Genomic DNA, 227,093 nt, shown 5'->3' with positions numbered 1-227,093 from the left:
CTTGTCATCCACGGTCATGCTTTTCTCCATTGTTCGTTGCGTTATCTGCCCGCTCCGGAGGACTTACATACCGGAGCGGGCCACAGGCACAAAATGTTGCGTTCGATCCATCTTTTGACAAATATGCCACGAAACCCGGCGCAAAACCAAAACATCGCATGAATCTCGACCCTGAAACCCGCGACCGCATTTGCCGACGCACGCGTTCCTTTTATATCGAGGCCACCGGCCACCCGGCGTCTTCCACCCCGGCGGTTCTTTTTGATCTGCGCGGCCGCGCCGCAGGTCAGTTCCGGGTCCACCGCGGCCATCCAGCCATCCGTTTCAATCCCGAGGCTTTTGTCCGTGACTGGAATACACATTTCCCGGAAACCATTGCACACGAAGTCGCCCACGCCGCGGTGCATGTCCTTTATCGCGGACGCCGGGTCCGTCCGCACGGCGCGGAATGGCAGGCCATCATGCATCACCTGGGGGTGGCACCGCGGGTGCGGCATGCCACCCCGCTCACACCCGCACGCCGGCAACGAACCTATGCTTATATCTGCGACTGCACCCACCACGCGCTCAGTCCGCAACGACATGCCCTGATCCAGAAAAAGGGGTATCGCTACCAGTGCCGGCATTGCGGGGGCTGGCTGCGCCCGGCCGAATAACGAGCCCACGGACTCCGCAGCCGTGCCGCGGCAGTCTGTTATCATGCCTGCCCGGTTTCGCAGCCAATCCCGCAGCCGGCGTTCCGACCAGGACCCCGCAATCGCATGAAGAGAAAAGCCCTCGACGCCACCCACCCCAGCGCCGGCGAATCCTGGCGCCTGTTCCTCCGCATCTTCGAGTTCATCAAGCCCTACTGGCGCATGGGGATCGTGGCGATCATCTCGATGATCCTGGCCGCCGCCGGACAGGCCGCCTTCGCCTGGATCATCCAGCCGCTGGTGGATGGCACGTTCATCGAACAGGACCCCGATGCCCGCATCTGGGTCCCGCTGGGGCTGGTCGGGATCTTTTTCTTCTATGCGTTCACCACCTTTGCCGCGCAGTACACCGTGGCCTGGGTCGGGCGCAAAGTGGTCAAGGACATCCGGCAGGCGGTATTCGATCAATATCTGCGACTGCCCGCAGGGTTCTTTGACCGCCATTCCTCCGGCACCCTGCTCGCCAAGCTGACCTATAACGTCAATCAGATCAGTGCCGCGGCCTCCAAGGCGATCCTGATCCTGGTCAAGGACAGTTTCACCATCCTGTTCCTGCTGATGTACATGACCTGGCTCAGTGGCTGGCTGATGCTGATCGTGTTCGGACTGGCACCCGCGGTAGCCCTGGTCATTACCGCAGCCAACAAGCGTTTTCGCAAGTTCAGCCGGCGTATGCAGCGCTCGGTGGGGGATTATGCCCAGGTCGCGGAAGACAGCATTCGCGGGCATTCGGAGGTCAAGATCTTCGGCGCCGAAGACTATGAATCCAGCCGCTTCCGCAAGATCAACGAGCGCCACCACCGACAGTTCATGCGCTACAAGACGGTGGAGGCCGCCAGTCAGCCCCTGTCACAGTTCGGTGCGGTCATCGCGCTCGCGATCATCGTTTATCTCGCCACCATGGACATGGTGATGGAAACCATCACCCCCGGGGGCATGATTTCGTTCATCGCGGCCATGCTCCTGCTGCTTCCGCCGCTCAAGCGGGTGGTCAAGGTCAACTCGGAGATCCAGAAGGCGCTGGCCGCGGGCGAGAGCGTGTTCGAGGTACTGGATACCGCCCCGGAGCCGGATCACGGCGAACGCCGGCTGGAACGGGCCGAGGGACATATCGAGGTCGACCATGTCTGGTTCCGCTATCCCCAGACCGAGGAGTGGGTGCTGCGCGACATCTCGCTGGAGATCCGGCCCGGGCAGACCGTGGCCCTGGTCGGACGGTCCGGCAGCGGCAAGAGCACCCTGGCAAGCCTGGTCCCGCGCTTCTACGAACCCGAGCATGGGGAGGTGCGCCTGGACGGCCATCCGGTGCGGGAATATCCACTGCGCGACCTGCGCGGGCAGATGGCGCTGGTCAGCCAGCAGGTGGTGCTGTTCAACGACACCGTAGCCAACAACATCGGCTACGGCCTGGCGCGCGAACCATCCGCCGAGGAGCTGCACGAGGCTGCGCGCGCGGCCAACGCCCTGGAGTTCATCGACGACCTGCCCGACGGCTTCGACACCGTGGTGGGCGAGAACGGCGTGATGCTCTCCGGCGGGCAGCGGCAACGACTGGCGATCGCCCGCGCCCTGCTCAAGGACGCACCCATCCTGATCCTCGATGAGGCCACCTCGGCGCTGGACTCGGAGTCCGAGCAGAAGATCCAGGACGCCCTGGAGCAGCTGATGCGCGGGCGCACGACCCTGGTGATCGCGCATCGCCTGTCCACGGTGGAGGACGCCGACCGCATCCTGGTGCTGGACGACGGTCGGGTGGTGGAATCCGGCACGCACAACGAGCTGATGGAGGCCGGCGGGCATTACGCCGCGCTGCAGAAGGGCCAGTTCGGCGAGGAGGAACAGGCCGGCCCCGAAGAGTGATCTTCCGGCGGTGACCGGAGATGCTGCGATTCAAACGGATGCGCCCGGAGAGTGAGTCATCCGGCGGTTCCGGGGAGTGACCCGGGCCCTGTCGGTTCGCGTGCGAGCACGCTTCCACGGGCGGGGTGATGCGAACAGAAAGGTGGGAGCGTGCTCGCACGCGAACATGGCCGGTGGACGCCCTCGATCCGGCCATAACCGATCGGCAGGTTCTGTGCCAGAAAGCCAGGCGGCGCCGGCACGGAATCAGCCTGCCGCCACCGTCTCCTCCAGCACACCCAGGACCCGCGCCACGGCACCGCGCCCGGAGGCCACCACATCCTGGCCGGCCGCGGCCATGCGCCGCCCTCGTTCCGGGTCGTCGAACAGTTCGGCCAGTGCCGCGCCCAGCGCGTCGCCATCGGCGACCTCGATGCGGGCATCCACGGCATCCAGGGCGCGAGCGACGGAGGCGAAATTCGACACATCCGCACCGGTGAGCACCGGTCGCCCCAGGGCCGCCGGCTCCAGCAGGTTCTGTCCGCCCAGTGGCACCAGACTGCCACCGACGAAGGCCACGTCGGCCGCCGCGAGATAGAGCCCCATCTCGCCGAGGGTATCCCCCAGCAGCACGTCGGCCTCGCGGTCCGCGCGGCCGGGCGCGTCCGCCAACAGCGAGCGTCGCGCCACTGACAGGCCCGCGTCCGCGGCCGCCCGCGCCACGGCATCGAAACGCTTCGGGTGACGCGGCACCCAGATCAGCCGCGCGTCCGGATGGCGCCGGCGCAAGGTGGCATGGGCCGCCAGCACGGCCTCGTCCTCGCCCTCGCGGGTACTGACCGCCGCCCACACCGGCACCTCCGCGGACCACAGGGCGGCGCGCAGTGCCGCGCCCCCCTCGGCGCCCGCGGGCGGATCGCGATCGAATTTCAGGTTGCCGCCCACCTCGACCCGCGACGGCGGCGCGCCGAGGATGCGAAAGCGCTCCGCCGCGGCGGCATCCTGCGCGAGGATCCGCCGCGGCACGCCCAGCACCTCGCCGATCAGCGGCTGCCGGCCCTGATAACGCCGAAACGCACGATCCGAGAGCCGACCGCTGGCCAGCACCAGGGGCACCCGGGCGCGCTCGCAGGCCGCGAACAGATGCGGCCACAGCTCGGTCTCCACGATCACCCCGGCACGCGGTCGGGCCGCGGCCACGAAGCGCCGCACGGCACGGGGGAGGTCCAGCGGCAGAAAACGGTGGTGGACGTCGTCGATGCCCGCCGCCGTGATCCGCGCCGCACCCTCGGGCGTGGTGGTGGTCACCAGCACGGGCACTTCGGGGAACCGCTCGCGCAGGCCCCGTATCAGCGGCAGGGCGGCCTCCACCTCGCCCACCGAGGCGGCATGCACCCACCATGCCCCCGACGGCGGCGCGGCACCCCGGCCCAACCATTCCAGGCGGCGCGCCGCCGGGACGTGGTTGCGCGCGGCACGCCGCCACAGGACCGCGCCCATGACCGGCGCCAGCAGGCGCGACAGGACCGCGTAGCCGGCGCGCCGCATCAGGAGCGTTCCGTCTCCAGCAGCGCCGCCGCCTCCTGCAGGGAACGGATCCGGCGTGCCTGCGGATCCGCCTGCAGCGCGGCGGCCTGTTCCGCGTCCGGGATCTCCGGGGCGAACAGCAACCGCGTGCCCACCCCGGCACGGCGCGCGGCCTCCAGGTCGGAAGGACGATCCCCCACCAGCACCGAATGCGCCAGATCCACGTCCAGCGCGTCCCGCGCCCGCAACAGCATGCCCGGGGCCGGCTTGCGGTCCGGGCAGTCGCGCCGCCAGGGCTCCAGCGCATCGCGCGGATGGTGCGGGCAGTGATAGACCGCATCCAGACGTCCGCCGCGCTCGGCAAAACGGGCCCGCATCCACTGCGTCAGCCGCTCGAAGTCGTCCTCGCCGTAGTACCCGCGACCGATGCCGGACTGGTTGGTGACCACCACCACGGGGTAGCCGGCGGCACCGGCCCGGGCCACCAGCTCGAAGATCCCGGGCATGAAATCGAAGTCCTCGGGCCGGTACACATAGGCGTGATCCACGTTGATCACGCCATCACGGTCGACGAACAGCGCCGGCCGGCTCACGGCGCCGCGTCGCCCTGCGCGCGGGCGACCAGGGCATCTTCCACCACGGCGCACAACAGATGCCCGATCAGCCCGTGCACCTCCTGCACCCGTGCGGTCGCGGCGTCCGGCACCGCCAGCAGGTGGTCCACCGCGGGACCGACGGGCAGCCCCCGCGCACCGGTCAGCGCGACCGTGGTCAGGCCCTGGCGCCCGGCGGTTTCCAGCGCGCGCAGCACATTGGGAGACTCGCCCGAGGTGGTGAAGCCGACCAGCACGTCGCCGGGGCGCCCCAGCGCCTCGACCTGCCGCGCGAATACTTGCTCGTAACCGAAGTCGTTGGCGATGGCCGTCAGCACCGAGGTGTCGGTGGTCAGCGCAACCGCCGCCGCGCCCGGCCGCACCACGCGGTAACGGCACACGATCTCGGCCGCGATGTGCTGGGCATCCGCCGCACTGCCGCCGTTACCCGCGAGCAGGATCTGGCCGCCGGCATCCAGGCTGGCCAGCCAGCGCCGCGCGACGGCCTCCACCTCGCCGAGGAATTCCGCATCCTCGGCCAGTTGTCCGAACAGCCGGCTGGCGGCCTGCAACTCTGCTGCGATCCCTTCCTGCACGCGTTCCTCACTTTCGGGGGGCGACCCCGGAGACGGCCACCGGCGACGCCCCGTCCCGGCGGTCCCGAATGTACAATGCGCAACATTATCTACCCGACAGCCGACTTCGACCAACGATGAGATCGCAACGCCGCGAACAAGCCTGGCATCCGGCCAACTGGGGACAGGCCCTGGCCACCGCCCTGCTGTGGCTGCTCGCCCGCCTGCCCTGGCGCTGGGCGATCCGCCTGGGCACCGGGCTGGGCCACCTGCTCTACTACCTGGCGCGGGACCGGCGCTACGTGGTGCGCCGCAACCTCGAGCTGTGTTTCCCGGACCTCGACCCGGAAGAACGCGAACGCTGGGTGCGCGCGAACTTCGGCTACACCGGTCGCGGGGTGGCCGAGGTGGCACTGGGCTGGTTCGGCGGACCGGCGGTGGATCGCGTGCCGTGCCGCTTCCACGGGATGGAGCACCTGAAGGCGGCGCACGAGGCCGGTGACCCGGTGATCCTGCTGTCCGGGCATTTCTCCTGCATCGAGATGGCCGGTCGGCTGTTCGGCGCACAGGTACCGATGGCCGCGATCTACAAGCCCATGGACAAGAAACCGGTGCTGGAACGTGCCCTGCGTTACGGCCGCGAACGCAAGCTGGAGCGCGTGATCTCCAAGGACGACATCCGCGGGATCCTGCGCAAGCTGAAAAAGGGCGGGACCATCTGGTACGCTGGCGACCAGAACATGCGGCGCACCGAGCAGGTGTTCGCGCCGTTTTTCGGCATGCAGGCCTCCACGACCACCGGCCTGTCGCGGCTGGCACACATGGGCCGGGCGCGGGTGCTGCCGATGTTCTATTACGTAAACGACGCCGGCGACGGCTACGAGTTCGTGGTGGGGCCGCCGCTGGAGGACTACCCGAGCGAGGATCGCGCCCGCGACGCCGCCCGCATGAACGCGGTGCTGGAAGACGCGGTCCGGCACGCGCCGCAGCAGTATTTCTGGGCCCATCGGCGGTTCAAGACCCAGCCCGAGGACGCACCCGACCCGTATCCCGGCCTGCGCACCAAGCATATCGGGCGCATGCCCTGGCAGAATAACAAGAAAAAGAAGGCCCTGAAGAAAAAGCGCAAGAAGGCCGCCCGCGAACAGGGCCCGGACGATGCCTCCTGAGTATTCGGCCGACCGCCCGCTGATCAATGCCCCGCCGGACGAGCTGTGCCTGCTGCGGCTGTCGGCCCTGGGTGACTGCACCCACGTCGTCCCGGTGGTGCGCAGCCTGCAGGCCGCCTGGCCGCAGACCCGCATCACCTGGATCATCGGGCGGCTGGAACACCGGCTGCTGGAAGGACTGCCCGGGGTCGAGTTCGTGGTCGTGGACAAGAACCGCGGCCGCCGCGCCTACGGCGACCTGCGCCGCGCCCTGCGCGGACGCCGCTTTGACGTCCTGCTGCAGATGCAGGTCTCGCTGCGCGCCAGCCTGCTGGGCCTGCAGGTCCCCGCGCGCCTGCGCCTGGGCTTCGACCGCCAGCGCGCGCGCGACTTCCAGTGGCTGTTCACCCGCCACCGCATCGCCCATCGCCCGCGCGAACACGTACTCGACGGCTTCTTCGGCTTCGCCGAGGCGCTCGGGGTGCGCGAACGCCTTCCGCGCTGGGACATTCCGGTGCCGGATGCAGCCCGGACCTGGGCCGCCGGCTACCTGCCCGCGGACCGACCCTGGCTCGCCATCAACCCGTGCTCCAGCGCGCGCTTTCGCAACTTCCGCAACTGGGCCCCGGAACGCTACGCGGCGGTCGCCGACCACGCCGCCGAGGGCCATGGCATGGACATCGTGCTGACCGGCGGCCCCACCGACCTGGAACGCGAATACGGCGAGGCCATCGCCGCGCAATGCCGGCACCCCGTCACCAACCTGGTCGGCCGGACCGACCTCAAGCAGCTGCTGGCCGTGCTCGAACGCGCTCAGGTGCTGGTCTCGCCCGACTCCGGCCCCGCCCACATGGCCAACGCCACGGGCACCCCGGTGATCGGCCTGTACGCCGGCTCGAACCCCGACCGCACCGGCCCCTATTGCAGCCGGCAATGGGTGGTCAACCAGTACCCCGAGGCCTGCCGGGCCGCGTTCGGCAAGCCGCCCGAAGACCTGCGCTGGGGCCGGCGCGTGCGCGAACCGAACGTGATGGAGCGCATCACGGTGGCCGAGGTCACCGAGCGCCTGGATGCCCTGCAGGCAGCCCCGTCCGATGCGTGATCGCGCCAGAGCCCCCGTCGCCCTGTTCTTCGCGACCTCCGGACACAGCGGGGTGGATCGCGTGGTGGCCAACCTGGTCCGGGAATTCGCAGACGTGGACCGGCCATTCGACCTGGTGACGATCCGCGGGCACGGACCGTATATCGACGAGCTGCCGGACAACGTCCGCCATGTCCCGCTGCGGGCCGCCCACCGCAACACCGTCCTGCCCGCGCTGATTGCTTATCTCCTGCGCCACCGCCCCCGCGCCCTGTACACCGCCAGCCACCGGCTAAATCGCGCGGCGCTGCTCGCGCGCGCACTGGCCCGACCGCGCATGCCGGTCGCGATCCGCATGGGCATGTCGCTCGCCGCCACTCTGGAGTCCCTGCCCGGGCGCAGAGCCCGGCGCCTGCAGCGCTCCATGCAACGCTGGTATCCCCGCGCGGATGCCGTGATCGCCCCGTCGGCCGGTGTCGGTGAGGACCTGCGGCGACTCGCCGGCGTGGCTCAACCGCATCTGCACGTCATCCCCAACCCGATCGTGACCCCGGCCCTGCTGCAGCAGGCCACCGAGGATCCCGATCACCCGTGGCTGGCGGACCACCGCGACCCGGCCATCCCTGTCATCCTGGGCGTCGGCTCCCTGGAGCCGCGCAAGGATTTCGCCACCCTGCTGCGCGCCTTCGCGCGCCTCCGCCAACAACGCCCGGCCCGTCTGATCATTCTCGGCGAAGGCCGCGAACGCCCGGCCCTGGAAGGACTGACACGCGAACTCGACATCATGGACGACCTGTGCCTGCCCGGCTTTCAGGGCAACCCCTACGCCTGGATGGCCCGCGCCGATGCCTTTGCCCTGACCTCGCGACGCGAGGGCTCCGGCGCAGTACTGGTGGAGGCCCTCGCCTGCGGCACCCCGGCCGTTACCACGGACTGCCCCACCGGCCCCGCCGATATACTCGGCCACGGCAACTACGGCCCGGTCGTGCCCATGGGCGACGACGCGGCCCTCGCCGATGCACTGAAACAGCTCCTGGACAGCCCACCCTCGGCGGACACCCTGAGACAGGCCATCACCCCGTTCGATGCGGCCCGCTCCGCCCGCGCGTATCTGGCCGCACTCGAGCTCGCTCACCCGCCGGCATCCACCGACCACTGATTGGTCGCGTTCCCGCGCCTGTGATCTAATCCACCCAGCCAGTCGCCCGACAAGGCCCTTCATGGTGATCATCTCGCACCGCAATCGCTTCATCTTCATCAAGACACGCAAGACCGCCGGCTCCAGCCTGGAAGTCGGGCTTTCGCGCGCCTGCGGGCCCGAGGACATCATCACCCCTTTGAGCGCCAATCGCGGCGAGGAAGAGCTCCGCCGGGCCGAGGGCGGCCGGGGGCCCTCCAACCACCATAAACGGCTGCTGGAACACCGTGGCTGGAAGGAATGGCGACGGTTGCTGCTGCGCAGACAGCGTGCCGAATACGGCGAGCACTCAACCGCCCGGGAGATCCGCGCACTCGTCGGGCCCGAGACCTGGCGGACCTGTTTCCGCTTCACCATCGAGCGCAACCCCTGGGACCGGGCCCTGTCGCGCTACTGGTGGCAGAAACACCGCTGGGAAGAGAAGGGGCGCGACAATTTCCCGAACCTGAGCGAATACCTCGCCTGGCTGGAGGAACACAAGCCGCACTGGCTCAGCAACTGGGATCACTACACCATCGATGACGAGATCGCCGTGGACCGGGTCCTTCGCTACGAAAACCTGAATGCCGAACTGTTGGAACTGCAGCAGGATCTGGGCCTGGATGCCGACATCCGGCTGCCCGAGCAGCGGGCCAAGGGCGGCTTTCGCCAGGGGCGACAGGACTACCGCGAGATCCTGACCGATACCGACCGGGCGATCATCGACCGCGTCTGCCAGCGCGAGATCGACGCCTTCGGCTACCGCTTCGAGGACGGCTGAACATGGCTGCCATTTCCCGCAATCGCGGCCCGCTACGCCGCGGTGTCCAGCGCATCCGGCGCCGCTGGCGGCGCCGGCGTGCGGATGTCCACCTGATCTCCTACCCCAAATGCGGGAGGACCTGGCTGGTCGTGCTCCTCAGCAAGTCCCTCGAACTGCATTACGGCATCCGTCTGCGCAAGCCGCTGCGCCTGCGGGGCTATGCCCGTCCCTGGCGCGACATCCCCTACATCCTGCAGCACCACGACGGCGGTCCGGAGTTCCTGCTCCCGGAGGAGCTGGAGCAGGACAAGTGCGACTATGCGGGGCGCAAGGTCGTCTTCATGGTCCGCGACCCCCGGGATGTCCTCGTTTCGTCCTATTTCCAGAAGACCCGCCGCAACGCGAACTATCAGGGCCGCATGGAAGACTATGTCAGGGAGCGGCGCGGCGGGATCGAGACATTGGTCGATTTCTACAATATCTGGGCGCGCAACCGTGACGTGCCGGGCGATTTTCTGTTGCTGCGCTATGAAGACCTGCACGCCGACACCGCCGACCAGCTTCGGCGGGTGCTCGAATTCATCGGCATGCAGGACGTATCCACGGAAACCCTTCGGGCCGCGGTAGACTTCGGCCGCTTCGACAACATGCGCCAGCTGGAATCCCGCAACGCGATGGGGAGCAGTTCGCTGGCCGCCCGCGACGCCGACGACACCGAAAGCTACAAGACCCGCAAGGGCGAGGTCGGCGGCTACCGCGAATACCTCGACGGCGAGAGTCTCGAATACGTCGAGACCATCATCAACGAACGCCTGGACCCCTGGTACGCGGGCTACCGCTATTTCAGCACGGCATCATGACCACTCACGCGACGCCCCCGGTCATCATCATCGGCATGCACCGCTCGGGCACCAGCCTGCTGACACGGGTACTGCAGCAGGCCGGATTCTTCATGGGGGTCGGCGCCAGCCGCAACGAAGAGGCGGCCTTCACCAACGCGATCAACGCCTGGCTCTTCCGCGAAGCCTCCGCGACCTGGGACCGCCCGGAGTCATTCGACTGGCTGCTGGAAGACGACACACTCAGGCCGTGGCTGCTGGACTATATGGAAGGGGTCGTGCGCGGCCCCGCCAGTCTGCGCTTCCTCGGGTTCCGCCGCGGGCTGCGCGGCGGCGGCATGCCCGGACAGAACCGGCCCTGGGGCTGGAAGGACCCGCGCAACACCTACACCCTGCCGCTGTGGCTGGAGCTCTTTCCACAAGCCCGCGTGCTGCACATCACGCGGCACGGCGTGGATGTGGCGGCAAGCCTGCGCGCCCGCCGCCGCGGGGTCTTCAACCGGCGCGTGCGCCGCTATCGATCCCTGCGGGGGTGGTATCGCAACCACCCCGGCGCCCCGGCGCGGCGCGGCTTCGCTCCCCAGGTACGGTGCCGTACGCTGGAAGGCGGCTTCTCCCTGTGGGAAAGCTACCTGCAGCGGGCCCGGGAGCATGTCCGGGCCCTGGGCCCCAATGCCATGGAGATCGCCTACGAGGACCTGCTGACGGATCCGGCGCGACTGCTGCCGCAGGCCCTGGAGTTCTGCGGCTGCCCCCCCGATGCCGAGCGGGTGGCCGCAGCGGCCGCGGCTTTTCGTCCCGACCGGGCCCACGCCTGGCAGCATGATGAAGAGCTGCGCGCCTTTGCTGCCAGCGTATCCGACCGCCTGGCTCGGCTCGGTTATGCCCCGCCTGCCGAGAACACCCCGGGCAGAACCGGATAATGGCAGGCCCGCAAGGCGTCACGAACGGGCCGCAGTCGACTCTGCCTTCACCAGCCCCATGACCTGCGCATACCGAAGGGCGACGCGGTCGCTGCGGAAGCGGTCCAGGCCTTCCCGGATCCGCTCCTCGCCGGGCGGGTTTTCCAGAGTCGCCTCCAGGGACCCGGCCAGGGCATCCGCGTCTCCCACCGGCACGAGTGGCCCGATCCGACCGTGCTGGAGGATCTCGGCCGGCCCGGACGGACAGTCGGTGGCCACCGCCGGCGCTCCGGCTGCCAGCGCCTCGATCAGGACGTTACCCAGCCCCTCATAACGCGAAGAAAGGCAGAACACCCCGGCCCGCGCGAAATAGGGCAACGGGTCCGGGACATAGCCGGGAAGGTCAACGGCCTCCGCCACCCCCAACCGCCGCGCCTGGTCCAGCAGGGTTTCACGCAGGGGTCCCTCGCCCAGGATCACCAGTCGCACCGCACGCCGTTCGTGCAGCCGGGCGAAGGCCTTCAGCAGGGTGGCAAAGTCCTTCTGCGGTGTCAGGCGACCGGCCCCGACAATGACCGGCGGTCCGTCACCGGCGAACCAGGGATGCTCCACGGGCGCCTTAACACGCTCGGGGATATCCGGGGTTACGGTCGGGTTGTAGATCACCTCGATCCGTTCGGGATCCACGTCAAAATGCTCGATCAGGTCATCGCGGACGCCTTCGGAGATCGCGATGACCCGGTCGGCATGCCGGTACAGCCAGCGCGCCGAACGGCGCTTGAATCGACGGCGCAACGTCTGGCTCGGCGTGTTGGTCACCTTCACGAACACCGGCGACGGAACCCATCCCAGCATGCGCCCCAGTACGGCCACCTTGGCCGAATGGTCCTTGGCGGTCAGCACCGCCGCGGGCGGATCCTGCCGCAGCAGACGCCGCAGCTTGAACAGACTGTCGAACTTGCCCCTGCTCTGAAGATCCACCACCTCGACGGCCGCCGGCAGTTCCTCGGGGTAGGGCACCTGTCCGCCACGGGTCAGCACAAGCCGGGGCCGGATGCCCAGTTGCAGGAACTCCCGACTCAGAATCAGCATCTTGCGCTCGATCCCGCCCCAGGCCTTGAAGGGTGCAAAAATCACCAATTGCGAGTTCAATGCCACCGCTCCCGTTCCTCGGCCGGAATGAAGGCGCGCACGCACCATACTCGATCTCGTGTACACATATGATGCATCCCGCGAAATCCCACAGCCGGCTTAAGCGTGTCAGGCTCAAGTGAGCCGCTAATCTGGTCCGCCCTGCTCGGTTTGTGGTGTAATAAGGCCGATATTCTCGCCAAACACCGGGGCCCCGCCGGATGATCGTTTGCCACCGGCACCGCTTCATCTTCATCAAGACCCGCAAAACCGCCGGCAGCAGCATCGAGATCGCGCTCTCCCGCCTTTGCGGCCCCGGAGACATCGTCACGCGCCTGAGCTCGGAGCGGGGTGAAGAAAGACTCCGACAGGAAGAGGGCGGCTATGGCCCCACCGGTGACCGGAAGCCCGTTCGTGCACACCGTGGGTTCCGGGAGTGGCGCCGGCTGCTGACGCAGGGACAACGCGCACGCTGGAGGCAGCACACTACCGCGCGAACTCTTCGCGCGCTGCTTCCTCGCCATGTATGGGACAGCTATCTCAAGGTCACGGTCGAGCGTAACCCATGGGACCGTGCCCTGTCGCGGTACTGGTGGATGAAGGGCCGACGCGAAGAACAGGGGCAGACAGATTTCCCCAGCGTGTCCGAGTACCTGGTCTGGATGGAGAAAAACAAGCCTCAGTGGATCTCTAACTGGGCACACTACGCCATCGACGATGACCTCCTCGTGGACCGGGTTCTTCTTTACGAACGGCTCGAGTCGGATCTGGCGGAACTCGCGCAGACGCTCCGAGTCGACGCGACGCAATTGCAACTGCCAGAACAAAAAGCCAAAGGCGGGTTCCGGAAGGACACCCGCTCATACCGGGATGTACTCGGCCAATCAGACAGGACCCTGATCGAACGGGTCTGCCAACCCGAGATCCGAGCCTTCGGATATCAATTTTAAGCGACGCGATGGTCATGATGGAATCAACCGCTGAGCCCGGCACCGAGGGCAAACAAGGTCTCGGGCCACTCAGGCACTGGGCCATTGGCTCGGCATACGGCTTCGCCTTCTTCGGGTCCATCAGCATATCCCTGGGCCAACTGTTCCAGGCAATCATGCTGGTGCTGGCCATCACTATCGTCATCCGGCACTGGTCTTCACTGCGCAGTTCCCCGATGCTCTGGGTAACGGCGGGGTTCATCCTCTACGTCATAGGGCGGGGGGCAGCAGCGGCGCTTTTAGAACGCCCCGACATGACCGCCGAACAATGGGAGGGAACCGGTGACTGGGTCCGAACCGGGCCACTCCCCATCCTGCTGGTGGGCCTGATGCTGGCAGCGAGCGGCAACTGGATCCGTCATTCGCTCGGCGTCGTGGTCACCTGGGCACTGGGCTTCCTCCTGATGCTGGCCAGCGGCTTTTCCTTATCGGAGCTGCATGCCGCCATTTTCGAAGGACACCGCTACAAGGAGGGTGTCAACCCCTGGATCGATGGCCTCAAACTCGCGACCCTGGTTCTAGCAGCTCTCGCCCTGGCCCCCGCCCTGCTGGGGCAGACACGGGGGTGGGGACTGGTATGGCGCATCACCCTCTGGGTCTGCGCAACGACCGTGGCGTTGGTCGGCATCGTCGTCTTTCAGGCCCGGACCATCTGGCTTGCCGGTCTGATCGGTCTCGTATTCCTGGTGCCGGCTATGCTCTGGTTCGGCCGCCTGGAACTCTCCGCGAAACATTCTCGCACGGTCGGCGTCACCATTCTCCTCGGCGTAATCACCACGGCAGGGGTACTCCCCGCATCATGGGACAACATTCAGGACCGGTGGGCCGCTGGAGACCAGGGGGAATTTCTCCGGGAGATGGTCACCACGCCACCGAGCAATTGGATCGAGGAGCTGCCCTCGGACGGGCAGGCCATCCGGGCCGCTTATCTGGTGACGGGGTTCGACTATCTCATTGAACGCCCCATAATGGGATACGGGCCAGCTGATCCGCGATATCTCCGATTCGAGGACCCTGATCTTCCCGAGGTCCTTGAAGGCCGACAGGGGCATTTCCATAACGGCCACCTTGAGATAATGCTCCGGTTTGGGAGCATCGGATACGCATTCATCATCATGACAATCCTGCTCTCCACCAATGAAATACGCATTCAGCTGAGACGAAACAATGCAGCGCGCTTCCTGGCACTTGCGGTCGCTGCATTCCTGGTGACGTTCCTGGTCGCATCACTGGCCAGTGCAAATCTCAATCGTTTCCGGGTTGAACACCTGTATGGAATCATGTTCGGGGTGATGTGGGCCGCCGCTTTCGCCCGAAAACTCGGATGGGACGGCATCCGACCAACTAATCCCCCCATTCAATCCAACGAACCGAGCTAACCGTGCGGATTGTCGTCTTTTCCTACAACCGCGGCCGTTACCTGCACAATTGCCTCGACTCGCTGTTTCGGCATGCACCCCAGTATCCCGTTACGGTGATGGATGATGGCAGCACCGACCCCGCAGTGGACACCGCGCTGGAAGCGTTTGGCGAGAGCATCCGTGTCATACGCAACGATCGCGCAAGCACTGCATATCTGGGCGGTCTCTACGCCAACATGCAGCAGGCCCTGGATGATCGTGACGGTGACGACCTGGCCCTGTTCATCCAGGACGACCAGCAGATCGTGCGGGATCTGGACGAACGGGACGAGCAACATTGGAAGCGCTTTTTCGCAGCCCATCCGGAAGCCGTGGAACTTGCCACCACGTTCCTCAAGGCCAACCGGCGCCCCGGTTCGCTCAACTTCCACATCGACCCGGAAGTGCCAGTTTATTTCCGCGATGACTCAGTCAGCCGCCGCGCCCATTTTGCTGCCACCGGCCTGTTTCACACCGCTCGCCTGCGTAAAGCTAACTGGGGCTTCATGCCCACCGAAGGCGAAAACAACCAACAGGCTCGCGAACTCGGCGTCAGAATGGGGTTTACACCGTATCCATTCATGATGTGGCTCCCCAATGCCGAGAGCTCAAAATTCCGGCGCAAGAGTCTCCTTCACCGCTTCGCCGAATGGTATCGGGAAGTCGGATTCTATCCGTACGAACCCATGACCCCGTCCGAAGTGAAGTGGCTCTACGAACGTGACCTGAGCAGATTGCCGCTTGCCCAGGAGGTCCTTCGGCCGACGGGCATGAAGGAAGACCAACAATGGCTCTTCGAAGACGCGACGAAATCCATTCGCTTCATCCATCGACGTCTGAAACGCAAGAAAAAGAAGGAGGCCGCTCGCGCAAGGAACAAGGGCCGCAGCCATGAAGGAGGCTCCGGTGAATGAGCTCCTCATCCACGTCGGGATACCAGGGACTGAATCACATCCAATCGCGGACAACACGCGTGGACTGCCGATGGAGCTGCATGGGAAACATGCAATACCGGGAGCGGCTAACGGAATTCCCGATTCTGGATTTGTGGGCACGAGTAAAGGAAACGGTTCATGGCGGCAATACAAGGTTGCCCCAATCGCTTGCGACCGATCTTTCCGAGACAGGCTATTGACATGCTGATCTCACATAAATACAAGTTTATCTTCATCAAGACCGGAAAAGTCGGCGGGACATCACTGGAGATGGCCCTTTCAAGGTTCATGGGCCCCGAAGACGTCATAACTCCACTTACCTGGGATGATGAGAAGGAACGCTACCAACGCGGCTACCCTACAGCACAGAACTTCGAACAGGCATTGCGCGGCCTGACGCCCCGACAATGGCCACGCTGGCTTCGTTCATCTGTCGGCACTCGATCAGGCAATCCGGAAAAGGCCCTGCGAGCGAAAACCCGCGCCCCCAAGCGCTACTGGGACCACATGCCCGCCCGGGCGATACGTGAGCGCGTGGGCGAAGAAATCTGGAACTCGTACTACAAATTTTCCATTGAAAGAAACCCTTGGGATAAAATGGTGTCTCGGTACTTCTGGGACCCCAAGAAGCGGAAGGCGGGGCTTTCATTCCGGGATTTTATCCTTTCCGGGAACGGACTGAAGAGCAATTTCGACTACTACACCGTCAACGGCATCCTTGGCGTAGATCGATTGATCCGCTATGACCGGCTGAACGAAGAGCTGGGCGACGTGTCCCGTGAGCTTGGACTACCGGAGGATGTAGGTGAAACTCTGCGGGGCCTTTCTGCCAAGGGGGGGTATCGCAAAGGCCGAGATGTGGTAAGCCTTTATGATGACGAGACGCGAAGGATTGTCGAGGTCTTCTTCGCAAGGGAGATCCAGTTGCTGGATTTCGAGTTCGAGGAGTGCCCGTGACGAAAAGCAAGATTTTTGTGGTCTCCCTTCACCGCACGATGACTCGCAGCACGGACATCCTTCTGTCCAGCCTGGGGTACACCACACTCCATTTCCCCAAATTCTTCAATGGCGAGAATCTGATGGAGGCAGTACGTGGGCTGGAGGATAAGCCTGAACAGGTACTGCAACGGCTGACCCCACTCATTGAGTCGCGTGACGCCTTCAGCGACGTCCCGTTTCCGGGCCTTTACCCGCAGCTCGCCAAGCGCTGGCCAGATAGTCGCTTCATACTTGTCCATCGCGATCCTGACCAATGGGAACGTAGCGCCCGCGGACATATGAAGGATCGGAAACTGTCACCCTACAACCGGATTCAGTACCGTCTCTACGTGGATGCAAACATCCAGCGATTGCCTGAGCTTCCTAAGGGAAGGCTTGCAGAAATCCACGAACAACACACGCATCAGGTACGGGAGTATTTTGAGAAACATCTGGGCGAGGCAGATCGGCTCTGTACTGTGGACATCGCAGACGGCAACGCCGGGGAACAAATCTGCACATTTCTGGGGCACGATCCGATACCCCTCCCCCGGCTTTCGGGACGCCCATCCCCCGAGGATATGAAGACAAGCCGCGAGTGGGTGGAGGCTTGTCCAAACAAATCTGATGCTCGGTATTTCCTGGCTACCAACCTCCTGAATGCCGGGAGGGTTAGGGAAGCCCGGGAGCATCTGCGCTGCGCGATCCAGCACGAGCCGGACCAGCCGAAACCCTATGCCATGTTGTCCGAGATTCTCGAACGGGATAACGACCGCGAAGCCGAGATGATGGCTCATCACGCAGTCCGGTGCGGGCTGATACGCCCGAGGCTCTGCTCCCGCGCCGCCCGTGGACGAGCGCGAGCGGGCCACTGGAAAGAGGCTTTTGCGCTCTGGATGACCGGTCTCACCCATCGCGTGCGACGCCACTGAAACGTCGTGTGTCTCTCAAGAGACCCTGGGTGACGAGTGCCAGCGGAACATGGACCCTCATCCTGCCATTCCCCGACTGGAATACCAGTGATCCTCATGGAAAATCCACGACAGGTCGACGAGCCCGCGCTTGAACACTGGCACTCCCATCCGCGGAGGCGACAGTGCCGTATCCTGTCCGACCCCGGAATGCTCCGGGAGTGCAATAACGACCTGTTCGACCCCGAGGCATTGCGGGCACGAGGCCAGTGGACCGGCAGTAGCAGCGGTCGGCGTGCGACCCACTTCCTGCATCACGAGGGGCGCGACTGGGTCCTGCGCCATTACTGGCGGGGCGGACTGATGGCCCGGGTTGCCACGGATACCTACCTGTGGGCCGGGCTGGAACGCAGCCGGCCGGTGCGCGAGTGGCGCCTGCTGGCGCAACTGCACGAACTGGGTCTGCCGGTCCCGCGTCCGGGGGCCGCACGGGTCTGCCGCCACGGGCCGGTGTATCGTGGCGATCTGCTGAGCGAACGCATCCCGGACAGCCACCCGCTGGACGAATGGATCGGGGATGGAAAGGACGCGCCCGAATTGTGGGACGCAATCGGCCGGGTGATCGCCCGGTTCCACGCCCATGGCGCCTGGCATGCGGATCTCAACGCCCGCAACATCCTGATCCAGGGCAACGGGCAGGTCTGGCTGATCGACTGGGACCGGGGCCGGATCGGCTACCATCGTGCGCTTCAGGACAACCTGTCGCGTCTGCGGCGTTCGCTGGACAAATGGGCGGCGACCCGCGAACGCGGCGCCCTCGGCTGGCCGCACCTGCTTCAGGCCTACAACGAGGAACGGAAACCGGCATGACAACCCCGCGGCTGGCCGTACTCGTTTCCTACACCGGGGATGGCGGCGTCGAAAAGATGATGAACCATCTGCTGCGCGGGTTCGTGGATGCCGGCGTGCAGGTGGACCTGCTGCTGCTGAAGGCCCGCGGCGGCCATGTGGAAGGCATTCCGGCAGAGGTCAATGTGATCCGGCTGGATGCGCGCACCTCCCTGCTGGCACTGCCCGCGGTCACCCGCTACCTGCGTCGCCAGCGCCCCGACGCGTTGCTGGCAGCCAAGGATCGCGCCGGCCGCGTGGCCCTGCGCGCGCGCCGGCTGGCTCGGGTCCCGACGCGGATCGTTCTGCGGATGGGGATGCACCTCAGCGGCTCGCTGGCCGACAAGACCGCCCTGCAGCGATGGCTGCGTTACCGCCCCGTCCGGCGACTGTACCCGCTGGCGGATGCCATCGTTGCCGTGGCGCAGCCGGTAGCCGACGACCTCGCCCGCATCGGGGGCATCCCGTCGGAGCGTTTCCGCGTGATCGCCAACCCGGTGATCTCGCCATCCCTGAGTGCCAGGGCCGAAGAAGCCGCGGAGCATCCATGGCTGGAAGCGGCCACACGGAGCGAAACACCGGTCATCCTGGCGGTGGGCCGACTGCGGCCGCAAAAGGATTTCGCTACCCTCCTGCGAGCCTTCGCGCTGCTGCATGCCCGGCGACCGTTCCGGCTCATCATCCTGGGGGAAGGACCGGAGCGGGACCGCCTGCAGGGCCTGGCGCGGGAACTGGGTATCGCCGACCATGTCGATCTTGCGGGTTTCCGCTCCAATCCGTATCCGCTGATGCGCGCTGCCAGCCTGTTCGTGCTGTCATCCCGCTTCGAGGGGTCGCCCAATGTCCTGGTCGAGGCCATGGCGCTCGGGACACCGGTAGTGTCGACGGACTGCCCCAGCGGTCCGCGCGACATCCTCGCCGGGGGCCGCCTCGGCCCGCTCGTCCCCGTGGGCGATGCCTCCGCGCTGGCCGAAGGGATGGCCCGCGGGCTGGAGGCACCCATCGAACCGGGGCTGCTGCAACAGGCCGTCGCCAACTACACCGTCGAAACGAGTGCCCGCGCCTATCTGGAGGCGCTGGGCATCGCGCCAACGACCAATCCGGAAACACACACCCCATGAAACCGCCCGTCCTCGTCGACCTGCCCACCCGGGAACTCCGGCGCTACCTCGCCAAGCGCGATCCGGCATCCAAGGCCCGGTTTTTCATGGACGGGCTGTTCCTGCCCCGCCGCGTGCGTCGCGGGCAGTGGCACCGGCGGACCGAACCCTTCGACCTGCACCCGATCTACGCCCTGCTGGAACATCTACTGGACGAAGAACGCAGCCGCTCCGAACACATCGAGGCGCTGCATCGCTACTATCGGGCCCGTGGAAAAACCGAGGACCAGGCCGAAGAGAAGATCGCGCGCTCACTGGACAAGTACCTCGAGCGGTACCGCGGCCTCGCCCGCAACATGGCGGAGAACGGATACGTCGCCGGTCTGGGCAAGGACGAGATCGGCGTGGCCATCGGCCCGGAGGGCGAATTCATCAAGGTGGCGAACGGCAACCATCGGCTGGCGGTGGCCCGTCTGGCCGGGGTATCGCAGGTCGTCGGAGAGATCCAGTTCGTGCACCGCGACTGGCTGCGCCGCCAGTCCTCGCGGCGGGACGCCGACGAGGCCGTACTCCATGCCCTGCGCTCACTGAACGCGCGGCGCAACCCCGCGGATTCCTGATGCGGCCGCGGTTACAATACCGCGACCGTTCGCAGCCGAACCCCGATCCATGCTGATCTCCTATCGCAAGAATTTCCTGTTCGTGCACATCGCCAAGACCGGCGGGACCAGCATCCGGGCGGCACTGCGGCCGTATCGCTGGGGCGGCTGGTACAGCATCCCGCTGTGGGCGGCCAGCCAGGTCAGCCAGCTGACCCGCCCCCGGCACAAGCTGGGGCTGAAGTTCCCGCGGCACGCCAAGGCGATCGCGGCCAAGGAAATGCTGCCGGAGCCGGTCTACCGCGAGCTGTTCAAGTGCGCGATCGTGCGCAATCCCTGGGATCTGCAGGTCAGCTCCTGGCACCACATCCGGCGGGAGAAGCCGGAGGTCCTGGAAGGGGTCAAAACCTTCGGCGATTTCCTGCGGCTGAAGTTCGACCCCGAACGGCCGTATGACTACATGCTGGACACCTCGGCGGAGCTGCAGCACGAGTACATCGTCGATCTGCAGGGTCGGGTGATCGTGGATTTCATCGGCCGCTACGAGAACCTGCACGAAGATTTCGCCACGGTCTGTCAGCGCATCGGGATCCCGACGCCCGAGCTCCCGCATCTGCGCCGCGCCAGCGAACGCGACGACTACCGCAGCTACTACGACGACACCCTGGCGGAGATGGTGGCGCAGCATTACCGCCGCGACCTGGACCTGCTGGGCTACGAATTCGATGCCCCGACTTCCGCAAACCGGTGACCGCCCGGAGATCCCGGGCCTCGGGACCCTCGCGCTGGAGGACTGCCTCCACGAGTACCCGGGCAAGCGGCGGATCTTTCGCGCCCGGTTGCCCGACGATCGGCCGGTAGTCGCCAAGTTCTATCTCGGGCGGATCGCCCAGTGGGCCGAATGGCGCCGTGGCACCCGCGGGGCGCGCCGGCTGGAGGCGGCCGACGTGCCGGCGCCGGCGGTGCATCATGCCGGCTACTGCCCGCAATACCGCGCGTGGCTGCTGGTGCTGGACCTGGTCGAGGCGGATGCCCCCTGGCCACCGCCCGGCGGCGACCCCGGCCACGAGGCCCATGCCCGGCTGCTGGCCACCCTGGCCGAACACCACCGCGCCGGCGTCGTGCAGAACGATCTCAACTGGCTGAACTTCATCCCCCGCGACGGCAAGCTGTACGCGATCGACGGGGACCGGGTACGCCGGCGTGGAGCCGCCCTCGGACGGCGAGCCGCCCTGCGCCACCTCCAGCGGCTGTACGCGTCCAAGACCCGCGTGCCCGAGGCGCGCATCCGCGAGGGCTTCCGGCGCTACCACGAGCTGCGCGGCTGGGGCCCGAGCGAGGCCGAACTGGAACGTTTCCTGCGGGTACTGCGCCAGGCCCGCGTCCGCCATGCCCGCCGGGTGGCGCACCGCGCGGCACGCGGCTGGAAACACTACCCGCGCTTTCGCAGCGAGGACCTCGGGATCATCCACGACCGGCGCAGCCTCTCGCGCGAGCAGGCCGGCGAGATCGCCCGCCAGCTGTACGCGACCGGCGAACTGCCCGAGACAGCCGCCTCATCGGACACGCCCGAACTCTGCGCCCGGCGGATTGATGCACCCTGGCAGACCCTGCCGGCCCTGCTGCGCCCGGCCCTCACCCGCCGGATCGCGCGTCGGGTCTGGAGCCATGCGCTCATTTTCCGACGGCTGGGGCTGGCGGTGCCGCGGCCGGTGGCAGTGGTCGCCGCGGATTGCGGCATGATCTGGCTGGTCCAGGAGGCGATCGAGGACATGCACCCGCTGACGGACGGCGGCCAACCGCCCGGACCGGAAGCGGCCGAGACCCTGTGGGCGGGCCTGCGAGACTACGGGATCCGGTTCCGCGGGCGGGATCCGCGCATGCTGGGCAGCGACGGCCATGCGTTGTGGATCCTCGATCCGCTGCCGCTGGCCTTTGCCCGGCCGGGGGCGCGCGGTCTTCTGCGCGCCGCGCAGCGCGACCGGGAGTGGCTGCTGCAGGTCAGCGAGCGGCGCTGATCCGCCACTCGCCCGGCGTCAGTCCAGCCCCCAGCGACGCTCCTTGGCGTCGTTGGCGACCCGACCGGGCCAGGCGATCACGTTCTGGATGCGCTGCATGTACGGCGGGATCACCTGCTTCCAGGCATCGTCCGGCCAGATCACACTGCCCTCGGTCTTGCGAAAGACATCCGCCGAACCGATGTTGTGATGCGCCATCTCCGCCCAGGAGTCGAGCTGCGGGCGCTCGAACTCCAGCCCCAGGCGCTCCATCAGCTTCGGCAGCTGGTCCTCGGGGTCGTAGGCCAGCTTCTCGTAGTTCACCACGATGTGCGGCTCGTTGCGCAGCAGGTGGTACAGCCGCAGCGAACGGTGGGAATAGGAGAAGGTAGGGAGGTAGTTCTGCTGCTTGCGCTTGCGCAGCGACTGCGCCCGCCCGCGCGGGTCGCGCAGCACGTGGATTGGCACCACGTCGATGTCGGGCGCGGCCATCAGCCGGCGCAAGCGCTGCACCGACTTGGAATTGTCGGTCACGAACGGGACCCCGCTGACCTCGGAGACCACCTCGAACAGCGTGCGGTTGTGCTCGTTGAAACGGGCCGGGTCACGCGCATGCACGTCCAGGGTCTCCAGGTTGCAGCCCAGGCGCTCCTCCAGCCGGGCGTTGACCGCCGACCAGAACTCGCATGCCCGGAAGCTGGGCGCGCCGCAGGGGCAGGGATGCTTGCGCGCGTAATGCGCCAGGCGCCGGACCCCGCCCAGCGCGCGCACCTGGCTGTGCGCGTCCAGCAGGATGTCCAGCAGGGTCGAACCGCTGCGGCCCATGCCCACGAGATAGAGTACTTTCATGTGTGTTTTTGCCCCGGAATTCGTCTCAGTAATGGCCCTGTCGGATACGCTCCATCACCGCGCTGGTCGAACAGCCGTCGACGAAATCCAGCACCTCGACCCGGCCGCCGGCCGCAGTGACGGCATCATAACCCGCGATGTCTTCCGGCCTGTAGTCGCCGCCCTTGACCAGCACGTCGGGCAGGATCTCGCCGATCAACTCCGCCGGGGTGTCCTCGGCGAACGGCACTACCCAGTCGACCGCGGCCAGCCCGGCGAGCACGGCCATGCGGCCCTCCAGCGGGGTCACCGGTCGCCCGGGGCCCTTCAGGCGCTGTACCGATGCGTCGTCGTTGACCGCCACCACCAGCCGGTCGCCGCGAGCCCGGGCCTGCTCCAGATAGGCCACGTGCCCGGCATGCAGCAGGTCGAAGCAGCCGTTGGTCATCACGATGCGCTCGCCGGCGGCCCGCGCGCGCTCCAGCGCGGCCATCAGCCCGGCGCGGGACAGCACGCCGCGATCGGCGCCCCCCGGCTCGTGCCGCGCCGCGCGCAGTTCGTACGGCGAGACCGTCGCGGTGCCCAGCTTGCCGACCACGATCCCGGCGGCGAGGTTGGCCAGATGCATCGCATCCTCCAGCGTCTCGCCGGCCGCCACCGCGGCCGCGAGGGTCGCGATCACCGTGTCGCCGGCACCGGTCACGTCGAACACCTCGCGTGCCCTGGCCGGCTGATGCACCGGCGGCCGGTCGGGACGGAACAGGGTCATGCCCTCCGCGCCGCGCGTGACCAGCAACGCCTCGATACCATGCTCGCGGAGCAGACCCGTGGCCGCGCGCTCCAGCGCCGCCGTGTCCGGACAGGGACCGGCCACGGCCTCCAGTTCCGCGAGATTGGGCGTGACCAGACTGGCGCCGCGGTAGGCGGAGAAATCGGTGCCCTTGGGGTCCACCAGCACCGGGCGGCCGGCGGCCCGCGCCGCGCGGATCAGCGGCTGCGGGTCGCGCAGCGCCCCCTTGGCGTAGTCGGACAGCACCACCACCTGGCAGTCGCTCAGCAACGGTTCGAAATCCGCCATCAGGTCACCGGCCGTGGCGCCGGGGAAACCGTCCTCGAAATCCAGCCGGATCAGCTGCTGATGACGACTGATGACCCGCAGCTTGGTGATGGTTGCGGCCCCCGACCGGCGCCGGAAGTGGCAGCGAACGCCCGCCTCCTCCAGCAATGCGGACAGATCGGACGCGGCCGTGTCGTCCCCGGTCACCCCCACCAGGTCGGGACGACCGCCCAGCGCGGCCAGGTTCAGGGCGACGTTACCGGCCCCGCCCGGACGCTGCTCGATGTCGCGCACGTGCACCACGGGCACCGGCGCCTCCGGCGAGATGCGGTCGGTCGCGCCGTGCCAGTAGCGATCCAGCATCAGATCGCCGGCGACCAGCACGCGGGCCTGATCCAGGGGGGGCAGGGTCATGGTCGTACCTGCGCCCGGGTCCGGGATCGTGCCGGGCCCGGGCGGGGGGATCAGTCGGCGGCGTCTTCGAGGATGTAGATCGTGCCGCAATAGGGACACTGGTAGCGCCCGTCCTCGGTCTCGTCGATCGGGATGAACACCCGCGGATGGGAAGCCCACAGGGCCGTGCCGGGCGTCGGGCAGTGCAGCGGGAGATCCCGCTGGGTCACGCGTACCGTCGTCTCGGCATTGGCGGTCGTGTACTGGTCCTGATGGCTGGCGGTATCGGGATTCACCATGGTTCGGGTCTCGCTCCGGGTCGGGGTCGCGCCGTTCAGACGTAGGTCAGCCAGTCCTGATGCCGCGAGTCACGGCCGTGGACCACGTCGAAATAGCGCGACTGCAGCAGTTCGGTGATGGGGCCGCGGCTGCCGGTACCGATCGGCCGGTCGTCCACCTCGCGGATCGGGGTGACCTCGGCGGCGGTCCCGGTGAAGAAGGCCTCGTCGGCGATGTAAACCTCGTCGCGGGTGATGCGTTTCTCCACCACGCGGAAGCCCTCCTCGGCCGCCAGTTCGATCACGGTGCGGCGGGTAATGCCGTCCAGCGCCGAAGTCAGGTCCGGCGTGTAGATCACGCCGCCGCTGATGATGAAGATGTTCTCGCCGCTGCCCTCGGCCACGTAGCCCTCGGTGTCCAGCAGCATGGCCTCGTCATATCCGCAGCGGGTGGCCTCCTGCAGGGCCATCATCGAGTTCATGTAATTGCCGTTGGCCTTGGCCTTGCACATGGTCACGTTCACGTGGTGCCGACTGAACGACGAGGTACGGATGCGGATGCCGTTCTCGATGCCGTCGTCGCCGAGGTAGCTGCCCCAGCTCCAGGCCGCCACCATCACGTGCACCTCGAGATTGTCGGCGCGCAGGCCCATGCCTTCGGAACCGAAGAAGGCCATCGGCCGAAGATAGGCGCTCTCGAGATTGTTCTCGGTGATCGCCGCCTGTTGTGCACGGTTCAGACGCTCGGCGGTGAACGGCAGGGTCATGCCGAGGATCTTGGCGGAGTTGAACAGGCGCCGCGTGTGATCCTCGAGACGAAAGATGGCCGGCCCGTGATCGGTGGGATAGGCCCGGACACCCTCGAACACCCCCATCCCGTAGTGCAGGGTGTGGGTCAGAACATGGGTCTTCGCATCCCGCCAGGGCACCATCTCGCCATCCAGCCAGATCACCCCGTCCCGGTCGGCCATCGACATCGCTTGCGTCCTCGGTTTCGTGTTGTTCCGTCGGGTCAGCCTCGGGAAGCAGCATCAACATCGGCATCGCCGAATACGCTCTCCCAGGCACGCATCACCCGCGCGCGCACCGCCTCCAGCTCCGCATCCGGCTGTTCCACGCGGGCGTCGCGCCCGGCAAGGGTCAAACGGTGGATGCGGTTGCGCAGATCGCGGTAGGCATCGGCCAGTTCGCTGCTGAACCCGGCGTCGATCACGCCACTGGCGCCCAGGGCCTCCAGGGTGCGGATCTTGTCCGGGTATTCGCACACTGCCGGATACTCGTGCGCGGCAACCAGAACCCAGTATTGAACCATGAATTCGATATCGGTGATACCGCCACGGTCGCGCTTGAGGTGGAAGCCATCGCCCGGTTTCGACGCGTGCTCGGTCAACATGCGCTGGCGCATCTCCACCACCTCGCGGCGCAGGGCATCGGCATCGCGCGGACGGGTCAGAACCTCCCGGCGCAGGGCGGCGAAGTCCTCGCCCAGCAGACGATCCCCGGCGACGAAACGCGCGCGCACCAGTGCCTGGTGTTCCCAGGTCCAGGCCGACTCGTCCTGGTAGCGACGGAACGCCTCCAGCCCGGAAACCAGCAAACCGGCCGTACCCGAGGGGCGCAGCCGCGTGTCTACTTCGTACAGCCGCCCGGAGGCGGTGAACGCCCCCAGCAGATGCACCACCCGCTGGGCGACCCGGGCAAAGAACTCGCTGTTGTCGATCACCTTCGGCCCGGCGGTGCGGGCACTGGCGCTGTCATCGCTGTCGTGCAGGAACACCACATCGAGATCCGAACCGTAGCCCAGCTCGAAGCCACCCAGCTTGCCGTAGCCGATGACCGCGAAACGCGCCGGACGGCAGGCGCTGGCATCCTCGCCGCACTGCGGCGCGCCGAAACGCTGCACCATGTGCTCCCAGGCCAGGTGCAGCACCTGTTCCAGCAGCACCTCCGCCAGCCAGGTCAGATGATCCGAGACCTTCATCAGCGGCAGGAACCCGGTAATGTCGGCCGCCGCCACGCGCAGGGTCTGCACCTGCTTGAACTGGCGCAGGCGGTCCAGCATCTGCTCGTGGTCCTGCCCCGGGAAGCGTGCCAGCTCGTCTTCCAGTTCCGCCTGCAGGCCCTCGCGGTCCGGCGGAGCGTACAGCGCGCGCGGATCCAGCAGTTCGTCCAGCAGCAGGGGATGATGGGTCAGCTGGTCGCTGATCCACGGACTCGCGCCCACCAGGCGCACCAGCTGGGACAGCGCCAGCGGGTTTTCCACCAGCAGCGACAGATACACCGAGCGCCGCGCGATGGTGCGAATCAGCTGCAGCGCCCGCGGCAGGACATCGTCGGGCGCGTCCTGCTCGGCGATGGCCCCCAGCAGCAACGGCATCAGCCGGTCGAGACGCTGACGCCCGGTGGTGCTCATCGCCCGCACCCCGGGGCTTTCGCGCAGATCATTGATGCCGGCGAAGGCCGACCCGGGATCGTTGAAGCCGAGTCCGGCCAGCGCCTCACGGGCCTCGTCCTCGTTCAGCGTGCCCATCCACAGCCGCTGGATCTGCTGTTCGCGATCGGCCTCCGGCGAGTCCTCCATGCTTTCTTCGCCGGCCCGCTGCGGGGCAACGAAGACCTGATCGAAATGGGCATGGACCCGGTGCTGTTCGCGTACCAGCGCGGCCTCGAAACTGCCCTCGTCCTCGAACCCCATGGCCAGCGCCAGGCGCGCGCGGTCATCGCCCTCGCGCGGCAGACGGTGGGTCTGCTGGTCGTTGAGCATCTGCAGGCGGTTTTCCACCCGCCGCAGGAAACGATAACCGCGCTCCAGCTGTTCCACCACGTAATCGGGCAGCAGCTCGCGCTCCCCGAGCACCGCCAGCACGCCCAGCAGGTCGCGCCGCTGCAGGGCCTGATCGCGTCCCCCACGGATCAACTGGAAGGCCTGGCCGATGAACTCGATCTCGCGGATCCCGCCCTCGCCGTGCTTCACGTCCTCGAACCGGCCCTTGCGTGCGGATTCGTCGTTGATCATCTGCTTGAGCTGGCGCAGGTTGGCCAGCGATCCGTAATCCAGGTAACGGCGATAGATGAACGGGCGCAGCCGGCGCATCAGGCGCCCGCCGGCCTCGACGTCCCCGGCGATCACCCGCGCCTTGATCAGCGCGTAGCGTTCCCACTCCCGACCATGGGCCTGGTAGTAATCCTCCATCGCGTCGAAGTGCATCGCCAGGGGGCCGGTATCCCCGAACGGCCGCAGGCGCATGTCGACCCGGTAGCAGAAGCCGTCCGCGGTCACCTCGGACAGCGCGGCGATCAGCGCCCGGCCGAGGCGCTGGAAATAGGTCGGGTTGTCCAGCGGCTTCGCGCCGTCGGTCTCGCCATTCTCCTCGAAGGCAAAGATCAGATCGATGTCGGAGGAGAAATTCAGCTCGCCGCCACCCAGCTTGCCCAGCCCCAGCACCACCAGCGACTGCGGCGATCCGTCCTCGGCGCTGCGCGGCTGGCCGTGGCGCTCGCGGTAACGCGTATCCAGCCATCCCAGCGCCGCACCGATCAGGCCATCCGCCAGGCGGCTGAGATCGTGCATGACTTCTTCCAGGTCCGCCGCGCCGGCCAGGTCGCGCCAGCCAATCCGCAGCAGCTCGCGATGGCGCGTCTCGCGCAGCGCCCGACGCAGGCCGTCCTCGTCCTCCGCGGCGTCCACCCGGGCCTGCAGGGCCGTATGAAAGTCCGCGTCGGTGCAGGCCGGTATGCGGCCCTCGGCATCCAGCGCCTCCACCAGGTAGGCCGGATGGCGCCGCACCGTCTGCGCCAGGTAATGGCTGAAGGCCAGCGGCCGGTGCTCGGCGGGGGGCGAGTCCGGCGCTACGCCTTCTGCCGGTTCCATTTCCTCCCACAGGCGCCGGATCTCGTCCTCCAGAGCGGCGGGCAGCGGGGCGGGGGTCTGCGGCAGTGGCTTGTCCATGGGTCTCAGATTAGGGAAACACCGATCGATGTGCACGTCCGGGTCGGGCCGCCGCGACAAACAATCCGGCTAATAGGACTTGACCACGGAAGATAATACAAATAACAATCGTTCTCGCTTTTATGGCGAATCAATCACAGGAACCACCCGTTTCGAGGAACAACAGCCATGCATACCCGCCCCCTGAACTGGATCATCGGTGCCGCCGCCATGGTGGCCATCACCCTGCCGCTTGCCGGCTGTGGCCCCGACGCCGATAACGGTGCCGACGACGCAGCCACCGCGGACGCCGGTGAGGTCAACCTCTATTCCGCACGCCAAGAACAGCTCATCCAGCCGTTGCTGAAAGACTTCACCGACGAGACCGGGATCGAGGTCAACCTGGTGACCGGGGGTGCCGACGCCCTGCTTCAGCGGCTGCGCCAGGAAGGCCGCAATTCGCCCGCCGACGTGTTCATCACCACGGACGCCGGACGTCTGCACCAGGCTCACGCGGCCGGGGTTCTCCAGGGCATCGAGAGCACGACCCTCGAGAACAACGTTCCCGAGCGCTACCGCGACCCGGATGGCGAGTGGTTCGGCCTGTCCATGCGCGCCCGCCCGATCATGTACCACACCGACCGGGTCGACCCGTCCGAGCTGTCGACCTACGAGGCCCTGACCGACGAGCAGTGGGAAGGCCGGATCTGCATCCGCTCCTCCGACAACATCTACAACCAGTCGCTGGTCGCCTCCATGATCGCCACCGAGGGCGAGGACGCAGCCCAGCAGTGGGTCAACGGCATCGTGGCCAACATGGCCCGGCGCCCGCAGGGGGGTGACCGCGACCAGATCCGCGCGGTGGCCGACGGGGTGTGCGACATCGCCATCGCCAACACCTATTACCTGGGCATCATGCTGGAAGGTGAAGGCCGTGACCGGGAGGTGGCCGAGCAGATCGGGGTCTTCTGGCCCAATCAGGACGACCGCGGCACGCACGTGAACATCTCCGGCGCCGGGGTCACCGCCCACGCGCCCAACCAGGAGAACGCCGTGCGGCTGATCGAGTACCTGACCTCCGAATCCGCCCAGGAGTGGTACGCCGAGGCCAACCAGGAATACCCGATCCGCGACGACGTTCCCGCCAGCGACATCCTCGCCGGCTTCGGTGATTTCGTCTCCGACGACATCGACCTGCACCTGCTGGGCGAGAACAACGCCGAGGCGGTGCGCATCCTCGACCGGGGTGGCTGGCGCTGATCCCGCCTGACCCGGAGACCCCCGCAGCGCCCCGGCCACCCCGTGGTCGGGGCGCTTGCGTGTGGACCCCCGGAGCGCAGCAGTGGCCGTACTCCCCGCAGACTGCGGGGTCACCCATGGAATTCGAAACAAGAACCTTTACTATTTGCACTCCATGACCCAAGCCACCACCAGCACCGGGGCCCGCATGCCCGCCTTTCGCCGCCCGCGGCTGCCGCTCAGCCCGTGGTCGCTGGTGGCGGTAATCACCGCGCTGGTCCTCGCCCTGCCGGTGCTGGTGATTTTCGGACACGTGTTCATCCCCGCCGGGGAAGTCTGGGAACACCTGCGCCAGACGGTGCTGGCCGACTACGTCACCAACTCCCTGGTGCTGCTGGTCGGGGTCGGGATCGGCGTACTGCTGATCGGCGTGCCGGTAGCCTGGCTGATCAGCATGTGCGAGTTTCCGGGCCGCTCGGTCTTCCAGTGGGCGCTGATGCTGCCGCTGGCGATGCCCGCCTACATCATCGCCTACACCTACACCGGCATGCTCGACTTTTCCGGGCCGGTGCAGGGGCTGATCCGCGAGCTCACGGGGCTGGGCTACGGTGAGTACTGGTTCCCCGAGATCCGCTCGCTGGGCGGCGCCATGGTCATGCTGCTGCTGGTGCTCTACCCCTACGTCTACCTGCTCAGCCGGGCGGCCTTCCTGGAACAGTCGGTCTGCGTGCTGGAGGTCTCGCGCACGCTGGGCGCCGGCCCCTGGGAGGGCTTTCGCCGGGTCGCACTGCCCCTGGCCCGTCCGGCGATCATCGCCGGGCTGACCCTGGCACTGATGGAGGTACTGGCCGACTACGGCACCGTGGCCTATTTCGGTGTCAGCACCTTTACCACCGGCATCTTCCGCACCTGGTACGGCCTCGGCGACCCGGCGGCGGCCGCCCAGCTGGCGGCCGTGCTGCTGAGCTTTGTCTTCATACTGATCCTGCTGGAGCGCTGGTCGCGCGCGAAGGCCCGCTTCCATCACACCAGCCGGCGTTATTCCACGCTGCCGCGCTATCGCCTGCGCGGCTGGAAGGCGACCGGGGCGTTTCTGGCCTGCCTGCTGCCCATCCTGTTCGGCTTCCTGATCCCGACGGCGCAGCTGGCCCTGTGGGCGGTACAGACCACCGATCAGTGGATGAATCCGCGGTTCTACGGTCTGGTGTTCAATACCTTCTGGCTGGCGACTGCCGCCGCGATCATCGCCGTCGCCCTGGCTCTGGTGCTGGCCTACGCCCAGCGCATGGAGGGAGGACGGATCACCCGCGTGGCGGTGCGCATCGCCGGCATGGGCTACGCGGTACCGGGCACGGTGATCGCCATCGGCATCATGATCCCGTTCGCGGCCTTCGACAACGCGCTGGACAGCTTCATGCGCGAGACCTTCGGCGTCAGCACCGGACTGCTGCTGTCGGGCACGGTGTTCGCGCTGCTGTTTGCCTACGCCGTGCGCTTCCTCGCGGTGTCGCTGCAGACCGTCGAGGCCGGACTGGGCAAGATCCAGCCGAGCATGGACGACGCCGCGCGCTCGCTCGGCCTGCATCCGCTCAAGACCCTGTGGCGGGTGCACATGCCGATCATGCGCGGCACCCTGCTGACGGCACTCCTACTGGTGTTCGTCGACGTCCTCAAGGAACTGCCGGCCACGCTGATCCTGCGGCCGTTCGATTTCAACACCCTGGCGGTGCGCGCCTTCGAGCTGGCCGGGGACGAACGCCTGCGGGAGTCGTCCAGCGCCGCCCTCGCCATCGTGCTGGTGGGGCTGGTTCCGGTTATCCTCCTGTCGATGACCATCGGGCGCTCGCGCCCCGGCCAGGGCGCCGAAACCGCGCAGGCCACCACCGACGACCCCGACCGCCGCCCGCGTTCGCGGCCGCTGGCGATGCCCGCGGGCACGGCCGCGAACCCGCGCGCCGACGACCCACAGGAACGCTGATGCAGGTACCCCATACGCCGCTTCTGGATCTCGACCACGTCGACATCGGCTACGACGGGCAGCCGGTCGTCCACGACGCCTCGCTGCAGCTCCCGGAGGGCCAGATCGGCTGCCTGCTGGGCCCCTCCGGCTGCGGCAAGACCACCCTGCTGCGTGCGATCGCCGGCTTCGAGCCGGTGATGCGCGGCGAGGTCCGCCTGAACGGTCAGGCCATGAGTCACCCGGGGTTCACCCTGCCCCCGGAAAAACGCGGTGTGGGCATGGTGTTCCAGGATTTTGCCCTGTTCCCGCACCTGTCGGTGGGCGACAACCTGCGCTTCGGCATCCGCCACTGGAGCCGGGAAGCCCAGGACGAGCGGGTCCGGCAGCTGCTGCGGCTGGTCGGCCTGATCGGCTATGAACCGGGTTACCCGCACGCCCTGTCGGGCGGGCAGCAACAGCGCGTCGCCCTGGCCCGTGCCCTGGCACCACGCCCGGGCCTGCTGCTTCTGGACGAACCCTTTTCCAGCATGGATGTCGAGCTGCGCGGCGAACTGGCGCGCGAGGTGCGCGAAATCCTGCGCGCGGAGAACACCACCGCGGTCCTCGTGACCCACGATCAGAACGAAGCATTCGCCTTCGCCGACCGTATTGCGGTGATCCACGAAGGCCGCATCGCCCAGCTCGACAGCGCCTACAACCTCTACCACCGCCCGGCCAACCGCTTCGTCGCGGATTTCATCGGCGAGGGCACCCTGATCCCCGGCATGGTGGAGCCCGGCAACCAGGTCGACACCGCCCTGGGCCACCTGCAGGGCCCGCTGTCCGAGGCACTGGCCCCGGGGACCGCGGTGGACGTGCTGGTGCGTCCGGACGACATCGCCATCGACAACGAGCACGGGGAGGTCCGCACCGAGGTGCTGGACAAGGCCTTCCGCGGCGCGGATTTCCTCTACACCCTGCGCCTGCCCGATGGCCTCAGCGTGCAGTGCATGGCACCGTCGCACGACAACTTCGTGATCGGGGAGCATGTCCGCCTGCGCCTGGATTTCTCCCATCTGGTGGTATTCTCGCGGGAAAGTGGCGTCGACTGCCCGAGCGGCTGACCCTCGCAGGAAACGAGCGAGCGCGGAACCCGCAGCCCGCGTCGGGACTCGGAAGAGAGACCCGTCAGGCCTGTCGACACCCATTCGGCCCTTCCCCCGTGATCGCGTGACCCGCCATCGATGACTTCCATCCCCGTTCCCGCCCGGTTGTGCCGTCCCTGCCTCGCGGCCCTGCTCGCGCTGCAGCTCCTGCTGGCCGCGCCGGCAGCGGGGGACGAACGTCCACGCCTGGCACTGGAGGGCGGCACCGCCGAACAGCGCGACAACATCGAGGCGACCCTCAACCTTGCGCGCCAGCGCTGCGACCTGCCCGAATTCCGCGAGAGCCGGGTATTGCGCGACGCCGAAAGCCGCTCCCGCGACGCCCTGCGCGCCATCGGCCACTACCATCCGGAGCTGGAACTGTCGCTGGACCGCGATGCCGGGCCCTGCTGGACCCTGAACCTGACGTTCGACCCCGGCCCGCCCACCACCGTGAAATCGCTGGACCTGCGGGTAGAGGGAGAGGGCCGCACGGACCCTGCGTTCGAGGCCATCCTGATGCAGACACGGATCGCCATCGGTGACGTACTGCGCCATGACCGCTACGAGGCCCTGCGTTCGCGCTTCACCCGGGTGGCCGCCGAACGCGGTTATTTCGATGCCGAGCTCACCATGCGCCGCCTGGAGGTGGACACCGAAGAGCGCACCGCTTCCATCCGCCTGCACATGGATACCGGCCCGCGCTACCAGCTGGGCGAGATCCGCATCGAGCAGGACATCCTGCGCGGGCGTTTCATGCAGCGTCTGCTGCCATTCGAGCCCGGCGAACCCTATGCCTCCGCGCGGATCATCGAACTGCAGCGCAATCTCAACAACAGCGGCTATTTCGAATCGGTGCGCGTGCGCCCGCTGCGTGACGAGGCCGAGGAGCGCCGGGTACCGGTGATGGTTGAACTGGAGCCGCGCAACCGCCTGGCCTTCGAGGCCGGCATCGGCTACTCCACCGACATCGGCCCGCGCACGCGCTTCGGCATGGAAAACCGCTACGCCAACCGCCGCGGTCACCGCTATACCGGCGAGGTGGAGGCCTCGCCCGTGCGTTCCGGCGTGGCCTTCAACTACGAGATCCCGCTGCGCGACCCGCTGCGCGAACGCCTGAACCTGTTCACCTCCTGGCGCACCGAGGACACCAGCACCCAGCAGTTCGACCGCTTCCAGCTGGGCACCAGCCGTGTACTGCAGCGCGAGTCCGGCTGGCAGACCACCGAGATGGTGCGCTACGAATACGAGGATTACACCGTCAGCGATCAGACCGACACCTCCCGACTGCTGATCCCCTCCTACCGCGTCAGCCGGACCGAGGCCGACGACCCGATGACCCCGCGCCGGGGCTACCGCCTGGAGGGCACGGTCCAGGGGGCCGCGGAGGAACTCCTGTCCACCACCAGCTTCGCCCAGGTGCGCGGCAACGCCCGCTACATCCGCGGTCTGGGACCGGGACGCGCGCTGCTGCGCGCCGATGTCGGCTTCACCGAGGTCGATTCGGTGCGGGAACTGCCCAGTTCCCTGCGCTTCTACGCCGGCGGCGACGGTTCCATCCGCGGTTATGGCTACCAGAAACTGGGGCCGAAGAACGAGGACGGCGACATCATCGGCGGACGACACCGCCTGGTGGGCAGTGCCGAATACGAGATCCCGGTGGTGGGTGACTGGAGCGCGGCGATCTTCGTGGACGCCGGCAACGCCTTCGACGACTTCTCCGACTTCGACACGGTCTACGGCGCGGGTGTCGGCGTACGCTGGCGCTCACCGGTCGGTCCGATCCGTCTGGATATCGCCCACGGACCGGACTCCGACGATGATTTCCGCATCCACTTCTCCATGGGGCCGGATCTGTGAAGCGCTGGCTGCGCATCGGGGGCCGCGGGCTGGGGGTGCTGCTGGTCCTGCTTGCGGGGCTGGTGGCCGCCCTGGTCACCCTGCTGGCCACCGAATCCGGCACCCGCTGGCTGGCCGAACAGGGCGAACGCCACGCCCCGGTGGATCTCGCCATCGCGGAGGTGGAAGGCAAGCTGTTCCGCGGCCTGTCCGTGCGCGGACTGACCCTGGAGCTGCCCGAGGGCCCGAACATCGCGGTGGACGAGGCCCGCGTGGCCCTGGACATCGCCGGGCTGCTGGCCCTGGATGTGCGCGTGGCCGAGCTGGGCGCGCGCGGCCTGCGGGTGGATCTGCCGAAGGCCCCGGAAGAGGTGCCCGAGCCCGAGGAGGTGGAAGATCCGCCGGCCTTCGAACTGCCCGAGCGGATCGCCATCCCGCTGCTGGGCCTCCATCTCGACCGCCTGTGGCTGGCCGATCTGCGCGTGACCCGGACCGGCGACGATCTGTTCGCCCTCACGCACCTGGAGGCCCGTGCCAGCGCCCGCGATACGCAACTGCACCTGCACCATCTGGACGTGGCCCTGCCGGACCCGGCGCTGCGGCTGAACCTGCACGCCCGGCTGCAGGCCGACGGCGACTTCCCGCTGGAGGCCGGCGGACGCTGGCGGCTGGGGCTGCCCGAGGCGGCCGGCGAATGGCTGGAACGCGAGGACGTCGCCGGGGTGCTCGAGCTGGAAGGTGATCTGCTGCGCAGCCTGCGCCTGAACCACCGGGTGGAGGCCGGCCCGGCGATGGAGACCCGCGCCACCCTGCACGACCCGTTCGACGCGCCCGCGCTGGAGCTGGAACACGCCTGGGAGGCGTTCGCGCTGGCGCTGCAACCCGACACCCGGCTGACGCTGGACGCCGGACGACTGCAGGCGGACGCGACCCCGGACGACTGGGATCTGGCGCTGGCCACCGGTGCACGGCTGGACCCGTGGCCCGCGCTGGCCCTCCAGCTCGCGGCCCACGGCGACCTGGCCTCCGCGCGCGTGGAGACCCTGAATCTGCGCTCCGCGGCGGGGAATCTCGCCATCAGCGGCGAGGCGGGCTTCGCCGACGAGCTTACCTGGGACCTCGGACTGGATCTGGACGATCTCGATCTCGCGGCGCTGGAAACGGCACTGGACGACATGCCGGAGCTGGATGCCGGAATCCGGCGCCTGAGCGCGACCAGCCGGGGACGCCTGCCACCGGGGGCGGAGAACCCGCTGGCCGCGCTGGAGGCCGCGGTGACCCTCACCGAACTGGAGGGCCATTTCGAAGACCAGCCGCTGACCGGCGAACTCGACCTGCAGCTGGCCGAAGGCCGGGCCCGTTTCGAACAGGGCCAGTTCCGCCTGGGCGATGCCCGCCTGAGCCTGCAGGGGCACCTGGACGGGCTGCAGGCGGCGGCCGATGATCCCGAGACCCGCTGGCCGTTCGCCCTGGACCTCGACCTCGAGGGAGTGGATGCGGCGCAGTTCCGGCCCGATGCCGATGCCCGGCTGGACCGCCTGCGGCTTGCCCTGACCGGCGCCCTGGCACCGGCCGAAGCCGATTTCGAAGCCGGCCTGGCGCTGACCGCGCTGGAGGCGAGCGCCCAGGGGGTCGGGGTGCGTGGCGACGGCCGCGTGGAGCTGGACGCCCGGCGCGCCCTCATCCGCGAACTCAACCTGCGCAGCGACCCCGGAGCGCACCTGGGCCTGAGCGGCGAGGTCGGCTACGGCGCCGGCCTGGACTGGGACCTCGACCTGCGCGCGCGCGAGCTCGATCCCGGCCTGGCCGCCCCCGATTTCCCCGGGCGCCTCGCACTGGACCTGCACACCGCGGGCCGGCTGGACCCGGAAGACGGACCGACCGTGGAGGCCCGCATCCGCCGGCTCGACGGCCATCTGCGCGATCAGCCGGTCTCCGGAAGCGGCGAACTGCGCCTGGAAGACGAGATCCTCGACATCCGCGAGCTCGTACTCGGGCTGGGGGACAACCGGGCCCGGATCGCGGGGCGCGTGGCCGACACCCTGGACCTGGACCTCGCGCTGCAGGCACCCGGGCTGGACGCCCTGATGCCGGGACTGGGAGGCGAACTGGAGCTGGATGCCCGCATGCATGGCGAACGCGAGGCCCCGCGGATCACCGCCCGCGGCCACGGCGCGCAACTGCGTTACGAGGACTTCGCCCTGGAACGGCTGGAACTGGAGGCGGACACCGGGCTCGCGGAGACCGCCCCGGCCGAGATCGACCTGAGCCTGCACGGGGGCGCGAGCGCGGGGCAGACTCTGATCGAACGCCTGGAGCTGAGCGCCGATGGCACCGCCGACGAACATCGGGCGCGGCTGGATCTGGAGTCCGCCGAATTCGGCCAGCTGGAGCTGGCCGTGGATGGCGGCCTGGACACCGAAGCGCTGCACTGGAGGGGTCGCATCCAGCAGCTCGCACTCGACCAGCCGCTCGCCGGCCGCTGGTCCCTGGCGGAGCCGGTGGCGGTGGAAGGCGGTCCCGAGTCGGCGCGCCTGGAACGGCTGTGCCTGCAACGCGACGGCGGCGAGATCTGCGCCGAAGGCCGCCTGGACCCCTCCGGGGAGGCGAGCTTCGCCGCCCGCCTGGGAGCCATCGACCTGGCCTGGCTGGAACCGCTGCTGCCCCCGGAACTGGCGCTGCAGGGCACCGTGGATGCGCAGGCCGACGGGCGTCTGGATGCCGACGGCCGGATGGATGCGGATCTCGCGGTCACCCCGAGCGATGGCGTGCTGCAGGTGCGCGACGGCGACGACCTGCTGCAGGAGGTCCCGTGGCGGGACACCCGGCTGACGGCCCGCGTGCGCGACCGCGACGTGGATGCCGAGCTGCGCATGGACTTCCTCGACAACGGCATGGCCCGGGCCGATATCGCCCTGCGCGAGGAAGACGGGGTGACGGGCATTCAGGGCGACCTGGAAGCGCGGCTGGAGGATCTTGCCTGGCTCGCGGCCACCAGCCCGGAGATCGAGAACCTGCGCGGCGCGTTCGAGCTGGCGCTGGGACTGGACGGGCCGCTGCAGGACCCGCTGGTGGAGGGCGGGCTGCGCTTCCACGACGGCGGGGTCACGATCCCCGAGGCGGGCATCGACGTGGCGATCCCGGAGCTGCGCGCCGATGTGCTGTCCGCGCGCGAGATGACGATCAGCGGGGCCCTGGAGTCCGGCGAGGGCCGGATCGACCTGGACGGCCGTGCCGATCTCGGCGAGGACGGCCCGCAGGTCCTGCTGCGGGTCGACGGGGAAGACTTCCTCGCGGTCAACCGTGCCGATGCGGAGGCCCTGATCGAACCGGCCCTGCGCATCCGCTTTCGCCCGGACGAGGGCCTGGCGATCCGTGGCGGTATCAGCGTGCCGTGGGCGCGCCTGCGCCCGCCCGACCTGCCGCCGGGCGCGGTGCGGGTATCGGGCGATCAGGTCATTGTCGGTGAGGAAGAGGAGCGTCCGGCGGCGCTCCCCATGGATATCCGCGTGCGCCTGCATCTGGGCGATGACGTACGTTTCGACGGCTTTGGCCTGACGGCCCGCTTTGCCGGCGAAGTGGACGTGGAACAGGTCACCGGGCGCCCGACGCAGATGTTCGGCGAGATCCGCATCCCCGAGGGCGAATACACCTCCTACGGCCAGGACCTGCAGATCGACCGCGGCATCCTGCTGTTCCAGGGACCGCCGGAGGCGCCCGATCTCGACCTGCGCGCGGTACGCCGGGTGCCCGAATACAACGTGACCGTGGGCCTGGAGATCGGCGGCACCCCGGATGCCCTGCGCAGCCGGATCTTCTCCGAACCGCCGATGGACGAGACCGAGGCCCTGTCCTACCTGCTGACCGGGCGGCCGCTGTCCGGGGCATCGGAATCCGACGGCAACATGCTGGCCGCCGCAGCCGCCGGCTGGGGCCTGGAACAGGGGGCGATGATCACCCAGCGCATCGGCACCGAGCTGGGCCTGGACGAGGTGGAGCTGGACACCGATGCCGGCCTCGACCAGAGCGCGCTGACCCTGGGGCTCTACCTGTCGCCGCGACTGCTGCTGCGCTATACGGTCGGGCTGTTCGACAACACCTCGCGGGTGCTGCTGCGCTACGAACTCACCCGCTCGCTGAGCGTGGAGACCTCCTCGGGCAGCGCGGGCCAGACGATCGACCTGATCTACCGCCACGAGCGCTGATCCCGCCCCGGACCGGGGCTGCGGACCACGCACCTGTTGCCCCGGGATATCCCGTGCGATACTTGCGGGAGTTGCCCCGACATGCCGGAGGGCCCCTTGCCGGATTCCACCGAACCACCGCTGTTCCGCGACGAGGACCCACCCGCCGCCGCCACCGAAGAACGCGCCTGGCGGGTACTGATCATCGACGACGAGCCCGAGGTACACCGCGCGACCCGGTTCGCCCTGGGCGATGTCCGTTTTCAGGGACGCCCGCTCGAATTCCTCAACGCCTACTCCGCCGCCGAAGGGCGGCGCGTGCTCCAGCAGCAGGACGACATCGCGCTGGTCTTCCTCGACGTGGTGATGGAAGACGACCACGCCGGGCTGGAACTGGTGCGCAGCATCCGCGAGGAGATCGGCAACCGCGACGTGCGCATCGTGCTGCGCACCGGCTACCCGGGGCTGGCACCCGGGTACCAGGTGATCGCGGATTACGACATCAACGACTACCGGGTAAAGACCGAGCTCAGCGCGGAGCGGCTGTACGCCACCACGCTGGCGGCCCTGCGCGCCTATCGTGACCTGATGATCGTGCATCGGAGCGAAGAAGGCCTGCGCTTCATCGTCGACACCGTGCCACTGCTGCTGCGCGACCGCGAACGGCGCCGCTTTGCCGAAAACATGCTGCAGCAGCTGGCCCGGGCGCTGGATGTCGCGCCGCACGGCGCGGTGATCGAGGGAACCGATCCCCCACGACTGCTGGCGGTCGCCGGCATCGACGCCGCTCCGGGCGAGGCGCTGGACAGCCAGGGGTCGGGCATGCCCGTGTCGGCAATTCGCCGCAGCCTCGAACGCGGCCTGGGCGATGACGGCAACGGGGATCTGTTCGTGCATATCGGCTCGGGCGAACACGAGGCACCGGCGGTGATCTGGCTGCATGTGGGGCGGCCACTGGAATCGGTCGAGCGCCAGCTGCTGCAGGTCTTCGGCATGAATCTGGGGGTGGCGCTGGACAACCTGTCACTGTACGAGCGCACCCGCCAGCTGGCCTATTTCGATACCCTGACCGGACTGGGCAACCGCGCACTGTTCGCCCAGCAGCTGGAGGCCATGATCCAGCGCAGCACGACACCGGCGGAATCGCTGAACCTGCAGATCGCGATGGTCAACATCGTGCGCTTTCGCGAGTTCAACTCGGTCCTGGGGCGCGCCGCGGGGGATCGTCTGCTGGTGGCCCTGGGGCAGCGGCTGGTCGAGCATTTCCCCGAGGCCCATGCCGCCGGTCGCATCAGCGGCGACACCTTCGTCCTGCTGCTGCCGGCGGACACCCCGCCGGAACGCCTGTTCCAGGCCACCGCCGACCCCTTCGATATCGTCGATACCCCGCTGCGCCTGGAGATCAGTGCCGGACTCACGCGCTACCCCGAGGACGGCACTGACGCCGAGACCCTGCTGCGCAACGCCGACGTGGCCCTGGGCCTGGCGCGGCGCGATCACCCGGGCGAGATCGCGACCTATTCACGCTCCATCGACGAGGGGCTGGCACGTCGCCTGAACCTGCTCCAGGACCTGCGGGGCGCGGTGGAACGCGACGAACTCATGCCGTGGTTCCAGCCCCAGATCGACCTGGCCACCGGCGAGACCGTGGGTGCGGAGGTCCTGCTGCGCTGGCGTCGCCAGGGCGAACTGGTGTCACCTGCGGAGTTCATCCCGATCGCGGAATCCTCCGGTCTGATCCGCCCGATCGGGGAACGGGTGCTGGAACTCGCGCTGGAATACCAGCGTGCGCTGGCCCGCCGCTACGACCGCCCTTGCCGGCTGAGCGTCAACCTGTCCGCGATGCAGCTGGCGGACGAGGAGTTTCCGGCTCGCCTGCGCCGGCTGCTGGGGCGCCACGAGCCGCTGGAGGCGCCGCTGGAGATGGAGATCACCGAGACCGTATTGATGGAAGACGTGGAATCCAGCATGACCAGTCTGGACGCCCTGCGCGAGCTGGGCCTCGAGCTGGCGATCGACGACTTCGGCACCGGCTACTCGTCCCTGGCCTATCTGCGGCGCGTGCGCCCCGACCGCCTGAAGATCGACCGCGCCTTCATCACCCCGCTGGAGACCAGCGAGGACGCGCGCAGCATCACCCGCGCGATCATCGAGCTGGGGCATCATCTGGGCATGCGGGTGATCGCCGAAGGGGTGGAGACCCCCGCGCAGCGCGACCTGCTGCTGAGCATGGGTTGCGACGAGGGGCAGGGCTTTCTGTGGGCCCCGGCCCTGCCGGCCGACGAATTCAGTTCGTGGCAGGCCCGCCCCGCCGGGGGAGACGCAGGATGAAGCGGGCGCCCTGACCCGGCTCGCTCTCCACTCGCACGCTGCCGCCCAGGCGCCCGGTCACCTGGTTCCAGACGATGTGCAGCCCGAGCCCGCTGCCGCCCTGTGAGCGGCGGGTCGTGAAGAAGGGTTCGAACACCCGGGAACGCGTCGCGGCGTCCATGCCCTGTCCCTCGTCGGCGCACTCGATCTCCACCCAATCGTTGTCCAGCACCCGGCCACGCAGCCATACCCGGCAGCCCTCGGGACAGGCATGCTCCTCGACGTTGATCAGCAGGTTGGTCAGGATCTGCGACAGGGACCCCGGCCAGGAATCAAGGATCACGCCTTCCGGAATCGCGTTCGCCACCTCGATCCCGGCGCGTGACAGGCGCGGCGACAGCCCGTGCAGCACCTCGTCGACAAAACCGCGCAGCTCGAATTCGCGCCGTTCGTCGCGCTGGCGGTCCACCGCCACCTGCTTGAAGTCGCGCACCAGACCGGCGGCGCGTTCGAGGTTCCAGGCCACGATGTCGTGGCCTTCACGCGCGCGTTCCAGCAGCCGGTCCAGATCGGAACGGGTCATCTCGCCCGCGGTGTAGCGCCGCTGCAACGTGTCCAGATCCGACTTGAGCTGCGAATCCGTGGTCATCGCCACGCCCAGCGGGGTGTTGATCTCGTGTGCCACGCCGGCCACCAGGGAACCCAGTGCCGCCATCTTCTCCGATTCGACCAGCTGCGCCTGGGCGGCCTCCAGATCGGCATAGGCCCGGCGCAGGCGGCGATTGAAATACAGCACGATGGCAAGGATCACCAGGGCGACCCCGGCGACCAGGGCGGCCAGCCGCAGGGCCCGCCCCCAGTCGATGTCCTCCTCGATGGTGATCGTGGTCCAGCGCTGCTGGATCGCCGCCGCCTCGGCCGGGGTCACGCTGTCCAGGCCCCGGTCGAGGATCTCGCGCAGGCGGCCCTCGCCGGGCTGCACCGCGAGGCGCAGGCGCTCGTCCGCGCCATCGACGGTGGAAGCGACCTCCAGCAATCCGGCGTAGCGCGCCCTGACCGGCCCCGCCACCACCAGCAGGTTGTCCAGCGCGACCTCGGCGTCGCCATCGGCCACCGCCCGCAGCACCGCATCGGTGGAGGGGCGCTCGACAATCTCCGCGTCCGGCTGCGCACGCTGCAGATCGGCCAGCATCCCCGAATCGGCCAGGACCGCGACCCGCCGACCCGCCAGATCCGACAGCGACCCGACCGACGGGCCGTCCACCGTGGTCACCAGCGCCAGCGGGATCTCCAGATAGGGACGGGTGAAGTCCATGAATTCATCGCGTTCCGGGGTCCGCTGCACGCTGGTCAGAAGATCGACCTCGCCGTCCCGGAACAGGCGCACGGCCTCGCTCCAGGAGTCCACCGGTACATGCTCGAAGACCAGCCCGGTGCGTTCCGCCACGTGCCGGAGGAACTCCGCGCTGATCCCCCGATGCTGGCCCTCGGGGCCGAGGTCGTCGAACGGCGGCCAGTCCGGGGTGGCGGCGTAGCGGATTGCGCCGTGCTCGCCCAGCCAGGCGCGCTCCTCGTCGGTCAGCTCGACCAGCCGTCCGGTGCCCCAGGCCGTCACTGCGTCCGCCATCCACGGACGCCGAAGCTCGGCGTGGGTGGGATCATCCATCGCCTCCAGTTCCCGCTCGAGCGTATCCCGCAGCGCCGCATCCTCCGGCCCGGTCACGAAACGCAGCGAACCGGTGGCGAAGGGCAGTGGCCCGCGCACCTGCAGGTTGGCGAGGCCATGGCGTTCCGCGACCCAGGCCATCACCAGCAGGCTGCCGGCCCATGCCTCCACCTCGCCGGTCGCCACGGCCCGCAGCGCGGTCTCGGCGTCCGCAAAACGCTGCAGATCGATCTGCGGATGGGCGTCGGGGATCAGCTGATCCAGGGCGTGACCGCGTTCGACCGCGAGGCTGCGGCCCGCGAGGTCCTCCAGACGGCGCAGGTCCTCCGTGTCCCGCCGGGTGACCAGAACGACGGGATTGTCGACATAGCTTTCGGTGTAGTTCAGCGCTTCGGCGCGGCCCTCGACCCGCGCGAAGGAGCCCGCGACGTCCGCGTCTCCGGTCTCCACCGCCTCCAGGACCGCGTCCCAGTCCGGGACCACCACGGTCTCCAGCTCACGACCCTGGCGCTGGGCGATCAGGCGCAGGTAATCCGAGGTCAGCCCGGACCACTCGCCCCGATGGTCGAGATACTCGAACGGGGGCCAGCCCGTCTCGGCCACGGCCACCCGCCACGGCTCGTCCGCAGCGTGCGCGGGGACGGCCGACAGCAGCAGCCCGGCCAGCAGCCAGGCGAGCGCAAAGAAAGCCGCGACCGACCGGAAGCAGATGGTACGGCGCGAATTCGGACCCCGGCGGAATGCGCTTGGCATGACCCTCCCTGTCGCGGCAGCGGACGACGCGCGCTCGGCGGTCATCGCGATTTTCCGGGAGCGTACACAAAAAAACCCCCGACCGCGAAAGCGGCCGGGGGTCCGGCACTCCGATCCGGAGCGGGGTCGATCAGTCGACCCGGCGCTCCACGTCGGAGGTCACTTCCACGCGACGGTTGGCCTCGCGGCCTTCACGGGTGGAGTTGTCCGCGGTGGGACGGTCTTCGCCATGCCCCATGGACTCGATGTCGCTCTCGCGGATGCCCTCGGAAGCGAGGAAGTCCGCCACGCTCTGCGCGCGACGCTCGGACAGGCCCTGGTTGTAGTCCGCCGGACCGATCGTGCAGGTGTGACCTTCAACCAGCACGGAGGTGTAGGAGGCACCGTCGGCGGTCAGGTCGGCCACCAGGTCACGCAGCTCGGCACGGCCTTCGGAACGCAGCTCGGCGCTGTCGAATTCGAACAGCACTTCGGCGCTCAGGGTCGTGGTTTCGAATTCCGGCTCGGGGCTCGGGGCCGGAGCGGGTTCCGGATCCGGCTCGGGCGCTTCGGCGGTTTCTTCGATGTAGCCGGCGCACTGCGAATGGCGCACGTACTCGGGCGCCCAGCTCGAGGTGCGCACGCACTCGCCGGAACCGTCGATGACCACGGCACCGGAGGAGTCGGTGACGTTGGCGGCGGGGGTGGAGTGGCTGCCCGCCACGGCCTGGCCGGCCGCGCCGAACATGAGCGAGGCCACCGAGGCGGCCAGCAGGTTCTTGACAAGCTTCTGATTCATTCTTTGCCTCCTTGGAGAAACGATGACGACGGATTGCGGGAATTCAGGAAGCGACGCCTGCACACCGATCCCGGCCCTATCCGGACGGAAGGACGGCTCACGGCCCGGACCCTCCACATCGCCTTGATAGTGGCACACCATTCACGGTTTTGCACGCAATCAAACGTGGATTCTGTCTCGGTGTCACAACGCTGTGCCATACATGAGACATTTTGACGTCGACTCCATCAAAAAGACCCCGCCGAAGCGGGGTCCCGGGGGGCTGGCCGGTGAAGCCGGGCCGGCATTACATCATGCCACCCATGCCTCCCATGCCGCCCATGCCGCCCATGCCGCCCATGTCGTCACCGCCGCCACCGCCGGCGTTGTCGTCGCTCTTCGGCAGATCGGCCACCATCGCCTCGGTGGTGATGATCAGGGCCGCGACCGATGCCGCGTTCTGCAGCGCCGAACGGGTCACCTTGGTCGGATCCAGGATGCCCATGTCGATCATGTCGCCGAACTCGCCGGTTGCGGCGTTGTAGCCGTAGTTGCCCTCGCCTTCCAGCACCTGGTTGAGGACTACGGACGGCTCGTCACCGGTGTTGTAGACGATCTGGCGCAGCGGCTCTTCCATCGCGCGGCGGGCGATGTTGATACCGGCGTTCTGCTCCTCGTTGTCGGTCTTGAGGTCGCGGATGGCATTGCAGGCCCGCAGCAGGGCGGTACCACCGCCGGGCACCACGCCTTCCTCGACCGCCGCACGCGTGGCGTGCAGGGCGTCCTCGACGCGCGCCTTCTTCTCCTTCATCTCGACCTCGGTGGCCGCGCCGACCTTGATCACCGCAACACCGCCGGCCAGCTTGGCCACGCGTTCCTGCAGCTTTTCCTTGTCGTAGTCGGAGGTGGCTTCCTCGATCTGCTTGCGGATCTGGGCGACACGACCCTGAATGTCGTCGTTGTTGCCCATGCCGTCGATGATGGTGGTGTTTTCCTTGGACACCTGCACCTTCTTGGCGCGGCCCAGATCTTCCACCGTGGCCTTCTCCAGCGACAGGCCGACCTCTTCGGAGATCACCTGGCCGCCGGTCAGCACGGCGATGTCCTGCAGCATGGCCTTGCGGCGATCACCGAAGCCCGGGGCCTTCACGGCGGCGACCTTGACGATGCCGCGCATGGCGTTGACCACCAGCGTGGCCAGGGCCTCGCCTTCGATGTCCTCGGCGATGATCAGCAGCGGCTTGCTGTTCTGGGCGACGCCTTCCAGCACCGGCAGCAGCTCGCGAATGTTGGAGATCTTCTTGTCGACCAGCAGGATGTAGGCATCATCCAGCTCGGCGCTCATGCTCTGCTGGTTGTTGACGAAGTACGGGGACAGGTAGCCGCGGTCGAACTGCATGCCTTCGACCACGTCCAGCTCGTTCTCCAGCGAGGAGCCTTCCTCGACCGTGATCACGCCTTCCTTGCCAACCTTGTCCATCGCGTCGGCGATGATCTCGCCCACGGCGGTATCCGAGTTGGCGGAGATGGAGCCGACCTGGGCCACGGCCTTGTGCTCGGTGCACGGCTTGGACAGGTTCTTCAGCTCTTCGGTGGCGGAGGTCACGGCCTTCTCGATGCCGCGCTTGAGGTCCATCGGGTTCATGCCGGCGGTCACGGCCTTCATGCCTTCGTGCACGATGGACTGGGCCAGCACGGTCGCGGTGGTGGTGCCGTCACCGGCGCTGTCGGAGGTCTGCGAGGAGACTTCCTTGACCAGCTGGGCGCCCATGTTCTCGAACTTGTCTTCCAGCTCGATTTCCTTGGCCACGGACACGCCGTCCTTGGTCACGGTCGGGGCGCCAAAGGCCTTGTCGAGCACCACGTTGCGGCCCTTCGGACCGAGGGTGACCTTCACGGCGTTGGCGAGGGTGTTCACACCCTTGGCCATGCGGGTACGGGCATCGTTGCCAAAGCGGACTTCTTTTGCACTCATGTCGGATTCTGCTCCTGAAATTGAATAAAACTACGTGACGCGAATGCGGGCTCAGCCCTCGATGACGGCCATGATGTCGTCTTCGCGCATCACCAGGACTTCTTCGCCGTCGACCTTGACCTCGGTGCCGGAGTACTTGCCGAACAGCACCTTGTCGCCGGCCTTGATGTCCAGCGCACGCTTCTCGCCGTTGTCCAGGATCTTGCCGTTGCCCACGGCCACGACTTCACCGCGGATCGGCTTTTCGGCCGCCGAATCCGGGATCACGATGCCGCCGGGCGTGGTGCGTTCTTCTTCCATGCGCTTCACAATCACGCGATCGTGCAAAGGCCGCAGATTCATGGTGGAAACTCCTTTCTGTCTGTTCATAACAGGGGTCTGAGGGAACCGGATGGATGCCCTGTTAGCAGCCACCCGCAACGAGTGCTAATCATAGGGGCGAACGAACACGAGTCAAGAGCACGGAAACGCGTCCGACAAGGGGTCAGCGACGCCGATCGTCGTCGCCGGAATCGTGGTCGAGCACGTCGCGACCGCCAGCCTTGTCATCGTGCCGGCGGAACTCGCCCTCGATCGGGCCGCCGGCATCATGGCCGGGCCCCTGGAACGGGCCGGTCCGCGCCCGCACCAGACCGCGGCGCAGGATGCCCGCGGCAATCAGCCGGCGCAGTGGTGGCACCAGCAACACGGCCCCGGCCGCATCGGAGAAGAATCCCGGGACCAGCAGGAGCACTGCGGCCGCCATCAGCAGCCAGCCCTCCAGCAGACCGCGCGCGGGGACCTCGCCGCGCGCCAGGCTCTGCTGCAGCCGCCGCCAGTGGTAGAAGCCCTGCACCCGGAACAGCACGATCCCGCCGGCCGCGGTCGCCACGACCAGCGCCACTGTGGCGAGCGCACCGACGGCATCCCCGACCCAGGCGAACCCGAAGATCTCGAGCAGGATGAAACCGAGAAAGACCAGAAGCGGTAACAGGGGATTGCGCATCGCGAGGAGGATTCGACAAAGAGGGGATCATTGGAGCACGTCACGGGTACGGGTGTCGATTCGGCCGGGTTCCCTTGCCGTGACCCCGGAATTTCGCGACCCTCCCCTGCGTCTCAATGACAGAAGACGCCCACCGGAGAAAGGAGGCCACATGAAACGCAGCCCGCTGTCCCAACGAGTGATTCCGGTCCTGCTGCTGACCCTCGCGTTCATGCTGGCCGGAACGGCCGTCGCCCAGGACGACCCGCGTGATCCGGAAGAACACTTCTTCCAGCCGACCTTCGGCGATTTCCAGGAGGAGCTCGAGCTCGCCCGCGAGGAAGGCAAGAAGGGCATCCTGATCTTCTTCGAGATGGATGCCTGTCCGTTCTGTCATCGGATGAAGAACCAGGTACTCAATCAGCCGCAGGTGCAGGACTACTACCGCGAACACTTCGCCATCTTCAGCGTGGACATCGAAGGCGACGTCGAGATCACCAACTTCGACGGCGAGACCCGGCGGATGGCCGATTTCGCCACGCGCGACTTCCGTGTGCGCGCCACGCCGGTCTTTCAGTTCTTCGACCTGGACGGCGAACCGGTCCACCGCTTTACCGGGGCCACCCGCGATGCGGACGAATTCCTGACCCTGGGGCGTTTTGTCGCCGAGGGGCACCACGAAGAAACCAACTTCAATCGCTTCCGCCGCGAGCAGCGCGGCCGCTGAACGCAAAGGAGCGGACATGACTCCTCGTCTCCCTGTCCGGGGGCGCCGTGCCGGCGCCCTCCTGACGGCGTGCCTCGTGCTGGCCGTCGGCACGGGCGGTCCCGCGTCGGCCGAGGTGGTGCCGGACATCGAGCCGCTGCCCCAGCCCCTGCGGCTGCAGCATGCCATCGAGGCGGTGAATGCGATGCACCCCCGCGTGCAGCAGGCCCGCGCCCGACGCGAAGCGGCCGAAGCGGAGCTGGAAGCCACGCGCGCCGACCGTGACCTGCGCGTGGACGCGCGGCTGGAAGCCCGCTGGATCGAGCCCAACGACAACATCGCCGACGACCGCAACAACGACTCGCGTGCGACCCTGGTCGCGCGCAAGCTGCTGAGCGACTTCGGCCACTCCCGGGCGCGCGAGGAGGCCGGGGCCAGCGCGCTGGAGGCCGCGCGCCAGGAGGAGTGGCTGGCGTTCGCCCGGCACCGCCTTGAGGTCCTGGAGCGCTACTTCGACGTGGTCCTCGCCGATCTGGCCTTCGCCCGCGACACCGAAGCGATGGCCGCCGCATTCGTGACCCTCGAACGCATGCAGGAGCGCAACGAGCTGGGCCAGGTCTCCGACATCGACCTGTTCGAGGCGGAAGCGGAATACCAGGAGCATTTCACCCAGCGGCAACGCTCGCTGTACCGCCAGCAGCGCAGCCGCGCCGAGCTGGCCGAGGCCCTGCATCACCGCGGACGCCCGCCGGCCGACGTCCTCGGCCCGCCGCTGCCGCTGGACCTGCCCGAGCTTCCGGAGCTGCGCAGCCTGCTGGCGGACCTGGAGTCCGGCAGCCCGGCCCTGGCCGCCGAACGCCAGCGGGTCGAGGCCGCCACCGGCCGCGTGCAGGCGGCCCGCAGTGAAAGCCGCCCCCGGCTGTATGCCGAGGCCGAGACCGGCTACTGGAACCGGGAGTTCGGCGGAGACCGCAACCCCTTCGCCGCCGCACTGGTACTGGAGGTGCCGCTGTTCGAGGGGCGCCGCGGCGATGCCCGAGTCGGCCGCGCGGTGGCCCAGCGCCGGGAAGCCGAAGCCGAACGCGACCAGGCCATGCTCCGGGCCCGCAACCGGGTACGCGAACTGGTTCACGAAATCCGGACCCTGGAGGTGCAGCGCGACGAGGCACTGGCACGCATGGACTACCGCGACCTCTACATCAGCCGGGCTCGCTATCTCTACCAGATGGAAGACGAGGCCGACCTCGGCGACTCCATGGTCCAGCAGAGCGCGGCCGCGCATTTCAATGCCCGTACCGAATTCGAGCTGGCCCTGGCCTACGAACGCCTTGCCCTGCTGACCGGCCGCGAAGACCTGAGTCCGTTCGCCGCCGACGCCACCGCCTTTGGAGGGACCCCATGAACACCCGCATTCACCCCATCCCGCACACCACCCGGCGAGCGATCGGCGCGAGCCTCGCGCTGTTGTTGCTGAGCCCGGCCGCGGGCGCCCAGACTGTGGACGCGGAGCTCGCCTGGAGCGAGCAGTACCGGATCACCGCGCCCGTCGCGGGCCAGGTCCGGGAGATCGGGGTCCGGCCCGGCGACCGGGTGATGGAAGATGACACCCTGTTCCGCATCGACGATCGCCGGGCCCGTGCGGAACTGTCCGCAGCGCAGGCCGAGGTCGAACGCCTGGAGCTGGAAGCCTCGGAAACCGAACGCGAACTGCGCAAGGCCCGCGACCTGTACGACCAGACCCTGATCGCCGAGCGCGAACTGGAACTGGCCCGAATCGACCACACCGCGGCCGAATCGCGCCTGACCGAGGCCCGCGCCCGGGTCCGCCAGGCCCGCGCGGACGTGCACGACACCGAGATCGCCGCGCCCGGAGAGGGCCGCGTGCTGCGTCTGGACGTCACCCGCAACGAATACGTGAACCCCGCGCTGGTTCCGCCGGTTCTCGCGGTGATCGGACGCGACGCTCCGATGCATGCACGCGGCCGCGTGGACGCGGATACCGCCGCACGCCTGGAACCCGGGCACCCGGTCACCGTCATCCTGAACGACACCCGCGTCGACGGCCGGGTGGAGCACGTGGACTGGGAGCGCAGCGGCGAAGAGGACGCCCCCGCCTATCGTCTGCGGGTCGAGTTCACGCCCCCTGAGGGCCTCGCCCCGCGGGCGGGCCAGGCGGCACGGATCGAACTCGGCCTGGAATGAGCATCCGGACTGAACCAGGAGGACGCACTTCACCATGAGCGAATCCGACCCCGCACCGGCCTGGCTGGTCATCACCACGCTGGACGATGCCGACGCCGCCGAACGCCTGGCCGGCCACCTGGTCGAGGCCGGCCGCGCCGCCTGCGTGCACATGCTCCCGCCCGGCCGCTCGATCTATCAGTGGCAGGGCCGCATCGAGGTCGACAGCGAAGTCACCCTGCTGATCAAGACCTCGCGCGAGGCCTGGCCCGAACTTCGGGCCACCCTGCACGATCAACATCCGTACGACACGCCCGAAATCATCGCCCTGCCGATCGAGGACGGACTGCCCGACTACCTGAACTGGATCCGCGAATGCACCCGATGAACCTCCGTTACTGGCTTGCCGCCCTGTTCACCGCGCTGTTGCTGCTGCCCGGAGTGGCCGCGGCACAGTTCGGCATGGACGACGACCTGCTCGACCCGGACGACGCCTTCGCGATCAGTGCCGAGGCGGTGGATGAATCCACCATCCGTCTGACCTGGGACATCGCGGACGAGTACTACATGTACCGCGAGCAGTTCGAGTTCGAACCGGAAAGCCCCGGCCTGGAACTGGGCGATCCGGCGATCCCGGACGGCGAGATCAAGGAAGACGAGTTCTTCGGGCGGGTCGAGACCTATCGCGGCGAGGTCAGCATCGAGCTGCCGGTACTGGCCGCCGAAAGCGAGACCATCGAGCTGACCGCACGCTCGCAGGGCTGCGCGGATGCCGGCATCTGTTACCCGCCGCATTTCCAGACCGTGTCGATCACCCTGCCGGGCCTGCCGGGTGACGCCGAGGCCGAGGCCGACACCGCGGCGGCCGGGGAAGGCGCACTGGACGAGCTCGGCCAGATGTCCGGCGAGCTTGCCGGGGACGAGGATCTGCTCGACCCCGAGGATGCGTTCGCCGCCTCCGCCGAGGCGATCAGCCAGAACGCCGTGGTGCTGCGCTTCGACATCGCCGACGGCTACTATCTCTACCGCGACCAGCTGGACGTGCGCGTCGCCGAAGGGGAAGGCATCGAGCTGGGCAACATCAGCCCGCCGGACGGCGAACTGCACGAAGACGAGTTCTTCGGCGAGACCCGGATCTTCCGCGACGAGGTGGAGATCCTGGTGCCGGTGCAGCGCGATGCCGACGACGTCGCCGACATCGTGCTGGCGGTGGACTACCAGGGCTGCGCGGACGCGGGTATCTGCTACCCGCCGCTGACCCAGGAGGTCGCGGTCAGCTTTGCCGCCGATCTGGCCGAGGAGGCCGACCCGGCGGCCATGCCCGATGAAGGCGAAGCCGCACCCGAGGACGACGACGCCGTCGCCCCGCCGGCCTCGGAACAGGACCGCATCGCGGCGCAGCTGGCGGACGGGCGCGTGTGGCTGGTGGCCCTGGCGTTCTTCGGCTTCGGCCTGCTGCTGACCTTCACGCCCTGCGTGTTCCCGATGATCCCGATCCTGTCCAACATCATCCTCGGCCAGAAGGAGATGAACACCCGCAAGGCGTTCTTCATCTCGCTGGTGTTCGTGCTCGCGATGGCACTCACCTATACCGTGGCCGGGGTGCTGGCGGGCATGGCCGGGGCCAACCTGCAGGCCGCCTTCCAGAATCCCTGGATTATCGGCACCTTCGTCGCCATCTTCGTCGCGCTGGCGATGTCGATGTTCGGCTTCTACGACCTGCAAATGCCCGCGGGCGTGCAGAGCAAGCTGTCGAACATCAGCAATCGCCAGGAGGGCGGCACCCTGTTCGGCGCCGGTGTCATGGGCTTCCTCTCGGCCCTGATCGTCGGGCCGTGCGTCACCGCGCCGCTGCTGGGAGCCCTGCTCTACATCAGCCAGACCGGCGACGCCGTGCTGGGCGGGATCGCGCTGTTCTCCCTGAGCATGGGCATGGGCGCCCCCCTGCTGGCGATCGGCACCTCGGCCGGACGCCTGCTGCCGAAGGCCGGCCCGTGGATGGATACCATCAAGGCGGTGTTCGGCGTGGGCCTGCTGGCCATGGGCATCTGGCTGCTGGAACGGGTCATCCCGGGCGAAGTGGCGATGTTCCTGTGGGCTACCCTGTTCATCGTGGTCGCGGTGTACATGGGGGCGCTGCAGAGTCTGCCCGAAGGCAAATCCGGCTGGCACACCCTGTGGAAGGGGCTCGGCCTGGTGATCCTGATCTACGGCATCCTGCTGATGCTGGGGGCGGCCACCGGCGGCAAGGACATGACCCGCCCGCTGGCCACCCTCAGTCAGCCCGCCGTCACCACCGCGGACGGCGGACCGACGGAGATGGAGTTCACCTACATCGACAGCCTGGAAGATCTCGAACGGGAGGTGGCGGAGGCCGCCTCACGCGGCGAACCGGTGTTCGTGGACTTCTATGCCGACTGGTGCGTGGACTGCGTACGCCTGGAACGCACCACCTTCCAGGACCCGCAGGTCATCCGCGCCACCGCGGATGTCCATCTGCTGAAGGCCGACGTCACCGACAACACCTCGGAGCACCGCGAACTGATGCAGCACTTCGAGCTGTTCGGCCCGCCGGCGATGGTGTTCTACGACCGCGACGGCGAACCACTGCCGCAGTTTCGCCGCGTCGGTTACCTCAACGCCGAGGCCTTCCTCGAGCACCTGGACAATGCCCTGGGGGTGCGCCCGTGAACGGGAACCGCTGGTGGCTGGCACTGGCCATCGGGCTGTGCGCCCCGGCCCTGACCGCCTGCCTGGATAACGACCGGTCCGGCGACACCGCGACCGGCGGCGACCCGGATGTCGATGCCGCCGACGTCGCGGGGCCGGAGGACACCCCGACCGGCGAGTCGCGCGTCGACTTCACCCTGCCGGACCTGGACGGCGAGGAGCAGGCCTTCAACCAGTGGGACGACGACCTGGTGGTACTCAACTTCTGGGCCACCTGGTGCCCGCCCTGCAAGAAGGAAATGCCGCTCTTTCAGGAAACCTGGGAAGAATACCGGGACGAGGACTTCAACATCGTCGCGGTCGCGGTGGACGAACAGTCGGCCACCGAGCAGTTCGTCGCCACCTACGGCATCGAATTCCCGATCCTGATCGGGCAGGACGAGGCCATGCAGATCCAGACCGAATACGGCAACCGGATCGGGGCCCTGCCCTACACCGTGGTCATCGATCGTGACGGGACCGTGCGCGAGACCCACCGCGGCGAGGTTACCGAAAACGACCTGCACGGCTGGCTGGAGCAATACCTCTGACCCGCGCGGGCACGCTCCGGCGCACGGCGAAGGTGCTGGACACCCCGCGCGCCCTGCGGCAGAATCGCGGCCATGGATTCGCCGGCATGTTCCGGCGCGTTCGCCCCCATTCACGTCCGGATCGCCGCCGATTCCCGTCATGGCCACCATCCTGCTGCTCAACGGCCCCAACCTGAACCTGCTCGGACAGCGGGAGCCGGAGCGCTATGGCCATGCCACGCTGGCGGACATCGAGGCGGATCTGGAGAACCGGGCGCACGAGGCGGGGATCCGCCTGAACTGCTTTCAGAGCAATCACGAGGGCGCCCTGATCGACCGCATCCACGCGGCGCCGGGCGAGGACGTGCGCCGTATCCTGATCAACCCGGGCGGACTGACCCACACCAGCGTCAGCCTGCGTGACGCCCTGCTGGGGGTCGCGATCCCGTTCTACGAGATCCATATCAGCAACGTCCATGCCCGCGAGGCGTTCCGGCAGACATCGCTGCTGGCCGACGTCGCCGCCGCTACCCTGGCCGGTTTCGGCCCCCGGGGGTACCGGCTGGCGCTGGACGCGGCGATTGCAGCCATCAAGGAGTCATAGGCACCCATGGATATCCGCAAGGTCAAGAAACTGATCGACCTGCTCGAGGAGAGCGGGATCCACGAAATCGAGATCAACGAGGGCGAGGAGTCGGTGCGCATCACCCGCTCGCCCGGGGGCGTCCCCCAGGCACAGCCCGCACCGATGCCGGCCGCCGCACCGCCGCCCGCACCGCCCGCTCCCGCCGCCGCGGCCGAGGAAGCGGGCGCGGATGAACCGGAGGAACTCGAGGGCCACCGCGTGACCGCGCCCATGGTCGGCACCTTCTACCGCGCCCCCAGCCCCGGCGCCACGCCGTTCGTCGAAGTCGGACAGCAGGTGGAGGTGGGCGACACCCTGTGCATCATCGAGGCGATGAAGATGCTCAACCCGCTGGAAGCGGACCAGGCCGGCACCGTCCGCCAGATCCTGGTGGAGAACGGCAACCCGGTGGAATACGGCCAGCCGCTGTTCATCATCGCGTGAGCCTTCACCGTCTTCGCCGAACACAGGTCCGAGCATGTTTGAAAAAATCCTGATCGCCAATCGCGGCGAAATCGCCCTGCGGGTACTGCGCACCTGCCGCGAGATGGGCATCGCCACCGTGGCCGTGCACTCCGACGCCGACCGCGACCTCAAGCACGTGCGCCTGGCCGACGAATCGGTCTGCATCGGTCCCGCCCCCTCGAACGAGAGCTATCTCAACATCCCGGCGCTGATCGCCGCGGCCGAGGTCACCGATGCCGGCGCCATCCACCCCGGCTATGGCTTCCTGTCGGAGAACGCCGACTTCGCCGAACGCGTGGAATCCAGCGGCTTCGCCTTCATCGGCCCGCGCGCCGAGACCATCCGCCTGATGGGCGACAAGGTCTCGGCCAAGCAGGCCATGCTCTCCGCCGGGGTCCCCTGCGTGCCGGGCTCCGGCGGCGCGCTGGGCGAGGACCCCGACGCCAACCTGCAGCTGGCCCGCGAGATCGGCTACCCGGTCATCGTGAAGGCGGCTGCCGGCGGCGGTGGCCGCGGGATGCGCGTGGTGCATACCGAGGGTGCGCTGCTCAACGCGATCTCCCTGACCCGCAACGAGGCCCGTCAGGGCTTCGGTGACGACACCCTGTACATGGAGAAATTCCTCGAGCGCCCGCGCCACGTGGAGTTCCAGATCCTCGCGGACACCCACGGGAACGCGGTATGCCTGGGCGAGCGCGACTGCTCCATGCAGCGGCGCCACCAGAAGGTGATCGAGGAGGCCCCGGCCCCGGAGATCACCGCCACCCAGCGCCGCGACATGAGCGAACGCCTGATCCGCGCCTGCCAGGAGATCGGCTATCGCGGGGCCGGGACCTTCGAGTTCCTGTACGAGGACGGGCAGTTCTTCTTCATCGAGATGAACACCCGGCTGCAGGTCGAGCACACGGTGACCGAGCAGGTCACCGGCATCGACCTGGTGCGTGAGCAGATCCGCATCGCCGCCGGCGAACCGCTGGGCATCACCCAGGACGACGTCACCATCCACGGCCATGCGATCGAATGCCGCATCAACGCCGAGGACCCCGCGACCTTCGTCCCCAGCCCCGGCACCATCCAGCAGTACCACGCCCCCGGCGGCCCCGGGATCCGCATGGACACGCATATCTACAACGGCTATGCGGTACCGCCGCATTACGATTCCATGGTCGGCAAACTGATTGCCCACGGCACCACGCGCGACATCGCCATCGCGCGCATGCGCGGCGCCCTCGGCGAAATCATCGTCGACGGCATCCGCACCAACATCAGCCTGCATTCCGACCTGATGAACGACGCCAATTTCCAGCGGGGTGCCACCGACATCCACTACCTGGAAAAGAAGCTGAAGGCACACTGAGGGCCGCATGAGTCTTGCCGAACTGGAATGCCGGGTCGAACCCGGCGATGCCGAGGCCCTGGAAGAGCTGCTGTTCGAACTGGGCGCGGTCAGCGTGGAACTGTTCGATGCCGCCGACGAACCCCTGTTCGAGCCGCCCCCGGGCACCCACCCGCTGTGGTCGGACATCCGCCTGAAGGCCGTGTTCTCCGACCGCACCGCGGCGGAGCTGGCCTCGGCCTCGATGCTCCAGCGCGACCCCGCCCCCTCCGAGCTGCAGGTCACCGACATCACCGACCAGGACTGGGTGCGCGCGGGCCTGGACGGGCTGGAGGCCATCCACTGCGGCGGGCCGCTGTGGATCGTGCCGTCCTGGGAGGAACAACCGGACGTCGAGGACGGGGTCTTCGTGCACCTCGACCCCGGCCTGGCCTTCGGCACCGGCAACCACCCCACCACCGCGATGTGCCTGACCGCCCTGGCCGAGGACCCGCCGCGTGACCTCGAGGTGCTGGACTACGGCTGCGGCTCCGGGATCCTCGCGATCGCCGCGCTCAAGCTGGGGGCGCGCCACGCCCTCGGGATCGACAACGATCCCCAGGCGGTCCAGGCCACGGAATCCAACGCGGCCGCCAACGGCATCGGCAGCGACCGTCTGCAGGCCGGACTCACCGATCACCCGCTGCCCGAAGGCGGCTCCGATCTGGTGCTGGCCAACATCCTCACGCGCCCGCTGATCGAACTGGCCCCGGTGCTCACCGCGGCCACCCGTCCGGGCGGGCGCATCCTGATGGCCGGACTGCTGGATCGTCAGGCGGAAGAGGTCATGGAGGCCTATGCCCATGCATTCGATATCGGTGTCCGCGATTCCCGCGATGGCTGGGCCCTGCTGGACGGCCGCCGCCGCTGACCCACCGGCCGGACGGCCTGCCGCGTAATGCTGGTCCGCTGCCCGCATTGCAGCGTTGCCCATGTGGTGGCCCGCCCGCCCGGCAACGCGCACCACGCACGGGTCCGCTGCGAGGCCTGTGGCCGTGCGTTCGCCTGGTTCCCCGCTCTGGAGATTGCCCCGGCGGGCGAACCCGCAAACGGGGCCGGCCTGCAGCCGGTCCCCGCCGCCCCCGGCAGGCCGGACGAAGGAGCGCCCACCCTTTCGCACCCGACCGTCGGATCTCCCGACACCCAGTCCGCGCGCTCCGTGCCGTACCCGGAACCGTCCACGCGCCCCCCCGCAGCCCCCGATCCCGAGCCGGAGCGCGAGCGTCCCGCCCGGGGGGCTCCGGGGCGCCCGGACGGCCCGCAGATACGACCCGCCCGAAGCGCACACCGGACCCGTTTCGGCGGTGCCGCGCTGGCGGGCCTCCTCCTGCTGGGGCTGATCTTCCAGTTGCTGGCCTTCCCGCCACGCGCCATCACGCAAGAACCCGCGCTGGAGACCCTGCGGACCTCGCTGTGCGAGCGCCTGCACTGCCCCGAACGCGCCCATCGCGCGCCCGAGTCCGTTCGTGTCTCCACTCCTTCGCTGCACCCGGCCGGCGCCGGCAGCGGCCGCTGGCTCATCTTCGAGCTCTACAACCGAGAATCACGCGCTCAGGCCTGGCCGCTGCTGGATATTGCCCTGTCGGACACCCTGGGCCGCACCCATGCCCGCGAGCGCATCCATCCGCGGGTCTATGCCCCGGACGGTGATCCCCCTCCGCAAATGGCCGCCCACCGACCCTGGCCCGTCGCCCTGCGCATACGCACCGAGCACCCGCGCCTGAGCGGGGTCCACGTCCGCCCCCGCTGACGCGGATTCCTGCGCCGGGCGTGCGGGCTGCTAAACTGACGGCATGCAGCTCGGCCGCCACCATTTCTCCGACCCGCCGGTCTTCCTCGCGCCCATGGCCGGGGTCAGCGACCGGCCTTTCCGCCTGCTCGCACGACGCCTGGGGGCCAGCGCGGCGGTCTCGGAGATGGTCACCTCGCAGCAAAACCTGTGGGACAGCGCCAAGAGCCGGCACCGCCTGGATCACGCGGCCGAACCGTCACCGCGCATCGTCCAGCTGCTGGGAAACGAGCCCGGAGCCCTGGCCGACGCAGCGCGTGAAAACGTCGCCCGCGGTGCCGATATCATCGACCTCAACCTGGGCTGCCCGGCCAAGAAGGTCTGCAGCCGCGCCGCCGGTTCGGCGCTGATGGGCGACACCGGGCTGGTCCGCGAGCTGCTGCAGGCCCTCACCGACAACGCCGGCGTACCGGTCACCCTGAAGATGCGCCTGGGCCTGGACCCCGAACGCATGAACGCGGGAACCATTGCCGGGATCGCCGCAGATGCCGGGATTGCGATGCTCACGGTGCATGGCCGTACCCGGGCGGCGGGGTATCGCGGCGCGGCCGATCACGAGGCGATCGCCCGGGTGGTGGCCGCCACGGACCTGCCGGTGCTGGCCAACGGGGACATCCGCGACGTCGAGGATGCCCGGCGGGCCCTTGCCCGCACCGGCGCCACCGGGATCATGATCGGGCGCGGCGCGCAGGGACGCCCGTGGCTGCCGGGACGGATCCGCGCCGCGCTGGCCGGCGAGGTCCTGCCGGACGAACCCGGCCCCGCGTCCATCGCGGCGCTGATGCGCGAGCACGTCGCCGCCCTGCACCGGCAATATGGTCCGCATCAGGGCGTGCGTATCGCCCGCAAGCACATCGGCTGGTATCTTGAGCAGCTGGGGAGAGGCGAGGCAGAGACCCGCGCACTGCGGGCCGAACTGTTCGCCCTGGAGGACGCCGGCGAACAGCTCCGGCGCCTCGAGGCAATGTTTCCATCAGGCGATTCGCCTGCGGACGATTCGGACAGGGCCGCATGAGCAGCAACGGGAATCCCGCGCGTCGCAAGGACGGCAACGGACAGACGACATGGCCGGGACAGGGTCCGGCCGCGCCGCCGGAATCGGACAGCGTCCTCGCGCAGTCCGTCCATCAGGCCATGGAAGACTATTTCGACACCCTGGACGGGCAGTCCAGCCACGGCCTCTACGCCCTGGTGATGGAGGAGGTCGAACGCCCGCTGCTGGCCTGCGTGCTGGAACGCTGTGGCCACAACCAGAGCCGCGCGGCGGCCGTGCTCGGCCTCAACCGCGCGACCCTGCGCAAGAAGCTGCGCAGCCACGGGCTGCTCGACTAGCCAGCTCGGCGGGTCACCCCCAGGCGAGACGCTCGCGCAGGGTGGCGTGCAGCTCGGGGGTGCCCGCCGCCAGCACCGTGCTGGTGTCGAGGTCCAGCTCGCCGCCGGCGAGGTCGGTGAACGTCCCGCCCGCTTCGCGCACGATCACGGCCAGGGCCGCAATGTCGAGGATGTTCACGTCCGACTCGACGATGCAGTCGATGCTGCCGCGGGCCAGCAGGTGGTAATGGTAGAAGTCGCCGTAACCGCGGACGCGGTTGACCTCGGCGACGATCCCGCCCAGCGCGCTCCAGCAGTCGCCGCGCGCCGCCAGCGAGCGGAGGTTGCCGGTGGACAGGGTCGCGCGATCGACCGCGGTGATGCCCTTCTCCACGCCGATGCGCTCGCCGTTGAGCCAGGCGCCCTGTCCCTTCTCGGCCCAGGCGCGCTCGCCGAACTGCGGCCCGCTCGACAGGCCCAGAATCAGCTCGCCCTTGTACATCAGCGCGATCTGGGTGGAGAAGAACGGGTAGCGGCGCACGAAGCTCTTGGTGCCGTCGATCGGGTCGATCAGCCAGACATAGTCGGAGTCCATGTCCGACTGGCCCGTCTCTTCGCCGTAGAAACCGTGATCCGGAAAGCGCTCGCGGATGATCGAGCGGATCGCCTCTTCGCTCTCCACGTCGGCACGCGTGACCGGCGTGTCGTCGGCCTTGGTTTCAACGTCCACGCCGTGTTCGTAGTAGTGACGGATCACCTTCTCGGCGGCGTCGGCCGCAGCCTGCGCGGCTTCCAGGAACGGGCTTGCCTGCATGTTCTCGGTCCTCGGGGAAAAGCCGCTATCGTAGCAGGAGCGGCACGACGCGACGAACCCGCCATGATTGCGGACGGTTGTGGCCGGGCCGGGCAGCCCCGATAATGCCGCCGATTCATCCGAGGAGCCCGGCATGTCCAAAAAACTGCCCGACGTGAGCAATATCGAACGCCTCGAACTGTTCGGCGAGGACTACAACCCCACCGCCACCATCGAGAACCAGGAGGGGCAGAAGCTCTCCCTGCAGGTGTACTACCAGCTGGCGCTGGATTTCGGCGGGATCGGCCCCAAGGCGGCCAATTCCGGTCTGCTGATGTACGGCAGCCATGCCGACGAGGCCCGCGCCAACCCGGGCAGGCACCCCAACATCGACCGTCTGATCGACATCCTCGAGAACGACTACTACCTGTCGGTGAAGGCGGTCCCGAAGCGCAAGAGCAACGCCGGCTGAGTCAGTCCGCCACGACCCGGTTGGTGAACGCCAGCCGCCAGCCGCGGTCGGTCTGGCGATGGATCCGGGTGAGGCTGGCGTAGTCGCAGTCGAGCTGGAACAGGTGGCCGTCCGGTACGGCCATTACGCCGCCGACCAGCGCACGGATCACGCCGGCGTGGACCACCAGCAACACGTGTTCGTCGGACCGGCCGGGCGCTTCCACGCTCTCGGCAAAGGCCGCCGCCACCCGCTGACGAAACGCATCCAGCATCTCCGCCCCCTCCGGCCGGTTGTGCTCGGGGTCGGCGTAGAAGGCGCGGTATTCCTCCGGACGTTCCTCCTGCAGCTGGGCGCGGGTGCGGCCCTCCCAGGCGCCGAAGCCGATCTCGCGCAGGTCATGCGCCGTCGCCAGCGCCACACCACGCTCGTCCGCCAGGTGTTCGGCAAACGCGCGGCAGCGCGCCAGCGGCGAAGTCACGATCCGCTGCCATCCGGTCTCGGCGGCCGCGGCGCGCTCCATCTGGCGCCAGCCGGTCTCGCTCAGGGGGTCGTCGCAGCCGTGGCCGCGAAAGCGCTGGCCGCCGGCGGGCTCTCCGTGTCGCATCAGGTCGACGATCATCTACTTGCTCCAGGGGTGGATTCACCAGGGGGCGATGGCTCGAGGCTCCCCCAGCAGGGCGTGCAACCGATCCCAGTCGAAGCACGGACCGGGGTCGGTCTTGCGCCCCGGGGCGATGTCGCTGTGCCCCGCCAGGGCGTCCGCGGCGATCGCCGGGAAATGCTCCCGCAGCCAGCGGATCAGCGCCGCCAGCTCGGCATACTGCACCGCGGTGAAGGGGGTATGGTCGTCCCCCTCCAGTTCGATCCCGATGGAGAAATCGTTGCAGCGCTCGCGCCCGCGCCACGCGGAAACGCCGGCATGCCAGGCGCGCCGGCTGAACGGGACGAACTGGGTCGCCCGGCCCGCGCGATCGATGAACACATGCGCCGACACCCGCAGGTCACGGATCCCGGCGAAGAACGGATGCGCGGCCGGGTCCAGCCGGTTGTGGAACAGGGCCTCGACGTGCGGTCCACCGAACTCGCCCGGCGGCAGACTGATCGCGTGCACCACGATCAGCTCCGGCTGCATCCCGGCCGGGCGCGCATCCTGATTCGGGCTCTCGCTGCGCCCGGCGGTCGGCCACCAGTCGCACGCCCCGACGTCCTCGCCGGCCGCGCTCACGGGGCCTCCTCCGGCGGCTGGCGCAGGCGTGCCTCCAGGGCCTCGCGCAGCAGCGGCACGCGCGGCGGGGCCTGCAGCGGGCCGTGGTACTCGCCGTCCAGAAACACGAACAGTGCCGGCAGGTGAAAGACCTCGAACTCGCGCACCAGTGCGGTGTCGATCTCGGCATCCACGCGAAACAGCTCGGGCGCATCGCCCTCGGCGCGCCAGCGCCGCAGGGCGTCGCCCATCGCGTGGCAGGCGCTGCAGCCGGGCCGCGTGAACATCACCACGGCCGCCCCGTCCACCTCCTGCAGGCGGTGGTGGAAGCCCCCGGCATCGAGGGCCGGAAGGCCCCCGCTGGCGGGTGATTCGTCGACACGGGACGGTTGCGGCACACTGCCTCCATGACGTGCCCGCCGGGAGCGACGACAGCCGACCGGCGGGGCTTTATGATCAATGACGCGTGGGGTAGTTTACGCGCCCGCGTCCCGAGGAAGCGACCCGCCGGTGTCCGAACAGCTCAACCCCCAGCAACACGCCGCCGTCTCCACCACCGACCGTCCGCTGCTGGTCCTTGCCGGCGCGGGCTCGGGCAAGACCCGCGTGATCACCGAGAAGATCGCGCACCTGGTGGAAAAGCGCGGCCTGGACGCGCGCCAGATCGTCGCGATCACCTTCACCAACAAGGCCGCGCGCGAGATGCGCGAGCGGGTGCAGGGGCGGCTGTCGCGGGAACAGAGCCGCGGGCTGGGCGTGTCCACCTTCCACACCTTCGGCCTGCAGTTCCTGCGCCGCGAACTGGCGGCCACCGGCCTGCGCCCGGGCTTCTCCATCCTCGATCCCGGCGACTGTCGCCAGCTGCTGCGCGAGATCACCCACCGCGACGACACCGCGGCCGAGGTGGATGACCTGATCGGCCACATCAGCCGCTGGAAGAACGACCTGTTGACCCCCGACGAGGCGCTGGCCGAGGCCAGCCAGGCGGGCGACGAAGCCCCCGGGGCCCTGCTCGCGGCCAATCTCTACCCGCGCTATGAACAGGCCCTGCGCGCCTACAACGCGGTGGATTTCGACGACCTGATCAAGCGCCCGGTGGACTGCCTGCGCGCGGACGCCGAGCTGCGCAACCGCTGGCAGGACCGCATCCGCCACCTGCTGGTGGACGAATACCAGGACACCAACTCGGCGCAGTACCAGCTGGTACGTCTGCTGGTCGGGGTCAGCGACGGCCTGACCGTGGTCGGCGACGACGACCAGTCGATCTACGCCTGGCGCGGCGCGCGCCCGGAAAACCTCGCGCGCCTGCAGCAGGACTTTCCGCGTCTGGAAGTGGTCAAGCTGGAGCAGAACTACCGCTCCACCAACCGCATCCTGGCCACCGCCAACGCGCTGATCGCCAACAACCCGCACGTATTCGAGAAGCGCCTGTGGAGCGCGCTGGGCGAGGGCGAGAAGGTCGAGGTGATCGACTGCGCGGACTCCGACGCCGAGGCCGCGCGGGTAGTCTCCGAGCTGATGCGCCGGCGCTTCCGCCTGAACGCCGGCTGGGGCGATTTCGCCATCCTCTACCGCAGCAACCACCAGTCGCGGCTGTTCGAGAAGCTGCTGCGCGAGCAGGGCATCCCCTACCGCCTGAGCGGCGGGCAATCGTTCTTCGAGAAGGCCGAGATCAAGGATCTGGTGGCCTACCTGCGCCTGCTGGCCAACCCGGACGACAACACCGCCTTTCTGCGCGTGGTCAACGTACCGCGCCGCGAGATCGGCCCGGCCACTCTGGAAAAACTCGGCCAGTACGCCAACCAGCGCGGGGTCTCGCTGCTGCAGGCCGCGCGCGGGGCCGGCCTGGCCGAATACATGGACGAGCGTGCCCGGGCGCGTCTGGAACGCTTCGTCGACTGGGTCGACGGCTTCCGCGCACGCGCGGCCGAGGAGGCCCCGGATGCCCTGCTGCGCGCACTGGTCGAGGACATCGACTACGAATCCTGGCTGCTGGACAACAGCGCCAACCCGCGCGCCGCCACCCGGCGCATGGAACAGGTGCGTGAATTCATCGACTGGGTCGCACGCCTGGCCGGCTCGCGCGCGCCGGAGGCCGAATACGGCGACGACACGGCGGACGACGAGGACGGCATGGAACTGGCCGACATCGTCAACCGCATCAGCCTGATGGACATCCTCGACCGCAACCGCGATGCCCAGGACGATACCGAGGCGGTGCAGCTGCTGACCCTGCACACCGCCAAGGGCCTGGAGTTCCCGCACGTGTGCCTGGTCGGCTTCGAGGAGGAGCTGCTGCCGCACCGCGTGAGCCTGGAGGACGACGCCATCGAGGAGGAGCGCCGCCTGGCCTACGTCGGGCTGACCCGCGCGCAGCAGACCCTGCTGATCACCTACGCGCGCAGCCGCAAGCGCTACGGCGAGACCCTCGACTGCGAACCGTCGCGCTTTCTCGACGAGCTGCCCGAGGAACACCTCGACTGGCCCGACGCAAAGCCGCCGGACCCGGAGACCCAGCAGCTCACGGCGCGCGCCCATCTCGCCGGGCTCAAGGCCATGCTGGAGAAATAATCACTCCTTCTTCAGCAGCTTGAGGCCGACCCGGGTGATGCGCGCGCCCTCCATCTCGCGCACCACCAGGCGCGTGGGCCCGAGATCCACAAAGTCCCCCACCACCGGCTCGGTCTGCAGTTCGGCGCGCAGGAAGGCCTCCAGAGTCTCGCCCTGACGTTCCGGCGGCACCGGCGCGCCGTAGGTCATGCCCACCGCCCCCAGCAGGGCATCGCCGTTGAGGGCAAACTCCCCGAACACGCTGCGCTCGGTCAGGCGTTCCGGCACCTCTTCCTGCGGCACGAACAGACGGTCCAGGTCCGGCAGATCGGCCGGCGCGACCATGATGTAGAGATGGTCGCCGGCCTGCAGGTCCAGCAGTTCCAGGGTCTCCAGCAGCTGGCCTTCGCGCAGATGCGCGACCACCCGGGCCGATCCGGGCAGACGGAAACCGGACCAGGCCTCGCGCACCACCGGCGTGGTCTCCGCCAGCCGGTAGCCCACCAGCTCCATCTCCTGCTGCCCCGGGATGTCCAGCTCGGTGCGCTGGACCCGGGTGGTGGTCGGCGGCAGTTCCAGCCCCAGCCAGCGCGCCGAGGAGGCCACGGTCCAGCCCTGCACCATCAGCGAGATCAGCACCACGAAGAACACCACGTGGAAGAAGTATTCCGCCAGCTCCAGCCCCGCCAGCAACGGAAACAGCGCGAGGATGATGGGCACCGCCCCGCGCAGCCCGACCCAGGCGATGAACAGCTGCTCGCGCCACGGGAAGCGGAACGGATACAGGCACAGCGCCACCGCCAGCGGGCGTGCCAGCAGGATCAGCACCAGCGCCACCAGGCCCGCGTCCAGCGCCACCGGCGGCAGCTCCGAGGGCGTGACGATCATCCCCAGCATCAGGAACATGCCGATCTGCGCCAGCGCCGCGATGCCGTCGTGGAAACGCTTGATGTTCTGCGAGGCCTCCAGCGGGCGGTTGCCCAGCAGCAGCCCGGCGAGATACACCGCGAGGAAGCCCGATCCGCCCACCATGCCGGTCAGGCCGAAGATCGCCAGCGCCCCGGCCAGCGCGAACAGCGGGTAGAACCCGGCCGACATCGGCACACGGTTGATCAGCGCCAGCAGCGCGAGCCCGCCCCCGACCCCCAGCAGGGCCCCCAGCCCCATCTGCTGCACGAACTCGACCAGCACCACCACCCCGAAATCGGGCTGATCCATCAGGATCAGCTCGATCAGCACGATGGTGAGGAAGATTGCCATCGGGTCGTTGGATCCCGACTCGATCTCCAGGGTCGCCCCCACGCGGCTCTTCAACTCCAGCCCGCGCGAGCGCAGCAGGGAAAACACCGCGGCCGCGTCGGTGGAGCCGACGATCGCCCCCAGCAGCAGTCCCTCCAGCCACGACAGCCCCAGCCACCACACCGCGAACAGCCCGGTCAGGCCGGAGGTGATCAGCACCCCCACGGTGGCCAGCCCCACCGCCGGCTTCAGTCCGATACGGAAATTGCGCGCCGGCGTGCGCATCCCGCCATCGAACAGGATGATGGCCAGGGCCGCGGAGCCGATCAGATGGGCCAGGGTGATATTCTCGAACGACACGCCGCCGGGGCCCTCCGGGCCCAGCAGCATGCCGATGCCGAGGAACACCAGCAGCAGTGGTACACCCAGCCGCGAGGTGACCACGCTGGACAGGATGCTGCCGAGCAGGACCACGGCGACGAGAAAGATGATCTGACTGGAGAAATCCATGGCGCCATCATACCGGAGCATTCCCTGCCTCCGGCCCGCGGTCTCCGTAATCGCCGTCACCGCCCTGCTGTCGGGGTCGCTGGCGGGCTCGCCCGCGGCGGCCGAACGCGGCGGCGTGGATGCCCTGCATTTCGAGTTCGAGAACGACCTGTTCGCCGGCGAGGACCGCTACTACACCAATGGCGTGCGCGCCGGCTGGACGCGGCGCGGCGAACGGGTCCCGCCCTGGCTCCAGGACGTGGCGGACTTCTTCCCGCTGTTCGTCGATCGCGAGGAACGCGGCCGCCTGAAGACCTCGGTGCACCTGGCGCAGAACATGTACACCCCGGAGGACATCGAACGCGAGCAGCCGGACCCGGACGACCGCCCCTACGCCGGCTGGCTGTACCTGAACTTCAGCCTGGCCGAGGACCACGGCGACCGGCTCGACCGGCTGCAGGTCACGCTGGGGACAGTGGGCCCGGCGTCCCTGGCCGACCGCACCCAGGAGACGGTCCATGACCTGACGGGCGCCCCCGATCCGCGCGGATGGGACGCGCAGATCGGCAACGAGCCCACGCTGATGCTGGGCTACGAACGCCAGCTGCGCGGCCGATCCGGCCATCTGGGGAGCGGCTGGGACTGGGATCTGACCCCGCACTGGGGCGCCTCCATCGGCAGCCCCTTCACCTTCGCCAATGCCGGCGCGATCCTGCGCACGGGCCGCAACCTGCCACGCGATTTCGGCCCACCGCGGATCAACCCGGCACTGTCCGGGTCGCACACCTTCGAGGCGGTCGACACCGCCGGCGGCTACCTGTTCGCCGGGGTGGACACCCGCCTGATGGCCTTTGATCTGTTCCTCGACGGGCCGCTGTTCCGCGACGGCCCGTCGGTGGACAAGCACCCGGTAGTGGGCGAATTCACCGCGGGCGTGGTGTTCCACTGGCACGGGGTACGCCTGGGCTATACCCATGTCTGGCGCTCGCGCGAATTCAGCGGCCAGGCAACCGGCGCCGCGGAATTCGGCTCGCTGCACGCCACCTGGCAGTTCTGAACCCCGCCCGCCCCGGCGTTGTTACGATCGAGGCGTCGCCCCTTCCGGAGAACCCGCGTGCGCAAGATTTCCCGAACCTTCCTCACCGGCCTGGCCGCGATCCTGCCGGCGATGGTCACGCTGGCCCTGCTGTGGTGGCTGGGCAGCACCGCGGAACAGGTCCTGGGCGGCCTGCTGCAGGCCGTCCTGCCGGACCTGCTGTACGTACCGGGCATGGGGATCGCCGCCGGTGTCGGGCTGGTGTTCGCGGTGGGGGTACTGCTGCAGGCCTACGTGGTGCGCTGGCTGTTCAACTGGCTGGAAGGCCTGATGCAGCGGATCCCGGTGGTCAAGACCATCCACGGCACGGTGCGCGATGTTACCCGCCTGGTCTCCGGCGACATCCACCAGCAGTTCGGCCAGGCGGTGCTGGTCACGCTGCCGGGGCTGGAAGCGCGCGTCATCGGCTTCGTCACGCGCGAGGACTTCGAAGGCCTGCCGGACGCACTGGGCGGGGCGGAGACCCTCGCGGTCTACATGCCGATGAGCTACCAGATCGGCGGCTACACCCTGATGCTGCCGCGCGACCGGGTGGAACCGCTGGAGCTGTCGCTGGAGGACGCGATGCGCTACGCCCTGACCGCCGGGGTCTCCGCGCGCAGGGAGGATCCCGGGGCGTGAATCGGGTGGTGCAGCGCGGCGGCCGGCGTCAGCCGTCCTCCAGCGGGGAGATGTCGCGCACCGCGCCGAACGCGGCCGAAGTGGTCATCAGGGCATAGGCGCGCAGGGCCTGGGTCACCGGCCGATTGCGCGACTCGGGCTTCCAGGCCTTCGCCCCGCGGGCCTCCATCGCCTCGCGCCGCGCCGCCAGCGTGGCGTCGTCGACGTCGATGCGGATCTCGCGCGCGGGGATGTCGATCACGATGGTGTCACCCTCTTCAATCAGGCCGATCGCCCCGCCCTGCGCGGCCTCCGGCGAGACGTGGCCGATGGACAGGCCGGAGGTGCCGCCGGAGAAACGCCCGTCGGTGATCAGCGCGCAGTCCTTGCCCAGGCCCTTCGACTTCAGATACGAGGTGGGATAGAGCATCTCCTGCATGCCGGGACCGCCCTTCGGACCCTCATAGCGGATGATCACCACGTCGCCCGCCCGGATGCGGTCAGCGAGGATGGCCTCCACCGCGGCGTCCTGGCTCTCGAACACCCGCGCCGGGCCGGAGAAGGTCAGGATGCTCTCGTCGACGCCGGCGGTCTTCACGATGCAGCCATCCGGGGCCATGTTGCCGTAGAGCACGGCCAGGCCCCCGTCCTGCGAGTAGGCGTGCTCGATGTCGCGGATGCAACCGTTGGCGCGGTCGAGGTCGAGGCTGTCCCAGGCACGGTCCTGGCTGAACGCGGTCTGGGTGGGCACCCCGCCCGGCGCGGCACTGTACAGACGCTCGGATTCGGCCGCATGCCGCATCACGTCCCACTGTTCCAGGGCGGCGCCCAGGGTCGGGGCATGCACGGTCGGGATGTCGCGGTGGATCAGCCCGCCGCGGTCCAGTTCGGCGAGGATGCCGACCACGCCACCGGCGCGGTGTACGTCCTCCATGTGGTACTGCTGCGTCGCCGGGGCCACCTTGCACAGGTTGGGCACGTGGCGCGACAGGCGGTCGATGTCGGCCATGGTGAAGTTGACCTCGCCCTCGCGCGCGGCCGCCAGCAGGTGCAGCACGGTGTTGGTGGAACCGCCCATCGCGATGTCCAGGCTCATCGCGTTCTCGAACGCCTCGAAGGTGGCGATGGAACGCGGCAGGGCCGAGGCGTCGTCCTGCTCGTAATAGCGTTTCGCCAGGTCGACCACGCGCCGCCCGGCCTCCTCGAACAGCGCCTGGCGCGCGGCATGCGTGGCCAGCAGCGAACCGTTGCCCGGCAGCGACAGCCCCAGGGCCTCAGTCAGGCAGTTCATCGAGTTGGCGGTAAACATGCCGGAGCAGGAGCCGCAGGTCGGGCAGGCGGAACGCTCGACGGCCTCCACCTCTTCGTCGCTGGCGCTGGAGTCGGCCGCCTTGACCATCGCATCCACCAGATCAAGGTGGATCACGTTGTCCTGCCCGGGCGCCTGCACCTTGCCGGCCTCCATCGGCCCGCCGGAGACGAACACCACCGGGATGTTCAGGCGCATCGCGGCGAGCAGCATCCCGGGGGTGATCTTGTCGCAGTTGGAGATGCACACCAGCGCGTCGGCGCAGTGGGCGTTGACCATGTACTCCACCGAGTCGGCGATGATCTCGCGCGACGGCAGCGAATAGAGCATGCCGCCGTGGCCCATCGCGATACCGTCGTCCACCGCGATGGTGTTGAATTCCCTGGCCACGCCACCGGCCTGTTCGATCTCGCGCGCGACCAGCTGGCCCATGTCCTTCAGATGCACGTGTCCCGGCACGAACTGGGTGAAGGAGTTGGCGACGGCGACGATCGGCTTGTCGAAGTCACCGTCCTTCATGCCGGTGGCGCGCCACAGGGCGCGGGCCCCGGCCATGTTGCGGCCGTGGGTGGTTGTGCGGGAACGATAGGCAGGCATGATGGGCAGGTCTCGCGAACGTTCGTGGAAATGCGAAATCGTACATAATGCGAGCATCAATACCCAGTAGGGGAGGAAGCGTTCATGAAATTCGAGGTCGAGAACATCAAGTGCGGCGGCTGCGCCAGCTCCATCCGCAAGGGCCTGATGCAGGTCGAGGGCGTGGAGTCCGCCGAGGTGGACGTCGAGAACGGGGCCGTGGAGGTCACCGCGCCGGAGTCCGCCACCGACGCGATCCGCGAGAAACTGGCCCACATGGGCTATCCGGAGGTCGGCTCGGTCTCCGGACTGCGCTCCGCCGGGGCCCGGGCGAAGTCGTTCGCCAGCTGCGCGGTCGGACGCATGAGCGGTGACAGCTGAGCGCAGGCATCCGGCATGAACCATGACGCGGGGCATGCCCGGGGCCGGCCGGCCCCGGCCGTCCGCCACCGACATCCGGCACGGTGGCGGGCCGGCCTGGTCGTTCTGGTGGCTGCGGTGGCGCTGGCCGCGCCGGCCGCGGCCACCCCGCCCGAACACGACGGTCTGCCGGAGACCACCCTGGAGGTCGGCGAGCGGGAGCTCACGGTGGAACTGGCCGCGGATGACGCCAGCCGCAGCCAGGGCCTCATGTTCCGCGAGGCGCTCGCGGACGACCGCGGCATGCTGTTCATCTGGGATACGCCGGATCGCCGGGCGATGTGGATGCGCAATACGCTCATCCCGCTGGACGTCGCGTTTATCGACGGCGACGGCGAGATCACCAACATCGAGACCATGGCGCCCGAGACCACCCGCCTGCACTGGTCCGTGGCACCGATCGAGTATGCACTGGAGGTCAACGCGCAATGGTTCGCGCAGCACGGGATCGAGGCGGGGGAGCGCATCCCCGGCCTGGATGCCGCGCGCGAGGCCGCCCGGGACCGCTGAGAACCAGGCCGGGCGCCTGCTGACCATGTGCGCGCCGCCTCCGGAATCGATGCAGGCAACGGGACCGAGCCCGTGCCCGTCCGCCGCATCGCCCACATGTATTGGCCAACCGGATTGCGAGGGAGCCGCGTGAACCCGCCAGACCATCCAACCCGCCCGCAAGCCGCACGTCGCGCCCCGGCGCCCGGAGAGCTCGCGTGGTTCCGCGACGCGGTGCCATACATCGCCGCGCACCGCGGACGCACGATGGTCATCGCGCTGGCCGGCGAGGCCGCGCAGGCGGCGGAGTTCCCGGCCCTGATGCGGGACATCGCCAAGCTGCATGCACTGGGCGTGCGCGTGGTGCTGGTGTACGGGGCACGCCCGCAGATCGAGGCGCGCCTGGCCGAACGCGGCCTGCAGCCGCAGTACGCCGAGGGTCTGCGGATCACCGATGCTCCGGCGCTGGATGCCGTGCTGGACGCGGTCGGCCGCCTGCGGCTGCAGATCGAGGGTCTGCTGTCCCGCAGCCTGGGCCAGCCGGGCACCGGCAACGCACGCCTGCGGGTGGCCGGCGGCAACTTCGTCACTGCGCGCCCGCTGGGCGTCCGCGACGGGGTCGATTTCCATTACACCGGCGAGGTGCGCGGGGTAGACACCGCCGCGCTCACCGCACTGCTGGATCAGGAGCAGGTCGCGCTGGTCTCGCCGCTGGGGTATTCGCCCACCGGCGAGGTCTTCAACCTGTCGGGCGAGGAGGTCGCGACCCGCGTGGCGATCGCCCTGGACGCGGACAAGCTGATCTTCCTGACCGAGGCCGGCGTGCTGCGCGGGCCGCAGGACGACGTACTCGACCAGCTGACCGTGCCCGCCGCGGAGCGCATCCTGGAACAGCGCGACGATCTGCCGCAGGAACTCGCCAGCCACCTGCGCAGCGCGGTGGATGCCTGCCATGCACGCGACCTGCGCGTGCATCTGGTCGACCGCCGCGATGACGGCGGGCTGCTGACGGAACTGTTCACCCGCCAGGGCATCGGCACCCTGGTCTCGCGCGAGCCGCTGGAGCGCCTGCGCCCCGCGACCCTGGACGATGTCGGCGGCATCCATGCGCTGCTGGAGCCACTGGAGGCCGAGGGTGTGCTGGTGCACCGCGCCCGCGAGCACCTGGAGCTGGAGATCGACCGTTTCCGGGTACTGGAGGTCGACGGGCTGATCATCGGCACCGCGGCGCTGTACCCGTTCGGCGACCACGCCGCGGAGATCGCCTGCCTGGCGCTGCACGCCGAATACCGCGGCCACGGCCGGGGCGACCGGCTGCTGACCGCGATGGAAGATCTGGCACGCGAACAGGGGGTTCGCCGGGTATTCGTGCTCACCACCCGCACGGCGCAGTGGTTCCAGGAACGCGGTTACGCCCCCGGCAGCGTCGACGACCTCCCGCCGGAGCGCCGCCAGCGCTACAATCAGGCGCGCAACTCGCGGGTCTTCACGCGCGAGCTGGAGGGCTGACCCGGGGCAGCGCCGGGCTCAGCGGCCGCGGGCCTCGTCGCGTTCATGGGCCTCCTGCGCGGCCACGCTGAGGGTGGCGATGGGACGGATCTCGAGGCGCTCGAGGCCGATCGGCTCGCCGGTCTCCTCGCAGTAGCCGTACTCGCCGCGCTCGATGCGAGCCAGCGCCTCGTCGATCTTGGTCAGAAGCTTGCGCTCGCGGTCGCGGGTGCGCAGCTCCACGCCGGCATCGGCCTCGTGGGTGGCGCGATCGGAGGGATCCGGCTCCTGCCAGTTCTCGGTGCGCAGATGCTCCAGGGTCTCTTCCGACTCGGCGATCAGCTCGGCCCGCCACGCCTCGAGTTTGCGCCGGAAATAGTCCAGCTGGCGCGGATTCATGTAGGGTTCGTCCTCGGAGGGACGATAGCCGGGATCCACCATGTTGCACCTCCGGATCGTGACCCGAGCCACGGGCCCGCCACAACGGGTAAACCTGCACTAGAACACATGTGCCGGACTCAGTACAGACCGACAGACCACAGGGATCGAACATGCACGAACCGCTGCGCCTGATCCAGGTAACCGACAGTCACCTGGGGACCGAACCGGGCCCGGTGCGCGCGGGCTACCCGGACAGCGACCTCGCATTGCGCCACGTCCTGGAAACCGCGCGAGCGCGGGAAGGCCTGCCCGACCGCCTGCTGCTGACCGGCGACCTCGCCGAGAACCCGTCGCCGGAGACCTATGGGCGCCTGAAGGCACTGCTGGACGAAACGGGACCCTGGCCCACCAGCGCGCTGGCCGGCAATCACGACGACGCACGCGAACTGGCGGTGACCCTGGAGTCGGCCGGCCATGCGGTCCATCGCAGCGAACGCCTGGGCAGCTGGCAGCTGATCGCCCTGGACTCCTCGCAGCCCGGAGGGCCGGCCGGCCATCTGTCCGACGCCGAACTGCAACGCCTCGAGGGGGCCCTCACCGCGCACCCGGAACGCCCGGCCCTGATCGCCGTACATCATCCGGTGGTACCGGTGGGCAGCCCGTGGATGGACGGCATGGGCCTGACCAATGCCGACGCGCTGTTCGCCGTGCTCGACCACCATCCGCAGGTGCGGGCCTGCGTGTTCGGCCACGCGCACCAGGTGGTCGACACCTTTCATGGCGACGTACGCGTGCTCGGCTGCCCCGCCACCTGCGTGCAGTTCCGCCCCGGGGCCACGGAATATCAGCTCGACGATGACCCGGACACCGGGCGCCCGGGTTACCGCGTGCTCGAACTCTATCCCGACGGCCGCCTGGACACGCGGGTCGAGCGGCTGCCTGCGCCGCCCGCGTGAGGGCCGCATGAGCGCATCTTCGGTGCCGGAGGATACCCGCGCCACCGCCCTGCAGGCCTGGCTGGCGCAGCGACCCGGGTACTTCGAGGGGCTGCAACTGCTGCGCGCGGATGCCAGCTTCCGCCGCTATTTCCGCGCGCGACGCGACGGTGAGCCGGTGGTCATCATGGATGCCCCGCCGGAACGCGAACCGGTGGCCCCGTTCCTGCGCATCGCCCGTCTGCTGGAGGCCCTCGGCCAGCGTCCGCCACGCATTCATGACGAGGACCCGGACGCGGGTTTCCTGGTGCTGGAGGACCTCGGCGACCGCACGTTCACCCGGGCACTGGCCGAGGGCGAGGACGAGAAGGCCCTGTATCAGCGGGCCATCGACCGGCTGGCCGACCTGCACCGGGCCTGGCCACAGCGGCCTGCGGAGGCCACACCCGCGCTGGCCGCCTACGACACCCCGCGCCTGCTGGACGAGGCGCGCCTGTTCATCGACTGGTATGTCCCGGAACAACAGGGCCATCCACCGGCGGAGGCCGCCCGCGGCGCCTGGGAAACGGCCTGGACGCAGACCCTGGACGCCCTGCCGTACCTGGAGCCCACGCTGGTGCTGCGCGACTTTCACGTGGACAACCTGATGATCCCGCCGGAAGGTACGGGCTGCGCGCTGCTGGACTTCCAGGACGCGGTGCTCGGGAGCCCGGCCTACGACGTGGTATCGCTGCTGGAGGATGCGCGACGCGACGTTTCACCCGCAGTCGCGCGGGAGGCCCTCGCGCGCTACCTGCAGGCCACCGGGTGGCCCGATGAGGCCTTTCGCGTGCATTACCGGGTGCTCGGGGTCCAGCGCGCGATCAAGATCCTCGGCATCTTCACCCGGCTGCACCGGCGTGACGGCAAGCCCGACTACCGCCGCCACGAACCGCGCCTGCAGACGCTGGTGCGGCGCGGACTGGCGCACCCGGACCTGCAGCCCGTGGCGCAGTGGTTTCGGCGGCATCTCCCCGGCGATCCCGCGACTCCCGGACCCGCGCCGGAGGCACGCGCGTGAAACGGGCCATGATCCTCGCCGCCGGGCGCGGCGAACGCATGCGCCCGCTGACCGACGAACGCCCCAAGCCCCTGCTGGAGGCCGGCGGCAAACCCCTGATCGTCTGGGCCCTGGAACGCCTGGCCCGCGCGGGGTTTGGCGAGGTCATCATCAACACCGCCCACCTGGGTGAGCAGATCCCCCGGCGGCTGGGCGACGGCTCGGCCTTCGGGCTGAAGATCCGCTATTCGCCGGAACCCGCCGGCGCCCTGGAAACCGCCGGCGGCATCCGCCAGGCCCTGCCCCTGCTGGGCCCCGAAGCCTTCCTGGTGATCAACGGCGACATATGGTGCGACCACCCGCTCGTACCCCCCTCGCGGCTGCCGGGGGCCATCGAAGAACACGATGCCCCACTGGCCCATCTGGTGCTGGTGGACAACCCGCCGCAGCATCCGGACGGGGACTTCGCCCTGGGCGCCGACGGCCGCGTCACCACCGACACCGGCCCGGAACGCCTGACCTTCAGTGGCATCGGCTGGTATCACCCGGCCCTGTTCGCGTCGCTGGAGCCGGGCCGCCGCCCGCTGGGGCCGGTGCTACGCGAGGCGATCGCGCAGGGCCGGGTGAGCGGCGAACACTACCGCGGCCACTGGCGGGACATCGGCACGCCGCAGCGGCTGGCGGCGCTGGATCGCGATCTCGCGACCACGGATCAGGGCTTGATGTAGGTAAACCCCTTGCGCTGCAGGCGATACAGCTCGGTGATCCCGCTGGTCACCATCTCGTCGCGGATCACGTCGTGGAGATCGGCGCGCTCCAGGCCACGGGCCTCCATGGATCGCCGGCTGACCAGAAACTCGAAGCCCTGCAGCCGCAGGGTGTCGATGCGAATGGCGGTGGCGGTGTCCATGGAGGCCGATTCCAGCAGGCGCACCCCCTCGCCATGCAGCACGATGCGGACGTCGGCCGGCCCGTGGCCCGGGTCGCCCAGGTGCTCCTTGAGATAGCGCAGGACGTTGGAGAAATGCTCGCGGTCGCCGGAATCCAGGTGGTAGACGATCCGGGTGACGGAGGGGCCGGCGTCGGGTGCCGCGCCACCCTCCCCCGCGACCGCGACCGGCTGCAGGGCCGCCAGCAGCAGGCACAGGCCGGCCCAGCGGAGCAGCGGAAGCGTCCGAGAGGAGGGCACTCGACGCTCCCGCCCCGGATCAGACCTTGATGTAGATCCAGCCTTCCGCCTGACGACGGGCAGCTTCGGCCACACCCGAATCAATGCGCTCGGCCTGTGGCAGGATATCGATATCCTGCAGCCCCTCTTCCCGCGCCAGGCGGCCGAGGGTCTCGTTGCAGGCCGTAAACCGCAGTCCGGGGTGTTCCCGGCTCAGACTGTCGACCCGCTCCGGGAACGGGGCCCGGTCCGCGCGCAGCATGTTGATGGCCTTGTTGTGGACCACGACCTGGACGTTCAGCTGCCGGCCATCGCGCGCGGCCTCGTTGAACATCGCCTCGATGTCGTCCAGCAGCTCCTCCATCGCGACCCGGTCGGCGTCATTGACATGCAGAAGGATCTGATCGGTCTCGCTGGCTGCATGGACCGGCTGCGGTGCGGCGGCTCCGCCCGCGGATTCGGCTTCCGCCATCTCCGTGAACAGGGCACTGACGGTGTCGTCGAGCTCGGGCACCCCCTGGCCTTCGGACGCCGTCGCATGGGCTGCCGAGCCGGTCCCCGCCCCGTCCACGAACCAGCCGGCGTCCCGGGTCACCTCGTAACCGGCCACCGAGCCCAGCACCAGCGCCACGACACCGGCGGCCACCGATGAGAACCAGCCGGTACGCCGGGGACCACCCCTCGGCGAGCGGAGCAATCCCGCCCCACCGGAGCGGCCGCCGGCACCGCCGTGGTCATCCGCCCCGCCACGGTGACCCCGGGCCGGCGGTTCCACGTCCTTGTACGCCATCGCCACCAGCTCCTTGAGCTGGTGCATGTCACAGACCTCACGGCTCAGGTGCTCGCTGGAGGCGATCGCCTGCAGGGTCTGCAGCCGGTCCTCCGGAGAGAATTCGCCATCGACGAAGGCGTTGAGAATCTCTTCGCTCGGACGGTCCTGCGCCTTGAGTCGGTCTTCAGCCATTCTGGCTCCTTACTACCCTGAGTTGCGGCTCCTCTTCAGCGGGTTCCGCGGCGGATTCCGTCGCCGCTGTGTCCTGCGGGGCCTGCTGCTGTTCCAGCAGCTGCTTTTTCAGTTGTGCCCGGGCGCGGCTGAGGCGGCTCATCACGGTGCCGATCGGGACGTCCAGCACTTCGGAGACCTCGGCATAGGCAAAGCCCTCCAGGTCGACCAGCGACACCACCTGCCGGTGATCGCTGCTGAGCCGGGCCATCGCCTGGTGCACGTCCGCCACCCGGCGGTTGCGCTCGGTCTGCTGCTCCGGGCAGTCCTCGCAGGCCAGCTCCATGTTGTCGACGTCCACCGTGTCCTTCTGCCGCCGTCCCCAGTCGCGGTAGCAGTTGGTCATGATGCGGAACACCCAGGACTTCAGGGCATTCTCGTCCTGCAACGACTTCAGCCGGGTGAGGGCCTTCATCATGGCCTCCTGCACCAGATCGTCGGCCAGCGCGGCGTCGTGACACCAGGCATAGGCCATGCGGTACATCTGCGGCCGCAGGTCGCAAACCTGCTGGCGCAGCCGCCTTTGCGCGAACCAGGTCGCCATTGTTCTGTCTCCTCACATCCTGCAGGCCGTCTGTGCGGCCCTGCTTGTTCTTGTACCCTGTAGGACGCGGTCCCCGGGGACGCTATTCCCGGTTCCGGACCGGGTTGCCGCGCGCACGCGACACACTTCTCTGGCCAAGGATACGCAATGCCCTTCGATCCGCAACAGCTCGAGGCCTCGTTCGCCTTTGACCCGGACACCACAACGGACCTGCGCGAGCGCTGGGCGCAACTGATGACCGACGCAGTGTGGGCCGACCTCAAGACCGGCACCATCGGCGCGGTGCCACGCCTGCGCAAGCGCCTGCTGGAGCTGGGCGAAAACCTGCGCTCCCTGCTGTCCGATCGCGCCTGGATCCCGCACGAACGCGAACGGGTAAAAGGGGCAATGGCCGCCAGCCTCAACCTGCGCGACAGCCTCAACCAGACCGACCGCGCCGCCAAACTGCTCAACGGCGGCGAGGACTTCGAGCGCTTCGAGGCCGACTACCTGGCTTTCCGCAAGGCGCTGCTGGCGTTCATCGAACACCACGAGCAGCTCTGGGGGGACCTCCTCGAGTCGCTTTACGAAGACGCCCCCGACGACGCGGACACGGACGAGGACTGATCCATGGGCGAGGAGATCGGCTCGGAGTACTTCACCCCGGAGGACCGTGAACGGTTCCGCCGGGCCCTGGCCCACGAGACCGATCTGCTGCTGACCTGGCTGGACAGCCACCGGGATACTCCGCGGGGTCCGACCACCCTGGGCTTCGAAATCGAGGCCTGGCTGTGCGACGCCGAGGGCCGGGCGCTGGCGGAGAACGATGCCTTCCTGGAGGCGATGGACAGCCCGCTGGTGTCGCGCGAGCTGGCCCGCTTCAACGTGGAACTGAACACCAGCGTGTTCACCGCGGGCCCGGGCTGCTTCACCGCGATCCTGCAGGAGCTGCGGGACACCGTGAAACGGGCGGATCGCGCGGCCGCGCGCTTCAATGGCGGGATCCTGATGGCCGGCAGCCTCGCCACCCTGCCCCCGGAGGAGCTGGGCCAGCACCGCATGTCACCCCAGGCGCGCTTTCGCGCGCTGAACGAGGCGGTACTGGAGAACCGGGCGCGGCGGCCGCTGCACGTCGACATCCGCGGCCGCGAACACCTGCTGCATGACCACGACGACGTGATGCTGGAGGCCCTGGCCACGTCGTTCCAGGTGCATATCGGCTGCGCACCGGGTGAGGCGCATCGCAGCCTGAACGCGGCCATGGTCGCCAGCGCCCCGGTACTCGCGGCGGCCGGCAACTCGCCCTATCTGTTCGGGCACGAGCTGTGGGAAGAGAGCCGCATCCCGCTGTTCGAGCAGGCGGTGGAAAGCGGCGGCTTCGCCGACTCGGCCCGGGGGCCGATCCGCCGGGTCACCTTCGGCAGCGGTTATCTGCACCAGTCGGTGGGTGAGCTCTTCCGCGAGAACCGGGACCATTTCCCGGTGATGTTGCCGGTCGACCTGCAGCATCCGCCGGAGGATCTGGCCCATCTCGCGCTGCACAACGGCACCATCTGGCGCTGGAACCGGCCGATCGTCGGCACCGACGCCGGGGGCCGGCATCACCTGCGCATGGAGTTTCGCTGCCTGCCCGCCGGCCCGTCGCTGATCGACATGCTGGCCAACGCCGCCTTCGCGCTGGGGTTGATCGAATGGCTGCGCGATGCCCCCGGGGACGGCACCGCCCACACCCCGTTCGCCGAAGCCCGCGACAACTTCTATCATGCCGCCCGCGAAGGCCTGCACGCGCGACTGCGCTGGGGCCACGCGGACCCGCTCCCGGCCCCGCGCCTGATCCGGCACCAGCTGCTGCCGCGGGCCGCCGAAGGCCTGGAGAACCTGGAGATCGACCCCGGCGAGCGCGACGCGCTGCTGGGCATCATCGCCGCGCGCGTGGACAGCGGCCAGACCGGAAGCGTCTGGCAGCGCCGCTGGGTCGCGCGACACGGACGCGACTGGGCGGGACTCGTGCGCGCCTATCGCGGCTGGCAGAACACCGGCGCCCCGGTACATACCTGGGGCCTGTAACCCGAGATACCGAATCATGCCGCAAGACCGACCCGCGATCCGCGAATATTTCGAGCTGCCCGACGGTTTTCTCGACGCCACGCCACGCACCCTGAGCGAGGTCGTGCCGGAACCGGCCCTGATCCACCTCGGCGGGCGCCGCGAGCCCGCGGTGGCCGTGGTGCTCCTGCTGCACGGCAACGAACCGGTCGGCCTGCATGCCATCCAGCAGCTGCTGCGCCACTACACCCATCGCGAGCTGCCGCGCGCGCTGACCCTGGTAATCGGCAACCCGCAGGCCGCCGCGCTGGACCAGCGCCACCTCGACCAGCAGCCCGACTTCAACCGGATCTGGCCGGGCACCGAACAGCCGGGATCACCCGAGGCGGAGAGCTTCGCCGCACTGGTGGCCCGGCTGCGCGAGCGGGGGCTGTTCGCGGCCATCGACCTGCACAACAACACCGGACGCAACCCGCATTACGCCTGCATCAACCGCCTCGACCCGGCGTTCATGCAGCTGGCCGCCCTGTTCGGACGTACGGTGGTCTATTTCACCCGCCCGCGCGGCGTCGCCTCCATGGCCCTGGCCGAGCTGGCGCCCTCGGTCACCCTGGAATGCGGGCACCCGGACGATGCCGCCGGGGTACAGCACGCCTTCGAGATGGTGGATGCGGTGCTGCACCTCAGCGCCTTCCCCGACCATCCGCCGGAGCGCGACGCGATCGACATCTACCACACCGTGGCGCGGGTGCGGTTGCGTCCGGGGATGCGGGCGAGCACCGGAACGGATGCGGACGTCCGCCTGGAACCCGACCTGGACCGGCTCAACTTCCAGATGCTGCCGGCCGGGTCCTGCCTGGTGCGGCGCCAGCCGGAGGTGGACGACCCGCTGGTGGTCACCGCGGAGGACGGCGCGGAGGTCACCGGGACCTATCTGGAGACCCGCGGGGAGGAGATCCGCCTGCGGCGCGACGCGATGCCGTCCATGCTGACCCTCGACAGCCGGGTCATCACCCAGGACTGCCTGTGCTACCTGATGGAACCCATGGACATGGGGACACTCACCGGAAACGTCGGCTGAGGCGGGAAACGGGGATCAGGCGTCGCGCTCGATGCGCTCGACGATCTGAGCGGGGCGGTCACCCTTGCGGTAGTTCGACAGATCGGCGGTGGTCTCGGCAAAGGCCTTTTCGCGGGCCTCTTCGGTCTCGTACCAGCGACAGGCCTCCCAGTCGGGACCCAGCAGATGCGGCATGCGGAAGGTCGCGTCCTCGGGCATGCGAATGCGAATACCGTAACGTTTCATGGTTCGGGCCTGCGCGGGTAGTGGAAACAGCGCGCCAAGTGTAGCCATCCCCCGGAATCGCGGCAATACGCGTCACCGGAGCCCGACACCCAAACGAAAAAGGGCTGCCGAGGCAGCCCCTTGAATCTGGTTGGTGGCTACGCCCTGATTCGAACAGGGGACCCCATCATTATGAGTGATGTGCTCTAACCAGCTGAGCTACGTAGCCACGCGGGTTGCGAATTCTCCCGGGCCGGGATGGTGAAGTCAAGGCCCCGCCGGGTATCCGCCGTGTCAGATCTGCAGGCGTTCGACGATCCGTCCGTTCGCCAGGTGTTCTTCCAGGATCTCGTCGATGTCGCGCTCGTCCTGGTAGGTGTACCAGACGCCTTCGGGATACACCACCGCCACCGGGCCTTCGTTGCAGCGGTCCAGGCAGCCGGCGGTGTTCACCCGCACCTGCCCCTTGCCGTGGATGCCCATCTCCTTGGCCCGGTTCTTGGCATACGAGCGCATCTCGGTCGCCCCGTGATCCTCGCAGCAGTTGCCGTCTTCCCGGCAATTGGTACAGAAGAAGATATGCCGCTGGTAATAGCCCATGCGATGCTCCCGGATCAAATCCGCTTCATCATACTGTGTCCGGCCGGTTCAGCGAAAACGCCAGACCAGGCTGACCTCACTGATGGTATCGGTGTTTTTCTTGCCAGGCTCGACATCGGTGTTGTGCTTGACGGTGAAGCTGGTCCGCAAAGCCATGCGGTCGGTCATGTCGGCGGTCAGGGCGAGGATGTTCTCGACCTCGGTGTTGTCCCGACCGCTGATGATCAGCAGCTCGTCGGTCAGACGTGCGCTCTCGCTGATGTCCCAGCGCAGATTGCCCCCGATCCGGCCGACCGCGTCGGTGTCGGACTCGCCGGATTCGGCCAGGCGTGCCTGACGGGCGCCGGCGCCGATCTCGCCATCCAGTCGCAGGCGCTCGCGATCCACCAGACGCCGGCCGTAACCCACGGTCTGCGAGGCCTGATAGTCGTAGCTGCTGAAACGGTCGCGTTCGTAACGCAGCGCGCCGAACACGTAATCGTGTTCCGCCAGACGCCGGTCAAGCTGGTACCCCGCGATATAACGCTGCCCCGTGGTCTCGCGGTCTTCCTCGGTGAAAAGCGCGTCGCCACGCAGCCGGTTGCGCCACAACTCGGCGGTATGCTCGGCGCGGATCCGACCGCTGGCGGTGGCCGACTCGGTATTCCCGGTCGTCAGCGAGGCTCCGGCCTCCAGAGTGGTTTCCCATCCCTCCGCATCCCAGGCCTGAGCCTGCGAGACTGGTATGCTGACAAACATGACGGAAGACAACAGTACGGCGGCAGAACGCGGTACACGCGACAACATGGGACCCTCCGGGTCGGCAAACGGGCCCGGGACCCTAGCAAAGCCGCTGGGGAGCTCCGACCTACCCCCGAAGTACACGGGGCTTTCGGCGGTGGATCAGTGCGTGCACTGCGGTCTGTGCCTGCCCCACTGCCCCACCTACGGACTGCACCGGCAGGAAGGCGACTCCCCGCGAGGTCGCCTGACCCTGATGCAGGGCCTGGCCCGCGGCGAGCTCGATCCGCAGTCCCCCCGCCTGCGCAGCCATCTGGAAGGCTGTCTCGGCTGCCGCTCCTGCGAAGCCGTGTGCCCGGCCGGAGTCCCCTTCGGTGCCCTGATGGACCGCACCCGCGAAATCCTCCTTCAGGAATCGGACGCGCCGGAGAGCGCCCCGCTGCCCATGCCTCGCATGCTGCACGACCGCCTGCTGGGATCGCCCCGGCTGCGGCGACTCGCCGGCCTCGGGGCCCGGGCCGCCGCACGCCTGCCGCGCGCCGGGCTCCCGGGACTGGACGCCACCGTGCGCCGGGCCCTGGAACATGCGCGCCCCAGCCTCGCCCCGCCTCCCCGGCTGCGCGCCGACGGCCCGCCCGACGCGGTCGACGTGCTGCTGTTCACCGGCTGCATGGACGCCTTCTTCACCGGGCCCGACCTGGAAGCGGCCCTGACCGTCCTGCATGCGCTGGGTCTGAAGGTGGGCATCCCCTCCTCCCCGACCTGCTGCGGCGCCCTGGACCGACACGCCGGACGCCCCGCGGCAGCCACGGAACTGGAGCGGCACAATCGCGAAGCCTTCGGTGCGGCCGAGGATGGCCCGCCGGTGATCGTCCTCGACAGCGGCTGCGAGGCGACCCTGCGCGAGGCCGCCGACAGCTTCCCCGGCGCCCGCGCGACCAGCCTCACGCGCTTCGTCGCCCGACACCTGGAGGAACACGGGCCGCCCCGTGACGGCTGGCGCGAAGACCCGGTGCGCGTCGCCCTGCATCGCCCCTGCACCCAGCGGAACGTCACCCGCGAGGGCGAGATCCTGCCGACGCTGCTGCGCGGCCTGCCCGGCGTGACCCTCGCCGGGACCCCGTCCCTCCCCAACTGCTGCGGCGCCGGTGGCACCGCGATGCTCGCCTGGCCGGAGCAGGCCGATGCCCTGGGACAGCAGACCCTGCAGGCCCTGGGTACGGAGGCTCCTGACTGCATCGTCTCCGGCAACGTGGGTTGCCGGGTGCATCTGCGCGCCCTGCAGCCGCAATCGCCTGAAGACCCGCCGCTTGTCTCCCCGGCCCGTTTCCTTGCGGGGCGCCTCGCGGTAACCTGAGACAAGGCCCATACCCGAGCGCCCGCCATGCGCCGACTCTCCCCGCTGGATCATCTGATCACCCAGGCCGACGCCCTCGTCAAGGTCGTCTCCGGGCATGCCCGCTCCACCGGCCGCCCGTCGCCCGGTGGCGACGAACCCGGTCCGATGCTGGACGACCACGACCGTCAGGAAACCGGGCGGCTGATGCGGGTCAACCATGCCGGCGAGGTGGCCGCCCAGGGCCTGTATCAGGGACAGATGCTCACCGCCCGCACCCCGGCGATTCGCGCGCAGCTGGACCAGGCGGCACGCGAGGAAGGCGACCACCTGCACTGGTGCGCCCGGCGGGTCCACGAGATGGGCATGCACACCAGCCTGCTGACGCCCTTGTGGTACGTCAGCTCGCTGGGCGTGGGTGCGCTGGCCGGGCTGGCCGGGGACCGTTACAGCCTGGGCTTTGTCGACGAGACCGAGCGCCAGGTGGAGCAGCACCTGGACCGCCACCTGGACCGCCTGCCGCCCTCCGACACCGTGTCGGCGCGCATCCTCGAGCAAATGAAGCAGGAAGAGGTGGAACACGGGGCAAAGGCCATGGCGATGGGGGGTCGGACCCTGCCGTGGCCGGTGCGCAGCGTGCTGATGCCGCTGACCTCGAAGATCATGACGCACACCGCCTACCGGCTCTGAGCCCGGTTTCCCCGGGCCGGGCATCCCGCGCGGCGCGTCAGCTCCCGCGGCTCATGTTCTTGCCGTAGAAGATCTCCATCATCTCGTGCTTGAGCAGCTTGGCGATGCGCTTGGCTTCCTTCGCCGAGTAGTCGTCCTTGCCCAGCCCGAACAGGTAGTTGTCGAGGTCGAAATCCTTCAGCACCATCTTGGTGTGGAACAGGTACTCCTGGTACACGTTCACGTCCACCATCTGGTACTTGTCCTTGGTGTCGCGCGACAGGAAGTCCTGGATGGAGTTGATCTTGTGATCGATGAAGTGCTTCTTGCCGCGCACGTCCCGGGTAAAGCCGCGCACCCGGTAGTCCATGATCACGATGTCCGACTCGAAGCTGTGGATCAGGTAGTTCAGCGCGCGCAGCGGTGAAATGCGCCCGCAAGTGGACACGTCGATATCCGCGCGAAAGGTTGCGATCCCGCCCTCCGGATGCGCCTCCGGATAGGTGTGCACGGTGATGTGGCTCTTGTCGAGATGCCCGACCACGGTCTCCGGCAGCGGTCCCGGGCCCTCGGTGTAGCCGATCTGCTCGGTGGCCACCGGCTCCTCGGAGATCAGCATGGTCACCGACGCGCCCTGCGGATCGTAGTCCTGGCGCGAGATGTCGAGGATGTTGGCACCGATCAGGTGCGCCACGTCCGTCAGGATCTGCGTCAGACGCTGGGCGTTGTAGGCCTCGTCGATGTAGGCGATGTACTCGTCGCGATGACGATCGCCCGACGCATAGCAGATGTCATAGATATTGAAGCTCAGGCTCTTGGTCAGGTTGTTGAAGCCGTGGAGCTTGATCTGCTTCTTGTGACGCGACATGGCGTACCCTCTTGCCCGGGCCGTAAGGAGCGGCGAATTGTAGAGACATCACGCGGCGAGTCAACGGCTTGCACCCGCCAGCGGCTCAGCGCGGAGCCGGCCCTTCCACGATCTCGAAATCATGGGTCACGCGGGCCGACGCCCCCAGCATCATCGACGCCGAACAGTATTTCTCGGCGGAGAGCTGTACCGCCCGTGCGACGTGCTTTTGCGACAGATCGTTCCCGTACACCCGGAAATGCACATGGATGTCGGTGAAGACCTTCGGCACCTCGTCGGCGCGGGTGCCGTCGATGTCCACCTGACAGTCCAGCACATCCTGCCGCGACTTCTTCAGCATCGCCACCACGTCGAAACTGGTGCAGCCGCCCAGTCCCAGCAGCAGCATCTCCATCGGCCGCGCCCCCAGGTTGCGCCCGCCGGCGTCCGGCGCCCCGTCCATCACCACCGCGTGGCCGCTGTCCGTCTCGCCGACGAAAGCCACACCGTCCAGCCATTTCACGCGTACCCGCATTTATCCACCCTGCCCGATATTTTTGTGAACCCGTCGAAGCAGAATCGTCACCGAAGCCCCCGCCGGGTGCATTACACTCTCGTGCACTACACTTTAACGTGTTCTCCCGATCGAACCGGTAATCATGAGCAAGCCTTCCCCGGCCCAAGCGGCCATGCCCAACCATTCTCCGGCGATGGAGCGTCTGCTGGAACACTGCCAGCGCCGCCACTATCCGCGCCGCACCACCGTGATCCAGGCGGGCACGGTACCGGACACGCTGTACTACGTACTCGGCGGCTCGGTCTCCGTGCTGGGCGAGAACAACGGCCACGAACTGGTGCTGGCCTATCTCAACCGCGGCGAATTCTTCGGCGAGCTCGGGCTGTTCGAGGACGACCCGCGCAGCGCCACGGTCGTCACCCGCGAGGACACCGACACCGCGGAGATCCCCTACACGCGCTTCCGCGAGCTGGCGATGCGCGACCCCGAGATCCTGATGCTGCTGACCCGGCAGATCGCCGCCCGCCTGCGGCAGACCTCGCGCAAGGTCATGGACCTCGCCTTTGTCGACGTCACCGGCCGCATCGCGCACACCCTGCTCGACCTCGCTCAGCAGCCCGACGCAATGACCCACCCCGACGGCATGCAACTGCGCATCACCCGCCAGGAACTGGCGCGCATCGTCGGCTGCTCGCGCGAGATGGCCGGCCGCGTGCTCAAGGAACTGGAAGAACGCGGCCTGATCAGCGCGCACGGCAAGACCATCGTGGTCTACGGCACGCGCTGATCCCCCGGCCCCGGCTCAGCCCTCGCCGCGGAACAGCCGCCCGAGGGCTGCGCCCGGATCCTCCTCGCGCATGAAGGCCTCGCCCACGAGGAACGCATTCACCCCCGCGTCGCGCATCCGCTGCACGTCCTCGACGGTGTGGATGCCGCTCTCGGTCACCAGCAGCACGTCTTCCGGCACCCGGTCGAGCAGCTCCAGGGTGGTCTCCAGACGCGTCTCGAAACTGCGCAGGTCGCGGTTGTTGATGCCGATCAGGTCCGCACCCAGGCGTACCGCGCGCTCCAGTTCCTCGGCGTCGTGCACCTCCACCAGCGGATCCATGCCCAGCTCGCGGGTGAGGAAGATCAGTTCGCCCAGGTTGGTGTCATCCAGCACCGCCGCAATCAGCAGCACCGCATCGGCCCCCAGCACCCGCGCCTCGTAGACCTGATACAGGTCGATCACGAAGTCCTTGCGCAGGATCGGCAGGTCGCAGGCCACGTGCGCCGCACGCAGGTCACCGTCGCGGCCCTTGAAGAAGCTCACGTCCGTCAGCACCGACAGGCAGGTGGCCCCGTGCTCGGCATACGAACGCGCGAACGCGTCCGGGTTGAAGTTCGGACTGATCTGCCCCTTGCTGGGGCTGGCCTTCTTGATCTCGGCGATCACCGCGGCGCGCCCGGCGTCGATGTCCGCCTGCAGCGCGGCGCGGAAACCGCGCGGCTCCTCCGCCGACGTCAGCCAGCCACGCAGTTCGCGCAGGGGCTGCACGTCGGAGCGCTCGATCAGCTCCTCGCGCTTGCGTTCGAGGATCCGCTCGAGGATATCGGGGGTGTCGTCACTCATGTTTCAACTCTCCTTTTGTGCCAGCCGCGTGGAGACGGCCTGCAGCTGTTCCAGTCGTTCGCGGGCGGCGCCACTGTCGATCACCTCGGCGGCCCGGCGTACGCCCGCCTCCAGGCTTGGCGCGCCGCCGCCCACGAAGATCGCCGCGCCGGCGTTGAGCAGGACGATGTCGCGCGCGGGTCCCGGCGTACCCGCCAGCACGTCGCGCAGCATCGCCGCCGAGGCCGCCACGTCGGCGACCCGCACGGTGTCCAGGGCGGCGGTGGTGAGGCCGACATCCTCCGGCCGCAGGGTATATTCCGTAATCTCGCCGTCGCGCAGTTCCGCCACCCGGGTCGGCGCGCCGATGCTGATCTCGTCCAGCCCGTCCTCGGCGTTCACCACCATCACGTGTTCGGAACCCAGACCCTTCAGGGCCTCCGCCAGCGGTCGCAGCCAGTCCGCGGAGAACACCCCCAGCACCTGGTTGGGCGCACCGGCCGGATTGGTCAGCGGCCCCAGCACGTTGAACAGCGTGCGCACGCCGAGCTCCCGGCGTGGCCCGATCGCATGGCGCATCGCCCCGTGATGGGCCGGGGCGAACAGGAAGCCGACTCCGACCTCCCGGATGCAGGTGGCCACCGCGTCGGGGCCCAGCTCCAGGTTTACGCCCAGGGTTTCCAGCACATCGGCGGAGCCCGAACGCGAGGACACCGACCGGTTGCCGTGCTTGGCCACCCGCACCCCGGCGGCCGCGGCCACCAGTGCCGAGGCGGTGGAGATGTTGAAGGTCCCGGAGGCATCGCCCCCGGTCCCGCAGGTATCCACCAGGCCGGCGCGCGGGACGTCCACCCGCGTGGCCAGTTCCCGCATCACCCCGGCGGCGGCGCGGATCTCGTCGATGGTCTCGCCCTTCATCCGCAGGGCGACCAGCAGGCCGCCGATCTGGGCATCGGTCGCCTCGCCGCCCATCACCGCGCGCATCACGGCGGTCATCTCGTCGGCGTCCAGGTCCTGGCGTTCAACCAGCTTCGCAATGGCTTGGGGCAGGGTCACGTTCGTTCTCCGGCTGCTGGGCGGTCAGGGATCAACGGGGCACAGTTTAGGGAAACGCGCGGCTTTACGCAGGTCGACCGGCCGCCGGGGCGCGCGGCACGTCGCGCGGACCGCCGCCCAGCCACCAGATCAGCGCCCCGACCAACCACACCACCAGGGCCCCCGCCACCAGGTGGCGCGGATCATCATCCAGATGGTCGACCAGGAACAGCGTCAGCAATGCACTGATGCCCAGCTGCACGAAGGCCTGCATTGCCGAGGCCATGCCGCGTGCCCCGGGGTAGCAGTCCAGCGCCAGCAGGGTCAGCGACGGCATGGCCGTGGCCAGGGCGAAACTGTACAGCGCGAACGGCCCGGTGATCGACACCACCGGTCCGTCCAGCCAGGCACCGACCCCGATCAGCACCAGGGCCGTTCCGCTCAGGCCCAGGCCGATGCTCACGGCGGCCTGCGGCGTCAGGCGCGCGGCCGAGCGCCCGGCCACGAACGCCCCCAGCAGGAGCCCCGCCACCAGCGGCAGGAACAGCCACCAGAAATCGCGTTCGTCCCCGCCCAGATGCTCGTAGATCAGCGTCGGCGAGGCCGCGATGAAGATGAACATCGCCCCGAACATCGCCGCGTGCACCCCCACCGGCCGCAGGAATCGCGGGTTGCGCAGGGTGCGCAGATAGCCCTGCACGATCGCCGGTGGCCGGCTGCGCACCCGCCCGACCGGCGGCAGCGTCTCCGGCAGGAACGCCCGCGCCGCCAGCAGCAGCACGCCGCCGTACAGCGCGAGGAAGGCGAACACCGAGCGCCAGCCAAAGCCGGCCTGCAGCCAGCCCCCGATGATGGGTGCGGCAGCCGGCCCGATGGAGAACACCATGGTGACCAGAGCAAAGACCCGGCGCGCATCGGTCGGGTCGAAACGGTCGCGCACCAGCGCCCTACCGACCACCACCCCGGTGGCCGCCGCCAACCCCTGCAGGATGCGCAGGGTGACGACCTGCCAGTAGGCGGTGGACACCACCAGCAGAGCGGAGATCAGCAGATAGGCGAACAGCGCCCACAACACCACCGGGCGCCGCCCGAAGGCGTCCGACAGCGGACCGGTGACCAGCGTGGACAGGGCAAACGCCACCAGGTAGGCGGACAGCGTGGCCTGCATCGCCGCCGAGTCCACCGCGAGGGCCTCGGCCATCGCCGGGAACGACGGCAGATAGGTATCCAGCGAGAACGGCGCCAGCATCACCAGCGGCGCCACCAGCAGCGCATAGCGCAGCCGGGTACGGCGGTCGCTCAATGACGGCACGGCAGTCGTCGCGCCGGGTGGTCACGCAAAGGCGTCTGGAGCGCGAACGCGCACATGGGCTCGCGTTTCCCCGGCGTCACGCCGGCTGCGGCAGGCGGCGCAGGAAGTTGTCCAGCAGCTCGTGGCCCTGACGGGTAAGGATGGATTCCGGGTGGAACTGCACGCCTTCCACGTCCAGTTCACGGTGACGCAGTCCCATGATCTCGTCACGCCTGCCGTCGGCGTGTTCCGTCCACGCGGTGACTTCCAGGCAGTCGGGCACCGAGCCGGCATCCACCACCAGCGAGTGATAGCGGGTGGCCTCCAGCGGATTCTCCAGCCCGGTGAACACGCCCTGACCGGTGTGATGCACCGGCGAGGTCTTCCCGTGCATGATCTCGCGGGCGCGCACCACGGATCCGCCGAAGGCCTGCCCGATGGCCTGGTGCCCGAGGCAGACCCCGAGGATCGGGATCTCGCCGGCGAAGCGCTCGATCACCGCCAGCGATACCCCGGCCTCGTTGGGGGTGCAGGGACCCGGGGAGATGACGATCCCGGCGGGGTCCAGCGTGGCGATGTCCTCCGGGGTGATGCGGTCATTGCGATGCACGGCCACCTCCGCCCCCAGCTCGCCCAGATACTGCACGAGGTTGTAGGTGAAGGAGTCATAGTTGTCGAGCATCAGGATCATGTCGGGCTCCCGGATGGCCTGGACGGCGAGTTGCGGACAAGCGTAGCGCGGCGCGAGGAACGAAGCCCGGAAACCCGGGCAAAAGGGGGTCCACCCGCGCCGGCGGCGAAATCAGCGGCGGTGGCGGCGCGGCCCCAGCCCGCCGAGCGCAGTCTCCGCCGCGCGCACCACGGCGCGGCCCTTGTTCAGGGTCTCCTGCCACTCGTTCTCGGGCACCGAGTCGTGCACCACGCCGGCCCCGGCCTGGATGTGCAGCTCGCCTTCGTGCAGCACCGCCGTGCGGATGGCGATCGCGGTGTCCATGTTGCCGGACCAGGAGAGATACCCCACCGCCCCGGAGTACGGCCCGCGCTTGACCGGCTCCAGCTCGTCGATGATCTCCAGCGCTCGGATCTTGGGCGCGCCGCTGACCGTGCCGGCCGGGAAGGTCGCGCGCAGCACGTCCATCGCCGACAGCCCCGGCGCCAGCTCGCCTTCCACGTTGGAGACGATGTGCATCACGTGCGAATAGCGTTCCACCACCATGGTGTCGGTGACCCGCACCGAGCCGGTGCGGCTGACCCGGCCGGCATCATTGCGCCCCAGGTCGATCAGCATCAGATGTTCGGCACGCTCCTTGGGATCGGCCAGCAGTTCGGCCTCCAGCGCGCGGTCCTCGTCCGGATCGCGCCCGCGCGGCCGGGTCCCGGCGATCGGGCGCACGGTCACGCGTTCGTCCTCCAGGCGCACCAGGATCTCCGGCGACGCGCCGACCACGTGGTGATCGCCCAGGTCCAGGTAATACATGTAGGGCGAAGGATTCAGTTCGCGCAGGGCGCGGTAGAGATCCAGCGGCGGCGCGGAAAACGGCACGCTCATGCGCTGTGCCAGCACCACCTGCATCACGTCGCCGTCCAGGATGTACTGCTGCGCCTTCTCCACCGCCGCCTGGAAGCCCTCGGCCGACCAGCCGGGAACGTATTCCGGCACCGCGTGCGGATGCGGCGGATCGTCCGGCGGAACCAGCGGCTCGCCCAGACGGGTCTCGAGTTCGTCCAGGCGCTCGGACGCCACCGCCTGCCCGTCCGGCCGGGACGCATCGGCATGCACCACCAGGTACGCGCGACTGGACAGGTTGTCGTAGACCACGACTTCCTCGGAGACCAGCAGCAGGATGTCCGGCAGGCCCAGTTCGTCAGGCTTGTCCGGGCCGTCCAGGCGCGGCTCGATGAGACGCACGGTCTCGAACCCGAAGTAGCCGACCAGTCCGCCGGTGAAGCGCGGCAGGCCCGGCAGATCGGCCACCCGGAAACGCGCCTGATAGGCCTCGATCCAGGCCAGCGGGTCGGCCACGGTCTCGCGTTCGACCACCTCGCCGTCGGTCTCCACCGTGATCTCGTGGCCGTGCACCCTCACCAGGGTGCGGGCCGGCAGCCCCACGAACGAATAGCGCCCCCAGCGCTCGCCGCCCTGCACCGATTCGAACAGATACGAATACGGCCGGTTGGCCAGCTTGAGGAAGATCGACAGCGGGGTCTCGAGGTCGGCGAGCACCTCGCGCACCAGCGGGATGCGGTTATGCCCCTCGCGGGCGAGTTCGTCGAACTGTTCGGGGGTCATGGCGGACATTTCCTGGCAACGGGTCGGATGAAGGACGGCGGTTCAGAGGCCGTCGCGCCATCGTCCGGTCGCGGGGAAGCAGGCGTCCATGACCGGCCTCATGCCGCCCGTGCCGGCAGTCGCGCAGGGAGCTCGTCCAGACGGTCCAGCACCGCGTCCGGATTCTGGTCGCGGATGTCGTCCCCGTGATTGTAGCCGTAGGTCATGCAGACGATCTGGAATCCCGCCGCGCGCGCCGCCTTCACGTCGCTCTTCGAATCCCCGACCATCAGCGAATCCTCCGGCTTCACGCCCAGCTCGCGTGCGGCATGCCACAGGGGCTCGGGGTCCGGTTTTTTCTTGTCCAGGTCGTCGCCGGCGACCACGATCTCGAAGTCGTCGAGGATGCCCTTCTCCGCCAGCAACGGGCGGGTGAAGCAGCCCGCCTTGTTGGTCACGCAGCCCAGGCGGTAACCCTCGGCCTTCAACCGGTCCAGGCCCTCGCGCACGCCGGGATACAGCGGGCTGCGCCCGGCGGTGTTCTCCTGGTAGATCCGCATGAACACCGGCAGGGCCCGCTGGTACAGCTCCGGGTCGGGCTCGCCGTCGAGATCGTTGACCAGCGCACGCTGCACCAGCCGCTCGACGCCGTTGCCCACCCAGTTGCGCACCGCGGCCTCGCCGCGCTCGGGCAGACCGAGCTCGCGCATCATCGCGTCCACACTCCAGGCCAGATCGGGCACGCTGTCGATCAGCGTGCCGTCCAGGTCGATCAGGATCATGGCGGGACGTTTCAGACTCACGGGCACCTCGCGGCGACGGGCGGAAGGGACGAGCGGGACGCGGACGCCTCAGGCGCCGGCCAGCTCCTCGCGCATCTTCTTGAGGATGCTGTCGTAGCGGTTGGGATCGGAATCCTCACCCGCACCAAAGATCGCGGATCCGGCCACAAAGGTGTCTGCGCCGGCCGCCTTGACCTCGCGGATGTTGTCGGCCTTCACGCCGCCGTCAATCTCCAGGCGGATATCACGCCCGGAGGCGTCGATGCGCTGGCGCGCCTCGCGCAGCTTGTCCAGCGTGCCGGGGATGAACTTCTGCCCGCCGAAACCGGGGTTCACCGACATCAGCAGGATCATGTCGACCTTGTCCATCACGTAATCCAGATGCGACAGCGGGGTCGCCGGATTGAACACCAGCCCGGCCTTGCAGCCCTCGCTCTTGATCAGCTGCAGAGTGCGGTCGATGTGGTCGGAGGCCTCCGGATGGAAGGTGATGTAGCTGGCACCGGCCTGGGCGAAATCCGGGATGATGCGGTCCACCGGCTTCACCATCAGGTGCACGTCGATCGGCGCCTGGATGCCGTGCTTGCGCAGGGCTTCGCAGACCAGCGGACCGATGGTCAGGTTGGGGACATAGTGGTTGTCCATCACGTCGAAGTGGACGATGTCGGCGCCCGAGTTGAGGACGTTCTCGACTTCCTCGCCCAGCCGGGCGAAATCGGCGGACAGGATGGACGGAGCAATCAGGTCGGGTTGTGCCATGCGGTGCCTCGCGAAGGTTAAATCGGGAAGGAGACCGGCGCGTGCCGGTTCTTCTGAACCGCAAAACTTTACCCGAAGGCGCGGCCCCGGGCAAAAATCCGGGACCGCGCAGCGGGGCCGACGAGCGTCGCCCCCGGGGCAAACCGCGCCTTATTCGGCGAACTCGGTCTCGATGAAGGCCGCCACGTTGGCGATGTCCTCGTCGCTCAGCGACTGCGCGTGGGGGCGCATCAGCGCGGTGTTGTCGCCCACCTGCTCGCCGGCGCGGTAGCGTTCGAGCTTGTCGGTGACGTAGGCGGCGTCCTGACCCTTCAGGGCCGGGAAGATCGCCTGACCACGCCCGTCCGCCTGGTGGCAGCTGGCACACACGGCCTGGTACATGGACTGCCCGGCCTTGATGTCGGCCGCCTGCGCCGGGAGGGTAAAGGCGAGGGCCAGACCGGCCCCGGTCATCAGCGCGAATGCGTTCTTCATTGTTGTTGTCTCCTGCTGGATCCTTCGGGTTTTGTGCACAGGGTCTCGGCCGCTGCGTGGAAGGAACATTAGCAGGCACTTCCTGAACGGTTCATTAAACAAATGCTGATTTGATCGGGGCAGGTCAGCGTCCGTGGAGATAGCGCTCGTCCGACCAGGTGGCCAGCCAGCCCGGGCGCAGGACCACCAGGGCCGTGACCACGATGCCGTTGACCACCGACTCGGGCAGGATCAGCAGGGGGAGATAGCGCACGTAGTCGCGATAGACCTCGTGCCAGGCCAGTTCGGTGAACAGGCCGTACACCGCCGCGGTACCCAGCACCGCGACCACCGCCGACAGCGCCCCTCCGAGGAAGGCCACCCCGTAAAGATAGATGAACATGTGCGGCGGCAGGCGGGTTTCGGTCAGGCGCAGCAGCCCCCAGGTCACCGCCACCGGCAGGATGCCGGCCAGCAACACGGTCAGGGGCACGGTCGACATCGGCAGCACGCCGAACAGTCCGAGCACGCCCACCACCAGAAACGCCAGCAGGATCGCCAGCTGCCAGCCGAACACCAGGGTCACTGCGGTCATGCCCATCAGGTGGAGGGCCAGGCCGTCCACGGTCTGCGCGCGCAGGGTCCAGATGACCAGCAGCGCGATGAATGCGCCGACGAACAGCTGCGCGCGACCGGGGATGAAAAAGGCCTCCCAGGGCATGCGACGCAGCATCACGACCAGCCCCGCCCCGGTCAGCAGGGCCACCAGCACCTGGAGCGCGACGGGCAGATCGGCCGCACCCTCGGCCACGGGTCAGTCCTCCTCGCGGCGCGCCAGGGCGACGGTGTAGTCGCGCCCCTGCTTGAGCTTGTCGTAGTTGCCGAACACCTCGCGAAACCCCTTCTCGATGAAGCGTCGCAGCCCGGTAATGGTCACGACATACAACCGCCCTCCGGGGTTCATCTGCTCGTGCGCATCCAGCAGCCAGGTATAGAGCAGCTCGCGCCCGACCTTGGCCGGGAGATTGGAGGCGACGACATCGAAGCGACGGTCGCGGATATGCGAGAAGCCGTTGCTCAGCAGGCATTCGACGTTGCTCAGCCCGTTACGCTCGGCATTCGCGCGGGCGTATTCCACCGCCATGAAGTTGGTGTCCACCAGGGTGCAGGCCCCGGGGGCGGCCTTGTGCGCCATCACCAGGCCGATCGGGCCGTAGCCGCAGCCGAGATCGAGGCAGCGATCACCGGATCCGATCTCGGCGTGCCGCAGCAACAGCCGGGTCCCGTCGTCGATCCGCCGCGGCGAGAACAGGCCCCACGTGGTGCGCAGGCGCAGCGGCACGCCTTCCAGGGTCTCCTCGATCTCGAGGTCCTGTTTCAGTTCGGCCTGACGCGCGCGACGAGCGGCGGCATGGGGAAAATCGTTCCGACTCATTGCGATGGTTCTCCGGCGAGGCCCCGCCACAGGGATTCGGCGACGTCGGCTACCGCGTCGGCGTCGGCGTCGTCCTCGCCCGGCAGGCCGACCACGTTCACATGCCCCATCTTGCGCCCCGGACAGGCCTCGGCCTTGCCGTACAGATGCAGCCGGGCCCGCGACTCGCCGAGCACGCCGGTCCAGTCCGGCGCCGTCGCCGCCGGCCACAGGTCGCCCAGCAGGTTGACCATGGCCACCGGAGCGGTCGCCCGGGCCGGGGCCAGCGCCAGGCCACAGACCGCTCGCAGCTGCTGTTCGAACTGCGACACGCTGCAGGCATCCAGGGTGTAATGGCCGGAATTGTGGGGCCGCGGGGCGATCTCGTTGACCAGCAGCTCGCCGCCGGCGGTCACGAAGAATTCCACCGCCAGCACCCCGCAGTAATCCAGATGATCGGCAACCCGCAGCGCGACGTCACGGGCCTGCTGCTCCAGTGGGGCGGACAGACGCGCCGGGACCCGGGTCAAATGCAGGATGCCGTGGCGATGATGGTTCTCGGCCACCGGGCACACCTCGCTGCGCCCGTCGGGCGCGCGCGCCACGATCACCGAAACCTCACGCGCCAGCTCGACCTGCTCTTCCAGCACGCAGTCCACCCCGCCCAGCCCGGCATGGGCCGCGGCCAGGTGGTCCGGATCCTCGAGACGGGCCTGCCCCTTGCCGTCATAGCCCAGGCGAGCGGTCTTGAGCACCGCCGGGAAGCGCGGCTCGCCGGCCCCGGTGGCCGGGGGCTGCGGATCACGACCGGCCAGCACCGGTCGCCACGGCGCCACCGCGATGCCCGCCTCGCCCAGAAAGCGCTTCTCCTCCAGGCGATCCTGGGCAATCGTCAGCGCCCGCACCCCCGGCCGCAGGCAACCACGCGCCGCGACCCGTTCCAGCGATTCGGCGGGGATGTTCTCGAACTCGGCGGTGACCACCGCGCAGGCATCGGCCAGCTGATCCAGCGCCGCGTGATCGTCGAATGCGGCGACGCGGTGCCAGTCCGCGACCGCTCCGGCCGGGCTGCGCGGGTCCGGGTCCATCACCATCACGGCATAGCCCGAACGGCGCGCGGCCAGCACGAAATAGCGGCCCAGCTGGCCGCCGCCCAGCAAGCCGAGGGTGGCGGGCGGAACAATCATGACCGGTTCACGCCGGGTCCGGCGGCAGGGACTGACCGAGAACGGCGTCGCGCTGTTCGGCGCGGAAGGCATCCAGCCGGGCCGCGAGATCGGGGTCGCCGGTGGCCAGCATCGCGGCCGCGAACAGCGCGGCATTGGCGGCACCCGATTCGCCGATGGCGAAGGTGGCCACCGGGATCCCGCGCGGCATCTGCACGATGGACAGCAGCGAGTCCTCGCCCTGCAGGTGACGCGAGGCCACGGGCACGCCCAGCACCGGCACCGGCGTCTTGGCGGCCAGCATGCCCGGCAGGTGCGCGGCGCCACCGGCGCCCGCGATGATCGCGGACAGGCCCCGCTCGCGTGCCTGTTCGGCATACTCGAACAGCAGGTCCGGCGTGCGATGCGCGGACACCACGCGGGTCTCGTGGGGGATCTCCAGGCGCGCCAGCAGTTCGGCCGCGCGCTCCATGGTTCCCCAGTCCGAGGTGCTGCCCATGACCACGCCCACGCGCGGCGGTGTTGCGGTGTCGGTGATATTCATCCGCGCAACCATAGCGGGAGCGCCGTGCGGCGACAAGCCGGCCGGCGGTCTTCGGCGGCGCGTTCCCTGTGTCGCCACAGCCGCTACAATACGCGGATGAACGATACCCTTCTTGAAAGTGACATCCCCGACCTGGAATGCGTCCACCGCGGCAAGGTGCGCGACCTGTACCGGGTGGACGACGACCACTGGCTGATGGTGACCACCGACCGGCTGTCGGCATTCGACGTGATCCTGCCTACCCCGGTGCCGGACAAGGGACGAGTGTTGACCGCGATCACCGTGTACTGGATGCGGCGCATCGAGCGCGAGCTGGGCATCCCCAATCAGCTGACCGATATACCGCTGGCCGAGGTGGTGCCGGACCCCGGGGTGCGCGCGCCGCTCGAGGGGCGCAGCCTGGTGGTCCGGCGACTGGAGGCCCTGCCGGTGGAAGCGGTGGTACGCGGCTACCTGATCGGCTCCGGCTGGAAGGACTATCAGGCGACGGGTGCGGTCTGCGGTCTCCCGCTGCCACCGGGCCTGGAACTGGCCGGGGCACTGCCGGAGCCATTGTTCACGCCCAGCACCAAGGCGGCGGTCGGGGATCACGACGAGAACGTCGACTTCGACCATGTCGCCGCGGCCATCGGCGAGGAGCGCGCGCGCGAGGTGCGCGACGCCAGCATCGCGATCTACAACCTGGCTCGCGAGCATGCCGCCGCCCGCGGGATCATCATCGCCGACACCAAATTCGAATTCGGACTCGACCGCGAAGGCCGCCTGCATCTGATCGACGAGGTCCTGACACCCGACTCCTCGCGCTTCTGGCCGGCGGACGAATACACCCCGGGCCGCAGCCCCGCGTCGTTCGACAAGCAGTACGTGCGTGACTACCTCGAGACCCTGGACTGGGACAAGACGGCCCCGGGCCCGGTGCTGCCCGCGGAGATCGCCGATCAGACGGCGGCGCGCTATCGCGAGGCGCTGGAACGCCTGACCGGGTCGCCGCTCGACCGGCCATGAATCCCGCGGGCCTGTTCGTCAGCGCAACCGACACCGGCGTGGGCAAGACCTTCGTCGGCTGCGCGCTGCTGCAGGCCTGGTGCGCGGCGGGGCTGAACCCCGTCCCGTGCAAGCCGGCGGAATCCGGCTGCGAGACAGGGCCGGACGGCCTGTATCCCGCCGACGGCGTGGCCCTGACCGCAGCCGCGGGGCTGCCCCCGGCGGCAGTGGCACGGGTGACCCCCTGGCGGTTCCCCGATGCCCTCGCCCCGGACCAGGCGGCGCGCAACACCGGTCGCCCGCTGTACCTCGCGGACCTGGTCGACGCCTGCGAGGCACAACGGGAAGAAGCGGAGGGGCCGCTGCTGGTGGAAGGCGCCGGCGGCTTTTATTCGCCGCTGGCCGAGGATGCGCTGAACGCCGACCTGGCCGTGGCGCTCGGCCTGCCGGTGCTGCTGGTGGCGGAAGACCGCCTCGGGACGCTGAACACCTGCCTGCTGACACTGGAGGCCCTGGAGCGGCGCGGACTCGCACTGGCGGGGATCGTGCTCAACCGGCGCCAGCCCGACACCGATCCACGCCTGGACAACGCATCCGCCCTGCAACGGCGCACACCAGTGCCGGTGATCGAACTGGCCGAGGGGACAGCCCCGGAGGCGGCCGGTCAGAGGGTCTCGACCTCCATCGCATCGGGCCTGATTCCGCCTTCGGCCGGATCGGCCTCCGGCCGCTGATCCTCACCGCCCCGCGCCGGGACCTCGTCGGCCTCGTCTCCGCGGAGCTCGAGCAGGGCATCACGCAGGGCATGAGTCCCGGGGTGATCCACCCTGCGGCCCTCCAGGATGTGCACCGGCCGCAGGTCCTCGCCGTAGTAGGCCTCGTTGAAGTCTTCGCGAACCGTCAGGCGCGAGCCTTCGAAGCTCATCCCCAGATACGCCCCGCGCGCCCGCGCGTAAGAAATGAAATCCGCATTGACGGAGGCACTGCGCCCGGCGCCCACCGGCCCCGCGGCGACTTCGGCATCACCTCCCAGGCGCATGGACGAGGCAAACAGCGAATCGCGGGCATCGGGCCGCCGTGCCACCATCACCACCTCGGCGGCATCCCCGCCGATCTGTACGCCGAAGCTGACCGATCCCAGGGAATAGAACCCCACGGGACTGTAATCGCCCTCGTCTTCGTCCCAGGCCAGGGCCACGCCCAGCCCGCCGGAACCGCCAATGAAGAACCCGCCACGGATCACGCGCGGGAAGATCACCACCGCATGCGCTTCCCGCAGGTCGGCGCGCAGCGCAGGATAGTCGGGGTGCCCGGCCATGCGGGTGAGGGTGTCCTTCGCGCGGTCGACGATGTCCTGCGGATCGACGTCGCGCGCGAAGGGATTGGCACTGGCCGGCGCCGCCAGGGAAAGGATCAGGGCAAGGGCGAGGAGCAGGACTGCGAAATGACGCATCGGGACCTCCGGGGAGGGGCCGTTGTTCGGGACAGGCCGCCATGATGGCACAAAAAAAGGGGGCCGAAGCCCCCTTTTTCGTGCATCCGTGCGCGGATCGCGAGATCAGTTGACCTTCGGATCCAGCTCGCCGTTGTTGTAGCGGGCAACCATGTCGTCCAGCGACATCGGCTTGATCTTGGACGCCATCCCGGCGCAGCCGAAGGCTTCGAAGCGCTGCTTGCAGACGTCCTTCATGCCGGCGGTCGAGGCCTTCAGGAACTTGCGCGGGTCGAATTCCTTCGGGTTCTCGGCCAGGAACTTGCGCACCGCGCCGGTGGAGGCCATGCGCAGGTCGGTGTCGATGTTGACCTTGCGCACACCGTGCTTGATGCCTTCCTGGATCTCCTTGACCGGCACGCCATAGGTCTCGCCCATGTCACCGCCGTACTGGTTGATGATCTTCAGCCATTCTTCCGGCACCGAGGAGGAGCCGTGCATCACCAGGTGGGTGTCCGGGATCCGGGCATGGATCTCCTTGATGCGCTCGATCGCCAGGATGTCACCGGTCGGCGGACGGGTGAACTTGTAGGCGCCGTGCGAGGTGCCGATGGCGATGGCCAGGGCGTCGCACTTGGTCTTCTTGACGAAGTCGGCGGCCTCGTCCGGGTCGGTCAGCAGCTGGTCGTGGGACAGCGTGCCTTCCGCACCGGAGCCGTCTTCCTCACCGGCCTGACCGGTTTCCAGGGAGCCCAGGCAGCCCAGTTCGCCTTCCACGGACACACCGCAGGAGTGAGCCATCTCGGAGACCTTGGCGGTCACGTCGACGTTGTAGTCGTAGGTCGACGGGGTCTTCATGTCGGGCATCAGGGAGCCGTCCATCATCACCGAGGTGAAGCCCGACTGGATGGAACGCAGGCACACCGCCGGCTCGGCGCCGTGGTCCTGGTGCAGCGCGATCGGGATGTCCGGATACTGCTCGGCAGCCGCCTCGATCATGCGGCGCAGGAAGGGCTCACCGGCGTACTTCCGCGCACCGGCGGACGCCTGGATGATCACGGGGGAGTCCACTTCCTTCGCGGCCTCCATGATCGAATGGATCTGTTCCATGTTGTTGGCGTTGTAGGCCGGCATGCCGTAGCCATGCTCGGCGGCATGGTCCAGCAGCTGGCGAAGCGAGATCAGTGCCATGGTTCCTCCTTACGGGATTCGCACTTCAGGTTGGGAACTGGACGTCCGGGTGACGGTCGCCGTCAGGCGACTTCGCCGGCCCGGACGATTTTCATTGCGTTGGTGCCGCCATGGGCACCCTGCAGGTCGCCCTTGGTGATTATGACCAGCTGGCCATCCTGCACGACCCCCTCGGCCTGGAGCAAGTTGACCGCTTCGCGGTTCAGGCTCTCGTGGCTCTCCGGCAGGGAGTCAACATACACCGGGTAGACACCGCGGTACAGGCTCATGCGCCGACTGGTGTCCATGCGCCGGGTCAGCGCGTAAATCGGGATCCCGGAACTGATCCGCGACATCCACAGGGCGGTGGCGCCGGACTCCGTGAGCGCCGCGATCGCCTGCACGTCCAGATGGTTGGCCGTGTACATGGTGGCCATCGCGATCGCCTCGTCCACCCGACCAAAGGTCGAGTCCATGCGGTGGTCCGACTGCCGCGCGGCACGCTGGCGCTCCGCGGCTTCGCAGATCCGGTCCATGCTGGAGACCACCCGTCCGGGATAGCGTCCGGTTGCGGTCTCGCCGGACAGCATCACCGCGTCGGTGCCATCCAGCACCGCGTTGGCCACGTCGAAGACCTCCGCCCGCGTGGGGATCGGATTCTGAATCATGGTCTCCATCATCTGGGTCGCGGTGATGACCAGCCGGTTGAGGGCGCGCGCCCGCGAGATCAGGGTCTTCTGCACCCCGGGCAGTTCGGCGTCGCCGATCTCCACCCCGAGATCCCCGCGCGCGATCATGATCACCTCGGTCGCCGAGATGATCTCGTCGATCACGTCCAGGGCCTCGGAACGCTCGATCTTGGCGCAGATCCCGGCCTCCCAGCCGGCCTCCTTCAGGAGGCCGCGGGCCAGGTGGATGTCCTGCGCCGAGCGCGGAAACGACACCGCCAGGTAGTCCACCTCCAGTTCAGCCGCCAGGCGGATGTCCTCGCGATCCTTGTCGGTGATCGCCGGGGCGGACAGGCCACCCCCCTGGCGATTGATGCCCTTGTTGTTGGACAGCTCGCCGCCGACCACGACCTCGGTTTCGACCCGGCTCGCCGCGACCGCGGTCACCTTGAGCACGATGCGGCCGTCATCCAGCAGCAGGATGTCATCCGGGCGTACGTCCTTCGGCAGGTCGGTGTAGGTCAGGCCGACCTGGGTGGCGTCACCGTCGTCACGGCCCAGGTCCGCGTCCAGCGCGAACGGTGCGCCTTCTTCCAGGTGCACCTTGCCATTGGCGAAGCGTTCGATGCGGATCTTGGGCCCCTGAAGATCGCCCAGGACGCCGACCACGCGATGGGCACGCTCGGCGGCCGCGCGCAGTCGCTGCACGCGGGCACGGTGGTCATCCGGATCCCCGTGCGAGAAGTTGACGCGCACGACATCGACGCCGGCCTGGATGATGGCATCCATGGCTTCGTCACTGTCGGTCGCGGGGCCAAGGGTGGCTACGATCTTGGTGCGTCTCACGCGAGGCTCTCCGATGTTGGATGACGTGGCGTTCAAGGCCGTTCAGCCCTTCGCCCGCTCCTCGAGCATCGCCACGGCCGGCAGCGTCTTGCCTTCCAGGAACTCGAGGAAGGCGCCGCCGCCGGTGGAGATGTAGCTGATGCGCTCGGAGAGATCGTATTTGTCGATCGCCGCCAGGGTGTCGCCACCGCCGGCAATGGAGAAGGCATCGCTTTCCGCGATCGCCTCGCCCAGGGCCTTCGTGCCGGCCGCAAACTGGTCGAACTCGAACACGCCCACCGGGCCGTTCCAGACGATGGTGCCGGCATTGCGCAGGGCTTCCGCGTAGGTGGAGGCGGTCTCCGGACCCACGTCGAAGATCATGTCGTCGGCGCCGATCGCGTCCACCGACTTGGTCTCCGCCGCCGTGCTGTCGGAAAACTCCTTGCCCACGGTGACGTCGGTCGGCACCGGGATCTCGCCGCCCTTGGCGCGCGCGGCTTCCATCAGTCGCTTCGATTCGTCGACCAGGTCGGCCTCGTACAGCGAGTTGCCGACATCATGACCCTGGGCCGCGATGAAGGTGTTGGCGATGCCGCCCCCCACGATCAGCTGGTCCACGACCTTGGACAGGGACTCCAGCACGGTCAGCTTGGTCGAGACCTTGGAGCCGCCGACGATCGCGACCAGCGGGCGCTTCGGGTTGTCCAGCGCCTTGCTCAGGGCTTCCAGTTCGCGGGCCAGCAGCGGACCGGCGCAGGCCTGCGGCGCGAACTTGCCGGCCCCGTGGGTGGAGGCCTGGGCGCGGTGAGCAGTACCGAAGGCGTCCATCACGTAGACGTCGCACAGCGCGGCGTACTTCTTCGCCAGCGCCTCGTCATCCTTCTTCTCGCCCTTGTTGAAACGGACGTTTTCGAGCATCACCACCTCGCCGGGCTGGATCTCCACCCCGTCGAGATAATCCCGCACCAGACGCACTTCGCGGCCGAGCAGCTGCCCCATGTGCTCGGCGACCGGGGCCAGGGAATCCTCCTCGGAGAATTCGCCCTCGGTGGGCCGACCCAGATGCGACATCAGCATCACGCCGGCGCCGCCTTCCAGGGCCTTCTGCACGGTCTCGAGACTCGCGCGGATACGCGCATCGGACGTGACCTTGCCGTCCTTGACGGGGACGTTCAGGTCCTGGCGCACGAGCACGCGGCGACCCTGCAGATCGAGATCGGTCATCTTGGTGACGGACATGGAATACCTCGCGAAAAAGGTTGGAACGAAAAAAGCCTTCGGTGCAGCCTCCCCTACGGGGAAGCTGCGCCCAAGACTCTGGCGGGACGCCGCCGGGAGCGGCACGCGCCCCGGCGGACTCCCCGCAGGTCTTATTGGGCGACGTGCTCCACCATGCGGAGCATGTTGCAGGTGTAGCCGTACTCGTTGTCGTACCAGGCCACGACCTTCACGAACGTCGAGTCCAGCTGGATGCCGGCGCCGGCATCGAACACCGACGGGGCGGTGTAGCCGCGGAAGTCGGTGGAGACCACCAGGTCCTCGGTGTAGCCCAGAACGCCCTTCAGCTCGCCCTCGGAGGCCTTCTTCATGGCCTCGCACACGGCCTTGTAGTCGGCCTCGCCATTGAGTTCGGCGGTCAGGTCGACCACCGACACGTCGGAGGTGGGCACACGGAAGGCCATGCCGGTCAGCTTGCCGTTCAGCTCGGTCAGCACCTTGCCCACGGCCTTGGCGGCACCGGTGGAGGACGGGATGATGTTCTCCAGGATGCCGCGGCCGCCGCGCCAGTCCTTCATGGACGGGCCGTCCACGGTCTTCTGCGTGGCGGTGGCGGCGTGCACGGTGGTCATCAGGCCGCGCTTGATGCCCCAGTTGTCGTGCAGGACCTTGGCCACCGGCGCCAGGGCGTTGGTGGTGCAGGAAGCGGCGGAAACCATGTTCTGGCCGCTGTAGTCGCCGTGGTTCACGCCGTAGACGAACATCGGGGTGTCGTCCTTGGACGGGGCGGACATCACGACCTTCTTGGCGCCGGCGTCCAGATGCTTCTGCGCGGTCTCGCCGGTCAGGAACAGGCCGGTGGACTCGATCACCACGTCGGCGCCGATGTCGCCCCACTTCAGGGCGGCGGGATCCTTCTCCGCGGTCAGGCGGATGCGGTTGCCGTTCACGACCAGGTCATTGCCCTCGACGCTGATGTCGCCTTCGAAGCGGCCGTGGACCGAATCGTAGCGCAGCATGTAGGCCAGGTATTCCGGATCCAGCAGGTCATTGATGCCGACCACCTGCAGGTTGGGGAAGTCCTGGGCGATGGCGCGGAAGGCCATGCGGCCGATGCGGCCGAAACCGTTGATACCAACCTTGATAGCCATGGGAGTCTCCTCTTTCAGCTCTTATTGAAAATCGTCGGGGCTCAGCCGTTCAGCACGTCGCGGGCGATCTGCGCGACATTCTCCGGCTTGAAGCCGAAGTAATCGAACAGCGCACCGCCCGGGGCGGATTCGCCGAAGCAGTCCATGCCGAACACCGCGCCGTCCATGCCGGTGAACTTGTACCAGCCCGCGGTGGCGCCGGCTTCCACGGCCACGCGCTTGCGCACGGCGGACGGCAGCACGGATTCGCGGTAGGCCGGATCCTGCTGTTCGAACAGTTCCACGCAGGGCATGGACACGACGCGCGCCTTCTTGCCCTCGCCGGCCAGCGTCTCGGCCGCCTGCACCGCCAGCTCGACCTCGGAACCGGTCGCAATGAAGATCAGATCCGGGGTGCCGTCGCAGTCCTTCAGCACGTAGCCACCGCGCGCGATGTTGGCGAGCTGCTCGCCGTCGCGCTCCATGTGCGGCATGCCCTGGCGCGACAGGATGAACGCGGACGGCCCGTCGGTGCGCTCGACACCGGCCTTCCAGGCCACCGCGGTCTCGACCGCGTCACAGGGGCGCCACACGTTCAGGTTGGGGATCAGGCGCAGGCTCGGGGTCTGTTCGATCGGCTGGTGGGTCGGGCCGTCCTCGCCAAGGCCGATGGAATCGTGCGTCAGCACGTACATCACGCGCTGCTTCATCAGCGCGGACATGCGGATGCCGTTACGCGCATAGTCCGAGAAGATCAGGAAGGTGCCGCCGTACGGGATGAACCCGCCGTGCAGCGCAATGCCGTTCATGATCGCGGCCATGCCGAACTCGCGCACGCCGTAGTACACGTAGTTGCCGGCGGCGTCTTCCTTCGAAACGGGCTTCGAGCCGCTGTACATGGTCAGGTTGGAGCCCGCGAGGTCGGCGGAGCCGCCCAGCAGTTCCGGCAGCGCCGGGGCATAGCCACCGATGGTCGCCTGCGACGCCTTGCGCGTGGCGGTCTTCTCGGCCTTCTCGACGGTTTCCTTGATGAAAGCCGTGGCCTTCTCGGTCCAGTCGGAGGGCAGGTCGCCGGCCATGCGGCGTTCGAATTCGGCGGCCAGTTCGGGGTGCGCCTTGCGATACGCCTCGAAGCGTTCCTTCCATTCGGCCTCGGCCTTCGCGCCCTTGTCCTTCGCATCCCAGCCGGCGTAGATGTCGTTCGGGATCTCGAACGGGGCGTGGTTCCAGCCCAGCTCCTTGCGGGTCAGCGCGACTTCGTCATCGCCCAGGGCAGCGCCGTGGCACTCTTCCTTGCCGGACTTGTTCGGGGAACCAAAGCCGATCACGGTGCGGCAGCAGACCAGGGTCGGCTTGCCGGTTTCCTTGCGGGCCTGCTCGATCGCGGCCTTGACCGCATCGGCGTCATGGCCGTCCACGTCGCGCACCACGTGCCAGCCATAGGCCTCGAAGCGGGACGGGGTGTCGTCGGTGAACCAGCCTTCGACCTCGCCGTCGATGGAGATGCCGTTGTCATCCCAGAACGCGACCAGCTTGCCCAGGCCCAGGGTTCCGGCCAGCGCGCAGGCCTCGTGCGAGACGCCTTCCATCAGGCAGCCGTCACCGAGGAACACATAGGTGTTGTGATCGACGATCTCGTGGCCCGGACGGTTGAAGTGGGAGGCCATGACCTTCTCGGCCAGCGCCATGCCCACGGCGTTGGACACGCCCTGACCCAGCGGGCCGGTGGTGGTCTCGACGCCTGCGGTATAGCCGTATTCGGGATGCCCCGGGGTCTGCGAGTGGAGCTGGCGGAACTGCTTGATCTCGTCCATCGGCAGGTCGTAGCCGGTGAGGTGCAGCAGCGAGTACACCAGCATCGAACCGTGGCCGTTGGACATCACGAAACGGTCGCGGTCGGCCCAGTCCGGGTTCGCCGGGTTGTGCTGCATGTAGTCGTTCCACAGCACCTCGGCGATGTCCGCCATCCCCATCGGGGCCCCCGGGTGACCGGAATTGGCCTTCTGGACCGCGTCCATCGAAAGGGCGCGGATGGCATTGGCAAGCTCTCTACGGGTGGGCATGCGGGTCTCCTGCTCAAGTGATGAAAGATTCTGGCCGGGGCGGGAACCGGTCTCGCGGCTCCGGCGCTGCAGCATCAAGGCGCGCCGGGCGGACCGGACAACGGGCGGGCAAGGCCGCACAACCCCAGTGACGGCGGAGCATTTTGGCCACTTTCAACCAGCGGGGCAAGTCGCGTCCCGACGCGCCGCAGCGGGCGCGCCGGCGCGGATCGCCGACACCCCCGCAGCCGGGGCTCGTGGGTTCCGCCGACAGGGGGGCTTAGAAATTCCCGGCGAGTCGCGTTACACTAGCGGTCGTTTTGCGCAAAACTAAATCGAAACGACAGAAAAGGAACGCTTAATGTCCAACTATATCTTCACCTCGGAATCGGTCTCTGCGGGTCACCCCGACAAGATGGCCGACCTGGTCTCCGACACCATCGTCGACGCCATCATCGAGCAGGACCCGCACGCCCGCATCGCGTGTGAAACCGCCACCAAGACCGGCATGGTCATGCTGCTGGGCGAGATCACCACCGGCGCGCAGATCGATTACGAGCGCCTGGTGCGCGAGACCGTCTGCGAGATCGGCTACGACGATTCCCACAAGGGCTTCGACGGCAACACCTGCGCCGTGCTGAACGTGCTGGGCGAGCAGTCCCAGGACATCGCCATGGGCGTGGACCGCGACGTCTCCGACCGCGCCACCCAGGGCGCCGGTGACCAGGGCCTGATGTTCGGCTACGCCGCGCGCGAAACCGATACCCTGATGCCCGCCCCGATCTTCTACGCCCACAAGATGGTGCGCATCCAGTCCGAGCTGATGAAGAGCGGCAAGCTGCCGTGGCTGCGCCCGGACGCCAAGAGCCAGGTCTCCCTGCGCTATGAAGACGGCAAGCCGGCCGGTCTGGACGCGGTCGTGCTGTCCACCCAGCACAGCCCGGAGATTTCCCAGAAGGACCTGCAGGAAGCCATCTATGAAGAGGTCTTCAAGAAGGTCCTGCCGGCCGAATGGCTGAACCAGGTCTCCAATGACCAGATCCACATCAACCCGACCGGCAAGTTCGAGATCGGCGGCCCGGTGGGCGACGCCGGCCTGACCGGTCGCAAGATCATCGTCGACACCTACGGCGGCATGGCGCGCCACGGTGGCGGTGCGTTCTCCGGCAAGGACCCGTCCAAGGTGGACCGTTCCGCCGCCTACGCCGGCCGCTATGTGGCCAAGAACGTCGTCGCCGCCGGCCTGGCCGACAAGTGCGAGATCCAGGTCTCCTACGCCATCGGCGTGGCCGACCCGACCTCGATCACCATCGACACCTTTGGCACCGGCAAGATCGACGACCGTCGCATCGAGACGCTGGTCCGTGACATCTTCGATCTGCGCCCGTGGGGCCTGATCCAGATGATGGATCTGCTGCGTCCGATGTACAAGGCGACCGCCGCCTACGGCCACTTCGGCCGCGAAGACGTCGACCTCCCCTGGGAGCGCACCGACAAGGCCGAGGAACTCAAGAAGGCCGCCGGACTCTAAGAGTCCATATTTCGTAAGCGAAACACCCATCCGGCTGAGGAGCGCTGCAGCGGTTCCACCGTCAGGCTCAGCCGGATGTTCCCCTGAAGTAACACGGCGCTCATCCAGACCAACGGAGAAGTAACACCATGAATGCTGTGATGGATGCCAAGAAAACCGGCGACTACGTCGTCAAGGACATCAACCAGGCCGAGTTCGGCCGCAAGGAAATCGCGATCGCCGAGACCGAAATGCCCGGTCTGATCCAGACTCGCGAAGAGTACGCGGCCTCCCAGCCGCTGAAGGGCGCCAAGATCGCCGGCTCCCTGCACATGACCATCCAGACCGCCGTGCTGATCCAGACCCTGGAAGCGCTGGGTGCCGAGGTCCGCTGGGCCTCCTGCAACATCTACTCCACGCAGGACCACGCTGCCGCGGCCATCGCCGACAACGGCACGCCGGTCTTCGCCGTGAAGGGTGAGACCCTGGAAGAGTACTGGGACTACTGCCACCGCATCTTCGAATTCGACGGCGGTGCCAACATGATCCTGGACGACGGTGGCGACGCGACCCTGCTGCTGCACCTGGGCGCCCGTGCCGAGAAGGATCCGTCCGTGCTGGAGAACCCCGAGCACGAAGAAGAAGTGGCCCTGTTCGCCAAGATCAAGGAACGCCTGGCCGAACAGCCGACCTGGTACTCGGACATGCTGTCCAAGATCCACGGCGTGACCGAAGAGACCACCACCGGCGTGCATCGTCTGTACCAGATGGCGAAGAACGGCGAGCTGGCCTTCCCCGCCATCAACGTCAACGACTCGGTCACCAAGTCCAAGTTCGACAACCTGTACGGCTGCCGCGAGTCCACCGTGGACTCCATCAAGCGCGCCACCGACGTGATGATCGCGGGCAAGATCTCCGTGGTCGCCGGCTACGGTGACGTCGGCAAGGGTGCCGCCCAGTCGCTGCGTGGCCTCGGCTCCACCGTGTGGATCACCGAGATCGACCCGATCTGCGCCCTGCAGGCCGCGATGGAAGGCTTCCGCGTCGTGACCATGGACGAAGCCGCCGACAAGGCCGACATCTTCATCACCGCCACGGGCAACAAGGACGTGATCACCGAAGATCACATGACCCGGATGAAGGACCAGGCCATCGTCTGCAACATCGGCCACTTCGACTCCGAGATCGACGTTGCCTCGATGCGCAAGTACGAGTGGGACAACATTAAGCCGCAGGTTGACCACATCATCCTGCCGAACGGCAACCGCATCCTGATGCTGGCCGAAGGCCGTCTGGTGAACCTGGGCTGCGGCACGGGCCACCCGTCCTTCGTGATGTCCAACTCGTTCACCAACCAGACGCTGGCGCAGATCGAGCTCTGGAACAAGGGCTCGGAGTACGACAAGAACGTCTACATCCTGCCGAAGCACCTGGACGAAAAGGTCGCGAACCTGCACCTGAAGAAGCTGGGCGCGAACCTGACGCGCCTGACCGACGACCAGGCGCAGTACCTGGGTCTGTCGGTGGATGGCCCGTTCAAGCCGGAACACTACCGCTACTGATCGGCCAGCCTCACATTAGTCAACTGACTGTGTGACAGCCCGGGCGGGCCGCATACTCGTGCGGTCCGCCTTCTTTTTGTCTGGAGGACAAGCAATGAGCAATCAGGAACGCGTCTTCAGCGTTGAATTCTTCCCGCCCAAGGACGAAGCCGGCGCCGAACGCCTGGCCAAGGCCCGCAAGCGTCTGGGCGCCCTGAAGCCGGAGTTCTACTCCGTGACCTTCGGTGCCGGCGGTTCGACCCGTGACCGTACCCTCGAGACGGTCAAGGACATCATCCGGAACGACGGTATCCCGGCGGCCCCGCACGTCTCCTGCATTTCGTCCACGAAGGACGAACTGCGCGACCTGCTGAGCACCTACCGGGACATTGGCGTGGACCGCATCGTGGCGCTGCGTGGCGACCTGCCGTCCGGCACCAAGCATTCCGGCGGTGATTTCCGCTATGCGTCGGAACTGGTCGAATTCGTACGCGCCGAGTTCGGCGACCAGTTCAAGCTGGAAGTGGCAGCCTATCCGGAATTCCATCCGCAGGCCCCCAGCGCCGAGAAGGATCTGGAAAACTTCAAGACCAAGGTGGACGCCGGCGCCAATACCGCGATCACCCAGTACTTCTACAACGTCGACGCCTATGTCGCGTTCATGGAGCGGGTCGAGGCGATGGGCATCACGATCCCGATCATCCCGGGAATCATGCCGATCACCAACTACACCCAGATCATGCGCTTCTCCGAGATGTGCGGTGCGGAAATCCCGCGCTACATCCGCAAGCGCATGGAGGCCTACGGGGACGACAAGGACTCCATCCGCAAATTCGGTATCGAGGTGGCCACCCGTCTGACCGACGAGCTGCTGGAGAAAGGCGCCCCGGGCATCCATTTCTACTCCATGAACCAGGCCGGTCCCACGGAGCAGATCTGGAAGGACCTGGACCTCGACAACCGTCGCTGACCATGCGCTGCCCCCGTCTGCTGATCGAGAATGCCGATCTCGCGGCGGGGCTGCGTCTGCCGGCACCGGAGGATCGGCTGCATTACGCCACCCGGGTTCTCCGGCTGAAAGACGGCGCCGCGTGCCGGGTATTCGACGGTCGCGGCAATGAATTCGACGCCCGCCTGGAGACCACCGGTCGCCGGGCGGGCGTTTTTCATCTGGCAGAGCGCGCCGCCGAACCTACCACCCCGCGCTTTCCGATCACCCTTTGGCAGGGCATCGCCCGCGGCGATCACATGGACCTCGCCCTGCAGAAGGCAGTGGAACTGGGCGTGTCACGGATCCGGCCCGTCTTGTGCGAACGCAGTCGTTCGGCCGGCGGGCACAAGGGCCTGGACCGGCGCCAGAGTCACTGGCGGGGGGTCATTGCGGCGGCCGCGGAGCAGTGCGGCCGCAACGAGTTGCCGGTGCTGGAAGCGGTCGGCGAGCCCGACGAGATACGGCCCGGCGCCCCCCCCGAACCCGAGGGTGGCGACCTGGCCCTGCTGGCCGACGAGGCCGGTGTGCCGCTCTCCCGGGCCGTTGCGTCAAACGAGGCCTCCGGGCCCGACAGCGCCAGCCTCCTGGTGGGCCCGGAAGGGGGGCTGACGGATGCGGAGCGCACCCTCGCGCGGGACAGTGGTTTCCTTCCGGTCCGCACCGGGCCACGCACCCTGCGCACCGAAACCGCGGCCATGGCGATGCTGACTCTGGTTCAGTGGCGCTTCGGCGATCTCGAGCCGCCGGACGCGGGCGGCTGACGCGGCCGTTCAGCCCGCAGGCGTATCCGCTGGGGTCGCTGAACCGGCCGCCCGCTCTCGCGCGCCACCCTGTGGCAACTCCCGCAGACGGGCTTCGATCGTATCCAGCCGCAACAGGTGCGTGGTCACACCCGATGCCTTTACCCGCCATGACCACGGCGTGGTCTCCACCCCTTCCAGGGCGAAGATGTTCTGCGGCGTGATGCGCACCGGGTGCGGTGTCCCCCGCACCTCCAGGGCATAATACGGCAGGGTGTCCGGTTCATCGGCACCCTGCAGGACCAGCAGTCGCGTGAATCTGCGATGGTCCTCCCCGGTGTCACGCGCCGGGTCCAGCAGGTGATTGACGTTGATCACCGGGATCTGCAGCTCGTTCCAGGTCAGGGGGGCCGCCAGCCACGGCAGTTCGGCCGACAGTTCGTCCTCCTGAAGGCTGGAACCGGGTCGCGTGGTGACCTCCAGGAGCGCACTGCGCGGCAGCAGGATCGAGCCTGCTTCCAGCTGGACGATCACCGCCTCGACGCGATCTTCGCTTTCGCTCATCGTACTCCTCCGCGACCGGTGACCCGGGTCATGCCGGGGCCCCTTCCAGCTGATGCTCGATCTCGTTGAGCAGGTCGTTTTCGAGGTAAGGCTTCCCGAGATAGCCGTTCACGCCCAGACGCATGGCCCGCTCGCGGTGCTTCGAGCCACTGCGCGAGGTGATCATGATGATCGGTACGTCGCGGAACTCGGGATGTTCGCGCACATGAGCGGCGAACTCGAAACCGTCCATCCGCGGCATCTCCACGTCCAGCAGGATCAGGTGCGGCCGGCGCTCGTCCAGCAGGGTCACCGCGTCCAGACCATCGCGCGCGGTCACCACCTCGAAGCCGCGGCGGGTCAGCAGACGGGCCGTCACCTTGCGGATGGTGATCGAGTCATCGACCACCATGATGCGCGTCGTGCTGCTTTCGGGCTCGACGGCCTCGGCCTCGGCACCGGGTGCCACGGTTGCGAAGCGCATCAGCATGCTCAAATCCAGGATCAACATCACCGACCCGTCGCCCTGCAGCGTGGCCCCGGCCACGCCCGGAATCCGGCTGAGGACCGGCCCGACCGACTTGACCACCACCTCCTGACTGCCCGCCAGACCATCCACACGCAGCGCGACCTTCTGCTCGTCCGCACGGACCAGCAGCAACGGGAACGGCTCGTCCGGGAGCGGGTGGACCCCGGCCTGGGTCTCGATACCGAGGATCTCGCCCAGGGAATGCAGGGCGTATTCCTGTCCCACATAGCTGTAGGTCGGCGCCCGCCCCGCTTCGTCGATCTCCTCGCGCCGCGCCCGTACGACGCCCTCGACCGAGGCCATCGGTACGGCAAAGGTTTCCTCTCCGACCTGCACCAGCAACGAATGGCTGATTGCCAGCGTAAACGGGAGCCGCAGGGTGAAGCGCGACCCGGAACCCGGGATGGAATCGATGTCCAGCGTTCCACCGAGCTGTTTGACCTCGGCATTGACCACATCCATGCCCACACCACGCCCGGCCACATGGTTCACCGATGCGGCGGTCGAGAACCCGGACTGCAGGATCAGCTGCAGTGCCTGATTGTCGCTCAGTTCGGCGTCCGGCGTGATGACTCCGCGGTCGATGGCCTTCGCCCGTACCACTTCCGCATCGATTCCGCCGCCATCGTCGGCGACTTCCATGCGAATCTCGCTGCCGGCCTGCTCCAGGGTCACCGTGATGTGACCTTCCCGCGGCTTGCCCCGCTCTTCCCGCTCGTCGGGCGTCTCGATGCCGTGCGCGACGGCATTGCGCAACAGGTGTTCCAGCGGCGCCACCAGCCGTTCCAGCAGGGCACGGTCGAGCTCGGAATCCTGGCCCACGAAATCCACCCGGACCTCGCGCTGCATGTCGTCGGCTGCCGCGCGCACCACACGCCGCAGGCGTGGCGCCATGCGAGCGAACCGGACCATGCGCTGTCGCATCAGCTGGTCCTGCAGCTCGGTACCCACGCGTTTTTCCTGCAACAGCACGCCGCCGGCGGTCCGGAGCTCGTCATCCACCTCCTGCTTGAGGCTGTCGAGGTCACTCACACTCTCCGCCAGCGCGCGCGAGAGCTGCTGGATCCCGGAGTAGCGGTCCATCTCCAGCGGATCGAAATCCACCTGCTCCTCGCCGGTTTCCTGCTCCACCCGGAACAGCACCTGCGCTTCGGTTTCGATCTCGAGCTTGCGCAGCTGTTCGCGCACCCGCGTGATGGTCCGGTCCAGTTCCTCGATCTGATTCTCGACCCGTCCGACCGTTTGCTCGAAACGCCGATGGAACGTCGCCAGTTCGCCGGCATTGTTCACCAGGCTGTCGAGGACCTCCGCGTCCATCCGCACCTGGTCCTGCAGCTTGCGGCTGGCGGGCTCCGCCTCATTCGCCGGGGCGGCGGTGTCATCCGCCGTCACCTCGTCGGCGTCGCGTTCGCCGGTGGCTTCGTCAGCCTCCTCCGGCTCCTCCGCTCCCTCCTCGACGCTCCAGTGCCTCAGCCCCGACAGCTCCCGGCTTTGGCTCTCGTCCGTCTGCCATGGCCCGACGCCGCGTTCGACCAGACCCTGAACTTCCACCAGGGCCTTCTCCGCCGCGTCGAAAAACGACGGACGGGGGTCCTGGCCCGCTTCGGTCTCGATCCCCAGGGTGGTTTCCAGAGCGTGGGCAATCGCGCCCACCACCGTGAAGCCCGCCATCCGGGCGCTTCCCTTCAGGGTGTGCACCTCGCGCTGGAAGGCTTCCTGGTCAGGACCGGGGCGGCCGCCGGCCTCGCGCCAGGCCGCCAGGGTATGGAACGCCTGCTCGAGAATGTCATGGGCCTCCTCGATGAAGACCTCGCCGAACTCCGGATCAATCTCGTCTTCCGCCGGGTGGGAGGCCGCATCGACGGGCTCCGGCTCCGGCTCTGGCTCCGGCTCTGGCTCCGGCTCCGGCTCCGGCTCTGGCTCCGGCTCTGGCTCCGGCTCTGGCTCCGGCTCTGGCTCCGGCTCCGGTTCGAGCTCGGTCTCCGGTTTGAGGTCGCCCGTAACCTCGGCGAGCGCCTCGGCTTCCAGCCCCCCGGAGGTTCGGTTCCAGCGATCCTGGGCGTCTGCGAACAGGTCCTCGACCTCGTTAACCCATTCCGGTGGCGTCTCCAGCCGGGCCACCGGAGGTGGCACCGGCGATTCGACCACCGCACCGAGGTGGTCGGCCACTCGACGCAGCAACTCGATGGCCTGCGGGCCCAGCGGCTCCTCCATCTCGCGGTGAAGATGTACCAGGTTTTCGAACGGACGACAGACCGAATGCGCGGTCGAGACGCCCGCGGTTCGCGCGCTGCCGTGCAGGGTATGCAGGGCACGCTCCAGCCCGTAACTCGGCGGACGCGGCGGGCCGGCTTCGGCTTCCTCGAGCCACGACCGAACCGTGTCCAGATGGCTGCGGGCCTCGGCCGAGAAGACCTCCCACAACTGCGGGTCGATCACCGGCTCCTCCGCCGGTGTTTCGTCCTCGACCGGCAGGGCGTCGAGCACATGACCTTCTTCCCGGTCCGTCGCCGGCCAGTCCTCGGCAAAGCTTGGCGCCGGCGCGGCTTCGCCCTCCGGGACGGGAGACTCGAGCTCGATCACCGAGTCAAGCTCGGGCTCGGGCTCGGGCTCGGGCTCGGGCTCGGGCTCGGGCTCGGGCTCGGGCTCGGGCTCGGGCTCGGGCTCGGGCTCGGGCTCGGCGGGAGCATCCAGGGCATCCATGCTGCGCGCCAGGGCCGCGAGATCGTCCTCGGCGCCGGCCGCAGGAGCCGCCGGGGCCGGCTCTGCGTCCGTGATTGCCTCGGCGGACTCGCCGGCGGCCAGGGCATCCAGACGCAGGACGATGTCGAGAATCGGCGTTTCCGGTCCCTTCTGGTCACGTACCTCCGCCACCAGCCCCGGAAGCACCGACACCGCATCGCCCACGGCGGAGAGCGTGTCTCCATCCGCCTGATCGGTGCCTTCGAGCAGCCGGTTGAGGAAGGATTCCACCACCCAGGCGAACTCGCCGAGCCGCAACGCTCCCGCGAGGCGGCCGGAGCCCTTCAGCGTGTGGAAGGAACGACGCACGATGGAAAGCGTATCCATGTCGCCCGGTGCCGAACGCCAGATCGGGTACTGCTCGTCCAGGCTCTGGATTTCTTCCTCGGCCTCCTCCAGGAAGATATCGAGGATCTCCGCATCTGCGTCCGGCCCGAGGACCTGCTCCTGGAGGACCGCCTCGTCGAACGTCAGACCACCGGGACGTTCCGCGAGCGAGGCACCGACCGGCGCTTCGTCCTGCGCGGCAGGGATCTCGAGAGCGGGCTCGGGCTCAGGTTCAGGCTCAGGTTCAGGCTCAGGCTCAGGCTCAGGCTCAGGCTCACCGGCAGGTTCCTCGCGCGCCCCCTCTTCAGCCAGCTCGGGACCGGACGAGGCTTCGGCATCCGCTGCCGACGACGAAGCCGGCGTGATGTCCTCTTCCGAAAGTTCGAGATCCGGTACGGCATCCCGTTCGGCCGGCTCCGCCGCGCTGTCCGACGCCTCCGGAACATCGAGATCCGGGATCGGAACCGGCTCTCCGTCAGCCGACTCCGGCCGTTCGAGCTCGGCCGGTTCCTCCATTGGGGATTCCGGAGCCGGCGCAGCGTCCTCGGATGCCCCCAGGCGCAGCAGGGCACTGCGACCGCGTTCATGCACACTGTCGAGTTCGCGCCAGGGCTGCCCGGAGGATTCCAGCGCAACCTCGATCGAGCTGAGCACCTCCGCCAGTGCATCCACTGCATCGGGTGCCAGATCCGCCGCGGTCATCCCCTCGCGGTCATCGAGGAAACGCAGCAGGGGATCGATCAGGGAATGCAGGCTGCGGAAGCCCCCCATGGAAAGCGCGCCCCGCGTGCGATGCAGGGCGTCACGCGCCTCGTCGAGGCTGCTGGCATGGGCATCGCCCGACAGAAAGCCCATGAGGTTTTCCCGGACCCGACGAACCTCCACCAGCGATTCGCGGTACAGCGCCTCCGCCAGCTTCCGGTCGTAGGCCGCCTCACCACTCGCGGTCTCGCGTTCGCCTTCCAGGCCGGATTCAACGATGGACTCCAGCGCGAGCAGATGCTGGGCCAGCTCCATCTCCAGACGTTCGTCGTGGTGCGCCAGACGCGTGGGTTCCAGACATTCGTCCAGGGCCCGGGTGTGGTGTTCCCCCTGTTCCAGCCCGAGCATGCGCATGGTGGCGCCGATCCGGCGAACCTGTTCGCGCAACGGTTCGAGATCGCCCGCCTCGCGGGTCGCGGAACGAATCAGCACGTCCAGGCGTTCGCGGACCTCTCCAAGATCATCCTCCAGAGCCGCCCGCAGCTTGTCGAAGACTTCGCGCCCCAGACCGCTGGATGCGCTCTCGTCCCGGGCATTCAGGTCATCGAGGTGAAAGACCTCGCGCACCGCGCGCGTCTGTTCGGTATTCGCCTCGGCCCTTGCCACGTGGAACAGGAGGGTCTTGATGATGTCGACGGGGGCTTCGTAATCGAGGTCGTCGGCCTGGCCGCCCTCGCGCAGCTGATTGGACAGTGCATTGAGGTAGCGGCCCAGTTCGCGATCGACACGCCCCACGAGACGCCGGATGTCGTTGTTGAGCTCGACCCCGCCGCGCGCCAGACCCTCGAGCAGGGCGCCGGCCACCCAGAAAAGACGCCGGAAATCACCGGCCGGGACCGCCCGCACCACCTCGCGCGAGACCTCGTGCAGCCGCTCCGCGGCCGCCGCGGCGTCCACGCCCTTCACCAGCCCCAGCAGATCCCGCTGAAAACTGCGCCGGGCCTGCTGCAGGGTCCGCAGGCGCTCGGCCGGCGACAGTCCCTCTTCCGGCTCGCCCATGCGCGAATCATCGACGTCGTCGAAGTCGGGCATCAGTTCGGCGACGTCCATGAGCATGCTCGCTCCGCGGACGCTGCGGAGTTCGTTGAGCAGCGGGAGCAGCACCATCGGAGACGGCAGATCGGCGGCATCGCCGTGTTCGAGATAGTCGGGGAGCTGCAGCGCGGCGCGCAACAGTGCCTCGGTGGTCGCGGCCGATGCGGACTCGCCGCTGCGCAGATGCTCCAGCACCGCGAGCATCTCGTCGCACACCTTCACGACGCTTTCGACCTGCACCATCACGAGCGTGCCGCGAATCTGGCGCACTCGTTCGTAGGCCCGGTCCAGCGAATCCACGCTGGTCGGGTCGTCGGAGTATTGGCGCAGGGCTTCCTGGACCTCGCCGAACAGCGCGTCCAGCTCGTCCCGAACCCAGTTCAGTGCACTGGCAACCATTGCGTGGCCCGGCCGTTATCCCTGCGTTCCTGAACGACCCGTGTCGTCCTGGTCCGAAGCCGGCAGCTTGAAGTCCGCGACCGAAGACTGCAGTTGCTGCGACAGCTGGGCCAGGTCGTCGATGGAGGCCGCCGTGGTATGCGTGCTTTCGGTGGTTTCGGTGGTGATCTCGCGGATCTGCGCCATGATGGACGTCACGTTCTTCGCCATTTCGGCCTGCTGATGGGCCGAAGAAGAAATGCCGTCGATCAGGCCGGCGAGGTCGTTGGAAACCTGCTCGATCTCGGACAGCGCCTCGCCCGCCGCCTGGGCCATCTCGGCCCCGGAGACCACGTTGGCGGTACTCTGTTCCATCGAACTGACGGCCTCGCTGGTATCCGCCTGGATCGCCTTGACCAGCCCTTCGATCTGGCGTGTCGCGCTACTCGAGCGTTCCGCCAGGCGCTGGACTTCGTCGGCCACAACGGCGAACCCGCGCCCGGCCTCGCCGGCCGCCGAGGCCTGGATCGCCGCGTTCAGCGCCAGGACGTTGGTCTGTTCGGCGATGTCGTTGATCAGGCCGATGATATCGCCGATCTCCTGCGAAGATTCGCCGAGACGCTTGATCCGTTTTGCCGTCTCCTGAATCTGTTCGCGGATCGAATCCATGCCCTCGATGGAGCGGCGCACGGTGGCGGCCCCGCGCGAGGCGATCTCCACGGAGTTTCGCGCCACCCCCGCGGACTGCCCCGCGTCCGAGGCCACCTTGTCGACCGACTGCGCCATCTCGTCGATCGCGTCGTTCGCCTGCTGGATCTCCCGGGTCTGCTGCTCGGCCTTCTCGGCCAGCCCCAGCACCTGGGCGCGGCTGTTCGCGGCCGAGTCATTGATATCGTCCGCCACACTATTGATGGTGGCGACCAGCGTACGCAGGTTCTCGATCGCGAAGTTCATCGAGTCCGCGATCGCGCCGGTGAAGTCCTCGGTCACCGTCGCATTCACGGTGAGGTCCCCGTCGGCCAGGTTCATCATTTCGTCGAGCAGACGCAGGATGGCCTGCTGGTTACGCTCGTTCTGCGCCTCGGTTTCCGCCAGTTCGCGACGGGTGTCGCGATACAGGAACAGGCCCAGCGCAAGCAGGAACACCAGTGACAGGAGACCGAAGGCGAAACCGGCCAGGGCAATGAAGCCGGCCTGGTCCGCCCTTTCCGTCAGGGCGGTCTCCAGATCACCCGTTACCTCCAGCATGTCACTGGAGCCGGCTTCCACGTCCGCCGCCGCGGCATTCACCTCGAACACGCGGGAAGACGTTTCGAGCACGCCTTCGACCGCCTCGCTGAAGGCGATGAACAGGGTTCCGGTCTCGTTGAGCATGGCCTGGGTTTCGGCATCATCCACGGCCTCGATGCCCAGCGGCGCGAAGCCTTCGATCAGCCCGTCCAGCACCCGCCCGAACAGGGTGGCGTCCCGTTCAAAACGTTCGATCGCGGTCGCGGCACGGGCACCGCCCTGCAGCACCTCGTTCAGACTGTTGCCGATCCGCTGGATCAGCATGGTCTGGCGCGCGGCCACGTAGATCTGGTCGGGATCCTCACCAATCTCCGACATGCGCCGCACCACGCTGTCGGACAGCCGGGCCAGCTCGGGGGAGAACTCGTTCACGGCTTCGGAGAATTCGGTGACTTCCTCGATGGCATCACGCCCATGGAGGATCGTGTTCACGTTGTCGCGATAACCGCTCCACTCGCCCTGAACCTGTTCCAGGTCGGCTTGCAGGTCGTCCGGCAGCGGCCCCAGGCCTTCGCGACCGTCGCGCAGTTCCTCGAGGTTGCGGTCGAACGCATCGCGGAGTTCGCCGATCTGTTCGAAGGCACGCTCGGAACCGGCTGCGGCCTCCAGCGAGCCGGTGGCCAGCCGCTGGGACAGCAGACGCATGTCGTTCGCCAGCGCGATCCGGTCGCGGTACTGGCTCTGCTCGTATTCATGCAGGGTGAACGCGACGCCCGTCCCGATCAGAGAGACTACCAGCAGCCCCCCGAGCAGCAGGTTGCGCATACGACGACTCAATCCCATAAAGCGTTGACTCCCTGTGACAGTGATGCCGCCCCGTCAGGAGGCGACCGCCTGCTGTTGGCCTTCGGCCGGTTCCGCCGTCTCGAGCCCCGCGAACCGCCCGGTATCGTTCAGTAGCCGATTGAGATCCAGCACGGGGTGGAGCCGGTGGCCCAGATCGAATCCCCCCGTAACAAACGGACGTGCCGCCTCGGGCACGTCCACTTCCAGGCGCCGCTGATGCGGGGCACAGTTACGCATGCCCTCTACCCGACTCACCAGCAGCCCGGCCATGCCCTGCCCCTGCGGGGCCACCACGATGCGCTGGCGCGAGCTGTCACCGGCGAGGGGTTCGCCCAGCAGCAGCCGCCCCAGGTCGAACACCGGCAGCACCAGGCCGCGCAGATTGCCGACCCCCAGCACCATGGGATCGGCCAGCGGGACATGGGTCAGGGACATGGGATCGGTCACTTCCGAGATCGCCTCCATGTCCACCAGGAAGCGAAACTCGCCCACGGCCAGGAGCACGCCGCGCCAGCCGGATGAAGAATCGCGCTGGTACTCCCGGTTTACTCGCCGGCTCTCGCGATCCAGGCTCGCGAGCAGCGCAAACGGCGTGGAAGTATCGACCTTCATGCCGACAGATATTTCTCGATCGTCTGCAGCAGGGTGTCCTCGGTGACCGGCTTGGTGATGTAGTCCCGCGCCCCCTGGCGCATGGCCCAGACGCGGTCGGTCGCCTGGTCCTTGGTGCTGACCACTACCACGGGGACATTGGCGGTCTCTTCCTGCCTGGAGAGCTCGCGCGTGGCCTGAAATCCGTTCAGACCGGGCATCACGACGTCCATCAGGACCAGGTCGGGCACCTGGGCCCGCGCGGTCTCGACACCTTCCTCCCCGCTGGCCGCCGTGGATACCGAATACCCGTTCTTCTCGAGCATCGTGCGCAGGACGTGGATCTCGGTGGGGGAGTCGTCAATGATCAGGATACGGGCCATGGCGTTCTTCTTTCCTGGGTTGGTGCACGCGATTCACTCGCGATGGATTCATTCCGGGGTGCCCTGGTGCGCATACTTGCGCATGGCATCCAGGAGGTCGTCCCGCGTGAAGGGCTTGGTGAGATAGTCCTCCGACCCCACGACACGCCCCTTGGCCTTGTCGAACACGCTGTCCTTGCTGGACAGCATGATGACGGGGGTCTCCCTGAACTGCTTGTTGTTCTTGATCAGGGCGCAGGTCTGATACCCGTCCAGACGGGGCATCATGACGTCGATGAAGATGATGTCGGGGCGGGAATCGGCCACCCTCGAGAGGGCCTCGAAGCCGTCCACCGCGGTTTCCACCGCGGCACCGTGCTTCTGCAGCAAGGATTCGGCGGTGCGCCGGATCGTCTTGCTGTCGTCGATCACCATGACCTTCACTCCCTGAAACTCGGTGGCCGAGTCGGCTTCCGCTGGCGCGTCAGACACCTTACCCCCCCTAAGGCTATATGCAGGCTCGAATCTAACGAAGTCCCGCGGGATACACAAACATCGAGCGGTAATATTGCTCCGCGTGGCATACTCGACTGACACGGATCACGAAAAAGGCCCGTTATCGTGCCCCACAACATCGCCATCATCATGGACCCCGTCACGGGGATCAAGCCGGCCAAGGACACGACCTTCGCCATGATGCTCGCCGCCCGGGCCCGGGGTCACGCCGTGCACTATCTCGAAATGAACGATCTGTGGGTGGAAGACGGCCGCGCCATGGGACGCAGCCGTCCGATCGAGGTTCGGGACCGGGCCGAAGCGTTCCACGAACTGGGGACGGAAACCACCGGCCCGCTGGATCGCTTCGAGGTCATCCTGATGCGCAAGGATCCACCGGCGGATGCCGAATACCTGTACGCCACCTACACGCTCGAGCTCGCGGAACATGCGGGAGTATGTGTATCGAACCGGCCACAGGGGCTGCGCGACATCAATGAGAAGGCGTTCACGGCGCTGTTTCCGGACTGCACCCCGCCGACGCTGATCACCCGTGACCGCGCCCGCATCCGCGCATTCCTCGAGCAGCACGGCGATATCGTGGTCAAGCCGATGGACGGCATGGGCGGGAGTTCGATCTTTCGCATCCGCGAGGGCGACCCGAACACTTCGGTGATCCTCGAGACCATGACGGCCTTCGACCGGCGCACGATCATCGCACAGCGCTTTCTGCCGGAGTTCACGGCCGGTGACAAGCGCATCATCATGATCCATGGCGAACCCTTCGGACACGCCCTGGCCCGCATCCCGGCACCCGGTGAATCGCGCGCCAACCTGGCGGCCGGAGGCCGGGGCGAAGCCGTGCCACTGACCGCGCGCGACCGCGAGATCTGCGAGCGCGTCGGGCCGGAGCTGCGGCGGCGCGGCATCCACTTCGCCGGACTGGACGTCATCGGGGAATCCCTGACCGAAATCAACGTCACCTCCCCGACCGGCTTGCGCGAGCTGGACGCGGCCTGCGATGCGGACCTCGCCGGCCGCTACATCGATTTCGTGACGGGGGAAACTGCATGAATCCGCGCCGTACCTTGCTTCTCCCTGTCCTCGCAGCACTGACCGCGATGCTGCTGGTGGCCTGCGAACGCACGCCGGAAACCGAGCAACTGCAGTTCCGGGCCTTCGGCACCCTGGTCGAGGTCGCGGTCGCCCCGGCCGGGGAATATGACCTCGCCGGGATCGAACGCGAGCTGCAGGCGGAGCTCGACATCCTGCATGCCTCCTGGCACGCCTGGGAAGAAGGTTCGCTCGGACGCACCAACCAGCTGCTGCCGCTGCAACGCGAATTCAGCGCCCCGCCCTCGGTGCTGCCCCTGATCGAGCAGGGCCGCGCGGTGGAAGAAGCCACCGACGGCCTGTTCAACCCGGCGCTGGGACAGCTGATCGCGGCCTGGGGCTTCCATCAGGACGAGCCCGCCGGCCCGCCCCCGGATGCCGACACGCTCGCCGAGCTGCTGGAGGACCCGCCGTCGATGGGGGACATCGAACGCAACGGGGTCCGCCTGACCGGGCACCACCCGGACCTGCAGCTGGACTTCGGCGGACTGGCCAAGGGCGCGGCCGTGGAGCGCGCGCGTGATCTGCTGGCCGACCTGGGCGTGGAGGCGGCCATCGTCAACGCCGGCGGCGACCTGATGACGCTGGGCCGGCCCGCCGGCCGCGACTGGCGCATCGGTATCCGCCACCCGGACGGGGGCACCCTCGGCGGCATCGAACTGGGCGGAGGCGAGGGCCTGTTCACCTCCGGGGACTATGAGCGCGGTTACGAACACGAGGGCGAACGCATCCACCACGTGATCGACCCGCGCACCGGCCGACCGACCGAGGGCGTGCGCTCCGCGACCGTGCTGCATGGGGACGGCGGCCTGGCCGATGCGGCGGCCACCACCCTCATGATCGCCGGCCCCGAACACTGGCCGGAATACGCCGCCCGGCTCGGGATTGACCACGCCCTGGTGGTGCTCGCGGACGGTCGCATCGAGGCCACGCCGGCGATGGCCGCGCGCGTCGAGATCGGGGAGCCCCACCCCGAGCCGGAGGTCCGCGAACAGCCGGAGGCCGGCTCCACACCGTGAGGATTCCGGACCTGCGCTGGGGGGACGCGGTCATCGCCGCAACCGGGGCCGGACTGGTCGTGACCGCCTTCATCCTCGCCTGGAACCCCGACGCGGGGACCGAGGCCCGGAGCCTGGTCATCACCCAGGCCGGCGAGCCCGCGCGCCGGGAGCCCCTGGAAGGCCCGCGCGAACTGCGCCTGCAAGGCCCCGCCGGGACTACCCGCGTGGAGATCGAAACCGGGCGCGCGCGCTGTGCGGAATCCCCCGGCACGCAGAACATCTGCGAGGGGGCCGGCTGGCTCTCCACCCACGGTGACATGGCCATCAGCCTGCCCAACCGCCTGACCCTCCGAGTGGAGGGCGCCGACCCCGCCTGGGACAGCATCCACTACTGACCGTGGACGTCGACCGCCCCGCCTCCCGCCGCGATCGCCAGATCGCTGCCCTCGCCGCCATCGCCATCGGAATCCAGATCCTGGAAGCCGCGATCCCCGGTCCCGTCCCGGGCATCAAGCCGGGGCTGGCCAATATCGTGACCCTCGTCACACTGCTCACCCTCGGCTGGCGCGCCGCGGTCGCCGTCACCCTGCTGCGGGTGGTCGGCAGCAGCCTGCTGCTGGGCACCCTCCTGAGCCCCGCCTTCTGGCTCTCGCTGACCGGCGCCCTGGCCGCTCTCGCTGCGCTGGCCCTGCTGGCGCCGTTCGCCCCGCGACATGTCGGCGCCACGGGGCTGGCCATCGCGGCCGCCATGGCGCATGTCACCGGGCAGTTCCTGCTCGCCTGGCTGGTGATCATCCCGCACCCGGGCCTGCCCCTGCTTCTGCCACCCCTGTGGCTGGCCGCGCTGATCGCCGGCGCCGCCACCGGTATACTGACCGCCCACGTACTTTCCGATCCCCGGATCCAGCGCCATATCCGCCATGCCCGCCCCCCAGGACCAGCCTGAGCGCCCGGTGCCGACGTCCCCGTCGGAACACGCCGCCGCACGTCCCAACCATCTCGCCACGATGGTCTTCCTGGCGGTGCTGGCCCACGGGCTCGTGATCCTGGGCATCGGCTTCACCGTGGACCTGCCCGACCCCAGCCCGCGCGAGCCGCTGGACGTTACCCGGGTTGCGGACCCCGAGGCCGCCGCGCCACCCCCCGAGGAAGTCGAGCGCATCGCCGAAATCGATCAGGAGGCGAGCGCCGAAGACCCCGAGGACCAGGAAGCCACCGCCCCCGAGGCCGCAGACGAAGGCACCGGCGAACCCGGCCCCGAAGGCGTGGAGGCGCCGCTGCCGGAACCCGGTCCGCTGGTGGCGCAACCGTCGCCCCCCGAACCCGAACCGCAGCCGGAGAGGCCCGAAGCCGAGGAATCGCCGGAACCGGCCCCGCCCGAGGTCGCCGAACCGGAACCGATCGAGACCCCCGAGGCCGAGCCGCGCCCGGATGCCGCCACCCTGATGAACCGCGGACTGGAGAGCGCCCGCGCGGCCCCGGCGGAGGAACGCCAGAGCTTCGCCGCACGCGGCCAGCGCACCCGCTATCTCGACAGCCTGTCGGCGCGCAGCGCACCGGAGGCGGCCTATCTCCAGGCCTGGATCGACAAGGTCGAACGCGTCGGCAACCTCAACTACCCGGACGAGGCCCGGCGTCAGGGGCTTTCCGGCAGCCTGGTCCTGTCGGTCCGCCTGAACCCGGAAGGCGAGCTCATGGACGTCCAGGTCGCGCGCAGCTCCGGCGAACCCGTGCTCGACGAGGCCGCCATCCGCATCGTGGAACTGGGCGCCCCCTACGCCCCGTTCACCGAGGCCATGCGCGAGGAATACGACGAACTGGTCATCACCCGTACCTGGGCCTTCCGCCGCGACGAAGTCCGGCAGGTGCGCTGATCACCGACGCACCCCAAAGTCCGACACGGCGATTGATCGCAGCCCGGCACAAGCCGATACTGGATCCCATGGATACCGCAAGCTCAGGCACTCTGGAATCGAGCCTGCGCGATCAGTTCCTGATCGCCATGCCGTCCCTCAACGACGGGCTGTTCAGCCACGCCGTGGCCTACGTGTGCGAACACGACGCGGAGGGCGCGCTGGGGCTGGTGATCAACCAGCCAACGGAACTCACGCTGCGCGACCTGCTGCAGCACGTGGAGCTGGAGCCGAGGGACGACCTGCCGGAGCTGCCGGTGTTCCGCGGCGGGCCGGTACAGCCGGAGCACGGGTTCGTGCTGCATTCCTCGGAGCAGCAGTGGCGCGCGACCCAGCCGCTGACCGATCAGGTCAGCCTGACCACCTCGCGTGACATCCTCGAGGCCATCAATGCCGGCGAGGGTCCGCAGCGGGTACTGATCACCCTGGGGCATGCCGGCTGGGGCCCCGGGCAACTGGAAAGCGAGCTGGGCGAGAACGCCTGGCTGACCGCCCCTTCGGATACGGGGATCCTGTTCGAGACGCCGCCGGCGGAGCGCTGGTCGCGCGCGGCCGAACTCATCGGCATCGACGTCAACCTGATCAGCTCGGCCTCCGGGCACGCCTGAACCCGTGGCCTTCCTGGCGTTCGACTACGGGCGCCGCCGCATCGGCGTGGCGGTGGGCGAACCGCTGACCGGTTCGGCGCGGGGCCTGGTCACGCTGGCCGGCGGGTCGCCGCCGCCGTGGCCACGCATCGACGCGCTGGTCACGGAATGGCGCCCGGAGGGGTTCGTGGTCGGCTGGCCCACCCAGGCGGATGGCCAGGCGACTCCGCTGGGCCCGGCCATCCGCGAATTCGGCGCGGCGCTCGAAGCGCGCTTCGGCAAGCCGGTATACTGGTCGGACGAGCGGCTGAGCTCGCACCTGGCCCGCGACCGCAGCCGGTCGGGCCGCAACGACCCGGGGCTGGATGCCCATGCCGCGGCCGTCATCCTCGAAGGCTGGTTTCTGGAGAATGCCCATGACGCCTGAAGTCCCCACCCTGCTCGACGACATGGCCGCGCGGACCCGCGAGCTCCTCGAAGCCCGCGGGATCGAGTCCCCGATCGTGGTCGGCATCCATTCCGGCGGCGTATGGATCGCCGAACATCTGCGCGAGCGCCTGGGCATCCAGCGTCCGCTGGGCAAGCTGGACATCAGTTTTTACCGCGATGATTTCTCGCGCATCGGCATGCATCCGCAGGTGCGCCCCTCGGAACTCCCGGAGGACCTGGACGGCGAACACGTGCTGCTGGTGGACGATGTCCTGTACACCGGCCGCACCATCCGCGCCGCCCTGAACGAGTTGTTCGACTGGGGCCGCCCGGCCTCGGTCTCGCTGGTCGTCCTGGTCGAGCGTGACGGCCGGGAACTGCCGGTCTGCGCCGCGGTGGCCGGGGCCCACATGGAGCTGGGCCTGGCCGAGCAGATCAAGCTGCGCGGTCCCGAGCCGCTGAGCCTCGAACGCGTGGCGGTGGAGCCCCCGGAGGGCGCTGACGGATGACGGAGCTGCCCGCCGCGCACACCAGTCGCCTGCCCCAGCCCGGCCCGCTCCCCAACCGCCTGCAGCTGACCGACGAGGGGCAGTTGCGGCACATGCTCACGATCGAGGGGCTGAATCGCACGCTGCTGACCGAGATCCTGGATACCGCCGAATCGTTCGCCAACATGAACGAGAAGGCGGTAAAGAAGGTCCCGCTGCTGCGCGGCAAGACCATCGTGAACCTGTTCTTCGAGGCCAGCACCCGCACGCGGACCACTTTCGAACTGGCCGCCAAGCGGCTGTCGGCCGACGTGCTCAACATCAATGTCAGCACCTCGTCTGCAGTGAAGGGCGAGAGCCTGCTGGACACCCTGCGCAATCTCGAGGCGATGAACGTGGACATGTTCGTGGTGCGCCACGAGGAGAGCGGGACCGCGCATTTCATCGCCCGGCATGCGGCACCGGGGATCAGCGTGCTCAACGCCGGCGACGGGCGCCACGCCCATCCCACCCAGGCCCTGCTGGACATGTTCACCATCCGGCGGCACAAGGGCGATTTCACCAAACTGAAGGTTGCGATCGTCGGCGACATCCTGCACTCGCGGGTGGCGCGCTCGCAGATCCACGCCCTCAACATCCTGCAGACCGGCGAGGTGCGGGTGGTCGCGCCGCGCTCCCTGCTGCCGGCGGATGTCGAGCAGCTGGGCGTGCATGTCCACCATGATCTGGACAGCGGGCTGCAGGACGTCGACGTGGTCATCATGCTGCGCCTGCAGCGCGAACGCATGGAGCACGCCCATCTGCCTTCCGAGCACGAGTATTTCCAGCGCTTCGGCCTCACCGCCCGGCGCCTGCAGCTGGCCTCGCCCACCTGCCTGGTGATGCACCCCGGCCCCGCCAACCGCGGCGTGGAGATCGAATCCGCGGTCGCCGACGGCCCCCACTCGGTGATCCTGGAACAGGTGACCTACGGGATCTCGGTGCGCATGGCCGTGATGTCCATGGTGATGGGGGCCCACCAGTCATGAGCGTGGTCATCGAAAACGTCCGCATCCTCGACCCCGCCGACGGTTTCGATGCGGTGGGCGACCTGTGCGTGCAGGGCGAGGAGATCCTCGCGCGCGGCACCACCCCGGAGGGCTTCGAGCCGCGCCGGCGCATCGACGGCAGCGGCCTGTGGGTGTTTCCGGGGCTGGTCGATCTGGCCACCCGTACCCGCGAACCGGGCGAGGAGCACAAGGCGACCATCGCCTCGGAAACCCGCGCCGCGGCGCGCGGCGGTGTCACCACCCTGGTCATGCCGCCCGACACCCAGCCGCCGGTCGACTCGCCCGCGGTGCTCGAGCTGATCACCCGCCGGGCGCGCGAGGGCTGCGGCGTGCGGGTGTACGCCCTGGGCGCGCTGACCCACGGGCTGGAAGGCCAGCAGCTGGCGGAGATGGCCGCGCTGGTGCGCGCCGGTGCCCCCGGGGTCAGCAACGGGCAGCGCCCGCTGGCCAGCCTGCTGGTGCTGCGCCGCGCGCTGGAATATGCCAGCACCTTCGATCTGACCACCGTGCTGTCGGCCCAGGATCCGGCGCTGACCGGCTCCGGCTGCGTGCACGAGGGCCCGGTGTCCACGCGCCTGGGGCTCTCGAGCATTCCCGAGGCCGCGGAGACCGCTGCGCTGGGTGCCATCCTGGCCCTGGTGGAACAGACCGGGGCACGGGTGCATGTCGCGCGGCTGTCCACCCGGCGGGGCGCGGAGATGATCGCCAAGGCACGCAGCGACGGCCTCCCGATCAGCGCCGACGTGGCCGCCCACCAGCTGTTCCTCACCGAGGTCGACGTAGCCGAATTCAATCCGGACTGCCACGTGATCCCGCCGCTGCGCAGTCAGCGCGACCGCGACGGGCTGCGGGCGGCCGTGGCCGACGGCAGCATCACCGCCATCTGCTCCGATCACCAGCCGCACGAAGCCGACAGCAAGCTGGGGCCGTTCGCCGACACCCTGCCCGGCATCGCCGCGCTGGAAACCCTGCTGCCCCTGACCCTGCGCCTGGTCGAAGACGGGCTGCTGACCCTGGAGCAGGCCCTGTCGCGGATCACCACCGGCCCCGCGGAGGTGCTGGGACTGGAACATGGCCGCCTGACGCCCGGCGCGCGGGCCGATTTCGTGCTGTTCGACCCGGGCGCGATCCACGATCTCCGTCGGGATCAGTGGCTCAGCGCCGGCCACAACACCCCGTTTTTCAACTGGACGTTCGGCGGCGAGGTCCGCGAGACCTGGGTCGCCGGACGCCCCACCTGGACCCGCCCCGGCGAGGACGACGCATGAGCCCGCAGCACCCGCCGCATCGCGGCACCCTGTTCGAAGAGTCCGCCCGTATCCTGGCGCATGAAGATGCGGGCAGTGGCCAGTGGATCCTGCGGGTCGAGGCCCCGGAATGCGCGCGGCGCGCGCAGCCCGGGCAGTTCGCCCATATCCAGTGCTCGCCGCGCCTGCCCATGCGGCGGCCGCTGTCGATCCAGCGCGTCGCCCCCGACGCCGGCTGGGTGGAATTCCTGTACAAGGCGGTGGGCGACGGCACCCGGGCGCTGGCGGAACAGCCCGTGGGCCGCAGCCTGCAGGTGCTGGGACCGATCGGCCGGCCGTTCACGCTGCACCCGGAGCGGCCGCGGCGCCTGCTGCTGGGTGGCGGCGTCGGCATCCCGCCGATGATCTTTCTCGCCGACCGTCTGCGCCAGCAGGGCGAGGCAGGCACAACCCGGGCGATCCTGGGATCCGAGGTCCCGTTCCCGTTTCGCCCGCGGCCGTCGCAGATCCTGTGGCCGGGGCTGCCGGAGGGCGCCATCGGCACACTGCCGCTGCTGGAGGACTGGGGCATCTCCTGCCGCCTGACGTCGAAGGCCGGGATTCCGGGGGCGTTCGACGGGTTCGCCACCGACCTCGCACGCGCCTGGCTGAACGGACTGCCCCCCGCCGAACGCGGGGAGGTGGAAATCTTCGCCTGCGGGCCGCACCCGATGCTGGAGGCCTGCGCCGAACTGGCCGCGGAATTCGACCTGCCCTGCCAGGTGTCGCTGGAGGAATTCATGGCCTGCGCGGTGGGCGGCTGTGCCGGCTGCACCGTACCGGTGCGCACCGACGAAGGCGTGGCGATGAAACGGGTCTGTGTCGACGGGCCGATCTTCGCCTCCGCCGACGTCTTCCCCGAACCGGCCCCGTAACGGGCTATTCCGGCGGCTTGAGCTCTTCCTCGCCGCCTTCCTCGGCGGCCCCCACGCCGCCGCCGAAGTTGAGCTTCCACTCGAGGTTCGCGCGCGAATCGGCCTTGCTCAGCGCCTCGTTGAGCATCACGTCACCCGACTTGAAGAGCTTCACGATCGCCTGGTCGAAGGTCTGCATGCCGACCGAGGCCGACTTCGCCATGACCTCCTTGATCTCCCCGATCTCTTCCTTGTGGATCAGCTCGGAGATGTAGGGCGTGTTCACCAGGACCTCCAGCGCCGCCACCCGCGAGCCGTCCTTCTTCTGCAGCAGGCGCTGGCCGATGATCGCCCGCAGGTTCAGGGACAGGTCCGACAGGATCTGCGAACGGTGATCCTCGGGGAACAGGTTGATGATGCGGTCCAGCGCCTGCGAGGCGTTGGTGGCATGCAGGGTCGACAGCACCAGATGCCCGGTGTCGGCGTAGTTGAGTGCGGCGCGCATGGTCTCGCGGTTACGCACCTCGCCCACCATGATCACGTCCGGCGCCTCGCGCATGCCCTCCTGCAGGGCGTGCTCGTAACTGGGCGTGTCGATCCCCACCTCGCGCTGGCCGACGATCGCCCGCTTGTGCCGGAACAGGAACTCGATCGGGTCCTCGACGGTAAGGATATGCCCGGTATCGATGGTCAGGCGGTGGTCGATCATCGATGCCAGCGTGGTCGACTTCCCGGTCCCGGTCGAGCCCACCACCAGGATCAGACCGTCACGGTAGTTCATGAAATCCTTCAGCACCGGCGGCAGGCCCAGCTGCTCGATCGTGGGGATGGCGCTGCGGATGTAGCGGATGACCATCGCCACCTCGCCGCGCTGGCGATAGACGTTCACGCGGAAGCGGCCCAGCCCCTGGCGGGTGAGGCCGAAATTGACCGCGGTCTCCTCGTCGAAGATGCGCGCCTGATGGTCGTTCATCATCTCGCGGGCGATGCCCTCGGTCTGCCCCGGCGCCAGGGCCCGTCGCGCGATGGGCTGCAGCACCCCGTCTACCTTGATCGATGCCGGCGCCCCGGTGAGGAAGAACAGGTCCGAGGCCGACTTCTGCGCCATCAGCTTGAGATAGGGCTCGATCTGCATCTGGCGCTTCCCGGGCTCCCCGGCGGCCGCCCCGTCCGAACCGGTTTTCTGTGCTTCAGCGGACACGGAAATCCTCCGGATCGTCTTCCACCGAAATCCCTCCGCCGGTATCGGCCACTGCCGGGGCACCGTCGCGCCGCGCCCGCTCGCTGTCGAGCTTGATGCGCAGGCGCAGGTCGTTCACCGAGTCGGCGTTGCGCAGGGCCTCGTCGTAACTAATCCCGCCGCTCTCGTAGAGATCGAACAGCGCCTGGTCGAAGGTCTGCATGCCCTGCTCGCGCGAGCGCGAGATCAGCTCCTTCATGTCGTGCACCGCACCCTTGAGCATCAGATCCGCCATCAGGGGGGTGTTGATCAGGATCTCCACCGCCGGCACACGCCCCTGGTCGTCCTCGCGACGCACCAGGCGCTGCGAGACCACCGCCTTGAGGTTCAGCGAAAGGTCCATCAGCAGTTGCTCGCGCCGGTCCTCGGGGAAGAAGTTGATGATGCGATCCAGCGCCTGGTTGGTGCTGTTCGCGTGCAGCGTGGACAGGCACAGATGACCGGTCTCGGCGAAGGCCACCGCGTAGTCCATGGTCTCGCGGTCGCGAATCTCGCCGATCAGGATCACGTCCGGCGCCTGACGCAGCGTATTCTTCAGCGCGATCTGGTAGTCCTGGGTATCCACCCCGACCTCACGCTGGGTCACGATGCTCTTGCCGTGCTGATGCACGAATTCGATCGGATCCTCGATGGTCACGATGTGATCCGACGATGACCGGTTGCGATGACCGATCATCGCCGCCAGCGAGGTCGACTTGCCCGAGCCCGTACCCCCGACAAAGATCACCAGGCCGCGCTTCTCCATGGTGATCTCTTCCAGCTGCGGCGGCATGCGGATGTCCTCGAAGCGCGGGATCTCCGAATTGATCACGCGCATGACCATCCCCGCGCTGCCACGCTGGGTGAAGACGTTCACGCGGAAGCGCGAGATGCTCGCCAGACCGACGGCAAAGTTGCATTCCTGATTACGCTCGAATTCGGCCGACTGCTTGTCGTTCATCATCGCGCGCGCCAGTGCCTGGGTATGCGACGGGGTCAGTTTCTGCTCCGTCAGCGGTACCACGCGACCGTCGATCTTGGCCGCCGGCGGCATGCCCACGGTGATGAACAGGTCCGACCCGCCCCGGTCCACCAGGGCCTTCATCAGGTCGTGCATGTACTTGATCGCCTTGTCACGATCCATGGGCATCCTCCGATTGGCGTGGCCGCCCCGCCGGGCGACCACGGCGATGGCTCGAGTTTACAGCGCGTCGGGGTTCACGGCCTTGCGGCGAGCGTCCTCGCGACTGATCTGCCCCTGGGCCAGCAGATCCTTCAGGCACTGGTCGAGGGTCTGCATGCCGGTGCCGGCGCTGGTCTGGATGGTGGAATACATCTGCGCGATCTTGTTCTCGCGGATCAGGTTCCGGATCGCCGGGGTTCCCAGCATGATCTCGTGGGCCGCGATGCGTCCGCCGCCGATCTTCTTCATCAGGGTCTGCGAGATCACCGCACGCATGGATTCCGACAGCATCGCGCGCACCATGTCCTTTTCCGCCGCCGGGAAGACGTCGATGATGCGGTCGATGGTCTTGGGCGCGGAACTGGTGTGCAGCGTGCCGAACACCAGGTGCCCGGTCTCGGCCGCGGTCAGTGCCAGACGGATGGTCTCGAGGTCACGCAGCTCGCCGACCAGGATGGTGTCCGGGTCTTCACGCAGCGCCGAGCGCAGGGCCTCGGAGAAGCCGTGGGTATCGCGATGCACCTCGCGCTGGTTCATCAGCGACTTTTTCGACTCGTGCACGAATTCGATCGGGTCCTCGATGGTGAGGATGTGCCCGTAGTCGTTCTCGTTGCGGTGGTTGACCATCGCCGCCAGCGTGGTCGATTTCCCCGAGCCGGTCGGCCCGGTGACCAGCACCAGTCCGCGCGGGTAGTTGGAGATGTCCTCGAAGATCTTCGGCGTGGCCAGGTCTTCCAGAGTCAGGACCTTGGAGGGGATGGTCCGGAACACCGCCGCCGCGCCGCGGTCCTGATTGAAGGCGTTGACACGGAAGCGCGCCAGCCCCGAAACCTCGAACGAGAAGTCCGTCTCCAGGAACTCTTCGTAGTCCTTGCGCTGACGGTCGTTCATGATGTCATAGATCAGGCCCTGCACTTCCTTGTGCTCCATCACCGGGACATTCACCCGGCGCATGTCGCCATCGATGCGCACCATCGGAGGCATGCCCGCGGAGATGTGCAGGTCCGAGGCCCCGTTCTTGACCGAAAACGCCAGCAGCTGCGTGATATCCATTCAATCCCCCGTTGTTCCGGGCCGCCGCGCGCTCCGTCCGTGGCGACCGTGGATGGCGCCGATAAAGACACCACTTCTGATCATGTCTTCAGGACTATATCATAGGCCAATGACCACGCCAGAAGCCGCCCTCGAACGAGTTCACGCCCGCATCACGCAGGCCTGCCACCATGCCGGCCGTCCGCGGGATTCCGTCCACCTGCTGGCGGTCTCCAAGACCCGCGATGTCGCGGAAATCCGGGCCCTGCACCGCCTCGGCCAGACGGCTTTCGGGGAGAACTACGTGCAGGAGTTCATCGAGAAGCACGACGCCCTGGAGGCTCCCCCGGAACCGGCCGGGATCGAATGGCACTTCATCGGCCCGCTGCAGAGCAACAAGACCCGCGCGGTGGCCGAACGCGCCGCCTGGGTCCACACCCTGGAACGCGAGAAGATCGCGCGACGCCTGAGCGAGCAGCGTCCCGAACACCTCGGTCCACTGCAGGTCTGCATCCAGGTCAATGTCTCCGGCGAACCGCAGAAGGCGGGCGTGGAGCCGGACGCACTCGCGGCGCTGGCGGACGCGATCGCCGCCCTGCCGCACCTGCATCTGCGCGGCCTGATGACCCTGCCGGCGGCCGAAACCGACCCGGAACGCCAGCGCATCCCCTTCGCCCGCCTGCGCGAATTGCGCGACGACCTCTGCCGTCGCGGCCACGAACTCGATACCCTGTCCATGGGGATGTCGGGCGACCTGAAGGCCGCCATCCTCGAGGGGGCCACTCTGGTCCGCATCGGTACCGACCTGTTCGGCCCGCGCCCGACACCACCCGCCTGAATCCACCACCCGAGCCCGGAGCCCGCATGTCCACGCATTCCCGCGCAGTCGCCTTCATCGGTGCCGGCAATATGGGCGAGGCCCTGATCCAGGGGCTGGTCGACAGCGGCCGTGAACCGTCCAGCCTGGCCATCGCCGACAGCCGCCCCGAGCGCATCGACGCCCTGCAGCAGCGTTTTCCCGGGCTGGGGGCCGGCGCGGCGGAAGAACTCGCCGGCGACAGCGCCATCCTGGTGCTGGCGGTCAAGCCGCAGACCCTGCCCGAGGTCGCGCCGACGCTGCGCGACGCAGTAGCCAGCGGCGACCCGCTGGTGGTCTCCGTGGCCGCCGGGGTCACCACCGCCCGGCTGGGCGAATGGCTGGGACCGCAGGCGCGCATCGTACGGGCCATGCCCAACACGCCCGCGCTGGTGGGCGCCGGTGTCACCGGCCTGTTCGCCGGGCCCTGCGTGGGCGAGGAAGACCGCCGAGCCGCAACGGCCCTGATGGAGGCCGTCGGCCGCGCCCTGTGGGTGGAAGACGAAGAACTGATGCACGCCGTGACCGCGACTTCCGGCAGCGGTCCGGCCTATGTCTTCCTGATCATCGAGGCCATGCAGGCCGCCGCCGAAGAACTGGGGCTGCCGGCGGAGACGGCGCGCGAACTGACGCTGGGTACCCTGGCCGGGGCCACCCGGCTGGCGGCCAACAGCCCCGAGGATGCCGCGGAGCTGCGCCGGCGCGTCACCTCGCCCGGGGGCACCACGGAACAGGCCCTCAACGCGCTCGAGCAGGGCGATCTGCGCGGCCTCATGAGGCGTGCCATGCAGGCAGCGGCGGCGCGCAGCGAGGAACTCGGCCGCGGCTGACGGGATCGCCCCGGCCATGTCCCTTGGCTTCCCGACAACCCTGGAGGAAAATACGCGTCTTCATTCGCGCCGCGCAGACCGCCAGGAGCCAGCATGAACCCCGGAGCCATGACCACCGGCCAGGAGATCCTTAACTTCCTTATCGGCGTTGCCTTCGGCATCGCCATCATCCTGCTGATGCTGCGGGTCATCTTCGGGCTGGTGCGGGCCGACTACCGCAACCCGATCTCGCAGACCATCCTGATGCTGACCACGCCGCCGCTGAACCTGCTGCGGCCGATCATCCCCTCCATCGGGCGCGTCGACACGGCAGCCATCGTGCTGATGGTCGTCCTCAAATTCCTGGAACTGTGGCTGCGCGTCGCCGTACTGGGCATGGAAGCCGACCCGGTGGTCCTGCTGCTGGTGGCTGTCCGCGAACTCCTGATCACCGCGATCTGGGTGTTCATCATCGCCCTGATCGTGGAGGTCGTGATGAGCTGGGTACAGGCCGGCGGCGGGGGCGGCTACAACCCCATCGCGCGACTGGCGGCCGACGTGAATCGCCCGATCCTGGGCCCGCTGCGGCGCATGCTCCCGTCCACCGGGGCCATCGACTTCTCGCCGATGATCGCCCTGGTCGGGCTGTATATCCTGACCATCATCGTGCGCGGGATCTTCTGAGACCCGGCTGCGCAAATAGTGCCAGAAGGACTAGACTCGAAATCAGGGGCGGAACCCGCCGCCCGGCTCCGGTATGGATCCCGGGGCATGGTTCAAGCGAATGAGGAGTCCGATATGACAAGAGTGCAGCGTGTTCTCGGTGGCGTCGTCTCGATCGTGGCCGCCCTCGCGCTCGGCAGTTCGGTGGCGAACGCGAACGAGACCGGGTTCGACGATCACGTGGTCTATTACAACGTCATCAACACCACCTTCCTGTCGCCCGAAGTTGCGCGTGCCTATGACGTCCGTCGCAGCAGCAACCGTGCAATGATCAACGTCACCGTCATGGAACGCACCGATGACGGGCTGCAGGCCGTCTCCGCCGATGTCAGCGGCAACGCGGTCAACATGAACCAGCAGTCGCGCAGCCTGCGCTTTCGCGAGATCGAGGACGGCGACGCGATCTACCACCTCTCGGAAATGACGGTGCGCGCGGGCGAAGAAATGACCTTCAATCTGGAGATCACGCCCGCGGGGTCGGACGAGGTCCTGCCGATCGAGTTCGAGCAGAAGTTCTACGTCGACTGAAGTCCGTGCCCGGGGCGGGGCTGCACCCGCCGCTCCGGGCCGTTCTAGACCAGAAGAACCACCAGCATCCCGACCCCGTACAGGGCGATGGCCGCTCCCGCGACCCGGCGCACCCAGGGCCGACGCACGAAACCCGCCAGCTTCGCCGCGAACACCCCCATAAGCAGCAGGTTGGGCAGCGTCCCCAGCGCGAACGCCGCCATCAGCGCCGCGCCCTCCAGCGCGCCGCCGGCGCTCAGCGACCAGGCCAGCACGCTGTAGACCAGACCGCAGGGCAGCCAGCCCCACAGCCCGCCAACCACCAGCGCCTGCCCCGGATTGCGCACCGGCAGAAAGCGCCGGCCCAGCGGCTCGATGCGCCGCCACAGCACGCCGCCCACCTGCTCCAGGCGCGCCAGCACCGGCCACCACCCGGCGATGTAGAGTCCCAGCAGGATCAGGAAGATCGCGGCCACCACCTGCAGGATCATCTGCCCCGCCGGCAGCCCCCCGAGCAGCGTGGCACCCAGCCAGCCCGCCAGCGCCCCGGCGATGACATAACTGGTCATGCGGCCGATGTTGTAGCCCAGCAGCAGCGGCCACACCGGGCCTCGGCGCCCGGCATGCCCCATGGAAATGGCCCCCACGATGCCGCCGCACATCCCGAGGCAGTGCACCCCGCCGAGGATGCCCACCGCGGCGGCCGCCAGCAGCGTACCCGGATCAGCCATGATGTCGTGCGACCGTCATTCCCGGCCGCCCTGTTCTTCCGGTGTCTCGCCGCGCTCCTCCAGCACCGCCAGCTTGGTGCGGATGAACGTGGCATGCGGCACGTACAGCAGGTCCGCCAGCCGCCGGATCACCGCCTCCTGGCGCTTGTGCAGCTCGTCGTTGGCCAGCGCCGAGCGCCACAGGCCTTTCATGATCGCCGCCTTCTGATCGGCATCGAAGGCAGCATTCACCTCGCGCACCACGGGATGCAGGGAGACCAGCGCATCGCTCTTTTCCCGCGCGATGTCCAGCAGCGCATCGGCCGCCTCGTCGTCCAGTCCGAACATCTCGATCAGGTTGGCGCGCACGGTCTCCAGCTCCGCGTCCACGAGCTGGAAGTCGGCGCGGCACACCTCCATCATCAACGCCGCTGCCGCGCGCTGCAGCCGTTCCTGTTCGTCGCCGGTCTCGCTGTCACTGCGTTCGGCGCGCATCAGCTGCTGCCAGCGCGCCCGCAACTGCTCGATCATCGTCTGTCTGCTCCCGGTGAAGACCCATCGTTGGGCCATGACCATACCCCCGGGTTCCGCGGCGACCACCCCGGCCGCGGCCCGGTCTCTGGCGGCGTTCCCGCACGGCCCATAATTTGTAGCCATGAACCCGGAACCCGACCTGCTCCTGCTCTCCGGCGGCATCGAAAGCGCCGCCCTGCTGCGCCGATGGTGCGCCGACAACCGCCCCGTCATCGCCGCCTGGGCCGACTATGGCCAGCGCAATGCCGCGCGTGAGCGGGCTGCCGTGCGCGCCCTGGCCGAAGCCGAGGGCGTGCGGCTGGAGACCGTGGAAACCGGGGCCCTGCGCGAGGCGTTCACCCGGCGTTCCGACTGGGTCGGGCATGTCCCGCTGCCGCAGCGCAATCTGCTGATCCTGGCCCTGGCGGTCAACCTGGCCCAGCACCACGGTGCCGGACGCATCCTGCTCGCGCTCAACCGCGAGGACGCCGGGCACGGTCCGGGTAGCCGCGCGGCCTTCCTGCAGGACTTCGGCTCGCTGGCCGCCCGGCTGGTTCCCGGCCTGTCGGTGGCCGCCCCGCTGCAGGAACTCGGCAAGGCCGATATCATCCGTCGGGGCGCAGAGGACGGGGTGCCGTGGGGCCTGACCTGGAGCTGCCTGCTGGGTCAGGAACGCCATTGCGGCCGCTGCCCCCAGTGCCACGCCCGCCAGGCCGCCTTCACCGCCGCCGGCGTCCCCGACCCGACCGACTACCGCCAGCCACCCGGACCACGGACACCATGACCGAAGAAACCCCGCGCCACATCCTCGAACGCCTGGAAATCGCCATCCTGACCGGCGAGACCCTGCAGCTGCACTGGGCCGGACCCGATGACGGGCCCGATGCCGGGCGCGCCTGGATGGGCCGCGTGACCCCGCGCGAGGTCACCGCGGACGACCACGGGCATCACTGGCTGGAAGGCACCTGCGAGGACGAGACCGTGCACATCCGCCTGGACCGGATCCGCAACATGCCCACGCCGGTCAAGTGAGCCCGTCCAGCAGATCCGACAGGTCCTCCAGCAGCACCCGGTCATCGCTTGTCATCGGGGTGCCGCTCTCGTCCGGGTAGCGCATGCCGCGCAGCTGGGCGATGCCCGCCCGGTGCGCGCTGGCAAGCGCATGTAGGTTGTCGTCGACCAGCAGGGTGCGCGCAGGGTCGTGGGGTGCCACCGCCTGCAGGCGCTCCCAGAAGGTCGCGTCCTCCTTGGCACAGAACAGGTCATGGGCGGAGACAATGCGGTCGAGATGGTCCCCGATCCCGGTCAGGCGGTGCTTGAAGGCATACACCTCGGGATGCGCGTTGGTCACCAGCACGCGCTCGCGCCCGCTGGCCGCGATCCGGTCCAGGACCTCGACGGCGCGCGGCTTGATCGCGACGTGGTGGGCCAGCTCGCGCTTGAGCGCGAGCACGTCGAGACCGGTGAAATGGGTCCAGTGGTCGACGCAGTACCACTCCAGGCGCCCGCGCACCCGCTGCATCTCGTCTTCCAGCCGCCGCCGGGCGCATTCCGGGTCATCGGGCTGGCAGCGCATGTATTCCTGCGGGATCAGCTCCCCCCAGAACCGGTTGTCGAAGTGCAGGTCCAGCAGCGTGCCGTCCATGTCGAACAGCACGGTATCCACCCGCGACCAGTCCACCGGCGTGGCGGGCGTCTCGGGATTTTTCGCGCGGGTCTGCGAGTCCATGGGATGTGGGGAAGCAACGACGGGATTGACGATGCACAGAATAACCGAAACACGAACGGCACGCGGACCCGGCGCGATTGCGACGGGGCTGATCCTGGCCCTGGGCGGTGCCCTGGCGACGGCACCCGCCATGGCCATGGATCCGGATGACCCGGACTACGACCCGCTGGAGGACGACAGCCTGTGGGAGGACGGCCCCCCGGGCCCCGGTCAGGTGGATCCCGAGGACGCCCAGACCACCAGCCCGGAACTGCGGATCTACGCCGAGCCGCCGGAAGAGCGCGACACACCGCTGCATCACCACGACAACCACCTGACCCTCGACGAAGACAGCCTGAACGACGGATGGGTGCGGCTGCGCCAGTGCCATAGCGGCCTGGCCGAGATCAACCGCATGTCCATCGTGTACAATGAGCCGAACATCCGGGGCCTGCGGGTGGCCAGCGCCGACGAGGTCGAAGATGCCTGGGCCGAGGACGACCGGGTCGTCGTCATTGGCGTCACCGAGGCCTCGGAGCTGTGCGTCGAAGCCGAGATGCGCGTGGTCGAGAACCGGGGCAACGGCGAATACGTGCTGGAGAACGGGCCGTTCATGCGCCGCTTCCTGGACGGCTACTTCCCCATGCGCGTGACGCTCACGCTGTCCTGGGGGGATCTGGACCTGTCGCTGGAAGACACGATCCCCGAACGGCAGCCCGGCGTGGACGTCCGGGGTTTCGAGCACGGCTTGATCCTGGACACCACCTTCGAGGGCGAGCTGGAGACCCGGATCCGGCTGAGCCGCGACGAGTGACCCGCGTCCGGGAGCAGCCTGTCTGCTCCCGGACGCCCCGACCGATGGACCCGCAATGAGCCGCGACAAGCCCGCCGTCCACGAACGCCGCACGGTGGCCCGAAGCCGCCTGTTCGAAGTGGAGGAGCTGGACCTGGAATTCAGCAACGGGGCCCACGCCTGTTTCGAACGCCTGGTCAGCCGCGGCAACGGGGCCGTGATCATCGCCCCGGTACGCGACGATGGCCATGTCCTCCTGATCCGCGAATACGCCGCCGGCACCCACCGCTACGAACTCGGCCTGCCCAAGGGGCGCATGGAGCGCGGGGAGGAGATCATCGCCGCGGCCAACCGCGAGATCATGGAGGAGGTCGGTTATGCCGGCCGTCGCCTGACGGCGATGGGCAGCCTGACCGTGGCCCCCGGCTACATGAGCCATCAGACCCATCTGGTCCTGGCCGAGGACCTCTACGAGCAGCGCGCCGAGGGTGACGAACCCGAGGCCATCGAGGTGGTGCCCTGGCCCCTGGATGCCCTGGAGGAACTGGTGCAGCGCGAAGACTGCACCGAGGCCCGCTCCATCGCCGCCCTGTACATGATCCGCGAACACTTAAGGAAACAATCTTGACCGACAATGCATCCGCCGCCGTACCCGAAGGCGCGGCCCTGTCCGCCCTGCTCAACGAGGTCGGCACCGTGGCCGAGGACGCCGGCCGCGCGATCCTCGAGATCTACGAGACCCGCTTTGCCGTCACCGAGAAGGACGACCGCTCGCCGCTGACCGAGGCCGATCTGGCCGCCCACCGTGTGATCAGCGACGGACTGCGCGAGATCGCCCCGCAGTGGCCGGTGCTGTCGGAGGAAGGCCAGGACATCCCGTTCGCCACCCGTCAGGACTGGGACACCTACTGGCTGATCGACCCGCTGGACGGCACCCGCGAGTTCGTGAAGCGCAGCGGCGAGTTCACCGTGAACATCGCGCTGATCCACAACCACGAACCGGTGCTGGGCGTGGTCTGGTGCCCGGTGCTGCAGCGCCTGTACGCCGGGCAGATCGACGGCGAGGCCTTTCGCCGTGACGCCGACGGGCCGCGCACGTCCATCCACGTGTCCACGCCACGCTCTCCGGAAGAAACGGTCCGGGTGGCCGGCAGCCGCTCGCACGGCGCCGAGCGCCTGAACGCGGTGCTGGAACGGCTCGGCCCGCACGAACTGGTCAGCCTCGGCAGTTCCATGAAGCTGTGCCTGGTGGCCGAGGGCAGCGCCGACATCTACCCCCGTCTGGGACCGACCTCGGAATGGGATACCGCCGCCGCCCACGCGGTGGTGCGCGCAGCCGGAGGCCGCGTCACCGACCTGGACGGCAATGACCTGCGCTACAATACCCGCGACAGCCTGCTGAACCCGGAATTCCTGGTCTGCAACGGCGACCCCGCCGACTGGCTCGCCCGCCTGGGCCTGCCCGACGCCGCATAACCCCCTCAGCGCGCCGGCGGGTCCAGCAGGTCGCGCACCCGGGTGGCGATCTCCTCGATCGAGCGTTCGGTCACGTCCAGCTGCGGGATTTCCCAGACCTCCAGAAAGGTCGCGATCGCCCGGGTCTCGGACCGGCACTGCTCCAGGCTGGCGTAGCGGCTGCCCGGGCGCCGCGCCTCGCGGATCTGAGCCAGCCGCTGCGGGTGAATGGTCAGGCCGACCATGCGTCCCTCCAGCCCGCGCAGGGGCTGCGGCATGTGCGGCGTCCCGCCATGATCCAGGTCTTCCGGCACCAGCGGATAATTGGCCGCGAACAGGCCGTAGTGCATCGCCAGATACAGGCTGGTGGGGGTCTTGCCCGAACGCGAGGCCCCCAGCAGCACCACGTCGGCCACCGCCAGATCGGTACTGGCCAGGCCGTCGTCGTGCGCCAGGGTATAGTTGAGGGCATCGATGCGGCGGTCGTAACGCTCGGCGTCGCCGCGCCCGTGGGCCCGCCCCGGAACCGCCTCGGCCTGCGCCCCCAGGATCGCCTCCAGGCGTCCCAGGTGTTCCCCGAGCACGTCGATCACCGGCACCGGGCAGTGCTCCAGCTGCGCCCGCAGCTGCCCATCGGCCAGCGTCGCCACCACCAGCGCCGGTTGCGGCCCCTGCTCGATGCGCGCGAACGCCGACGACAGACGCCCGGGTGACTGCACGAAGGGCAGGCGATGCCAGTCCGGCGTAAGCGCCGGAAACTGGGTGAACAGCGACCGCGCCAGGGTCTCCGCGGTAATGCCGGTCCCGTCGGAGACCAGATAGACCTGCGGGCAGCGCGGTTCGCCCGAAGCAGCCGGATCGCCGGCGCCCATCGTTCAGCCCCCGCCGCCCGCCTGACGCAGCTGCGCCAGGCTCTTCCAGGTGGAGATCAGCGCATCCGGGTTGAGCGACAGCGAGTCGATACCCTGTTCCATCAGCCAGCCGGCCAGCTCGGGGTAGTCCGACGGCGCCTGGCCGCAGATCCCCACGTACTTGTCCTTGCGCCGCGCCGCCTGGATGGCCAGCGCCAGCAACTGCTTCACGGCGTCGTCGCGCTCGTCGAAGGAGTCCGCCACCAGCCCGGAATCCCGGTCCACGCCCAGCGTCAGCTGGGTCAGGTCGTTGGAGCCGATGGAAAACCCGTCGAAGCGCTCGAGGAAGGCATCGGCCAGCAGGGCGTTGGACGGGATCTCGCACATCATCACGACCTTCAGGCCGTTCTCGCCGCGCTTCAGGCCTTCCTCCTCCAGCACCTGCAGGACGTCGTCGGCCTCTTTCAGGGTGCGCACGAAGGGCACCATGATCTGCACGTTGTCCAGGCCCATCTCGTCGCGTACCCGGCGCAGCGCCTCGCATTCCATCGCGAACGCCGGGCGGAACATCGCGGCGCGGTAACGCGAGGCCCCGCGGAACCCCAGCATCGGGTTCTCCTCCTCCGGCTCGTAGCCGGCCCCGCCGATCAGGTGCGCGTATTCGTTCGACTTGAAGTCCGACAGCCGCACGATCACCGGCTCCGGCGCAAAGGCCGCCGCCAGGGTCGCCAGGCCTTCCGACAGCTTGCGCACGAAGAACTCGCGCGGGCCGTCATCGAAGCCGTGCAGGCGCTCGGCGATCCGTTCGCGCACCGCCGGCTCGAGGCGCTGCGGATCCTCGGCATAGTCCAGCAGCGCGAGCGGATGCACGCCGATGGTGCCGTTGATGATGAACTCCAGCCGCGCCAGACCGATGCCCGCGTGCGGCAGCTGCGAGAAGGCATAGGCGCGCCCGGGGTTGGCGACGTTGAGCATCAGCTTGAGCGGCAGCTCCGGCAGCTCCTCCGGGCTGGCCTGCTCCACCTCGAAGGGGATGTGGCCCGGATACACGTAACCGTCGTCGCCCTCCGCGCAGGACACCGTGGCCTCGAAGCCGTCGCTCAGCTTCTCGGTGGCATCGCCGCAGCCGACCACCGCCGGCACGCCCATCTCGCGCGCGATGATCGCCGCGTGGCAGGTGCGCCCGCCGCGGTTGGTCACGATGGCCGCGGCACGCTTCATGATCGGCTCCCAGTCGGGATCGGTCATGTCCGCCACCAGGATGTCGCCCTCTTCCATGCGGTGCATCTCGTCGGGCGACTCCAGCACCCGCACCACGCCGCTGCCGATGCGTGAGCCGATCGCACGCCCGGTCACCCGCGGCTCGACGTCGTGCTCGCCCAGCCGGTAGGTCTCGCCACCGCCGACCTCCACCCGGCTCTCCACCGTCTCCGGGCGCGCCTGCACGATGAAGAGCTCGCCGGTCTCGCCGTCCTGCGCCCACTCGATGTCCATCGGCCGGCCGTAGTGCTGCTCGATCGCCACCGCAAAACGGCCCAGCTGCTCCGCGTCGGCGTCCGACAGGCAGAAACGCCGGCGCAGTTCTTCCGGGGTATCCTCGGTCTGCGTGCCGTCCTCGGTGAGCACCATGCGGATCGCCTTGGTGCCCAGCGTGCGCCCGATCACCGCGCGCTTGCCGGCGGCCAACGCCGGCTTGTACACCTGATATTCGTCGGGGTTCACCGAGCCCTGCACCACGGTCTCGCCCAGACCCCAGGCGCCGGTGATGAACACCGCGTCACGGAAGCCGGTTTCGGTGTCGAGGGTAAAGATGACCCCGGAGGCGCCGATGTCCGACCGCACCATGCGCTGCACGCCGGCGGACAGCGCCACCTCGTCGTGGGCGAAGCCGTTGTGCACGCGATAGGCGATGGCACGGTCGTTGTACAGGCTGGCGAAGCACTCGCGTACCCGCTGCAGCAGGGCCTCGATGCCGCGCACGTTGAGGAAGGTCTCCTGCTGCCCGGCGAACGAGGCCTCGGGCAGGTCCTCGGCGGTGGCCGACGAGCGCACCGCCACCGGCACGTCCTCGCCCAGCTTCGCGTAATGCTCGCGGATCGCGTCTTCCAGCTCCTGCGGCAGCGGAGCGGCCTCGATCCAGCCGCGCACCTCGCGCCCGGCGGCGCGCAGGGCCTCGATGTCGTTGATGTCCAGCCCGGCCAGCCGGTCCTTGATACGGGCATCCAGTCCGTCACGCGCCAGGAATGTGCGAAACGCCGACGCGGTAGTGGCAAAACCGCCCGGCACCCGCACCCCGGCGGCCCCCAGCTGCCCCAGCAGCTCGCCCAGCGAGGCGTTCTTGCCACCGGTCTCGGCAACGTCGTTCATGGTCAGGTCAGCGAGATCGATCACCCAGCTCATGGCCGGCTCCTTGATAGTGTGAATCGGGTCGGGGCGGCGCAGGCGGACATGCCGTATCCTCGAGGACTCTTCCCTGCACCCTTGCGGACGGTATGCATCTGCCCATCAGTGTACTCAAAACGGCCACGGTTTTTGTGGCCCTGCTTGCGCCCGTGGCGTGGCTCCCCGCGACCGCCGGAACGCCCTCTTCCCTGACCATCCTCGGCACGGTCGAGAACGCCGGCATCCTCCAGGAGGACATCACCCTGGAAGCGCGCCTGGATACCGGCGCCACGTCTTCGTCCCTCAACGCGCTGCAGCAGGAAACCTTCGAGCGCGATGACGAGAAGTGGATCCGTTTCGAGATCGTCGATCCGGAGGACGCGGACGCACGCATCACCCTGGAACGCCCGATCGAGCGCAGTGCCCGCATCCGTCAGCATAGCGGCGAACTCGATGAACGGCACGTCGTGCGCCTCGAACTGTGCCTCGGCGACCGGAAGATCGAAGCGGACACCACCCTGGTGGACCGCACGGAACTCACCTACCAGCTGCTGGTGGGCCGCAGCCACATGGCCGGGCACATCCTGGTGGACTCCGGCAACGAACACCTGCTGCCACCGGACTGCCCGACGGACGAAGACAGCACTGACGCCGTCGAATGAAACGGTTCCATCTGCCCCTGCTGATCCTGCTCCTGCTGGGGGCGGGGTTCGGCATCTTTCTCTACAAGGCCACCCTGCTCGACATGCCCCTGCAGCCGGGTGCGACGGCCGACACCTGGGTGGTGGAATCGCGCATCCGCTTCCAGCCAACCGGCGGGGCGACCGAGGTCCGGCTGCGCATCCCCGAACGGCTCCCGAACTTCGCCCGGCTGGACGAGAACTTCATATCCAGGGGCTACGGCCTGACCACCTCGCACGGCACGGATGACCGCGTCGCGCAGTGGACCTCGCGCGACCCGCGCGGAGAGCAGACGCTCTATTACCGCACCACGCTCTATCGCGACGCCAGCGCCGGCCCGCATGCGGAGTACCCCGGACCGGTGGCGCCCCGCGAATGGGACGAACCCTTCGATTCGGCCGCCGAAGCCCTGATCCAGAGCGTGCGCGAACGCTCCTCCGGCATCCAGAGCTTTGCCACGGTGCTGGTCCGGGACCTGGGAGGCGCGGGAGCGGACGGCAACGCGTCGCTGTTCGTGATGGATGACGGCGACCGCGAACTGCGCACGCAGACCCTGATCGACCTGCTCTCCGTCGCCCGCATCCCCGCCCGCGCGGTCACGGTCATCCCGCTGCGCGACGGGCATCGCAATATCGAGCCGGAGACCTGGCTGGAGGTGCACAACACCGAGCGCTGGGTTCCGGTGCATCCGCTGAACGGCAACATCGACTACCCCGACGTCGTGGTGGTCTGGAGCCATGGCGATGCGCCGATCCTCGAGGTCCGTAACGGCACCGGAGAAGAACTGCGCTTCGCGGTGAGCCGCAGCGTGCAGGACGCGCTGGGCACCGCTCAGCGTCTGGGGGAGACCCTGGACACCCGAATCCTCGATTTCTCGCCGCTGGAACTGCCGCTGGGCACGCAGAACACCTATCGCGTGCTGCTGATGGTCCCGCTGGGGGCCATGATCATCGTGCTGCTGCGCAACGTGATCGGCATCCAGACCTTCGGCACGTTCATGCCGGTGCTGATCGCCCTGTCCTTTCGCGAGACCCAGCTGCTGGCCGGGGTCATCCTGTTCACCCTGATCGTCTCGCTCGGGCTGGCGGTACGTTTCTACCTGGAACACCTGCGGCTCCTGCTGGTACCCCGCCTGGCCGCGGTGGTCAGCGTGGTGATCATGCTGATGCTGGCGCTCTCGATCCTGGCCCACCATCTGGGACTGGAACGCGCGCTGGCCCTGTCGCTGTTCCCGATGGTGATCCTGGCCATGACCATTGAGCGCATGTCGGTGGTGTGGGAGGAACACGGCCCGGCGGACGCGATCTCCCAGGGGGTCGGCAGCCTGATCGTGGCGGCCGCGGCCTATGGACTGATGGCCAGTCGCCAGCTCGAGCACCTGCTGTTCGTGTTCCCCGAGCTGCTGCTGGTCATCCTCGCCGTGACCCTGCTGCTCGGACGTTACACCGGCTACCGCGTGACCGAGCTGTTCCGCTTCGGGAAGATGCAGGACGCCCTGAGGAAACCCGACTGATGGGCGGCTGGTGGCCCCGTTTCGTGCGCCCGTCGACCCTGCGCCGGCAGGGCATCCTCGGCATGAATGCACGCAACGGCCTGTACATCGCCGAATACAACGCACGGCGCCACTATCCGCGCGTGGACGACAAGCGGATGACCAAACAGCTGGCCAGCGCCGCCGGCCTGGCCGTGCCGGAGCTCATCGGTGTCATTCACAGTCACCACCAGCTGCGCGGCCTGGAACGGCAACTGCGCGAATATGCGAACGGCTTTGTCATCAAACCGGCCCATGGCGCGGCCGGCGACGGGATCATGGTGATCTCCGGCTGGCGCGGTGAGCGGCTCCGCCGGGCCGGCGGGCGCATGCTCGAGATCAGCGAGCTGCAGGACCATGTGTCCGGGATCCTGTCCGGGATGTACAGCCTCGGCGGGCGTCCGGACGTGGCACTGATCGAGGAACGCGTGGAGTTCTCCGAGATCTTCGCCGAGGTGACCCATACCGGTGTTCCGGATATCCGCACGGTGGTCTATCGCGGCTATCCTGTCATGGCCATGCTGCGCCTGCCGACGCAGGAATCGGACGGCAAGGCCAACCTCCACCAGGGGGCGGTGGGCACCGGCATCGACCTCGCAAGCGGACATACCCTGGGTGGCGTGCAGCACAACCAGCCCGTATGGGCCCACCCGGACACCGAGGCCAGCCTGGTGGACCTGGCGATCCCGGGATGGGACAAACTCATGGAACTCGCCGCGGGCTGCTACGAACTCAGCGGCCTGGGCTATCTGGGCGTCGACGTGGTCATCGACCGCCGCCACGGCCCGCTGATTCTGGAGCTCAACGCGCGGCCGGGGCTGGCGATCCAGATCGCCAATGGCGAAGGCCTTCGCCCCCGCCTGCGCGCGGTCGACGAGCACATTCGCAAGACCGCCGAAGAACCCCAGGCGGCACGTGCGGCCTGGGCCGCCGCCCGTTTCGGCTGCCGCCCCGCCGGCTTCGGCGCCGTACCGCACGAACGCCACGCCGACTGACGCTGCCCCCGCCTCGTGCGGGCAGACGCTGCGTGGCAGAATTGGCGGCCCTGTCTCCCGACCGCCGCCCGATCTTCGGCGGGCAACACGCCATGGATCCCGAGAACACGCATTCCGCCTTCTTCGAACACGCCCCGGTCGGCATGGCCGTGGTGGACGCCGACGGGTGTCTGCGCGCCGCCAACCGGCGCCTGTCCGGGCTGCTGGACCGGGAAGCGGACGTCCTCGTCGGGCAGACGCTGACGGTGTGGTTGGCCTCCGCCGAGGCCGACCGGGTGGCAGCCGCGATCCATTCGCTCATTCACGACGACACCGGCGAGTGGCGCGACGAATGCCGCCTGCTCCCCCGGCAGGGCCCGCCGCTGTGGGTGGAACTGGCGCTGAGCCGCCTGCCCGACGCCGATGATGGCGCCGCGCGCCTGGCCCTGACCGCCACCGACATCGACGCACGCAAGGCCAGCGAGGCCGAGCGCGACGAACTCGAACATTTCTACCAGCAGACGTTCACCAACAATGTCGCGGTCAAGCTGCTGATCGACCCGGACGACGGCCGCATCGTCGACGCCAATCCCGCCGCGGAAACCTTCTACGGCTGGTCGATCGAAGAGCTGAAAAACCGCCCCATCCAGGCGATCAACACCCTCTCCGCGGAGGAGGTGCGGACCGAGATGGAACGGGCCGCTGAGGAGGAGCGGCTGTACTTCCGCTTTCGCCACCGCGTCGCGAGCGGTGAGATCCGCGACGTGGAGGTCTATTCCGGCCCGGTGTGGCTGCGCGGCAAGCGCTATCTGCACTCCATCATCCACGATGTCACCGAACACCATCGGGCCGAACGCGAACAACGGGAGCTGCTGCAGATCCTGGAAGCCGCGCCCGATTTCATCGGCATGGCCGACCCCGATGGCCGCATCCTGTACCAGAATCCTGCATTCGACCGCGCCCTGGGCCTGACCGGACGGGCGACGCCGGGCGAACGCGCCATCGACGATTTCCATCCCGAGCCCGTACGCCGGCGAGTAAAGGAAGAGGCCCTGCCGACCGCGGCACGCGATGGTGTGTGGCGGGGCGAGACGGAACTGCGCACGGCGGACGGCAAATCGCTCCCGGTGTCCCAGACCATCGTGGCGCATCGCGACGACACGGGGGCGGTGCATCGCTACTCCACCATCCTCCACGACATCTCCGCGATCCGCGCCGCCGAGGCCTTCCGCAACCAGCTGCTGGAAAGCCTCGCCGAAGGGGTGTTCGGCCTGGACCGTGAAGGCCGTTACACCTTCCTCAACCCGGCGGCCTGCCGCCTGCTGGGATACGAACGGGAGGCCGATGCCCTGGGTCTGGCATCCCACGAGACCTCCCATCACAGCCACGCCGACGGCAGCCCCTACCCGCTGGAAGACTGCCCGATCTACCGCGTGCTGCAGACCGGCAAGCCGCTGGAGGCCTGGGAGGACGTCTTCTGGCGCCCCGACGGGCATGCCTTCCCGGTGCTGGTCTACGCCGCCCCCCTGCACGGTTCAGAAGGTGAACCGACCGGAGCGGTGGTGTCCTTCCAGGACATCAGCGAGCGCAAGGCCGCGCGCCAGCGCATGGAGACCCTGCTGCAGACCAGTCCGGCGGTGATCTACACCATGGATCCCGCCGGGTTCGCCACCATGACCTACCTCAGTAACAACGCCGAGGCCGTGATCGGCTGGCGGCCGGAGGAGGTGACCCGCAACCCGCGCTGGCTGGAGCACCACATCCATCCCGATGACCATGCCGCCAACATTGAAGCCGTGGGGGCCTGGCTGGCCGCGGGAGCGCGTCGCACCTGTCGCCTCCAGTACCGCCAGCGCCACGGTGATGGCCACTGGATGCACATCGAGGACCAGCTGGTCGCGCTGCGCGACGGGCAGGGTCGGGTCAAGGAACTGGTGGGCGCATTCCAGGACGTCAGCGACCGCGTGGAGAGCGAAACCCGCCTGCGCACCATCGCCCGTCACCTGCCGGGCGCCCTGTATCAATACCGCGAGGATGCCGACGGCACCCCCGGATTCCCGTATTTTGGCGAAGGCCTGGAGCAGCTCACCGGCCTCCTGCCCTCGGAGGCTACCGGGGATGCCGCACGTCTGTTCTCGCGCATTCCCGCGGAGGACCTGGAGGCGCTCCGCGCCAGCGCGGCCCGTTCGCGGGAGACCCTCGAACCCTGGCAGCAGCACTTCCGTGTGCGACACCCGCAACGGGGCGAGGTATGGCTGGACGGCCGGGCCACCCCGGAACGCCAGGACGACGGCAGCACGGTCTGGAACGGGGTGCTGGTGGACATCACCACCCGGGTCGCGGCCGAGCAGGCGCTGCGTCAGCGCGAGGCGGAGCTCAACCAGGCGCAGCGGATCGCGCGCATGGGCAGCTGGGTCTCGGATTTCCGCGTGAACGAGATCCGCTGGTCGGACGAGATCTACCGCATCTTCGGCCGCCAACCGGAAGAAGGCCCGATCACCCACGAAACCTTCATGGAAGCGGTCCACCCGCATGACCGTACGGCGGTGCAGGCGGCGCTGGAGGCCTCGTTCGCCGGCGAGCCCTACGACATCGTGCACCGCGTGGTGCAGCCGGACGGCGAGGTCCGTACCGTGCGCGAGCGCGGCCACACCGAGTTCGACGACAACGGCCGGGCAATCCGCATGCTGGGGACGGTGCAGGACATCACCGAACAGCGTCAGCTGGAGGACAGCCTGCGGCGTCTGGTCTCGATCCTCGACAGCACCCCGGACGTGGTGTCGATGCACGGCCCGGACGGGGCGATGCTCTATCTCAACGCCGCCGGTCGCCGGCTGATGGGCCTGCCGGAGCCCGAGCTCGCCGACCACTGGGACCCCGAGACCGGCTGGAACCGCGCCGGGCTGCCGGGCGAGATGGACACCGTGGAAGGCACCATCGAGCGCGTGCATCCACTCTGGGCGCTGGAACGCGTCCGCACGGAGGCCCTCCCGGCCGCGATGGAACATGGTCTGTGGCAGGGCGAGACCGCGCTGCTGGACGCCGAGGGCCGCGAACGACCGGCGTCGCAGGTGGTGCTGATCCATCGCGACGCGGATGGTGCGATCGCCCAGACCTCGACGATCATCCGCGACATCACCGAACGCAAGCGCATCGAGATGGAGCTGGAACGCTCCAATGCCGAGCTGGAGCAGTTCGCCTACGCGGTCTCGCACGACCTGCAGGAGCCGCTGCGCATCATCAACAGCTACCTCGGGCTGCTGGAGCGGCGCCATGCCGAGGCACTGGACGACAAGGCGCGGCGCTACATCGACACCGCCACCGACGCGGCCGCGCGCATGCGGCAGATGATCCAGGACCTGCTGGAGTACTCCCGCGTGCAGCGCATGGGCGAGGCCTTCGCGCCGGTGGCGCTGGACCGGGCGCTGGACGATGCCTGCGACAATCTGCAGGCCGCCATTGCCGACAGCGGGGCCCGCATCACCCGCGAGGCACTGCCCACGGTGCAGGGGGATGCCGGCCAGCTGATGCGGCTGTTCCAGAACCTGCTGTCCAACGCCATCAAGTACCGCGACCGCGAAACCACCCCGGAGATCCACGTGGGCTGCACGGACCGGGGCGATCACCGGGAGATCCGGGTGAGCGACAACGGCATCGGCATCGATCCGGAACAGATCGGACGCATCTTCCAGGTCTTCCAGCGCCTGCACGGTCGCGGCGAGTACGAGGGCACCGGCGCCGGGCTGGCGCTCGCCCGGCGAATCGTCGAGCGCCACGGCGGGCAGATCCGGGCCGAGTCCGAAGGCGAGGGGCACGGCACGACGTTCTGCTTCACCCTCCCGCGGCAACCAGTGGCTGCGGCTGCCCCCGAGTGAACTCCAGCGCGGAGCGACGGGACAATCGCATTGGCCACAGGGCAATCGATAGACTACCGTCAACTTCAGAATTGCCAGCACCGGACCGTAACCGATGAAACCCGTCACCATCCTCCTGGCCGAAGACTCGCCGGAAGACGTCGAGCTCCTGCAGGAGGCCTTCGAGCACCATCAATTCTCGGCCGACCTGCGCCCGGTACGCGACGGGGTGGAGGCCATGGCCTATCTGCGCGGCGAAGGTCCGTACGCCGACGCACCCCGGGCCGACCTGCTGCTGCTGGATCTCAACATGCCCCGCATGGACGGCCGTCAGGTGCTGGCCGCGGTCAAGAACGATCCGCAGCTGCAGACCCTGCCGATCGTGGTCCTGACCACCTCCTCGGCACCGGACGACGTCGTGCATTCGTACACCCATCGGGCCAATGCCTTCCTGACCAAGCCGGTGGATTTCGACGAATTCCTCGAACTGATCCGGTGTCTGGGCGATTTCTGGATCGACAGCGTCTGCCTGCCTTCGCGCGCGGGCCTGCCCCCGTCGGACCCGTCCCGGATGTGCCCATGACCCGGCATCGGCTCCTGCTGGTCGAGGACAACCCGGCCGACGCCGACCTGGTCGAGGACCTGCTGGAGGAAGTCGCCGACCCGGGGTACACGGTGGAACGCGCCGGCCGCCTGGATCAGGCCCTGCAGCTGCTGAAGGAGCGTCCCTTCAGCGTTGCCCTGCTGGACCTGGGACTGCCCGACTCCCAGGGCCTGGACACCCTGCGCCTGCTGCTGAAGGCGAGCGCCGGCGTGCCGGTGGTGGTCATGACCGGCCACCAGGAGCGCGGCACCGGCACCGGGGCGATCCGTCTGGGGGCCCAGGATTTCCTGCCCAAGGACGAGCTGCAGCCCGACCTGCTGTCGCGCGCCCTGCGCTATGCCATGGAGCGCTACCGCAGCCAGCGCGAACTGCGCCTGATGGCCGCCGCCTTCGACAGCGCCCAGGCGATCCTGGTCACCGGCCCCGACGGCCGGATCCTGCGCACCAACCCGGCCTTTACCCGCATCACCGGATACGCCGAGGAGGAGGTCCTGGGCGAAAACCCGCGCATCCTGCAGTCCGGTCATCAGGACCTGGAGTTCTACCACCGCATGTGGACGGAGCTGCAGACCCGCGGGCAATGGGAAGGCGAGATCTGGAACCGTCGGCGCGACGGGACGGTGTATCCGCAGTGGGAGACCATCAGCGCGGTGCACAACGAGGCCGGCCAGCTCGAATACTACGTTGCGGTGTTCCACGACATCTCGGAACAGAAGCGCCTGGAGGCGGAACTGGAACGGGAGGCGACGACTGACCGCCTGACCGGCCTGTTCAACCGCCAGCGTTTCGATGCCGAACTGGAGCGCGCCCTCGCCCGCACCCGACGCTACGGGACCGCTGCGGGAGCGATCTTGTTCGACATCGACCATTTCAAGCGTCTCAACGATACCTGCGGCCACGACGCCGGCGACCGCGTACTGGTCGAACTGTCGCGCCGGGCAACCGACGCCCTGCGCCGGACCGATTTCCTTGCCCGCTGGGGTGGCGAGGAGTTCGTCGTGCTGCTGCCGGAGACCGGCCCCGACGGCGCCCGGCGGATGGCGGAGCGGCTGCGCCGCGAAGTGGCAGCCACAGCGTTCGAGGGGGCGGGGCACGTGACCGTCAGCCTCGGGGTCACCGTCATCCACCCGGACGACGATGCCGATACCCTGCTCAAGCGGCTGGACAACGCGCTCTATGATGCCAAGCACGTGGGCCGCAACAGCGTGGTCTATCATCATCGCGATCCCGGGGAAGACGCCGACGCCGAGGCCCCTCCGCTGTCGCTGCTGCAGTAAGCGCTCCGGACCGTGTTCGCCCCCGCGCGTGCATATGGATTAAGCTTGGCGGCATGACCACGGCCACCCGCCAGCACACCACCGACGACCCCGCGATCCAGCAGGCCCTGGACGAGGCCGAGCGGGTCTGCACCCGGCGCGGCGCGCGCCTGACCGAGCAGCGCCGCCGCATCCTCGAACAGATCCTGCGCACCGACGGCGTGATCAAGGCCTACGACCTGATCCACGCGCTGTCGTCCGAGGACCGCAGCATCAAGCCACCGACGGTCTACCGTACCCTCGCCTTCCTGCTGGAACAGGGCCTGATCCACCGCATCGAGAGCCTTAACGGCTTCGTCGCCTGCAGCCACCCCGGGGAACGCCACGAATCCGCGCTGATGATCTGCGACGGCTGCGGCCGGATCATCGAGTTTCACACCCCGGATACCGCCAGCCATGCCCTGGAGGCCGCCGCGGCCGAAACCGGCTTCGCCATCGAGACCCGCACCGTGGAACTCCACGGCCTGTGCCGCGACTGTCAGTCGACCTGACCTTTCGGCCCGAAGTGCTCCGGGGATGACCGTGCCGCTTTCCAGTCCGGAGTTGCGGGCGTTCGAGCCCGTGCTGCGCGCGGATACCCGGGCCGTGGTGCTGGGCAGTTTCCCCGGGGTCGCCTCGCTGGAGGCGGCCGCCTATTACGCCCATCCGCGCAACCAGTTCTGGCCGATCATGGCGCGCATCCTCGGACCGCCGTTCCCGGAACTGCCCTGGCCGGAGCGCTACGCCCGGCTGCTCGACTGCGGGGTCGGGCTGTGGGACATCTACGGCACCTGCGCACGCGAGGGCAGTCTGGACAGCGCCATCCGCAACCCGCAGCCCAACGATCTCGGTCGGCTGACACGCGAGGCCCCCGGCCTGCGGCTGATCGTCCACAACGGCGCGGAAAGCGCCCGCCGCATCGGCGAGACCCGGGCGCTGGGCGTCAGCGCGGTGCGCCTGCCCTCCACCAGCCCGGCCAATGCCCGACTGGGCCTCGAGGCCAAGCTTGAACGCTGGGCCGAGGCCTTCCGCGAGGCCGGGCTGGGCGCCCCGGCGCCCTGAGCCCCGGCAACCCGCCGCCCCGCTGGGTCGATGAACCGCGCCATTGGAATCGGCCACGTTGACACCCAAACGCGGATGCATATAATTCTCACTTAGATGCGCGATTGTTGTCGGACTCTGGCGTGTCGCCGGGACCGGGGCCTCTTCGCTCCCCTGTCTCTCCAACCTCCGCTACGCTTGGCCGCCCGCTGTAACGGGCGGCTCCTTTTTTCCGTTCTCCCTCCCGGCATTGCCCCCACCGGGGTGACGGCCCCTTGTACCGCTCTATTGTTACATTATATCGTTCTTGTGCTCGTTCGTTACGCTATAACGTCTTAATAGCGATGGACGGAGGCAATCAGTGTTCACAAGGGGAGAAAAGACATGCTGAACGCGCGACACCATCGCAACGCCCTCACGGGCCTGACCGTTCTGGCCTGCGCCACGCCGGCCCTGGCCGCCGCCCAGGCCCAGGACGACTCGGGATCGGACTGGGGCATGGACATCTCGCTGATCCTGGAAGGGATCTACTACAACGAGATGAGCGAAGGGATCGACACACCCGCCGGGTTCGACGACGGGCATAGCCATGACCATGGCCACGGCCATGATCACGACCATTCCTTCGACGACGGTTTCAATCTCGGCCACAACGAACTGGTGTTCGAGGCCGACCTGGGCGGCCTGCTGGACGGCACCCTGATGATCGGCTTCGACGACAGCGACATCGAGGTCGAGGAGGCCTATCTGACCACCCGCTCCCTGCCGGCAGGCCTCCAGCTGAAGGCAGGCAAGTTCCTGTCGGAGATCGGCTACATCAACAGCCGCCACGTCCACGACTGGGATTTCGTCGACCGCCCGCTGGTGAACGAATACCTGTTCGGCGACCACGGCCTGCAGGAAATCGGCGTGCAGGGGACCTGGGTCGCGCCGACCGAGACCTACACCCAGCTGGGCGTGGAGCTCCTGCAGGGGGATCAGGACGGCGGCATCGCCGCGTTCGATGACGGCCCGGTCTCGGAGAAGAGCGGGCCGCGCATCGCCACCGCTTTCGCCAGGGTCGGGCCCGATTTCGGCCCCGATCATGCCGCCCGGTTCGGCGTTTCCGGCGGCTATGTCACCCAGACCGGGGTGACCGAAATCCATGGTGACCATGGCCACGCCCTTGAAGGCGATGCCTGGTTCGCCGGCCTGGACGCGGTCTACAAGTACGACTCCGGCCGTGCCTACGGCCACGGCGACTGGAACGTGAAGGGCGAATATTTCTACGTCCGCCGCAGCCTGGACCAGTTTGACGGCCACGAACACGGCCATGGCCACCACACCCATATGCACTGGGAAGGGACGGACAGCCTGACCGAGAAGCAGGACGGTCTCTATGTCGAGGGCATCTACGGCTTCGCTCCCCGCTGGCAGGCCGGTCTGCGGACCGAAGCCCTCGGTCTGACCAACGACGCGGTCGAGGGCAGCCATCACCACGGGGACGAATACTTCACGATCGAATCGATGGACACCTCGTACCGCCATTCCGCCCAGGTCACCTTCCGTCCGGTGGAGCCGGTGTTCCTGCGCGCGCAGCTCACGCAGAACGACTTCGTCGACGATCATGGCGACCGCGATCGCGGCCTGGAATTCATGTTCCAGGTGAACGTGGCGCTGGGCGCGCACGGCGCGCACCGCTTCTGATCGACCCCTCACGGAGCGCGAGGCCCCGCCACGGGCCTCGCGCAAAACCTGCATTTTTCAAGGAGTATCCATGAAAAACCGCAAGACCCCGCAGCAACGTCCGGCCATCGGGCTCTCCGCCCTGACCGGCGCCGCACTCGCCACCGCACTGTTCCTGCCCGCGCAGGCCTCCGCGGACGAGCTCAACGTGGTCGCCACGACCTCCAGTCTGGGAGCGCTTGCGCGTGAAATCGGCGGCGACGAAACCCGCGTGCGTGTCCTGGCGGCGCCCGACCGAGACGCCCACTATCTGGATGCCCGGCCCAGCTTCATGGCCGCCCTGCGCAACGCCGACCTGCTGCTGGAGCTGGGCGCCGGGCTGGAAGAAGGCTGGCTGCCGGCCGCCACCCGCGGCGCGTCCAACCCGGCCATCAACGAGGGGCAGCCCGGCCATTTCTATGCCGCCGGCAAGGTCGATCTGCGCCGCTCCATCACCCAGGACGGGCCCAACATGGGCCACGTCCATGAAGAGGGCAATCCGCATTTCAATGTCGACCCCCTGCGCATGGCGGAAATCGGCCTGGCCCTGGGCGAGCGGCTCGCGGAGCTCGACTCCGCCAATGCGGACGTCTATCGCGAACGCGCGGAAGAGACCGCGCAGCGGCTGCGCGAGCATGCCGAGCATCTCGCCAGTGAGCTGGCACCCGACCAGAACATCGTGGTCTATCACGAAGACCTCGACTATCTCGAGGAATGGCTGCCCGCCACGGTCGTCGGCTACCTCGAACCGGCACCGGGTATCCCGCCCACCGGTCGCCACCTGCAGAGCCTGGTCGGCGAGCTGGAAGACATGGACGGTCACGTGCTGTACGCCGAGTTCCAGCCGCCGCGCGGGGCCGAGTTCCTCGAGCGCGAACTCGGCTGGGACAGCCACGCCGTACCGCTGGATCCGCCCCAGGACGCCGGCCTGGACGGCTACCTCGAGCTGATGGAAACCTGGGCATCCACCTTCCGCACCCGCTAGGCTGCGCGGATGTCCGACTCCCCCGTCATCGAGGCCCGGGCCGCGCGCCCGGGCTTTGACCGCCCCGTCCTCGGGCCGCTCAGTCTTGCGGTCCCGGGCGGGGCACGCTGGGCGCTCACCGGCCCCAACGGGTCCGGCAAGTCGCTGCTGCTCAAGTGCCTGACGGGGCAGGCGCGGGTGCACGGGGGGCGGCTGACCACCGCTCCCGGCACCCGCATCAGCCTGCTGGCCCAGGATCATCCGCGCCCGTACCCATGGCCCCTTTCCGGACACGACTGGTTCCGGGCCATGGGTACGCGCGTGCCCGAACACCCTCGCATCCGGGCGCTGCTGCGCCGGCGTCTGGATCAACTCAGCGGCGGCCAGTGGCAGCTCCTGCGCCTGGCCTCCGTGCTGGCGCCCGTTGAGGCCGCCGACCGCGACACCAGCCGCCCCCACCTGGTGCTGCTGGACGAACCCGCCAACCACCTGGATGCCGAGGTCCGCGCCGACGCGGTGGAACTGATCACCGCCCTGCCCGCGAGCGCCACTCTGGTCATGACCAGCCACGACGACGAACTGCTGGGCGCCCTCGGCGTCGAACGCCACCCCCTGCAGGACTACCTCGACGCCCATGACTGACCTGCTGCTGACGCCTTTCGTGGCGGGATTCCTGATCACGCTGGTGCTGGCGCTGGCGGGCAGCGGCCTGTTCCTGCGCGGCTCGGTCTGGCAGGCGCTGGCGCTGGGCCAGTGGGCCGCCGCCGGTGGCGTGCTGGCCTCGGTCCTGCACTGGCCGGTGCTGCCGGTCGCGCTGGCCCTGGGGGCCGGGGTGATGGCGCTGCTGCAGCGGGTACGCGATACCGAGCGCCTGCCGCTGGCGCTGTTCCTGGGCGGGCTGGCCGCGGTCACGCTGCTGGCGGCCAATTTCTCGCAGGCAAGCATCGCGGCGGCCGCCTGGGCCGAGGGACAGCTGTATTTCGCCGGCCCGGGCGAGCTGGTCGCGGTGGTCGTCGCCGGGGTGGCCAGCGCAGTGCTGTGGCCGTGGCTGCGCCGGGTCTGGCTGCATGCCCAGCTCGCCCCGGACGTTTCCGCCGCGCCGGCACCCCCGACGGTCGCGCGCTGGCTGGAGACCGCATGGCTGGTCGCCGTGATCGTCCTCGGGAGCATGGTGCTGGGCATGCCCGCGGCACTGGCCACCCTGCTGCTGCCGGCCTGGGGGGCGGCCTTTCTGGCCCGCGGCCTGACCGGGGCGCTCCTGTGGACCCAGGGCCTGGCGATCGCGGGCTTCCTCGCCGCGTGGAGCCTCAGCCTGCCACTGGATCAACCCTTTGCACCGGTGCTGGTGGTCGTGCTGCTGCTTCTGGCTCTGCTGGCCCGGGCGGGCGCCGCCCTGCGGCGCACACACTGATTCTCCGATCTCCCTCTGCAACCAAGGAATGCAACCATGAGTGAAAACCCGCAGGGCTCGGGTACGAGCTCGCCGATCTTTCAGGCCATCGAGCAGATGCAGGGATCGCTGCCTTGGGGCAGCTTTCTCGATGCCGGGACCGGCCGCAAGTCCATCGAGTGGATCACCGCGCTCGACACCGAACGCTGGACCGCCATCACCGCTTCGCAGAACATGGCGCGCACCGTGCAGGAGGCCGCGGGCGACCGGCGCCGGCCACAGGACCGCGTGCTGGTGGGCAACTGGCACTCCGAACACCTGCTGTACGGCGAGCGCTTCGACACCGTGCTGCTGGACTACTTCATCGGTGCCATCGAGGGCTTCTCCCCCTACTGGCAGGAGCAGGCCCTGCACCGCATCCGCCCGCATGTCGGCCAGCGGCTGTACATCATCGGCGTGGAGCCCTACGTGCCCAGCGAACCCGACACCGAGGCCGGACGCCTGGTGCGCGAGATCGGCCGCGTCCGCGATGCCTGCCTGCTGCTCAGCGGCAGCATGCCGTACCGTGAGTATCCCTCGCCCTGGGTGCTTCGCCAGCTGGGCCAGGCGGGCTTCCGGGTGATGGAGACGCGTTACTTCCCGATCCGCTACCGCGAACGCTTCGTGAACGGGCAGCTCGACCTCGCGCTGCGCCAGCTGGATCATTTCACCGATCCGGACACCGCCGAGTCCATGCGTGGCTACATCGAGCAGCTGCGCGCCCGCGCCCTGCCGATCGCCCGGCAGAAGGAAGGACTCAAGTACGGCGCCGACTATCTGATCTCGGCGGAGCCCATGGCCGACCGTCACCGCAGCTTCGAGGACCCGCTGCAGCGTTTCTACGGTCAGGCCGGGGAACAGGACGGAGAACAGGCATAACCCTGCTGCCCGGCCTCAGGCCCCGCGCGGCGGCCGCTCGACCCGCGCCACCGCATCGTGCGCATGCAGGCTCTCCTCGTGGCGCACGTGGATGCGGTAACCGCGCGCCCCGAACGGGGCCTCCAGGGCCTCGTCGAGTCGCCGCGCGGCATCCTCGCAGAACATCGGGTTGCCGCCGTTGGCCACCGCAAACGCCTGCTCGTCGGCGCGCTTGACCGCGGTCTGCAGCGCGGTGCCCAGCGCCTGCTCGACCCGATCGACCAGAAAGCGGAACGGAAAGGTCTCGGCATCCGGCCGCAGGCCCACCTCCACCCACGCCCGGCTGCGCTGGCTGTGCGGTGTCGCCATGATGCCCGCCTCGCTGCCCAGCCATTCACGCAGCCGGTCCGGATCCGGCGGCGCCGTCCCGAAGTCCTGATCATAGCGTTCCTGGATGGCCTGGCGGGCGAGTGCCGCCGAGCAGGGACAGGTCGAGGAATACCCGATCTCGATCCCGAGGCGGATCTGCGTACCGCGGTCGTCCTTTTCCGTATCCACGCGAAACGGATACGCCTTCCAGCCCGCCAGGGGGCTGACCATGGCCGGCCGTTCCAGCAGTGCCTCGCCCTCCAGCGAGAGCGCGGCGCGCCCCGACAGATCTTCGTGCGACTCGAGGAACGCATCCAGCACGTGGCCCAGCCGCGCGCAGTCCAGCTCGCGGTGGATCAGCATGCGCAGGGCCAGGTAGAGCCGCGACATGTGGATGCCGCGGGCCTCCGGATCGTCCAGGCTGACCCCGGCATCGGCGCGCGCGGCGACCGGCTGCCCGGCCACCTGCAGGGGCAGTGCGATGCGCTCCATGCCCACCCAGTCGAGGCTCGAGGCGCGGCGCGATGTCCCGGTCGCCACGTCCGGCAGGTCGGTGCTCCGGTGCTCGCTGTATGCGTCCATCGTTTCTCCCGCAAGAGTTCGGGTCATCGGCCCGGGGCCGTTGTGACCGTGGGTCAGTAACGTTATATTGTAACGCCATGAGCGAGACGATCCATAACACCCCCCGCACCGAAGACGAGCTCCTCGCGATGCCCGAGGAGGCTTACATGAACCCGCAGCAGCTCGAGTTCTTCCGCGCACGCCTGCAGGCCATGCGTGAACAGGTCCTCGACGATATCGAGCAGGTGCGCAGCGATCTGCGCCAGAGCAGTCAGGCCGCGGACGAACTGGACCGCGCCAGCGAAGAGGAAAACCGCCAGCTCGAACTGCGGATTCGGGGACGCGAAAACCGGCTGCTGAAGAAGATCGACGAGGCCCTCTATCGCATCGAGACCGGCGATTACGGCTTCTGCGAGCAGACCGGGGACCCCATCGGCCTGCCCCGACTCCTGGCCCGCCCCACCGCCACGCTGAGCGTGGAGGCCAAGGAGCGCATGGAAGCGACCGAGCATCTGTTCCATGAGTGACATCCAACACAATCCCCGGGAGCCCGCCATGACCGAACGTCTGCCCGTTACCGTCCTTTCCGGATTCCTCGGCGCCGGCAAGACCACCGTGCTCAATCATCTGCTGCACAATCAGGAGGGGCTCAAGATCGCCGTGATCGTCAACGACATGAGCGAGATCAACATCGACGGCGCGCTGGTGCGTGGCGACCACGTTGACCACGGTGATCAGGACGGCGTGTCGCGCACCGACGCCCGCACCGTGGAGATGAGCAACGGATGCATCTGCTGCACCCTGCGCGACGACCTGCTGGTGGAGGTACGCCGCCTGGCCGAATCCGGCCAGTACGATTACCTGCTGATCGAGTCCACGGGCATCTCCGAGCCGATGCCGGTGGCCAGCACCTTCGCCTTCCGCGACGAGAACGATGCCTCGCTGGATGACGTCGCGCGCCTCGACACCATGGTCACGGTGGTGGACACCGCCTCCCTGCTGCAGGACTACGCCTCCACCGACGACCTGAGCGACCGCGGCGAATCGCTGGGCGAGGATGACGAACGCACCGTCGTGGACCTGCTGGTCGACCAGATCGAGTTCGCCGACGTCATCCTGCTGAACAAGATCGACCGCGCCACCGACGAGCAGCGCCGCCAGGCGCATCGGGTCGTACGGGCCCTGAACCGCGAGGCCCGGGTGCTGGAAATCACGCACGGGCGCACGGACCCGCGCGAACTGCTCGGCACCAGACGCTTCGACTTCGACCGTGCGGCACAGGCCCCCGGGTGGGCGCGGGAGCTGATGGGTGACCACACCCCCGAAACCGAGGAGTACGGTATCCACAGTTTCGTCTACCGGGCGACCCGGCCGTTCCACCCCGGGCGTTTCTTCGACCTGCTCCATCAGGAATGGCCCGGCGTGATCCGCAGCAAGGGCTGGTTCTGGCTGGCGTCGCGACCGGACTGGGTGGGCACGCTGTCGCAGGCCGGCGGCGCGCTGACCCATCACGCCGCCGGCTTCTGGTGGGCCTCGGTGCCTCCGGAACGCCGGCCAGTGGACGCCGACTGGTGGCAGAGCCACGTCGCGCCCCACTGGGACGAGCGCTACGGCGACCGTCGCCAGGAGATCGTCGTGATCGGCATCGACATGGATCCCGACACCATCCGCCAGCGCCTGGACGCCTGCCTGCTGGACGACGACGAGCTGGCCGCGGGAGCCGACGCCTGGCGCGAGTATCGCGACCCCTTCCCCGAGTGGCGGCTGCAGAACGGCGCGGAAGAGACCGAAGAAGAAACCGAGGTGATCTCGTGAGCACCCGTCCCCGCACCCGCGCGACCGCAGCGTCCCGGCATCGTTTCATTGACCGGGCCGCCGAGCTGCACGGGATCCGGCGCGATGACGTCAACGCCCTGATCTGGCGTCGTCCGGAAACGGAGGAGCTGCGGCTTCAGGCACAGACCCTGGCGGAGCAGAGCCCCGGACTGAAACTCGAGCTCCGGGGCCGGCCGGACCAGATCCGCACCGGCCTGCTGGAGGCGGCGGGAACGCGGCCGTTCGACATCCATCACCTGGCCCTCGACATCGAACACCTGGCCCGCAACTTCGCGGTGGTCACCCGGCGCGTGATCCTGCGCGCCCAGCTGGAAGTGCTGGAGGCCCGACCCTGCCCGCTGTTCCACGTGGACCAGCTGGAGCTGCGCATGCTGTGCAGCTATACCGGCCCCGGCACCGAATACGTGGACGACCGCCACGTCGACCGCAGCCGCCTGGGCAGCGGCGACAACGACGGCGTGCTCACCGGCCATGACCCCCTGCGGATCGCCCGCGGGCACGTGATCCTGATGAAGGGCGAACGCTTTCCCGGCGGCGCCGGACAGGCCGCGGTGCACCGTTCCCCGCAGCCGGCCACGGGCGACCCGCGGCTCGTCCTGCGCCTGGACGCCTGAAGCAGACACCACACCGAGCCCGGGAAGACGAGACATCCGTCACTTGACGGCAGCCGCCGGAACGACGAATATTGAATGCGAACGATTCGCATTTAAGTCAAGAAGGAGTTCCACATGCTGACCCTCGATGCCTGGCTGGAATGCCCGTCCCCCCGCGTCCGCATCCTCGACCGTGACTCGCGCCGGGTGGTCGCCGAATGGCAGGGCCGGGAGCTCGCCGATCTCATGGAATCCGGACGACTGTGCCCGGAAGACTGCCGCGGGCGCCCCGGTGCCGATCCCGAACACGAGATCATCCGTGAGCTGCTGCTGGAATCCTGTCTCGGGGACCTGACCGTGGCCCGCCGCACCGCGGCTCCCGTCGGGGGTTCCCCGGACTGCCACAAGCGGCCGCTGGGAAAACCCGCCCTCCGGTGCGTACACTCTATGCAGAAGGGGCAGCGGGAAATGGAGCAGCACCATGAACACGGACGAATTCGAGATCTTCCCCTGGGGCGATGAATTCCTGACCCGCATCCCCGAGGTGGACCGCCAGCATCATTACCTGGTGGACCTCATCAACCGCCTGGCCCGCACGGTGCTGGAGGGCACCGACGAGGCCACGGCCGACGGGATCGTCGCGGAACTGCGCGACTACGCGCGTTACCACTTCGAGACCGAGGAAGGCATCTGGGCACGGGCCTTCCGTGACGACGAATGGTTCGTTCGCCACTGCCAGGCCCACGCGGGGTTCATCGACGAACTGGACCGCATCGCCGCCCTGGAGGGCCCCGATGAATACCGCCTGCAGCCCCTGCTGGAGTTCCTGGTCCGCTGGCTGACCCTGCACATCCTGCGCAGCGACCAGCAGATGGCCGCCGCCATCAACGCACTGGAAGCCGGGGTCGGGGTGGCCGAGGCGCGCGAACGGGCCGCGCGGCATTTCCGCGAACAGTCATCGGCGAGTCTGGAATCCCTCCTCAACACCTACGTACATATCGAGCGCCAGGTCTCGCAGTTCGCCCGGCATCTGGCCTCGCGCGGGCAGGAAGAGGCCGAGAACCGCTTTCGCACCCTGTTCGACTGCTTCATCCACCCCCTGCTGATCCTGGATGCCGAAGACGGCAGCATACTCGACGCCAACCCCGCCGCCTGCAGGATGACCGGCCACGCGGAGGACGAGCTGAAGCAGCGGCCCATCACCGATCTGCACCCGGACGACGAACGCGAGCGGATTGCCGCGCACCTGACGGCACCGCCCGAGGCCCCCGCCGGACACGACAGTCCGCCGCTGTACAGCCGGGTGCGCACCGCCACGCAGCGCGACGTCCCGGTCCGCATCACCCGCGGCGGCGAACTCCGCGATCACGGCCGCAGGCTGCGCGTCGCCTTCTACGAGGACATGACCCGCGAGCTGGAACACCGCCGCGAACTGGAATGGCGTTCGTTCAATGATCCGCTGACGGGCCTGCCCAACCGGGCCGGGATCATGCAGGCGCTGGAGCAGGTCACCACCGAGCACGACGATACGGCCCTGGCCCTGATATCCATCGACGTGGACGACTTTGGTGCTCTCAACAACCGCCTGGGCACGGCGGCCGGGGACCGGATCCTGGCCGAACTGAGCCGCCGCTGGCGCGAACGTCTGAACGACGATGCCCTGCTCGGACGCCGCGGCGGCGACGATTTCATCCTGGTGCTGCGCAGCTCCGGGGCGATCGAACGCCTGGAAGAGATCATGGGTACCGTGATCGAGGCCGGGCATCACCTGCCGGTGTCCGACAAGGGACCGGCCGGCGCCAGCGAGAACGTCTCGGTCAGCGCGGGGATCTCGATCCGCCCGCCACGCAGCGGCCTCGACCCGGAAACGGTCCTGCGCCAGGCCGACCATGCGCTGTACGAGTCCAAGCTGCGCCGCGACCGGGCCTGGGAATATTTCGACCATGGCCAGTACCAGCGGGTGGCCAGCCGGCATCGCACCATCAACGCATTCCGCCAGGCGATGCATCGCAACGAATTGAGCGTGGAATACCAGCCCAAGGTGAACATGCGCACCGGCGCGATCCTGGGCGTGGAGGCCCTGGTGCGCTGGCGGCATCCGGATCACGGCCTGCTGACGCCGGGCGAGTTCCTGCCGACCATTGAAAACGACCCGGTCTCCATCGAGCTGGGCGAGTACATGCTGGAGGAGGCGATGCGCCAGATGGAGGCCTGGCGCGCGGCCGGCCGTCATCTGCCGGTCAGCGTCAACATCGGCGCCCTGCAGCTGGAGAGCGGCGACCTGCCACGGCGTCTGGAAAACATCCTGGATCGCCATCCGGACATCCCGCGCGGCGACCTCGAGATCGAGGTGCTGGAAAGCACCGCCTTCGACAACGCCGCGGCGGCGGAGGCGAACATGCGTGCGGTCCGCGAACTGGGCGTGTCCATGAGCATCGACGACTTCGGCACCGGCTACTCGTCGCTGACCTACATCAAGCGCGTGCCCGCCAACGCGCTGAAGATGGACCGCAGCTATGTCCGCGACATGCTGGAGGACGCCGATGACCGGGCGATCATCGAGGCGGTGGTGGGCCTGGCCCGGGCGTTCGACCGCCTGGTCCTGGCCGAGGGCGTGGAAACGGTCGAACAGGGGCGCATCCTGATCGGCATGGGCTGCGAGAACGGCCAGGGCTATGCCATCGCCCGCCCGCTGCCGCCGGACGCGCTGGAGGGCTGGCTGGAACACTGGACACCCCCGACGGAGTGGTCCGCCGCACCCGCCCCGGCCTGAGCTCGGGCACCGTCGCTGTATTCGCCGACAGGCAGCGGTTATCCTGCAGACCGTGAACCATGCACGGAAGGAACCGATGCCGCTCCGAGCGTCCGAGATCCCCCGCCCCGAGGAGTCCCCTCGCCTCAGCGTTCTGCTGATCGAGGACAACATGGGTGATGCGGCCCTGGTACGGGATCTGCTGACAATCCCGACCGGGACCACGCGGTTCGACACCACACACTGCGGCCGGCTGCAGGAGGCCCGGGAGCACCTGGCACGCGACGCCACCGCGGTCGACGCGGTCCTGCTGGACCTGAACCTGCCCGATTCGGACCCGGACGACACCCTGGAGCGGGTGCTGTCGACGACCCGCGAGGTCCCCGTGGTGGTCCTCACCGGCGACGACCATGCGGCCACCGGGGCGCACGCCATCGAGGCGGGGGCCGAGGATTTCCTCAGCAAGAACCGGCTGGGCGAAGACCTGCTCCAGCGCAGCCTGGTCTACGCCGTGACCCGCCACCGCGCACGCCGCGAACTGGCGCAGCAGGAGGCGCTGTACCGCAGCCTGGTGGACGACCACCCGCATCTGGTCACCCGCTACCTCCCGGATACCACGCTTCTGCATGCCAACCGCGCGATGCTGGAATTCCAGGGACGCACGTCGGAGGAGGTCCTGGGCCAGCGCTGGCTGGACTGGACCCCGGAGGCGGACGTCGCTCGGGTCCGCGCGCATCTGGACAGCTTCACCCCGGAACGGCCGGTGGGACATTTCGAGAACACCCTGCCGCGGGCCGACGGCGAGCTGCGCACCATCATGTGGAGCAACCGGGCGTTCTTCGACGCGGACGGCCGGATCACCGCGTTTCAGGGGGTGGGGATCGACGTGACCGAGCAGCGCGAGGCCGAGCGCGGCCGCGAACGCCTGATCCAGATCCTCGAGGCTACGCCGGACTTCGTCTCCATGGCCGATGCCGACGGCAGCATCCACTACGTGAACCGCGGCGGCAAGGAGATGCTGGGCCTGCCGGGCGCGGAAGGTGGCGCGGCCCCGGAGCAGGATCGCGATTACTTCTCCGGAGAGCGCGCCGGCGAGTGGCTTCACCCCGAATGGGCCACGCGCCGACTGCAGCGGGAAGGGCTCCCGACCGCCCGCCGCACCGGTTTCTGGGAAGGCGAGTCCGCGCTGCTGGATGTCGACGGCCACGAGATACCCGTGTCGCAGAGGATCATTGCGCACTTCGATGGCGACGGCGAGCCCGAGTACTACTCCACCATCATCCGCGACATCCGCCCGGAGAAGGCGCGCGAGGCCCTGGAGCAGCGCCGGCAGAACGCGCTGCAGGAGCTGCACCGGATCACCAGCACCGCGGACACCGAAGACGCCGGCAAGCTGCGCGCGCTGCTGGAACTCGGCCTGCGCGAATTCGCCATGGACCACGGCCGCCTGGTGCGGGTGGACGACGGCAGCCGGCGCATCCTGGAGGCCGCCGGCGAGTGGCCGGAGGGCCCGCGGGAAGCCGGAGAAACGGGTGCCACCTTCTGCGACAACGCCCTCGCGGAAACCGGCCCGGTGGGTTTCCATGCCCCGGAGGCCCGGACCGACGGCTGCAGCATCTCGGACACGCCCGCGGCCGGCGCATGTTTCGGCATGCCGGTGCACGTGAACGGCGAACTGCGCGCGGTGCTGAGCTTTGTCGCGCGGCGACCGCGCGAAGCCTTCGTGCCCTTCGAGCGCGACCTGATCAACCTGATGGCGCAGTGGATCGGACATGAACTGACCCGGCGCGAACAGCGCCTGGCGCTGGAACGCGAGCGCAACCTGTTCATGGCCGGCCCGACGCTGATCTTTGCCTGGGACAATGCCCCGGGCTGGCCCATCCAGTATGTCTCGCCCAACGTACGCGAGATCCTGGGCTACGACCCGCAGGAACTGGCCGGCGAACGCACGCCGCACAACGACCTGGTCCATCCCGACGACCGCAAACGCCTGGACCGGGAAGTGCTGGCGCACACCGAAGACCGCAGCGCGAACTTCCAGCACAGCCCCTACCGCATGCGCCACCGTGATGGCGGGTGGCGCTGGATGCTCGACTTCACCACCATCGAACGCGATGAATTCGGGGCGGTTGATCACTATCACGGCTACCTGGTCGACATCACCGAACGCCGCGAACTGGAGGAAGAGCTGGAACTGCTGGCGGCGACCTTCCGCGCCAGCCATGCGATCTTCATCACCGACGCCGACGGGCGAATCCTGCGGGCCAACCCGGCGTTCGAGGAGATCACCGGTTACAGCGCGGCGGAGTCGATCGGCGCCAACCCGCGGGAACTGCTGAAATCGGGCGAGCACGACCGGTCTTTCTATTCCGACCTGTTCGGCCGCCTCGACGAGCAGGGCCACTGGGAAGGCGAGGTCTGGGACCGGCGCAAGGACGGGACGCGGATCCCCCTGTACATGTCCATCACCGCGCTGCGATCCGGGGACGACGGACCGGTGGAACACTACGTGGCGGTGTTCCACGACATCTCGCGGCAGAAACACCTGGAGGCGGAGCTGGAACGCCAGGCCCTGCACGACCGCCTGACCGGCGTGCCCAACCGGCGTCACCTGGAGAGCCTGCTGGAACAGGAGGCCCACCGCACCGACCGCCACGGTGATTCGTTCTCGATCCTGCTGCTGGACCTGGACCGGTTCAAGGACGTGAACGACACCTTCGGCCACGACGTGGGCGACGAGGTGCTGCAGACCCTGGTGCGGGTCCTTCAGGACCGCCTGCGCAAGTCCGATGTAGGACGAGGTGCTGCAGACCCTGGTGCGGGTCCTTCAGGACCGCCTGCGCAAGTCCGATGTAGTGGGCCGCTGGGGCGGCGAGGAATTCATGATCCTGCTGCCGGCCACCGAACTGCCCCGTGCGCGCAAGGTCGCCGAAACCCTGCGCTCGCGGGTCGGGAAGGCAGTCTTCCCGGGCCCCGGCCATATCACCGTCAGCATCGGGGTATCGGAGCACCAGCCGGGGGAACCGCTGAAGGACACCTTCAAGCGCGCCGATGAGGCCCTGTACGAGGCCAAGCGTCGCGGCCGCAACCGCGTGGCCGCGCACGAATAGCGTCGGGGTTACAGCCCCCCGAGCTCGCGCATGTGGGCCACCGCGCTGCGCCCCAGCGCGTGCAGGGCGTAGCCGCCTTCCAGCATGGAGACCACCCGCCCCTGCGCGTGGCGCTCGGCCAGCTCCACGATGCGCGCGCTGATCCAGGCGTAGTCGTCTTCGCTCAGGGCCAGGCGCGAGAGCTCGTCCTCGCGGTGGGCGTCGAAACCGGCCGACACCAGCACCAGCTCCGGGGCGAACGCATCCCACTGCTCGAACCAGGCCGCGGCCACCGCCTCGCGCCACTGTCCGCCGGACGAGCCGCCGGGCACGGGCACGTTGAGGCAGTTGTCGCCCAGTGGCGTTACGCCCGACCCGGGGTAGGCGGGATGTTCGAACGACGACGCGAACAGGATGGACGGATCCCCGGCCACCAGCGCCTCGGTGCCATCGCCGTGATGCACGTCAAAGTCCACGATGGCGATGCGGCGGATGCCGTGGCGGGCCTGAGCGTGGCGGGCCGCGATCACCACGTTGTTGAACAGGCAGAAGCCCGCGGCGCGGTCGGCGCGCGCATGGTGCCCGGGCGGACGCACGGCGCAGAACGCGCGCCGGCCCTGCGCGCCCATCACCCAGTCCACCGCGGTCATGCCCGCGCCTGCCGCCAGCAGGGCCGCTTCGTGGCTGCCGGGGGACAGCGCGGTGTCGCCGTCGAGCATGACCCGCTCGCCCGCCGGCACATGCCGCAGCACCTGTGCCACGTGGGCCTCGGTATGAACCCGCAGCAGGTCGGCGCGTCCGGCCGGCAGCGCCTCGCGATGCAGGATCCACGGGTCCAGCCCGCCGGCCACCAGCTGGTCGCGGATCGCGGTCAGCCGCTCGGGACACTCCGGATGCCCGGGCCCGTTGTCGTGTTCCAGCCCGGCATCGGGAGATAAAAAGGCAAGATTCATGTTATGAAGGCCCCTCCGGGCAGCACCAATTCATCGGATCCACCACAGCAGGAAGCATGCATGGGCACCCATATCCTCGACAAGATCTTCAATCCCCGCGGCGTCGCCGTGTTCGGCGCCACCGAGCGCGAGGGGGCCGTGGGCCAGACGATCCTGGCCAACCTGCTGACCGCCGGCTACGAAGGCACGCTGGTCCCGGTCAATCCCAAGCATGACACGGTGCAGGGGCTGCCCTGCGTGCCCGAACTGCGCCCCGGCGAGCACCGCGTGGACCTGGCGCTGATCGCCACGCCCGCGCGGGCCGTGCCCGCCATCCTGCGCAACTGTGGCGAGGCCGGCCTGCGCGGCGCGGTGATCCTGTCGGCCGGCTTCGGCGAGGCCGGGCGCGAGGGCCAGCGCCTGCAGCAGGAATGCGTGGAAATCGCGCAGCGCTACCGCATGCGCCTGATCGGCCCCAACTGCCTCGGCATCATGCGCCCGCGGATCGGGCTCAACGCGACCTTCAGCCACAACCAGGCGCTGCCCGGAAAGCTGGGGCTGGTCTCCAGCTCGGGCGCGCTGGTCACCGCGGTGCTGGACTGGGCACAGTCCACCGGCATTGGCTTTTCCGGGGTGGCCTCCACCGGCGACGCCGCCGACGTCGACTTCGGCGAGCTGCTGGACTACCTCGCGGTCGACCCCGAGACCCAGGGCATCCTGCTGTACGTCGAGGGCATCCGCCACACCCGGCGTTTCCTCTCCGGGCTGCGCGCGGCCGCCCGCATGAAACCCGTGGTGGTGCTCAAGTCGGCGCGCCACGCCGCCACCGCCCAGGCCGCGGCCACCCACACCGGCGCGATGATGGGCTCCGACGCAGTCTTCGATGCCGCGCTGGAACGCGCCGGCGTGGTCCGCGTGGAGCGCGTCTCGCAGTGGTTCTCCGCGGCGCACATCCTGGCGCAGGGCATGCGCCTGCGCGGCGAGAACCTGGCGATCCTGACCAACGGCGGCGGGCCCGGGGTGATGGCCGTGGACCGTGCCGCCGACCTCGGCCTGGAACTGGCCAGCCTGGCGGACAAGAGCATGGACGCGCTGAACGACCTGCTCCCCGGCCACTGGTCGCACGGCAACCCGATCGACATCCTCGGCGACGCCACCGCCGAACGCTACGGCGAGGCGCTGCGCATCACGCTGGCCGACCCCGGCGTAGATATGGCGGTGGTACTGCTGACCCCGCAGGCCATGACCGACCCGGACGCCTGCGCCGAGGCCGTGATCGAACAGGCGCGCAACAGCCGCAAGCCGGTGCTGGCCTGCTGGATGGGCGACCCGCTGGTGGCCAGCGCGCGCCGGCGCTTCGACGAGGCCGGGATCCCGCAGTACCGCACGCCCGAAGCGGCGATCGAGACCTTCGCCTGGCTGATCGAACACCGCCGCAACCAGCGCATGCTGCTGCAGACCCCCGGCCCGCTGTGCGACGAGACCCCGTCGGACGTCGAGGGCGCCCGCCTGATCCTGCAGAACGCCCGCAACGACGGCCGCAAAGTTCTCAGCATCCGCGAGTCCAAGGCCGTGCTGGCCGCCTTCCACATCCCCACCAACCCCAGCATCCTCGCGCGCGACCCGGCCGACGCGATGCTGGCCGCCGAGACCCTGGGCTTCCCGGTGGCGCTCAAGATCAGCGCCACCGGGATCAGCCACAAGAGCGACTTCGGCGGCGTGCGGCTCAACCTGCGCAGCGTGCAGACGGTGCGTCAGCAGACCCAGGAGATGCTGGACCAGATCCGCGAGCACTTCCCCGACGCCGACGTCGAAGGCGTCACCGTGGAACGCATGTCCGAGGTCGGGCATGCGCGCGAACTCCTCGTCGGGATCTCGCGCGACCCGGTGTTCGGCCCGGTGATCGCCTTCGGCCTGGGCGGCACCGCGGTGGAAGTCATCGGCGACCAGGCCATCGCCCTGCCGCCGCTGAACCAGTCACTGACCGAACGCCTCATCGACCAGACGCGCGCCGCGCGCACCCTGGGCGAGTTCCGCGGCGCCCCGCCGGTACCGCGCGAGGCGCTGGAACAGGTGCTGTTGCGGGTTTCGGAGATGGCCTGCGAACTGCCGGAACTGGCGTCGCTGGACATCAACCCGCTGCAGGCCGGCGAGCACGGCGTCATGGCCGTGGACGCCCGTATCGAACTGGCGGACCCCGGGCACGACACCCGCCACTACGCCCACATGGCCATCCATCCGTATCCCGGGCACGTAGCGCACACCGTCACCACCCGCGACGGCCACGAGCTGGAACTGCGCCCGATCCGTCCGGAAGACGCCGCCATCGAACAGGCCTTCGTGCGCAGCCTGTCGGAAAAGACCCGCTACCTGCGGTTCATGCGCTCGCTGGACGAACTCACCCCGGAGATGCTGGTGCGCTTCACCCAGATCGACTACGACCGCGAGATGGCCTTCATCGCCGTGGATCACGCCGACGGCCAGGAAGTCCAGGTGGGCGTGGCCCGCTATACCACCGAGCCCGACGGCGAGAGCGCCGAATTCGCCGTGGTCGTCAGCGACGCCTGGCAGGGCCGCGGCGTGGGCTCCCTGCTGATGGAGGCCATCGTCGACTCCGCCCGGCGCAACGGCCTGCGCGAACTGTTCGGCGAGGTCCTGCGCCACAACGACGGCATGCTCGCCCTCGCCCGCCGCCACGGCTTCCAGCGCGAGATCCTCACCTCCGACGACGAGATCATCCGCGTCAGCCGCCGGCTGCACTGATCCGCCGCCCGATCCGCGCCATGAACCGCGCCGAACGCATCTTCCACCTGCATCGCCGGCTCAAGGAAAGCCACCAGCCGCCCTCGCTGGCGCAGCTGGTGGAACAGCTCGGGGTGTCGCGCGCCACCCTCAAGCGCGACATCGAATACATGCGCGACTTCATGCAGGCGCCCATCGAGTACGACGCGCAGGCCAACGGCTACCGCTACGACCCCGACGCCCCGGCCTTCGAACTGCCCGGGCTGTGGTTCAACGAATCCGAGCTGCTCGCCCTGCTGACCATCGAACAGCTGCTGGAAGACATGCAGCCGGGCCTGCTCGCCCCCGTCATCGGCCCGATGAAGACCCGCATCCGCCGCCTGCTGGAGACCGGCGGCCACGACCCCGCCGAACTCCGCCGGCGCATCCAGATCCAGCCCCAGGCCCACCGCACCAGTGCCGCCGACACCTTCCGCGTCGCCGCCGAAGCCACCCTCGCCGGCCGCCCGCTGGACATCGAATACCACGGCCGCGCCCGCGACAGCGCCACCCGGCGCCGCATCCACCCGCAGCGCCTGCTCTACTACCGCGACAACTGGTACCTGATCGCCTGGTGCGAAAACGCCGAAGCCCTGCGCACCTTCGCCCTGGAACGCATCCGCGCCGCCACCCCCGTGCAGGACGCCCCCCTGCGCGAAGAAGCCGATGCCGACCTCGACCGCCACATCGGCGCCGCCTTCGGCATCTTCACCGGCCCCGCCAGCGAATGGGCCGTACTGCGCTTCACCCCCGAACACGCCCGCTGGGTCGCCGACGAAACCTGGCACCCCGACCAGATCGGCCAGTACCGCGGCGACACCTGGGAACTGCAGATCCCCTACTCCGACCCCACCGAACTGATCCAGGAAATCCTGCGCCACGGCCCCGGCGTGGAAGTCATCGCCCCCGAATCCCTGCGCCAGCGCGTCGCCGAAACCCTGCGCGAGGCCGCCACCCGTTACGCCTGAACCTCCCTCGCCACACCACCCCCGTGCGGGGTGGCTCACTGTGTGAGCCACCGCCTGTGGTGGGATACGGGTACTGCCACACGAACCCGGAGGTTCCCATGCAACGCAACGGTTCCCGTTTTCCCGATCAGGCCCGGCCCGTTCCGGTGCTGCGCGGTTATTATGCGCGGCGCGACCGGATTCAGAACACGGCGACCACGGAGGAGCTCCTGCAGCGGATCCCGCTGGCGGGGTATCGGCATCATGAGGCGCCGCGACTGTGGCCTCACCTGCGCCGCGGCCAGGGGCTGACGGTCCAGCGCGAGCGGCTGAATCCGGCCGATCCGAACGCGGTGGCGGTGTGCTGGCTGGATCACCAGCTGGGGTATCTGCCGCGCGAGGAGAACGGCATGGCGGCGGAACTGCTGGACCGCAACGAGGAGCTGGTGGCCCGCATCATCGACAAGCGCGACAGCGAAGACCCCTGGGAGCGCCTGGAGCTGGGGGTCTACCGTCGACGGACGCCGGGCCAGTAAGCGCGCCCCGCCGTCCAGTGGCCGCACCCGACGCCGTTCAGGCGCTCCTGCCGGACCGCCTCACGCCGGACGATCTGAAAATTCCGGCCCCGAACCTGTAAGGCGCGGTTACGGATTCCGCTGTTCGTGACCGATGCACGGCACAAGCGATTGAAGCTCGGGCTCCGCATTCAGTAACCCGCCTCTTTCTGGTGCCGGAAGGCAAGGACGTACACGGCGTCGTCGGCCGGTTCGTGACGGTAGAGGGCCACAAATCCGGAGTCGCCGAAGGCAATCACCAGCTCACGCAGTTCGGGGATTTCAGGGTCCGGTCGCCCAATATCGGGGGCCGTTTCCAGCAGCAGGAATTGCCGCTCGATCACCTGACCCGCGCGCCTGGCCGCATCCGGAGCTTTAGTGGCGAGAGCGCGCCGGCATCGCTCCAAACCTTCTGCGGCGCCTGCGGTGACGATTACTCGTGGCACTCGGGCACGGCTCCTTCATCGTCAGTGCCCCATGTTCTCAACCAGTCGCGGGCTTCCTGCCCGGTCAGGTGCTGGCCGGTTTCCCGATAGGCCGACCAGGACGCCAGGGCTTCCTGCCTGAAACTCTCTCGGGCTTCCTCGCGGTCAACGTATTGGCGGATGGCTTCGAGCATGATCCAGTGGGGCGACCGTCGGCGTTGGGCGGCGAGATCCTGGAGGCGGGCTTTCAGTGCGTCATCGATTTTCAGGGACGTTGCCATGGTGGACCTCGTATTACTGAGTATTACCTTGTGCTAAGTTAGCGCGGCATCCGGCCCCGAGTCCATCCCTGCGATCCATGAGCGGGGAGTCTCGAAAACGATCGACACCAGGACATCCGGAGGCAAGACCGTTTCCCACGTCTTTGGCGCCGTGGCCCGGTTCGAGCGCGCTCGGGGCACTTCATGGCCTGCTCGCTGTCCGCAAAACCATCCGGTGGCGATCCTGGAGACCAGAGGTTGAGCGACCCGCCCGAGGATAAAACGGATCAGGCGTTCCGGCCGGCCTGGTGGCTGCCGGGACGCCATGCGCAAACGGTCTTTCCGGCACTGTTTCGCGCGCCGCCACCGATGCGGCTGGAGCGCGAACGCCTGGAACTGCCGGACGGGGATTTCCTCGAGCTGGCCTGGGGGCCGCCGGGACGCGGTCTGGTGCTGGTGGGCCACGGTCTGGGCGGCGACGAGACCTCGGGCTACGCGCTGGGCGTGGTGGCGGCGCTGGCGCGGCGCGGGATCGGCAGCGCGGTGCTGATCTCGCGCGGGGCCGGCTCGCACCCCAACCGCCTGCGCCGCAGTTACCACGCGGCGGCGTGGGACGACCTCGACCATGTGGTGGAGACCCTGCGTCGACGCGACCCCGCCCGGCCGATGGCGGTCTGCGGGTTTTCCCTGAGCGGTTCCATGCTGCTGTCGTGGCTGGGGGAACGCGGCGACACGCCATTGGCCACGGCGGTGGCGGTATCGGTGCCGTTCGATCTGGCCGCCAGCGCCGATGCACTGGAGCGCGGGTTCGCGCGGGTCTACCAGTGGCATCTGATGCGCGGTCTGCGCCGGGTCACGCTGCGCAAGTTCGCGGCGCGCGACGATGCCCCGCTGCCACTGGCGGAACTGCGCCGCATGCGCCGGCTGCGCGAGTTCGACGAGCGCATCACCGCCCCGCTGCACGGCTTTCGCGATAGTGCCGACTACTACACCCGCGCCAGCTGCCGCCCGCGCCTGGGCGCGATCCGCCAGCCGACCCTGATCCTGCATGCCGCGGACGACCCGTTCGTCCCGGCCACCGGCGTTCCCGCCACCCGCGAACTGGGCCCCGGGATCCGGCTGGAGCTGCAGGCGCGCGGCGGGCATGTGGGCTTTGTGGCCGGAGACGTGCCCGGGCGCCCCCGTTACTGGCTGGACACCCGCATAGCCGACCACATCATCACGCACCTGGAAGCGGCGCTGAACACCGGCGCCGGGCGATAGCCGAACGCCCGGGGCGCCCCGTCACGCGCCGGCGCGGATCAGTGCCCGCCGGGTTCGCTGGCGCCACCTTCCTTGTCGTGCTGCGCGAGCTTGTCGTGGAGCTCGCCGCTCTGGCCGGGCGGGGCCTTCACTTCCACTTCCATGCCATTGCGGCGGAATTTGGCCACCACCTTGTCGATGGCGGCCACCGCGGAGCTGTCCCACAGCGAGGCCTCGCTGAGGTCGATGACCACGTGATGAATGCGCTCGCGGTAGTCGAAGCTGTCGATGAACTTGTCCACGGCCACGAAGAACAGCTGCCCGCGGACCTTGTACGTACGGATCCTGCTTCCTTCCGGTCGTTCGCTTTCCACATGGACGGCGTTGACCATCTTGCGCGCGAAGAACACCGCACTGAGCAATACGCCGGCGAACACGCCCAGCGAGAGGTCGTGGGTCACCACGGTCACGCCCACGGTCACGATGAGCACGGTGGCATCGGTGCGCGGAAGCTTGTGCAGGGTGGTCAGCGAGCTCCAGTCGAAGGTGGCGATGGAGACCATGATCATCACGGCCACCAGTGCGGCCATGGGGATGATCGACACCAGATCCCCCAGCACAAGGATGAAGAACAGCAGGTACAGACCCGCCGACAGGGTAGACAGCCGTCCCAGACCGCCGGATTTGATGTTGATGACCGACTGCCCGATCATCGCGCAGCTGGCCATGCCGCCGAAGAACCCGGTCACGATGTTGGCGATGCCCTGCCCCTGGGCTTCGCGGTTCTTGCCCGAGGGGGTGTCGGTCAGGTCGTCCACCACCTGCGCGGTCATCAGCGATTCCAGCAGCCCGACCACGGCCAGCGAGAACGCGGTGGGGAAGATGATCTGCAGGGTCTCCAGGTTCCACGGGATGTCGGGGAACAGGAACACCGGCAGGCCGTCGGGCAGCTCGCCCATGTCGCCTACTTCCATGGTGGGCAGGCCCATGTAGTAGACCACGATGGTCAGGACCACGATGGCCACCAGCGGAGGCGGCAGCAGTTTGGGATAGCCCGGGATCAACGGAAGCCCGTAGAGGATCAGCAGGCCGACGGAGACCAGCACCCACATGGTGGTGTCACCGTCCACCAGATACGGCACCTGGGACATGAAGATCAGGATCGCCAGCGCATTCACGAACCCGACCATCACGGTGCGCGGGATGAACATCATGTAACGCCCCAGCTTGGCCCAGGCGAACAGTAGCTGGATCACCCCGGTCAGCAGGGTCGCGGCCAGCAGGTACTGCAGCCCGTGCTCGGCCACCAGGGTGACCATCAGCAGGGCCATGGCCCCGGTGGCGGCGGAGATCATGCCGGGGCGACCACCGGTGAAGGCGATCACCACTGCCATGGAGAAGGACGCGTACAGTCCCACCGACGGGTCGACCCCGGCGATGATGGAGAAAGCGATCGCCTCGGGAATGAGGGCGAGGGCGACCACGATCCCCGCGATAAGGTCGCCACGAACGTTGAAGAACCAGATGTCACGCTGGCGTTGCCAGAAGGCCTTTAGCGTCTGCTGCACGGCAAATCTCCCGGATCAGAGGTTTGACGCGCCGGCCCTGAGCACGGTGCAGACCGCGACTGCAGTGATAAGACGGGTGGGATTGACGGGCACCGGTCAGTGGGGTACTGCTAGGCATCCCGTGGCCACCAGTTACGGCGCTGGATCACGGACGAGGAGCAGGTCACAGGAACCGCCCGTGAGAAAGGCGCGAGAGTCTAACACCTCATCAGCGTTTTCTGAAGTGCCAGCCTCAAAGTCCAACGGGGTCGCCCCCGCCACGCACGCTCGAAAATCAGGATTTCCGCATGCTGCAACGCGTCATCGTCGCCATCGATTTTTCTTCCGCCTCGGCCGCGGCCCTGGCCATCGCCCGGCACCATTGCCCCGGTGCCACGCGCCGCCTGCTGCACGTGATGAAACCCGCAGATGTCGCCCGCGGCAGCGCGGCCGGGGCGATGGCCGGGGCCGGCTCCTCGCCGCTGCATTCGAAAGACATGCGCCAGTCGGCGGAGGATCAGGCCCATGAGCGGCTGAAGGAATGGGCGCGGGACGACGAGGAATGCGCGGTGGCCGTGGGCAGTGCACCCGAGGAAATCTCCCGCCTGGCCGAGGAGTGGGATGGCGAACTGATCGTGATGGGCACCCGCGGGCGCAGCCAGCTCGCCAGCATGCTGTCGGGCTCGGCCACCGAGTGGCTGGTGCGCCACGCCAGTCTGCCGGTGATGGTGGTGCACGATGTCCCGCTCAGCGACGCGATGCGCGAGCACCTGCCGCCCGGCTTCGAACACCACAAAGGATGATCCTGGAGGTTTCATGATGACTGCAACGGCTCGATTCGGCGGCACCCTGATCGCGGCGCTGAGCCTTGCGGGAGGCGCCGCGCATGCGGACACCGGCACCGGCACGGTCGCCCAGACCCTGGACCGCAACGGCCAGCCGCTGGTCTCCGTCGACGGCGCACGGGCGGAGGACACCTTCGCCGCCCTCGGGGCCCTGACGGTCAAGGGCCGGCTGATGCGCGACAGCGAGATGGGCCATGAAGGCTATCGCCCGGAACTGGCCGGAGACCCGATGCAGGCGGTCGGCGAACGCTGGCTGGACCTGCTGGACTACGCCCAGGGGGCGTTCCTCGACCAGGGCCGCCTGCGGGCGCACGTCGGTGGGGAAGACGAGGCCGGCCCGGCCGCCTATGCCGAGGCCGGCTATCTCTATCACATGCACCACAGCGCGGGCCGGTTCGAGGACCTCGGGCTGTACGACGACCTCACCCATAAGCCCAGTCCTATGATCTCGCAGCTGGAGAACCATCTGGTCAACACGCGCCACGAAGACGGCCGAATCCACGGCGCCGACGCCAGCGATGCCGAGGCCTTCGCCTACGGCATGGATGCGCTGCACGCCTCGGCCTATGCCTGGGTCCGCCAGGACAAGCCGGGTGGCGCCGATGACATGGGCCAGCTCGACCTGGACGCGCTGGCCGGCTGGCTGGGCCATTCGCGTGACGACCTGGTCGCGGTCGCCCGTGCGGTTGCGGACCGGGCCGATGAGGCCTGGGACGCGGACGCCGGGATCTACGTGCTGGACGAGGGTGCCGAGTGGTCCGTCGATCAGCTCGGTGCCATGCTGCGCGGGCACAAGGGCTTGTACGAGATGCTGGCGCTGTACGGAGACGATGACGACCAGGAACGGGCGGAAACTCTGGCGGATCGCGCCGCGGCCATCACCACGGCCGTGCTGGACGGACACGGGCCGCTGCGTGACTGGGGCCTGCCCGCGCGCCTGGAATTCGTCGACGGCCGGGCCATGGCCGCGTCGGACGAGGTGGATGTCGGCGGCCAGTGGCGCTTCGTGCATCAGGTCACCGGCGGGTTTTCCATCCTGCGCGAGCGCGACGGCACGTCCGGCCTGATGGGTGAACGCCACCCCGAACTGGAGCAGAAAGTGGGCCGGGCGCTGGACCGCATGTTCCTCGGCGCGCTCGAATACCAGCTCGACGGCGACTACGTGCCGGCCCGCCTGGACCATGGCGACGGCTCGGTCAGCGACCCGACCGTCACCACCCGCGCCGCCGCGGCCTTCGTGCAGGCCGTGGGCAACGGCTACCGCGCCGGCGACGCATTCGACCGCCCCGGGGCCTGGGACGACGACGCCGAACTGGCCGAACGCAGCGAGGCCCTGTACGACGCGATGCTGCGCCACGGCGAGCTGGTCAGCTCGCGCCTGGTGCGGGTGGACTAGCGGGTCCCGGGCCGGATCTCGGGCCGAATCTCGGGCCGGGTTTCGGCCAGCCACCGGGCCGCCGCCTCGCGCAGGCGGCGGATGACCCCGCGCCGGCCGGAGACCCCGGCCAGCGCTTGCAGGGCCGCCCAGTCCTGCTGCTGCACGCACGCGGCATGCAGCAGGGCCTGGCCCGAGTCCTGGCCCGAGTCCTGGCCCGAGTCCTGGCCCGAGTTCAGATCCAGCTCGCGATCCCGCGCGGCCTCGGCCGCCAGGGCCCGGCGCAGGGCCGGCAGGGCCCACTCGAAGCTGCGGCTGCGATGGGCAAACGCCTCGATCGAGGCGCGATCGTCCGCCTCGACTTCACCGTGCTCGCCGGGCGCCGGCAGGCTCTGCTCGATGGCGCGGGTGGTGGCGCTGTCCAGCTGCTCCGCGGCCAGCACGCGCCATAACGGCCAGTCGCGGGCGAACGCCCCCTGCACCGCCGCCAGCGCCGGCCCCGCCTCGCCGGCCTGCGGCAGTGCACGCATTACGATCAGCGTGACCTGCCCGCTGGCCGGATCCGGGCGCACGCCCAGGCGCACCGGCGCGAAGCCCTCGCGCCGCCAGAAGTGCAGCATGCCCGGGGTCACCCCGAACGCCGCGCCCAGGAGCCCCACCCCGTCGCGCGCGGCCCTTTCGGCCACCGCGCGCAGCAGGCGCGTGCCCAGCCCGCGCCCCTGCCAGGCGGGATGCACCGCGATCCGGTGGATCCGCCAGGCGGTCTGCTGCGCCAGTGAAAAGGAACCTACTGCGGCCAGGGTGCACGGCAGGAAGCGTCCCGGCGGCCGCCGCTCGCCGGCCCACACCGCGTCCGCCAGCTCGGGCTCCAGCCCCGGCTCGGCCTGCACCAGCACCGCCCCGAACAGGGCGCCATCACGTGCCCCTTCCAGCAACAGGACATGCACGTCCGGATCGTCCAGCCAGCGCTGCAGATCGGAGGGCCGGGTGCGGTAATGGGCGTCGGCCAGCAGGCCGGTCAGCGCCTGCAGGCGGGCGGCGTCGCCCGCGAGGTCGGCCGGCGAGCGCCACGCCAGACGCACGGCCTGGGGCGACGGCTCGTGGCTGGCCGCCTCCAGCAGGAACAGCCGGTTGATCCAGTCTTCCAGCGGGTCGCCCGCGGCCCAGCGCACGGGCTCGCGCAGGCGCAGGATCCGCGGCGACAGGCCGGCCCGTTCCAGTGCCGGCAGCACCCGCAGGCGGAACCCCTGACCGCTGCCCTCGAACCCGCCGGTGGTGGTCGCCAGCACCACCCGCCGGGCGCGCCGGGTCAGCTCCAGCAGGCGTTCCACCGGGATGGCCGCGGCCTCGTCCACGATCAGCAGGTCGGGCCGTGCCGGGGAATCCAGCAGGACCGCCGGTGCGCAATACAGCGTCGCGGGATCCACGACGGGCGAGCCTTCCGCAGCCTGCGCCAGCAGGCGCTCGGCCGCGGCGGGGGCCGGCGCGGTCACGGCAATCTCCCCGTCCGGAGCGCCCGACAGCCGCACATGTTCACCCAGCCACTGTCCGAGCACGGTGGACTTGCCGCGCCCGCGCGGGGCGATCACCACGTCGCAGCGCCGCCCGCCCGGGGCGTCCGGTTCGCCCGGGTCGCGCAGCCGCTCCAGCACCCGCTGCTGGTCGTCGGTCCAGCCCTCGCCGGGCACGGCGCCAGCGGGGCGCGGCCAGTTCGCCGGCCGTCCAGGGTCGGGATGCTCCACCACCGCTTCCGCCAGCGCCTGCCGCCAGCGCTCGCCGAACGGCGTGGCGCCACCGGCATCCGTGAGCAGCACCAGCACCCCACCCCCGCGCAGGATGCCGCTGACGATCACCAGGGCATCGGCGGGGAGACCGGACTGCGCCTCGAATACCACCACGTCGCGCTCGCGGCCCAGCCAGTCTCCGGCCTGGGCCGGACGCACCGAGGGCAGATCCGGGGGCGCGCTGCGGCCCACCCACAGGACGCCGTGGCCACCAGCCTGTTGCCGCAGCCATTCGCCCGCGCACTCGCAGACCTCCGGCCGCCCCGGCAAGGCGATGATGCGTCGATGCGGCGGACCGGAACGGACCATCGCGAGTGCCCCCGGAAAAAAGAAACGGAACTTGTGAAAACGTGACAAACCTCAAAACCTGCGTCCCGATGCCGACACAGACAGGAACGCCCCTCACGCGACATCTCGCAGCATGAACCAGGAGCCCGCATGAATACCAACGAACAGCCCGCCACCGAACTGCCGGAACGCCTGCGCATTGACGCCGTCGAGGCGCTGACCGAAGCCGCGCGCCAGACCCTGGACCAGGGCCAGCCCCTGCGGCTGGACGGTCAGGGCGTCCGGGACACCGACACCGCCGGCCTGCAGCTGCTGGCGATGCTGCGCCGGGAAGCCGAACGCCGCGGCCAGCCCATGACACTCGATCCCGTCAGCCCCGCCCTGGAAAGCGGCCTGCAGCGCCTGGGCCTGGAGGGCCACGTGCAGGACTCCGCGAACCCGCCGGGATCCTGACGGCAGCAGGACACAAAGCCTTTCCGGTTGCACAGGAAGTGTCAAGATTTGGTCGTTTTTCCGCGGAGCGGAACCGCTCGGCTCAAGTTTTTCCTCCGGGGCCCGTTAAATTCTGTGACGGACCCCGAGTTTGCTGTACAGTCCTTGTACAGGTTTTTCGGAGAATGCGACGGCGACCCTGGCACACGGCTTGCTGCAGGTCACACGACCGGACCCGGGGTCGCCCGCATGAACAAGACAATCGAATAACAGGGGGCACGCAATGGCCAAGGTGCTGGTGGTGGACGACTCGTCCTCGATGCGACAGATGGTGAGCTTCGCGCTCAAGCAGGCCGGTCACGACGTGACCGAGGGCCGGGATGGCAACGACGGCCTGAGCAAGGCACAGGGGCTGAAGGCCGATCTGGTCATCACCGACGTGAACATGCCCGGCAAGGACGGACTGGAGCTGACCCGCGAGCTGCGCAAGCTGCCCGACTACAAGTTCACGCCCATCCTGGTGCTGACCACCGAGGCCGGCCCGGAGAAGAAGCAGGAAGGCAAGGCCGCCGGCGCCACCGGCTGGCTGGTCAAGCCGTTCGATCCGGAAAAGCTGATGAGCACCGTCAACAAGGTCCTGCGCTAGCCATGTCCATGGATATGTCCCAGTTCACCGAGGCCTTCCTCGAAGAAAGCTTCGAGGGGCTGGAACACATGGAGACCGAGTTGCTGGCGCTCAACGCCGGCGACGAGGAAACCCTGCACACGATCTTCCGTGCGGCCCACTCCATCAAGGGTGGCGCCGGGACGTTCGGGTTCAGCGCGATCTCCGAATTCACCCACGGCATGGAGACCCTGCTGGACCGCATGCGCAACGGTCAGCAGGAGACCACCCCGGAGATCGTGAATCTGCTGCTGCGCGCGGTGGACGTGCTGCGCGGCCAGCTGCAGGCGGCCCGCGATGGTGGCGAAGCCGACCCGGCCGAGGCGGCCGAGGTACGCGCCCTGATCGAGGCCACACTGGGTGAGGACACCCCGACACCGGAGACCGGCGGAAACGGCGATGACGCCGCATCCGGCGGCACGACCGGGAGTGGCGACGGCACACCTCGCGGCTGGCGCATCCAATTCCGTCCGCACGCCGACCTCCTGCGCACCGGCAACGACCCGCTGCGCATGTTCGAAGTACTGGAGGAGCTGGGCGAGCTGACGGTGCACTGCGACGCGGAGGGCCTGCCCCCGACGCTCGAAGGCTACGACCCGGAGGCCAGCTACCTCGCCTGGACCCTGGAACTGCGCGGCGACGCGGAGCGTGCCGACGTCGAGGAAGTCTTCGAATGGGTCGAGGACGAATGCGACCTGACGATCGAACCGCTCGAAACCGCCGGCGACAGCACCGGAGCGCACCCCCCGGCGGACCCGGCCCCGAACGGCTCCGGCCCGGAATCCACGCCCCCCGGCGGTGAGGACGGCGCGGGCGGGGCGCCCGCACGCGCGGCCTCGAAACCGACCGAATCCAGCTCCATGCGGGTCAACGCCGCCAAGATCGACGCCCTGATCGACATGGTCGGCGAGCTGGTCATCACCCAGTCGATGCTCACCGACATCAGCGAGCAGATGGAAGAAGACCCCGCGCGCGTGGAGCAGCAGATCGAGCGCCTGCGCTCGGGGCTGGCCGAACTGGAGCGCAATACCCGCGAGCTGCAGGAAAGCGTGATGGGCATCCGCATGGTGCCGATCGCGCAGGTCTTCAACCGCTTCCCCCGCCTGGTCCACGACCTCTCGGGCCAGCTCGGCAAGCAGATCGACCTGCAGATGGAGGGCGAGCTCACCGAGATCGACAAGACCGTGCTGGAGCACCTGGGCGATCCGCTGGTGCACCTGGTGCGCAACGCCATCGACCACGGCATCGAGATGCCCGACGAGCGCAGCGCGGCCGGCAAGGACCCCACCGGCCGGGTCACGCTGGAGGCCTACCATCGCGGCGGCAACGTGGTGATCGAGATCCGCGACGACGGCCGCGGGATGAACTCCGACCGCATCCTGGAGAAGGCCCGCGCCGCCGGTCTGCTGCGGCCGGACCAGAATCCGGAACCGCACGAGATCCTGCAGTACATCTTCGAGCCCGGGCTTTCCACCGCGGAGAAGCTGTCGGACCTGTCCGGCCGCGGCGTGGGCATGGACGTGGTGAAGAAGAACATCCGCAGCCTCGGCGGCAACATCGAACTGCATTCCGAGCCGGGCCGGGGCTCGCGGATCACCATTCGCCTGCCGCTGACCCTGTCGATCATGGACGGCCAGCTGCTGAAGATCCACGACGAGACCTTCGTGATCCCGCTGATCGCGATCGTCGAGTCACTGCAGACGGAACCCGAGAACGTGAAGCAGGCCTTCGGCAAGCTGCCGCTGTATCGCCTGCGCGACGAATACATCCCGGTCGTCGACCTGGCGGCCCTGTTCGGCCAGGCCGAACCCTCGCCGATGCCGGATCGGGCCCTGCTGGTGGTGGCCGAGGCGGACAACCAGCGCGTGGCCCTGCGGGTGGATGACCTGCTGGGGCAGCAGCAGGTCGTCATCAAGACGCTCGAAACCAATTTCCGCCGGGTGCCGGGGACAGCCGGGGCCACCATTCTCGGCGACGGCCAGGTGGCGCTGATCCTGGACGTTGCGGGCATCGCCCGGATGGCCGCCGGACACGACACCCGCGCCGCATGATCACCAATGGAGTCCAACGCAATGGCTAACGACGCGACCCAGTCCATCCAGGACCCGGCCACCGCCGGGGAGGACCAGTACCTGACCTTCATCCTGGCCGACGAGGAATACGGGGTGGACATCCTCCGCGTGCAGGAGATCAAGGGCTGGGAACGCCCCACCCCGCTGCCCAACACGCCCGACTACATCCGCGGCGTGATCAACGTGCGCGGCATGATCGTGCCGATCATCGACATGCGCCTGCGCTTCGGCATGGAGCCGCTGGAGTACGGCCCCACCACGGTGGTGATCATGCTGCGGGTGATCAGCGAGGACCGCGAACGGGTGATGGGCATCGTGGTGGACGCGGTCTCCGAGGTGTACAGCATCGGCGACGACAACCTGCAGCCGGCCCCGGATTTCGGCACCCGCATCGGCATCGACTTCGTGCGCGGGCTGGCCACGGTGGAGGAGAAGATGATCCTGGTGCTGGACATCGACACCCTGCTCGGCCCCGGCCTGATCGCCAGCGAAGACGCGATCCGGGAAGAACAGGGCGCTTGAGGCACAACGACCCATGCGCACGTTCGCGGTCATCAACCAGAAAGGCGGCGTCGGCAAGACCACGGTGACGCTGAACCTTTCGCACGCGCTGGCACTGGCCGGGAACCGCGTGCTGGCGATCGACGCGGATCCGCAGGGGCACCTGACCATGGCCTTCGGCCTGGAGGACCCCGCCGGGCTGGACCGGGTGCTGCACGGCGAGGCGCGCATGCAGGACGCCTTCAGCGAGGCCGGCAACGGACTGAAGGTGGTCGCCGCCGGCGAGCATCTGCAGGAAGTGGAAAACCTGAACGAGGGCGGCGCGCAACGCGGCTGGCGGCTGCAGCGCGCACTGGCGGCGATGGACGAGCCGTTCGACTACGTGCTGATCGACTGTCCGCCATCGGCCGGCCTGCTGGGCATGAACGCGATCATTGCCGCCGACGAGATGCTGATCCCGGTGGCCGGCGACTTCCTCTCGCTTAACGGGCTGTCGCGGCTGATGCGCATCCTGCACGGCATCGAGGAGCGCCTGGGCGGTTCGCGGCCGAAATGGATCGTGCTGTCGCGGTTCATGGAACAGCGCCGCCACGCCCGCGAGGTGCGCGACCGGATCCGCGAGCACTTCGGCTCGCAACTGCTGGAAACCACCATCCGCGAGTCGGTGGTGCTGGCCGAGAGCCCGAGCTTCGGCCAGACGATCTTCGAATATCAGCCCCGGCATCGCGCCGCCGGGGACTTCAGGGCCCTCGCCGGGGACCTGATGGAAACGGCGACGGCAACGGCCTGAACGACGGGACACGCAATGAGCACACGCAAGCGCAACAAACTGGGCAACGATCCGCTGGGCTGGATGGACGACGGCGACGAAGCCCGGTCCGGGCCCTCGGACGAGCCACCGCAGAGCGAGGCATCCGGGTCCGACGACACCGGCGATCCCGGTGATCCCGGTGATCCCGGCGACGCCGCCGAGGGCGAAGCCCGCCCCGCGCGCCGCAAGGCACCGGCGAAGAGCCGCAGCCGCAAGAACACCGGATCCGCCCGCACCGAAACTCCGCAACAAGCTTCCAGCGAGGACAGCACCATGGCCGAAAAAACGCAGAACGCCAACGCCTCCGAAGAACGGCTCGACGGCGAGTTCATGCGCGCCGCATGTGAGGGTTCGCGCATGTCAGTCATGATGTGCGACCCGGACATGAACATCATATATGCGAATCAGCATGTCGTGGACCTGCTGACCGAACGCAAGCAACAGATCCGGCAGCGGTTCCCCGATTTCGATCCGGAGAACCTGGTGGGCCAGTCGATCGATCAGTTCCACGTGAACCCGGCGCACCAGCGGGCGATCCTGCAGAACCCGGATCGCCTGCCCTGGACCGCGAATATTGAAGTGGGCGGAATCGAGTTCCAGCTCAAGGCCACCGCCGTCGTGGATGACGAGGGCAACTACCGGGGCAACATGGTGGAATGGAGCGACACCACCGAGTTCAATCGCGCCGAGCGTGAACGCGCACGCTTCGCCGCGGCCATCGATGGCGCCGAAGCGGCCCTGATGATGTGCGACGAGGACATGAACGTCACCTTCGCCAACCAGGCGGTACAGCGCATGTTCGAGCGCCATCAGGCGACCTTTGCCCGGCATTTCGCGGGCTTCGATCCGCGGAATCTGGTGGGCCAGTCGATTGACCAGTTCCACGAAAACCCCGCACATCAGCGCTCGATCCTGCAGAACCCGGAGCGCCTGCCGCATGAAGCCGAGATTGCCCTGGATGATCTGCGGTTCCGCATCAACGCGACGGCGATCATCGACGCTCGCGGGAACTACGCTGGCAACATGCTGGAGTGGCAGGACGTCACGGAAGTGCGCCATGCTGAAGAAGAAATCGCATCCCTGATCGAGAACGCGGCCAGCGGCAATCTGGGCGAACGCCTGGACCCCGAGCAATACAGCGGCTTCACCCGGGTCGTCGGTGAAAAGATCAATGGTCTTCTGGACGCCGTGGTACCGCCGTTGCGCGAAGGTTCGCGCGTAATGCAGGCGATGTCCGAGGGCGACCTGACCGCGCGAATGGAAGGGGACTTCCAGGGCGAGTTCGCGGAGTTTCGCGATGCCATCCACGACACCATGGACAATCTGGACCGGCTGGTCGGCCAGATCCTGGAAGGGGCCCACAACGTGCGTTCGGCCTCCTCCGAGATCGCCCAGGGCAATACCGACCTCTCCCAGCGCACCGAGGAACAGGCCTCCTCGCTGGAGGAAACCGCCTCTTCCATGGAAGAGATGACCTCCACGGTCAAATCCAACGCCGACAACTCCAAACAGGCCAACCAGCTCGCCGTCGCCGCCCGCGACAAGGCCGCCGAGGGCGGCGAGGTCGTCGGCAAGGCCGTCGACGCCATGGGCGAGATCAACCAGTCCTCGAAAAAGATCTCCGACATCATCGGCGTCATCGACGAGATCGCCTTCCAGACCAACCTGCTCGCCCTCAACGCCGCGGTCGAGGCCGCCCGCGCCGGCGAACAGGGCCGCGGCTTCGCCGTCGTCGCCACCGAGGTCCGCAACCTCGCCCAGCGCAGCGCCCAGGCCGCCAAGGAGATCAAGTCCCTGATCTCCGACTCCGTCGAAAAGGTCGACGAGGGCACCAAACTGGTCGACGCCTCCGGCAAGGCCCTGGAAGAGATCGTCGACTCGGTCAAGAAGGTCTCCGACATCATCGCCGAGATCGCCGCCGCCTCCGAGCAGCAGTCCACCGGGCTCGACGAGATCAACAAGGCCGTCTCCCAGCTCGACGAGGTCACCCAGCAGAACGCCGCCCTGGTCGAGGAGGCCGCTTCCGCCTCCGAGTCCCTCGACGATCAGGCCCGCGAACTGCTCGAACTGATGGCCTTCTTCAAGCGCTCTCAGGGGGCCGCCGGCACGCCGCCGAAGGTTACCCCCGAACGCAAGCCGCAACCGGCACCGGCGCGGGCCGAGGCCCGCAAGTCCGCACCCGAGCGCAAGCCGGCCGCGGCGACCAGCAACGAAGAATGGGAAGATTTCTGAGACCGTGAGGAACCCTTGCTGAATGGCCCGCTACGAGAACCTGAGCGACCGCGATTTCCGGCGCGTCGCCCGCCTGATCGGCGAACGCACCGGGATCACGCTCAACGAGAGCAAGCGGGAACTGGTCTACAGCCGTCTGGCGCGGCGGCTGCGGGCGCTGGGCCTGGAACGCTTCGAACAATATCTCGACCGGGTCGAGGGTGGCGACGAGGCCGAGCTCGAAGAGTTCATCAATGCCCTCACCACCAATCTCACGGCGTTCTTTCGCGAGCCGCACCACTTCGAGATGCTGGAGGGATCGGTGTTGCAGGAGATGCGCCGCGCCAACCCGGACGGACCGCTGAAGATCTGGTCGGCCGGCTGTTCCACCGGGGAAGAGCCGTGGTCGATCGCGATGACCCTGGCCGATGCGACCGGCTCCACCGATGCGGCCCGCATCCTGGCCACCGACGTGGACTCGCGCGTGGTCGCCCACGCCGATGCCGGCATCTACGATGCCAGCCGCATTACGGGGATCGCCCGCGAACGCCAGCGGCGCTGGCTGCTGCGCGGCAAGGGGGCACAACAGGACAAGGTACGGATCCGCGACGAACTGCAGGCCATGGTGCGTTTCGGCCAGCTCAACCTGTTCGATGAATGGCCGATCCGCGGGCCGCTGGACGCGATCTTCTGCCGCAACACGCTGATCTATTTCGACAAGCCGACCCAGAAGGAGCTGGTGGAACGGTTCGCGACCATCCTGCGCCCGGGTGGCTACCTGTTCATCGGCCACTCCGAGTCGCTGTACCGGGTGACCGACGCGTTCCGCCTGCTGGAACAGACGCTGTACCGGAGGGTTTCGCCATGAGCGCGCTGCCCGAGCTGCATGATGGTGCCTTCGCGCACATCAACCGCTACTGGGATCGCATGAATAATGCCCCGGCGGCCAAACTGCTGCCCGGGGAATGTTACGTTTCGGTGTCCTCCGCGGAACTGATCACCACGGTCCTGGGCTCCTGCGTGTCGGCCTGCGTATGGTCGCCGAAGGCGGGGGTGGGCGGCATGAACCATTTCATGCTGCCGGAGGGCGAACGCGACAGCGGCTGGGGGCCGGCGGTTTCCAATGCCACGCGCTACGGCACCCACGCGATGGAGTTCCTGGTGAACGAGCTGCTCAAGCTGGGCGCCGAGCGCGACGATCTGCGCATCAAGATGTTCGGGGGCGGGCGCGTAATGGCCGGCATGAGTGACGTGGGCGCGCGCAACATCGCGTTTCTGCGTCGTTACGCGCGCGAAGAAGGGCTCGAGATTCTGGCCGAGGACGTGGGCGGCCCGTGGCCGCGCAAGGTCGTGTTTTTCCCTGCCTCCGGACGGGTGCGGCTGAAAAAGCTCGTATCCCTGCACAACAACACCCTGCTCGAACGCGAGCAGGACTACCGCCGCCGCCTCGAAGGCGAGGACCTGGCCGGCGACGTGGAGCTGTTCGAATGAGCACAACGCAGGCCCGCCCCATCCGTGTGATCGTGGTCGACGACTCGGCCCTGATCCGCAAGCTGCTGGCACGGATCCTCGATCAGGCGCCGGATATCGAAGTGGTGGAAACCGCGGCCGATCCGTACGACGCCCGCGAGAAGATCAAGCAGCACGACCCGGACGTGCTCACCCTGGACGTGGAGATGCCGAAGATGGACGGCATCACGTTCCTGCGCAATCTGATGCGCCTGCGCCCCATGCCGGTGGTCATGGTCTCCTCGCTGACCGAGGCGGGCGCGGATGTCACCCTCCAGGCACTGGAGCTGGGGGCGGTGGATTTCGTGACCAAGCCGGGGACCGACGTGGCGCATGCCATGGAGGCCTACGCGGACGCCCTGATCGAGAAGATCCGCACGGCCTCGCGCATTCGCGTGCAGGCTCGCAGCAGTACGCCGACCGAAGGACCGACGCCGTCCCCCCGGGCCAGCGCCGGCGGCGGGACCCGGCGCTTTCGCACCACCGACCGCGTCATCGCGCTGGGCGCGTCGACCGGCGGCACCGAGGCGCTCAAGGAGGTGCTGATGGGACTGCCACCGGACGCACCCGGGATCGTGATCACCCAGCACATCCCGGCAGGCTTCAGCCAGGCCTTCGCCGAACGCATGGACCGCAGCACCGCGCTGCGCGTGAAGGAGGCCGAGGACGGGGACGTTGTGATGCCGGGGCATGTGTTCGTGGCACCCGGCACGGACTATCACCTGCGCCTGGAGCGGGACGGTGCGCGCTACGTCTGCCGGCTGGACGGACAGGGCCCGGTGAACCGTCATCGGCCCAGCGTGGACGTACTGTTCGAATCCGCCGCACAGTCCGCCGGTTCCAACACCGTGGCCGCGCTGTTGACGGGCATGGGCGACGACGGCGCCCGCGGGCTGCTGGCGCTGCGCGAGGCCGGAGCCCACACCATCGCCCAGGACGAGGCCACCAGTCTGGTCTGGGGCATGCCCGGCGAGGCCGTGGAACGCGGCGCGGCCGTACAGGTTCTGCCGCTGGGGCGCATTGCCGACGCACTGCTGGACGATCATCGCGACACCGCCCGCGCCGTCGCCAACGGAGGAGACACGTCATGAATGACTGGAAACAACGTCTGACGCATCCACCGCTGCAGCGGGGCCTGGCGATCGCCCTGGTAGCCACCCTGCTGGCCGGCATTGGCGGCGTCTGGCTGGCCGGAGCAGCCGCGGCGGCCAGCCTGCTGGTGGTGCCCCTGCTGTTGGGGGCCGCGCTGGTGGTCACCCTGTGGCACACCCCGGACGCGGACGCCACCCGCCACGGCGAACAGGAGGCTGCCCAGCGGGTGGCCGGCGGCGCGGAACTGTCCGACGAGATCGACCAGGCGATGCGCTTCGAACTGGACCAGATCGATCAGGAGATCACCCGGCAGAAGGGACTGATCGAGAACGCGGTGAAGGAACTGGGAGACAGCTTCAGCGACATGCACCAGATCTCCGAACGCCAGCAGGAGCTGATGAGCTCCGATCTGGCGAGCCAGAATAGCGCCGGGGAAGAAGGCAAATCCCAGCCGGAGATCCTGCGCGACCTGACCCGCCAGTCAGACGAGACCCTACAGATGTTCATCGACACCCTGGTGGAGGTCAGCCGGCAGAGCGTGGAGAGCGCGCACCACATGTCGGACATGAACCAGCACATGGACGGGGTGTTCAAGCTGCTGGACAGTGCCGGCGAGATCGCCGACCAGACCAACCTGCTGGCGCTGAACGCGAGCATCGAGGCCGCACGGGCCGGCGAGGCCGGGCGCGGGTTCGCGGTGGTGGCCGACGAGGTCCGCAACCTGTCGAAGCGCTCGGCCACCTTCCACGAGGACATCCGCAAGCAGATCGAGGAGGCGCGCCGCAGCATCCGCCAGGTGCACGACACGGTCCACGCCATGGCCTCGCGCGACATGAGCGACAGCATGGAAGAGAAGGAGCGCGTCGGCTCGCTGTTCGAATACGCCCGCGAGGCCACCGAGGACATGGAAAACCGGCTGCGGGAAGAGGCGGAGCTGACCGATCGCATGAACCAGGCGGTCGCCACCGCGGTTCGTTCGCTGCAGTTCGAGGACATCGCGCGCCAGTCCCTGGGCACCGCCGAAGACGCCCTGGCCCATCTGCACGAACTGCAGGGGATCCTCCACGAGGCACGCTCCACCGACGATGCCCGCGCGATGGCCGAGCGCGTGCGCGCCTGGCGCGAGGATCGCCAGAACCGTCATCATCGCGCCGTGAATCAGGAAAACCTGGACACCGGCGACGTTGAACTCTTCTGACCCCCGAAAAACTCCCGACGGAGACCGCATGAGCATCCAGACCCGCACATCGACGGACGGCAGCGAACTGCGCATCGCCATCCACGGTCGCTTTGATTTTGACCAGCACCAGGACTTCCGCAGCGCCTACCGCGAGACCCGCGGCGCCGGCATGCGCTACGTCATCGACCTGTCGCAGACGGAGTACATGGACAGCTCCGCGCTGGGCATGCTGCTGCTGTTGCGGGAACACGCCGGCGGCGATGGCGCCGACGTGCGCATCGTCGGGGCGTCCGGCGGGGTGCGCAAGGTGCTCGACATCGCCAATTTCGGTCGCCTGTTCACCATCGAGTGACGTCCGTGAGCGCCTCCCCCGAAAGCGTGCCGCTGGCGTCCGGCGAGGGGCGTGTGCTGATCGTCGACGACGACAAGCACAATCGGCGCCTGCTGAAGATGATGCTGACCGGCGCCGGCTACGACACCGAGGAGGCGACCGACGGCCACCAGGCCGTGGAGCAGGCACGCAACGCCCCCCCGGACCTGATCCTGATGGACGTGATGATGCCGGGGCTGGACGGCTTCGAGTCCACCCGGCAGATCAAGCACGAGTGCGGTGACCGTTTCATCCCGGTAATCATGCTGACCGCCCTGGACGACGAGGACTCCCTGCTGCGCGGCATCCGCGCCGGTGCCGACGACTTCCTCAGCAAGCCCCTCAACCTCTCGGTGCTGCGCGCCAAGATCCACGCCATGGAGCGCCTGCGCGATCTGCATCACGGGCTGCGCGAGCGCAACGAGGCCCTGGACCGGGCCCGGGCGCGCCAGGCATGGGAGGAAGAGACCGCGGAGAGCGTGTTTTCGCGCGCCATCACCGGACGCAATGTGGGCGACGAACGGCTGCACGTACGCCAGTGGGCCGCCGCCACCTTCAGCGGCGACGTGGTGCTGTCGGACTTCACCCCGGACGGCGGCCTGCGCGTACTGGTGGGGGACTTCACCGGGCATGGCCTGGCTGCGGCCATCGGCACCTATCCGGTTTCGGAGACCTTCCATACACTGACGCGCGAAGGCGTGGGCGACACCGAACTGGTCTTCGAGCTCAACCACGTGCTCCACGGCTTTCTGCCACCGTCGATGTTCATGGGCGCCGTGCTGGTCACCTTTGAGCCCGACGGGCAAACCCTGACCGCCTGGAACGGCGGCCTGCCGGATGCCCTGCTGTGCGGCGGCGACGGACAACTGCGCAGCCTGCCCTCGCAGGCGATGCCGCTGGGGATCCTGCCCCGGCTGGAGCTGGACAGCGGCCCCCGGCGTCACGCCATCGCCGCCGACGAGACCCTGCTGATCGTCACCGACGGGGTTCTGGAAGAGGAAGGCACCGCCGGTGAACCGTTCGGCGAGGCACGCCTGCATGCCTGTCTGTGCCATCCGGAGCCCCCACCGGAGCGGATCGCACGGCTGGGCGATGCCCTGTCACGGCACATGGGGGATGCGTCACCGGCCGACGACATCACCGCGGTCGCGATCACCTGCGCCCCCGAGGTCGTGCTGGAAACCGGTGTCGCGGCCCCCCCGGACACCACCGGCAACCGACGCTGGTCCATGGAGGCCGCCGGGGCCGAGCTGGCCCGCGTGGACGTCGCGGAAGAGGCCCGGCAGCAGCTCCGGCGCTGGTTCCCGGAGCCCGGCGAACACGTTCAGGCCCTGCAGACGGTGGTCGCCGAGCTCTGCAACAATGCCTTCGAACACGGCGTGCTGGGCCTGTCTTCCGAGATGAAGGCCACCGCGGAAGGCTTTGCCGAGTACTATCGCCTGCGCCAGGAAGGACTCGAGCGCCTGGAAGGGCGCATCGGCATCAACCTGCGCTACCGCCGCACGGACGACTGGCACTGCGTGCGCATCCGTGTGCGCGACAGTGGCGCGGGCTTCGACCACCAACGGGTGCGGCGGGCTCTCGAGGGCGAGAGCGACGAAAGGCTGTGGGGGCGCGGCCTGACCCTGGTGCACCGGTTGTGCCGGCAGATGCGGCACCTCGGGAGCGGCAACGTGGTGGAGGCCGAGTACGCCTGGATGGAACCAATCAGCGAGGAGCAGACATGACATCGACCACTCCGCAATCGGCACTGATTACCGGCAATTCCAGCGGCCTGGGCCTCGGACTCGCCCGGGTCCTCGCCGCCGACGGCGCGTCAGTCTACGGCATGAGCCGCCGTGGCTGTCCGGACGACGGGGTCGCCGGCGACGCACAGATCGACCTGGCGGACTTTGACGCCATCCCGGAGGCCATGGACCGGCTGCTGCAGGGCGTCACCCGTCTGGACCTCGTGATCCTGAACGCGGGCCTGCTCGGACACATCCAGCGCATGCCGGACGCGCCGATGGACGAACTGCGCCTGCTGATGGACGTGAACACGTTTGCCAACAAGGTGATCCTGGATCGTCTGCTGACGCGCGAGATCGCGGTCGGCCAGATCGTCGCCATCTCCTCGGGGGCGGCGGTGTTCGGCAATGCCGGCTGGAGCGGGTATTCGCTGTCCAAGGCCGCGCTGAACATGCTGATGCAACTCTACTCGCACGAATTTCCCGGCGTGCCGGTGCATTCGCTGGCACCGGGTCTGATCGACACCGCGATGCAGGACTACCTGTGCGAGGAGGCCGACAGCGAGACCTTCACCGCCCTGCAGCGGCTGAAGGCCGCGCGCGGCACCCGCACCATGCCGGATCCGGAAACCGCGGCACGCGACATCCTCGACGTACTGCCACGGCTGCGCGAACAGCCGTCCGGAAGCTTCGTGGACATCCGTGCACTCAACGATCCCGAAGAGTATGCGCGCCTGACCGGCCGGCGCTGACAGAAAAACTTCATCGCACCCCATTGGCTTTTGCCGACACAGGAGCGTATAGTCGGAAACGTGATTCGCGGTTAGCAGCAACTCCAAGGAAGTCCCCAGTTTTCTGGACCAGTGCTCCCGTTGATCTGTTGGTAGCGTTCCGCAATCACGTTTCTTTAGTTACATGATGAGGTAAGTAGTTGTGAATACCGGTGTTGTTAAGTGGTTCAACGAGAGCAAGGGTTTCGGTTTCATCACCCCCGATGATGGCGGCAAGGACGTGTTCGTGCACTTCTCCGCGATCAACGGTTCGGGCTTCAAGACCCTGGCCGAAGGCCAGAAGGTTTCCTTCGAGATTCAGGAAACCGCCAAGGGTCTGGCCGCGGGTGACGTGACCGCGCTGTAAGACTGCCCGCACGGCGCGCCTCCGGGCGCGCTTCGGGAAGCAGAGGGCCGCCTTCGGGCGGCCCTTTTTTGTGCGCGCTCTCCGCGCAGGCCGCGCAGGTTCGCCCGGAGCGGAACCAAAAAAAGGCCCCGGCGCGAACGCCGGGGCCCGATGACGGCCGGAAAGCCCGCGGGGCTTACAGGCTGTAGTACATGTCGAACTCGATCGGATGGGTGGTCATGCGCATGCGCGTGACGTCTTCCATCTTCAGATCGATGTAGGCATCGATCATGTCGTCGGTGAACACCCCGCCCTGGGTCAGGAACGCGCGGTCGGCGTCCAGCGCCTCCAGGGCCTGATCCAGCGAATGGGCGACCTGCGGGATGCCCTTCTCTTCTTCCGGCGGCAGGTCGTAGAGGTTCTTGTCCATCGCCTCGCCCGGGTGGATCTTGTTCTGGATCCCGTCGATGCCGGCCATCAGCATCGCGGCGAACGCCAGATACGGGTTGGCGGTGGAGTCCGGGAAGCGCAGCTCGATGCGGCGGGCCTTCGGGCTCATCACGAACGGGATGCGGATGGACGCCGAGCGGTTGCGCGCGGAGTAGGCCAGCATCACCGGCGCCTCGAAACCCGGCACCAGGCGCTTGTAGCTGTTGGTGGACGGGTTGGTGAAGGCGTTCAGCGCGCGGGCATGCTTGATGATGCCGCCGATGTAGTACAGCGCGGTCTCGGACAGTCCGCCGTACAGGTCACCGGAGAACAGGTTCTTGCCATCCTTCGACAGCGACTGGTGCACGTGCATGCCGGAGCCGTTGTCGCCGACGATCGGCTTGGGCATGAAGGTGGCGGTCTTGCCGTGCATGTGGGCAACGTTCTGCACCACGTACTTGAGCATCTGCACTTCGTCGGACTTCTTGGTCAGGGTCGCCGCGCCGACGCCGATCTCGCACTGGCCGGCCGTCGCCACCTCGTGGTGATGCACCTCGGTGGTCAGCCCCATCTCGGTCATCACTTCACACATGGTGGAGCGGATGTCGTGCAGGCTGTCGACCGGCGGGACCGGGAAGTAGCCACCCTTCACGCCCGGACGATGGCCAATGTTGCCGTCGTCATACACGCGCTCGGAGTTCCAGGAGGCCTCCTGGGAATCCACGCGGCAATAGGAACCGGAGAGGTCGGAGCCCCACTTCACGTCGTCGAACACGAAGAACTCGTTCTCCGGACCGAACAGCGCGGTGTCGGCAATGCCGGTGCTCTGCAGATAGGCCTCGGCGCGACGCGCCAGCGAGCGCGGGCAGCGGTCGTAGCCCTGCATGGTGGCCGGTTCCACGACATCGCAGCGGATGTTCATGGTCATGTCCTCGAAGAACGGGTCGATGGCCGCGGACTCCGGATCCGGCATCAGGATCATGTCGGATTCGTTGATGCCCTTCCATCCGGAGATGGAAGAGCCGTCGAACATCTTGCCTTCTTCGAAGGAATCTTCGTCGAGGTCGTGGGCCGGCAGGGTGACATGCTGTTCCTTGCCCTTGGAATCGGTAAAACGAAGGTCAACGAAACGGACTTCCTGTTCCTTGATCTGCTTCAGCACTTCGGCTGCGGACATAATGAGGACTCCTCTGGTCTTCAGTTTGAGACGGTCGATGCCGGTGCGGTCGCTTGGGGCCGATCGGCGTCTGCCGGTTGGTCATGCAGGTGGCGTGCCAGCCTGCAAGCCCCGGTTCGGGGCGCCCCTGCGCCCATCTCTGCGCCACCACGGCCGAATGCCGCACACCCGCAGTGCACATGATGCACCATTATAGTGCCACCGCGCGGCATGCGCCCTCATTCGGTGCAAGGCCGATAGAGCACGGTCACCTGTCCCAGTACCGGCCCCAGAACGGGGTGTTCCCGCAGCTGCCGGGTCAGCAGATCGGCGCGCTCCTGCAGGGCGGCTCCCGTCCGCGCGGGATCCAGCCGCAGAGTGACGGTGGCATGCACCCGCCCGCCGAGATAATGCAGGGAAAGGTGCTCCAGGGCCTCCAGCTCGGGGAAGCCGGCCCAGGCCTCGCGCAGGCCGGCCACCAGTTCGGGGCGCAGGGGCAGCCGCGAGCTGGCCGCCTGCTCCTCGTCGTTCTCCGGATCCACGTGCACGGTGATGTCGCTGACCTCGCCCGCATCCTCGGTCACCGCGCGATGCACGGCATCGGCGATGCGGTGCCCCTCGGACACCGAAATCATCGGCGCGACCTGCACGTGCACGTCGGCCACCGCGTCGTCGCCGGAGCGGCGGGTGCGCAGCATGTGGGCATCCTTTACGCCAGGCACGTCCAGGATGGTGCGGTGGATGCGCTCGACCTTTTCCGGTTCCAGCGCGGTGTCGATCAGCTCGGCCACGCTGCGGCGGATCAGGCGGCCGGCGACATGCAGGATGAACAGGGCCACCAGCAGCGCCGCCAGCGCGTCCAGCCACGGCCAGCCGGCGACCGCGCCGGCCACCCCCAGCAGCACGATTACCGAAGAGATCGCGTCGGTGCGGTGATGCCAGGCGTTTGCCTCCAGCATGCGCGAGCCCAGCCGGCGCGCGACCCGACGGGTGTACTGGTACAGACCCTCCTTGGCCACCAGGGTCACCACGGCGAAGGCGACCGCCAGCGGTGCCGGCCCCGTGGCATCGTCCAGCTCCAGCAGGCGTCCGCCGGCGCCCCAGGCGATGGCCAGCCCCGCCAGCGCGAGGAACAGGCCCACGACCACCGTCGCGAGCGTCTCGATGCGGCCGTGGCCGTAGGGGTGATCCCGATCGGGGGAAGCGGCGGCATGCCCTGCCGCGACCAGGACCACGGCATCGGTGACCAGGTCGGAGACGGTATGCACGCCATCGGCGATCAGGGCCTGGGAGTTGAGCAGCCAGCCGCTGAGCAGCTGGGTCACGGCCAGCCCGGAGTTCACCGCGGCGCCGGTGAGCGTGACCCGGCGCGTGTCGCGGTAGCGCCGGTCGTCGGTGCCCGACTCGAGCGGGTCGGGCGGTTCGGCGGGCGCCCTGTCCGGCTGCTGCTGGTGATCCGCGGCCATCGTGCCCCCCGGAGATGCCTCGATTCGGGGCATTATGGACCTCGCCGCGACCTCCGGCCACCGCAGCCGGGCCGGGCGGTGGCCGCACCCCGGCACGGGCCGATATACTGCCGCCCCTGATCCGCTCCGGACCCCCAGCCATGGCGAACGCAAGCGACCGAACCGAGACCGCGAGTCCCACCTTCCAGGACCTGATCCGTCGACTGCAGGATTACTGGAACGACCACGGCTGCGTGGTGATGCAGCCCTACGACATGGAGATGGGCGCCGGGACCTTCCACCCGGCGACCTTCCTGCGCTCGATCGGGCCGGAACCCTGGCGCGCCGCCTACGTGCAGCCCAGCCGGCGCCCGACCGACGGCCGCTACGGCGACAATCCCAATCGCCTGCAGCACTACTATCAGTTCCAGGTGCTGCTGAAGCCCTCCCCGGCCGACATCCAGGACCTGTATCTCGGCTCGCTGGAGGCGCTGGGCTTCGACACGCTGACCCACGACGTCCGTTTCGTCGAGGACAACTGGGAATCGCCGACGCTGGGCGCCTGGGGGCTGGGCTGGGAGGTCTGGCTGAACGGCATGGAGGTGACCCAGTTCACCTACTTCCAGCAGGTGGGCGGGATCGACTGCCACCCCGTCTCCGGCGAGATCACCTACGGGCTGGAGCGTCTGGCGATGTACCTGCAGGGCGTGGAGAGCGTCTACGACCTGGTCTGGACCGTCGGCCCGGACGGGCGCGCGGTCACCTACGGCGACGTCTACCACCAGAACGAGGTGGAACAGTCGAAGTACAACTTCGAGCACGCCGACCGCGATGCCCTGTTCGCCGCGTTCGACCACCATGCGGCGGAGAGCGACCGCATGATCGAGCTGGGCCTGCCGCTGCCGGCCTACGAGCAGATGCTGCGCGCCTCGCACAGCTTCAACCTGCTGGATGCGCGCGGGGCGATCTCGGTCACCGAGCGCCAGCGCTACATCCTGCGCGTGCGCGAGCTCTCCAGGAACGTCGCGCAGAAATACTATGAATCGCGCGAGGCGCTGGGCTTTCCACTGTGCGCCCCGGGCGACACCGGCAAGTCCGACGCCGCCTGACGCCACCCGACACCGGGGCATACCCCGAACCCGTGCCCGCCGCCGCCCCGAACGGGCGCGCGGGCCCACCGGAACCCGACTGGACCGAACATGGACGAAGCCCGCGAACTTCTGATCGAACTCGGCACCGAAGAACTGCCGCCGGCCGCGCTGGCACGCCTGCGCGACGCCTTCGCCGAGGGCCTGACCACCCGCCTGCGCGAGGCCGGGCTGGAACCCGGCGAGCCCGAGGCCTTCGCCACACCCCGGCGCCTGGCCGTGCGCTTCCCCGCGGTACCCGGCCGCCAGCCCGACCAGCTGCAGGAACGCCGCGGCCCGGCCGTGGCCGCCGCCTTCGACGACCAGGGCCAGCCGACCCGCGCGGCGCAGGGCTTCGCCTCCTCCTGCGGGGTGGAGGTGGACCAGCTCGAGCGCGAGAACACCGGCAAGGGCGAATACCTGATCTTCCGCCGCATGCAGCCGGGGCAGGCCCTCGGCGGACTGCTGCCGGAGATGCTGGCCGGAGCCCTGGAACACCTGCCCACGCCCAAGCGCATGCGCTGGGGCGAGAGCACCACGGAATTCGTCCGCCCGGTGCACTGGCTGGTGGTACTGCACGGACCCGACGTCCTGCCGATGACGGTGCTGGAACAGGGGGCCGGCCGCCACACGCGTGGCCACCGCTTCCACCACCCGGCCCCGCTGGAGCTCGCCAGCCCCACGGACTACGCCGAAAGGCTGCGCGCCGAAGGCCGCGTGGAGCCCTCGTTCGAGTCCCGTCGCGAACGCATCCTGGAGCAGGTCCACGCGACCGCCCGCGAGCTGGGCGGGCGCGCGCTGGTCGACCCGGACATGCTGGACGAGGTCACCGCGCTGGTGGAGTGGCCGGTGGCCCTGGGCGGCAGCTTCGACCGGCGTTTCCTCGAGGTCCCGCAGGAGGCGCTGATCTCCACCATGCAGGACAACCAGAAATACTTCCCGGTGGTGGACGAGGCCGGCCGCCTGCAGCCCCATTTCATCGTGATCAGCAACATCGAGTCGCGCGATCCCGAGGCAGTGCGCGACGGCAACGAGCGCGTGCTGCGCCCGCGCTTCGCGGATGCCGAATTCTTCTGGGAGCAGGACCGCAAGCACCGCCTGGAAGAACGCCTCGACGAACTCGGCTCGGTGGTGTTCGAGAAGCGCCTGGGCACGCTGCGCGACAAGTCGCATCGCCTGGAGACGCTGATGCAGGGTCTGGCGGATCCGATGGGACTGGATGCCGGCCAGGCCGCCCGCGCCGCGCGGCTGTGCAAATGCGACCTGCTGACCCGGATGGTGTTCGAATTCACCGAACTGCAGGGCACCATGGGGCGCTACTACGCGCTGCACGACCGCGAGGACGAGGCGGTCGCCGATGCGATCGAGCAGCACTACTGGCCGCGCCAGTCGGGCTCCGAGCTGCCGGACGGTCCGCTGGCCCAGGCCCTCGCGCTGGCCGACCGCCTCGACACCCTGGTCGGGATCTTCGCCATCGGCAAGCAGCCCAGCGGCACCAAGGACCCGTTCGCCCTGCGCCGGGCCGCGCTGGGGCTGGTGCGCATCCTGGTGGAACGCGAGCTCCCGCTGGCCCTGACCCCGCTGCTCGCGGGAGCCGCCGAGCCGATCCGCGAACGCGTGGCCGAGGCCGACCAGGCGGTCGAGCCGGTGCGCGAGTACATCGTCGAGCGCCTGCGCGGCTACCTGCTGGAACAGGGCCACGCCCACGAGACCATCGAGGCCGTGGGCGCGGTCGCCCCCGACCAGCCGCTGGATTTCGCCCGGCGGGTGCGCGCGGTGTCGCAGTTCCGCGAACGCCCGGAGGCCGAGGCCCTGGCCGCGGCCAACAAGCGTATCCACAACCTGCTGCGCAAGGCCGGCGACGAGGCCGCCGGCACGCTCGAGCCCGACGCTCTGGTGGCCGACGAGGAACGCCAGCTGCACCAGGGTCTGCTGGCGGTGCGTCCGGCGGTGGATGCCGCGGTGGCCGACGGCGACTACGTGCTGGCGCTGGGCGAACTCGCCGGGCTGCGCGAGCGCGTGGACCGCTTCTTCGACGGGGTGATGGTGATGGCCGAGGACCCGGCCGAACGGCGCAACCGCCTCGCCCTGCTGCGCGAGCTGCGCCAGGCCTTCGAGACCGTGGCCGACATCGGGCGGCTGGCCACCGGCTGAGGGCAGGCAAGCATGCTGTATCTGCGCTCACTGCTGTTTCACGTCGGGCTGATCAGCTCTTCGCTGATCTACGGCCTGATCGTACCGTTGCTGATCTGGCCGCTGTCCCATGAACGCCGCTACCGCATCCTGACCCAGTGGGGCCGCTTCAACATCTGGTGGCTGCGGGTCACCTGCGGGGTGCACTACCGGGTACGCGGCCTGGAACACGTGGACACCTCGCGCCCCCACGTGGTGATGTCCAAGCACCAGTCGGCGTGGGAGACGCTCGCGTTCGTGTCGATCTTCCCGCGCCAGACCTGGGTGCTCAAGCGCGAGCTGATGCGCATCCCGCTGTTCGGCTGGACCCTGGCCATGCTCAACCCGGTACCGATCGACCGCGGTGCCGTTCGCCAGGCGCTGGAGGGCCTGCTGCGGGAAGGCAAGAAGCGCCTGGACCAGGGGCTGTGGGTGATCGTGTTCCCCGAGGGCACGCGCGTGAATCCCGGGGAAAAGGGCCGTTATCGTCAGGGCGGCGCGCAGCTGGCCGCGCGCGGCGGCTACCCGGTGCTGCCGGTGGCGCTGAACTCCGGTACATACTGGCCGCGGCGCGGGATCCTGCGCCATCCCGGGACCATCGAGGTCTCGGTGGGGCCGCCGATCGAGACGCAGGGCCGTTCGGCCGCCGAGGTGCTGGCGCAGGCCGAGGACTGGATCGAAAGCGAGATGGCGCAGCTGGAACCGCGCGACGACTCCTCCCCGCGGGAGCAGTAACCCGGCGGCCCGACGATCCGACGATCCCCCGCCGGATTCCCGCCCAAATTGCGCACGGGGCCGCAAGCCCGCAATCTTCCCGGCTACACCCCAGAGGAACCCGGAGACGCCCGCATGTCCGCTTCCCCCGGAACGATCGGCCCGGCGCTGGTCGAACTGCGCGAACGCAACATCCACCGCGTCGGCGATGACGAGCCGGCGGTCTGGCTGATCGACGACCGCGAAATGGGCGGGATCCTGGTGAACGCCCCGCCGTTTTCGGATGCCCTGCTGCAGGAGCTGCGCGCACTCACCGAGCCAGGCTGGCTGTTCCTGCCCAGCCACCGCGGCGCCCGCGACCTCGACGCCTGGCGCGAGGCCGGACTGGAGGTGCTGGCCTACGAGGCCGAGGCACCCGCGATCCGCGCCGCCGGCGGCACCGTGGATACCCCGTTCAACCGCAAGCAGCGCCTGTCGCGCACCATCGACTTCCTGCCGATGGGCGGCGTCACCGAAGGCACCTGCGCCCTGCGGATCAAGAACCTGCCGGGGGCGATCTTCTTCGGCCCCGCGCTGACCCCGGGCGAGGACGGCTGGCCGACCGTGACCCCGGAAGCCACCGACCATTCGGCCGAGGCGCGGCTGTTCGGCTCGCTGGGGATCAAGGACCTGAAATTCGCCTGGGCGTTCTGCGACCGCCACGATCCGGAGACCACGCACATCGGCCCGGACGCCGACCAGCACATCCACGCGCGGGTGGAGGCCCTGTTCGAGGACTGACGCCGCACCGAACCGCGTGCCCGTCTCAGTCGGCGCGCGAATCGGCCGGGCAGTCCGGGACGGGGTCGCATGGCCCGCCGGACGGGGCCGCCCGCTCCAGCGTCCGCAGGGTCGGGGCAGACGGGGATTCGTCTTCGCCCCCGGTCAGCGCCACCGCACAGGCGGCCGCCGCGCGGGCGGGTTCCGTGCAGTCACGCGCCAGCAGGACATGGGCGAGGTTGTTCCAGGCCGCGTCCACGCCGGAGTCACGCTCGATCAGCTCGCGCAGCGCAGACTCGGCCGACTCGGGATCATCCTGCGCCATCGCAACGTTCGCCAGACCGACATAGCCCACCGGCTGATCGGGCCATTGGTCGATCGCCGTGCGGTAACCCGTGGCCGCGCTCTCCAGTGCGCCGATGACCTCCAGCTCGTTGACCGCGCGCAGCCAGTTCAGCGGCTCCGCGGTGGCCGGCAGCTCGTCCGGCGCCACCGGGATGAAGGCCCAGCGCTCGCCGCGCGCCCAGGTCCGCTCGAAGCGGGCGAACTCGTTCACGTGACGCTCGTGGGTGCCGCTGCGCAGGATGATTTCGCCGGCGTCGAGGTCGTAGCCGATGACCACCGCGAAATGCCATTCCGGGAACATCGCGAGCCCGAGGTTCTGGAACACCACCACCGGATGACCGGCCGCGACCTCGCGCAGGACCGCTTCCAGATCCGGCTCCAGGCGATACGCCACCAGATCGCGCGCACGCACCGCCGCACGCATCTCGGCCTGCAGCGTGCCCTCGCGGACGGGGATGTAGACCTCGTCGATCAGCCCTTCCAGCGACACGTCCAGACCGCGCCCCTCGAGCACCGTGGCCAGCGCGGCCGGGCCGCACTGGTACCCCTCCTGCGGGTGGAACGGGGTGTCGGTCAGCTCGACGCGCGGCGGCAGATCCGGCAGGGCCCCGGGCGCACCCGCCAGGTCGCGGCTCTGCGGCGCGGTCGCACAGCCGGCCAGCAACGCCGCCAGCAGCAGCGCCGCGAGTCCCCGGAGGATCACGCGGTGACTACCGGTCGCGCGGCGGCTGGACGAAGGAGAAGATGTCGGTCACGCCTAGGGCGTCGGTGATCACGAACACCAGGAACACGATGGCGACCACGCCCAGGGCGCCGGCGGCCCCCACCGGTTCGGAGTCCATGCGCGCTTCCAGCTCCGCCAGCTCCTCGTCGGTCAGCCGGGCGACGCGCTCGCGGGCCTGTTCCGGATCCACGCCCATGGCGATCAGCTGCTCCTGTACGGGCGCCTCTTCCAGACGTTCCAGCAGTTGCGCCCGGGTGTCCTCCGCCTGCGCCTGATCGATCAGGGCGCGGGTACCCACCATCTGCCCGGTGTCATCGCCGCTTGCGGATGCCCCCTGCGCGCGCTCGGCCGTTTCGGCCAGCACGGAGGTGGCCGGCAGCAGGGCCAGGCCGAGGGCACAACAACCGGCCAGCATGCCGGATACGGACGGGGTACGACGCAAACGCGAGACGCTCGGAATCGACATGGACGGCCTCCTCGAAGGCTCGGATGGGGAAACGTGCTTCCTATCTTACGCTCGTTACGGGGCGCGCCAAGCCCCGCGAACGATCCGCCAGGCTCAGTCGTGATCCACGTCGAACGGCGGACAGCGTTTCGGCAGCAGTTCGCCGCGGATGCGCGGATAGGCGGGCAGTCCGCGCTCGAACGGCGGCTGGTCCTCGCCCTGGATCAGCGGGCGCAGGTAGTCGCGCGCCTCCTGCGTGATCCCGTAGCCGTCGGGGGTGATGTATTCGCGCGGCATGCCCTGCTCGATGTCGGCCACGCTCTCCAGCGAGGTACGCCCGATGCTCCAGCGATAGGGCTGGGTGGAATCGCGCCGGATGATGGGCATGAAGCTGTGCTCGCCGGCCACCACGCCCTCCACCGCGGCCCGCCCGCAGGCATAGGCCTGGTCGACGTCCACCTTCGACGCGATGTGCCGCGCGGCCCGCTGGATGTAGTCCACCACCGCCCAGTGCAGCTTGTGCCCGGTCTTTTCGCGGATCAGCTCGGACAGCCGCGGCGCGGCGCCGCCCAGCTGCGTGTAGGCGTACACGTCGTGGCTCTGCGCCACCGAGAACAGGCTGCCGTCGGGGTTCTTCAGGCCCTCGGAGACCACGACCACGCAGTAGCCGTGGCGCTCGATGGTGCGGTTGAGGTGATCCAGGAAATCCGCCTCGTCGAACGGCGTCTCGGCGAACAGGATCAGCATCGGCGGCTGGCCGTCGAACTCCTGGGCCAGCGCGGCGGCGGCCGCCAGCCAGCCGGCATGCCGCCCCATCACCTCGAGGATGAAAACCTTGGTCGAGCTGGTGTGCATGGACTCCACATCCAGGCTGGCCTCGCGCACGGTGGTGGCGATGAACTTGGCCGCCGAACCGAAACCCGGACTGGAATCGGTGATGGCGAGGTCGTTGTCGATGGTCTTGGGCACGCCCACCGCGGTGATCGGATAGCCCATGCGGTCACCCATCTTCGCGACCTTGAGGGCGGTATCCATGGAACCACCACCGCCGTTGTAGAAGAAATAGCCGATATCGTGGGCGCGAAAGACCTCCACCAGGCGTTCGTACTGCTCGGGGTGGGTGTCCGGATCGCCCAGATCGAAGCGGCAGGAACCGAAGGCACCGCCGGGGGTGTGCTTCAGCGCCTGCAGGGTCAGCGGGTCCTCGTGGTCGAGATCGATCAGCTCCTCGCGCAGCGCGCCCAGGATCCCGTCGCGCGCGGCGTAGATCCGCCCGAAATGCGCCGGATGACCGCGCACGGCCTCGATCACCCCCCAGGCACTGGCGTTGATGACGGCGGTGACCCCGCCGGACTGGGCGTACAGTGCGTTCTGCGGCATGTGTCTCTCCCTGGATGTCCCTGCTCATCGGGCCTCGTGGCCCCGGAATCGGCCCCCGCGCCCGCTTTTGCTACACTGTGCCGGTTAGGACACGGGCCGGACGGCGCGGTTCGCGCCAGCAGCGTGCGCAACCGCCTGCCCCCAAGAGTGCCCCGATGTCGCACGGACTCACAACCATCAGGATCGGCAATATGCATATCGGCACGACACTGACCAACTACATCATCGAAACCCAGCGCGGGATCCAGGGCGCCACCGGCGAGTTCACCGGCCTGCTCAACGACATCGCCACCGCGTGCAAGAAGATCTCGGCACTGGTCGACAAGGGCGACCTGGTCGGCGTCCTCGGCTCCGCCGGTTCGGAGAACGTGCAGGGCGAGACCCAGAAAAAGCTGGACATCATCACCAACGAGGTGTTCATCGAGGCGCTGTCGCACAACGGTCATGTCGCCGGTCTGGCGTCCGAGGAGCTGGACGAGATCCTCGAGCTGCCCAAGGACGCCCCGCGCGGCCACTACCTGGTGCTGTTCGACCCGCTGGACGGCTCCTCCAACATCGACGTGAACGTCTCCGTCGGCACCATCTTCTCCATCCTGAAGGCACCGGAGGGTGTCGAGAACCCGAAGACCGAGGACTTCCTGCAGCCCGGCACCACCCAGGTGGCCGCCGGCTACTGCCTGTACGGCCCGTCCACCATGATGGTGCTGACCACCGGCCAGGGCGTGAACATGTTTACCCTGGACAAGGATTTCGGCGAGTTCCTGCTGACCAAGGAAAAGATCCACATCCCCGAGGACACCCAGGAGTTCGCCATCAACATGTCGAACATGCGTTTCTGGGAAGCCCCGATCAAGCGCTATGTCGACGAGTGCCTGGCCGGCAAGGAAGGCGCGCTGGGCAAGGACTACAACATGCGCTGGGTCGCCTCCATGGTGGCCGAGGTGCACCGCATCCTGTCGCGCGGCGGTGTCTTCATGTATCCGCTGGACTCCAAGACCACCGCCAAGGGCCAGGAAGGCAAGCTGCGCCTGATGTACGAGGCCAACCCGATGAGCTACATCGTCGAGCAGGCCGGCGGTGCCTCCACCACCGGGCGCCAGCGCATCATGGAGGTCCCGCCGAAGGACATCCATCAGCGCGTGCCGGTGGTGCTGGGCGCGAAGAACGACGTGCAGCGCGTGACCCGCTACCACAACGAAGGCTGACCGGTCCGGCGGCCGCGACCCAGTCCGCGGCCCGCCAACCCGGCCTTGCAGGGCCCGGCCCCTTCGGGGGACCGGGCCTTTTTTGCTGGCCCGTACGGAGGTTCGGGCCGCGCGAGAGCCAGCGCCGGCTGGCAACCCGTGACGCCGATCGGCCGGAGGGCCGGCCTCCTACGGGTCAGGCATCAACCGCGGAAGGAGACGAGCCCCCTCGCCGATCCGGCCCGGGGAGGCATCAACCGGCAGGAGGCGAGCCCCCTCGCCGATCCGGCCCGGGGAGGCGTCAACCGGCAGGAGGCGAGCCCTCTCGCCGATCCGGCCCGGGGAGGCGTCAACCGGCAGGAGGCGAGCCCTCTCGCCGATCCGGCCCGACGATGAGGTGATGACCGCCTCGGTGTCCTTCTCGATGTCGAACTGCAGAACCGACAGGGCCTCGTCGTACTTGTCCAGCAGATCCGCCCGGTCGCGGCCGCCGATGAACACGTTGGCGATCTCGAAGCTGTACATGTCCTGGCCCTGCAGGTCCTTGAGGTGCTGACCCGGCTTCACCGGGATCTTGACCTCGGTGCCGGGCTGGCGGGTCTTCAGCCGGGTGATGGCCTCGGGGCTGGGGATACGCCGCACGCGGCCGGCTTCATGGGTGCGGAACATGAAATGGGCGGCCACGTTGAACTCGCCGTTACGCTCCATCGGCCGCGGCTTGCGTCCCAGCGCCAGGTCCACCATCACGGAATGGTGCGAGATGCCGTGCACCTTCTCGAAGATGTCCGAATGAGCCTGGGAGATCCGCGGGTTGATCTCCAGCAGCCACACCTGGTCGCCGGTCTGGTCGTAGTAGAACTCGGCGTTGAACGGCGAGTTGTCCAGGCCGGTTTGCTGCACCGCCAGCCGCGCGAGATCCATCATGCGGTGCTGGATCTCCAGCGGCAGCGAGGACGGGTATTCGTAGCGCGAGAACGAGGAGCCGTCCTGCTCGGTCACCGAATCGACCACACCGTAGACATTCACCTGCCCGTTGTAGCTGTATCCCTCGAGGGTGCACTGCCAGCCGCCGATGGGTGATTCAGCCACGAAGCTCTCGGGCATCTCGGCGATCTCCGGAGGCGCGCCGGAACGCTGCATCAGCCAGGCGAACGGCCCGCCGATGAAACCTCCCTTCTCGCGGCAGATCTGCATGACCGACCGGAACTGTCGCTCGTCGTTGATCTGGAAGGCGAGGAACGAACGGAACGACTTGATCGGCTTGATCCAGAACGGCGGCAGCATGTCGAGTTTCGACCACGCATTCTCGTCATGCGGGTCGAAGGCCCGAAAGCGCGGGATATGGTCGGGGATCACCTTGCGCTGCTCGAGCCGGCTCCAGTACTTGTGCTCGCACTTGAGCACGGCCTCCAGCGAGGGGCCGGGCACGCCGAAGCGCTCGGCCAGCAACGGGACCATCACGGTGCCGGGGAAGTCGTAGAAGCTGACGATGGCATCCACCGGCACGCCGGCCGCCTCGATGTTGCCGGCCGCACGTTCGATCAGCGCCTCCATGTAGAAGGACTCGACGTTGCGGATGTCGCTGAAATCCAGGGCCGAGTGGAACTCGCACTCGGCCGCCTGGGGCAGGCGCTCCAGCTTGGCCTGGTTGAAGGCATCCATGCCAACGACAAAAACGTGCTTCTTTTCGCTCATGCTCTCCCCCCCCGGTTTCCCGGTATGTTGTCGGGTTACACCAGGTCGCGCGGGATGCTCTCGTCCCAGCTTTGCGCGTAGATGCGTACATCACCCTCGTAGGCGTCCAGGGTGGCGCGGATCCGGAAGGTGTCGGGGGTAGAGGTGAGCACGGTGCGGGTCACCGTGCGCACCGACCAGTCATCACGCCGGAAATGCCGGGTCTGCACCACCTCGCCGCGCACGGTGTCGTAGGACTCGCTGCGGTAGCTGTAGCGTTCGTGCACCTCCCGGCCAAAGGTCAGGTCATTGTCATGCAGCTGCAGCACGGGGTCGTTGTTGATCACGTTCAGGACGACCTCGTTGGTCGCCAGGTTGTGCTCGGTCTTCCATTCCCGGTGGGCCGGGGCCAGCAGAGTATGCCCCGGGGTGGGGGCATGCCGCGGCTCGCCGAGATCCCGCGGGACGGGGGTGTCGGCGTCGACCCGGCGTTCCGGCAGATGCAGGCAGCAACCCTCCAGATGCAGCGTCAGACGTGCGGGTTCCGGTGCCGGCCACGCCAGCGGCCAGTAGGAACTGGAGATTGACAGGCGAATCCGATGACCGCGGCGAAACCGCTGGGCCACCTCGTTCAGCCGGAACCGGACACGGTAGCGCCGACCGGGCTCCAGCGGCTGCGGGTCCTCGTGCCCGTCGCGATGCGTCAGATTGCGGATGCCGAAGGTGACGCGCGTGGCCCGGTCCTCCGGGTCCACATCGGACAGGCGCGCGGCGACCTGGGCCACCGGACGATCAGCCTCGATTTCCAGTTCCAGTTCGGTATCGCCCAGCAGGTCGAAGTCTTCGTCCAGCGGATCGGTCTCGAACACCAGTGCGCCGCCGTCTTCCAGGCGCTGGTCCGAAGGCAGGTCGGTGGTCTCGGCGTAGGAACACCACTTGCCGGCGAACAGCCCCACGCTCAGCGGGCTGCGGATGGTCAGGGTTTCCGCTTCATCGGTGCGTTCGCCGCCGGCGACCAGGCGCCCCCGGGCCAGACCGAATTCGTGGTAGTGGATGTTGGGGCTGGGCCAGCGCTGCTCGGCGATCCACTCACCGGTGATCTCCGGGACAAGCGGGCTGCGCGCGTCGTGCAGCCACAGCCGAGCCATCGGATCGGCGTCCACGCCGCGGTCGATGCCCTTGAGCCAGTGGTCCCACCAGCGCACGCATTCGCCGAGGAAGTCGATGGTCGGCCCCGGCCCGCCCATGTGCGGATACTTGTGGCCCCAGGGCCCCACCAGCCCGGCGCGCGGTACCTGCAGGTGCTCGAGCAGGCGGAACACCGTGTTGGAGTAGCCGTCCGCCCAGCCGCTGACCGCCATCACCGGGACCTGAATGGCGCTGTAGTCCTCGCAGACCGAAGCGTGCTTCCAGTAGTCGTCGCGGCGCTGGTGCTCCAGCCAGTTGCGGATCCACAGGCCGGACCCCTCCAGCCGCTCGCGCCACATGTCGCGCCAGCGATCCTCGCCGACCACCCGCGGGTCCGGCGGGCAGGAGTTGAAGCCGAACATGGTCGACGCCCAGGAAAGGTTGTCGGTCAGCAGACAGCCGCCCATGTAGTGCACGTCGTCGGCATAGCGGTCATCCGACGAACAAACCGAGATCACCGCCCCCAGTTCCGGCGGCTGCAGGGCCGCCAGCTGAAGCCCGTTGAAGCCGCCCCAGGACAGCCCGAACAGGCCGACCCTGCCGGAACACCACGGCTGCTGCGCGATCCAGCGGATCACCTCGAGGCCATCGTCGAGTTCCTGCTGCAGGTATTCGTCGCGCAGCACGCCCTCCGAGTCGCCGCTGCCGCGCAGATCCACGCGCACCCCGGCGTAGCCGTGCGCGGCGAAGAACCCGTGCACCTCCGCATCACGCAGGGCCTTGTGGTCGTTCTTGCGGTAGGGGATGTACTCGAGGATCGCCGGCACCGGGTTGTGCTCGGCGTCCTCCGGCAGCCAGATGCGGGCGGCCAGACGGCAGCCGTCGCTCAGGGTGATCCAGGTGTTCTCGATGACCCTTGCACCGTCGACCTCGCTCATCTTCTGTCCTCCCTGCCCGAATGGCCTCCGTTCAGGACATATATGGTGCCGGGCAGGGAAAATCAAGCGCCTCGATCGAGCGCCAGGCCCGTCATCACACCAGCCGGCCCGGCAGTTCCTCGTGGCCCTCTGGGTCGCGCGCCAGCACCTGCAGGTTGTGCACGGTGGTCTCGGCGATGCCGGTCAGTCCTTCGTGGGTGAGAAACGCCTGATGGCCGGTGACCAGGACGTTGTCGCGGCGGGTCAGGCGGACCAGCCGGGCATCGGGGACACCGTCCGGGGTGCCGGTCCAGTCGCGGAAGAACACCGGGCCTTCGTCTTCGTAGACATCCAGACCCGCTGCCCCGAGCTGGCCCGAATCCAGCGCGGCCTCCACCGCATCGGTGTCCACCAGCGCCCCGCGCGCGGTGTTGATGAGGATGGCCCCGCGCGGCATGCGCGCCAGCGTTTCGGCGTTGATCATGTGGTGGTTGTCGCGCGTCAGCGGGCACATCAGGCAGACCACATCGGAGGTCGCCAGCAGTTCGTCGAGGTCGGTGTAGGTGACGCCGGCGGCCTGCAGTTCCGAATCCGGGTACGGGTCCATCGCGCGAACGCGAGCCCCGAAGCCAAGCATGATGCGGGCGAAGGCCGCGCCGATCTTGCCGGTACCGACCACGCCGACGCTGCGCTGCGCGACGTCGAAGCCGACCAGGTTGTTCAGCCGGAAATCGCCGCGCCGGGTGCGCTTCCAGGCGAAGTGGGTGTGGCGGTTCAGGGTCATCAGCAGCGCCACCGCGTGCTCGGCGATGGCATTCGGCGAGTACGCCGGGACCCGGGCCACGCGCATGCCGATGCGGCGTGCATGTTCGTCATCCAGGTTGTTGTGGCCCGAGCAGCGCAGGGTCACCACGTGGATGCCGTGACGTTGCAGCCCGTCCAGGGTGGCCGCACACAGGTCGTCGTTGGTGAAGGCGCAGACCGCATCCGCACCGGCCGCGTCACCCACCGTCTCCGGGGTCAGGCGGCGCTCGTCCAGTACCGGCTCCATGCCGGCCTCGCGCAGCATCGGCACCAGATGCTCCTGATCGTGTTGCTGGGCACTGAATACGGCGACCTTCATCCATTTCCTCCGGTGGCTGGCCCGGGTCGGGCCCTGACTGAGGACCTACAGCTTCGCACGACCGGGGCCCCGGATGCGCGTCGGGGCTGCCGGGGGTTGGCCCCGCAGGGGATTCTGGCGCAATATGGAAACCATCCCATCGGGAACGGGAGCACCCCGTGGAAGTGATCACACCCCAGGCCGTGGATACGCTGATCCGCCTGCTGGCCTCTGATGGCTACGAGGTGGTGGGTCCAACACGGCGCGACGGCGCGATCGTCTACGACCGGGTGCACGGTCTCGACGACCTGCCGGCGGGCTGGACCGACGAGCACGCCCCCGGCCACTACCGCCTGCGCGAGCGCGGAGACGGCGCCCTGTTCGGCTACGTGGTCGGCCCGCATTCCTGGAAGAAGTACCTGTTCCCCCCGCAGGAGACCCTGTTCCGGCTGACCCGCCAGGCGGACGGCAGCTTTACCACCGAGCCGGGCGAATCCGACGCCCCGCCGCGCGCGTTCATCGGCATGCGTGCCTGCGAGCTGGCGGCGATCGGCGTGCAGGACCGGGTATTCCTCGGACAGGCGGTGCAGGATCGCGGCTATGCAGCGCGGCGCCGGGACGTGTTCATGGTCGCGGCCCACTGCGCGGAGCCCGGCGGCACCTGCTTCTGTGCCTCGATGGATACCGGACCGCGCGCCCGCGAGGGCTTCGACCTGGCCCTGACCGAGGTAATCGATGCCACGCAGCATTTCCTGGTCGCCGAGGCCGGGAGCGAGGCCGGGCGCGCGATGCTCGAGCGGCTGGAGCCGCGCCCGGGCACGGACGCCGAGCAGGCCGCCGCCGAACGCGTATGGGCCGAGGCCCCGGAAAAGATGGGCCGGCAGATGCCCGGCGACGCCCGCGAGGTGCTGAACCGGGCCTTCGAACACCCGCGCTGGGAGGAGACGGCCGAGCGCTGCCTGTCCTGCTCCAACTGCACCCTGGTCTGCCCCACCTGCTTCTGCTCGCAGGTCGAGGAGGTGCCCGATCTGGAGGGCCAGCGCACCGAGCGCGTGCGGCGCTGGGATTCCTGCTTCAACCAGGAACATTCGCATCTGGTCGGCGGCGCCCACCGCGACTCGGTAGCCGCACGCTACCGCCAGTGGATCACCCACAAGCTCGCGACCTGGCACGATCAGTTCGACACCTCCGGCTGTGTCGGCTGCGGGCGCTGCATCACCTGGTGCCCGGTGGGCATCGACATCACCGAGGAGGTGACGGCGGTGCGCCGCGACCCGGAGGGCCGGGCATGAACGAGCTGCTGGCGATCCTCGAAGACCAGCCGTTCTTTGCCGACATGGAGCCGGAACACCGGCGCCTGCTGGCGGCCTGCGCCGCGAAGCTCAGCTACCCGGCGGACACGCGGCTGATGCGCGACCACGAGCCGACGGAGACCTTCTGGCTGATCCGAGAGGGCCAGGTCGCGCTGGAGAGCCCGCTGCGCGAAGGCTGCGTGACCTTCCAGACCCTGGGGCCCGGCGACATCCTCGGCTGGTCGTGGCTGCTACCGCCGTATCGCGCCAGTTACGACGCCCGGGCGATCACCGATCTGCAAACCCTGCACTTCGATGCCGGAGTGCTGCGTGAACATATGGAGGCCGACCCGGCGTTCGGCTACATGCTGATGAAACATTTCTCCGCACTGATCGTGCAGCGGCTGCAGGCCGCGCGGCTGCAGGCGCTGGACATCTACAGTCACGGAGGGCCCGGGCATGGCACCTGAAACCCTGCAGCCCCGCGCCGACAGCGCCCTGCCGGAACAGGCGATGGCGCCACAGCCCTGGCGCATCCATTCGATGCGCCCGGACGTCGCCAGCAACGAGGTGTTCAGCTGGACACTGTACCCGGAGCCGGGGGTCGAACCGGGGCAGCCGCCAGCGCCCGGGCAGTTCAACATGCTCTACCTGTTCGGCGTGGGCGAGGTGCCGATCTCGGTGTCCGCGATCACCGACGATGGAGGCATCGTGCATACCACCCGCGCGGTGGGCAGCGTGACCCGCACGATGCAGGATCTGGGACCCGGCGCGGTGGTCGGCCTGCGCGGGCCGTTCGGTACCGCCTGGCCGGTGGAGCAGGCCCATGGCCGCGATCTGGTGCTGGTCGCCGGCGGCATCGGCCTGGCCCCGCTGCGGCCGGTGATCCATGCGGCGCTGGAACGGCGCGACGACTTTGGTCATGTGGTGATCTGTTACGGCGCGCGCTCGCCCGGTGACATGATCTTTCGTGACGAGCTGGAGGCCTGGGGCGCGCGCGACGATCTCGACCTGCGCATCACCGTGGACCGCGGCACGGCCGCGTGGCGCGGCGATGTCGGCGTGGTCACCCAGCTGATCGACCGCGGCGGCTTCGACCGGCGCAACACGCTGGCGATGGTCTGCGGCCCGGAGGTGATGATGCGCTTCGCCGCGTCGTCGCTGGAGCGCCGCGGTGTCAAGCCGGAAGACATCTTTGTCTCCATGGAGCGCAACATGCGCTGCGCGCTGGGTTTCTGCGGGCACTGCCAGATCGGGGCGCAGTTCGTCTGCCGCGACGGCCCCGTGTTTCCCTACCCGGTAATGGAACCGGCCTTCCGGATACGCGAGCTATGAGTCGGGAAAAGCCTACCCTCGCGGTGTTCAAGTTCGCCTCCTGCGACGGCTGTCAGCTCTCGCTGCTGGACTGCGAGGACGAGCTGCTGGCGGTGACCGACCGGATCCAGATCGCGCACTTCCCCGAGGCCACCCGCACCCGCATCGACGGGCCCTGGGACCTGACGCTGGTGGAGGGCTCGATCACTACGCCGGAGGCGGCCGAAGAGATCCGCGAGATCCGCCGCGCATCGAAGTTCCTGGTGACCATCGGCGCCTGTGCCACCACCGGCGGCATCCAGGCCCTGCGCAACTTTGCCGACGTCGAAGAGTTTACCCGCCAGGTCTACGCCCACCCGGAGTACATCTCGACCCTGGCCACCTCGGATGCGATCAGCCAGCACGTGCCGGTGGACTTCGAGCTGCGCGGCTGCCCGATCGACAAGTACCAGCTGCTGGAGGTCATCAGCGCCTTCCTCTACGGCCGCCGCCCGCAGGTCTCCAGCGCCAGCGTCTGCGAGGAGTGCAAGCGGGCGGGACAGGTCTGCGTGATGGTCGCCCACGGCACGCCTTGCCTGGGTCCGGTCACCCACGCCGGCTGCGGCGCGCTGTGCCCCGGCTGCCACCGCGGCTGCTACGGCTGCTTCGGCCCCAAGGAGACGCCCAACGCGCCCGGCCTGTCCGGGCAGCTGGAGGCCCTCGGCATGGAGCGCGCCACCCGCGTGCGCTTCTACCGCACCTTCAATGCCGGCGCCGACGCCTTCCGCGAGGAGAGCGAGCGCGAAGAATCAGGAAACGGACCATGAGCGAGACCCGCACCATCGAAGTCGACTACCTCGCGCGCGTGGAGGGCGAGGGCGCGATGTACGTGCGCACCGAGGGCGACCGCGTGGAGGAGGTGAAGCTGTCGATCTTCGAGGCCCCGCGCTTCTTCGAGGGCTTCCTGCGCGGGCGCGACTTCCGCGAGGCCCCGGACATCACCGCGCGCATCTGCGGCATCTGCCCGATCGCCTACCAGCTGGGCGCCTCGCTGGCGATGGAGGACGTCTGCGGGGTAACCGTGGATGGCGTGCTGCAGGACCTGCGCCGGCTGGCCTACTGCGGCGAATGGATCGAGAGCCACGCGCTGCACGTGTTCATGCTCCACCTGCCGGACTTCCTCGGCTATCCCGACGCGGTCACCGCCGCGAAGGACCACCCGGACATGGTGCGCAACGGCCTGCGCATCAAGAAGATCGGCAACTCCATCCTGCGCCTGCTGGGCGGGCGCGAGATCCACCCGGTCAACCTGCGGGTCGGCGGCTTCTACCGCACGCCGACGCCCGACGAGGTCGCCGGCCTGCGCGAGGAGCTGGCCTGGGGCCTGGAGGCGTCCTGCGAGGTGGCCGAATTCCTCGCCACCCTCGACTACCCGAACCTGGAACGCGACTACGAGTTCGTGTCGCTGGTGCACCCGGACGAATACCCCATCACCCACGGCCGCCTCGGCTCCGGCAGCGGCCTGGACGCCGCCATCCGCGAGTACGATGACGTCTTCACCGAGGAGCACGTGGCCCACTCCAACGCCCTGCACAGCCACCGCTCCGACAGCGGCGAACCGGTGTTCATGGGTCCGCTGGCGCGCTTCGCACTGAACCGTGAACGCCTCACCCCGCGCGCCGCCGAACTGGCCGAGCGCGCCGGGCTGGGCGCCGCCTGCCGCAACCCGTTCCGCAGCATCCAGGTGCGCATGATCGAGATCGTGCTCGCCTTCGAGGAGGCCCTGCGCCTGGTCGACGGCTACCGGGCCGCACCGGCCGAACCCGCGCTGCCGGTCACCCCGCGCGCCGGCACCGGCTTCGGCGCCACCGAGGCCCCGCGCGGCATCTGCTACCACCGCTACCGCATCGACGACGCGGGCATCATCACCGACGCCAGGATCGTCCCGCCCACCTCGGTCAACCAGCCCACCATCGAGGCCGACCTGCGCGAACTGGTGCAGAGCCACCTCGACCTGCCGGACGACGAACTGCGCCACCACTGCGAGGTCGCCATCCGCAACTACGACCCCTGCATCTCCTGCGCCACCCACTTCCTCGACCTCACCGTCGACCGCCAGTAAGGCCCTGCGCGAAGGAACGCTTGCCTCTACGAGAGCAAAAACCACCATTCTGGTATAATTTCTACACCATGAAGTCATTCGAGTTCGACGAACGGAAGAGTCGATCGAATCTGGAGAAACATGGCATCGACTTCGTGACCGCCCAGGCCCTCTGGCGTGACCCCGATCTGCTGGAGATCCCCGGCCGCACGGAGGACGAACCCCGCTTTCTGGTGATCGGTCGCATTGAAAGGAGGCACTGGACCGCCGTTGTCACTCACCGAGAGGCCTGCGTCCGTATCATTTCGGTACGCAGGTCGCGCAAAGAAGAGGTAGCGCTGTATGAAAGCGAAGACATTTGACGAGCGCTTTGACAGCGGAGAAGAGATGACCGATGCCCTGGATCTGTCCGGGGCCCAACGACCGCTGCGCAAACAGCGGCGGGTAAACGTGGACTTCCCGGACTGGATGATCGAGTCCCTGGACCGAGAAGCCAGCCGATTGGGCGTCACCCGTCAATCCATCATCAAGATCTGGCTGGCGGAGCGGCTGGAAACGACCGCTGCTGCCCGGAAAAGCGAGGGCGCGCCGCGTTAGTCACCGCCAGGTATCGACTGGGAGCGCCCCGTGGCACGACCATCCGGACAGACCCCACGGGAAAAACGGCTGCCTGCGGCTTCCGAGGCAGACGGGCGGCGATCGGACCTGAGCGACGAACACCGCGAAGAAACTCTCAAGGCGGCAAGAAACACCCCCGTAGCACCTGAACACCCGCAAGAGGCATCCGCTGCCGCTCCCGACATGCCAATGACCGACAAAGAGGCGCTGGTCATCGGCATCGGCAACCCCTGGCGCGGCGACGACGGCATCGGCCACGCCGTGGTGGATGCACTGGCCGATACCCCGGGTCTCGCCACCGCGAAAAGCCACGGCGAGCCCGCCGAACTGATGGAGCTGTGGCAGGGCCACGACCCGGTGATCCTCGTCGATGCCATCGTCACCGGCGCTGCGCCCGGCACCCTCCACCGGCTGGACGCCCGCGAGCCGCTGCCGCGCGGCGCCCGCTACTCCTCCCACGGCATCGGCCTCGCCGAGGCCGTCGAACTCGCCCGCTCGCTGGACGAACTCCCGGACACCCTCATCGTTCACGGCATCGAGCCTGCCCGCCTCGAAGATGGCGCCGGCCTCTCGCCCGAGATCCGCGACAGCCTTGCCCGGGTCGTCCGCCGAATCACGAGCGATCTCGCCGGGGCGGTATCCGGGTCTCGCGGCACCCCCTGAATCGATTCAGTCCAATGGCAAACAACCGCCTTGGTCCGGGATTCGGGGCCGATCAGGAAACTTGGCACGCTTGTCGCTCACCGAGCTCGCCGAATGAACAACAAACAAGTTTGACAGTAACGGAATGCCGGCAAGCCCCATTGAGATCAATAATCCGGCCATTATTGAACGCAAATCCTGTTGGGGTCTTCTTGTTGACGACAAGGCCCTTTGTTGCTCAAATCCAGTCATTGGTTAATCACAAACGAGCGTGGGCGACATGAACATCGACTGTACTCGCGCCGTGCATTACCACACCGGTGACTTCCCGCCCCGCCCGCTCGATTACAGCCGTCTCATGCCGTTGTTGCTGGCCGCAACCGATGCGCTGGCGCGCTACGACCAGACCCTGCAGAACATCCATAACAGCGAAATCTTCCTGGCCCCGCTACGCAGCCAGGAGGCCGTGATCTCCTCGCGCATGGAAGGCACCATCAGCACGCTCGACGAGATTCTGGAGCTGGAAGCGGAACAGGACGAAAACGAGACCGGGGCCACCGGACTGTACCGATCCGACGTTGTCGAAACGGCCCTGTACCGACGGGCCCTCAATACGGCCCAGGCACAGCTCGAAGACGGCTACCCGCTCTCCGAGGGCCTGATTCGCAGCATCCACCAACAGCTACTCTCGTTCGGGCGGGGGGCGGAGAAATCCCCCGGCCAGTACAAGACGGAGCAGAATTACGTCGGTGAACGCGGCAGCCGGGAGGCCCGTTTCGTTCCCGCGACACCCGAACAGCTGGTCAGCGGCATGCAGACGCTGTTCGCGTTCATAGCCAGCGACGATGTACCGCTGTTGCTCCGCACCGCGCTGGCGCACGCGGAGTTCGAGGCCCTGCACCCGTTCAAGGACGGCAACGGCCGCGTGGGACGGATGCTGATCACGCTGATGTTGTGGCACGGAGGAGCCATATCCGCGCCACATTTCTATGTGAGTCGCTACTTCGAAGAACAAAAGGACGAGTATGTTGCCCGGTTACGCGAGGTATCGGCCAGCGGCCACTGGGAGGAATGGTGCTGCTTCTTTCTGGACGCCGTGCGTGAACAGGCCCGGAGGAACACGGACGTGGCCCGCTCCATTCGCGATCACTACGAGGAAATGAAAGTCCGTTTTGCCGATGTCCTCGGTTCCCGGTATTCCGTCCTCGCACTCGACTACCTGTTCACCTGGCCGGTCTTTCGCAACAGCCACTTCACACAGTCCGCGGGAATTCCCCGACAAACCGCCGCGCGCTTCACCCGTGTACTTCTTGAAGAAGGCCTTCTGCAGCCGGTGCGCGAGGCTGCTGGCCGCCGTTCGGCCGTCTATCGCTTCGAGTCCCTGATGCGGCTCGTCCGCGTTTGACTCCTTTCTGCACTCAAAGGCCTGTGCTGGTTGCGCCCGGACGGCAGACACGCATTTTTCCGTGGCGACAGAAGTGGGCCGCACTCTCCGACCCGGGGGAGTTCATTCGCGAGGTCTATCCGGGTCCGTGAGAAGAAAGGGGCCGGATACGACGAGAGACCCGGCCCCGTTTCCATTTTTGCGTCTGGCGAAAAGGGCTGCCCGAGGCTGGTCTACTTGTGGACGATCTCCTCCTTCAGGGAGTAGGAAATACCGAGTACTTCGTCGCAGACCGGACGCGGATAATCCATCTCCTGCATGGCCTGCACGATGTCGTCGAGTACCGCCACGAATTCGTCCACGCTGACGTTCATGCCGGTATGTGTCTCCAGCATGGATCGCCCGGTGTACTCCACCGGTCCGCCCGATCCGGCCGCGAGGAACTCCTTGACCTTTTCCCGTGCATGGTCCACCTGATCGTCGTCGAGTGCCCAGTACCGGGGACCCACCGTCTGGTTCTGAAGGTGAAGCTCGACAATGCGGTTTACGAGCTTGTCGATTCCGGCCTGGCCACCGAGCCGGTCGTAAAGCGTTTCGGTTTCGGACATGACAACTACTCCCTATGCTCTGGTTAAAACGGAACAGATGCATCGAGCATCCACACGGAAGGCGTGACATTTCCTGTCACGAGACGGACAAGTAGAAGTGAGAGATGGCGGATCCAGATCTGATACAGGTACGCGCGGCCCTCGACGCCGGTGACTTTGCCCGGGCGCGCGAGCTGATTGACGACCTCACCCTCCCGCCTTCGTCGGAGCTGCTGGAACTCCGGGCCATGGCGGCATATGGAGACGGAGACCTGGAAGGGACTCTGGCCGCGTATGGCGACCTGTACCGCCTTCATCTCGAGAACGATGAGCCCTGCGAGGCGGCCCGGGCCGCCGTAAACGTGGGCATGTATCTGATGATGGATTCGGGCCTGATGGCACCCGTGCGCGCCTGGCTGTCTCGGGCAGACCGCCTGGTCGCGGATGCACCGGACAACCCGGTCCGGGCGTGGATCGCTGCGGTAAGAACCTACGAACGTCTGATGTGCGGCGACATGCCGGGGACCGGGCACTGGGCGCGAAAGGCGATGGAAGGGGGGCGCAGGCACGGCCTGAAGGCCCCGGCAATCATCGGACAGGTAGCCCACGCCAGAGTCCGCATCCATGATGGCGCAGTCGACGAAGGGCTGAGTGCGCTGGACGATGTGGCCGTTGAGCTGAGCGCCGGCAATCTCGATCCCCTGACCTCCGGACAGATGTGGTGCGAGGTCATCTGTGCGATGCAATGGATCGGGCAGCACGATCGTGCCGAACAGTGGACCGAAGCCATGGAACGCTGGCGCCAGGGTGCTGCGTTCGGGGGCCTTGGCGGGCGTTGCCGGGTCCACCAGGCGGAGATCATGCGCCTGCGGGGACCCTGCGATGCGGCCGAACAGGAGGCGTTGCTCGCATGCGAAGAGCTGCGACCCTGGATGCGCCGCGAGTACGGCTGGCCTCTCACTGAACTGGGCAACGCGCGCCTGCGCAAGGGCGATTTCGCCGGGGCCGAAGAGGCGTTCATGGCTGCCTACCAGAACGCCTGGCTTCCCCAGCCGGGGCTTGCGTGGCTGCGGCTGGCCCAGGGGCGCACCGAGGAAGCCTTCTCGATGATCGAGAACGCACTCGAACATCCTTTCGACATCCCCTCGAAAGAGCGCCCGCCTACCGGCGCCCTGCGGCGGGCCCCCTTGCGCGATGCCGAGGTGGTGATCGCACTGGCCGCCGGGCGTGCGGATGTGGCGCGCGCCGCCGCAGCGGATCTGGAGACCACCGCGGAGGCCTATCAAAGCCACACACTGCGCAACGCGGCCGTCGCGGCCCGGGGGCGTCTGGCGCTCCACGACGGGCAAACCGCAGAAGCCATCCGGCTGTTGAGTAGCGCCGTCACTGAATGGGTCTCGCTGCGAATGCCCTTTGATGCAGCAACCCTGCGCATCGAACTGGCCGAAGCCTATCGCGCAGCAGACGACCGCGGGGCAGCAGAGCAGGAGTTCGAGGCCGCCTGTAGCGCATTCCGGGACCTCAACGCCACTCCCTGGGCCGAACTCGCACGCGAACGGGCGCCAGAGGAGCCTGCGGGGATAAAACCCGAGCCCGAACGCTGCATCTTCAGCCGGGAGGCGGAGATGCGAACGGTGACGTACGCCGGCACCACCGTGCGCCTTAAGGACCTCAAGGGCATGCGCTATCTGGAGCGCCTGCTGGCAGAACCCGGTCGCGAGTTCCACGTCCTCGACCTGGTGTCTGCCGAACGCGGGGCACTGCCGGTCGAGCCCCCTGCGGAAGATCTGCACATCGATGCCCAGGCGGGACTGGAGGTGTTCGACTCGAAGGCGCGCGAAGCCTATCGGCAACGACTCGCCGAAACGGAAGCGGATATCGAAGAGGCCGAGGCCAACAACGACCTTCACCGGGCAGAACTGGCCCGCGCCGACCGCGAGTTTCTGATCAACGAGCTGCGCCGCGGCGTGGGCCTGAACGACCGCGCCCGAACGGTGGGAGATGGCGTGGAACGGGCACGAACCAGTGCAACCCGGTCACTGCGTTACGCCCTCGATCGAATCGCCGAGCACCATGCAGCGCTCGGCGAACACCTCGAGCGGACCGTCCGCACCGGCACCTACTTCGCCTATGAGCCCGACCCCCGAGCGCCGGTCAAGTGGCAGATCTGACCGCCGGCCCCCCTGGGCCCTGCAGGTTTTACGCCCCGTCGGGCATTTTTTGCTCGCAACGTGGTCTGAACGAACATGAAGGGGCAAGCATTGGCGCTTGCCCCGATCGTCAGCAGGTATCTTTCGATGTCCGAACCGACCCCGCCGATTGCCCGGACCACCGCGATCTTCTTTCTGGCGAGCAATCTGGCCGCCCTCACGCTGGTCCCTTGGTGGGGCCTGACGCAGGGCTTCAGTGGCGCGGCCTGGGCCTTTTTCGGGATCTTCATGGTGCTCGGCGGCCTGGGGATTACCGTGGGCTATCACCGGCTGTGGGCGCATCGCAGCTTCAAGGCGCGCGGCCCGCTGCGCGTGATTCTGGCGCTTTGCGGGGCGCTGGCGCTGCAGAACAGTATCTACAACTGGAGTGCCCGGCACCGCGTGCATCATGGCTACGTGGATGACGTGGAACGCGACCCGCATTCCATCAAGCGCGGCTTCTGGCACGCCCACATGGGATGGATGCTGCGCAACTGGCCCGCCAGCCGGGCCGATTATTCACGCGCGAAGGACCTGACGAAGGATCCGGTGGTGATGTGGCAGCACCGCCACTACTGGACCCTGGTGTGGGGGCTGAACCTGGGGTTGCCCTTGCTGCTGGGGCTGGTGTTCGGGGACGTGATCGGCATGCTGCTGCTGGCGGGCGTGCTGCGGCTGGTGCTCAGTCACCATTTCACGTTCTTTATCAACTCCCTGGCGCACTGGTGGGGATGGCGCCCCTACAGTGACGAGAATACCGCCGTGGACAACGGCCTGGTCGCGTTGCTCACCTGGGGCGAGGGGTACCACAACTTCCACCATGCCTTTCAGGGCGACTACCGCAACGGCGTGCGCTGGTGGCAGTACGACCCCTCGAAGTGGCTGATCAACCTGCTGGCGTGGACGGGGCTGGTGCATGACCGGCGCTGGACGCCGCGCTTCAAGATCCTGCGCGCGCGGCTGCACACCGAGTTCCGCCGCCTGCTGAACTCCGATGCGGCCGGGCCGGTGCACGACACCTGGCGCGCGACCGTGGAACGCGAATACCAGCACTTCCGCGATACGGTGAACCAGTGGCAGCAGGTGCAGGCGGACAACATGCGGGCCGGACGCGAGGCCCTGAACGACCGCTGGCTGCGCACGGAACTGCGCACCCGATTCAAGGAGCTGGAGTATCGCCTCAAGATGCAGCGCCGCCGCCTGCGCGCGCTGTCGGCCTCTCGCGGCGTGGCCCCGGCCTGACCGCGGACACCACGGCGCTCGCGGGACAATCCGCCTTCAGGAGGACACCGGAAGCTCGTTGAAGCGAATGACCCGGTCCAGCTCGGTGGCGTCCAGGGCCAGCCCGTAGTCCTGGCGCAGACGCGCATCCAGCTCCGCGGCCGTTGCCGGGGCCGGCTCCATCTGGCGCGCGAACTGGCCGGCGTCCTCGATCACCGCCCACGAGTAGAGGATCCAGCGCCACCGCTCCACCCGCTGGCCGACAAAATCGGCCGCGCAGCCGGTAGTGTCCTTTTGGTGCAGCACGGCGATGCGCACCGCCTCCGGCGCACCCTCGGCGACGTGCGCACGCGCGGCCTGCAGGGTGTCGCCGCTGTCGTTCACGTCGTCCACCAGCAGGACCCGGCGGCCCGCGATGTCGCCCGACAGCGGCGCGGTCACGGCGGCCTGCTGCTGCTCGCGGGCGCCTGCGGTGTAGTGCTCCACCTTCACGCTGAACAGCCTGTGCACGTGCAGGAAATCGCACAGGAAACGGGCCGGCAGGAACCCGCCGCGGGCGATGGCAACGACGGTATCCGGTCGGAACCCGCTCGTGCGGATCTCCCGGGCGAGTTCGTCCGCAAGACGCACCGAGGCCTCCAGCGGGATCAGCTCGACCGGCATCTGCCGCGGTTCGGTCTCACTCATGGTCCGGGATCTCCACGCCGGCTTCGGCCATGCGTTGCAGGGCCTCGCGGCCGCCTTCGGCCGTCACCGGGCGGGTCGCATCGGGGATCAAGTGCACGGCGAAGCCCTCCTTGCGGGCATCCACCGCCGTGGCGGCCACACACACGTCCTGGGCCAGACCGCCGACCCAGATGCGACCCACGCCCCGGTTGCGCAGCGCGACCGCGAGGCCGGTACCGTCGAAGGCGGAGTACTGGTCCCGGTCGAAACGCACGCCCTTGGTCACCCGTATGGCGTCCTCCGGCAAGGCCAGAGCGGGGTGGAACCGGGCTCCGGGGGAATCCTGCAGGCAGTGCGGCGGCCACGGGCCGCCCTGCGCCGCGAAACTCGGGTGTTCCCGCGGATGCCAGTCGCGCGAGGCGTAGACCGGAAGGCCGAGTTCGCCGGCCGCTTTCAGCCAGCGGTTGAGCACCGGGACCACGGCGTCACCATCGTCGATGGCGAGCGCCCCGCCGGGACAGAAGTCGTTCTGCACGTCCACGACCAGGAGGGCATCGCCGGGCTGCAGCAGGGTTCCGGGATCAAGGTTCATGGCGAACTCCGAACGTTCATGGCTTCACTCCGCGTGGCGCGCCCGGATGGCACGCGTCACCGCGGCCTGATGCGACTGCAGTGCGTCACTCACGGCGACCGGGTAAGGCCCGGCCGCCGGTTCGATCCCCCGGATTTCCGGGGGCAGGGACTGCAGCTGCTGGCGCGCGTGTTCCCGCAGGGCAGCGAGATCCCGTACATGCCCGGACAGACGCCGGCCCTCGCGCATCACCGGCTGCAGCAGCGGTTCGCCGGGGAGCGACTCGTCCTCGCGGGCGATGGTGTCGCCGCTGAAATGCGCCCCGTCCCGGCGACGGAAGATCTGCTTGCCGCCCGGCAGAATGGGCTTGCCGCTGGAGAGCTTGAGCCGCCCCTCGCCGGCGTATTCCGCCAGCTTGTAGGCGATGTCGAGATCCGGCACGTCGGTGGAGATGCCCATGCTGGTGCCGACGCCGAACGCATCGATGGGGGCACCCGCGGCCAGCAACCCGGCGACCACGTGTTCATCCAGCCCGCCGCTGGCGAAGATCCCGACCCGTTCCAGGCCCGCCGCGTCCAGCATCGCACGCGCATCGCGTGCCAGCTGGCCCAGATCACCCGAGTCCAGACGGATGGCCCGGACCCGAAAGCGGTCGCCGAGCCGGCGAGCCAGATCGATCACCTGGCGCACCCCCGCGAGGGTGTCGTAGGTGTCCACCAGCAGCACGGTCTCCGGATACAGTCCTGCGAAGGCGGCGAAGGCGGCGGCCTCGTCGTCATGCGCCTGGATGTAGCTGTGGGCCATGGTGCCGCTGACCGGGATCCCGTAGCGTTTGCCGGCGAGGACGTTGGAGGTGCTGGCCACCCCGGCGACGTGGAAGGCACGTGCCCCCTTCACCGCGGCATCCAGCCCGTGCATGCGGCGCGCGCCGAAATCCACCACGTCGCGGCCCTGCGCCGCGGTCACCAGGCGCGCGGCCTTGGTCGCCTGTACCGTCTGCAGGTGGATCTGATTCATGATCAGGGTTTCCACCAGCTGGGCCTCGGGCAATGGCGCGCGGACCTCGAGGATCGGCTCGTTGGCAAAGACCGGCGTCCCTTCCTGCACGGCGCGGACCTCGCCGGTAAAGCGGAAGGACTCCAGCCACTGCAGAAAGCAATCGGAAAACCGGTCGAGACCGGCGAGGTAGTCGAGGTCCGCCCGGGAGAAGCGCAGCCCCTCCAGCTGTTCCAGGACCGTATCCAGGCCGCAGGCGAGGAGGTAGTTGCGCCGTTCGGGCACCCGGCGCACGAACAGCGTGAACACGGCGGAATCGTGCAGGCCTTCCTCGAAATAGGCCTGCAGCATGCTGAGCTCGTAGAGATCGGTGAACAGTGCCAGTCGATCCTCGACGTCGGGGGCTGCCTGCTCGTCCGGAGCCATCACGTCACCTCGCTACGCGGATGCGGGTCTTTCGAGCGTAGGCCCGCCCGCCGGGAACGTAAACCTCGCGCCCGCCGCCCCCGTCGCACTATGCCGTGTCGTCGGCGATCTTTTTCGCCACGCGGTCGGCGACCTTGCCGCGCACCACCACCTCGTCGGCTCCGGCCTCACGCGCGGCCTTGAGCATGCTCCCTTCCACATGCGGGCCAAAGGCGAGGATGGCGGCATCCGGACAGCGTTCACGCCAGGTCGACACACTCCCGACGTCCCGTGCACCCAGGTCGATCACGATCAGGTCGGGGGCTGCGGGCTCGCCGCTGCCGGTCACTTCGGCACCGGCCGCGCGCCAGCGCGATTCGAGCCGCACGCGGGTCATCAGGTCGGGGGTGTCGATATGGATCTGCATGGATGTCGGGCTCCGTTCAGTGGGTATCCGCCGCCCCTACCCGTCGAACATGCCGGATGACATCCGCGGCGAACGGTATGGAGAGGACGTCGAGACCCAGGGAAACATCGACGGTTTCCAGGCGTTTTCCTTTTCCATGCCGCCTCCCTGCAGCCATTATTATTGGGAGTGATCAGTCTACCTTAAGGCAACCACGGCGGGGAGACACTGAACCATGCACGAACATTCGCTGATGGCCGACTTGCTGCGCAAGATCGAGCAGGTGGCGGCCGACAACAACGCCGAGCGCGTGACCCGGGTCCGGGTGTGGCTGGGGGCGCTGTCGCATATCACGCCGGAGCATTTCCGCGAGCATTTCGAGGACGGCACCCGCGGCACAGTGGCCGAGGGCGCCGAACTGGAGGTGGAGACCTCGGACGACGACACCCACCCCGAAGCCCAGCAGATCCTGCTGCGGAACCTGGACGTGGTGTGAACGATCGCGCTCGTGCGCGCTGGCGCCTGATCGTCGCGGGCCGGGTCCAGGGCGTCGGGTTCCGGCCGTTCGTCGCCCGTCAGGCGCATCGGCTGGGGCTGACGGGAGCGGTCGCGAACACCGCGGAAGGGGTCGTGATCGAGATCGAAGGGCCGCAGACGGCACTGAAGTCGTTCCGCCGTTCCCTGGACGAGGACGGCCCGCCGGCCGCACGCGTGGACCTGATCACCGCCACCACGATTCCGCCGCTCGGGGATGCGGATTTTTACGTCCGCACCCATCATGCCGCCGGCGGGGGCGCTCCCGCACTGGCCCCCGACCGCGCGCCCTGCCCGGCGTGTCGGGCCGAAATCCGTGATTCGGCTGCGCGGCGCTTCCGCTATCCGTTCACCGCCTGTGCCGACTGTGGACCGCGCTGGAGCATCACGACCGGCCTGCCCTGGGAGCGGGCGCGGACCACGCTCGCCGGGTTTGCCCTGTGTCCGGCGTGTCTCCGCGAATTCGAGGACCCGGAGGACCGGCGCTTCCACGCGGAGGCCATGGCCTGTCCGGAGTGCGGCCCGCAACTCACGCTGCGCACGCCGGACGGGGACGCGCGGAGCACCGGCGACGCCGCCCTGCGCGCGGGGGTGGACATCCTGCGCGAAGGGGGCATTCTGGCCCTCAAGGGCACGGGCGGCTTCCAGCTGCTGGTGGATGCCACCCGACCGGATGCGGTCGCGCGGCTGCGCCGGCGCAAGCAGCGGCCGGAAAAGCCGCTGGCGGTCATGCTGCCGGGCCGGGCCGAACCGGCATCGCTCGCCCGCATCGACGAGCTCGAGCAGGCGCTGCTGGAATCCCCCGAGGCCCCCATCGTGCTGGTCGAGGGCCGGCCGGAGGCGCCGCTGGCCGAAGAGGTCGCCCCGGGCCTCGGACGTCGCGGACTGATGCGCCCGTCCACCCCGCTGCACCTCCTGCTCCTGGACGACTTCGGCGAACCGGTGGTCTGCACTTCCGGGAACCGCAGCGGCGAGCCCCTGTGCGTGGAAGGCGACGAGGCGGTTGCCCGGCTGGGCGATATCGCGGACGCGATCCTGG

At 68.3% G+C, this 227,093-nt stretch carries 216 protein-coding genes, 1 tRNA gene, 2 pseudogenes and 1 riboswitch (2 of these 220 only partly in view); of the genes and pseudogenes, 137 read left to right on the top strand and 82 right to left on the bottom strand.

Annotation, left to right across the window (positions count from 1 at the left end):
- Nucleotides 1–18: the 5' end (the start) of a hypothetical protein gene (locus tag F620_RS0104005; RefSeq protein ID WP_018869793.1), read on the bottom strand. It extends 429 nt beyond the left edge of the window; only the first 18 of its 447 coding nucleotides appear in the window; it begins with the start codon at nt 16–18; the stop codon falls past the left edge of the window.
- Nucleotides 19–158: 140 nt separating this feature from the next.
- On the opposite strand from F620_RS0104005, the gene F620_RS0104000 reads away from it, so the two are divergent.
- Both F620_RS0104000 and msbA read left to right on the top strand, forming a co-directional pair.
- Nucleotides 159–656: a SprT-like domain-containing protein gene (locus tag F620_RS0104000; protein ID WP_018869792.1), complete on the top strand. Its 498-nt coding sequence runs from the start codon at nt 159–161 to the stop codon at nt 654–656.
- 105 nt (nt 657–761) lie between these two features.
- Nucleotides 762–2,555 (top strand): lipid A export permease/ATP-binding protein MsbA, encoded by a 1,794-nt coding sequence (msbA, locus tag F620_RS0103995; protein ID WP_019569542.1) that lies wholly within the window; start codon nt 762–764, stop codon nt 2,553–2,555.
- 246 nt (nt 2,556–2,801) lie between these two features.
- Here msbA and F620_RS0103990 read toward each other — a convergent pair whose 3' ends face one another.
- The 3 genes from F620_RS0103990 to F620_RS0103980 are packed head-to-tail and all read right to left on the bottom strand — an operon-like array spanning nt 2,802 to nt 5,226.
- Nucleotides 2,802–4,082, bottom strand: coding sequence for a 3-deoxy-D-manno-octulosonic acid transferase (locus F620_RS0103990; RefSeq protein ID WP_019569541.1), 1,281 nt, complete (start codon nt 4,080–4,082; stop codon nt 2,802–2,804).
- Nucleotides 4,082–4,654 carry a D-glycero-beta-D-manno-heptose 1,7-bisphosphate 7-phosphatase gene (gene gmhB / locus F620_RS0103985; RefSeq protein WP_019569540.1) on the bottom strand — a complete coding sequence of 191 codons (573 nt, stop codon included), beginning with the start codon at nt 4,652–4,654 and terminating at the stop codon, nt 4,082–4,084. Before gmhB ends, F620_RS0103990 begins: the two co-directional genes overlap by 1 nt.
- Complete coding sequence (locus tag F620_RS0103980; RefSeq protein ID WP_019569539.1) at nt 4,651–5,226, bottom strand: SIS domain-containing protein; 576 nt, start codon at nt 5,224–5,226, stop codon at nt 4,651–4,653. The genes gmhB and F620_RS0103980 overlap by 4 nt, the downstream gene beginning before the upstream one ends.
- Nucleotides 5,227–5,366: 140 nt before the next feature.
- Between F620_RS0103980 and F620_RS0103975 the strand changes: the two genes are divergently transcribed.
- The 6 genes from F620_RS0103975 to F620_RS0103950 all read left to right on the top strand — a co-directional run bounded on the left by F620_RS0103975 (nt 5,367) and on the right by F620_RS0103950 (nt 11,160).
- Entirely contained in the window at nt 5,367–6,398 is a 1,032-nt protein-coding gene (locus F620_RS0103975; RefSeq protein WP_019569538.1) for a lysophospholipid acyltransferase family protein, read from the top strand.
- Entirely contained in the window at nt 6,388–7,479 is a 1,092-nt protein-coding gene (locus F620_RS0103970) for a glycosyltransferase family 9 protein (protein ID WP_019569537.1), read from the top strand. Before F620_RS0103975 ends, F620_RS0103970 begins: the two co-directional genes overlap by 11 nt.
- Nucleotides 7,472–8,617 (top strand): glycosyltransferase, encoded by a 1,146-nt coding sequence (locus F620_RS0103965; RefSeq protein WP_019569536.1) that lies wholly within the window; start codon nt 7,472–7,474, stop codon nt 8,615–8,617. Before F620_RS0103970 ends, F620_RS0103965 begins: the two co-directional genes overlap by 8 nt.
- Nucleotides 8,618–8,681: 64 nt before the next feature.
- Nucleotides 8,682–9,416 (top strand): sulfotransferase family 2 domain-containing protein, encoded by a 735-nt coding sequence (locus tag F620_RS0103960; RefSeq protein ID WP_026331301.1) that lies wholly within the window; start codon nt 8,682–8,684, stop codon nt 9,414–9,416.
- Nucleotides 9,417–9,418: 2 nt separating this feature from the next.
- Nucleotides 9,419–10,258: a sulfotransferase domain-containing protein gene (locus tag F620_RS0103955; protein ID WP_019569534.1), complete on the top strand. Its 840-nt coding sequence runs from the start codon at nt 9,419–9,421 to the stop codon at nt 10,256–10,258.
- Complete coding sequence (locus F620_RS0103950; RefSeq protein ID WP_019569533.1) at nt 10,255–11,160, top strand: sulfotransferase; 906 nt, start codon at nt 10,255–10,257, stop codon at nt 11,158–11,160. Before F620_RS0103955 ends, F620_RS0103950 begins: the two co-directional genes overlap by 4 nt.
- Before the next feature lie 18 nt (nt 11,161–11,178).
- Here F620_RS0103950 and F620_RS0103945 read toward each other — a convergent pair whose 3' ends face one another.
- On the bottom strand, nt 11,179–12,279 hold the full coding sequence (locus F620_RS0103945) for a glycosyltransferase (protein ID WP_019569532.1): 1,101 nt from the start codon (nt 12,277–12,279) through the stop codon (nt 11,179–11,181).
- Nucleotides 12,280–12,491: 212 nt separating this feature from the next.
- On the opposite strand from F620_RS0103945, the gene F620_RS0103940 reads away from it, so the two are divergent.
- The 10 genes from F620_RS0103940 to F620_RS0103895 all read left to right on the top strand — a co-directional run bounded on the left by F620_RS0103940 (nt 12,492) and on the right by F620_RS0103895 (nt 22,088).
- Complete coding sequence (locus F620_RS0103940; RefSeq protein ID WP_019569531.1) at nt 12,492–13,220, top strand: sulfotransferase family 2 domain-containing protein; 729 nt, start codon at nt 12,492–12,494, stop codon at nt 13,218–13,220.
- A gap of 14 nt (nt 13,221–13,234) precedes the next feature.
- Nucleotides 13,235–14,638 carry an O-antigen ligase gene (locus F620_RS0103935; RefSeq protein WP_231373864.1) on the top strand — a complete coding sequence of 468 codons (1,404 nt, stop codon included), beginning with the start codon at nt 13,235–13,237 and terminating at the stop codon, nt 14,636–14,638.
- Nucleotides 14,639–14,640: 2 nt separating this feature from the next.
- Complete coding sequence (locus F620_RS0103930) at nt 14,641–15,573, top strand: glycosyltransferase family A protein (RefSeq protein WP_019569529.1); 933 nt, start codon at nt 14,641–14,643, stop codon at nt 15,571–15,573.
- A gap of 222 nt (nt 15,574–15,795) precedes the next feature.
- Nucleotides 15,796–16,551: a sulfotransferase family 2 domain-containing protein gene (locus F620_RS15445; RefSeq protein WP_231373863.1), complete on the top strand. Its 756-nt coding sequence runs from the start codon at nt 15,796–15,798 to the stop codon at nt 16,549–16,551.
- Nucleotides 16,548–17,504 carry a sulfotransferase gene (locus tag F620_RS14190; RefSeq protein WP_155986994.1) on the top strand — a complete coding sequence of 319 codons (957 nt, stop codon included), beginning with the start codon at nt 16,548–16,550 and terminating at the stop codon, nt 17,502–17,504. The genes F620_RS15445 and F620_RS14190 overlap by 4 nt, the downstream gene beginning before the upstream one ends.
- A gap of 87 nt (nt 17,505–17,591) precedes the next feature.
- Entirely contained in the window at nt 17,592–18,353 is a 762-nt protein-coding gene (locus tag F620_RS0103915) for a 3-deoxy-D-manno-octulosonic acid kinase (protein WP_369773814.1), read from the top strand.
- Nucleotides 18,350–19,492: a glycosyltransferase gene (locus tag F620_RS0103910; RefSeq protein ID WP_019569525.1), complete on the top strand. Its 1,143-nt coding sequence runs from the start codon at nt 18,350–18,352 to the stop codon at nt 19,490–19,492. The genes F620_RS0103915 and F620_RS0103910 overlap by 4 nt, the downstream gene beginning before the upstream one ends.
- On the top strand, nt 19,489–20,091 hold the full coding sequence (locus F620_RS0103905; protein ID WP_019569524.1) for a hypothetical protein: 603 nt from the start codon (nt 19,489–19,491) through the stop codon (nt 20,089–20,091). The genes F620_RS0103910 and F620_RS0103905 overlap by 4 nt, the downstream gene beginning before the upstream one ends.
- Nucleotides 20,092–20,140: 49 nt before the next feature.
- Entirely contained in the window at nt 20,141–20,821 is a 681-nt protein-coding gene (locus tag F620_RS0103900) for a sulfotransferase family 2 domain-containing protein (protein ID WP_019569523.1), read from the top strand.
- Nucleotides 20,796–22,088 (top strand): hypothetical protein, encoded by a 1,293-nt coding sequence (locus tag F620_RS0103895; RefSeq protein ID WP_019569522.1) that lies wholly within the window; start codon nt 20,796–20,798, stop codon nt 22,086–22,088. The genes F620_RS0103900 and F620_RS0103895 overlap by 26 nt, the downstream gene beginning before the upstream one ends.
- Before the next feature lie 18 nt (nt 22,089–22,106).
- Here the strand turns inward: F620_RS0103895 and F620_RS0103890 are convergent, their stop codons facing one another.
- The 5 genes from F620_RS0103890 to glnE are packed head-to-tail and all read right to left on the bottom strand — an operon-like array spanning nt 22,107 to nt 28,572.
- Nucleotides 22,107–22,916, bottom strand: a complete 810-nt coding sequence (locus tag F620_RS0103890) for a sulfotransferase (protein WP_019569521.1) — start codon at nt 22,914–22,916, stop codon at nt 22,107–22,109.
- Between the two features lie 25 nt (nt 22,917–22,941).
- Nucleotides 22,942–24,366 (bottom strand): bifunctional D-glycero-beta-D-manno-heptose-7-phosphate kinase/D-glycero-beta-D-manno-heptose 1-phosphate adenylyltransferase HldE, encoded by a 1,425-nt coding sequence (gene hldE / locus F620_RS0103885; protein WP_019569520.1) that lies wholly within the window; start codon nt 24,364–24,366, stop codon nt 22,942–22,944.
- Between the two features lie 50 nt (nt 24,367–24,416).
- Nucleotides 24,417–24,644 carry a zinc-finger domain-containing protein gene (locus F620_RS0103880; protein WP_018947474.1) on the bottom strand — a complete coding sequence of 76 codons (228 nt, stop codon included), beginning with the start codon at nt 24,642–24,644 and terminating at the stop codon, nt 24,417–24,419.
- 35 nt (nt 24,645–24,679) lie between these two features.
- Nucleotides 24,680–25,600 carry a branched-chain amino acid transaminase gene (locus tag F620_RS0103875; RefSeq protein WP_018947475.1) on the bottom strand — a complete coding sequence of 307 codons (921 nt, stop codon included), beginning with the start codon at nt 25,598–25,600 and terminating at the stop codon, nt 24,680–24,682.
- 35 nt (nt 25,601–25,635) lie between these two features.
- A complete protein-coding gene (glnE, locus tag F620_RS0103870) occupies nt 25,636–28,572 on the bottom strand; it encodes a bifunctional [glutamate--ammonia ligase]-adenylyl-L-tyrosine phosphorylase/[glutamate--ammonia-ligase] adenylyltransferase (RefSeq protein ID WP_019569519.1) in 2,937 nt (978 codons plus the stop codon).
- Nucleotides 28,573–28,740: 168 nt separating this feature from the next.
- Here glnE and F620_RS0103865 point away from each other — a divergent pair, with 168 nt between their 5' ends.
- From F620_RS0103865 to F620_RS0103840, 6 genes are all read left to right on the top strand, one after another.
- A complete protein-coding gene (locus tag F620_RS0103865; RefSeq protein WP_019569518.1) occupies nt 28,741–29,811 on the top strand; it encodes a Fe(3+) ABC transporter substrate-binding protein in 1,071 nt (356 codons plus the stop codon).
- 154 nt (nt 29,812–29,965) lie between these two features.
- Entirely contained in the window at nt 29,966–31,768 is a 1,803-nt protein-coding gene (locus F620_RS0103860; protein ID WP_019569517.1) for an iron ABC transporter permease, read from the top strand.
- Entirely contained in the window at nt 31,768–32,853 is a 1,086-nt protein-coding gene (locus tag F620_RS0103855) for an ABC transporter ATP-binding protein (RefSeq protein WP_019569516.1), read from the top strand. Before F620_RS0103860 ends, F620_RS0103855 begins: the two co-directional genes overlap by 1 nt.
- Nucleotides 32,854–32,973: 120 nt before the next feature.
- Nucleotides 32,974–34,734, top strand: coding sequence for an autotransporter assembly complex family protein (locus F620_RS0103850; RefSeq protein ID WP_369773813.1), 1,761 nt, complete (start codon nt 32,974–32,976; stop codon nt 34,732–34,734).
- Nucleotides 34,731–38,918, top strand: coding sequence for a translocation/assembly module TamB domain-containing protein (locus F620_RS0103845; RefSeq protein ID WP_019569514.1), 4,188 nt, complete (start codon nt 34,731–34,733; stop codon nt 38,916–38,918). The genes F620_RS0103850 and F620_RS0103845 overlap by 4 nt, the downstream gene beginning before the upstream one ends.
- Before the next feature lie 96 nt (nt 38,919–39,014).
- Nucleotides 39,015–41,228, top strand: coding sequence for a bifunctional diguanylate cyclase/phosphodiesterase (locus F620_RS0103840; RefSeq protein ID WP_026331300.1), 2,214 nt, complete (start codon nt 39,015–39,017; stop codon nt 41,226–41,228).
- Here the strand turns inward: F620_RS0103840 and F620_RS0103835 are convergent.
- From F620_RS0103835 to F620_RS0103815, 5 genes are all read right to left on the bottom strand, one after another.
- Entirely contained in the window at nt 41,185–43,626 is a 2,442-nt protein-coding gene (locus F620_RS0103835) for a transporter substrate-binding domain-containing protein (RefSeq protein WP_019569512.1), read from the bottom strand. The genes F620_RS0103840 and F620_RS0103835 overlap by 44 nt on opposite strands.
- 130 nt (nt 43,627–43,756) lie before the next feature.
- Nucleotides 43,757–44,404 carry an OmpA family protein gene (locus F620_RS0103830; RefSeq protein ID WP_019569511.1) on the bottom strand — a complete coding sequence of 216 codons (648 nt, stop codon included), beginning with the start codon at nt 44,402–44,404 and terminating at the stop codon, nt 43,757–43,759.
- A gap of 286 nt (nt 44,405–44,690) precedes the next feature.
- On the bottom strand, nt 44,691–46,358 hold the full coding sequence (gene groL, locus F620_RS0103825; RefSeq protein ID WP_019569510.1) for a chaperonin GroEL: 1,668 nt from the start codon (nt 46,356–46,358) through the stop codon (nt 44,691–44,693).
- A 51-nt stretch (nt 46,359–46,409) separates the two neighbouring features.
- A complete protein-coding gene (gene groES / locus F620_RS0103820) occupies nt 46,410–46,700 on the bottom strand; it encodes a co-chaperone GroES (RefSeq protein ID WP_018947484.1) in 291 nt (96 codons plus the stop codon).
- A gap of 142 nt (nt 46,701–46,842) precedes the next feature.
- The gene (locus F620_RS0103815) at nt 46,843–47,343 is read right to left on the bottom strand and encodes an FxsA family protein (protein WP_019569509.1); all 501 of its coding nucleotides are present in this window, start codon (nt 47,341–47,343) and stop codon (nt 46,843–46,845) included.
- A gap of 151 nt (nt 47,344–47,494) precedes the next feature.
- Between F620_RS0103815 and F620_RS0103810 the strand changes: the two genes are divergently transcribed.
- From F620_RS0103810 to F620_RS0103750, 13 genes are all read left to right on the top strand, one after another.
- Nucleotides 47,495–48,049 carry a thioredoxin family protein gene (locus F620_RS0103810; protein ID WP_018869761.1) on the top strand — a complete coding sequence of 185 codons (555 nt, stop codon included), beginning with the start codon at nt 47,495–47,497 and terminating at the stop codon, nt 48,047–48,049.
- Nucleotides 48,050–48,125: 76 nt separating this feature from the next.
- Nucleotides 48,126–49,430, top strand: a complete 1,305-nt coding sequence (locus F620_RS0103805) for a TolC family protein (protein ID WP_019569508.1) — start codon at nt 48,126–48,128, stop codon at nt 49,428–49,430.
- Entirely contained in the window at nt 49,427–50,230 is an 804-nt protein-coding gene (locus F620_RS0103800; protein WP_019569507.1) for an efflux RND transporter periplasmic adaptor subunit, read from the top strand. Before F620_RS0103805 ends, F620_RS0103800 begins: the two co-directional genes overlap by 4 nt.
- Nucleotides 50,231–50,264: 34 nt before the next feature.
- Complete coding sequence (gene cutA / locus F620_RS0103795; RefSeq protein WP_019022734.1) at nt 50,265–50,597, top strand: divalent-cation tolerance protein CutA; 333 nt, start codon at nt 50,265–50,267, stop codon at nt 50,595–50,597.
- A complete protein-coding gene (locus F620_RS0103790; protein ID WP_019569506.1) occupies nt 50,585–52,900 on the top strand; it encodes a protein-disulfide reductase DsbD in 2,316 nt (771 codons plus the stop codon). Before cutA ends, F620_RS0103790 begins: the two co-directional genes overlap by 13 nt.
- Complete coding sequence (locus F620_RS0103785) at nt 52,897–53,469, top strand: redoxin domain-containing protein (RefSeq protein WP_019569505.1); 573 nt, start codon at nt 52,897–52,899, stop codon at nt 53,467–53,469. The genes F620_RS0103790 and F620_RS0103785 overlap by 4 nt, the downstream gene beginning before the upstream one ends.
- Before the next feature lie 139 nt (nt 53,470–53,608).
- Nucleotides 53,609–54,052: a type II 3-dehydroquinate dehydratase gene (aroQ, locus tag F620_RS0103780; RefSeq protein WP_018869755.1), complete on the top strand. Its 444-nt coding sequence runs from the start codon at nt 53,609–53,611 to the stop codon at nt 54,050–54,052.
- A gap of 6 nt (nt 54,053–54,058) precedes the next feature.
- Nucleotides 54,059–54,517, top strand: a complete 459-nt coding sequence (gene accB, locus F620_RS0103775; protein ID WP_019022731.1) for an acetyl-CoA carboxylase biotin carboxyl carrier protein — start codon at nt 54,059–54,061, stop codon at nt 54,515–54,517.
- A 34-nt stretch (nt 54,518–54,551) separates the two neighbouring features.
- The gene (gene accC / locus F620_RS0103770; RefSeq protein WP_019569504.1) at nt 54,552–55,895 is read left to right on the top strand and encodes an acetyl-CoA carboxylase biotin carboxylase subunit; all 1,344 of its coding nucleotides are present in this window, start codon (nt 54,552–54,554) and stop codon (nt 55,893–55,895) included.
- 7 nt (nt 55,896–55,902) lie between these two features.
- A complete protein-coding gene (gene prmA / locus F620_RS0103765; protein ID WP_019569503.1) occupies nt 55,903–56,784 on the top strand; it encodes a 50S ribosomal protein L11 methyltransferase in 882 nt (293 codons plus the stop codon).
- Between the two features lie 27 nt (nt 56,785–56,811).
- A complete protein-coding gene (locus F620_RS0103760; RefSeq protein ID WP_019569502.1) occupies nt 56,812–57,663 on the top strand; it encodes a zinc-ribbon and DUF3426 domain-containing protein in 852 nt (283 codons plus the stop codon).
- A 43-nt stretch (nt 57,664–57,706) separates the two neighbouring features.
- Nucleotides 57,707–58,717, top strand: coding sequence for a tRNA dihydrouridine synthase DusB (gene dusB / locus F620_RS0103755; RefSeq protein WP_018869750.1), 1,011 nt, complete (start codon nt 57,707–57,709; stop codon nt 58,715–58,717).
- Nucleotides 58,714–59,034 carry a helix-turn-helix domain-containing protein gene (locus F620_RS0103750; protein WP_019569501.1) on the top strand — a complete coding sequence of 107 codons (321 nt, stop codon included), beginning with the start codon at nt 58,714–58,716 and terminating at the stop codon, nt 59,032–59,034. Before dusB ends, F620_RS0103750 begins: the two co-directional genes overlap by 4 nt.
- 13 nt (nt 59,035–59,047) lie before the next feature.
- Here the strand turns inward: F620_RS0103750 and F620_RS0103745 are convergent, their stop codons facing one another.
- Nucleotides 59,048–59,827, bottom strand: coding sequence for an inositol monophosphatase family protein (locus tag F620_RS0103745; RefSeq protein WP_019569500.1), 780 nt, complete (start codon nt 59,825–59,827; stop codon nt 59,048–59,050).
- A gap of 133 nt (nt 59,828–59,960) precedes the next feature.
- On the opposite strand from F620_RS0103745, the gene F620_RS0103740 reads away from it, so the two are divergent.
- Nucleotides 59,961–60,278: a DUF2322 family protein gene (locus tag F620_RS0103740; protein WP_019022725.1), complete on the top strand. Its 318-nt coding sequence runs from the start codon at nt 59,961–59,963 to the stop codon at nt 60,276–60,278.
- A 1-nt stretch (nt 60,279) separates the two neighbouring features.
- Here F620_RS0103740 and F620_RS0103735 read toward each other — a convergent pair whose 3' ends face one another.
- The 3 genes from F620_RS0103735 to F620_RS0103725 are packed head-to-tail and all read right to left on the bottom strand — an operon-like array spanning nt 60,280 to nt 61,862.
- The gene (locus F620_RS0103735; RefSeq protein WP_019022724.1) at nt 60,280–60,879 is read right to left on the bottom strand and encodes a histidine phosphatase family protein; all 600 of its coding nucleotides are present in this window, start codon (nt 60,877–60,879) and stop codon (nt 60,280–60,282) included.
- 21 nt (nt 60,880–60,900) lie between these two features.
- Nucleotides 60,901–61,485 carry a 1,6-anhydro-N-acetylmuramyl-L-alanine amidase AmpD gene (gene ampD, locus F620_RS0103730; RefSeq protein ID WP_019569499.1) on the bottom strand — a complete coding sequence of 195 codons (585 nt, stop codon included), beginning with the start codon at nt 61,483–61,485 and terminating at the stop codon, nt 60,901–60,903.
- Complete coding sequence (locus F620_RS0103725) at nt 61,482–61,862, bottom strand: co-chaperone YbbN (protein WP_019569498.1); 381 nt, start codon at nt 61,860–61,862, stop codon at nt 61,482–61,484. Before F620_RS0103725 ends, ampD begins: the two co-directional genes overlap by 4 nt.
- Nucleotides 61,863–61,974: 112 nt before the next feature.
- On the opposite strand from F620_RS0103725, the gene F620_RS0103720 reads away from it, so the two are divergent.
- Entirely contained in the window at nt 61,975–64,035 is a 2,061-nt protein-coding gene (locus F620_RS0103720) for a UvrD-helicase domain-containing protein (protein ID WP_019022721.1), read from the top strand.
- Here F620_RS0103720 and F620_RS0103715 read toward each other — a convergent pair whose 3' ends face one another.
- Nucleotides 64,036–65,763 (bottom strand): potassium/proton antiporter, encoded by a 1,728-nt coding sequence (locus F620_RS0103715; protein WP_019569497.1) that lies wholly within the window; start codon nt 65,761–65,763, stop codon nt 64,036–64,038.
- Between F620_RS0103715 and F620_RS0103710 the strand changes: the two genes are divergently transcribed.
- Both F620_RS0103710 and F620_RS0103705 read left to right on the top strand, forming a co-directional pair.
- Nucleotides 65,762–66,799: a lipid A deacylase LpxR family protein gene (locus tag F620_RS0103710; RefSeq protein WP_019569496.1), complete on the top strand. Its 1,038-nt coding sequence runs from the start codon at nt 65,762–65,764 to the stop codon at nt 66,797–66,799. The two genes, F620_RS0103715 and F620_RS0103710, sit on opposite strands and share 2 nt — an antisense overlap.
- Before the next feature lie 57 nt (nt 66,800–66,856).
- The gene (locus F620_RS0103705) at nt 66,857–67,459 is read left to right on the top strand and encodes a DUF502 domain-containing protein (RefSeq protein WP_019569495.1); all 603 of its coding nucleotides are present in this window, start codon (nt 66,857–66,859) and stop codon (nt 67,457–67,459) included.
- Nucleotides 67,460–67,487: 28 nt separating this feature from the next.
- Here the strand turns inward: F620_RS0103705 and ilvD are convergent, their stop codons facing one another.
- Entirely contained in the window at nt 67,488–69,344 is a 1,857-nt protein-coding gene (gene ilvD / locus F620_RS0103700) for a dihydroxy-acid dehydratase (protein ID WP_019569494.1), read from the bottom strand.
- An 84-nt stretch (nt 69,345–69,428) separates the two neighbouring features.
- On the opposite strand from ilvD, the gene F620_RS0103695 reads away from it, so the two are divergent.
- The 3 genes from F620_RS0103695 to argA all read left to right on the top strand — a co-directional run bounded on the left by F620_RS0103695 (nt 69,429) and on the right by argA (nt 71,741).
- On the top strand, nt 69,429–69,704 hold the full coding sequence (locus F620_RS0103695) for a heavy-metal-associated domain-containing protein (RefSeq protein WP_018869738.1): 276 nt from the start codon (nt 69,429–69,431) through the stop codon (nt 69,702–69,704).
- Between the two features lie 15 nt (nt 69,705–69,719).
- Nucleotides 69,720–70,253, top strand: a complete 534-nt coding sequence (locus F620_RS0103690) for a DUF192 domain-containing protein (protein WP_019569493.1) — start codon at nt 69,720–69,722, stop codon at nt 70,251–70,253.
- 129 nt (nt 70,254–70,382) lie between these two features.
- Complete coding sequence (argA, locus tag F620_RS0103685; RefSeq protein WP_081621739.1) at nt 70,383–71,741, top strand: amino-acid N-acetyltransferase; 1,359 nt, start codon at nt 70,383–70,385, stop codon at nt 71,739–71,741.
- An 18-nt stretch (nt 71,742–71,759) separates the two neighbouring features.
- Here the strand turns inward: argA and dksA (F620_RS0103680) are convergent, their stop codons facing one another.
- Nucleotides 71,760–72,161 carry an RNA polymerase-binding protein DksA gene (gene dksA / locus F620_RS0103680; RefSeq protein ID WP_019569491.1) on the bottom strand — a complete coding sequence of 134 codons (402 nt, stop codon included), beginning with the start codon at nt 72,159–72,161 and terminating at the stop codon, nt 71,760–71,762.
- A gap of 110 nt (nt 72,162–72,271) precedes the next feature.
- Here dksA (F620_RS0103680) and F620_RS0103675 point away from each other — a divergent pair, with 110 nt between their 5' ends.
- The 3 genes from F620_RS0103675 to murU are packed head-to-tail and all read left to right on the top strand — an operon-like array spanning nt 72,272 to nt 74,803.
- Nucleotides 72,272–73,057 (top strand): metallophosphoesterase, encoded by a 786-nt coding sequence (locus F620_RS0103675; RefSeq protein WP_019569490.1) that lies wholly within the window; start codon nt 72,272–72,274, stop codon nt 73,055–73,057.
- Between the two features lie 7 nt (nt 73,058–73,064).
- Complete coding sequence (locus F620_RS0103670; protein ID WP_019569489.1) at nt 73,065–74,096, top strand: aminoglycoside phosphotransferase family protein; 1,032 nt, start codon at nt 73,065–73,067, stop codon at nt 74,094–74,096.
- Between the two features lie 8 nt (nt 74,097–74,104).
- A complete protein-coding gene (gene murU / locus F620_RS0103665; protein ID WP_019569488.1) occupies nt 74,105–74,803 on the top strand; it encodes an N-acetylmuramate alpha-1-phosphate uridylyltransferase MurU in 699 nt (232 codons plus the stop codon).
- On the opposite strand, the gene F620_RS0103660 is transcribed toward murU, so the two are convergent.
- The 3 genes from F620_RS0103660 to F620_RS0103650 are packed head-to-tail and all read right to left on the bottom strand — an operon-like array spanning nt 74,788 to nt 76,790.
- A complete protein-coding gene (locus F620_RS0103660; protein WP_019022714.1) occupies nt 74,788–75,264 on the bottom strand; it encodes a DsrE family protein in 477 nt (158 codons plus the stop codon). The genes murU and F620_RS0103660 overlap by 16 nt on opposite strands.
- A 19-nt stretch (nt 75,265–75,283) precedes the next feature.
- Nucleotides 75,284–76,207 carry a hypothetical protein gene (locus F620_RS0103655; protein WP_019569487.1) on the bottom strand — a complete coding sequence of 308 codons (924 nt, stop codon included), beginning with the start codon at nt 76,205–76,207 and terminating at the stop codon, nt 75,284–75,286.
- Complete coding sequence (locus tag F620_RS0103650; protein ID WP_019569486.1) at nt 76,200–76,790, bottom strand: RNA polymerase sigma factor; 591 nt, start codon at nt 76,788–76,790, stop codon at nt 76,200–76,202. Before F620_RS0103650 ends, F620_RS0103655 begins: the two co-directional genes overlap by 8 nt.
- 147 nt (nt 76,791–76,937) lie before the next feature.
- Here F620_RS0103650 and F620_RS0103645 point away from each other — a divergent pair, with 147 nt between their 5' ends.
- The 3 genes from F620_RS0103645 to F620_RS0103635 are packed head-to-tail and all read left to right on the top strand — an operon-like array spanning nt 76,938 to nt 79,896.
- Entirely contained in the window at nt 76,938–77,396 is a 459-nt protein-coding gene (locus tag F620_RS0103645; protein WP_018869728.1) for a hypothetical protein, read from the top strand.
- Nucleotides 77,397–77,399: 3 nt separating this feature from the next.
- Complete coding sequence (locus F620_RS0103640) at nt 77,400–78,836, top strand: hypothetical protein (protein ID WP_019569485.1); 1,437 nt, start codon at nt 77,400–77,402, stop codon at nt 78,834–78,836.
- A 16-nt stretch (nt 78,837–78,852) separates the two neighbouring features.
- Nucleotides 78,853–79,896 (top strand): M14 family metallopeptidase, encoded by a 1,044-nt coding sequence (locus tag F620_RS0103635; RefSeq protein ID WP_018869726.1) that lies wholly within the window; start codon nt 78,853–78,855, stop codon nt 79,894–79,896.
- Between the two features lie 15 nt (nt 79,897–79,911).
- On the opposite strand, the gene F620_RS0103630 is transcribed toward F620_RS0103635, so the two are convergent.
- From F620_RS0103630 to F620_RS0103615, 4 genes are all read right to left on the bottom strand, one after another.
- Nucleotides 79,912–80,121, bottom strand: coding sequence for a hypothetical protein (locus tag F620_RS0103630; protein ID WP_024328285.1), 210 nt, complete (start codon nt 80,119–80,121; stop codon nt 79,912–79,914).
- 131 nt (nt 80,122–80,252) lie between these two features.
- Nucleotides 80,253–80,329: transfer RNA gene (locus F620_RS0103625), tRNA-Met, on the bottom strand.
- Between the two features lie 65 nt (nt 80,330–80,394).
- The gene (locus F620_RS0103620; protein WP_018869723.1) at nt 80,395–80,700 is read right to left on the bottom strand and encodes a ferredoxin; all 306 of its coding nucleotides are present in this window, start codon (nt 80,698–80,700) and stop codon (nt 80,395–80,397) included.
- A 48-nt stretch (nt 80,701–80,748) separates the two neighbouring features.
- Nucleotides 80,749–81,486, bottom strand: coding sequence for a YdiY family protein (locus F620_RS0103615; RefSeq protein ID WP_026331297.1), 738 nt, complete (start codon nt 81,484–81,486; stop codon nt 80,749–80,751).
- A gap of 103 nt (nt 81,487–81,589) precedes the next feature.
- Here F620_RS0103615 and F620_RS0103610 point away from each other — a divergent pair, with 103 nt between their 5' ends.
- Together F620_RS0103610 and coq7 are read left to right on the top strand one after the other, a co-directional pair.
- Nucleotides 81,590–82,777, top strand: a complete 1,188-nt coding sequence (locus F620_RS0103610) for a (Fe-S)-binding protein (protein WP_019569483.1) — start codon at nt 81,590–81,592, stop codon at nt 82,775–82,777.
- Nucleotides 82,778–82,804: 27 nt separating this feature from the next.
- A complete protein-coding gene (gene coq7 / locus F620_RS0103605) occupies nt 82,805–83,446 on the top strand; it encodes a 2-polyprenyl-3-methyl-6-methoxy-1,4-benzoquinone monooxygenase (RefSeq protein ID WP_019022708.1) in 642 nt (213 codons plus the stop codon).
- A 37-nt stretch (nt 83,447–83,483) separates the two neighbouring features.
- Here the strand turns inward: coq7 and speD are convergent, their stop codons facing one another.
- Both speD and F620_RS0103595 read right to left on the bottom strand, forming a co-directional pair.
- On the bottom strand, nt 83,484–84,293 hold the full coding sequence (speD, locus tag F620_RS0103600) for an adenosylmethionine decarboxylase (protein WP_018869719.1): 810 nt from the start codon (nt 84,291–84,293) through the stop codon (nt 83,484–83,486).
- Between the two features lie 85 nt (nt 84,294–84,378).
- Nucleotides 84,379–84,807 carry an OsmC family protein gene (locus F620_RS0103595; protein ID WP_019569482.1) on the bottom strand — a complete coding sequence of 143 codons (429 nt, stop codon included), beginning with the start codon at nt 84,805–84,807 and terminating at the stop codon, nt 84,379–84,381.
- Between the two features lie 154 nt (nt 84,808–84,961).
- Between F620_RS0103595 and crp the strand changes: the two genes are divergently transcribed.
- Nucleotides 84,962–85,576 (top strand): cAMP-activated global transcriptional regulator CRP, encoded by a 615-nt coding sequence (gene crp, locus F620_RS0103590; protein ID WP_018947530.1) that lies wholly within the window; start codon nt 84,962–84,964, stop codon nt 85,574–85,576.
- A gap of 15 nt (nt 85,577–85,591) precedes the next feature.
- Here crp and trpC read toward each other — a convergent pair whose 3' ends face one another.
- The 12 genes from trpC to purE form a co-directional block, all read right to left on the bottom strand.
- Entirely contained in the window at nt 85,592–86,401 is an 810-nt protein-coding gene (trpC, locus tag F620_RS0103585; RefSeq protein ID WP_019569481.1) for an indole-3-glycerol phosphate synthase TrpC, read from the bottom strand.
- 3 nt (nt 86,402–86,404) lie between these two features.
- Nucleotides 86,405–87,436, bottom strand: a complete 1,032-nt coding sequence (trpD, locus tag F620_RS0103580) for an anthranilate phosphoribosyltransferase (RefSeq protein ID WP_019569480.1) — start codon at nt 87,434–87,436, stop codon at nt 86,405–86,407.
- Between the two features lie 64 nt (nt 87,437–87,500).
- Complete coding sequence (locus tag F620_RS0103575) at nt 87,501–88,718, bottom strand: multidrug effflux MFS transporter (protein ID WP_019569479.1); 1,218 nt, start codon at nt 88,716–88,718, stop codon at nt 87,501–87,503.
- An 85-nt stretch (nt 88,719–88,803) separates the two neighbouring features.
- A complete protein-coding gene (locus F620_RS0103570) occupies nt 88,804–89,397 on the bottom strand; it encodes an aminodeoxychorismate/anthranilate synthase component II (RefSeq protein ID WP_018869713.1) in 594 nt (197 codons plus the stop codon).
- A 111-nt stretch (nt 89,398–89,508) separates the two neighbouring features.
- A complete protein-coding gene (trpE, locus tag F620_RS0103565) occupies nt 89,509–90,996 on the bottom strand; it encodes an anthranilate synthase component I (protein WP_018869712.1) in 1,488 nt (495 codons plus the stop codon).
- A gap of 98 nt (nt 90,997–91,094) precedes the next feature.
- Nucleotides 91,095–91,778 carry a phosphoglycolate phosphatase gene (locus F620_RS0103560; RefSeq protein WP_026300895.1) on the bottom strand — a complete coding sequence of 228 codons (684 nt, stop codon included), beginning with the start codon at nt 91,776–91,778 and terminating at the stop codon, nt 91,095–91,097.
- 48 nt (nt 91,779–91,826) lie between these two features.
- Nucleotides 91,827–92,516, bottom strand: coding sequence for a ribulose-phosphate 3-epimerase (gene rpe / locus F620_RS0103555; RefSeq protein WP_018869710.1), 690 nt, complete (start codon nt 92,514–92,516; stop codon nt 91,827–91,829).
- Nucleotides 92,517–92,666: 150 nt separating this feature from the next.
- On the bottom strand, nt 92,667–92,990 hold the full coding sequence (locus F620_RS0103550) for a c-type cytochrome (RefSeq protein WP_018869709.1): 324 nt from the start codon (nt 92,988–92,990) through the stop codon (nt 92,667–92,669).
- Nucleotides 92,991–93,114: 124 nt separating this feature from the next.
- Nucleotides 93,115–93,780, bottom strand: coding sequence for an energy-coupling factor ABC transporter permease (locus F620_RS0103545; protein ID WP_019569478.1), 666 nt, complete (start codon nt 93,778–93,780; stop codon nt 93,115–93,117).
- A 3-nt stretch (nt 93,781–93,783) separates the two neighbouring features.
- The gene (locus tag F620_RS0103540; RefSeq protein WP_019569477.1) at nt 93,784–94,404 is read right to left on the bottom strand and encodes a class I SAM-dependent methyltransferase; all 621 of its coding nucleotides are present in this window, start codon (nt 94,402–94,404) and stop codon (nt 93,784–93,786) included.
- Nucleotides 94,401–95,570: a 5-(carboxyamino)imidazole ribonucleotide synthase gene (locus tag F620_RS0103535; protein WP_019569476.1), complete on the bottom strand. Its 1,170-nt coding sequence runs from the start codon at nt 95,568–95,570 to the stop codon at nt 94,401–94,403. The genes F620_RS0103540 and F620_RS0103535 overlap by 4 nt, the downstream gene beginning before the upstream one ends.
- 7 nt (nt 95,571–95,577) lie before the next feature.
- Nucleotides 95,578–96,093, bottom strand: coding sequence for a 5-(carboxyamino)imidazole ribonucleotide mutase (gene purE / locus F620_RS0103530; RefSeq protein WP_019022698.1), 516 nt, complete (start codon nt 96,091–96,093; stop codon nt 95,578–95,580).
- Between the two features lie 96 nt (nt 96,094–96,189).
- On the opposite strand from purE, the gene F620_RS0103525 reads away from it, so the two are divergent.
- Complete coding sequence (locus tag F620_RS0103525; protein ID WP_019569475.1) at nt 96,190–97,098, top strand: phosphoribosylaminoimidazolesuccinocarboxamide synthase; 909 nt, start codon at nt 96,190–96,192, stop codon at nt 97,096–97,098.
- Nucleotides 97,095–97,811, top strand: coding sequence for a dethiobiotin synthase (gene bioD / locus F620_RS0103520; RefSeq protein ID WP_019569474.1), 717 nt, complete (start codon nt 97,095–97,097; stop codon nt 97,809–97,811). Before F620_RS0103525 ends, bioD begins: the two co-directional genes overlap by 4 nt.
- Here bioD and F620_RS0103515 read toward each other — a convergent pair.
- From F620_RS0103515 to tkt, 6 genes are all read right to left on the bottom strand, one after another.
- Nucleotides 97,742–98,530 carry a lipid-binding SYLF domain-containing protein gene (locus F620_RS0103515; protein WP_019569473.1) on the bottom strand — a complete coding sequence of 263 codons (789 nt, stop codon included), beginning with the start codon at nt 98,528–98,530 and terminating at the stop codon, nt 97,742–97,744. The genes bioD and F620_RS0103515 overlap by 70 nt on opposite strands.
- A 105-nt stretch (nt 98,531–98,635) precedes the next feature.
- On the bottom strand, nt 98,636–99,700 hold the full coding sequence (gene fba, locus F620_RS0103510; RefSeq protein ID WP_019569472.1) for a class II fructose-bisphosphate aldolase: 1,065 nt from the start codon (nt 99,698–99,700) through the stop codon (nt 98,636–98,638).
- Between the two features lie 62 nt (nt 99,701–99,762).
- Nucleotides 99,763–101,193: a pyruvate kinase gene (gene pyk / locus F620_RS0103505; protein WP_019569471.1), complete on the bottom strand. Its 1,431-nt coding sequence runs from the start codon at nt 101,191–101,193 to the stop codon at nt 99,763–99,765.
- 42 nt (nt 101,194–101,235) lie between these two features.
- Nucleotides 101,236–102,414, bottom strand: a complete 1,179-nt coding sequence (locus F620_RS0103500; protein WP_019569470.1) for a phosphoglycerate kinase — start codon at nt 102,412–102,414, stop codon at nt 101,236–101,238.
- A gap of 131 nt (nt 102,415–102,545) precedes the next feature.
- The gene (gene gap / locus F620_RS0103495) at nt 102,546–103,544 is read right to left on the bottom strand and encodes a type I glyceraldehyde-3-phosphate dehydrogenase (protein WP_019022692.1); all 999 of its coding nucleotides are present in this window, start codon (nt 103,542–103,544) and stop codon (nt 102,546–102,548) included.
- A gap of 41 nt (nt 103,545–103,585) precedes the next feature.
- A complete protein-coding gene (gene tkt / locus F620_RS0103490) occupies nt 103,586–105,586 on the bottom strand; it encodes a transketolase (protein WP_018869697.1) in 2,001 nt (666 codons plus the stop codon).
- A gap of 340 nt (nt 105,587–105,926) precedes the next feature.
- Between tkt and metK the strand changes: the two genes are divergently transcribed.
- The 4 genes from metK (at nt 105,927) to F620_RS0103470 (ending at nt 110,368) form a co-directional block, all read left to right on the top strand.
- The gene (gene metK, locus F620_RS0103485; protein WP_019022690.1) at nt 105,927–107,096 is read left to right on the top strand and encodes a methionine adenosyltransferase; all 1,170 of its coding nucleotides are present in this window, start codon (nt 105,927–105,929) and stop codon (nt 107,094–107,096) included.
- A gap of 30 nt (nt 107,097–107,126) precedes the next feature.
- Nucleotides 107,127–107,205: riboswitch (S-adenosyl-L-homocysteine riboswitch) on the top strand.
- 19 nt (nt 107,206–107,224) lie between these two features.
- The gene (gene ahcY, locus F620_RS0103480) at nt 107,225–108,637 is read left to right on the top strand and encodes an adenosylhomocysteinase (RefSeq protein WP_019569469.1); all 1,413 of its coding nucleotides are present in this window, start codon (nt 107,225–107,227) and stop codon (nt 108,635–108,637) included.
- A 94-nt stretch (nt 108,638–108,731) separates the two neighbouring features.
- Entirely contained in the window at nt 108,732–109,586 is an 855-nt protein-coding gene (metF, locus tag F620_RS0103475; protein WP_019569468.1) for a methylenetetrahydrofolate reductase [NAD(P)H], read from the top strand.
- A 2-nt stretch (nt 109,587–109,588) separates the two neighbouring features.
- Nucleotides 109,589–110,368, top strand: a complete 780-nt coding sequence (locus F620_RS0103470) for a 16S rRNA (uracil(1498)-N(3))-methyltransferase (protein ID WP_019569467.1) — start codon at nt 109,589–109,591, stop codon at nt 110,366–110,368.
- A 9-nt stretch (nt 110,369–110,377) separates the two neighbouring features.
- Here the strand turns inward: F620_RS0103470 and F620_RS0103465 are convergent, their stop codons facing one another.
- The 6 genes and pseudogenes from F620_RS0103465 to F620_RS0103440 form a co-directional block, all read right to left on the bottom strand.
- A complete protein-coding gene (locus F620_RS0103465; RefSeq protein WP_019569466.1) occupies nt 110,378–110,911 on the bottom strand; it encodes a hypothetical protein in 534 nt (177 codons plus the stop codon).
- A gap of 28 nt (nt 110,912–110,939) precedes the next feature.
- Entirely contained in the window at nt 110,940–116,684 is a 5,745-nt protein-coding gene (locus F620_RS0103460) for an Hpt domain-containing protein (RefSeq protein ID WP_019569465.1), read from the bottom strand.
- A gap of 60 nt (nt 116,685–116,744) precedes the next feature.
- Nucleotides 116,745–118,718 (bottom strand): annotated as a pseudogene (locus tag F620_RS0103455) (methyl-accepting chemotaxis protein); the annotation flags it as partial.
- Between the two features lie 54 nt (nt 118,719–118,772).
- The gene (locus tag F620_RS0103450) at nt 118,773–119,351 is read right to left on the bottom strand and encodes a chemotaxis protein CheW (RefSeq protein WP_019569463.1); all 579 of its coding nucleotides are present in this window, start codon (nt 119,349–119,351) and stop codon (nt 118,773–118,775) included.
- Nucleotides 119,348–119,713 (bottom strand): PleD family two-component system response regulator, encoded by a 366-nt coding sequence (locus F620_RS0103445; RefSeq protein WP_018869688.1) that lies wholly within the window; start codon nt 119,711–119,713, stop codon nt 119,348–119,350. Before F620_RS0103445 ends, F620_RS0103450 begins: the two co-directional genes overlap by 4 nt.
- Nucleotides 119,714–119,761: 48 nt before the next feature.
- Nucleotides 119,762–120,184: a PleD family two-component system response regulator gene (locus tag F620_RS0103440; protein ID WP_026279473.1), complete on the bottom strand. Its 423-nt coding sequence runs from the start codon at nt 120,182–120,184 to the stop codon at nt 119,762–119,764.
- Between the two features lie 129 nt (nt 120,185–120,313).
- Here F620_RS0103440 and gshB point away from each other — a divergent pair, with 129 nt between their 5' ends.
- From gshB to F620_RS0103385, 11 genes are all read left to right on the top strand, one after another.
- Nucleotides 120,314–121,261 carry a glutathione synthase gene (gene gshB / locus F620_RS0103435; RefSeq protein WP_019569462.1) on the top strand — a complete coding sequence of 316 codons (948 nt, stop codon included), beginning with the start codon at nt 120,314–120,316 and terminating at the stop codon, nt 121,259–121,261.
- The gene (locus F620_RS0103430; protein ID WP_019569461.1) at nt 121,258–122,319 is read left to right on the top strand and encodes an FAD:protein FMN transferase; all 1,062 of its coding nucleotides are present in this window, start codon (nt 121,258–121,260) and stop codon (nt 122,317–122,319) included. Before gshB ends, F620_RS0103430 begins: the two co-directional genes overlap by 4 nt.
- Entirely contained in the window at nt 122,316–122,696 is a 381-nt protein-coding gene (locus F620_RS0103425; RefSeq protein WP_019569460.1) for a NusG domain II-containing protein, read from the top strand. The genes F620_RS0103430 and F620_RS0103425 overlap by 4 nt, the downstream gene beginning before the upstream one ends.
- Nucleotides 122,697–122,698: 2 nt before the next feature.
- Nucleotides 122,699–123,247 (top strand): Gx transporter family protein, encoded by a 549-nt coding sequence (locus F620_RS0103420; RefSeq protein ID WP_018869683.1) that lies wholly within the window; start codon nt 122,699–122,701, stop codon nt 123,245–123,247.
- Nucleotides 123,222–124,175 carry an energy transducer TonB gene (locus F620_RS0103415; protein ID WP_026331294.1) on the top strand — a complete coding sequence of 318 codons (954 nt, stop codon included), beginning with the start codon at nt 123,222–123,224 and terminating at the stop codon, nt 124,173–124,175. Before F620_RS0103420 ends, F620_RS0103415 begins: the two co-directional genes overlap by 26 nt.
- Nucleotides 124,176–124,243: 68 nt before the next feature.
- Nucleotides 124,244–124,822: a YqgE/AlgH family protein gene (locus F620_RS0103410; RefSeq protein WP_018869681.1), complete on the top strand. Its 579-nt coding sequence runs from the start codon at nt 124,244–124,246 to the stop codon at nt 124,820–124,822.
- Nucleotides 124,823–124,826: 4 nt separating this feature from the next.
- Nucleotides 124,827–125,228 (top strand): Holliday junction resolvase RuvX, encoded by a 402-nt coding sequence (ruvX, locus tag F620_RS0103405; protein ID WP_018869680.1) that lies wholly within the window; start codon nt 124,827–124,829, stop codon nt 125,226–125,228.
- Entirely contained in the window at nt 125,218–125,739 is a 522-nt protein-coding gene (gene pyrR / locus F620_RS0103400; protein ID WP_019022677.1) for a bifunctional pyr operon transcriptional regulator/uracil phosphoribosyltransferase PyrR, read from the top strand. Before ruvX ends, pyrR begins: the two co-directional genes overlap by 11 nt.
- On the top strand, nt 125,736–126,746 hold the full coding sequence (locus F620_RS0103395; protein ID WP_018869678.1) for an aspartate carbamoyltransferase catalytic subunit: 1,011 nt from the start codon (nt 125,736–125,738) through the stop codon (nt 126,744–126,746). The genes pyrR and F620_RS0103395 overlap by 4 nt, the downstream gene beginning before the upstream one ends.
- The gene (locus tag F620_RS0103390) at nt 126,743–128,035 is read left to right on the top strand and encodes a dihydroorotase (protein WP_019569458.1); all 1,293 of its coding nucleotides are present in this window, start codon (nt 126,743–126,745) and stop codon (nt 128,033–128,035) included. The genes F620_RS0103395 and F620_RS0103390 overlap by 4 nt, the downstream gene beginning before the upstream one ends.
- Nucleotides 128,032–128,928: a dihydroorotate dehydrogenase electron transfer subunit gene (locus F620_RS0103385; RefSeq protein ID WP_019569457.1), complete on the top strand. Its 897-nt coding sequence runs from the start codon at nt 128,032–128,034 to the stop codon at nt 128,926–128,928. The genes F620_RS0103390 and F620_RS0103385 overlap by 4 nt, the downstream gene beginning before the upstream one ends.
- A gap of 4 nt (nt 128,929–128,932) precedes the next feature.
- Here the strand turns inward: F620_RS0103385 and F620_RS0103380 are convergent, their stop codons facing one another.
- From F620_RS0103380 to F620_RS0103370, 3 genes are read right to left on the bottom strand one after another with little or no spacing between them, the layout of a single operon-like run.
- Nucleotides 128,933–130,042, bottom strand: a complete 1,110-nt coding sequence (locus F620_RS0103380; protein WP_026331293.1) for a PilT/PilU family type 4a pilus ATPase — start codon at nt 130,040–130,042, stop codon at nt 128,933–128,935.
- Nucleotides 130,043–130,097: 55 nt separating this feature from the next.
- The gene (locus F620_RS0103375) at nt 130,098–131,270 is read right to left on the bottom strand and encodes a PilT/PilU family type 4a pilus ATPase (RefSeq protein WP_019569455.1); all 1,173 of its coding nucleotides are present in this window, start codon (nt 131,268–131,270) and stop codon (nt 130,098–130,100) included.
- 57 nt (nt 131,271–131,327) lie between these two features.
- Nucleotides 131,328–132,362: a type IV pilus twitching motility protein PilT gene (locus F620_RS0103370; RefSeq protein ID WP_018869673.1), complete on the bottom strand. Its 1,035-nt coding sequence runs from the start codon at nt 132,360–132,362 to the stop codon at nt 131,328–131,330.
- Between the two features lie 109 nt (nt 132,363–132,471).
- Between F620_RS0103370 and F620_RS0103365 the strand changes: the two genes are divergently transcribed.
- The 4 genes from F620_RS0103365 to F620_RS0103350 all read left to right on the top strand — a co-directional run bounded on the left by F620_RS0103365 (nt 132,472) and on the right by F620_RS0103350 (nt 135,257).
- Nucleotides 132,472–133,179: a YggS family pyridoxal phosphate-dependent enzyme gene (locus tag F620_RS0103365; RefSeq protein WP_019569454.1), complete on the top strand. Its 708-nt coding sequence runs from the start codon at nt 132,472–132,474 to the stop codon at nt 133,177–133,179.
- Between the two features lie 26 nt (nt 133,180–133,205).
- Nucleotides 133,206–134,027 (top strand): pyrroline-5-carboxylate reductase, encoded by an 822-nt coding sequence (proC, locus tag F620_RS0103360; RefSeq protein WP_019569453.1) that lies wholly within the window; start codon nt 133,206–133,208, stop codon nt 134,025–134,027.
- A 93-nt stretch (nt 134,028–134,120) separates the two neighbouring features.
- Nucleotides 134,121–134,690, top strand: a complete 570-nt coding sequence (locus F620_RS0103355; protein WP_019569452.1) for a YggT family protein — start codon at nt 134,121–134,123, stop codon at nt 134,688–134,690.
- 114 nt (nt 134,691–134,804) lie between these two features.
- The gene (locus F620_RS0103350; protein ID WP_026279470.1) at nt 134,805–135,257 is read left to right on the top strand and encodes a DUF4426 domain-containing protein; all 453 of its coding nucleotides are present in this window, start codon (nt 134,805–134,807) and stop codon (nt 135,255–135,257) included.
- 44 nt (nt 135,258–135,301) lie between these two features.
- On the opposite strand, the gene F620_RS0103345 is transcribed toward F620_RS0103350, so the two are convergent.
- Both F620_RS0103345 and F620_RS0103340 read right to left on the bottom strand, forming a co-directional pair.
- Complete coding sequence (locus F620_RS0103345) at nt 135,302–135,967, bottom strand: sulfite exporter TauE/SafE family protein (RefSeq protein ID WP_019569451.1); 666 nt, start codon at nt 135,965–135,967, stop codon at nt 135,302–135,304.
- A 15-nt stretch (nt 135,968–135,982) separates the two neighbouring features.
- A complete protein-coding gene (locus tag F620_RS0103340; protein WP_019569450.1) occupies nt 135,983–136,477 on the bottom strand; it encodes a TerB family tellurite resistance protein in 495 nt (164 codons plus the stop codon).
- A 124-nt stretch (nt 136,478–136,601) separates the two neighbouring features.
- Here F620_RS0103340 and F620_RS0103335 point away from each other — a divergent pair, with 124 nt between their 5' ends.
- Both F620_RS0103335 and F620_RS0103330 read left to right on the top strand, forming a co-directional pair.
- Complete coding sequence (locus F620_RS0103335; protein WP_019569449.1) at nt 136,602–137,243, top strand: 7-cyano-7-deazaguanine synthase; 642 nt, start codon at nt 136,602–136,604, stop codon at nt 137,241–137,243.
- Nucleotides 137,240–137,491: a hypothetical protein gene (locus F620_RS0103330; RefSeq protein ID WP_018869665.1), complete on the top strand. Its 252-nt coding sequence runs from the start codon at nt 137,240–137,242 to the stop codon at nt 137,489–137,491. The genes F620_RS0103335 and F620_RS0103330 overlap by 4 nt, the downstream gene beginning before the upstream one ends.
- Here F620_RS0103330 and F620_RS0103325 read toward each other — a convergent pair.
- Nucleotides 137,484–138,188, bottom strand: coding sequence for an HAD family hydrolase (locus tag F620_RS0103325; RefSeq protein WP_019569448.1), 705 nt, complete (start codon nt 138,186–138,188; stop codon nt 137,484–137,486). The two genes, F620_RS0103330 and F620_RS0103325, sit on opposite strands and share 8 nt — an antisense overlap.
- A 31-nt stretch (nt 138,189–138,219) precedes the next feature.
- On the opposite strand from F620_RS0103325, the gene F620_RS0103320 reads away from it, so the two are divergent.
- The 3 genes from F620_RS0103320 to cysQ are packed head-to-tail and all read left to right on the top strand — an operon-like array spanning nt 138,220 to nt 140,436.
- The gene (locus tag F620_RS0103320) at nt 138,220–138,981 is read left to right on the top strand and encodes a hypothetical protein (protein WP_019569447.1); all 762 of its coding nucleotides are present in this window, start codon (nt 138,220–138,222) and stop codon (nt 138,979–138,981) included.
- A 55-nt stretch (nt 138,982–139,036) separates the two neighbouring features.
- The gene (nudE, locus tag F620_RS0103315) at nt 139,037–139,588 is read left to right on the top strand and encodes an ADP compounds hydrolase NudE (RefSeq protein WP_018869662.1); all 552 of its coding nucleotides are present in this window, start codon (nt 139,037–139,039) and stop codon (nt 139,586–139,588) included.
- The gene (gene cysQ / locus F620_RS0103310) at nt 139,585–140,436 is read left to right on the top strand and encodes a 3'(2'),5'-bisphosphate nucleotidase CysQ (protein ID WP_019022663.1); all 852 of its coding nucleotides are present in this window, start codon (nt 139,585–139,587) and stop codon (nt 140,434–140,436) included. The genes nudE and cysQ overlap by 4 nt, the downstream gene beginning before the upstream one ends.
- Nucleotides 140,437–140,441: 5 nt before the next feature.
- Here the strand turns inward: cysQ and F620_RS0103305 are convergent, their stop codons facing one another.
- On the bottom strand, nt 140,442–141,287 hold the full coding sequence (locus F620_RS0103305) for a pyruvate, water dikinase regulatory protein (RefSeq protein WP_019022662.1): 846 nt from the start codon (nt 141,285–141,287) through the stop codon (nt 140,442–140,444).
- 3 nt (nt 141,288–141,290) lie between these two features.
- Nucleotides 141,291–143,666 (bottom strand): phosphoenolpyruvate synthase, encoded by a 2,376-nt coding sequence (gene ppsA / locus F620_RS0103300; protein WP_019569446.1) that lies wholly within the window; start codon nt 143,664–143,666, stop codon nt 141,291–141,293.
- 92 nt (nt 143,667–143,758) lie between these two features.
- Here ppsA and F620_RS0103295 point away from each other — a divergent pair, with 92 nt between their 5' ends.
- The 13 genes from F620_RS0103295 to F620_RS0103235 all read left to right on the top strand — a co-directional run bounded on the left by F620_RS0103295 (nt 143,759) and on the right by F620_RS0103235 (nt 158,604).
- Nucleotides 143,759–144,310, top strand: a complete 552-nt coding sequence (locus tag F620_RS0103295; protein WP_019569445.1) for a RimK/LysX family protein — start codon at nt 143,759–143,761, stop codon at nt 144,308–144,310.
- Complete coding sequence (locus tag F620_RS0103290) at nt 144,307–145,842, top strand: inactive transglutaminase family protein (RefSeq protein WP_019569444.1); 1,536 nt, start codon at nt 144,307–144,309, stop codon at nt 145,840–145,842. Before F620_RS0103295 ends, F620_RS0103290 begins: the two co-directional genes overlap by 4 nt.
- Entirely contained in the window at nt 145,842–146,855 is a 1,014-nt protein-coding gene (locus tag F620_RS0103285) for an alpha-L-glutamate ligase-like protein (RefSeq protein ID WP_019569443.1), read from the top strand. The genes F620_RS0103290 and F620_RS0103285 overlap by 1 nt, the downstream gene beginning before the upstream one ends.
- Nucleotides 146,856–146,947: 92 nt before the next feature.
- Entirely contained in the window at nt 146,948–150,709 is a 3,762-nt protein-coding gene (locus tag F620_RS0103280; RefSeq protein WP_019569442.1) for a PAS domain S-box protein, read from the top strand.
- Nucleotides 150,710–150,803: 94 nt separating this feature from the next.
- Nucleotides 150,804–151,271: a response regulator gene (locus tag F620_RS0103275; protein WP_019569441.1), complete on the top strand. Its 468-nt coding sequence runs from the start codon at nt 150,804–150,806 to the stop codon at nt 151,269–151,271.
- Complete coding sequence (locus tag F620_RS0103270; RefSeq protein WP_019569440.1) at nt 151,268–152,569, top strand: diguanylate cyclase; 1,302 nt, start codon at nt 151,268–151,270, stop codon at nt 152,567–152,569. The genes F620_RS0103275 and F620_RS0103270 overlap by 4 nt, the downstream gene beginning before the upstream one ends.
- Before the next feature lie 53 nt (nt 152,570–152,622).
- Nucleotides 152,623–153,099, top strand: coding sequence for a Fur family transcriptional regulator (locus F620_RS0103265; protein WP_019569439.1), 477 nt, complete (start codon nt 152,623–152,625; stop codon nt 153,097–153,099).
- A 25-nt stretch (nt 153,100–153,124) separates the two neighbouring features.
- A complete protein-coding gene (locus F620_RS0103260) occupies nt 153,125–153,649 on the top strand; it encodes a DNA-deoxyinosine glycosylase (RefSeq protein WP_019022654.1) in 525 nt (174 codons plus the stop codon).
- A gap of 363 nt (nt 153,650–154,012) precedes the next feature.
- A complete protein-coding gene (locus F620_RS0103255; RefSeq protein WP_019569438.1) occupies nt 154,013–155,314 on the top strand; it encodes a hypothetical protein in 1,302 nt (433 codons plus the stop codon).
- Between the two features lie 70 nt (nt 155,315–155,384).
- The gene (locus tag F620_RS0103250; protein ID WP_019569437.1) at nt 155,385–156,317 is read left to right on the top strand and encodes a metal ABC transporter substrate-binding protein; all 933 of its coding nucleotides are present in this window, start codon (nt 155,385–155,387) and stop codon (nt 156,315–156,317) included.
- Between the two features lie 9 nt (nt 156,318–156,326).
- Nucleotides 156,327–156,938, top strand: coding sequence for an ABC transporter ATP-binding protein (locus F620_RS0103245; RefSeq protein WP_019569436.1), 612 nt, complete (start codon nt 156,327–156,329; stop codon nt 156,936–156,938).
- Entirely contained in the window at nt 156,931–157,707 is a 777-nt protein-coding gene (locus F620_RS0103240) for a hypothetical protein (RefSeq protein WP_019569435.1), read from the top strand. The genes F620_RS0103245 and F620_RS0103240 overlap by 8 nt, the downstream gene beginning before the upstream one ends.
- A gap of 36 nt (nt 157,708–157,743) precedes the next feature.
- On the top strand, nt 157,744–158,604 hold the full coding sequence (locus F620_RS0103235) for a class I SAM-dependent methyltransferase (protein WP_019569434.1): 861 nt from the start codon (nt 157,744–157,746) through the stop codon (nt 158,602–158,604).
- Nucleotides 158,605–158,619: 15 nt separating this feature from the next.
- Here the strand turns inward: F620_RS0103235 and folE2 are convergent, their stop codons facing one another.
- The gene (folE2, locus tag F620_RS0103230) at nt 158,620–159,534 is read right to left on the bottom strand and encodes a GTP cyclohydrolase FolE2 (protein WP_019569433.1); all 915 of its coding nucleotides are present in this window, start codon (nt 159,532–159,534) and stop codon (nt 158,620–158,622) included.
- Nucleotides 159,535–159,611: 77 nt separating this feature from the next.
- Here folE2 and dksA (F620_RS0103225) point away from each other — a divergent pair, with 77 nt between their 5' ends.
- From dksA (F620_RS0103225) to F620_RS15440, 7 genes and pseudogenes are all read left to right on the top strand, one after another.
- Nucleotides 159,612–160,040, top strand: coding sequence for an RNA polymerase-binding protein DksA (dksA, locus tag F620_RS0103225; protein WP_019022647.1), 429 nt, complete (start codon nt 159,612–159,614; stop codon nt 160,038–160,040).
- Between the two features lie 28 nt (nt 160,041–160,068).
- Nucleotides 160,069–161,328, top strand: coding sequence for a zinc metallochaperone GTPase ZigA (gene zigA / locus F620_RS0103220; protein WP_019569432.1), 1,260 nt, complete (start codon nt 160,069–160,071; stop codon nt 161,326–161,328).
- Nucleotides 161,325–161,963: a DUF1826 domain-containing protein gene (locus F620_RS0103215; RefSeq protein ID WP_019569431.1), complete on the top strand. Its 639-nt coding sequence runs from the start codon at nt 161,325–161,327 to the stop codon at nt 161,961–161,963. Before zigA ends, F620_RS0103215 begins: the two co-directional genes overlap by 4 nt.
- A gap of 114 nt (nt 161,964–162,077) precedes the next feature.
- The gene (locus tag F620_RS0103210) at nt 162,078–162,464 is read left to right on the top strand and encodes a hypothetical protein (protein WP_019590927.1); all 387 of its coding nucleotides are present in this window, start codon (nt 162,078–162,080) and stop codon (nt 162,462–162,464) included.
- Complete coding sequence (locus F620_RS0103205; protein ID WP_019569429.1) at nt 162,424–164,715, top strand: bifunctional diguanylate cyclase/phosphodiesterase; 2,292 nt, start codon at nt 162,424–162,426, stop codon at nt 164,713–164,715. Before F620_RS0103210 ends, F620_RS0103205 begins: the two co-directional genes overlap by 41 nt.
- Nucleotides 164,618–167,428 (top strand): annotated as a pseudogene (locus tag F620_RS14185) (PAS domain S-box protein); the annotation flags it as partial. The gene F620_RS0103205 and the pseudogene F620_RS14185, both read left to right, overlap by 98 nt.
- 67 nt (nt 167,429–167,495) lie before the next feature.
- Nucleotides 167,496–167,804, top strand: coding sequence for a GGDEF domain-containing protein (locus F620_RS15440; RefSeq protein ID WP_369773812.1), 309 nt, complete (start codon nt 167,496–167,498; stop codon nt 167,802–167,804).
- Between the two features lie 8 nt (nt 167,805–167,812).
- Here the strand turns inward: F620_RS15440 and F620_RS0103195 are convergent, their stop codons facing one another.
- Complete coding sequence (locus F620_RS0103195; RefSeq protein WP_019569428.1) at nt 167,813–168,736, bottom strand: histone deacetylase family protein; 924 nt, start codon at nt 168,734–168,736, stop codon at nt 167,813–167,815.
- A 60-nt stretch (nt 168,737–168,796) separates the two neighbouring features.
- Here F620_RS0103195 and F620_RS0103190 point away from each other — a divergent pair, with 60 nt between their 5' ends.
- The 3 genes from F620_RS0103190 (at nt 168,797) to F620_RS0103180 (ending at nt 172,979) form a co-directional block, all read left to right on the top strand.
- Nucleotides 168,797–171,478, top strand: a complete 2,682-nt coding sequence (locus tag F620_RS0103190) for a bifunctional acetate--CoA ligase family protein/GNAT family N-acetyltransferase (RefSeq protein ID WP_019569427.1) — start codon at nt 168,797–168,799, stop codon at nt 171,476–171,478.
- Nucleotides 171,479–171,498: 20 nt separating this feature from the next.
- On the top strand, nt 171,499–172,464 hold the full coding sequence (locus F620_RS0103185; protein WP_019569426.1) for a YafY family protein: 966 nt from the start codon (nt 171,499–171,501) through the stop codon (nt 172,462–172,464).
- Between the two features lie 98 nt (nt 172,465–172,562).
- Nucleotides 172,563–172,979: an HIRAN domain-containing protein gene (locus tag F620_RS0103180; protein WP_019569425.1), complete on the top strand. Its 417-nt coding sequence runs from the start codon at nt 172,563–172,565 to the stop codon at nt 172,977–172,979.
- 170 nt (nt 172,980–173,149) lie between these two features.
- Here F620_RS0103180 and F620_RS0103175 read toward each other — a convergent pair whose 3' ends face one another.
- Nucleotides 173,150–173,404, bottom strand: a complete 255-nt coding sequence (locus F620_RS0103175) for a type II toxin-antitoxin system RelE/ParE family toxin (RefSeq protein WP_024329990.1) — start codon at nt 173,402–173,404, stop codon at nt 173,150–173,152.
- A gap of 26 nt (nt 173,405–173,430) precedes the next feature.
- Nucleotides 173,431–173,703: a CopG family ribbon-helix-helix protein gene (locus tag F620_RS0103170; protein WP_018869633.1), complete on the bottom strand. Its 273-nt coding sequence runs from the start codon at nt 173,701–173,703 to the stop codon at nt 173,431–173,433.
- A gap of 237 nt (nt 173,704–173,940) precedes the next feature.
- Between F620_RS0103170 and F620_RS0103165 the strand changes: the two genes are divergently transcribed.
- Nucleotides 173,941–174,945, top strand: a complete 1,005-nt coding sequence (locus F620_RS0103165; RefSeq protein ID WP_019569424.1) for a hydrolase — start codon at nt 173,941–173,943, stop codon at nt 174,943–174,945.
- Between the two features lie 38 nt (nt 174,946–174,983).
- Here the strand turns inward: F620_RS0103165 and F620_RS0103160 are convergent, their stop codons facing one another.
- The gene (locus F620_RS0103160) at nt 174,984–176,492 is read right to left on the bottom strand and encodes a SulP family inorganic anion transporter (protein ID WP_019569423.1); all 1,509 of its coding nucleotides are present in this window, start codon (nt 176,490–176,492) and stop codon (nt 174,984–174,986) included.
- Between the two features lie 287 nt (nt 176,493–176,779).
- On the opposite strand from F620_RS0103160, the gene F620_RS0103155 reads away from it, so the two are divergent.
- On the top strand, nt 176,780–177,274 hold the full coding sequence (locus F620_RS0103155) for a universal stress protein (RefSeq protein WP_019569422.1): 495 nt from the start codon (nt 176,780–176,782) through the stop codon (nt 177,272–177,274).
- Nucleotides 177,275–177,287: 13 nt separating this feature from the next.
- Nucleotides 177,288–178,712, top strand: coding sequence for a hypothetical protein (locus F620_RS0103150; RefSeq protein ID WP_019569421.1), 1,425 nt, complete (start codon nt 177,288–177,290; stop codon nt 178,710–178,712).
- Here the strand turns inward: F620_RS0103150 and F620_RS0103145 are convergent.
- Nucleotides 178,709–180,784, bottom strand: a complete 2,076-nt coding sequence (locus tag F620_RS0103145) for a GNAT family N-acetyltransferase (RefSeq protein ID WP_019569420.1) — start codon at nt 180,782–180,784, stop codon at nt 178,709–178,711. The two genes, F620_RS0103150 and F620_RS0103145, sit on opposite strands and share 4 nt — an antisense overlap.
- 129 nt (nt 180,785–180,913) lie before the next feature.
- Between F620_RS0103145 and F620_RS0103140 the strand changes: the two genes are divergently transcribed.
- From F620_RS0103140 to F620_RS0103075, 14 genes are all read left to right on the top strand, one after another.
- Nucleotides 180,914–181,216 (top strand): STAS domain-containing protein, encoded by a 303-nt coding sequence (locus F620_RS0103140; RefSeq protein WP_019569419.1) that lies wholly within the window; start codon nt 180,914–180,916, stop codon nt 181,214–181,216.
- A 262-nt stretch (nt 181,217–181,478) separates the two neighbouring features.
- Complete coding sequence (locus F620_RS0103135) at nt 181,479–181,841, top strand: response regulator (protein WP_018869626.1); 363 nt, start codon at nt 181,479–181,481, stop codon at nt 181,839–181,841.
- Between the two features lie 2 nt (nt 181,842–181,843).
- Entirely contained in the window at nt 181,844–183,910 is a 2,067-nt protein-coding gene (locus F620_RS0103130) for a chemotaxis protein CheA (protein ID WP_026300891.1), read from the top strand.
- 21 nt (nt 183,911–183,931) lie between these two features.
- Nucleotides 183,932–184,453, top strand: coding sequence for a chemotaxis protein CheW (locus F620_RS0103125; protein ID WP_018869624.1), 522 nt, complete (start codon nt 183,932–183,934; stop codon nt 184,451–184,453).
- A 13-nt stretch (nt 184,454–184,466) separates the two neighbouring features.
- Nucleotides 184,467–185,222: a ParA family protein gene (locus F620_RS0103120; protein WP_019569417.1), complete on the top strand. Its 756-nt coding sequence runs from the start codon at nt 184,467–184,469 to the stop codon at nt 185,220–185,222.
- 15 nt (nt 185,223–185,237) lie between these two features.
- Nucleotides 185,238–187,475 (top strand): methyl-accepting chemotaxis protein, encoded by a 2,238-nt coding sequence (locus F620_RS0103115; protein WP_019569416.1) that lies wholly within the window; start codon nt 185,238–185,240, stop codon nt 187,473–187,475.
- Between the two features lie 22 nt (nt 187,476–187,497).
- The gene (locus tag F620_RS0103110; RefSeq protein WP_019569415.1) at nt 187,498–188,322 is read left to right on the top strand and encodes a protein-glutamate O-methyltransferase CheR; all 825 of its coding nucleotides are present in this window, start codon (nt 187,498–187,500) and stop codon (nt 188,320–188,322) included.
- On the top strand, nt 188,319–188,945 hold the full coding sequence (gene cheD / locus F620_RS0103105; protein WP_019569414.1) for a chemoreceptor glutamine deamidase CheD: 627 nt from the start codon (nt 188,319–188,321) through the stop codon (nt 188,943–188,945). The genes F620_RS0103110 and cheD overlap by 4 nt, the downstream gene beginning before the upstream one ends.
- Nucleotides 188,942–190,054 (top strand): chemotaxis response regulator protein-glutamate methylesterase, encoded by a 1,113-nt coding sequence (locus tag F620_RS0103100; RefSeq protein ID WP_019569413.1) that lies wholly within the window; start codon nt 188,942–188,944, stop codon nt 190,052–190,054. Before cheD ends, F620_RS0103100 begins: the two co-directional genes overlap by 4 nt.
- Nucleotides 190,051–191,253 carry a methyl-accepting chemotaxis protein gene (locus F620_RS0103095; RefSeq protein ID WP_019569412.1) on the top strand — a complete coding sequence of 401 codons (1,203 nt, stop codon included), beginning with the start codon at nt 190,051–190,053 and terminating at the stop codon, nt 191,251–191,253. The genes F620_RS0103100 and F620_RS0103095 overlap by 4 nt, the downstream gene beginning before the upstream one ends.
- Nucleotides 191,254–191,281: 28 nt before the next feature.
- On the top strand, nt 191,282–191,587 hold the full coding sequence (locus F620_RS0103090) for an STAS domain-containing protein (protein WP_018868784.1): 306 nt from the start codon (nt 191,282–191,284) through the stop codon (nt 191,585–191,587).
- A 5-nt stretch (nt 191,588–191,592) separates the two neighbouring features.
- Complete coding sequence (locus F620_RS0103085; protein ID WP_019569411.1) at nt 191,593–193,332, top strand: SpoIIE family protein phosphatase; 1,740 nt, start codon at nt 191,593–191,595, stop codon at nt 193,330–193,332.
- Nucleotides 193,329–194,084 (top strand): SDR family NAD(P)-dependent oxidoreductase, encoded by a 756-nt coding sequence (locus F620_RS0103080; RefSeq protein WP_019569410.1) that lies wholly within the window; start codon nt 193,329–193,331, stop codon nt 194,082–194,084. The genes F620_RS0103085 and F620_RS0103080 overlap by 4 nt, the downstream gene beginning before the upstream one ends.
- Before the next feature lie 181 nt (nt 194,085–194,265).
- Nucleotides 194,266–194,469 (top strand): cold-shock protein, encoded by a 204-nt coding sequence (locus tag F620_RS0103075; RefSeq protein WP_018868787.1) that lies wholly within the window; start codon nt 194,266–194,268, stop codon nt 194,467–194,469.
- 175 nt (nt 194,470–194,644) lie between these two features.
- Here F620_RS0103075 and glnA read toward each other — a convergent pair whose 3' ends face one another.
- Complete coding sequence (gene glnA, locus F620_RS0103070) at nt 194,645–196,054, bottom strand: glutamate--ammonia ligase (protein WP_019569409.1); 1,410 nt, start codon at nt 196,052–196,054, stop codon at nt 194,645–194,647.
- A gap of 218 nt (nt 196,055–196,272) precedes the next feature.
- Nucleotides 196,273–197,499: a cation diffusion facilitator family transporter gene (locus tag F620_RS0103065; protein ID WP_019569408.1), complete on the bottom strand. Its 1,227-nt coding sequence runs from the start codon at nt 197,497–197,499 to the stop codon at nt 196,273–196,275.
- Nucleotides 197,500–197,639: 140 nt separating this feature from the next.
- On the opposite strand from F620_RS0103065, the gene glyQ reads away from it, so the two are divergent.
- The 4 genes from glyQ to F620_RS0103045 all read left to right on the top strand — a co-directional run bounded on the left by glyQ (nt 197,640) and on the right by F620_RS0103045 (nt 202,271).
- Nucleotides 197,640–198,587, top strand: coding sequence for a glycine--tRNA ligase subunit alpha (glyQ, locus tag F620_RS0103060; RefSeq protein WP_018936517.1), 948 nt, complete (start codon nt 197,640–197,642; stop codon nt 198,585–198,587).
- Nucleotides 198,588–198,677: 90 nt separating this feature from the next.
- Nucleotides 198,678–200,759, top strand: coding sequence for a glycine--tRNA ligase subunit beta (glyS, locus tag F620_RS0103055; protein ID WP_019569407.1), 2,082 nt, complete (start codon nt 198,678–198,680; stop codon nt 200,757–200,759).
- A 12-nt stretch (nt 200,760–200,771) separates the two neighbouring features.
- Nucleotides 200,772–201,512: a 1-acyl-sn-glycerol-3-phosphate acyltransferase gene (locus tag F620_RS0103050; RefSeq protein ID WP_019569406.1), complete on the top strand. Its 741-nt coding sequence runs from the start codon at nt 200,772–200,774 to the stop codon at nt 201,510–201,512.
- Between the two features lie 114 nt (nt 201,513–201,626).
- On the top strand, nt 201,627–202,271 hold the full coding sequence (locus F620_RS0103045) for a hypothetical protein (protein WP_019569405.1): 645 nt from the start codon (nt 201,627–201,629) through the stop codon (nt 202,269–202,271).
- A gap of 25 nt (nt 202,272–202,296) precedes the next feature.
- Here the strand turns inward: F620_RS0103045 and F620_RS0103040 are convergent, their stop codons facing one another.
- The 3 genes from F620_RS0103040 to F620_RS0103030 form a co-directional block, all read right to left on the bottom strand.
- Nucleotides 202,297–203,298: a PA2778 family cysteine peptidase gene (locus F620_RS0103040; RefSeq protein ID WP_019569404.1), complete on the bottom strand. Its 1,002-nt coding sequence runs from the start codon at nt 203,296–203,298 to the stop codon at nt 202,297–202,299.
- Nucleotides 203,299–203,305: 7 nt separating this feature from the next.
- Entirely contained in the window at nt 203,306–203,785 is a 480-nt protein-coding gene (locus F620_RS0103035) for a PA2779 family protein (RefSeq protein WP_019022619.1), read from the bottom strand.
- A 93-nt stretch (nt 203,786–203,878) separates the two neighbouring features.
- The gene (locus tag F620_RS0103030) at nt 203,879–205,144 is read right to left on the bottom strand and encodes a 6-phosphofructokinase (protein ID WP_018868796.1); all 1,266 of its coding nucleotides are present in this window, start codon (nt 205,142–205,144) and stop codon (nt 203,879–203,881) included.
- 191 nt (nt 205,145–205,335) lie between these two features.
- On the opposite strand from F620_RS0103030, the gene F620_RS0103025 reads away from it, so the two are divergent.
- Nucleotides 205,336–206,349, top strand: coding sequence for a class 1 fructose-bisphosphatase (locus tag F620_RS0103025; RefSeq protein WP_019569402.1), 1,014 nt, complete (start codon nt 205,336–205,338; stop codon nt 206,347–206,349).
- A gap of 168 nt (nt 206,350–206,517) precedes the next feature.
- Here the strand turns inward: F620_RS0103025 and F620_RS14180 are convergent, their stop codons facing one another.
- The 3 genes from F620_RS14180 to F620_RS0103010 all read right to left on the bottom strand — a co-directional run bounded on the left by F620_RS14180 (nt 206,518) and on the right by F620_RS0103010 (nt 211,170).
- Nucleotides 206,518–208,023 carry an acetyl-CoA carboxylase biotin carboxylase subunit family protein gene (locus F620_RS14180; RefSeq protein ID WP_231373860.1) on the bottom strand — a complete coding sequence of 502 codons (1,506 nt, stop codon included), beginning with the start codon at nt 208,021–208,023 and terminating at the stop codon, nt 206,518–206,520.
- Between the two features lie 35 nt (nt 208,024–208,058).
- A complete protein-coding gene (locus F620_RS0103015; protein WP_019569400.1) occupies nt 208,059–210,068 on the bottom strand; it encodes a CocE/NonD family hydrolase in 2,010 nt (669 codons plus the stop codon).
- A gap of 94 nt (nt 210,069–210,162) precedes the next feature.
- Complete coding sequence (locus tag F620_RS0103010; RefSeq protein ID WP_019569399.1) at nt 210,163–211,170, bottom strand: 2-hydroxyacid dehydrogenase; 1,008 nt, start codon at nt 211,168–211,170, stop codon at nt 210,163–210,165.
- A 158-nt stretch (nt 211,171–211,328) separates the two neighbouring features.
- Here F620_RS0103010 and F620_RS0103005 point away from each other — a divergent pair, with 158 nt between their 5' ends.
- The 9 genes from F620_RS0103005 to F620_RS0102965 all read left to right on the top strand — a co-directional run bounded on the left by F620_RS0103005 (nt 211,329) and on the right by F620_RS0102965 (nt 218,500).
- Entirely contained in the window at nt 211,329–212,441 is a 1,113-nt protein-coding gene (locus tag F620_RS0103005) for a sulfite reductase subunit A (protein WP_019569398.1), read from the top strand.
- Nucleotides 212,438–212,911: a cyclic nucleotide-binding domain-containing protein gene (locus tag F620_RS0103000; protein ID WP_019569397.1), complete on the top strand. Its 474-nt coding sequence runs from the start codon at nt 212,438–212,440 to the stop codon at nt 212,909–212,911. Before F620_RS0103005 ends, F620_RS0103000 begins: the two co-directional genes overlap by 4 nt.
- Nucleotides 212,901–213,776, top strand: a complete 876-nt coding sequence (locus F620_RS0102995; RefSeq protein WP_019569396.1) for an FAD/NAD(P)-binding protein — start codon at nt 212,901–212,903, stop codon at nt 213,774–213,776. The genes F620_RS0103000 and F620_RS0102995 overlap by 11 nt, the downstream gene beginning before the upstream one ends.
- Nucleotides 213,773–214,561: an oxidoreductase gene (locus F620_RS0102990; protein ID WP_019569395.1), complete on the top strand. Its 789-nt coding sequence runs from the start codon at nt 213,773–213,775 to the stop codon at nt 214,559–214,561. Before F620_RS0102995 ends, F620_RS0102990 begins: the two co-directional genes overlap by 4 nt.
- Entirely contained in the window at nt 214,558–215,856 is a 1,299-nt protein-coding gene (locus tag F620_RS0102985) for a Ni/Fe hydrogenase subunit alpha (RefSeq protein WP_019569394.1), read from the top strand. Before F620_RS0102990 ends, F620_RS0102985 begins: the two co-directional genes overlap by 4 nt.
- 68 nt (nt 215,857–215,924) lie before the next feature.
- Complete coding sequence (locus tag F620_RS0102980) at nt 215,925–216,197, top strand: BrnT family toxin (protein ID WP_018878197.1); 273 nt, start codon at nt 215,925–215,927, stop codon at nt 216,195–216,197.
- A 25-nt stretch (nt 216,198–216,222) separates the two neighbouring features.
- Nucleotides 216,223–216,432, top strand: coding sequence for a type II toxin-antitoxin system BrnA family antitoxin (gene brnA / locus F620_RS0102975; protein WP_019022609.1), 210 nt, complete (start codon nt 216,223–216,225; stop codon nt 216,430–216,432).
- Between the two features lie 210 nt (nt 216,433–216,642).
- Complete coding sequence (locus F620_RS0102970; RefSeq protein ID WP_019022608.1) at nt 216,643–217,116, top strand: hydrogenase maturation protease; 474 nt, start codon at nt 216,643–216,645, stop codon at nt 217,114–217,116.
- Between the two features lie 259 nt (nt 217,117–217,375).
- The gene (locus tag F620_RS0102965; RefSeq protein ID WP_019569393.1) at nt 217,376–218,500 is read left to right on the top strand and encodes a Fic family protein; all 1,125 of its coding nucleotides are present in this window, start codon (nt 217,376–217,378) and stop codon (nt 218,498–218,500) included.
- A gap of 212 nt (nt 218,501–218,712) precedes the next feature.
- On the opposite strand, the gene F620_RS0102960 is transcribed toward F620_RS0102965, so the two are convergent.
- Entirely contained in the window at nt 218,713–219,087 is a 375-nt protein-coding gene (locus tag F620_RS0102960) for a group 1 truncated hemoglobin (RefSeq protein WP_018868810.1), read from the bottom strand.
- A gap of 104 nt (nt 219,088–219,191) precedes the next feature.
- On the opposite strand from F620_RS0102960, the gene F620_RS0102955 reads away from it, so the two are divergent.
- Both F620_RS0102955 and F620_RS0102950 read left to right on the top strand, forming a co-directional pair.
- Nucleotides 219,192–221,237, top strand: a complete 2,046-nt coding sequence (locus F620_RS0102955) for a hypothetical protein (RefSeq protein ID WP_019569392.1) — start codon at nt 219,192–219,194, stop codon at nt 221,235–221,237.
- Nucleotides 221,238–221,363: 126 nt separating this feature from the next.
- Complete coding sequence (locus F620_RS0102950; RefSeq protein ID WP_019569391.1) at nt 221,364–222,497, top strand: acyl-CoA desaturase; 1,134 nt, start codon at nt 221,364–221,366, stop codon at nt 222,495–222,497.
- A gap of 36 nt (nt 222,498–222,533) precedes the next feature.
- Here F620_RS0102950 and F620_RS0102945 read toward each other — a convergent pair whose 3' ends face one another.
- The 4 genes from F620_RS0102945 to F620_RS0102930 form a co-directional block, all read right to left on the bottom strand.
- Nucleotides 222,534–223,163: a phosphoribosyltransferase gene (locus F620_RS0102945; protein WP_019569390.1), complete on the bottom strand. Its 630-nt coding sequence runs from the start codon at nt 223,161–223,163 to the stop codon at nt 222,534–222,536.
- Nucleotides 223,156–223,734, bottom strand: coding sequence for a nicotinamidase (locus tag F620_RS0102940; protein ID WP_019569389.1), 579 nt, complete (start codon nt 223,732–223,734; stop codon nt 223,156–223,158). Before F620_RS0102940 ends, F620_RS0102945 begins: the two co-directional genes overlap by 8 nt.
- 24 nt (nt 223,735–223,758) lie before the next feature.
- Complete coding sequence (locus F620_RS0102935) at nt 223,759–225,135, bottom strand: nicotinate phosphoribosyltransferase (protein ID WP_019569388.1); 1,377 nt, start codon at nt 225,133–225,135, stop codon at nt 223,759–223,761.
- Nucleotides 225,136–225,223: 88 nt separating this feature from the next.
- The gene (locus F620_RS0102930; RefSeq protein WP_018868813.1) at nt 225,224–225,541 is read right to left on the bottom strand and encodes a hypothetical protein; all 318 of its coding nucleotides are present in this window, start codon (nt 225,539–225,541) and stop codon (nt 225,224–225,226) included.
- 214 nt (nt 225,542–225,755) lie between these two features.
- On the opposite strand from F620_RS0102930, the gene F620_RS0102920 reads away from it, so the two are divergent.
- A complete protein-coding gene (locus F620_RS0102920; protein WP_019022603.1) occupies nt 225,756–226,016 on the top strand; it encodes a hydrogenase maturation nickel metallochaperone HypA in 261 nt (86 codons plus the stop codon).
- A protein-coding gene (gene hypF / locus F620_RS0102915) for a carbamoyltransferase HypF (RefSeq protein ID WP_019569386.1) crosses the window boundary here: on the top strand, nt 226,013–227,093 show its beginning. 1,268 nt of this gene lie beyond the right edge of the window; the window shows 1,081 of its 2,349 coding nt (coding positions 1–1,081); its start codon is at nt 226,013–226,015; its stop codon lies beyond the right edge, outside the window. The genes F620_RS0102920 and hypF overlap by 4 nt, the downstream gene beginning before the upstream one ends.

It is taken from the genome of Thioalkalivibrio sp. ALE11, assembly GCF_000381205.1.
In the GTDB taxonomy this organism is placed as follows: domain Bacteria; phylum Pseudomonadota; class Gammaproteobacteria; order Ectothiorhodospirales; family Ectothiorhodospiraceae; genus Thioalkalivibrio.
This window is presented reverse-complemented; position numbering and strand designations above follow the sequence as displayed.

What these genes read in the sequence shown, in the direction of transcription:
- F620_RS0104000 (WP_018869792.1), top strand. Translation starts at nt 159, where the DNA reads ATGAATCTCGACCCTGAAACCCGCGACCGCATTTGCCGACGCACGCGT.
- msbA (WP_019569542.1), top strand. Translation starts at nt 762, where the DNA reads ATGAAGAGAAAAGCCCTCGACGCCACCCACCCCAGCGCCGGCGAATCC.
- F620_RS0103990 (WP_019569541.1), bottom strand. Translation starts at nt 4,082, where the DNA reads ATGCGGCGCGCCGGCTACGCGGTCCTGTCGCGCCTGCTGGCGCCGGTC.
- F620_RS0103975 (WP_019569538.1), top strand. Translation starts at nt 5,367, where the DNA reads ATGAGATCGCAACGCCGCGAACAAGCCTGGCATCCGGCCAACTGGGGA.
- F620_RS0103970 (WP_019569537.1), top strand. Translation starts at nt 6,388, where the DNA reads ATGCCTCCTGAGTATTCGGCCGACCGCCCGCTGATCAATGCCCCGCCG.
- F620_RS0103965 (WP_019569536.1), top strand. Translation starts at nt 7,472, where the DNA reads ATGCGTGATCGCGCCAGAGCCCCCGTCGCCCTGTTCTTCGCGACCTCC.
- F620_RS0103955 (WP_019569534.1), top strand. Translation starts at nt 9,419, where the DNA reads ATGGCTGCCATTTCCCGCAATCGCGGCCCGCTACGCCGCGGTGTCCAG.
- F620_RS0103950 (WP_019569533.1), top strand. Translation starts at nt 10,255, where the DNA reads ATGACCACTCACGCGACGCCCCCGGTCATCATCATCGGCATGCACCGC.
- F620_RS0103940 (WP_019569531.1), top strand. Translation starts at nt 12,492, where the DNA reads ATGATCGTTTGCCACCGGCACCGCTTCATCTTCATCAAGACCCGCAAA.
- F620_RS0103935 (WP_231373864.1), top strand. Translation starts at nt 13,235, where the DNA reads ATGATGGAATCAACCGCTGAGCCCGGCACCGAGGGCAAACAAGGTCTC.
- F620_RS15445 (WP_231373863.1), top strand. Translation starts at nt 15,796, where the DNA reads ATGCTGATCTCACATAAATACAAGTTTATCTTCATCAAGACCGGAAAA.
- F620_RS0103910 (WP_019569525.1), top strand. Translation starts at nt 18,350, where the DNA reads ATGACAACCCCGCGGCTGGCCGTACTCGTTTCCTACACCGGGGATGGC.
- F620_RS0103905 (WP_019569524.1), top strand. Translation starts at nt 19,489, where the DNA reads ATGAAACCGCCCGTCCTCGTCGACCTGCCCACCCGGGAACTCCGGCGC.
- F620_RS0103900 (WP_019569523.1), top strand. Translation starts at nt 20,141, where the DNA reads ATGCTGATCTCCTATCGCAAGAATTTCCTGTTCGTGCACATCGCCAAG.
- F620_RS0103895 (WP_019569522.1), top strand. Translation starts at nt 20,796, where the DNA reads ATGCCCCGACTTCCGCAAACCGGTGACCGCCCGGAGATCCCGGGCCTC.
- F620_RS0103890 (WP_019569521.1), bottom strand. Translation starts at nt 22,916, where the DNA reads ATGAAAGTACTCTATCTCGTGGGCATGGGCCGCAGCGGTTCGACCCTG.
- hldE (WP_019569520.1), bottom strand. Translation starts at nt 24,366, where the DNA reads ATGACCCTGCCCCCCCTGGATCAGGCCCGCGTGCTGGTCGCCGGCGAT.
- F620_RS0103880 (WP_018947474.1), bottom strand. Translation starts at nt 24,644, where the DNA reads ATGGTGAATCCCGATACCGCCAGCCATCAGGACCAGTACACGACCGCC.
- F620_RS0103875 (WP_018947475.1), bottom strand. Translation starts at nt 25,600, where the DNA reads ATGTCGATGGCCGACCGGGACGGGGTGATCTGGCTGGATGGCGAGATG.
- glnE (WP_019569519.1), bottom strand. Translation starts at nt 28,572, where the DNA reads ATGGACAAGCCACTGCCGCAGACCCCCGCCCCGCTGCCCGCCGCTCTG.
- F620_RS0103865 (WP_019569518.1), top strand. Translation starts at nt 28,741, where the DNA reads ATGCATACCCGCCCCCTGAACTGGATCATCGGTGCCGCCGCCATGGTG.
- F620_RS0103860 (WP_019569517.1), top strand. Translation starts at nt 29,966, where the DNA reads ATGACCCAAGCCACCACCAGCACCGGGGCCCGCATGCCCGCCTTTCGC.
- F620_RS0103855 (WP_019569516.1), top strand. Translation starts at nt 31,768, where the DNA reads ATGCAGGTACCCCATACGCCGCTTCTGGATCTCGACCACGTCGACATC.
- F620_RS0103850 (WP_369773813.1), top strand. Translation starts at nt 32,974, where the DNA reads ATGACTTCCATCCCCGTTCCCGCCCGGTTGTGCCGTCCCTGCCTCGCG.
- F620_RS0103835 (WP_019569512.1), bottom strand. Translation starts at nt 43,626, where the DNA reads ATGCCAAGCGCATTCCGCCGGGGTCCGAATTCGCGCCGTACCATCTGC.
- F620_RS0103830 (WP_019569511.1), bottom strand. Translation starts at nt 44,404, where the DNA reads ATGAATCAGAAGCTTGTCAAGAACCTGCTGGCCGCCTCGGTGGCCTCG.
- groL (WP_019569510.1), bottom strand. Translation starts at nt 46,358, where the DNA reads ATGAGTGCAAAAGAAGTCCGCTTTGGCAACGATGCCCGTACCCGCATG.
- groES (WP_018947484.1), bottom strand. Translation starts at nt 46,700, where the DNA reads ATGAATCTGCGGCCTTTGCACGATCGCGTGATTGTGAAGCGCATGGAA.
- F620_RS0103815 (WP_019569509.1), bottom strand. Translation starts at nt 47,343, where the DNA reads ATGCGCAATCCCCTGTTACCGCTTCTGGTCTTTCTCGGTTTCATCCTG.
- F620_RS0103810 (WP_018869761.1), top strand. Translation starts at nt 47,495, where the DNA reads ATGAAACGCAGCCCGCTGTCCCAACGAGTGATTCCGGTCCTGCTGCTG.
- F620_RS0103800 (WP_019569507.1), top strand. Translation starts at nt 49,427, where the DNA reads ATGAACACCCGCATTCACCCCATCCCGCACACCACCCGGCGAGCGATC.
- cutA (WP_019022734.1), top strand. Translation starts at nt 50,265, where the DNA reads ATGAGCGAATCCGACCCCGCACCGGCCTGGCTGGTCATCACCACGCTG.
- F620_RS0103790 (WP_019569506.1), top strand. Translation starts at nt 50,585, where the DNA reads ATGCACCCGATGAACCTCCGTTACTGGCTTGCCGCCCTGTTCACCGCG.
- aroQ (WP_018869755.1), top strand. Translation starts at nt 53,609, where the DNA reads ATGGCCACCATCCTGCTGCTCAACGGCCCCAACCTGAACCTGCTCGGA.
- accB (WP_019022731.1), top strand. Translation starts at nt 54,059, where the DNA reads ATGGATATCCGCAAGGTCAAGAAACTGATCGACCTGCTCGAGGAGAGC.
- accC (WP_019569504.1), top strand. Translation starts at nt 54,552, where the DNA reads ATGTTTGAAAAAATCCTGATCGCCAATCGCGGCGAAATCGCCCTGCGG.
- prmA (WP_019569503.1), top strand. Translation starts at nt 55,903, where the DNA reads ATGAGTCTTGCCGAACTGGAATGCCGGGTCGAACCCGGCGATGCCGAG.
- F620_RS0103760 (WP_019569502.1), top strand. Translation starts at nt 56,812, where the DNA reads ATGCTGGTCCGCTGCCCGCATTGCAGCGTTGCCCATGTGGTGGCCCGC.
- dusB (WP_018869750.1), top strand. Translation starts at nt 57,707, where the DNA reads ATGCAGCTCGGCCGCCACCATTTCTCCGACCCGCCGGTCTTCCTCGCG.
- F620_RS0103750 (WP_019569501.1), top strand. Translation starts at nt 58,714, where the DNA reads ATGAGCAGCAACGGGAATCCCGCGCGTCGCAAGGACGGCAACGGACAG.
- F620_RS0103745 (WP_019569500.1), bottom strand. Translation starts at nt 59,827, where the DNA reads ATGCAGGCAAGCCCGTTCCTGGAAGCCGCGCAGGCTGCGGCCGACGCC.
- F620_RS0103740 (WP_019022725.1), top strand. Translation starts at nt 59,961, where the DNA reads ATGTCCAAAAAACTGCCCGACGTGAGCAATATCGAACGCCTCGAACTG.
- F620_RS0103735 (WP_019022724.1), bottom strand. Translation starts at nt 60,879, where the DNA reads ATGATCGTCGACCTGATGCGACACGGAGAGCCCGCCGGCGGCCAGCGC.
- F620_RS0103710 (WP_019569496.1), top strand. Translation starts at nt 65,762, where the DNA reads ATGGCGCCATCATACCGGAGCATTCCCTGCCTCCGGCCCGCGGTCTCC.
- F620_RS0103715 (WP_019569497.1), bottom strand. Translation starts at nt 65,763, where the DNA reads ATGGATTTCTCCAGTCAGATCATCTTTCTCGTCGCCGTGGTCCTGCTC.
- ilvD (WP_019569494.1), bottom strand. Translation starts at nt 69,344, where the DNA reads ATGCCTGCCTATCGTTCCCGCACAACCACCCACGGCCGCAACATGGCC.
- F620_RS0103695 (WP_018869738.1), top strand. Translation starts at nt 69,429, where the DNA reads ATGAAATTCGAGGTCGAGAACATCAAGTGCGGCGGCTGCGCCAGCTCC.
- F620_RS0103690 (WP_019569493.1), top strand. Translation starts at nt 69,720, where the DNA reads ATGAACCATGACGCGGGGCATGCCCGGGGCCGGCCGGCCCCGGCCGTC.
- dksA (WP_019569491.1), bottom strand. Translation starts at nt 72,161, where the DNA reads ATGGTGGATCCCGGCTATCGTCCCTCCGAGGACGAACCCTACATGAAT.
- F620_RS0103675 (WP_019569490.1), top strand. Translation starts at nt 72,272, where the DNA reads ATGCACGAACCGCTGCGCCTGATCCAGGTAACCGACAGTCACCTGGGG.
- F620_RS0103670 (WP_019569489.1), top strand. Translation starts at nt 73,065, where the DNA reads ATGAGCGCATCTTCGGTGCCGGAGGATACCCGCGCCACCGCCCTGCAG.
- murU (WP_019569488.1), top strand. Translation starts at nt 74,105, where the DNA reads ATGATCCTCGCCGCCGGGCGCGGCGAACGCATGCGCCCGCTGACCGAC.
- F620_RS0103655 (WP_019569487.1), bottom strand. Translation starts at nt 76,207, where the DNA reads ATGGCTGAAGACCGACTCAAGGCGCAGGACCGTCCGAGCGAAGAGATT.
- F620_RS0103650 (WP_019569486.1), bottom strand. Translation starts at nt 76,790, where the DNA reads ATGGCGACCTGGTTCGCGCAAAGGCGGCTGCGCCAGCAGGTTTGCGAC.
- F620_RS0103645 (WP_018869728.1), top strand. Translation starts at nt 76,938, where the DNA reads ATGCCCTTCGATCCGCAACAGCTCGAGGCCTCGTTCGCCTTTGACCCG.
- F620_RS0103640 (WP_019569485.1), top strand. Translation starts at nt 77,400, where the DNA reads ATGGGCGAGGAGATCGGCTCGGAGTACTTCACCCCGGAGGACCGTGAA.
- F620_RS0103635 (WP_018869726.1), top strand. Translation starts at nt 78,853, where the DNA reads ATGCCGCAAGACCGACCCGCGATCCGCGAATATTTCGAGCTGCCCGAC.
- F620_RS0103630 (WP_024328285.1), bottom strand. Translation starts at nt 80,121, where the DNA reads ATGAAACGTTACGGTATTCGCATTCGCATGCCCGAGGACGCGACCTTC.
- F620_RS0103620 (WP_018869723.1), bottom strand. Translation starts at nt 80,700, where the DNA reads ATGGGCTATTACCAGCGGCATATCTTCTTCTGTACCAATTGCCGGGAA.
- F620_RS0103615 (WP_026331297.1), bottom strand. Translation starts at nt 81,486, where the DNA reads ATGTTGTCGCGTGTACCGCGTTCTGCCGCCGTACTGTTGTCTTCCGTC.
- coq7 (WP_019022708.1), top strand. Translation starts at nt 82,805, where the DNA reads ATGCGCCGACTCTCCCCGCTGGATCATCTGATCACCCAGGCCGACGCC.
- speD (WP_018869719.1), bottom strand. Translation starts at nt 84,293, where the DNA reads ATGTCGCGTCACAAGAAGCAGATCAAGCTCCACGGCTTCAACAACCTG.
- F620_RS0103595 (WP_019569482.1), bottom strand. Translation starts at nt 84,807, where the DNA reads ATGCGGGTACGCGTGAAATGGCTGGACGGTGTGGCTTTCGTCGGCGAG.
- crp (WP_018947530.1), top strand. Translation starts at nt 84,962, where the DNA reads ATGCCCAACCATTCTCCGGCGATGGAGCGTCTGCTGGAACACTGCCAG.
- trpC (WP_019569481.1), bottom strand. Translation starts at nt 86,401, where the DNA reads ATGAGTGACGACACCCCCGATATCCTCGAGCGGATCCTCGAACGCAAG.
- F620_RS0103570 (WP_018869713.1), bottom strand. Translation starts at nt 89,397, where the DNA reads ATGATCCTGATGCTCGACAACTATGACTCCTTCACCTACAACCTCGTG.
- trpE (WP_018869712.1), bottom strand. Translation starts at nt 90,996, where the DNA reads ATGACCCCCGAACAGTTCGACGAACTCGCCCGCGAGGGGCATAACCGC.
- rpe (WP_018869710.1), bottom strand. Translation starts at nt 92,516, where the DNA reads ATGGCACAACCCGACCTGATTGCTCCGTCCATCCTGTCCGCCGATTTC.
- F620_RS0103550 (WP_018869709.1), bottom strand. Translation starts at nt 92,990, where the DNA reads ATGAAGAACGCATTCGCGCTGATGACCGGGGCCGGTCTGGCCCTCGCC.
- F620_RS0103540 (WP_019569477.1), bottom strand. Translation starts at nt 94,404, where the DNA reads ATGAGTCGGAACGATTTTCCCCATGCCGCCGCTCGTCGCGCGCGTCAG.
- F620_RS0103535 (WP_019569476.1), bottom strand. Translation starts at nt 95,570, where the DNA reads ATGATTGTTCCGCCCGCCACCCTCGGCTTGCTGGGCGGCGGCCAGCTG.
- purE (WP_019022698.1), bottom strand. Translation starts at nt 96,093, where the DNA reads ATGAATATCACCGACACCGCAACACCGCCGCGCGTGGGCGTGGTCATG.
- F620_RS0103525 (WP_019569475.1), top strand. Translation starts at nt 96,190, where the DNA reads ATGAACGATACCCTTCTTGAAAGTGACATCCCCGACCTGGAATGCGTC.
- bioD (WP_019569474.1), top strand. Translation starts at nt 97,095, where the DNA reads ATGAATCCCGCGGGCCTGTTCGTCAGCGCAACCGACACCGGCGTGGGC.
- F620_RS0103515 (WP_019569473.1), bottom strand. Translation starts at nt 98,530, where the DNA reads ATGCGTCATTTCGCAGTCCTGCTCCTCGCCCTTGCCCTGATCCTTTCC.
- fba (WP_019569472.1), bottom strand. Translation starts at nt 99,700, where the DNA reads ATGGCACTGATCTCGCTTCGCCAGCTGCTGGACCATGCCGCCGAGCAT.
- F620_RS0103500 (WP_019569470.1), bottom strand. Translation starts at nt 102,414, where the DNA reads ATGTCCGTCACCAAGATGACCGATCTCGATCTGCAGGGTCGCCGCGTG.
- gap (WP_019022692.1), bottom strand. Translation starts at nt 103,544, where the DNA reads ATGGCTATCAAGGTTGGTATCAACGGTTTCGGCCGCATCGGCCGCATG.
- tkt (WP_018869697.1), bottom strand. Translation starts at nt 105,586, where the DNA reads ATGCCCACCCGTAGAGAGCTTGCCAATGCCATCCGCGCCCTTTCGATG.
- metK (WP_019022690.1), top strand. Translation starts at nt 105,927, where the DNA reads ATGTCCAACTATATCTTCACCTCGGAATCGGTCTCTGCGGGTCACCCC.
- ahcY (WP_019569469.1), top strand. Translation starts at nt 107,225, where the DNA reads ATGAATGCTGTGATGGATGCCAAGAAAACCGGCGACTACGTCGTCAAG.
- metF (WP_019569468.1), top strand. Translation starts at nt 108,732, where the DNA reads ATGAGCAATCAGGAACGCGTCTTCAGCGTTGAATTCTTCCCGCCCAAG.
- F620_RS0103470 (WP_019569467.1), top strand. Translation starts at nt 109,589, where the DNA reads ATGCGCTGCCCCCGTCTGCTGATCGAGAATGCCGATCTCGCGGCGGGG.
- F620_RS0103465 (WP_019569466.1), bottom strand. Translation starts at nt 110,911, where the DNA reads ATGAGCGAAAGCGAAGATCGCGTCGAGGCGGTGATCGTCCAGCTGGAA.
- F620_RS0103460 (WP_019569465.1), bottom strand. Translation starts at nt 116,684, where the DNA reads ATGGTTGCCAGTGCACTGAACTGGGTTCGGGACGAGCTGGACGCGCTG.
- F620_RS0103450 (WP_019569463.1), bottom strand. Translation starts at nt 119,351, where the DNA reads ATGAAGGTCGATACTTCCACGCCGTTTGCGCTGCTCGCGAGCCTGGAT.
- F620_RS0103445 (WP_018869688.1), bottom strand. Translation starts at nt 119,713, where the DNA reads ATGGCCCGTATCCTGATCATTGACGACTCCCCCACCGAGATCCACGTC.
- F620_RS0103430 (WP_019569461.1), top strand. Translation starts at nt 121,258, where the DNA reads ATGAATCCGCGCCGTACCTTGCTTCTCCCTGTCCTCGCAGCACTGACC.
- F620_RS0103415 (WP_026331294.1), top strand. Translation starts at nt 123,222, where the DNA reads ATGCCCGCCCCCCAGGACCAGCCTGAGCGCCCGGTGCCGACGTCCCCG.
- F620_RS0103410 (WP_018869681.1), top strand. Translation starts at nt 124,244, where the DNA reads ATGGATACCGCAAGCTCAGGCACTCTGGAATCGAGCCTGCGCGATCAG.
- pyrR (WP_019022677.1), top strand. Translation starts at nt 125,218, where the DNA reads ATGACGCCTGAAGTCCCCACCCTGCTCGACGACATGGCCGCGCGGACC.
- F620_RS0103395 (WP_018869678.1), top strand. Translation starts at nt 125,736, where the DNA reads ATGACGGAGCTGCCCGCCGCGCACACCAGTCGCCTGCCCCAGCCCGGC.
- F620_RS0103390 (WP_019569458.1), top strand. Translation starts at nt 126,743, where the DNA reads ATGAGCGTGGTCATCGAAAACGTCCGCATCCTCGACCCCGCCGACGGT.
- F620_RS0103385 (WP_019569457.1), top strand. Translation starts at nt 128,032, where the DNA reads ATGAGCCCGCAGCACCCGCCGCATCGCGGCACCCTGTTCGAAGAGTCC.
- F620_RS0103380 (WP_026331293.1), bottom strand. Translation starts at nt 130,042, where the DNA reads ATGCAGATCGAGCCCTATCTCAAGCTGATGGCGCAGAAGTCGGCCTCG.
- F620_RS0103375 (WP_019569455.1), bottom strand. Translation starts at nt 131,270, where the DNA reads ATGGATCGTGACAAGGCGATCAAGTACATGCACGACCTGATGAAGGCC.
- F620_RS0103370 (WP_018869673.1), bottom strand. Translation starts at nt 132,362, where the DNA reads ATGGATATCACGCAGCTGCTGGCGTTTTCGGTCAAGAACGGGGCCTCG.
- F620_RS0103365 (WP_019569454.1), top strand. Translation starts at nt 132,472, where the DNA reads ATGACCACGCCAGAAGCCGCCCTCGAACGAGTTCACGCCCGCATCACG.
- proC (WP_019569453.1), top strand. Translation starts at nt 133,206, where the DNA reads ATGTCCACGCATTCCCGCGCAGTCGCCTTCATCGGTGCCGGCAATATG.
- F620_RS0103355 (WP_019569452.1), top strand. Translation starts at nt 134,121, where the DNA reads ATGAACCCCGGAGCCATGACCACCGGCCAGGAGATCCTTAACTTCCTT.
- F620_RS0103350 (WP_026279470.1), top strand. Translation starts at nt 134,805, where the DNA reads ATGACAAGAGTGCAGCGTGTTCTCGGTGGCGTCGTCTCGATCGTGGCC.
- F620_RS0103345 (WP_019569451.1), bottom strand. Translation starts at nt 135,967, where the DNA reads ATGGCTGATCCGGGTACGCTGCTGGCGGCCGCCGCGGTGGGCATCCTC.
- F620_RS0103340 (WP_019569450.1), bottom strand. Translation starts at nt 136,477, where the DNA reads ATGATCGAGCAGTTGCGGGCGCGCTGGCAGCAGCTGATGCGCGCCGAA.
- F620_RS0103335 (WP_019569449.1), top strand. Translation starts at nt 136,602, where the DNA reads ATGAACCCGGAACCCGACCTGCTCCTGCTCTCCGGCGGCATCGAAAGC.
- F620_RS0103330 (WP_018869665.1), top strand. Translation starts at nt 137,240, where the DNA reads ATGACCGAAGAAACCCCGCGCCACATCCTCGAACGCCTGGAAATCGCC.
- F620_RS0103325 (WP_019569448.1), bottom strand. Translation starts at nt 138,188, where the DNA reads ATGGACTCGCAGACCCGCGCGAAAAATCCCGAGACGCCCGCCACGCCG.
- F620_RS0103320 (WP_019569447.1), top strand. Translation starts at nt 138,220, where the DNA reads ATGCACAGAATAACCGAAACACGAACGGCACGCGGACCCGGCGCGATT.
- nudE (WP_018869662.1), top strand. Translation starts at nt 139,037, where the DNA reads ATGAGCCGCGACAAGCCCGCCGTCCACGAACGCCGCACGGTGGCCCGA.
- F620_RS0103305 (WP_019022662.1), bottom strand. Translation starts at nt 141,287, where the DNA reads ATGGGCGCCGGCGATCCGGCTGCTTCGGGCGAACCGCGCTGCCCGCAG.
- ppsA (WP_019569446.1), bottom strand. Translation starts at nt 143,666, where the DNA reads ATGAGCTGGGTGATCGATCTCGCTGACCTGACCATGAACGACGTTGCC.
- F620_RS0103295 (WP_019569445.1), top strand. Translation starts at nt 143,759, where the DNA reads ATGCATCTGCCCATCAGTGTACTCAAAACGGCCACGGTTTTTGTGGCC.
- F620_RS0103290 (WP_019569444.1), top strand. Translation starts at nt 144,307, where the DNA reads ATGAAACGGTTCCATCTGCCCCTGCTGATCCTGCTCCTGCTGGGGGCG.
- F620_RS0103285 (WP_019569443.1), top strand. Translation starts at nt 145,842, where the DNA reads ATGGGCGGCTGGTGGCCCCGTTTCGTGCGCCCGTCGACCCTGCGCCGG.
- F620_RS0103280 (WP_019569442.1), top strand. Translation starts at nt 146,948, where the DNA reads ATGGATCCCGAGAACACGCATTCCGCCTTCTTCGAACACGCCCCGGTC.
- F620_RS0103275 (WP_019569441.1), top strand. Translation starts at nt 150,804, where the DNA reads ATGAAACCCGTCACCATCCTCCTGGCCGAAGACTCGCCGGAAGACGTC.
- F620_RS0103270 (WP_019569440.1), top strand. Translation starts at nt 151,268, where the DNA reads ATGACCCGGCATCGGCTCCTGCTGGTCGAGGACAACCCGGCCGACGCC.
- F620_RS0103265 (WP_019569439.1), top strand. Translation starts at nt 152,623, where the DNA reads ATGACCACGGCCACCCGCCAGCACACCACCGACGACCCCGCGATCCAG.
- F620_RS0103260 (WP_019022654.1), top strand. Translation starts at nt 153,125, where the DNA reads ATGACCGTGCCGCTTTCCAGTCCGGAGTTGCGGGCGTTCGAGCCCGTG.
- F620_RS0103255 (WP_019569438.1), top strand. Translation starts at nt 154,013, where the DNA reads ATGCTGAACGCGCGACACCATCGCAACGCCCTCACGGGCCTGACCGTT.
- F620_RS0103250 (WP_019569437.1), top strand. Translation starts at nt 155,385, where the DNA reads ATGAAAAACCGCAAGACCCCGCAGCAACGTCCGGCCATCGGGCTCTCC.
- F620_RS0103245 (WP_019569436.1), top strand. Translation starts at nt 156,327, where the DNA reads ATGTCCGACTCCCCCGTCATCGAGGCCCGGGCCGCGCGCCCGGGCTTT.
- F620_RS0103240 (WP_019569435.1), top strand. Translation starts at nt 156,931, where the DNA reads ATGACTGACCTGCTGCTGACGCCTTTCGTGGCGGGATTCCTGATCACG.
- F620_RS0103235 (WP_019569434.1), top strand. Translation starts at nt 157,744, where the DNA reads ATGAGTGAAAACCCGCAGGGCTCGGGTACGAGCTCGCCGATCTTTCAG.
- folE2 (WP_019569433.1), bottom strand. Translation starts at nt 159,534, where the DNA reads ATGGACGCATACAGCGAGCACCGGAGCACCGACCTGCCGGACGTGGCG.
- dksA (WP_019022647.1), top strand. Translation starts at nt 159,612, where the DNA reads ATGAGCGAGACGATCCATAACACCCCCCGCACCGAAGACGAGCTCCTC.
- zigA (WP_019569432.1), top strand. Translation starts at nt 160,069, where the DNA reads ATGACCGAACGTCTGCCCGTTACCGTCCTTTCCGGATTCCTCGGCGCC.
- F620_RS0103210 (WP_019590927.1), top strand. Translation starts at nt 162,078, where the DNA reads ATGCTGACCCTCGATGCCTGGCTGGAATGCCCGTCCCCCCGCGTCCGC.
- F620_RS0103205 (WP_019569429.1), top strand. Translation starts at nt 162,424, where the DNA reads ATGAACACGGACGAATTCGAGATCTTCCCCTGGGGCGATGAATTCCTG.
- F620_RS0103195 (WP_019569428.1), bottom strand. Translation starts at nt 168,736, where the DNA reads ATGAATCTTGCCTTTTTATCTCCCGATGCCGGGCTGGAACACGACAAC.
- F620_RS0103190 (WP_019569427.1), top strand. Translation starts at nt 168,797, where the DNA reads ATGGGCACCCATATCCTCGACAAGATCTTCAATCCCCGCGGCGTCGCC.
- F620_RS0103185 (WP_019569426.1), top strand. Translation starts at nt 171,499, where the DNA reads ATGAACCGCGCCGAACGCATCTTCCACCTGCATCGCCGGCTCAAGGAA.
- F620_RS0103180 (WP_019569425.1), top strand. Translation starts at nt 172,563, where the DNA reads ATGCAACGCAACGGTTCCCGTTTTCCCGATCAGGCCCGGCCCGTTCCG.
- F620_RS0103170 (WP_018869633.1), bottom strand. Translation starts at nt 173,703, where the DNA reads ATGGCAACGTCCCTGAAAATCGATGACGCACTGAAAGCCCGCCTCCAG.
- F620_RS0103155 (WP_019569422.1), top strand. Translation starts at nt 176,780, where the DNA reads ATGCTGCAACGCGTCATCGTCGCCATCGATTTTTCTTCCGCCTCGGCC.
- F620_RS0103150 (WP_019569421.1), top strand. Translation starts at nt 177,288, where the DNA reads ATGATGACTGCAACGGCTCGATTCGGCGGCACCCTGATCGCGGCGCTG.
- F620_RS0103145 (WP_019569420.1), bottom strand. Translation starts at nt 180,784, where the DNA reads ATGGTCCGTTCCGGTCCGCCGCATCGACGCATCATCGCCTTGCCGGGG.
- F620_RS0103140 (WP_019569419.1), top strand. Translation starts at nt 180,914, where the DNA reads ATGAATACCAACGAACAGCCCGCCACCGAACTGCCGGAACGCCTGCGC.
- F620_RS0103135 (WP_018869626.1), top strand. Translation starts at nt 181,479, where the DNA reads ATGGCCAAGGTGCTGGTGGTGGACGACTCGTCCTCGATGCGACAGATG.
- F620_RS0103130 (WP_026300891.1), top strand. Translation starts at nt 181,844, where the DNA reads ATGTCCATGGATATGTCCCAGTTCACCGAGGCCTTCCTCGAAGAAAGC.
- F620_RS0103125 (WP_018869624.1), top strand. Translation starts at nt 183,932, where the DNA reads ATGGCTAACGACGCGACCCAGTCCATCCAGGACCCGGCCACCGCCGGG.
- F620_RS0103120 (WP_019569417.1), top strand. Translation starts at nt 184,467, where the DNA reads ATGCGCACGTTCGCGGTCATCAACCAGAAAGGCGGCGTCGGCAAGACC.
- F620_RS0103115 (WP_019569416.1), top strand. Translation starts at nt 185,238, where the DNA reads ATGAGCACACGCAAGCGCAACAAACTGGGCAACGATCCGCTGGGCTGG.
- F620_RS0103110 (WP_019569415.1), top strand. Translation starts at nt 187,498, where the DNA reads ATGGCCCGCTACGAGAACCTGAGCGACCGCGATTTCCGGCGCGTCGCC.
- cheD (WP_019569414.1), top strand. Translation starts at nt 188,319, where the DNA reads ATGAGCGCGCTGCCCGAGCTGCATGATGGTGCCTTCGCGCACATCAAC.
- F620_RS0103100 (WP_019569413.1), top strand. Translation starts at nt 188,942, where the DNA reads ATGAGCACAACGCAGGCCCGCCCCATCCGTGTGATCGTGGTCGACGAC.
- F620_RS0103095 (WP_019569412.1), top strand. Translation starts at nt 190,051, where the DNA reads ATGAATGACTGGAAACAACGTCTGACGCATCCACCGCTGCAGCGGGGC.
- F620_RS0103090 (WP_018868784.1), top strand. Translation starts at nt 191,282, where the DNA reads ATGAGCATCCAGACCCGCACATCGACGGACGGCAGCGAACTGCGCATC.
- F620_RS0103080 (WP_019569410.1), top strand. Translation starts at nt 193,329, where the DNA reads ATGACATCGACCACTCCGCAATCGGCACTGATTACCGGCAATTCCAGC.
- glnA (WP_019569409.1), bottom strand. Translation starts at nt 196,054, where the DNA reads ATGTCCGCAGCCGAAGTGCTGAAGCAGATCAAGGAACAGGAAGTCCGT.
- F620_RS0103065 (WP_019569408.1), bottom strand. Translation starts at nt 197,499, where the DNA reads ATGGCCGCGGATCACCAGCAGCAGCCGGACAGGGCGCCCGCCGAACCG.
- glyQ (WP_018936517.1), top strand. Translation starts at nt 197,640, where the DNA reads ATGGCGAACGCAAGCGACCGAACCGAGACCGCGAGTCCCACCTTCCAG.
- glyS (WP_019569407.1), top strand. Translation starts at nt 198,678, where the DNA reads ATGGACGAAGCCCGCGAACTTCTGATCGAACTCGGCACCGAAGAACTG.
- F620_RS0103050 (WP_019569406.1), top strand. Translation starts at nt 200,772, where the DNA reads ATGCTGTATCTGCGCTCACTGCTGTTTCACGTCGGGCTGATCAGCTCT.
- F620_RS0103045 (WP_019569405.1), top strand. Translation starts at nt 201,627, where the DNA reads ATGTCCGCTTCCCCCGGAACGATCGGCCCGGCGCTGGTCGAACTGCGC.
- F620_RS0103035 (WP_019022619.1), bottom strand. Translation starts at nt 203,785, where the DNA reads ATGTCGATTCCGAGCGTCTCGCGTTTGCGTCGTACCCCGTCCGTATCC.
- F620_RS0103030 (WP_018868796.1), bottom strand. Translation starts at nt 205,144, where the DNA reads ATGCCGCAGAACGCACTGTACGCCCAGTCCGGCGGGGTCACCGCCGTC.
- F620_RS0103025 (WP_019569402.1), top strand. Translation starts at nt 205,336, where the DNA reads ATGCATATCGGCACGACACTGACCAACTACATCATCGAAACCCAGCGC.
- F620_RS14180 (WP_231373860.1), bottom strand. Translation starts at nt 208,023, where the DNA reads ATGAGCGAAAAGAAGCACGTTTTTGTCGTTGGCATGGATGCCTTCAAC.
- F620_RS0103015 (WP_019569400.1), bottom strand. Translation starts at nt 210,068, where the DNA reads ATGAGCGAGGTCGACGGTGCAAGGGTCATCGAGAACACCTGGATCACC.
- F620_RS0103010 (WP_019569399.1), bottom strand. Translation starts at nt 211,170, where the DNA reads ATGAAGGTCGCCGTATTCAGTGCCCAGCAACACGATCAGGAGCATCTG.
- F620_RS0103000 (WP_019569397.1), top strand. Translation starts at nt 212,438, where the DNA reads ATGAACGAGCTGCTGGCGATCCTCGAAGACCAGCCGTTCTTTGCCGAC.
- F620_RS0102995 (WP_019569396.1), top strand. Translation starts at nt 212,901, where the DNA reads ATGGCACCTGAAACCCTGCAGCCCCGCGCCGACAGCGCCCTGCCGGAA.
- F620_RS0102990 (WP_019569395.1), top strand. Translation starts at nt 213,773, where the DNA reads ATGAGTCGGGAAAAGCCTACCCTCGCGGTGTTCAAGTTCGCCTCCTGC.
- F620_RS0102985 (WP_019569394.1), top strand. Translation starts at nt 214,558, where the DNA reads ATGAGCGAGACCCGCACCATCGAAGTCGACTACCTCGCGCGCGTGGAG.
- F620_RS0102980 (WP_018878197.1), top strand. Translation starts at nt 215,925, where the DNA reads ATGAAGTCATTCGAGTTCGACGAACGGAAGAGTCGATCGAATCTGGAG.
- brnA (WP_019022609.1), top strand. Translation starts at nt 216,223, where the DNA reads ATGACCGATGCCCTGGATCTGTCCGGGGCCCAACGACCGCTGCGCAAA.
- F620_RS0102970 (WP_019022608.1), top strand. Translation starts at nt 216,643, where the DNA reads ATGACCGACAAAGAGGCGCTGGTCATCGGCATCGGCAACCCCTGGCGC.
- F620_RS0102965 (WP_019569393.1), top strand. Translation starts at nt 217,376, where the DNA reads ATGAACATCGACTGTACTCGCGCCGTGCATTACCACACCGGTGACTTC.
- F620_RS0102960 (WP_018868810.1), bottom strand. Translation starts at nt 219,087, where the DNA reads ATGTCCGAAACCGAAACGCTTTACGACCGGCTCGGTGGCCAGGCCGGA.
- F620_RS0102955 (WP_019569392.1), top strand. Translation starts at nt 219,192, where the DNA reads ATGGCGGATCCAGATCTGATACAGGTACGCGCGGCCCTCGACGCCGGT.
- F620_RS0102950 (WP_019569391.1), top strand. Translation starts at nt 221,364, where the DNA reads ATGTCCGAACCGACCCCGCCGATTGCCCGGACCACCGCGATCTTCTTT.
- F620_RS0102945 (WP_019569390.1), bottom strand. Translation starts at nt 223,163, where the DNA reads ATGAGTGAGACCGAACCGCGGCAGATGCCGGTCGAGCTGATCCCGCTG.
- F620_RS0102940 (WP_019569389.1), bottom strand. Translation starts at nt 223,734, where the DNA reads ATGAACCTTGATCCCGGAACCCTGCTGCAGCCCGGCGATGCCCTCCTG.
- F620_RS0102935 (WP_019569388.1), bottom strand. Translation starts at nt 225,135, where the DNA reads ATGGCTCCGGACGAGCAGGCAGCCCCCGACGTCGAGGATCGACTGGCA.
- F620_RS0102930 (WP_018868813.1), bottom strand. Translation starts at nt 225,541, where the DNA reads ATGCAGATCCATATCGACACCCCCGACCTGATGACCCGCGTGCGGCTC.
- F620_RS0102920 (WP_019022603.1), top strand. Translation starts at nt 225,756, where the DNA reads ATGCACGAACATTCGCTGATGGCCGACTTGCTGCGCAAGATCGAGCAG.